Origin of the sequence: Massilia sp. TWP1-3-3, assembly GCF_049897805.1 — a bacterium.
Lineage (GTDB): Bacteria > Pseudomonadota > Gammaproteobacteria > Burkholderiales > Burkholderiaceae_D > Telluria_A.
The window spans coordinates 1-228,294 of the sequence record NZ_JAFCWX010000003.1; the positions used below are offsets into that span (position 1 = coordinate 1).

Annotated in this window: 193 protein-coding genes, 1 tRNA gene, 3 pseudogenes and 2 riboswitches (1 of these 199 only partly in view); of the genes and pseudogenes, 74 read left to right on the top strand and 123 right to left on the bottom strand. The window is 63.0% G+C overall.

All coding sequences use genetic code 11. The features are described 5' to 3' along the window. The 3 genes from ACP7D4_RS03315 to ACP7D4_RS03325 form a co-directional block, all read right to left on the bottom strand. Positions 1 to 418 (bottom strand): transposase (locus ACP7D4_RS03315; protein ID WP_426207777.1); only part of this gene is annotated, 418 nt, incomplete at its 3' end. Positions 419 to 518: 100 nt separating this feature from the next. Then, entirely contained in the window at positions 519 to 1,742 is a 1,224-nt protein-coding gene (locus tag ACP7D4_RS03320; RefSeq protein ID WP_426207778.1) for a DUF445 domain-containing protein, read from the bottom strand. 42 nt (positions 1,743 to 1,784) lie between these two features. Continuing rightward, complete coding sequence (locus ACP7D4_RS03325) at positions 1,785 to 2,282, bottom strand: pyridoxamine 5'-phosphate oxidase family protein (protein ID WP_426106130.1); 498 nt, start codon at positions 2,280 to 2,282, stop codon at positions 1,785 to 1,787. A 163-nt stretch (positions 2,283 to 2,445) separates the two neighbouring features. Here ACP7D4_RS03325 and ACP7D4_RS03330 point away from each other — a divergent pair, with 163 nt between their 5' ends. The 4 genes from ACP7D4_RS03330 to ACP7D4_RS03345 all read left to right on the top strand — a co-directional run bounded on the left by ACP7D4_RS03330 (position 2,446) and on the right by ACP7D4_RS03345 (position 9,333). Continuing rightward, a complete protein-coding gene (locus ACP7D4_RS03330) occupies positions 2,446 to 4,575 on the top strand; it encodes a TonB-dependent receptor (RefSeq protein WP_426207779.1) in 2,130 nt (709 codons plus the stop codon). Positions 4,576 to 4,784: 209 nt separating this feature from the next. Next, complete coding sequence (locus ACP7D4_RS03335) at positions 4,785 to 6,749, top strand: serine protein kinase (RefSeq protein ID WP_426207780.1); 1,965 nt, start codon at positions 4,785 to 4,787, stop codon at positions 6,747 to 6,749. A 41-nt stretch (positions 6,750 to 6,790) separates the two neighbouring features. After that, positions 6,791 to 7,951: a DUF444 family protein gene (locus tag ACP7D4_RS03340; protein ID WP_426207930.1), complete on the top strand. Its 1,161-nt coding sequence runs from the start codon at positions 6,791 to 6,793 to the stop codon at positions 7,949 to 7,951. Next, on the top strand, positions 7,948 to 9,333 hold the full coding sequence (locus ACP7D4_RS03345) for a SpoVR family protein (RefSeq protein WP_426207781.1): 1,386 nt from the start codon (positions 7,948 to 7,950) through the stop codon (positions 9,331 to 9,333). The genes ACP7D4_RS03340 and ACP7D4_RS03345 overlap by 4 nt, the downstream gene beginning before the upstream one ends. 1 nt (position 9,334) lies before the next feature. Here ACP7D4_RS03345 and ACP7D4_RS03350 read toward each other — a convergent pair whose 3' ends face one another. Further along, positions 9,335 to 10,396: an SDR family oxidoreductase gene (locus ACP7D4_RS03350; protein ID WP_426106137.1), complete on the bottom strand. Its 1,062-nt coding sequence runs from the start codon at positions 10,394 to 10,396 to the stop codon at positions 9,335 to 9,337. A gap of 250 nt (positions 10,397 to 10,646) precedes the next feature. Here ACP7D4_RS03350 and prsT point away from each other — a divergent pair, with 250 nt between their 5' ends. Then, positions 10,647 to 13,424: an XrtA/PEP-CTERM system TPR-repeat protein PrsT gene (gene prsT, locus ACP7D4_RS03355; RefSeq protein ID WP_426207782.1), complete on the top strand. Its 2,778-nt coding sequence runs from the start codon at positions 10,647 to 10,649 to the stop codon at positions 13,422 to 13,424. An 80-nt stretch (positions 13,425 to 13,504) separates the two neighbouring features. On the opposite strand, the gene ACP7D4_RS03360 is transcribed toward prsT, so the two are convergent. Together ACP7D4_RS03360 and ACP7D4_RS03365 are read right to left on the bottom strand one after the other, a co-directional pair. Next, on the bottom strand, positions 13,505 to 15,217 hold the full coding sequence (locus ACP7D4_RS03360) for an FAD-binding oxidoreductase (protein ID WP_426207783.1): 1,713 nt from the start codon (positions 15,215 to 15,217) through the stop codon (positions 13,505 to 13,507). Positions 15,218 to 15,231: 14 nt separating this feature from the next. After that, positions 15,232 to 15,975, bottom strand: coding sequence for an N-acyl amino acid synthase FeeM domain-containing protein (locus ACP7D4_RS03365; RefSeq protein ID WP_426106140.1), 744 nt, complete (start codon positions 15,973 to 15,975; stop codon positions 15,232 to 15,234). A gap of 310 nt (positions 15,976 to 16,285) precedes the next feature. On the opposite strand from ACP7D4_RS03365, the gene ACP7D4_RS03370 reads away from it, so the two are divergent. The 4 genes from ACP7D4_RS03370 to ACP7D4_RS03385 all read left to right on the top strand — a co-directional run bounded on the left by ACP7D4_RS03370 (position 16,286) and on the right by ACP7D4_RS03385 (position 21,184). Then, the gene (locus ACP7D4_RS03370) at positions 16,286 to 17,221 is read left to right on the top strand and encodes an EDSAP-1 family PEP-CTERM protein (RefSeq protein ID WP_426106141.1); all 936 of its coding nucleotides are present in this window, start codon (positions 16,286 to 16,288) and stop codon (positions 17,219 to 17,221) included. A 356-nt stretch (positions 17,222 to 17,577) separates the two neighbouring features. Then, positions 17,578 to 19,122, top strand: a complete 1,545-nt coding sequence (locus tag ACP7D4_RS03375) for an XrtA system polysaccharide chain length determinant (protein ID WP_426207784.1) — start codon at positions 17,578 to 17,580, stop codon at positions 19,120 to 19,122. A gap of 15 nt (positions 19,123 to 19,137) precedes the next feature. Further along, on the top strand, positions 19,138 to 19,920 hold the full coding sequence (locus tag ACP7D4_RS03380) for an XrtA-associated tyrosine autokinase (protein ID WP_426106143.1): 783 nt from the start codon (positions 19,138 to 19,140) through the stop codon (positions 19,918 to 19,920). A 76-nt stretch (positions 19,921 to 19,996) separates the two neighbouring features. Continuing rightward, positions 19,997 to 21,184 carry a TIGR03088 family PEP-CTERM/XrtA system glycosyltransferase gene (locus tag ACP7D4_RS03385; protein ID WP_426106145.1) on the top strand — a complete coding sequence of 396 codons (1,188 nt, stop codon included), beginning with the start codon at positions 19,997 to 19,999 and terminating at the stop codon, positions 21,182 to 21,184. A gap of 36 nt (positions 21,185 to 21,220) precedes the next feature. Here ACP7D4_RS03385 and ACP7D4_RS03390 read toward each other — a convergent pair whose 3' ends face one another. Beyond that, complete coding sequence (locus ACP7D4_RS03390; protein WP_426106146.1) at positions 21,221 to 22,285, bottom strand: glycosyltransferase family 4 protein; 1,065 nt, start codon at positions 22,283 to 22,285, stop codon at positions 21,221 to 21,223. Between the two features lie 218 nt (positions 22,286 to 22,503). On the opposite strand from ACP7D4_RS03390, the gene ACP7D4_RS03395 reads away from it, so the two are divergent. Next, positions 22,504 to 23,397 carry a polysaccharide deacetylase family protein gene (locus ACP7D4_RS03395; RefSeq protein ID WP_426207785.1) on the top strand — a complete coding sequence of 298 codons (894 nt, stop codon included), beginning with the start codon at positions 22,504 to 22,506 and terminating at the stop codon, positions 23,395 to 23,397. Positions 23,398 to 23,434: 37 nt separating this feature from the next. Here ACP7D4_RS03395 and ACP7D4_RS03400 read toward each other — a convergent pair whose 3' ends face one another. Further along, entirely contained in the window at positions 23,435 to 24,439 is a 1,005-nt protein-coding gene (locus ACP7D4_RS03400; RefSeq protein WP_426106148.1) for an AMP-binding protein, read from the bottom strand. A 254-nt stretch (positions 24,440 to 24,693) separates the two neighbouring features. Here ACP7D4_RS03400 and ACP7D4_RS03405 point away from each other — a divergent pair, with 254 nt between their 5' ends. Together ACP7D4_RS03405 and ACP7D4_RS03410 are read left to right on the top strand one after the other, a co-directional pair. Continuing rightward, positions 24,694 to 25,527, top strand: a complete 834-nt coding sequence (locus ACP7D4_RS03405) for a hydrolase 2, exosortase A system-associated (RefSeq protein WP_426106149.1) — start codon at positions 24,694 to 24,696, stop codon at positions 25,525 to 25,527. Further along, positions 25,524 to 26,279, top strand: coding sequence for a hydrolase 1, exosortase A system-associated (locus tag ACP7D4_RS03410; protein WP_426106150.1), 756 nt, complete (start codon positions 25,524 to 25,526; stop codon positions 26,277 to 26,279). The genes ACP7D4_RS03405 and ACP7D4_RS03410 overlap by 4 nt, the downstream gene beginning before the upstream one ends. A 16-nt stretch (positions 26,280 to 26,295) precedes the next feature. Here the strand turns inward: ACP7D4_RS03410 and prsR are convergent, their stop codons facing one another. After that, on the bottom strand, positions 26,296 to 27,651 hold the full coding sequence (gene prsR, locus ACP7D4_RS03415) for a PEP-CTERM-box response regulator transcription factor (protein ID WP_426106152.1): 1,356 nt from the start codon (positions 27,649 to 27,651) through the stop codon (positions 26,296 to 26,298). A 22-nt stretch (positions 27,652 to 27,673) separates the two neighbouring features. Beyond that, a complete protein-coding gene (locus ACP7D4_RS03420) occupies positions 27,674 to 29,029 on the bottom strand; it encodes a TIGR03013 family XrtA/PEP-CTERM system glycosyltransferase (protein ID WP_426106153.1) in 1,356 nt (451 codons plus the stop codon). Positions 29,030 to 29,227: 198 nt separating this feature from the next. Here ACP7D4_RS03420 and nadB point away from each other — a divergent pair, with 198 nt between their 5' ends. From nadB to ACP7D4_RS03445, 5 genes are read left to right on the top strand one after another with little or no spacing between them, the layout of a single operon-like run. Beyond that, the gene (nadB, locus tag ACP7D4_RS03425) at positions 29,228 to 30,853 is read left to right on the top strand and encodes an L-aspartate oxidase (RefSeq protein ID WP_426106154.1); all 1,626 of its coding nucleotides are present in this window, start codon (positions 29,228 to 29,230) and stop codon (positions 30,851 to 30,853) included. 53 nt (positions 30,854 to 30,906) lie between these two features. Next, positions 30,907 to 31,824 (top strand): DMT family transporter, encoded by a 918-nt coding sequence (locus ACP7D4_RS03430; RefSeq protein ID WP_426106155.1) that lies wholly within the window; start codon positions 30,907 to 30,909, stop codon positions 31,822 to 31,824. Then, positions 31,821 to 32,645, top strand: a complete 825-nt coding sequence (locus ACP7D4_RS03435; RefSeq protein ID WP_426207786.1) for an NAD-dependent protein deacetylase — start codon at positions 31,821 to 31,823, stop codon at positions 32,643 to 32,645. The genes ACP7D4_RS03430 and ACP7D4_RS03435 overlap by 4 nt, the downstream gene beginning before the upstream one ends. Positions 32,646 to 32,695: 50 nt before the next feature. After that, the gene (locus tag ACP7D4_RS03440) at positions 32,696 to 33,712 is read left to right on the top strand and encodes an alpha/beta fold hydrolase (protein WP_426207787.1); all 1,017 of its coding nucleotides are present in this window, start codon (positions 32,696 to 32,698) and stop codon (positions 33,710 to 33,712) included. Between the two features lie 58 nt (positions 33,713 to 33,770). Further along, positions 33,771 to 34,328: a lipocalin family protein gene (locus tag ACP7D4_RS03445; RefSeq protein WP_426207788.1), complete on the top strand. Its 558-nt coding sequence runs from the start codon at positions 33,771 to 33,773 to the stop codon at positions 34,326 to 34,328. Between the two features lie 185 nt (positions 34,329 to 34,513). Here ACP7D4_RS03445 and nadC read toward each other — a convergent pair whose 3' ends face one another. The 13 genes and pseudogenes from nadC to queE form a co-directional block, all read right to left on the bottom strand. Next, complete coding sequence (gene nadC, locus ACP7D4_RS03450; RefSeq protein ID WP_426106160.1) at positions 34,514 to 35,380, bottom strand: carboxylating nicotinate-nucleotide diphosphorylase; 867 nt, start codon at positions 35,378 to 35,380, stop codon at positions 34,514 to 34,516. Continuing rightward, positions 35,377 to 36,510, bottom strand: a complete 1,134-nt coding sequence (gene nadA / locus ACP7D4_RS03455; RefSeq protein WP_426207789.1) for a quinolinate synthase NadA — start codon at positions 36,508 to 36,510, stop codon at positions 35,377 to 35,379. Before nadA ends, nadC begins: the two co-directional genes overlap by 4 nt. Positions 36,511 to 36,566: 56 nt before the next feature. Further along, complete coding sequence (locus tag ACP7D4_RS03460) at positions 36,567 to 38,165, bottom strand: ABC-F family ATPase (RefSeq protein ID WP_426106162.1); 1,599 nt, start codon at positions 38,163 to 38,165, stop codon at positions 36,567 to 36,569. An 82-nt stretch (positions 38,166 to 38,247) separates the two neighbouring features. After that, positions 38,248 to 38,769 (bottom strand): DUF1697 domain-containing protein, encoded by a 522-nt coding sequence (locus ACP7D4_RS03465; RefSeq protein ID WP_426207790.1) that lies wholly within the window; start codon positions 38,767 to 38,769, stop codon positions 38,248 to 38,250. A 43-nt stretch (positions 38,770 to 38,812) separates the two neighbouring features. Next, positions 38,813 to 40,819 (bottom strand): annotated as a pseudogene (locus tag ACP7D4_RS03470) (methyl-accepting chemotaxis protein). A gap of 161 nt (positions 40,820 to 40,980) precedes the next feature. Further along, positions 40,981 to 42,276 carry an NAD(P)/FAD-dependent oxidoreductase gene (locus tag ACP7D4_RS03475; RefSeq protein ID WP_426207791.1) on the bottom strand — a complete coding sequence of 432 codons (1,296 nt, stop codon included), beginning with the start codon at positions 42,274 to 42,276 and terminating at the stop codon, positions 40,981 to 40,983. Continuing rightward, positions 42,269 to 43,186, bottom strand: a complete 918-nt coding sequence (gene ldcA, locus ACP7D4_RS03480; protein ID WP_426207792.1) for a muramoyltetrapeptide carboxypeptidase — start codon at positions 43,184 to 43,186, stop codon at positions 42,269 to 42,271. Before ldcA ends, ACP7D4_RS03475 begins: the two co-directional genes overlap by 8 nt. Beyond that, positions 43,183 to 44,109: an alpha/beta fold hydrolase gene (locus ACP7D4_RS03485; protein WP_426207793.1), complete on the bottom strand. Its 927-nt coding sequence runs from the start codon at positions 44,107 to 44,109 to the stop codon at positions 43,183 to 43,185. Before ACP7D4_RS03485 ends, ldcA begins: the two co-directional genes overlap by 4 nt. Next, positions 44,109 to 45,581, bottom strand: a complete 1,473-nt coding sequence (locus tag ACP7D4_RS03490; protein WP_426207794.1) for a WS/DGAT/MGAT family O-acyltransferase — start codon at positions 45,579 to 45,581, stop codon at positions 44,109 to 44,111. The genes ACP7D4_RS03485 and ACP7D4_RS03490 overlap by 1 nt, the downstream gene beginning before the upstream one ends. Positions 45,582 to 45,614: 33 nt before the next feature. Then, a complete protein-coding gene (locus tag ACP7D4_RS03495) occupies positions 45,615 to 46,436 on the bottom strand; it encodes an esterase/lipase family protein (RefSeq protein ID WP_426106168.1) in 822 nt (273 codons plus the stop codon). 45 nt (positions 46,437 to 46,481) lie between these two features. Beyond that, positions 46,482 to 47,009 (bottom strand): tRNA adenosine(34) deaminase TadA, encoded by a 528-nt coding sequence (gene tadA / locus ACP7D4_RS03500; protein WP_426207795.1) that lies wholly within the window; start codon positions 47,007 to 47,009, stop codon positions 46,482 to 46,484. Next, positions 47,002 to 47,448 carry a 6-carboxytetrahydropterin synthase QueD gene (gene queD / locus ACP7D4_RS03505; RefSeq protein WP_426106171.1) on the bottom strand — a complete coding sequence of 149 codons (447 nt, stop codon included), beginning with the start codon at positions 47,446 to 47,448 and terminating at the stop codon, positions 47,002 to 47,004. The genes tadA and queD overlap by 8 nt, the downstream gene beginning before the upstream one ends. A 14-nt stretch (positions 47,449 to 47,462) precedes the next feature. After that, on the bottom strand, positions 47,463 to 48,098 hold the full coding sequence (gene queE / locus ACP7D4_RS03510) for a 7-carboxy-7-deazaguanine synthase (protein WP_426106173.1): 636 nt from the start codon (positions 48,096 to 48,098) through the stop codon (positions 47,463 to 47,465). A 181-nt stretch (positions 48,099 to 48,279) separates the two neighbouring features. Between queE and ACP7D4_RS03515 the strand changes: the two genes are divergently transcribed. Both ACP7D4_RS03515 and ACP7D4_RS03520 read left to right on the top strand, forming a co-directional pair. Beyond that, positions 48,280 to 49,122: a sensor histidine kinase gene (locus ACP7D4_RS03515; protein ID WP_426207796.1), complete on the top strand. Its 843-nt coding sequence runs from the start codon at positions 48,280 to 48,282 to the stop codon at positions 49,120 to 49,122. A gap of 113 nt (positions 49,123 to 49,235) precedes the next feature. Then, the gene (locus tag ACP7D4_RS03520) at positions 49,236 to 50,231 is read left to right on the top strand and encodes a sensor domain-containing diguanylate cyclase (RefSeq protein ID WP_426207797.1); all 996 of its coding nucleotides are present in this window, start codon (positions 49,236 to 49,238) and stop codon (positions 50,229 to 50,231) included. 398 nt (positions 50,232 to 50,629) lie between these two features. Here ACP7D4_RS03520 and ACP7D4_RS03525 read toward each other — a convergent pair whose 3' ends face one another. The 3 genes from ACP7D4_RS03525 to ACP7D4_RS03535 all read right to left on the bottom strand — a co-directional run bounded on the left by ACP7D4_RS03525 (position 50,630) and on the right by ACP7D4_RS03535 (position 53,275). Then, complete coding sequence (locus ACP7D4_RS03525) at positions 50,630 to 51,439, bottom strand: hypothetical protein (RefSeq protein ID WP_426207798.1); 810 nt, start codon at positions 51,437 to 51,439, stop codon at positions 50,630 to 50,632. 176 nt (positions 51,440 to 51,615) lie between these two features. Continuing rightward, on the bottom strand, positions 51,616 to 52,818 hold the full coding sequence (locus tag ACP7D4_RS03530) for a YsnF/AvaK domain-containing protein (protein WP_426207799.1): 1,203 nt from the start codon (positions 52,816 to 52,818) through the stop codon (positions 51,616 to 51,618). Continuing rightward, a complete protein-coding gene (locus tag ACP7D4_RS03535) occupies positions 52,790 to 53,275 on the bottom strand; it encodes a YsnF/AvaK domain-containing protein (protein ID WP_426207800.1) in 486 nt (161 codons plus the stop codon). The genes ACP7D4_RS03530 and ACP7D4_RS03535 overlap by 29 nt, the downstream gene beginning before the upstream one ends. A gap of 144 nt (positions 53,276 to 53,419) precedes the next feature. Here ACP7D4_RS03535 and ACP7D4_RS03540 point away from each other — a divergent pair, with 144 nt between their 5' ends. From ACP7D4_RS03540 to ACP7D4_RS03560, 5 genes are all read left to right on the top strand, one after another. Next, the gene (locus tag ACP7D4_RS03540; protein WP_426207801.1) at positions 53,420 to 55,198 is read left to right on the top strand and encodes a PHA/PHB synthase family protein; all 1,779 of its coding nucleotides are present in this window, start codon (positions 53,420 to 53,422) and stop codon (positions 55,196 to 55,198) included. Positions 55,199 to 55,239: 41 nt separating this feature from the next. Then, the gene (locus ACP7D4_RS03545; RefSeq protein ID WP_426207802.1) at positions 55,240 to 55,419 is read left to right on the top strand and encodes a hypothetical protein; all 180 of its coding nucleotides are present in this window, start codon (positions 55,240 to 55,242) and stop codon (positions 55,417 to 55,419) included. Between the two features lie 602 nt (positions 55,420 to 56,021). Next, a complete protein-coding gene (locus tag ACP7D4_RS03550) occupies positions 56,022 to 56,312 on the top strand; it encodes a DUF5985 family protein (RefSeq protein WP_426106186.1) in 291 nt (96 codons plus the stop codon). 173 nt (positions 56,313 to 56,485) lie between these two features. Then, positions 56,486 to 58,630: an EAL domain-containing protein gene (locus ACP7D4_RS03555; RefSeq protein ID WP_426207803.1), complete on the top strand. Its 2,145-nt coding sequence runs from the start codon at positions 56,486 to 56,488 to the stop codon at positions 58,628 to 58,630. An 84-nt stretch (positions 58,631 to 58,714) separates the two neighbouring features. Next, positions 58,715 to 59,071 carry a hypothetical protein gene (locus tag ACP7D4_RS03560; RefSeq protein WP_426106189.1) on the top strand — a complete coding sequence of 119 codons (357 nt, stop codon included), beginning with the start codon at positions 58,715 to 58,717 and terminating at the stop codon, positions 59,069 to 59,071. 252 nt (positions 59,072 to 59,323) lie between these two features. Here ACP7D4_RS03560 and ACP7D4_RS03565 read toward each other — a convergent pair whose 3' ends face one another. Together ACP7D4_RS03565 and ACP7D4_RS03570 are read right to left on the bottom strand one after the other, a co-directional pair. Continuing rightward, positions 59,324 to 60,556 carry a hypothetical protein gene (locus tag ACP7D4_RS03565; RefSeq protein WP_426207804.1) on the bottom strand — a complete coding sequence of 411 codons (1,233 nt, stop codon included), beginning with the start codon at positions 60,554 to 60,556 and terminating at the stop codon, positions 59,324 to 59,326. Positions 60,557 to 60,610: 54 nt separating this feature from the next. Further along, complete coding sequence (locus ACP7D4_RS03570) at positions 60,611 to 62,686, bottom strand: ATP-binding protein (protein ID WP_426207805.1); 2,076 nt, start codon at positions 62,684 to 62,686, stop codon at positions 60,611 to 60,613. A 277-nt stretch (positions 62,687 to 62,963) separates the two neighbouring features. Here ACP7D4_RS03570 and ACP7D4_RS03575 point away from each other — a divergent pair, with 277 nt between their 5' ends. The 4 genes from ACP7D4_RS03575 to ACP7D4_RS03590 all read left to right on the top strand — a co-directional run bounded on the left by ACP7D4_RS03575 (position 62,964) and on the right by ACP7D4_RS03590 (position 64,596). Further along, entirely contained in the window at positions 62,964 to 63,368 is a 405-nt protein-coding gene (locus ACP7D4_RS03575) for a DUF4124 domain-containing protein (protein ID WP_426106193.1), read from the top strand. Positions 63,369 to 63,524: 156 nt separating this feature from the next. Next, positions 63,525 to 63,767, top strand: coding sequence for a hypothetical protein (locus ACP7D4_RS03580; protein WP_426106195.1), 243 nt, complete (start codon positions 63,525 to 63,527; stop codon positions 63,765 to 63,767). Further along, entirely contained in the window at positions 63,760 to 63,984 is a 225-nt protein-coding gene (locus ACP7D4_RS03585) for a hypothetical protein (RefSeq protein ID WP_426207806.1), read from the top strand. The genes ACP7D4_RS03580 and ACP7D4_RS03585 overlap by 8 nt, the downstream gene beginning before the upstream one ends. A gap of 153 nt (positions 63,985 to 64,137) precedes the next feature. Further along, on the top strand, positions 64,138 to 64,596 hold the full coding sequence (locus ACP7D4_RS03590; RefSeq protein WP_426207807.1) for a tetratricopeptide repeat protein: 459 nt from the start codon (positions 64,138 to 64,140) through the stop codon (positions 64,594 to 64,596). 77 nt (positions 64,597 to 64,673) lie between these two features. Here the strand turns inward: ACP7D4_RS03590 and ACP7D4_RS03595 are convergent, their stop codons facing one another. Then, entirely contained in the window at positions 64,674 to 66,026 is a 1,353-nt protein-coding gene (locus ACP7D4_RS03595) for a right-handed parallel beta-helix repeat-containing protein (protein ID WP_426207808.1), read from the bottom strand. 314 nt (positions 66,027 to 66,340) lie between these two features. On the opposite strand from ACP7D4_RS03595, the gene ACP7D4_RS03600 reads away from it, so the two are divergent. Further along, entirely contained in the window at positions 66,341 to 67,060 is a 720-nt protein-coding gene (locus ACP7D4_RS03600; RefSeq protein ID WP_426207809.1) for a GNAT family N-acetyltransferase, read from the top strand. Positions 67,061 to 67,295: 235 nt separating this feature from the next. Here the strand turns inward: ACP7D4_RS03600 and ACP7D4_RS03605 are convergent, their stop codons facing one another. The 7 genes from ACP7D4_RS03605 to ACP7D4_RS03635 form a co-directional block, all read right to left on the bottom strand. Beyond that, the gene (locus tag ACP7D4_RS03605) at positions 67,296 to 68,096 is read right to left on the bottom strand and encodes a ferritin-like domain-containing protein (protein WP_426106213.1); all 801 of its coding nucleotides are present in this window, start codon (positions 68,094 to 68,096) and stop codon (positions 67,296 to 67,298) included. 52 nt (positions 68,097 to 68,148) lie between these two features. Beyond that, positions 68,149 to 69,273 carry an ABC transporter permease gene (locus ACP7D4_RS03610; protein WP_426106202.1) on the bottom strand — a complete coding sequence of 375 codons (1,125 nt, stop codon included), beginning with the start codon at positions 69,271 to 69,273 and terminating at the stop codon, positions 68,149 to 68,151. Then, on the bottom strand, positions 69,270 to 70,205 hold the full coding sequence (locus ACP7D4_RS03615; RefSeq protein WP_426207810.1) for an ABC transporter ATP-binding protein: 936 nt from the start codon (positions 70,203 to 70,205) through the stop codon (positions 69,270 to 69,272). The genes ACP7D4_RS03610 and ACP7D4_RS03615 overlap by 4 nt, the downstream gene beginning before the upstream one ends. Continuing rightward, complete coding sequence (locus tag ACP7D4_RS03620; protein WP_426207811.1) at positions 70,202 to 71,203, bottom strand: HlyD family secretion protein; 1,002 nt, start codon at positions 71,201 to 71,203, stop codon at positions 70,202 to 70,204. Before ACP7D4_RS03620 ends, ACP7D4_RS03615 begins: the two co-directional genes overlap by 4 nt. Further along, positions 71,200 to 71,838 carry a TetR/AcrR family transcriptional regulator gene (locus ACP7D4_RS03625; RefSeq protein WP_426106206.1) on the bottom strand — a complete coding sequence of 213 codons (639 nt, stop codon included), beginning with the start codon at positions 71,836 to 71,838 and terminating at the stop codon, positions 71,200 to 71,202. The genes ACP7D4_RS03620 and ACP7D4_RS03625 overlap by 4 nt, the downstream gene beginning before the upstream one ends. A 47-nt stretch (positions 71,839 to 71,885) precedes the next feature. Beyond that, positions 71,886 to 72,920: an endonuclease/exonuclease/phosphatase family protein gene (locus ACP7D4_RS03630; RefSeq protein WP_426106207.1), complete on the bottom strand. Its 1,035-nt coding sequence runs from the start codon at positions 72,918 to 72,920 to the stop codon at positions 71,886 to 71,888. Positions 72,921 to 73,213: 293 nt separating this feature from the next. Continuing rightward, a complete protein-coding gene (locus ACP7D4_RS03635; RefSeq protein ID WP_426207812.1) occupies positions 73,214 to 74,881 on the bottom strand; it encodes a methyl-accepting chemotaxis protein in 1,668 nt (555 codons plus the stop codon). A gap of 479 nt (positions 74,882 to 75,360) precedes the next feature. On the opposite strand from ACP7D4_RS03635, the gene ACP7D4_RS03640 reads away from it, so the two are divergent. Beyond that, the gene (locus ACP7D4_RS03640) at positions 75,361 to 76,038 is read left to right on the top strand and encodes a helix-turn-helix domain-containing protein (RefSeq protein WP_426207813.1); all 678 of its coding nucleotides are present in this window, start codon (positions 75,361 to 75,363) and stop codon (positions 76,036 to 76,038) included. Positions 76,039 to 76,297: 259 nt separating this feature from the next. Here the strand turns inward: ACP7D4_RS03640 and ACP7D4_RS03645 are convergent, their stop codons facing one another. The 5 genes from ACP7D4_RS03645 to guaB form a co-directional block, all read right to left on the bottom strand. Further along, a complete protein-coding gene (locus ACP7D4_RS03645) occupies positions 76,298 to 77,284 on the bottom strand; it encodes a potassium channel family protein (protein WP_426207814.1) in 987 nt (328 codons plus the stop codon). Positions 77,285 to 77,741: 457 nt separating this feature from the next. Beyond that, positions 77,742 to 78,533, bottom strand: a complete 792-nt coding sequence (locus ACP7D4_RS03650; RefSeq protein ID WP_426207815.1) for a hypothetical protein — start codon at positions 78,531 to 78,533, stop codon at positions 77,742 to 77,744. A 282-nt stretch (positions 78,534 to 78,815) separates the two neighbouring features. Further along, a complete protein-coding gene (locus ACP7D4_RS03655; RefSeq protein ID WP_426207816.1) occupies positions 78,816 to 79,403 on the bottom strand; it encodes a hypothetical protein in 588 nt (195 codons plus the stop codon). Positions 79,404 to 80,043: 640 nt separating this feature from the next. Next, positions 80,044 to 81,654, bottom strand: coding sequence for a glutamine-hydrolyzing GMP synthase (gene guaA / locus ACP7D4_RS03660; RefSeq protein ID WP_426207817.1), 1,611 nt, complete (start codon positions 81,652 to 81,654; stop codon positions 80,044 to 80,046). Positions 81,655 to 81,737: 83 nt separating this feature from the next. Next, positions 81,738 to 83,201 (bottom strand): IMP dehydrogenase, encoded by a 1,464-nt coding sequence (guaB, locus tag ACP7D4_RS03665; RefSeq protein WP_426100981.1) that lies wholly within the window; start codon positions 83,199 to 83,201, stop codon positions 81,738 to 81,740. A gap of 154 nt (positions 83,202 to 83,355) precedes the next feature. On the opposite strand from guaB, the gene ACP7D4_RS03670 reads away from it, so the two are divergent. Continuing rightward, positions 83,356 to 83,904 carry a DUF4124 domain-containing protein gene (locus ACP7D4_RS03670; RefSeq protein WP_426207818.1) on the top strand — a complete coding sequence of 183 codons (549 nt, stop codon included), beginning with the start codon at positions 83,356 to 83,358 and terminating at the stop codon, positions 83,902 to 83,904. A 28-nt stretch (positions 83,905 to 83,932) separates the two neighbouring features. On the opposite strand, the gene ACP7D4_RS03675 is transcribed toward ACP7D4_RS03670, so the two are convergent. Both ACP7D4_RS03675 and ACP7D4_RS03680 read right to left on the bottom strand, forming a co-directional pair. Beyond that, on the bottom strand, positions 83,933 to 84,220 hold the full coding sequence (locus ACP7D4_RS03675) for an RnfH family protein (protein ID WP_426207819.1): 288 nt from the start codon (positions 84,218 to 84,220) through the stop codon (positions 83,933 to 83,935). After that, entirely contained in the window at positions 84,213 to 84,644 is a 432-nt protein-coding gene (locus tag ACP7D4_RS03680) for a type II toxin-antitoxin system RatA family toxin (RefSeq protein WP_426100987.1), read from the bottom strand. Before ACP7D4_RS03680 ends, ACP7D4_RS03675 begins: the two co-directional genes overlap by 8 nt. A 63-nt stretch (positions 84,645 to 84,707) precedes the next feature. Between ACP7D4_RS03680 and smpB the strand changes: the two genes are divergently transcribed. Further along, positions 84,708 to 85,157, top strand: coding sequence for an SsrA-binding protein SmpB (gene smpB, locus ACP7D4_RS03685; RefSeq protein ID WP_426100989.1), 450 nt, complete (start codon positions 84,708 to 84,710; stop codon positions 85,155 to 85,157). Positions 85,158 to 85,168: 11 nt separating this feature from the next. Here the strand turns inward: smpB and ACP7D4_RS03690 are convergent, their stop codons facing one another. The 3 genes from ACP7D4_RS03690 to ACP7D4_RS03700 all read right to left on the bottom strand — a co-directional run bounded on the left by ACP7D4_RS03690 (position 85,169) and on the right by ACP7D4_RS03700 (position 88,405). Beyond that, positions 85,169 to 86,368, bottom strand: coding sequence for a multidrug effflux MFS transporter (locus ACP7D4_RS03690; RefSeq protein WP_426207820.1), 1,200 nt, complete (start codon positions 86,366 to 86,368; stop codon positions 85,169 to 85,171). Between the two features lie 116 nt (positions 86,369 to 86,484). After that, positions 86,485 to 87,165, bottom strand: coding sequence for a signal peptidase I (lepB, locus tag ACP7D4_RS03695; protein ID WP_426207821.1), 681 nt, complete (start codon positions 87,163 to 87,165; stop codon positions 86,485 to 86,487). A 433-nt stretch (positions 87,166 to 87,598) separates the two neighbouring features. Next, complete coding sequence (locus ACP7D4_RS03700; RefSeq protein ID WP_426100995.1) at positions 87,599 to 88,405, bottom strand: SDR family oxidoreductase; 807 nt, start codon at positions 88,403 to 88,405, stop codon at positions 87,599 to 87,601. A gap of 177 nt (positions 88,406 to 88,582) precedes the next feature. Here ACP7D4_RS03700 and ACP7D4_RS03705 point away from each other — a divergent pair, with 177 nt between their 5' ends. Together ACP7D4_RS03705 and ACP7D4_RS03710 are read left to right on the top strand one after the other, a co-directional pair. Next, entirely contained in the window at positions 88,583 to 89,023 is a 441-nt protein-coding gene (locus ACP7D4_RS03705) for a hypothetical protein (protein ID WP_426207822.1), read from the top strand. Between the two features lie 27 nt (positions 89,024 to 89,050). Beyond that, positions 89,051 to 89,596: a hypothetical protein gene (locus tag ACP7D4_RS03710; RefSeq protein ID WP_426100999.1), complete on the top strand. Its 546-nt coding sequence runs from the start codon at positions 89,051 to 89,053 to the stop codon at positions 89,594 to 89,596. Positions 89,597 to 89,939: 343 nt separating this feature from the next. Here the strand turns inward: ACP7D4_RS03710 and ACP7D4_RS03715 are convergent, their stop codons facing one another. The 5 genes from ACP7D4_RS03715 to ppsA form a co-directional block, all read right to left on the bottom strand. Further along, entirely contained in the window at positions 89,940 to 90,752 is an 813-nt protein-coding gene (locus ACP7D4_RS03715; RefSeq protein WP_426207823.1) for a hypothetical protein, read from the bottom strand. Between the two features lie 131 nt (positions 90,753 to 90,883). Further along, the gene (locus tag ACP7D4_RS03720) at positions 90,884 to 91,105 is read right to left on the bottom strand and encodes a hypothetical protein (RefSeq protein WP_426101003.1); all 222 of its coding nucleotides are present in this window, start codon (positions 91,103 to 91,105) and stop codon (positions 90,884 to 90,886) included. Positions 91,106 to 91,112: 7 nt separating this feature from the next. Next, entirely contained in the window at positions 91,113 to 92,030 is a 918-nt protein-coding gene (locus ACP7D4_RS03725) for an SPFH domain-containing protein (protein WP_426101005.1), read from the bottom strand. 27 nt (positions 92,031 to 92,057) lie between these two features. Continuing rightward, a complete protein-coding gene (locus ACP7D4_RS03730; protein WP_426101007.1) occupies positions 92,058 to 92,480 on the bottom strand; it encodes an NfeD family protein in 423 nt (140 codons plus the stop codon). A 206-nt stretch (positions 92,481 to 92,686) separates the two neighbouring features. Continuing rightward, entirely contained in the window at positions 92,687 to 95,119 is a 2,433-nt protein-coding gene (gene ppsA / locus ACP7D4_RS03735) for a phosphoenolpyruvate synthase (RefSeq protein WP_426101009.1), read from the bottom strand. Positions 95,120 to 95,294: 175 nt separating this feature from the next. Here ppsA and ppsR point away from each other — a divergent pair, with 175 nt between their 5' ends. Beyond that, the gene (gene ppsR / locus ACP7D4_RS03740) at positions 95,295 to 96,143 is read left to right on the top strand and encodes a posphoenolpyruvate synthetase regulatory kinase/phosphorylase PpsR (protein WP_426101011.1); all 849 of its coding nucleotides are present in this window, start codon (positions 95,295 to 95,297) and stop codon (positions 96,141 to 96,143) included. Between the two features lie 142 nt (positions 96,144 to 96,285). Here ppsR and ACP7D4_RS03745 read toward each other — a convergent pair whose 3' ends face one another. The 17 genes from ACP7D4_RS03745 to rpsB form a co-directional block, all read right to left on the bottom strand. Further along, positions 96,286 to 97,485, bottom strand: a complete 1,200-nt coding sequence (locus ACP7D4_RS03745; RefSeq protein WP_426207824.1) for an EAL domain-containing response regulator — start codon at positions 97,483 to 97,485, stop codon at positions 96,286 to 96,288. A gap of 52 nt (positions 97,486 to 97,537) precedes the next feature. Next, positions 97,538 to 98,323, bottom strand: coding sequence for a TrmH family RNA methyltransferase (locus ACP7D4_RS03750; protein WP_426101015.1), 786 nt, complete (start codon positions 98,321 to 98,323; stop codon positions 97,538 to 97,540). After that, positions 98,320 to 99,015, bottom strand: a complete 696-nt coding sequence (gene rnhB, locus ACP7D4_RS03755) for a ribonuclease HII (protein WP_426101017.1) — start codon at positions 99,013 to 99,015, stop codon at positions 98,320 to 98,322. Before rnhB ends, ACP7D4_RS03750 begins: the two co-directional genes overlap by 4 nt. Beyond that, positions 99,012 to 100,175 carry a lipid-A-disaccharide synthase gene (lpxB, locus tag ACP7D4_RS03760; RefSeq protein WP_426101018.1) on the bottom strand — a complete coding sequence of 388 codons (1,164 nt, stop codon included), beginning with the start codon at positions 100,173 to 100,175 and terminating at the stop codon, positions 99,012 to 99,014. Before lpxB ends, rnhB begins: the two co-directional genes overlap by 4 nt. Continuing rightward, entirely contained in the window at positions 100,159 to 100,947 is a 789-nt protein-coding gene (gene lpxA, locus ACP7D4_RS03765; RefSeq protein WP_426101020.1) for an acyl-ACP--UDP-N-acetylglucosamine O-acyltransferase, read from the bottom strand. Before lpxA ends, lpxB begins: the two co-directional genes overlap by 17 nt. Next, positions 100,947 to 101,462: a 3-hydroxyacyl-ACP dehydratase FabZ gene (gene fabZ, locus ACP7D4_RS03770; RefSeq protein ID WP_426101022.1), complete on the bottom strand. Its 516-nt coding sequence runs from the start codon at positions 101,460 to 101,462 to the stop codon at positions 100,947 to 100,949. Before fabZ ends, lpxA begins: the two co-directional genes overlap by 1 nt. Next, the gene (gene lpxD, locus ACP7D4_RS03775) at positions 101,452 to 102,510 is read right to left on the bottom strand and encodes a UDP-3-O-(3-hydroxymyristoyl)glucosamine N-acyltransferase (protein ID WP_426101024.1); all 1,059 of its coding nucleotides are present in this window, start codon (positions 102,508 to 102,510) and stop codon (positions 101,452 to 101,454) included. Before lpxD ends, fabZ begins: the two co-directional genes overlap by 11 nt. A gap of 52 nt (positions 102,511 to 102,562) precedes the next feature. Continuing rightward, on the bottom strand, positions 102,563 to 103,078 hold the full coding sequence (locus ACP7D4_RS03780) for an OmpH family outer membrane protein (RefSeq protein WP_426101026.1): 516 nt from the start codon (positions 103,076 to 103,078) through the stop codon (positions 102,563 to 102,565). 50 nt (positions 103,079 to 103,128) lie between these two features. Continuing rightward, the gene (gene bamA / locus ACP7D4_RS03785) at positions 103,129 to 105,462 is read right to left on the bottom strand and encodes an outer membrane protein assembly factor BamA (RefSeq protein ID WP_426207825.1); all 2,334 of its coding nucleotides are present in this window, start codon (positions 105,460 to 105,462) and stop codon (positions 103,129 to 103,131) included. 65 nt (positions 105,463 to 105,527) lie between these two features. After that, positions 105,528 to 106,865: an RIP metalloprotease RseP gene (gene rseP / locus ACP7D4_RS03790; protein ID WP_426207826.1), complete on the bottom strand. Its 1,338-nt coding sequence runs from the start codon at positions 106,863 to 106,865 to the stop codon at positions 105,528 to 105,530. Beyond that, positions 106,862 to 108,043 carry a 1-deoxy-D-xylulose-5-phosphate reductoisomerase gene (gene ispC, locus ACP7D4_RS03795; RefSeq protein ID WP_426207827.1) on the bottom strand — a complete coding sequence of 394 codons (1,182 nt, stop codon included), beginning with the start codon at positions 108,041 to 108,043 and terminating at the stop codon, positions 106,862 to 106,864. Before ispC ends, rseP begins: the two co-directional genes overlap by 4 nt. Positions 108,044 to 108,051: 8 nt before the next feature. Further along, positions 108,052 to 108,882, bottom strand: a complete 831-nt coding sequence (locus ACP7D4_RS03800) for a phosphatidate cytidylyltransferase (RefSeq protein WP_426207828.1) — start codon at positions 108,880 to 108,882, stop codon at positions 108,052 to 108,054. Beyond that, a complete protein-coding gene (gene uppS / locus ACP7D4_RS03805; RefSeq protein WP_426101036.1) occupies positions 108,882 to 109,634 on the bottom strand; it encodes a polyprenyl diphosphate synthase in 753 nt (250 codons plus the stop codon). Before uppS ends, ACP7D4_RS03800 begins: the two co-directional genes overlap by 1 nt. 138 nt (positions 109,635 to 109,772) lie before the next feature. Continuing rightward, entirely contained in the window at positions 109,773 to 110,333 is a 561-nt protein-coding gene (gene frr / locus ACP7D4_RS03810; RefSeq protein ID WP_426207829.1) for a ribosome recycling factor, read from the bottom strand. A gap of 69 nt (positions 110,334 to 110,402) precedes the next feature. Then, on the bottom strand, positions 110,403 to 111,119 hold the full coding sequence (gene pyrH, locus ACP7D4_RS03815) for a UMP kinase (RefSeq protein WP_426101040.1): 717 nt from the start codon (positions 111,117 to 111,119) through the stop codon (positions 110,403 to 110,405). A 155-nt stretch (positions 111,120 to 111,274) separates the two neighbouring features. Continuing rightward, a complete protein-coding gene (tsf, locus tag ACP7D4_RS03820) occupies positions 111,275 to 112,183 on the bottom strand; it encodes a translation elongation factor Ts (RefSeq protein WP_426207830.1) in 909 nt (302 codons plus the stop codon). A 97-nt stretch (positions 112,184 to 112,280) separates the two neighbouring features. Beyond that, positions 112,281 to 113,027 (bottom strand): 30S ribosomal protein S2, encoded by a 747-nt coding sequence (gene rpsB / locus ACP7D4_RS03825; protein ID WP_426101044.1) that lies wholly within the window; start codon positions 113,025 to 113,027, stop codon positions 112,281 to 112,283. Between the two features lie 376 nt (positions 113,028 to 113,403). On the opposite strand from rpsB, the gene ACP7D4_RS03830 reads away from it, so the two are divergent. The 5 genes from ACP7D4_RS03830 (at position 113,404) to ACP7D4_RS03850 (ending at position 120,300) form a co-directional block, all read left to right on the top strand. Continuing rightward, on the top strand, positions 113,404 to 115,068 hold the full coding sequence (locus ACP7D4_RS03830; protein WP_426207831.1) for a methyl-accepting chemotaxis protein: 1,665 nt from the start codon (positions 113,404 to 113,406) through the stop codon (positions 115,066 to 115,068). 235 nt (positions 115,069 to 115,303) lie between these two features. Beyond that, the gene (gene map / locus ACP7D4_RS03835) at positions 115,304 to 116,131 is read left to right on the top strand and encodes a type I methionyl aminopeptidase (protein ID WP_426207832.1); all 828 of its coding nucleotides are present in this window, start codon (positions 115,304 to 115,306) and stop codon (positions 116,129 to 116,131) included. 39 nt (positions 116,132 to 116,170) lie between these two features. After that, complete coding sequence (locus tag ACP7D4_RS03840; RefSeq protein WP_426101388.1) at positions 116,171 to 118,753, top strand: [protein-PII] uridylyltransferase; 2,583 nt, start codon at positions 116,171 to 116,173, stop codon at positions 118,751 to 118,753. A gap of 73 nt (positions 118,754 to 118,826) precedes the next feature. Continuing rightward, positions 118,827 to 119,573: a pseudouridine synthase gene (locus tag ACP7D4_RS03845; protein ID WP_426101050.1), complete on the top strand. Its 747-nt coding sequence runs from the start codon at positions 118,827 to 118,829 to the stop codon at positions 119,571 to 119,573. A 22-nt stretch (positions 119,574 to 119,595) separates the two neighbouring features. After that, the gene (locus ACP7D4_RS03850) at positions 119,596 to 120,300 is read left to right on the top strand and encodes a dienelactone hydrolase family protein (RefSeq protein ID WP_426207833.1); all 705 of its coding nucleotides are present in this window, start codon (positions 119,596 to 119,598) and stop codon (positions 120,298 to 120,300) included. Positions 120,301 to 120,498: 198 nt separating this feature from the next. Here the strand turns inward: ACP7D4_RS03850 and ACP7D4_RS03855 are convergent. After that, positions 120,499 to 120,690 (bottom strand): annotated as a pseudogene (locus tag ACP7D4_RS03855) (methyltransferase); the annotation flags it as partial. A 33-nt stretch (positions 120,691 to 120,723) separates the two neighbouring features. On the opposite strand from ACP7D4_RS03855, the gene ACP7D4_RS03860 reads away from it, so the two are divergent. After that, entirely contained in the window at positions 120,724 to 120,888 is a 165-nt protein-coding gene (locus ACP7D4_RS03860) for a hypothetical protein (protein WP_426207834.1), read from the top strand. On the opposite strand, the gene ACP7D4_RS03865 is transcribed toward ACP7D4_RS03860, so the two are convergent. The 3 genes from ACP7D4_RS03865 to ACP7D4_RS03875 are packed head-to-tail and all read right to left on the bottom strand — an operon-like array spanning position 120,885 to position 121,636. Then, positions 120,885 to 121,136 (bottom strand): hypothetical protein, encoded by a 252-nt coding sequence (locus ACP7D4_RS03865; protein ID WP_426207835.1) that lies wholly within the window; start codon positions 121,134 to 121,136, stop codon positions 120,885 to 120,887. The genes ACP7D4_RS03860 and ACP7D4_RS03865 overlap by 4 nt on opposite strands. A 4-nt stretch (positions 121,137 to 121,140) precedes the next feature. Further along, positions 121,141 to 121,353 (bottom strand): hypothetical protein, encoded by a 213-nt coding sequence (locus tag ACP7D4_RS03870; RefSeq protein WP_426101058.1) that lies wholly within the window; start codon positions 121,351 to 121,353, stop codon positions 121,141 to 121,143. After that, positions 121,343 to 121,636: a hypothetical protein gene (locus ACP7D4_RS03875; protein ID WP_426207836.1), complete on the bottom strand. Its 294-nt coding sequence runs from the start codon at positions 121,634 to 121,636 to the stop codon at positions 121,343 to 121,345. The genes ACP7D4_RS03870 and ACP7D4_RS03875 overlap by 11 nt, the downstream gene beginning before the upstream one ends. A gap of 284 nt (positions 121,637 to 121,920) precedes the next feature. Between ACP7D4_RS03875 and ACP7D4_RS03880 the strand changes: the two genes are divergently transcribed. Further along, positions 121,921 to 123,939: a heparinase II/III domain-containing protein gene (locus ACP7D4_RS03880; protein WP_426207837.1), complete on the top strand. Its 2,019-nt coding sequence runs from the start codon at positions 121,921 to 121,923 to the stop codon at positions 123,937 to 123,939. Positions 123,940 to 124,100: 161 nt separating this feature from the next. Here ACP7D4_RS03880 and ACP7D4_RS03885 read toward each other — a convergent pair whose 3' ends face one another. The 7 genes from ACP7D4_RS03885 to ACP7D4_RS03915 form a co-directional block, all read right to left on the bottom strand. Beyond that, complete coding sequence (locus tag ACP7D4_RS03885; RefSeq protein WP_426101064.1) at positions 124,101 to 124,598, bottom strand: hypothetical protein; 498 nt, start codon at positions 124,596 to 124,598, stop codon at positions 124,101 to 124,103. Between the two features lie 17 nt (positions 124,599 to 124,615). After that, a complete protein-coding gene (gene def / locus ACP7D4_RS03890; protein ID WP_426207838.1) occupies positions 124,616 to 125,152 on the bottom strand; it encodes a peptide deformylase in 537 nt (178 codons plus the stop codon). Then, positions 125,152 to 126,042 (bottom strand): UTP--glucose-1-phosphate uridylyltransferase GalU, encoded by an 891-nt coding sequence (gene galU, locus ACP7D4_RS03895; protein WP_426101068.1) that lies wholly within the window; start codon positions 126,040 to 126,042, stop codon positions 125,152 to 125,154. The genes def and galU overlap by 1 nt, the downstream gene beginning before the upstream one ends. Then, complete coding sequence (ligA, locus tag ACP7D4_RS03900; RefSeq protein ID WP_426101070.1) at positions 126,029 to 128,062, bottom strand: NAD-dependent DNA ligase LigA; 2,034 nt, start codon at positions 128,060 to 128,062, stop codon at positions 126,029 to 126,031. Before ligA ends, galU begins: the two co-directional genes overlap by 14 nt. Before the next feature lie 75 nt (positions 128,063 to 128,137). Beyond that, positions 128,138 to 129,205 carry a cell division protein ZipA C-terminal FtsZ-binding domain-containing protein gene (locus ACP7D4_RS03905; RefSeq protein ID WP_426207839.1) on the bottom strand — a complete coding sequence of 356 codons (1,068 nt, stop codon included), beginning with the start codon at positions 129,203 to 129,205 and terminating at the stop codon, positions 128,138 to 128,140. Beyond that, positions 129,202 to 132,729 carry a chromosome segregation protein SMC gene (gene smc, locus ACP7D4_RS03910; protein WP_426207840.1) on the bottom strand — a complete coding sequence of 1,176 codons (3,528 nt, stop codon included), beginning with the start codon at positions 132,727 to 132,729 and terminating at the stop codon, positions 129,202 to 129,204. Before smc ends, ACP7D4_RS03905 begins: the two co-directional genes overlap by 4 nt. Positions 132,730 to 133,084: 355 nt before the next feature. Next, on the bottom strand, positions 133,085 to 135,634 hold the full coding sequence (locus tag ACP7D4_RS03915; protein WP_426207841.1) for a DUF1631 family protein: 2,550 nt from the start codon (positions 135,632 to 135,634) through the stop codon (positions 133,085 to 133,087). Positions 135,635 to 135,897: 263 nt separating this feature from the next. Between ACP7D4_RS03915 and ACP7D4_RS03920 the strand changes: the two genes are divergently transcribed. Next, complete coding sequence (locus ACP7D4_RS03920; protein WP_426207842.1) at positions 135,898 to 137,271, top strand: methyl-accepting chemotaxis protein; 1,374 nt, start codon at positions 135,898 to 135,900, stop codon at positions 137,269 to 137,271. 187 nt (positions 137,272 to 137,458) lie between these two features. Continuing rightward, positions 137,459 to 137,701, top strand: a complete 243-nt coding sequence (locus ACP7D4_RS03925) for a hypothetical protein (RefSeq protein WP_426101080.1) — start codon at positions 137,459 to 137,461, stop codon at positions 137,699 to 137,701. A gap of 288 nt (positions 137,702 to 137,989) precedes the next feature. Here ACP7D4_RS03925 and ACP7D4_RS03930 read toward each other — a convergent pair whose 3' ends face one another. Continuing rightward, entirely contained in the window at positions 137,990 to 138,550 is a 561-nt protein-coding gene (locus tag ACP7D4_RS03930; protein WP_426101082.1) for an ATP-dependent Clp protease proteolytic subunit, read from the bottom strand. A gap of 131 nt (positions 138,551 to 138,681) precedes the next feature. Beyond that, positions 138,682 to 138,768, top strand: a riboswitch (glycine riboswitch). A gap of 20 nt (positions 138,769 to 138,788) precedes the next feature. Then, positions 138,789 to 138,894, top strand: a riboswitch (glycine riboswitch). 77 nt (positions 138,895 to 138,971) lie between these two features. On the opposite strand from ACP7D4_RS03930, the gene gcvT reads away from it, so the two are divergent. The 3 genes from gcvT to gcvP all read left to right on the top strand — a co-directional run bounded on the left by gcvT (position 138,972) and on the right by gcvP (position 143,544). Continuing rightward, positions 138,972 to 140,090, top strand: coding sequence for a glycine cleavage system aminomethyltransferase GcvT (gcvT, locus tag ACP7D4_RS03935; RefSeq protein WP_426101084.1), 1,119 nt, complete (start codon positions 138,972 to 138,974; stop codon positions 140,088 to 140,090). 75 nt (positions 140,091 to 140,165) lie between these two features. Next, a complete protein-coding gene (gene gcvH, locus ACP7D4_RS03940; protein WP_426101086.1) occupies positions 140,166 to 140,546 on the top strand; it encodes a glycine cleavage system protein GcvH in 381 nt (126 codons plus the stop codon). 91 nt (positions 140,547 to 140,637) lie between these two features. Beyond that, a complete protein-coding gene (gene gcvP, locus ACP7D4_RS03945; protein ID WP_426101088.1) occupies positions 140,638 to 143,544 on the top strand; it encodes an aminomethyl-transferring glycine dehydrogenase in 2,907 nt (968 codons plus the stop codon). Positions 143,545 to 143,868: 324 nt separating this feature from the next. On the opposite strand, the gene ACP7D4_RS03950 is transcribed toward gcvP, so the two are convergent. Then, the gene (locus ACP7D4_RS03950) at positions 143,869 to 144,393 is read right to left on the bottom strand and encodes an REP-associated tyrosine transposase (RefSeq protein ID WP_426207843.1); all 525 of its coding nucleotides are present in this window, start codon (positions 144,391 to 144,393) and stop codon (positions 143,869 to 143,871) included. A 20-nt stretch (positions 144,394 to 144,413) separates the two neighbouring features. Beyond that, positions 144,414 to 146,027, bottom strand: a complete 1,614-nt coding sequence (locus ACP7D4_RS03955) for a methyl-accepting chemotaxis protein (protein WP_426207844.1) — start codon at positions 146,025 to 146,027, stop codon at positions 144,414 to 144,416. 208 nt (positions 146,028 to 146,235) lie between these two features. Here ACP7D4_RS03955 and ACP7D4_RS03960 point away from each other — a divergent pair, with 208 nt between their 5' ends. Then, positions 146,236 to 146,574: a hypothetical protein gene (locus ACP7D4_RS03960; protein ID WP_426101094.1), complete on the top strand. Its 339-nt coding sequence runs from the start codon at positions 146,236 to 146,238 to the stop codon at positions 146,572 to 146,574. A 157-nt stretch (positions 146,575 to 146,731) separates the two neighbouring features. On the opposite strand, the gene ACP7D4_RS03965 is transcribed toward ACP7D4_RS03960, so the two are convergent. The 3 genes from ACP7D4_RS03965 to ACP7D4_RS03975 form a co-directional block, all read right to left on the bottom strand. Beyond that, the gene (locus ACP7D4_RS03965; RefSeq protein WP_426207931.1) at positions 146,732 to 148,396 is read right to left on the bottom strand and encodes a peptide chain release factor 3; all 1,665 of its coding nucleotides are present in this window, start codon (positions 148,394 to 148,396) and stop codon (positions 146,732 to 146,734) included. Between the two features lie 112 nt (positions 148,397 to 148,508). Further along, positions 148,509 to 149,852 (bottom strand): sensor histidine kinase, encoded by a 1,344-nt coding sequence (locus ACP7D4_RS03970; RefSeq protein ID WP_426101096.1) that lies wholly within the window; start codon positions 149,850 to 149,852, stop codon positions 148,509 to 148,511. Then, positions 149,849 to 150,514, bottom strand: coding sequence for a response regulator transcription factor (locus tag ACP7D4_RS03975; RefSeq protein WP_426101098.1), 666 nt, complete (start codon positions 150,512 to 150,514; stop codon positions 149,849 to 149,851). The genes ACP7D4_RS03970 and ACP7D4_RS03975 overlap by 4 nt, the downstream gene beginning before the upstream one ends. 338 nt (positions 150,515 to 150,852) lie before the next feature. Between ACP7D4_RS03975 and ACP7D4_RS03980 the strand changes: the two genes are divergently transcribed. Further along, complete coding sequence (locus tag ACP7D4_RS03980; RefSeq protein WP_426101100.1) at positions 150,853 to 151,662, top strand: Crp/Fnr family transcriptional regulator; 810 nt, start codon at positions 150,853 to 150,855, stop codon at positions 151,660 to 151,662. Here the strand turns inward: ACP7D4_RS03980 and ACP7D4_RS03985 are convergent. The 11 genes from ACP7D4_RS03985 to ACP7D4_RS04035 all read right to left on the bottom strand — a co-directional run bounded on the left by ACP7D4_RS03985 (position 151,562) and on the right by ACP7D4_RS04035 (position 162,338). After that, positions 151,562 to 153,088, bottom strand: a complete 1,527-nt coding sequence (locus ACP7D4_RS03985; protein ID WP_426101102.1) for a CHASE3 domain-containing protein — start codon at positions 153,086 to 153,088, stop codon at positions 151,562 to 151,564. The genes ACP7D4_RS03980 and ACP7D4_RS03985 overlap by 101 nt on opposite strands. A gap of 274 nt (positions 153,089 to 153,362) precedes the next feature. Then, positions 153,363 to 153,995 (bottom strand): response regulator, encoded by a 633-nt coding sequence (locus ACP7D4_RS03990; RefSeq protein ID WP_426101104.1) that lies wholly within the window; start codon positions 153,993 to 153,995, stop codon positions 153,363 to 153,365. Positions 153,996 to 154,184: 189 nt separating this feature from the next. Beyond that, positions 154,185 to 154,589, bottom strand: coding sequence for a MerR family transcriptional regulator (locus ACP7D4_RS03995; protein ID WP_426101106.1), 405 nt, complete (start codon positions 154,587 to 154,589; stop codon positions 154,185 to 154,187). Between the two features lie 19 nt (positions 154,590 to 154,608). Further along, positions 154,609 to 154,956 (bottom strand): integration host factor subunit alpha, encoded by a 348-nt coding sequence (locus tag ACP7D4_RS04000; protein WP_426101392.1) that lies wholly within the window; start codon positions 154,954 to 154,956, stop codon positions 154,609 to 154,611. Positions 154,957 to 155,057: 101 nt separating this feature from the next. Then, entirely contained in the window at positions 155,058 to 157,487 is a 2,430-nt protein-coding gene (pheT, locus tag ACP7D4_RS04005) for a phenylalanine--tRNA ligase subunit beta (protein ID WP_426207845.1), read from the bottom strand. Between the two features lie 51 nt (positions 157,488 to 157,538). After that, positions 157,539 to 158,555 (bottom strand): phenylalanine--tRNA ligase subunit alpha, encoded by a 1,017-nt coding sequence (pheS, locus tag ACP7D4_RS04010; protein ID WP_426207846.1) that lies wholly within the window; start codon positions 158,553 to 158,555, stop codon positions 157,539 to 157,541. 135 nt (positions 158,556 to 158,690) lie between these two features. Next, positions 158,691 to 159,050: a 50S ribosomal protein L20 gene (gene rplT / locus ACP7D4_RS04015; RefSeq protein ID WP_426101112.1), complete on the bottom strand. Its 360-nt coding sequence runs from the start codon at positions 159,048 to 159,050 to the stop codon at positions 158,691 to 158,693. A 26-nt stretch (positions 159,051 to 159,076) separates the two neighbouring features. Beyond that, on the bottom strand, positions 159,077 to 159,274 hold the full coding sequence (rpmI, locus tag ACP7D4_RS04020) for a 50S ribosomal protein L35 (protein ID WP_426101114.1): 198 nt from the start codon (positions 159,272 to 159,274) through the stop codon (positions 159,077 to 159,079). A 313-nt stretch (positions 159,275 to 159,587) separates the two neighbouring features. Continuing rightward, the gene (gene infC, locus ACP7D4_RS04025; RefSeq protein ID WP_426101394.1) at positions 159,588 to 160,136 is read right to left on the bottom strand and encodes a translation initiation factor IF-3; all 549 of its coding nucleotides are present in this window, start codon (positions 160,134 to 160,136) and stop codon (positions 159,588 to 159,590) included. A 10-nt stretch (positions 160,137 to 160,146) separates the two neighbouring features. Further along, positions 160,147 to 162,054: a threonine--tRNA ligase gene (gene thrS / locus ACP7D4_RS04030; protein ID WP_426101116.1), complete on the bottom strand. Its 1,908-nt coding sequence runs from the start codon at positions 162,052 to 162,054 to the stop codon at positions 160,147 to 160,149. Between the two features lie 207 nt (positions 162,055 to 162,261). Next, a tRNA-Val gene (locus ACP7D4_RS04035) sits at positions 162,262 to 162,338 on the bottom strand. A 150-nt stretch (positions 162,339 to 162,488) separates the two neighbouring features. On the opposite strand from ACP7D4_RS04035, the gene ACP7D4_RS04040 reads away from it, so the two are divergent. The 3 genes from ACP7D4_RS04040 (at position 162,489) to ACP7D4_RS04050 (ending at position 165,268) form a co-directional block, all read left to right on the top strand. After that, on the top strand, positions 162,489 to 163,406 hold the full coding sequence (locus tag ACP7D4_RS04040; RefSeq protein ID WP_426101118.1) for a cation diffusion facilitator family transporter: 918 nt from the start codon (positions 162,489 to 162,491) through the stop codon (positions 163,404 to 163,406). A gap of 77 nt (positions 163,407 to 163,483) precedes the next feature. Further along, the gene (locus tag ACP7D4_RS04045) at positions 163,484 to 164,389 is read left to right on the top strand and encodes an NAD(P)/FAD-dependent oxidoreductase (protein ID WP_426207847.1); all 906 of its coding nucleotides are present in this window, start codon (positions 163,484 to 163,486) and stop codon (positions 164,387 to 164,389) included. Positions 164,390 to 164,449: 60 nt separating this feature from the next. Further along, the gene (locus ACP7D4_RS04050) at positions 164,450 to 165,268 is read left to right on the top strand and encodes a class I SAM-dependent methyltransferase (RefSeq protein WP_426101122.1); all 819 of its coding nucleotides are present in this window, start codon (positions 164,450 to 164,452) and stop codon (positions 165,266 to 165,268) included. Here the strand turns inward: ACP7D4_RS04050 and ACP7D4_RS04055 are convergent. From ACP7D4_RS04055 to ACP7D4_RS04085, 7 genes are all read right to left on the bottom strand, one after another. Continuing rightward, on the bottom strand, positions 165,258 to 166,097 hold the full coding sequence (locus ACP7D4_RS04055; RefSeq protein ID WP_426101124.1) for a penicillin-insensitive murein endopeptidase: 840 nt from the start codon (positions 166,095 to 166,097) through the stop codon (positions 165,258 to 165,260). The genes ACP7D4_RS04050 and ACP7D4_RS04055 overlap by 11 nt on opposite strands. A 10-nt stretch (positions 166,098 to 166,107) precedes the next feature. After that, positions 166,108 to 166,740, bottom strand: coding sequence for a hypothetical protein (locus ACP7D4_RS04060; RefSeq protein ID WP_426207848.1), 633 nt, complete (start codon positions 166,738 to 166,740; stop codon positions 166,108 to 166,110). A 17-nt stretch (positions 166,741 to 166,757) separates the two neighbouring features. Next, positions 166,758 to 167,699: an MlaD family protein gene (locus tag ACP7D4_RS04065; protein WP_426207849.1), complete on the bottom strand. Its 942-nt coding sequence runs from the start codon at positions 167,697 to 167,699 to the stop codon at positions 166,758 to 166,760. A 10-nt stretch (positions 167,700 to 167,709) separates the two neighbouring features. Next, on the bottom strand, positions 167,710 to 168,519 hold the full coding sequence (locus ACP7D4_RS04070; protein WP_426101396.1) for an MlaE family ABC transporter permease: 810 nt from the start codon (positions 168,517 to 168,519) through the stop codon (positions 167,710 to 167,712). Positions 168,520 to 168,599: 80 nt separating this feature from the next. Further along, positions 168,600 to 170,840 (bottom strand): RelA/SpoT family protein, encoded by a 2,241-nt coding sequence (locus ACP7D4_RS04075; protein ID WP_426207850.1) that lies wholly within the window; start codon positions 170,838 to 170,840, stop codon positions 168,600 to 168,602. 6 nt (positions 170,841 to 170,846) lie between these two features. Next, the gene (locus ACP7D4_RS04080; RefSeq protein WP_426207851.1) at positions 170,847 to 171,197 is read right to left on the bottom strand and encodes a RidA family protein; all 351 of its coding nucleotides are present in this window, start codon (positions 171,195 to 171,197) and stop codon (positions 170,847 to 170,849) included. 18 nt (positions 171,198 to 171,215) lie between these two features. After that, positions 171,216 to 172,094 carry an alpha/beta fold hydrolase gene (locus ACP7D4_RS04085; RefSeq protein ID WP_426207852.1) on the bottom strand — a complete coding sequence of 293 codons (879 nt, stop codon included), beginning with the start codon at positions 172,092 to 172,094 and terminating at the stop codon, positions 171,216 to 171,218. Between the two features lie 136 nt (positions 172,095 to 172,230). Here ACP7D4_RS04085 and ACP7D4_RS04090 point away from each other — a divergent pair, with 136 nt between their 5' ends. The 8 genes and pseudogenes from ACP7D4_RS04090 to ACP7D4_RS04125 all read left to right on the top strand — a co-directional run. Further along, positions 172,231 to 173,025 (top strand): 3-hydroxybutyrate dehydrogenase, encoded by a 795-nt coding sequence (locus tag ACP7D4_RS04090; RefSeq protein ID WP_426207853.1) that lies wholly within the window; start codon positions 172,231 to 172,233, stop codon positions 173,023 to 173,025. A 157-nt stretch (positions 173,026 to 173,182) separates the two neighbouring features. Next, positions 173,183 to 174,076: a DUF6662 family protein gene (locus ACP7D4_RS04095; protein WP_426207854.1), complete on the top strand. Its 894-nt coding sequence runs from the start codon at positions 173,183 to 173,185 to the stop codon at positions 174,074 to 174,076. 9 nt (positions 174,077 to 174,085) lie between these two features. Further along, on the top strand, positions 174,086 to 174,631 hold the full coding sequence (locus tag ACP7D4_RS04100; protein WP_426101140.1) for an FMN-binding protein: 546 nt from the start codon (positions 174,086 to 174,088) through the stop codon (positions 174,629 to 174,631). Next, complete coding sequence (locus ACP7D4_RS04105; protein ID WP_426101142.1) at positions 174,624 to 175,430, top strand: FAD:protein FMN transferase; 807 nt, start codon at positions 174,624 to 174,626, stop codon at positions 175,428 to 175,430. Before ACP7D4_RS04100 ends, ACP7D4_RS04105 begins: the two co-directional genes overlap by 8 nt. Beyond that, the gene (locus ACP7D4_RS04110; protein WP_426101144.1) at positions 175,427 to 175,912 is read left to right on the top strand and encodes a hypothetical protein; all 486 of its coding nucleotides are present in this window, start codon (positions 175,427 to 175,429) and stop codon (positions 175,910 to 175,912) included. Before ACP7D4_RS04105 ends, ACP7D4_RS04110 begins: the two co-directional genes overlap by 4 nt. A gap of 179 nt (positions 175,913 to 176,091) precedes the next feature. After that, positions 176,092 to 176,700 carry a transporter gene (locus tag ACP7D4_RS04115; protein ID WP_426207855.1) on the top strand — a complete coding sequence of 203 codons (609 nt, stop codon included), beginning with the start codon at positions 176,092 to 176,094 and terminating at the stop codon, positions 176,698 to 176,700. A 21-nt stretch (positions 176,701 to 176,721) separates the two neighbouring features. Beyond that, complete coding sequence (locus tag ACP7D4_RS04120) at positions 176,722 to 176,901, top strand: hypothetical protein (protein ID WP_426207856.1); 180 nt, start codon at positions 176,722 to 176,724, stop codon at positions 176,899 to 176,901. Positions 176,902 to 176,925: 24 nt separating this feature from the next. Further along, positions 176,926 to 177,402 (top strand): annotated as a pseudogene (locus tag ACP7D4_RS04125) (MCP four helix bundle domain-containing protein); the annotation flags it as partial. Here ACP7D4_RS04125 and ACP7D4_RS04130 read toward each other — a convergent pair. Continuing rightward, entirely contained in the window at positions 177,360 to 177,545 is a 186-nt protein-coding gene (locus ACP7D4_RS04130; RefSeq protein ID WP_426101418.1) for a hypothetical protein, read from the bottom strand. The pseudogene ACP7D4_RS04125 and the gene ACP7D4_RS04130 overlap by 43 nt on opposite strands. Positions 177,546 to 177,670: 125 nt before the next feature. On the opposite strand from ACP7D4_RS04130, the gene ACP7D4_RS04135 reads away from it, so the two are divergent. From ACP7D4_RS04135 to ACP7D4_RS04145, 3 genes are all read left to right on the top strand, one after another. Continuing rightward, a complete protein-coding gene (locus ACP7D4_RS04135) occupies positions 177,671 to 178,498 on the top strand; it encodes a methyl-accepting chemotaxis protein (protein ID WP_426101146.1) in 828 nt (275 codons plus the stop codon). A gap of 81 nt (positions 178,499 to 178,579) precedes the next feature. Beyond that, positions 178,580 to 179,860, top strand: coding sequence for an amidohydrolase family protein (locus ACP7D4_RS04140; protein ID WP_426101148.1), 1,281 nt, complete (start codon positions 178,580 to 178,582; stop codon positions 179,858 to 179,860). A gap of 101 nt (positions 179,861 to 179,961) precedes the next feature. Next, positions 179,962 to 181,263: a dicarboxylate/amino acid:cation symporter gene (locus ACP7D4_RS04145; RefSeq protein ID WP_426101150.1), complete on the top strand. Its 1,302-nt coding sequence runs from the start codon at positions 179,962 to 179,964 to the stop codon at positions 181,261 to 181,263. Between the two features lie 87 nt (positions 181,264 to 181,350). On the opposite strand, the gene ACP7D4_RS04150 is transcribed toward ACP7D4_RS04145, so the two are convergent. Genes ACP7D4_RS04150 through ACP7D4_RS04160 form a run of 3 tightly spaced genes read right to left on the bottom strand, consistent with a single transcriptional unit; the run spans position 181,351 to position 184,508 of the window. Then, on the bottom strand, positions 181,351 to 182,076 hold the full coding sequence (locus tag ACP7D4_RS04150; protein ID WP_426207857.1) for an SIMPL domain-containing protein: 726 nt from the start codon (positions 182,074 to 182,076) through the stop codon (positions 181,351 to 181,353). Between the two features lie 27 nt (positions 182,077 to 182,103). Continuing rightward, complete coding sequence (locus tag ACP7D4_RS04155; protein ID WP_426207858.1) at positions 182,104 to 183,711, bottom strand: FtsX-like permease family protein; 1,608 nt, start codon at positions 183,709 to 183,711, stop codon at positions 182,104 to 182,106. Beyond that, positions 183,708 to 184,508 carry an ABC transporter permease gene (locus ACP7D4_RS04160; protein ID WP_426207859.1) on the bottom strand — a complete coding sequence of 267 codons (801 nt, stop codon included), beginning with the start codon at positions 184,506 to 184,508 and terminating at the stop codon, positions 183,708 to 183,710. Before ACP7D4_RS04160 ends, ACP7D4_RS04155 begins: the two co-directional genes overlap by 4 nt. 153 nt (positions 184,509 to 184,661) lie before the next feature. Here ACP7D4_RS04160 and ACP7D4_RS04165 point away from each other — a divergent pair, with 153 nt between their 5' ends. From ACP7D4_RS04165 to ACP7D4_RS04175, 3 genes are all read left to right on the top strand, one after another. Then, positions 184,662 to 185,048, top strand: a complete 387-nt coding sequence (locus ACP7D4_RS04165) for a BlaI/MecI/CopY family transcriptional regulator (protein WP_426207860.1) — start codon at positions 184,662 to 184,664, stop codon at positions 185,046 to 185,048. Then, the gene (locus tag ACP7D4_RS04170) at positions 185,045 to 186,337 is read left to right on the top strand and encodes a M56 family metallopeptidase (protein ID WP_426207861.1); all 1,293 of its coding nucleotides are present in this window, start codon (positions 185,045 to 185,047) and stop codon (positions 186,335 to 186,337) included. Before ACP7D4_RS04165 ends, ACP7D4_RS04170 begins: the two co-directional genes overlap by 4 nt. A 78-nt stretch (positions 186,338 to 186,415) precedes the next feature. Beyond that, the gene (locus ACP7D4_RS04175) at positions 186,416 to 186,784 is read left to right on the top strand and encodes an energy transducer TonB (protein WP_426101160.1); all 369 of its coding nucleotides are present in this window, start codon (positions 186,416 to 186,418) and stop codon (positions 186,782 to 186,784) included. 50 nt (positions 186,785 to 186,834) lie between these two features. Here ACP7D4_RS04175 and ACP7D4_RS04180 read toward each other — a convergent pair whose 3' ends face one another. Further along, positions 186,835 to 187,485 carry a 3-oxoacid CoA-transferase subunit B gene (locus ACP7D4_RS04180; protein WP_426101162.1) on the bottom strand — a complete coding sequence of 217 codons (651 nt, stop codon included), beginning with the start codon at positions 187,483 to 187,485 and terminating at the stop codon, positions 186,835 to 186,837. 18 nt (positions 187,486 to 187,503) lie between these two features. Beyond that, the gene (locus ACP7D4_RS04185) at positions 187,504 to 188,202 is read right to left on the bottom strand and encodes a CoA transferase subunit A (RefSeq protein WP_426101164.1); all 699 of its coding nucleotides are present in this window, start codon (positions 188,200 to 188,202) and stop codon (positions 187,504 to 187,506) included. Between the two features lie 117 nt (positions 188,203 to 188,319). Between ACP7D4_RS04185 and ACP7D4_RS04190 the strand changes: the two genes are divergently transcribed. Continuing rightward, positions 188,320 to 188,880, top strand: a complete 561-nt coding sequence (locus ACP7D4_RS04190; RefSeq protein WP_426101166.1) for a LuxR C-terminal-related transcriptional regulator — start codon at positions 188,320 to 188,322, stop codon at positions 188,878 to 188,880. Positions 188,881 to 188,916: 36 nt separating this feature from the next. Here ACP7D4_RS04190 and ACP7D4_RS04195 read toward each other — a convergent pair whose 3' ends face one another. Next, positions 188,917 to 189,693 carry an SDR family oxidoreductase gene (locus tag ACP7D4_RS04195; protein WP_426101168.1) on the bottom strand — a complete coding sequence of 259 codons (777 nt, stop codon included), beginning with the start codon at positions 189,691 to 189,693 and terminating at the stop codon, positions 188,917 to 188,919. Positions 189,694 to 189,902: 209 nt separating this feature from the next. Here ACP7D4_RS04195 and ACP7D4_RS04200 point away from each other — a divergent pair, with 209 nt between their 5' ends. Together ACP7D4_RS04200 and ACP7D4_RS04205 are read left to right on the top strand one after the other, a co-directional pair. Then, positions 189,903 to 191,531 (top strand): electron transfer flavoprotein-ubiquinone oxidoreductase, encoded by a 1,629-nt coding sequence (locus tag ACP7D4_RS04200; protein ID WP_426207932.1) that lies wholly within the window; start codon positions 189,903 to 189,905, stop codon positions 191,529 to 191,531. A gap of 179 nt (positions 191,532 to 191,710) precedes the next feature. Further along, a complete protein-coding gene (locus ACP7D4_RS04205; protein ID WP_426207862.1) occupies positions 191,711 to 192,283 on the top strand; it encodes a hypothetical protein in 573 nt (190 codons plus the stop codon). Between the two features lie 233 nt (positions 192,284 to 192,516). Here ACP7D4_RS04205 and ACP7D4_RS04210 read toward each other — a convergent pair whose 3' ends face one another. The 4 genes from ACP7D4_RS04210 to ACP7D4_RS04225 form a co-directional block, all read right to left on the bottom strand. Next, positions 192,517 to 194,583 carry a putative bifunctional diguanylate cyclase/phosphodiesterase gene (locus ACP7D4_RS04210; protein WP_426207863.1) on the bottom strand — a complete coding sequence of 689 codons (2,067 nt, stop codon included), beginning with the start codon at positions 194,581 to 194,583 and terminating at the stop codon, positions 192,517 to 192,519. Positions 194,584 to 194,806: 223 nt separating this feature from the next. Continuing rightward, on the bottom strand, positions 194,807 to 195,424 hold the full coding sequence (locus ACP7D4_RS04215) for an amino acid ABC transporter permease (protein ID WP_426207933.1): 618 nt from the start codon (positions 195,422 to 195,424) through the stop codon (positions 194,807 to 194,809). Positions 195,425 to 195,500: 76 nt separating this feature from the next. After that, complete coding sequence (locus ACP7D4_RS04220; RefSeq protein ID WP_426207864.1) at positions 195,501 to 196,310, bottom strand: transporter substrate-binding domain-containing protein; 810 nt, start codon at positions 196,308 to 196,310, stop codon at positions 195,501 to 195,503. A 53-nt stretch (positions 196,311 to 196,363) separates the two neighbouring features. Further along, on the bottom strand, positions 196,364 to 196,789 hold the full coding sequence (locus ACP7D4_RS04225) for a hypothetical protein (protein ID WP_426207865.1): 426 nt from the start codon (positions 196,787 to 196,789) through the stop codon (positions 196,364 to 196,366). 112 nt (positions 196,790 to 196,901) lie between these two features. Between ACP7D4_RS04225 and ACP7D4_RS04230 the strand changes: the two genes are divergently transcribed. Further along, positions 196,902 to 197,114, top strand: coding sequence for a DUF3460 family protein (locus ACP7D4_RS04230; RefSeq protein WP_426207866.1), 213 nt, complete (start codon positions 196,902 to 196,904; stop codon positions 197,112 to 197,114). A gap of 45 nt (positions 197,115 to 197,159) precedes the next feature. On the opposite strand, the gene ACP7D4_RS04235 is transcribed toward ACP7D4_RS04230, so the two are convergent. The 3 genes from ACP7D4_RS04235 to ACP7D4_RS04245 all read right to left on the bottom strand — a co-directional run bounded on the left by ACP7D4_RS04235 (position 197,160) and on the right by ACP7D4_RS04245 (position 208,475). Then, positions 197,160 to 204,347 carry an MBG domain-containing protein gene (locus tag ACP7D4_RS04235; protein ID WP_426207867.1) on the bottom strand — a complete coding sequence of 2,396 codons (7,188 nt, stop codon included), beginning with the start codon at positions 204,345 to 204,347 and terminating at the stop codon, positions 197,160 to 197,162. Between the two features lie 27 nt (positions 204,348 to 204,374). After that, positions 204,375 to 206,126, bottom strand: a complete 1,752-nt coding sequence (locus ACP7D4_RS04240; protein WP_426207868.1) for a ShlB/FhaC/HecB family hemolysin secretion/activation protein — start codon at positions 206,124 to 206,126, stop codon at positions 204,375 to 204,377. A gap of 219 nt (positions 206,127 to 206,345) precedes the next feature. Beyond that, positions 206,346 to 208,475, bottom strand: a complete 2,130-nt coding sequence (locus ACP7D4_RS04245; protein ID WP_426101184.1) for a CHAT domain-containing protein — start codon at positions 208,473 to 208,475, stop codon at positions 206,346 to 206,348. A 234-nt stretch (positions 208,476 to 208,709) separates the two neighbouring features. On the opposite strand from ACP7D4_RS04245, the gene ACP7D4_RS04250 reads away from it, so the two are divergent. Beyond that, the gene (locus tag ACP7D4_RS04250) at positions 208,710 to 210,503 is read left to right on the top strand and encodes an MltA domain-containing protein (RefSeq protein ID WP_426207869.1); all 1,794 of its coding nucleotides are present in this window, start codon (positions 208,710 to 208,712) and stop codon (positions 210,501 to 210,503) included. Between the two features lie 166 nt (positions 210,504 to 210,669). Here ACP7D4_RS04250 and ACP7D4_RS04255 read toward each other — a convergent pair whose 3' ends face one another. Both ACP7D4_RS04255 and ACP7D4_RS04260 read right to left on the bottom strand, forming a co-directional pair. Beyond that, a complete protein-coding gene (locus ACP7D4_RS04255; protein ID WP_426207870.1) occupies positions 210,670 to 211,389 on the bottom strand; it encodes a YcbK family protein in 720 nt (239 codons plus the stop codon). Between the two features lie 48 nt (positions 211,390 to 211,437). Then, complete coding sequence (locus ACP7D4_RS04260) at positions 211,438 to 211,965, bottom strand: GNAT family N-acetyltransferase (protein WP_426207871.1); 528 nt, start codon at positions 211,963 to 211,965, stop codon at positions 211,438 to 211,440. 206 nt (positions 211,966 to 212,171) lie between these two features. On the opposite strand from ACP7D4_RS04260, the gene ACP7D4_RS04265 reads away from it, so the two are divergent. Both ACP7D4_RS04265 and ACP7D4_RS04270 read left to right on the top strand, forming a co-directional pair. Then, positions 212,172 to 213,188, top strand: coding sequence for a sulfate ABC transporter substrate-binding protein (locus tag ACP7D4_RS04265; RefSeq protein ID WP_426207872.1), 1,017 nt, complete (start codon positions 212,172 to 212,174; stop codon positions 213,186 to 213,188). Positions 213,189 to 213,501: 313 nt separating this feature from the next. Then, positions 213,502 to 214,440, top strand: a complete 939-nt coding sequence (locus ACP7D4_RS04270) for a serine hydrolase (protein WP_426101192.1) — start codon at positions 213,502 to 213,504, stop codon at positions 214,438 to 214,440. Positions 214,441 to 214,711: 271 nt separating this feature from the next. On the opposite strand, the gene recD is transcribed toward ACP7D4_RS04270, so the two are convergent. From recD to ACP7D4_RS04290, 4 genes are all read right to left on the bottom strand, one after another. Next, positions 214,712 to 216,721, bottom strand: coding sequence for an exodeoxyribonuclease V subunit alpha (recD, locus tag ACP7D4_RS04275; RefSeq protein WP_426207873.1), 2,010 nt, complete (start codon positions 216,719 to 216,721; stop codon positions 214,712 to 214,714). After that, positions 216,718 to 220,347, bottom strand: coding sequence for an exodeoxyribonuclease V subunit beta (gene recB, locus ACP7D4_RS04280; protein WP_426207874.1), 3,630 nt, complete (start codon positions 220,345 to 220,347; stop codon positions 216,718 to 216,720). The genes recD and recB overlap by 4 nt, the downstream gene beginning before the upstream one ends. Beyond that, positions 220,344 to 223,739: an exodeoxyribonuclease V subunit gamma gene (gene recC, locus ACP7D4_RS04285; protein ID WP_426207875.1), complete on the bottom strand. Its 3,396-nt coding sequence runs from the start codon at positions 223,737 to 223,739 to the stop codon at positions 220,344 to 220,346. Before recC ends, recB begins: the two co-directional genes overlap by 4 nt. A 77-nt stretch (positions 223,740 to 223,816) precedes the next feature. After that, entirely contained in the window at positions 223,817 to 226,942 is a 3,126-nt protein-coding gene (locus ACP7D4_RS04290; protein WP_426207876.1) for a CHASE domain-containing protein, read from the bottom strand. 182 nt (positions 226,943 to 227,124) lie between these two features. On the opposite strand from ACP7D4_RS04290, the gene ACP7D4_RS04295 reads away from it, so the two are divergent. Continuing rightward, positions 227,125 to 228,294, top strand: the 5' portion of a protein-coding gene (locus ACP7D4_RS04295; protein ID WP_426207877.1) for a prolyl oligopeptidase family serine peptidase. Its footprint extends 891 nt past the window's final position; the window shows 1,170 of its 2,061 coding nt (coding positions 1-1,170); it begins with the start codon at positions 227,125 to 227,127; its stop codon lies beyond the right edge, outside the window.

Below are 228,294 nucleotides of genomic sequence, written 5' to 3' on the forward strand. Positions count from 1 at the left end.
ACTGTTCCATGAGTGCTTGACTGACGCGGTAAATATCTCGGCGTCTGGCGGCATGTTCGAAACGCGAGATCGTCGCTCCCGACGCCAGCGTTGCCTCGTCGTCGAACGGAAGGCGCGCCGCGCCAAGCTTGAACATCGGGTCGTGGCGCAGGCTGTTCGAGTCGTTGCCGTCCTCGTAGCCACATGCAATTTGATAGATGCGTTGCGTCAGAATATCGTGATACGAATGGTCGACATAACTCTGATGGCGACGGTCAGGCAAGGCGGCAGCGAGACGCTCGGTCAAGCCAATCTGAAGGTCGATGCCGCGCAACAGAACCGGGCCGAGGTCGGATGACAAACCGCCGCCAGCAAAATCGGCTCGGACGCTGTGAGCAGGAATGGACGCAAAACGGAGCTGCTCTGGGGTAGAATTCATGTCGGGCAAGGTGGCGTTCGTTTTGGTTAGTGTGTTTCGAGATACTCACATCATATCAAGCACTTACGGCATTCTTGCCCTTTTTTATGCAAAATCCAGGCTAGAAGAGCAGGCCCACCGTGTGCAGCAGCAGCCCGACCAGGCCGCCAACGATGGTGCCGTTGATGCGGATATATTGCAGGTCGCGCCCCACGTGCAGCTCGAATTTGCGCGACAGCGTTTCGGTGTCCCAGCTGCGGATCACGCGCCGCACCAGGTCGACGATCAGTTCGCGCTTGGCGACGATGGTTTCGGCGGCAAAGGTGCGGATCCATTCGTTGAGCTTGGCCTGCACCGCCGGGTTGCGCCCGAGCGCGCCGCTGACCGCCTGCAGCGCCTGTTCGATATGGGCGCCCACGCGCGACTGCGGCGAGGTGGTGTCGGCCAGCAAGCGAGCGCTGACGTCATCCCATACCTGGCCCACGTAGGCGCGGAACAAGGGATGGCCCAGGCTGCTGTCGAGCAGTGCGCGCAACTTGGTTTCGTACTCGGGCGAGGTGGCGAGCTTGTCTATCAGTTCTTCGGTGGCGGCCTGGAAACGGTCGCGCCATTCGCTATCCTCGCCTTGCATGTCTGCGAGGATAGCTTGCACGCCCGCCATCAGGCGCTCGTAAAATTTTTCATCGATGACCTTGGGCAGCCAGCGCGGGCTGTGCTCGTGCACTTTCTGGCGGATGTACGGGCGGTGCGCTTCGAGCGCGGCGGCCACGATGCCGAGCAGCTTTTCCAGCAGCACATGGTGCTGGCGGCCAGCCACCAGCACCGACAGCAGGCGCGACAGCAGCGGCGCCAGTTGCACGTCCTTGAGCGCGCCGGCCAGCGCGTCGCGCAGGAACATGGCGGCATCCTTGTCTTCCACCATGCGCAGCAGTGCCGGCACGGCGCTGGTGATTTGCGCGGCAACGGCGCGCGCGTTGGCGCTCTGGTCGAGCCAGTGCGCGGCGGTGCCGGCAAAGTCGATGCGTGCGAGTTCGCCGTGCACGACGGCGTAGCTCATGAAATTGTGTTCGAGGAAATTGCCGAGATTCTCACCAATCCGTTCCTTATTGCTCGGAATGATGGCGGTGTGCGGAATCTTCAGCCCCAGCGGGTGTCGAAACAGGGCGGTCACGGCGAACCAGTCGGCAATCGCGCCGACCATGGCCGCCTCGGCAAAGGCGCCCACGAAGGCCAGCGCGGGGTGCCGGTCCCGGAACAGGCGCGCCAGCACAAAGACGAGCGCCATTACGGCCAGCAAGCCGGTGGCGAACAGGCGCATGCGCGCCAGGCGCGCGCCCTGTTCCACCTCTTGCGGCGAAGGCGTGATGGTAGCCAGCTGCGCGCCTGCTTACAGCTTCAGCTTGGCGTGTTCCGTCTCGTCCGGCGTGGTGCCGGTCAACACGGCCTTGGCCATTTTATATAGCTGCACCATCGTGCTGGCCGTGGAATCCCAGTATTCGGCGCTGTCGGACACCACGCGCACCAGCATCGCGTGCGGATCGTCCGGACCGTGGGGAAACCATGCCTGCACGGCCGGGTTCCACATCTCCTTGATCTTGGCGCGCTCGACCACGCGTTCTGCGCGGCCACTGATCGACACGTAGACATTGTCGGCCGGCTCGGCAAAGCTCAGGTTCACTTGCGAATGAACGGCAATGTTTTCCCACAGGTCCGTTTCGCTGGACGTGAAGAACCACAGGTTGCCATCGGCATCCATTTCCTGGTTGGTCATCGGACGGCTGAGCAGGCGGCCATTGTCGTCGGCGGTGGTGAACATGGCGAAGCGGATCGACTGAATCTTCGACTTCAGTTCGGCAATCTGGCTGGAATGGTCGTAGGCGGACATGGACTTCCTTTGTTCTGGTTTCTGGAAATTTTATAATAGAACGGCTTGTCATTGTCATCTGTGCGCACGCGAACTTACGTGAAGGCAAGCGATTGTGCATTGCAAAACGTGGGAATATGAATGATAATACGAGTCATTCTCATTAACATTAAAAGACAAGACCATGTCCAGCCACTCGCCCTTCCCTTCCCGCGCCCGTCTTACGCCGATCGCCGCCGCCGCTCACCTGGTCGCAGCGGGCGCCCTGGCCATGGCGAGCGCCGCCGCTTGCGCCCAGGCCGCGCCCGCGACAACGTTGCAGGAGGTGAAGGTGATCGGGACGGCGGAAGCGACTTACAACGTCAAGTCCAGCTCCACGGCAACCAAGACCGATACCTTGCTGCGCGATACCCCGCAAGCGATCACGGTCATCACCAAGGAATTGATGCGCGACCAGAACATGCAAAGCTTGCATGACGTGGTGCGCTACGTGCCGGGGATCGTCACCACGCAGGGCGAAGGCAACCGCGACACGGCGGTGTTTCGGGGCAACAGCTCGACCGGCGACTTTTACGTCGACGGCATCCGCGACGATGTCCAGTATTTCCGCGATTTCTACAATATCGACAGCGTCGAGGCACTCAAGGGTTCGAACGCGATGATTTTCGGGCGCGGCGGGTCGGGCGGCGTGATCAACCGCGTCAGCAAGCAACCGGGCTGGACGCCCGTGCGCGAGGCCTCCCTCACGCTCGGTTCATGGGACAGCCGGCGCGCAAGCGTCGATGTGGGCCAGGCAATTAACGATCAGGTCGCCTTCCGCATCAATGGGTTGGCGGAAAAGTCTGACACCTACCGCAACGGCGTGACCGTCGAGCGCGCCGGCGTCAACCCGACCCTGGCGATCCGCGCTGGCCGAAACACCAGCGTGGTGCTGGGCTACGAACATTTCCGCGACGACCGCGTGGCCGACCGCGGCGTGCCTTCGTTTGCCGGGCGTCCTTACCGCACCGACCCGTCGATGTACTTTGGCAACCAGGAACTGAGCCCCGTGTGGGTGCGCGTGGATGCGTTCACGGCCGTCATCGACCATGACTTCGGCAACGGCTTAAGCCTGCGCAACCGCAGCCGCTACGCCGACTACGACAAGTTCTATCAGAATATTTACGCCAGCAGCGCAGCCGGCGCCGATGGCAAGGTGACGCTGGGCGCCTACAACAACGCCACGCAGCGCACCAATCTGTTCAACCAGACCGACCTGTTTTATACGCTTGCGACCGGCAGCGTGAAGCACAAGCTGGCCGCTGGCCTGGAGTTCGGTCGCCAGGAAACGGACAACGTGCGCCAGACCGGCACCATTGCGGGCGACCGCGTCCTGTTGAGCAATCCGCGCGCCGTCGGCCCGGTGCTGTTCGCCACCTCGAAAACCGATGCCTTGAACCACGGCGTGGCGACCGTGGCCTCGGTCTACCTGCAAGACCAGATCGCATTGTCGCCGCAATGGCAAGTCATCGCGGGCGTGCGTTACGACCGTTTCAAGGTTGACTTCGAGAACAAGAACCCGGCCACGCTGGCCCGGCTGGGCGTGCGCGACACGCCAGTGTCGCCGCGCCTGGGCCTGGTCTACAAGCCATTCGAAGCGCTGTCGCTGTATGGCAGCTACAGCCTGGCCTACGTGCCCCGTGCCGGCGACCAGCTCGGTTCGCTGACCGCGCGCGTGGCCGCATTCGATCCGGAAAAATTCAAGAACCTGGAACTGGGCGCCAAGTGGGATATCCGCCCCGACCTGGCCGCCAGCGTCGCCGTCTACAAGCTCGACCGTACCAACGTCATCATCGCCAACCCGAACGATGCTACCCAAAACATCCTTGCCGACGGCCAGCGCACCAAGGGCGTGGAACTGGGCTTGACGGGCAAGGTCAATGCCGCCTGGAGCGTGATGGGCGGCTACGCTTGCCAGGACGCCGAGCTGGCGTTCATCAAGGGCAGCACGACGCTAACCGGCGCCACGCTGGCCAACGTGCCGCGCCAAACGTTTTCGCTATGGAACCGCTACGACCTGGACAGCCAATGGGGCGCGGGCCTGGGCGTGTCTTACCGCGACAGCATTTATGCGGCCGTCGACAATGCCGTCACCCTGCCCGCCTACACCCGGGTCGACGTGGCGCTGTTCTACAAGGTCAACAACAACCTGCAATTGCAGGCCAATGTGGAGAACCTGCTCAACAAGGCGTACTGGGCTTCGGCCAATGGCAACAACAACATCACGCCAGGCTCGCCGCGCGCACTGCGGGTGACCCTGAATGCCACGTTTTAACGCCGGCTTGCCGGAGCATCAAGGGCGCCTTCGGGCGCTTTTTTTTGCTTTTTTTCGCGTGCTCGTACTACATTTGAGACCGCCCTCGCAAATAAAGGTTCAGTCCCGCACGTTGATGCTGGTCAGCCGCGCGATGCCACGCACGCTGATACTTAAATGACGCACGGCGAGCGGCCATGTCCGTCGTGCCCACCATTAGCGGAGGAAACGTGATTACACCCGGCGAGGAAAACGGCAACCGGCTGGCGGACCAGCAAGTGAACTTCTTGAACAGCCTGACCCAGTTCACCAGGGAGCACCGGGCCGGCCATTGGTCCGGCACTTTTTCCGGCTTTATGGAAGCGGTGCTGCCCGCCGCGCCGCACCAGGTCGCCCGCACGTCGCACCAGTACATCTGGGACATGATCCGCGCCACCTGCACCAGCGACGAGGACGGCCATTTCCGTTGCAGCCTGTTCAACGAAGATTTGTTCGGCATTGACGACGCGATCGAACGCGTGATCGATTACTTCAAGGCGGCGGCGGCCGGTTCCGAGGTGGGGCGGCGCCTGCTGCTGCTCCTCGGTCCGCCGTCGGGCGGCAAGTCCACGCTGGTCATCTTGCTCAAGCGCGGCCTGGAGGAATACAGTTATACCGACGAAGGCGCGCTGTACGCCATCGCCGGCTGCCCGGTGCACGAGTCGCCGCTGCACCTGGTGCCGCACACCATGCGTGCCACTTGCCGCAACACCTACGGCATCGACATCACCGGCGAAGTGTGCCCGCATTGCCGGGCGCGCCTTGAAGACCAGTTCGCCGGCGACTTCATGCAGATGCCGGTGGAACGTTTTTTCGTGTCCGAATCGGGGCGCAGCGCCATCGGCACCTACGCCCCGCATGACCCCACCACCGCCGACCTGGCCGACCTGGTCGGCTCGGTCGACCTGTCCAAGGTGGCGCAGTACGGCGACGAGGGCGACCCGCGCGCGTGGTCATGGTCGGGCGCCGTGTATGCCGCCAGCCGCGGCGTGCTCGAGATGATCGAAATTCTCAAGGTCAAGCGCGAATTTCTGTATTTGCTGCTCACGCTCACGCAAGAAAAAAACGTCAAGGTGTCGCGCTTTCCGCTCATCTACCTCGATGAAACCATCCTGGCGCACACCAATCTGGCCGAGTTTCGCAAGTTCCTGCAAGAGAGCGAGAATGAGGCATTACTCGACCGCATGGTCATCATCCAGGTGCCTTACACGCTTAATTATCGCGAAGAGGCGCGCATCTACCGCAAGCTTATTTCGTCGGCAGCGCCGGCCTTTCGCGATGTTCACCTCGACCCGCATGTACTGCACGCGGCGGCCGTATTCGCCATTCTCAGCCGCATCCAGGACGGCGACGAAAAAGACGTTGAACTGATCAAGAAAATCCGCATCCACGCTGACGAAGAAGTCGATGGCGTGAACCGGAACGAGGTCCGGCGTGTCAAAGAGAAGGACAAGGCGCCCGATGAAGGATTGGCGGGCGTGTCGCCGCGTTTCGTGATCAACGCGCTGTCGAGCGCGATCATTCAGTCCAACCGCAAGAGTCTGTCGACCATGGACGTGCTGCTCGCGCTCAAGGATGGCATCGAAAGCGACGCGCGCATCGATCCCAAGAAAAAGCGCAAATGGGTCGACTACCTGGTACTGACGCGCAAGGACTTCTACAACCGCTGGGTCAAGGAAGACGTGCACAAGGCCTTGTTCGTGTCGTTTGAACAGGAAGCGCAGGATTTGCTGAACAAATACCTCGACGAGGTTGAATCCATGCTCGACAACCGGCAGATCAAGGATCCCATCACCAACGAGGAAAGGCGACCGGACGAACGCTTTTTGCGGGCGGTGGAAGAAAAAATCCATATTTCCGAGTCGGGCAAGCAGTCGTTCCGCCAGGAGGTCGTGCGCAAGGCCATGGGCGCCTACAAGCGCGGCATCAAGTTCAGCCTCGAAAGCCATTTGCAGTTAAACGACGCGGTGCAACAGTATCTGTTCGAGCAGCGGCGCGACGTGCTGCGGCTGGTCAGCTCGGCCAAGCGGCCGGACGATGAAATCCGCACCAAGATTTCCGCCGTTGAAAAACGGCTGGTAGACGAATACGGCTACGACAGCCACAGCGCGCGCGAAGCGCTCAATTACGTGACCACCCTGCTGGCGCAAGAGTAAGGGATTGTCACCAGCGGGTCAGGAGGCATGGCGTGACAGCGATGATCAACACGGGGTGGTATGACTTATTTTCGCGCGGAGCGCGTGATTGGCTGCGGCACAACGACAAGGTGCGCGAAGCCGTGCAAAGCCATTTGCCCGACCTGATCGCCGGCCCAGACCTCATCACCGGGCCGCAGGAGCGCACGGTGCAGGTGCCGGTGCGCATGCTTGAACACGCCCGCTTCAAGCTGGCCGAAGGCCGCAGCCAGACGGGCGCCGGCCAGGGCGAAGGCCAGCCGGGCGACGTGCTCCAGTCCGGCCAGAGCGAGCCCTCTTCGGGCAGTGGCGAGTCGGGTGAAGGCGGCAGCGAAAACGGCGAAGTGCGCCTGCTGCTCGAGTTCTCCATCGACGACGTCATGGACTGGATCTGGGAAGAACTCAAGCTGCCCGACCTGCAGCCCAAGCCGGGTGCGCGCATCGATGAAGTTGAACTGGTGCGCGAAGGCTGGGACAAGCGCGGCGCGCGCTCGCGGCTGGACCGGCGGCGCACCGTCAAGGAAGCGATCAAGCGGCGCGCCGTGCAAACGAATCCAGTGCCCTTTACGAATGACGACCTGCGCTTTCGCCAGCTTGTCACGCGCGTGCGGCCGAGTACCAGCGCGACCATCCTGTTTGTCATCGACGTGTCGGCCAGCATGACGCAGCTCGAGCGCAAGCTGGCCAAGTCCTTTTTCTTTTTTGCGCTGCAAGGCATCCGCCGCAAGTATGCCAAGGTGGAAACGCGCTTTATCGCCCACACCACGCATGCGTGGGAGTTCAGCGAGCGCGAGTTTTTCCAGGTCACGGGCATCGGCGGGACCATCGCTTCGAGCGCCTTCCGTCTCGTGAACGAGCTGGTGCGCAAGGAACTCGATGCGGCGCACAACAACATTTATATGTTCTACGCCTCGGACGGCGAGAACTTCACCGAGGACCGCGCGGCAGCCAACCAGTCCTTGAGCGAACTGGGGGGCATGTTGAATTACATCGGCTATGTCGAAACGCTGCCTGGCGTGCCGCGCGCGCTGGAAACGGAAATGCGGCGCTTGTGCAATGAACTGGAGCGGCGCGGCTTGCCGATCAGTAGCAGCGTCCTGTCGGCGCCCGATGACGTCTGGCGCGCCCTGCGAAAGTTCTTCTCCAAGGAAGTGGAAGCAGACACTGCCGAGGCACGCCCATGAGTTCCGTGCAAGAGACGCTGGCGCAGTACGCCGAACAGATCGAGGCACTCGCCGTCGAACTGGGGATGGACTTTTATCCCGTCACCTTTGACCTGGTGCCGGCCAATTTCATGGTCGAGATCGCCGTCTACGGCTTGCCGGTGCGTATGCGGCATTGGTCGTTCGGGGTGCGCTACATCCATCAATTGGTGCGCCAGCACATGGGCCATTCGCGCATTTTCGAAGTGATGTTTCCCGGTGACCCTTGCCACGCTTTCATGCAGGAGCAAAACTCGCTGGCCGAAAACACGCTGGTCACCGCGCACGTGCTTGGCCATGCGGACTTCGCGAAAAACAACCAGCTGTTCACCCGCTTCATTTCCATGGCCGGGGGGAAAATACTCGAACAAAGCGCTGCACGGGCCTTGCGGCTGGAACGCGCGCTGGCGGCGCACGGCCAGTCGCGCGTGGAGGCGGTGCTCGACGCGGCGCTGGCGCTGGAAACCCACATCGACGTCAACCAGGCCCTGCACCGTCCACGCTACCCCGAATTCATCGCGCCGCCCGCCGAGCGGGGTCCGGATCCGTTCTATCACCGCTTTTCTCGCTTGCCGGGCGAAACCGTGCCGGAGGTAAAAAACGAGGCGCCCCAGCGTTCGCCGCTACCTCCCCAGCCGGAGTACGACTTGCTGTGGTTTGTCGCGCACTATGCACCCGACATGGAAGACTGGGAGCGCGATATCTTCCTGGCCGTGCGCGAGGAAGCTTTTTACTTCCATCCCATTTTTGCGTGCCAGATCATGAATGAGGGGTGGGCGTCCTACTGGCATGCGCGCTTGCTGCGCGAAGCACATTTCCTGCCGCACGACCTTTACGTGGCGGCCGTCAAGTCGCATTCCGACGTGGTGCGTCCCTTTGGCAGCGGCCAGCAACTGTCGCTGTCGGTCAACCCCTATCACCTGGGCTTTTCGATGTGGGAGTACATCATCGACAAACATGGCATGGAAAAGGCTCGCCAAATTGTCCGTGAGGAAGACGACTTTGGCTTCATCCGCAATTACCTGGATCAGGAACTGGCCGACCAACTCGATTTGTTCGTCTACGAAATGCGCAAGGATGGCGAAACGCGCATCGCCAACCGCGATATACGTGCAATCCGCGAAGCAATCCTTGCGCCCAAGTACAACTACGGCGCTCCCTGCGTGAGCGTGACCAAGGTGGGGGCCGACGGCAGCCTCGACTTGCACCACGATTATCTGCGCGACGGACGGGGTCTAGAATTGCAACAGGCCGAAAAAGTGATGGATTACGTGGCAAAAGTGTGGCGCCGGCCGGTGACCTTGCATACGGTCGACTTCCGCGGCGTGGTGCGGGTGTTACCTACCCGCAGGCCACCGGTGTGAGTCAGCGAAGCGGCGCCTGCAAGTGCGCGATATACCAGTCAAGCGAAGCGCGCAGTCCATCGTCGAGCCGATGGCTAGGCTGATAGCCCAGCAGCCGGGCGGCTTTTGAAATATCTGCCTGCGAGTGACGCACATCGCCCACCCTGAAGTCCGTGTAGTGCGGTTGGTAGTCGCCCAGGTGGGGGAAACGCTCGTCGAGCATGTTGCGCATCAGGCAATATAACTCGTTCAAGCTGGTCCTGGCATTGACTGCCACGTTGTAGACCTGGTTGACGGCCTCTGGCTTGGTGGTGAGTGCGGCGAGCAAATTGGCCTGCACCGCATTATCGATAAAGCAAAAATCGCGGCTGCTGTCTCCGTCGCCATTGATATTGAGCCTGGCATTGTTGATCATTGCGCTGAACCATTGCGGTATGACCGCAGCGTAAGGACCGTCGGGGTCTTGGCGCGGCCCAAATACATTAAAGTAACGCAGCCCGATCGATTCTGTCTGGTAGCAGCGCGCGAACATGTCGGCGTAAACTTCATTGACATGCTTGGTCAGCGCATAGGGCGACAAGGGCCTTCCGATGCGCTCTTCGACCTTGGGCAACTCGGGATGGTCGCCATAGGTCGCGCTCGACGCCGCGTAGACAAGACGGGCAACTCCGGCATCGCGCGCGGCGACGAGCACATTCAGAAAACCGATCATGTTGATGTCGCTGGTGAGGATCGGATCCTCGATCGAGCGCCCTACTGAGCCGAGCGCCGCCTGGTGGAGCACGAATTCGGCGCCCTGGCAGACTTGCTTGCACGTTGCCAGACAACGGATATCGCCTTCGACAAAGCGAAAACGCGCCCACGCGGCGCGCGGCACCAGCGAGCGCACCTGCTCCAGGTTTTCCCGGTAGCCCGTCATGAAATTATCCAGGCCCGTCACGTGCTGGCCATGGCGCAGCAAGGTTTCCAGCAAGTTCGAGCCGATGAAGCCGGCCACGCCGGTGATGACCCAGCGTCGCGGCTGCGCGTCCAGGCCGGCTAGCGCATGGCGGTAGGCGACGGGATCCATGTCTGCGCTCGCCATCAGGCACGCTCGATCTGGCACGGCTTCATTGACATTCCTCCAAGTTGCCGCATGGCTGCGGCCGGCACCGTCCACACGGCATTGTTGAAAATTTTACGGGCCGGTCGATTTACGCATTTGATTTGCAGCAATACGGAACCGATTGCGCGCAAGTTTGTGTGGAAGGGGAATCGTTGTTTGAAATCAAAGAGTGCCGTGGCTGTGTCCCTAATCTAGCAATGATATCCGTCAAATCGCCCAGGAGAATTCCATGTCCGGACACAAACAGCCTCTTTGGTCGCGCTCAGTCGCGGCTGCGCTGGCCGTCTCGCTCGGCATTACCATCGCCGGCTGCCGCGGCAGCGACCCCGACACCATGATCGCCGAAGCGCGCCAATTCCGCGACAAGGGCGACCTGCGCGCAGCCGTGATCCAGCTCAAGAATGTGATCCAGCACGACGCCGACAACCGCTCTGCGCGGCTCTTGCTTGGTGAACTCTATCTTGACCAGGGAGACGCCGAATCGGCGGAAAAAGAGTTGCGCCTCGCGCTGGCCTTAGGGGCCGACAGCGGCACCGTCGCCTTGTTGCTGGGCAAGTCGTTGCTGATGCAGGGCCAGTACGACCGCATCCTGTCCGATATTGCGCCGGATGCGGCGCCAACTCAGCGCCCGGCCACGCTGGCCTTGCGCGCCAGCGCCTTGCTGGGCCTGGGCAAGGTCGAACCGGCACGCGCGCTGTTCGACGAGGCGCTCAAGCTGCACGCTGACGCGCCCGAAGCCCTGCTCGGTCTGGCCCGCATTGCAATGTGGCAAAAGCAACCCGATACCGCCTTGGCCCTGCTCAAGCGCGCGCTCGCCGCCAGCCCGGGCGACATCGAATGCCTGCGCTTCCAGGCCGACCTGCTGCGCGCCGACGGCAAGGCCGACGAGGCGCTGGCGATTCAGCACAAGATCCTCGAACGGCGCCCCAACAATGCCCAGGCGCTGATCGACGTCGCCAATCTGCAAACCGACGCTGGCCGCTTTGCCGAGGCGCGCACGGCGCTGGCGGCAGCGCGCAAGGTGGCCGGCAGCAGCCTGCCACTGATGTATTCGGAAGCGGTGCTCAATTACCGCGAAAACAAACTGCCGGCCGCGCTCGAATCGGTGCAGCGCCTGCTGCGCGCTGCGCCCGAGCACTACCCCACCATCTTGCTGGCCGGCGCCGTGCAGTCGGCGCTGGGCGCCCATCAGCAAGCCGAGCAGCACTTGCAAAAATTTCTGCACGCCTATCCCGGCCACCCTTACGCGACCAAGCTGCTGGTGTCGCTGCACATCAGCGCCGACCATCCGGAAGCGGCGCTGGCCCTGCTCGGCCCGCTCCTGGAGGCCGACGACGCCGATGTCGAGCTGCTGGCCCTGGCCGGCGAAGCGAACCTGCGGGCGCGCCACTTCAGCGCGGCGGCATCCCTGTTCGACAAGGCCAGCGCGCTGCGTCCCGAGGCGCCGGCGCTGCACGCCGCGCTCGCGCTCAGCCGCATGGGCGACGGCGACAATGCCCGTGCCTTGGCCGAACTCGAGCGGGCCGCCAGCCTCGAGCGCAGTCCGGCGCGCACCGGCGTGCTGCTGGTCATAACCTATTTGCGCGCCAATATGCCCGACAAGGCGCTGGCGACGGTGCTCGACATGGAAAAACATGGCAACAATCCCCTGATTCAGAACTTGAAAGGGGGAATCTACCTGGCGCGCAACGATTTGCGCAGCGCCCGCGCCAGTTTTATGGCGGCGCTGGGGCTCGACGCCGCTTACCTGCCGGCCTTGACAAACCTGGAACAGCTCGATGTGCTTGAGCACAAGACGGTTGAAACGCGCAAGCGTTATCTGGCGGCGCTGACGGCCTCGCCCGGCAACAGCGCCGTGATGGAAGCGCTGTCGGCGTTGGCCGCAGCCCACAATAACGTGCCCGAAGCGATCGGCTGGATGGAGCGCGCCACGGCCGAGCATCCTGACGCCCTGCCGCTGGCGCTGCGGGCCGGCACTCTGTATGTGCGCGCCGGCGACAAGCAAAAAGCGCTCGTATTTGCCCAGAAGCTGCAGTCCGGCCACCCGGCCAGCGCCGAAGCGCTTGCGCTGCTGGGCCAGGCGTACGCCGCCAACGGCCAGTACGGGCCGGCGGCCGACACGTATGTGCGCCTGGCCGCGCTCACGCCTGCGGCCGGCACGCCGCACTTGCACATGGCGTCGGTACTGATCGCCCAAAAGCAGGACGCAGCCGCCGTGGCCGCGCTGAACAAGGCGCTGGCGCTGGAGCCCGATTTGCTCGAAGCGCGCATCACGCTGATCAATCTGCTAAGCCGCAACAGCCGCTTCGGCGAAGCGCTGGCGCTGGCGGTGGCGTTCCAGAAACGCCATCCCGACGGCGCAGCCGGATTCAAGCTCGAGGGCGACGTGTATGCGGCCCAGGGCAAGCACGCGAGCGCCTACAAGGCTTACGAAAAGGCGTTCGGCCTGGCGCCCGGCGGCGCGCTGCTGATCCAGATGTATGGCACGCTCGTCAAGCAGGGCCGCGTGGCCGAGGCCGACGCCAGCGTTATCGGCTGGTTGCGCCGCCATCCGGGCGACGTGCCCACGCGCCTGTACTACGCCAGCAGCAAGCTGGTGGGCGATGACCCGAAAACCGCCATCGCCCAGCTGGAACTGGTGCTCAAGCACGCGCCCGACAATCTGGCAGCGCTCAACGACCTGGCCTGGAGTTACCAGCGCACCGGCGAGCGCAAGGGCCTGGCGCTGGCGCAGCGCGCCCATGCGCTGGCGCCCGACAATCCGGCCGTGATGGATACGCTGGGCTGGATTTATCTTGAACAGGGTGAATTGGCCCGGGCCCTGCCGCTGCTGCAAAAGGCGGCTGCGCTGGCGCCCAACGCGGCCGAAATCCGCTATCACTACGGCCTGCTGCTGGCCAAAACGGGCGACAAGCGGGGCGCGCGGCGCGAGCTGGAAAAAGCGCTCGCATCGACCGCCCATTTCGCCAAGCGGGCCGAAGCGAAATCCTTGCTGTCGACGCTGTGACGCTGCCGATGCACGCTGCAAGCGAAACTATGACGCTGCGCCCCGCTCTCAGTCGCGCTCGCTGTCGGCGTTTTTGACAGTCAGCCGTGTTCGCTTCCGCCAGCCGCGGCGGGCTGATAGCGGCCGGGCGCGAGCAAGCCCTGCGGATCAAGCGCTTCCTTGATCCGCGCGACGGTCTTCCAGTAGACGTCGGCATGCGGATCGAGCTCGGCCATCGACTGATTGCCGACCCGGTACGGGATATACCCTTCGGCCATGCACAGCGCAAACACCTCGTCGTAGCATTGCTTCGCGCGGGCCACGTCCTGCGCATCTTCCTTGTCGTAGCAAACCGTGATCACCGCGCCCAGCGCGCGCTCGTTGATCATGGAGAACGTCACAAACAGGTCGACCCCGTGCCGCTTGAAGATCGGCTCGACCAGCGCATGCAGGGCCAGCACATCGGCCCCGCGCGTGGGCAGGATGGGCGAGACCCACAGCATGCCGCAGTTATCCAGCGCCGGGTTGGCCTGGCGCGGGAAATCGGCCGGCAGCCCGCCGCGCCGCTTCCAGTAGGCGCCCGCCAAAAAGCGCCCGTTCGGTATGCCACGGTTCATGGCGAACAGCGCTTCGCCGAACGCGACCTGGCCGCGCATCCGCTTGCCTGCCGCCGTCTGGCCCAGCACGCGTGCCAGCAGCGCGCCCATGCGCAGCTTGCGCTCGTCGATGAAGCGCGTCTTGGCGGCCGTGCGTTTGAGCGCACTTTTCAGTGCCGCGCGCGCCGCCGCGACCTGTGCGGCACTCCCCGTCAGCGCGCCCGACACCGCCCACGCGCCCACCCCGGCCAGCTCGCGCATCTGCGCGCGCAGCGCCTCGGGTACGCTGGAGGCGCCACCGGCGAGCTCGCGCGGAAAGAGCTGGCCGCCCGACAAGACCCGCAGGTCGTTGCCAATGTGAACGATCGAGCGCAGCGTGCCATCCATGCGCAAGGGCCGCAGCGCATCGATCACGGGGCCGATGTCTTCGTGCCGCGCAACGGTGCACAGGAAGTGGTTCAGGCAGGCGGCCTGGGGCATCAGCCACAACCCGATCTGGGTCACGATGCCCAGGTTTGACTGGGTGAATATGCCGTCGAGAAACGGGCCCACGCCGTACGGGAAGATATGGGTGGCGCGCGCTTTCGGGTAGTGGCCAAAACCGGTCTGCAGCACGTCGCCATTGGCCAGTACCACCTGCATGCCCGAGACGTGCTGCAAGCGGTTGCCGTAGGGCGAGTGGCCGAAGCCGCGCTCGAGAATATTGCCCATCAGGCTAGTGTCCGGGCCGGCGCCGGTGCAGTCCATCCACAGGTTCAGGCCTTGGTCGCGCAGGTAGTCCGACAGTTGCTGCTGCGTGACGCCCGGTTCGATCACGGCATACGCCAGTTCGGCGTCGACCTTGATGATGCGGTTCATCCGCGAAAGCTCGACAATAAGCTGGCCGTTGCCCACCGCGCAGGCATCGCCATAGCCCCAGTTACGCCCGGTACTGACGGGGTAAAGCGCAATGCCGTGCGCGGCGGCCAGGCGCACCAGCGCCACCACTTCGGCGTGCCCGCCGGGGTAGACCACGGCCAGCGCTCGCGTGCTGCGCGACGCGGTGCTGCGCGCGTAGCGTTCGAGCGTGAGCTCGTCGGACAGGACATACCCGGGGCCGACGATGTCGCGCATGGCGCGGAGCAGCGGTGCATGCCTTTCAGTGCCGGGCAGGTCGCTAGCGGGCTCGATGGGGCTGGCGTCCTGGTGCTGGTCTGCAGGGGCGGCGGTGGTGGTCATGGCGGTCATGGCGGTCAATTCCGGCCGGTCATGAGGCGCGAGGTGATGCCCGGTTCATCCCAGATGGGGAAAAAATACGGATAGAACGAGCGCTCTTCGCCGTGCTGCTCCATCAGGCCGCCCCACTTGCGGATCATGGCGCCCATCTCCGACAGCGGCAGGCGCAGCAGCACGGCCGGCGCGCCCACGCGCGTGCACTGGCGCTCCTCGCCGAAATCGGAAAAGCCCAGCATCCGTTTGTAGAACATCACGTGGCGCGGGTTGACCTCGATCACATAGTCGGTGTAGCCGTGGATGTTATGCGCGTAAATATATGAAATATGGATCAGCGAGGCGAACACGCGCTTGGTGACGCCCTTGTCGATGGCCAGGCGCGACGGCTCGCACAGGCGCCGCCCCTGCAGGCGCAAGCCTTCGAGCTTGTCGCCAAAGTTTTCGTCGGCCGGCAGCGTTGTTTCGCTGTCCAGGCACAGGCTCATCGTCCCCACCACCACGCCGCCCGTTTCTGCATACAGGGTGATCTTGTTCGCTTCGTGCGGCTCATTGGCGTCGACCGAATAGCCGCGCCAGCCGTACATCTTGCGAATCAAGAGACTGGCCGCTTCCCGGCGACCGGCCGAGTTTGCCATCCTGATATGAAACACCTGGAGGTCCAATGGATGGTCCAGGTCTGGCGGCGTACCGCTTTCGCCGATGCACAAATCGCGCATTCCGGTGGGCGATGCGAACGTGGCGATGGCGAGATCCTCTTTGATCATGTTGTCTTCCTTCCAGGTGAGCGTTTTAGCACCGCTTGCCGGCGCGAACGATATGTTGTCAAGGTCAGACCGGCCCATCCGTACGGAAGTTCCCCTGTGGCGAGCTTCTACTATTGCGCGCGAACAAATTGGCAGCGTCGGAAAAATTGGCAGCGGCCCCGCCGGGGCGGCGTTGGCGTCTGGAATTCTTTGTAAGGTTATGATTTTTAAGGAAAAAATGGACTGGCATGGATGCTGCATAGAGACAGTTGCGGCGGCCTGATGTGCGCCCCAAGCTTTCTCGTTATTTATCCCCACCGGAGATCGATCCATGAAACTTTCACGCAAAACCTTGGTCATGTCGGCTGCGCTGGCCACCTTGTCCGTCGGCCTGATGGGCAACGCCCGCGCCGATGCCTTCGCCCAGTCCATCCTTACCATCAACAACTTCCGCCTGCTGCACGCCGACGGCTCCGCTTATGTGCCGGCTGACTTCGACGTGCTCGACGGCGTCAATTCAGCCCATGCGCGCGCCAGCCTGAACGGCGTCACCTCGGTCGCTACGCCGCAGGATTTTTCCATCCTGTCGGGCCTCAATCCCGACGTCGCCCACCAGTTCGTCGGCTTGCCCAATCCACCGCGCGGCGAAAACGACTACACCCCGTTTCCCTCGCCGCCACCGGTGCCGGGCACTTTCGGCTACGCCGACCAGTTCCTGACCGGCAGCGCCATCGCCGTTGGCGGTCGGCCTGCCGGCGCTACCGCGCAAACGCGCGCCGACGCTTCGCTGCAATCGGCAGGCTCCGCTTCGGGCGACTCCGACGTTGGCACCTCGACCACGTTCAGTTTCACCATGGGCGACGCCGACACCATGACGTTCGCCTTTGACGCCACCCCGTTCACCCAGGCCTACACCACCGCCGGCCCCGTCACCAACGCCATCGCACGTCTGTCGTGGAGCTTGAACATTGTCAATCTGACCACAGGCGCGCTGGTACTGTCCTACCAGCCGGGCGCGCTCAATGGCGACGCCAACGTCAGCCGCACCGGCACCTTTGCCGGCCTGTCCACCTACAACCCCGGCAGCGGCTTTTTCACCACCACCACCCCGCTGCTCAACGGCGAGGACACCTATCAGCTGACGGTGCAGCACAACACGCTGGCCAATGCGCTGCAGGGCGCAAGCGTGCCTGAACCTGGCACCTTGGCCATCTTCGGCCTAGGCTTGCTGGGCATGACGGCCTTCAAGCGCCGCCGCAGCGCCTGAGCGCGCAGTGAGCAGTACCCGTCCGCGCTGTGCGTGGACGGGGTATCTGACGACATCGTGGCCCAAGCGGACGTGGCCACGCCAGGGCGTTCGATTCCGTGTTGCGGTTTGGGCCTGCTGGGGATGCGAGCGCCAGATTGCCGCTGGAAGCCCTGATGCCACTGCCAGCCAGTAGGCATTTTCACCCGGCCAGGGCGCGCACTGTCCGGGATTTTTTTCTTGGCGAACGCTGCGCCGTGGTCGAGGAAAAAGCCTTTTGACGGTAATCAACGGCCCCGTGACTAGCAATATTTCCTGGTTTCTACGGCCATATAATCGGATGGGTAGCGAAGTCCCTTCGCGCTTCGAACCGCTGCATGACAAACGGAGAACCGCACGATATGGAGGACCTCATCAGCCAGTTGCTTTCACACGTGCGCGGCATCTGGAAATACCGCTGGTACGCGATCGCCATCATGTGGATGGTTGCCGTGGCCGGCTGGGCAACCGTCTTCACGCTGCCCAACGACTACCAGACCAGCGCGCGCGTGTATGTGGACACGCAAAGCATCCTGAAACCCCTGTTGGCCGGCATGACCAGCATGCCCAATGTCGAAGAACAAGTGTCGATCATGAGCCGTACGCTGCTCAGCCGACCCAATCTTGAGCGCATCATGCGCATGACCGACATGGACGTGCAGGCGACGACGCCGCGCCAAAAGGAGGAGTTGGTCGCCCAGCTCATGGCCAATATCAAGATTACCGGCACCAACACCCACGACATCTACACCATCAGCTACGCCAACAAGAACCCCAAGCTGGTGCGCGACGTGGTGCAGTCGCTGCTGACCATCTTTGTCGAAGGCAGTTTCAAGGGCAAGAAGAACGATTCGCAGCAGGCTGTCCAGTTCATCGACGAACAAATCAACAGCTACGAGCAGCGCCTGGTGGCGGCCGAGAACTCGGTCAAGCAATTCAAGCTGCGCAACGCCGGGCTGTTGCCGCGCCTGGGCGCCGATTACAGCGCCCAGCTCGCTGCAGCTGCCGACGCGCTCGGCACGGCGCGCCTCGAACTGGCCGAGGCCGAACAGACGCGCCAGGCCATCGCTGCCCAGATCCGCGGCGACGCCCCCAAGCGTGGCGGCAAGGTGCGCATCAATAATCCAGAGCTCGACGCCCGCATCGACACGGTCAACAAGAATCTCGACATGCTGCGCCTGCAATACACGGAGCAGCATCCCGACATCGTCGCCGCCCGCCGCCTGCTCGGCCAGCTCGAAGCGCGCAAGGTCGAGGAAAGCCGGCATCCGCTGTCCGACAGCGACCCGGGCCGCAACTATAGTCCCATGCTACAGCAGCTCAAGGTGGCGCTGACCGAGGCCGACGCCAGGATCGCGGCTATCCGCGTGCGGGTGCTCGAATACAGCGCGCGCCATGCCCGCCTTGAAGAGCAAAGCCGCGCGGTGCCCGAAGTGGAGTCGCAATTGTCCCAGCTCAACCGCGACTACGAGATCAACAAAGACAACTATCAAAAGCTGATCAGCAAGCGCGAGGCGGCCAAGCTGTCGGGCGAACTGAGTTCCACCACCGAAATGATGACGTTCAAGATCATTGATCCGCCTACGTTGCCGGTCACCCCGTCCGGCCCCAACCGCCCCTTCCTGTACTCGATGGTCATGCTGGCCGCACTGGGCGCGGGCGCCTTTGCCGCCCTCCTGATCAGCCAAGCCCGGCCCACCTTCGCCGGCCCGGGCATGATGCGCGAGCTGACCGGGCTCAACGTGCTCGGTACCGTGTCGATGAACTGGACCGCAGCCGAGCAGCGCCGCCGCCGCCGCGGCCAGTACCTGCTCGGCCTGTCATTTTCCACGCTGCTGCTGGTGTACGGCAGCGTGCTGGCATCTTCCCTCATCATTACTTAAGCGCCGAGGTACATTATGGACATTCCCGGGCCCCAAGCGAGCGCCTCGTTGCAACTGGTGGCGCCGGGCGAACCCGACCACTTGCGTTACGTCGACATCAACCTGGCGCGCTTGCACCAGATGGGCATGGTCACCCACGACGCCGGGCGCACCAACGCCGCCGAAGATTTTCGTATCATCAAGCGCCCATTATTGCGCAACGCGCAAGGGGCGATCAGCAGCGGCCTGAAAAACGGCAACCTGATCGTTGTCACCAGCGCCTTGCCGGGCGAAGGCAAGACCCATTGCGCCGTCAACCTGGCCATGAGCATTGCCATGGAAAAAGACCACACGGTGCTGCTGGTCGACGCCGACGTGGCCCGGCCCTCGGTGCTGCGGGTGCTGGGCGTGCCGGCCGCGCCCGGGCTGATGGATGTGCTGCTCGACGACACCACCGGCCTGGCCGACGTCATTTTGCGCACCAATATTCCCACGCTCAGCCTGCTGCCAGCGGGGCGCAACAACAAGCATGCCACCGAACTGCTGGCCAGCCAGACAATGAGCGCCCTGCTCGACGAGATCGCCACGCGCTACCCCGAGCGCATCGTCATCTTCGATTCGCCGCCCCTGCTGCTGACCTCGGAAGCGAGCGTGCTGGCAGCGCAAATGGGCCAGGTCGTCATGGTCATCGAGGCGGAAACGACGACCCAGCGCGAAGTGCGCGAAGCATTGCGGCGTCTGGACAACTGCCCGCGCGTGGACTTGATCTGCAACAAGGCGCGCGCCTTTGCCGGCGACTACCACGGCTACTACGACTGAACGGCAGGCACGCATCGGCACAGGATTCATCGGGCGCGGCCCTCCCGCAGCGCCGTCTTTCACTCGGAGTGACACCATGACAGTCTCAGAACAGCCGCGCCTGATCGTGCATCTGGTCCAGCAGCTTGACGTCGGCGGCCTCGAAAACGGGCTCATCAACCTGATCCGCCACATGCCCGCCGAGCGCTACCGGCACGCGATTGTCTGCCTGAAAGATTATTCCGCGTACCACGCCCACATCAAGTCGCGCGGGGTGGAAATCATCAGCTTGAACAAGCGCGAAGGCAAAGATTTTGGCCACTACCTGCGCATGTTCCGCACCCTGCGCGCCTTGCAGCCTGACCTGATCCACACGCGGAACCTGTGCGGTATCGAAGGCCAGCTGGTGGCCGCGCTGGCCGGCGTCAAGCTGCGCGTGCACGGCGAACACGGGCGCGACATGAGCGACCTGTACGGCAAGCGCCTCAAGTACCGCTTGCTGCGTTTGCTGTTGCGCCCGCTCATCGGCCACTTCATTGCCGTCAGCAGCGACCTGGAGGAATGGCTGATCGACAGTGTGGGCGCCGAGCCCGAGCGGGTCTCGCAAATTTCAAATGGCGTTGACAGCGTCCAATTCCACCCGCGCCTGGGTCCCCCGGCGTCGGTCGGCCCGGCCGGCTTCATGCAGGACAATGCCTTTGTGATTGGCAGTGTCGGTCGCATGGATGAGGTGAAAGATTATCCGACGCTGGTTGAAGCCTTCCTGCGCCTGATCGCGTCGCCCCATCCGGCGCACCAGCGCATGCGTCTGTTAATCATCGGCGACGGCCCGCAACGCGCCGCCTGCCTCGACATGCTGGTGCGCGCCGGCGCCGCCCACCGCGCCTGGTTGCCGGGCGAGCGCACCGACATCGCGCAGATGCTGCGCGCCATGGACCTGTTCGTCCTGCCGTCGCTGGCCGAAGGCAGCTCCAACACCATCCTCGAAGCGATGGCGACAGGGTTGCCGGTGGTAGCCACTGCCGTGGGCGGCAATCCGGTGCTGGTGCATTCGGGATTTACCGGTATCTTGGTGCCGCCGCGCACGCCCGACCTGATGGCCGCCGCGATCGCCGATTATTGCCGCATTCCGGAAATGGGCGCGCGCCACGGCATGCGGGCGCGCAGCCAGGTCATCGCGCGCTACAGCCTGCCTGAAATGGCGCGCGGTTACACGGCCGTGTACGACGCTTTGACGGGCCAAGCCTCACCGTGCCAGGGGGGGCAAAACACACCACCGGCGTGACGGCGCCGCCGGGCCGGCCGCTTGCACGGACCTGACTCACAGCGCCACCGCCTTGCTGTCGACAAGACCGGCATAACAGGCGGCCAGTTGCCCGGCGGCGCGCTCCCAGGTGTAAGGGCGCACCAAGTCGCGCACGCTGGAGCGTGCCGGCGGCGCGGCGATCAATTCCAGCAGGGCCTGCTTTTGCGCGGCAGCATCGCTCCATGCCACTTGACGCAGCGCAAAGCCGCCTTCGGGCAAGTCTAGCACGCTCGACGAGCTCATCACCACGGGAGTACCGGCGGCCAGCGTATCGAACACCGTGCGCGCGCAGCCGTCGCCCTGGCATGGCAACACCAGCACCGACGCGGCCGCGTAGGCGCTGGCCAGCATGTTGGGGTCGTGTTTCAAGCCGCCCAGGCAGGTCACGCCGCGCACCGCGCGCAGCTGGCGCAAATAGTCCTGGTCGCGCTCGCGCGCTTCGCCCAGCAATACGAACGGCAAGGCCAGCTCGGCGAGCACCTGAGCCATGCCAAGCTGGTTCTGGTAGGGCGAGATGGCGCCGGCCATCAGCACGAACGGGCCGGCAATGCCGGTGCGCAGACGAAACAGATCGCCGTCGGCGTCGAACAAATGCGCGCTCACACCGTTCGGAAACACGCGAATCTTGGCGCTGTCGATCAAAAAGCCTTCTTCGATCGCTTTCTTTTCATTTTCGCCCAGCGCCACGACGGCGCTGGCCAATTGCAGCGAACGCCGGGTCTGCGCGTAAGTACTTTGCACCGACCAGGCGGTCTGCTTGCCCATCTTGTGATCGGCCAGGCGCGCATGCTCGCCGCAGCTGCGGTCCCAGCCGGCCGAAATGAGGGGCGAGAGCACCACCGGCACGCCCAGTTCGGCCGCCGCTTCGACGATGCGATGGTTGCCGCCGCTGGCGGAAAAGACGTGGATCAGATCGTAGCTGTCAAGGTGGGTGGGGTCGGCGCCCACCAGCTCCACCGTCAGCGCGTTGCCGTCGACTTGCTGGAGTGCATTGAGCGCGCGCGTCGTTTCGCGTACCTGGACCTGCAGCGCGGCGTCGCGCTGGAACAGCATGGGATAGGAAAGAATACCGATACGCATGAAAGCCTCCGCAGCTGCACTGTCGTTCGCGCCACGGTCGGGGGCGCCCCGGATGCATGTCGGGCCAACATGAGAACGCTCAACAGCCGTGCCGCCGCGCCGGTCTAATATTGCCTCAACATAAGAATTGAGTGTACCGACGCCCCGTTCTTCATTCTTGACAGGAATCAAGACTTTCCCGCCAGAACCGCCGGCACCACGTCACGACAGGCCACGCCATGCAAGTACCGCTCTCGATCCTGATGTACCGGCGCGTAATCGCGCGCCCGGACCCACTATTTCCCGACATTATCGAGGCGGACCGCTTCGCCCAGCATTTGCGCTTGCTGCGGCGCTGGTTCCAGGTGTTGCCGCTCGAGCAAGCCGTGCGCCGCCTGAAGGAACGTTCCCTGCCTTCGCGCGCGGCCTGCATCACCTTCGATGGTGGCTACGCCGACCACGCCGACGTCGCACTGCCACTGCTGCAGCGCTTCGGCCTGCCGGCCACGTTTTTCGTCGCCACCGGCTACCTCGACGGCGGCTACAGCTGGACCGACGCCGTCATCGAACTGGTGCGCAATGCGCCCGGCCCGCGCCTGAACCTGGCGCGCTGCGGCTTTGGCGCCTACGATGTGGCGTGCCCCGTGCGCCGGCGCGCCGTGATCGACATGCTGCTCGCCGCGCTCGGCACGCTGCCGCCCGTCGAACGGCTCGAGCGGGTGCATGCGATGGCGCGCCGCACCACGCCCACCATGCTCAGTTCCGACCAGTTGATCGCCCTGCACCGGGCCGGCATGGATATCGGCGGTCAGACCGTCAACCAGCATTCGCTGGCCACGCTGTCGAACGCGGAAGCGCGCGCCGAAATTGGCAATGGCCGCGCCCGGCTGGAAGAAATCGTGCAGGCACCGGTGCGCCTGTTTGCCTATCCGAACGGCAAACCGGGCGAAGACTTTGAAAAACGCCACGCCAACATGCTGCGCTCGGCCGGCTTCGACGCCGCCGTGACCACCGCCAGCGGCGCCGCGCGCGCCGATTGCGACCCGTATGAATTGCCGCGCTTTACGCCTTGGGACCGCAGCAGCGGCGGCTTTTTACTGCGCATGGGCAGCAACCTGCTCAGCGCCGCTTGAAGCGGGCAAGCCGCTCCCCATGCCGGGCTCAATTCACTCATTTGTATTGCTCGCTGCGCGCGCCGGGATGCTGCGTCAGCGCTGCATGCTCGCCTTCCCCCGCCGTGCCCGCCAACCGCCCCGGCAACAGCCATGTCTCGGTCTGCGGCAAGTGGCGGCGCAGCGCGTCCAGGGTCGGGCGCGGCAGCACGCCGCCCACGCTGATGATGTTGCGCAGCGCCTGCGCGCCGTGCCAGTCGAGCGCGGCCGCCTGCATCCACAGCCACGGCGCGGCCGCCACCATCGTCACGCCTTCGCGTCCGGCCAACTGTGGCACCTCGCGCGCGGGAATGTCGTTGACGAGCAGCGCGGTCCCGGCGCAACCGAAGCTGCAAGCCAGAAAGCCAAGGGCGCTCGCGCAAGACAGCGGCAGCAGGCACAGGTCGGCTTGCTGCGCCTGCCGGCCCAGCATCTCGCCCAGCCTGGCAGCGCCCTCGAGCACGCTGCGGTGGGACAGCATTGTCGCGCGCGGCTTGCCACTGGAGCCGCAACTGTATACCAGCGCCGCCATGCCGGTGTCCGCACCGCGCGCAGCTGCCAGCGGTGCGGCGTGGCGCAGGCAATCGTCCCACCCGAACACGGCCAGGCCCGGCACGGCCGCCCCCGCAGCCCCGGTTTGCAGCACGCAGCGCAAATCCGGGCAGCGCGCCAGTGCGTGGCTCAATGCCAGGCGCCGGGTCGGCGTTGTCACCAGCATGCGCGCTCCGCTGTCGCGCAGCACCAGGCCCGCCTGTTCGCTTTTGAGCATGGGATCGACCGGCACGAAGGCGGCGCCGGCGCCGAGCGCGCCGAACATGGCCAGCAGCGCTTCGGCCCGCTTGTCGAGCAGGACCGCGACCCGCTCGTCCCGCTTCAAACCGAGCGACAGGAAAGCTCGCGCCGCGCGCTCGACGCCCTGTGCCAGCTGGCCATAGGTAAGACGGCTTTGCTCGCAGCGCACGGCAAGCTGCTGCGGCTGCTTCCATGCGACATCCATGATCAGGTCGTGCAGTAGCGTCGCCATATTCCTCCTCCTATGACTGCGGGAAAAAGATCATGATTGGGACAAAGCGCACATTAACCCTTGATATAGCTCAATGAAGAGCGCCGCAGAAGCCCTTGCGCGCTGTCAATGTCACGCTGTTATCACAGGTATCTAATTGTTATGTATTAAGGATATCGTTCCTTGAACGCGGGTGGCGGCGTGTTGCCGCGCCAGCCGCACCGCCATTTTTCGGGTACCGGTCTTGGCCGGGCCCGTGCAGGAGAAGGTACAGCATGAACGCCCCGATGCCCTCCGCGCCCCGCGTGGAACCGTTTTTCTTCGACGCCGATCCAGGCACCCGCTTCAGCCTGTATCACGCGCCCGCCCCGCAAGTGCCGGCGCGCGGCGCCATCCTCTACGTGCACCCGTTCGCCGAAGAGCTCAACCGCTCGCGGCGCATGGCCGCCCTGATGTCGCGCCGCTTTGCCGCCATGGGCTTTGCCGTGCTGCAGATCGACCTGTTCGGCTGCGGCGACAGCTGCGGCGACTTCAACGCCGCGCGCTGGGAGCTGTGGAAGCGCGACCTTGACACCGCGCGCGCCTGGCTGGCCGAACGCAGCAGCGGGCCGATGCACGTCTGGGGCTTGCGCCTGGGCGGCCTGCTGGCGCTCGACTACGCCGTCACCTCGCCCGTGGACGGCGTGATCCTGTGGCAGCCCTTCCTCAACGGGCGCACCTGCGTCAACCAGTTCCTGCGCCAGCGCGCCGTGCCGGCCGACGCGCCGCGCGCACCCACCAGCGCGGCGCTGCGCAGCGAACTGGTGGCGCGCGGCCTGTTCGAAGTGGACGGCTACGAGCTGGCCGCGCCGCTGGCCCAGGCGATCGACGCCTGCGACGCCGCCGCGCTCGCGCTGCCCGCGTGCACCGTGCACTGGTTCGCAAGCGGCATTCCGGCGCCGGTCAGGCTGGCCGCGCGCGCGGCGCGCCTGCAGGAGCGCTGGGCCGAGCGCGGCATCACGCTGCACTTCCAGGCTCTTGAAGGCTTGCCTTTCTGGAGCGGCCAGTTCGCCGAGTGCGACGCGCTGCTCGACGCCACCAGCGCTGCCTTTGCCCTGCCCACGCCATGAATACTGAACAGCGCGCGCTCCAGTTCACCTGCCAGGCCAGCTCCCTGGTCGGCATCATCGACGTGCCCGAACGCCCAATCGGGCGCGGCGTGCTGGTCGTCTCGGGCGGCCCGCAATACCGGGTTGGCAGCCACCGCCACTACGCGCTCATGGCGCGCCTGCTTGCCCCGCGCGGCATTCCCGTGATGCGCTTCGACTACCGCGGCATGGGCGACAGCGAAGGCGAAGCGCGCGCCTTTGGCGCCATCGACGACGATATCCGCGCCGCGATCAAGGAATTTTTCATGCAGATGCCCGAACTGCACGAAGTAGTTTTGTGGGGTCTGGGCGACGGCGCCACCGCCGCCGCGCTGTACGCGCACACCGATGCGCGGGTGCGCGGCCTGGTGCTGCTCAACCCGTGGGCGGGCGGCGCGGGCGGGGCGCCCCAGGGGCCGCTGCTGCCGCAGTTGCTCTCGCGCTTTGGCGAAATCGGCTTCTGGAAAAAAGTCGGCAGCCGCCATGCGGTCGCGGTCGACACCGACATGCCGCTCCCGCAGCGCATCATCGCCAGCCTGGCCTGCTTCGACGGCGCCGCGCTGGTGGTCGTCGGCGGCGCCGACACCATTGGGCGCGAATTTGTCGACCTGATGGAGCGCAACGACACCGCCTGCCGCCGCGTCACGATCGCCGGCGCCAACCACACCTTCGCCAGCCGCGAATGGCGCGACGAAGTGGCCGAACTGTCGGCCAACTGGATCGTGTCCTGGTAAGCTGTCCGCTGCACGCTCAAGGTGCGATCCTGATCCCGTGATGGTGCATCAGGTCGTACAGCGTCGGGCGGCTCACGCCGAGCAGCTCGGCGGCCTTCACGATCGAACCGTCGGCGCGCGCCAGCGCCAGGACCATCACCTTGTACTCGGCCGCATCGCGCGCCTGGCGCAGGTTGACCGGGGCGTCGAACTGCTGCGCGCTGGCCAGGCCCAGGTCGGCCGCGCTGATCTGCGGCCCGTCGCACATGATCACCGCGCGCTTGATGCAGTTTTCCAGTTCCCGCACATTGCCCGGCCAGCCATGCTGCTCGATGGCGATCAGCGCGTCGTCGGCAAAGCTGAGCGTAGCGCGCCCTTCGGCCACGCAGGACCGGTTTTTAAAGTGATGCGCGAGCAAAATGGCGTCGCCCACGCGCTCGCGCAGCGGCGGAATCGGCAGCACGATTTCACTGAGCCGGTAGTACAGGTCTTCGCGAAAGCGCCCCTCGCGCACCAGCGCTTTCAAGTCCTGGTGGGTGGCGCACACGATGCGCGCGTCGATGGCAATTTCCACCCGCCCGCCGATGCGCTCGATCACGCGCTCCTGCACAAAGCGCAGCAGCTTGGCCTGCAGCGCCATCGCCATGTCGCCGATCTCGTCGAGGAAAAACGTGCCGCCCTGCGCCATTTCGATCTTGCCCAGCGTTTGCTGGCCGGCGCCGGTAAAGGCGCCCTTCTCATGTCCGAACAGTTCACTTTCCAGCAGATCGGCGGGAATGGCCGCGCAGTTGATCGCCACGAAACGGTGTTCGCTGCGCGCGCTCAATTGGTGCAGCGCGCGCGCGAACAGTTCCTTGCCGCTGCCCGAGTCGCCCAGCAGCATGACGGTCGCCGACGACGGCGCCAGCTTTTCCACGTTGCGGCACAGCTTGAGGATGGCCGGGTCGCGGCTGACAATGCCGGCCAGCGGCGAATCAGCCTGGATCTGCAGCATGCGCGCATTTTCCTCCTGCATGGCATGCAGCACAAAGGCGCGCTCCACCACCAGTTTGAGCAGTTCCGGCTCGCACGGCTTCTGGTGGAAGTCGTAGGCGCCCATCGCCACCGCCTTGAGCGCGTTGGCGCGCTCCTGGTTGCCCGACAAGACGATCACCTTGGTGCCCGGCGCCGCCGCCAGCACCTGGGCCAGCGTGGCCAGGCCTTCGGAGGCGCCGTCCGGATCGGGCGGCAAGCCCAGGTCCATCGTCACCACCGCCGGCGCATGGCGCCGCAGCTGCGCCAGGGCGCTCTCGCGGTCGTCGGCGATGATCACTTCGTAGGCGTCGAAGCTCCAGCGCAGCTGCTTTTGCAGGCCCTTGTCGTCTTCCACGATCAACAGTTTTTTCTTGCCCATGCCAGACTCCTTAAATAATCAGTTAGCGGCTGCCCTTGCCCGTCAAGACCACCTGCACCGTATCGATCAGGATCAAAAGATCGAGGAACAGGCTGTTGTTCTTGACGTAGTACAGGTCGTACTGCAGCTTCTGGACCGCGTCTTCGAGCGAAGCGCCGTACTGGTAGCGCACCTGCGCCAGACCCGTCACGCCGGGCTTGATGCCATGCCTGACGTTGTAATACGGGACTTCCGCGATCAGCTGATCGACAAAATAGGCGCGCTCGGGGCGCGGCCCGACAAAGCTCATTTCGCCCTTGAACACATTGATCATCTGCGGCAGTTCATCGATGCGCAGCAGGCGCAGGATGCGCCCGACGCGCGTGACGCGCGGATCGTTCTCGGCGGCCCAGGTGGGCACGCCCTCTTCGGCGTTCTTGCGCATGCTGCGAAACTTGAGCACCTTGAAGATGCGCCCGTGCCGCCCCACCCGCTCCTGCTGGTAAAAGATCGGGCCGCCGTCGTCGAGCGCGATGGCGGCGGCGGCCAGCAGCAGCACCGGCAGGCTGGCCACGCTGACGGCCACGCTGGCCACCAGGTCGAAGATGCGCTTGACGCTGGCCCGATAAAAACTCTGGTCGAAGCCGCCGCCAAAAATCAGATAGCTCGGCTGCAGCGAATCGAGCCGGATCTGGCATGCCTCGCGCTCGAAAAACGTGGCCGCGTCGATCACGCGCACGCCGCGCAGCGCGCACGCGAGCAGCTCTTCGTTCGGAAAGGCACGGCTGCGCCGCTCGCCCAGCGTGACGACGATTTCGCTGGCCTCGTATTTTTGCGCCATCATCAACAGCGACTCGCCCATCGGCAGCAGATAAGAGTCGGGCACGCAGCTTGGCTCGCCATCGACGACCACGCAGCCGACCACCTTGAACTGATGAAAACCGAATTTGCTGCAGGCCAGGTCCAGGCATTCGCGCGCCATCTCGCCGCTGCCGATGAAGATCAGGCGCGCCTCGAGCAGCGCCGACTCGGCCGACTTGAACACCACCAGGCGCGTGAGAACGACGCCGGTGGCGCCCAATGCAAAAATCGCGCTGCTCATGCCGCGCCCGATGTACATGTCGGGGCGTACCGCGATCAGGGCGCTGAGCAGCGCAAAGCCGAGTGCAAATGAAGGCATGATCCGAAACAGCGTGGTGCGCATGCCTTCGCGCGCGCTGTGCTGGTACATGCCGAGCGCGCTCATGCTAAAAATGATGACGAGCGCGAAAGTGAGCGAGGAGAGGTACAAATTATCGGTGCGAAAGTGACCCTGGCCGTCGGAAACCCAGATCGCCGACGCGACGCTGACGGTCCCCAGCAGCATCACCAGCTCGAGCAGCAGCAGGATGAATGCCATTTTGGACACGTAATGATTAAAGATCCGTATCACGGCGCTCCAATGGCAAGGGGTTCGAACATGGCTCTTGCAGTGTGGCGCAGAAGGACACAACGGGCATTGACTGCGGACAAGATTAATTTGGTGTTTCCTCAAGGCCAGACGTGCGATTGGCAAATGGTCTATAGTGGAGCTTCCGCTATAAATTACTTGCCCATCATGAAATTTGACGTCGCTATCGTCGGCAGTGGCCTTGCCGGCCTCTCGGTCGCCCTCCATCTGGCGCAGACGCGCACCGTTGCCATCATCTCCAAGCGCGCCCTGCTCGACGGCGCCAGCAACTGGGCCCAGGGCGGCATCGCCGCGGTGCTCGATTCGGGCGACACGCACCAAAAGCACATCGACGACACGCTGGTTGCGGGCGGCGGCCTGTGCGACGAAGCGGCCACCCGCTTCATCATCGAACACGGGCGCGAAGCGATCGAATGGCTGATCGAACAAGGCGTGCCGTTCACCCGCGACGCCACCGCGGAACTCGGGTTTCACCTGACGCGCGAAGGGGGCCATAGCGAGCGGCGCATCATCCACGCGGCCGACGCCACCGGCCACGCAGTCCAGGTCACGCTCGAGCAAAAGGTGCGCGCCCACCCGAACATCACCATCTTTGAACAGCACTGCGCGATCGACGTCATCACCAGCGACAAACTGTCGGGCAAAGTGACCCATCCCGCGTCCAGCAATCCGAGCCAGCCGCATTGCTACGGCCTGTACGTGCAGGATGAAAAAACCGGCCAGGTACTCACCTTTGAAGCCGAGCACACCGTGCTGGCCACGGGCGGCGCCGGCAAGGTCTATTTGTATACCACCAACCCCGACACCGCCACCGGCGACGGCATCGCCATGGCATGGCGCGCCGGTTGCCGGGTGTCGAACATGGAATTCATCCAGTTCCACCCCACCTGCCTGTACCACCCGTACGCCAAGTCGTTCCTGATCACCGAAGCGATCCGCGGGGAAGGTGGCCTGCTCAAGCTGCCGCCCGAGGCGGGAGCGGCGGCCGGCACCCGCTTCATGCCGATGTACGACGAGCGCGGCGAACTGGCCCCGCGCGACGTGGTGGCGCGCGCGATCGACTTCGAGATGAAAAAACGCGGGCTCGATTACGTCAACCTCGACATCAGCCACCAGAGCCCTGAATTTTTAATGGAGCACTTCCCGACCATTTATGCGCGCTGCCTGGAACTGGGCATCGACATCACCACCGAGCCGATTCCCGTGGTGCCGGCGGTGCACTTTACCTGCGGCGGCGTGGTCACCGACCTGGCCGGCAGCACCGACGTGCCGGGCCTGTATGCGGTGGGCGAAGTGGCCTGCACCGGCCTGCACGGCGCCAACCGCCTGGCCAGCAATTCGCTGCTCGAATGTCTGGTCGTGGGGCGCGCCTGCGCGCTCGAAATCGCGGCCATGCCGCGCAAGGACATCCCTGCGCTGCCGGCCTGGGATGAAAGCCGGGTCACCAACGCCGACGAGGAAGTGGTCATCGCGCACAACTGGGACGAACTGCGCCGCTTCATGTGGAATTACGTGGGTATCGTGCGCACCAACAAGCGCCTCGAGCGCGCCCAGCACCGCATCGCGCTGCTCAAGGAAGAGATCGACGAGTACTACCGTAATTTCCGCATCACGCATGACCTGCTGGAGTTGCGCAACCTGGTTGACGTGGCCTCGCTGATCGTCAACAGCGCCTTGAGCCGGCGCGAAAGCCGCGGCCTGCATTTCAGCCGCGACTATCCAAACACGCTGCCCAAGGCGCTGCCCAGCGTATTGACGCCGCCGCGCAGGTAGAACCCACAGTCCGCGCGCCCGCGCGCGGACGCTGCATCCAACCACTGCCCCGCATGACAGAGCGCCTCTCCCCTTCCACCATCACCTTGCTCACCATCCCGCCGCTGCTGTGGGCCGGCAACGCCATTGTCGGGCGCCTGGTGCGCACGGCCGTGCCGCCGATGACGCTCAACCTGCTGCGCTGGAGTATTGCGCTGCTAATCCTGCTGCCGCTGGGCCGGCGCCTGCTGCGCCAGGATTCGGGCCTGTTGTCCAACTGGCGCCGCTACGCGCTACTGGGCCTGCTCGGGGTCGGCCTGTACAACTCCCTGCAGTACCTGGCGCTGCAAAGCTCCACTCCCATCAACGTCACTTTGGTCGCCGCCGGCATGCCAGTCTGGATGATGCTGGTCGGCGCCCTGTGCTTTGGCGTGCCCGCCACGCGCAAGCAGCTGGCCAGCGCCGCACTGTCGCTGGCCGGCGTGCTGCTGGTGCTGTGCCGCGGCCAACTGGACGTGCTGCTGGCCATGCGCCTGGTGCCGGGCGACGCCTACATGATCCTGGCCACCATCGCCTGGTCGTTCTACAGCTGGCTGCTGACCCAGCCGAAAGACCCGCCCGCCGAACGCGCCGACTGGGCCGCTTTCCTGCTGGCCCAAGTCGTCTACGGCGTGCTCTGGTCGGGCGCCTTTGCCGCCGGCGAGCATGCGCTGGGCGCGGCTCCCATTGCCTGGAGCTGGCCGGTCGTGGCCGCGCTGCTGTTTGTGGCCAGCGGCCCGGCCGTGATCGCGTTTCGCTGCTGGGGCGCGGGAGTGCAGCGCGCCGGCCCGGCCACCGGCGCCTTGTTCGTCAACCTCACGCCGTTGTTTACGGCGCTCCTGTCGGCGCTGTTTTTAGGCGAGCTGCCGCGTCTTTACCATGTCGTCGCCTTTGTCCTCATTGTCGGGGGCATCGTGCTTTCCACCCGCAGATCGCATAAAATCAGCGCATGATCGCGTCGCTTTCGCAACTTGCCGACTTCCTCGAACGCCACCGGCGCGTGCTGGTGCTGACCGGCGCGGGCATGAGCACCGCATCCGGCATTCCCGACTACCGCGACAAAGATGGCGTGCGGCGCGGCCAGGCACCAATGCAAGGCCATCAATTTCGCAAGCTCGACGCGGTGCGCCGCCGTTACTGGGCGCGCAGCATGGCCGGTTACCCCACGCTGGCGCGCGCCGAGCCGAATGCCGGCCACCGCGCGCTGGCGCAACTTGGCGCGGCGGGCCATATTGGCGAGCTGATGACGCAAAATGTCGATGGGCTGCACCAGCAAGCCGGCAGTTTCCATGTGCTTGAACTGCACGGCAGCATTCACCAGGTGGTCTGTCTGGACTGCCGCGCCGTGTTCGCGCGCGCCTTCGTGCAAGGCCAGCTGGTGGACGCCAATCCAGGTTTGGCCGGCATTGCCGCCCCGGCCGCGCCCGACGGCGACGCCCAGCATGAACCGGCCTCGCTGGAGGGCTTCAACATCCCGTGGTGCGTGGACTGCGGCGGCATGCTCAAGCCCGATGTCGTCTTTTTTGGCGACGGGGTGCCGGCCGATCGCAGCGCGCGCGCGCTGGCCCAGATGGACGACGCCGACGCGCTGCTGGTGGTGGGCTCCTCGCTGACGGTGTTTTCCGGCTTTCGCTTTTGCCGCATGGCCGCGCAGACAGGCAAGCCGATAGCCGCGGTCAACCTGGGCAAGACGCGCGCCGACGAGTTGCTGGCGCTCAAAATCGCGGATTCTGCCGAGCAGGTTCTGCCAGCGCTGGTGCAACTGCTGAACTAAGGTCCCTGGCGCCGGTCACACCTTATTATCGAGTGCGAGGGAGAACCGCAATGGCCTATCAAATCACGCAGTACCCCACCAAGACCATCCGGCTCGGGCAATGGGGGCCGCCGGCCCTGCTGGCCGCCGCCGGGCTGGCCGCGTCGTTCCTGTATGTGCGCAGCAAGGCGCAGGAGGCGGAAGCAGACAATCCCCCCAAGGGCCAATTCATCGACGTTGACGGCGTGCGCCTGCATTACCTTGAAAAAGGCAGCGGGCAGGTCGTGCTCATGCTGCACGGCAACGGGATCCTCGCCAACGATTTCGACACCAGCGGCCTGCTCGATGAAGCGGCCGGCAAGTACCGTGTGATTGCATTCGATCGCCCCGGCTACGGCTACAGCGCGCGCCCGCGCACCACGCTCTGGACGCCGGCAGCGCAGGCCAGGCTGATTCACAAAGCCTTGCAGCAGATGGGCGTGGAGCATCCCATCGTGCTGGGCCATTCGTGGGGCACGCTGGTGGCGCTGTCGATGGCGCTCGACTTTCCCGACGACGTGCGCAGCCTGGTGCTGCTCTCGGGCTACTACTACCCCAGCCTGCGCCTTGATGCGCCCATCAGTGCGCCTCCGGCCATCCCCATCGTCGGCGACTTGCTGCGCTTTACAGTGGCGCCCCTGATCGGCCGCATGATCTGGCCGGCGCTGGTCAAACGTATCTTCAGTCCCGTTGCCGTGCCTGACAGCTTTCGCGAATTGCCCGTCTGGATGATGCTGCGCCCGTCGCAACTGCGCGCCAGCGCCGCGGAAAGCGCGCTGATGGTGCCTTCGGCGCTGGTGCTCAGCCGGCGCTATGCAGAGCTCAAGATGCCGGTGATGATCGTGGCCGGCAATGAAGACAAAATCGCCAGCGCCGGCCATAACGCCGGACGCCTGCACGACGCACTGCCGCAAAGCAGCCTGCGCCTGGCGCCAGGCCAGGGTCACATGGTGCATTACGCCGATGCACACGATATCGTTTGCGGCATTGATGCCATGCAGGCCTTGCCGAGCTCACCATTAAAGGAGCACGAATTGAGGCGTGTGTAGCAGTTCGGCATCCTTGCGCTACAATCATGCTACATAAAAACAGGGCGTGAGGATAACGATGAAGGCGAAATGGATCGTGCCGGCGGTGCTGGCTTTGCTGTTGGCCGGCTGTACGGGCAAGCCTAAGAACGTGACGCCGGTGGACCATTTTGACGGGGCCAGGTACCTTGGCAAGTGGTATGAGATCGCGCGCCTGGACCATTCCTTCGAGCGCGGCTTGAGCCAGGTGACGGCGCAGTACAACATGCGCGAGGACGGCGGCCTGAAAGTTATCAACCGGGGTTACAACGCCGGCAAGTCGGAATGGAAGCAAGCCGAGGGAAAGGCGTATTTTGTCGGGAAGCCGGACGTTGGCTACCTGAAGGTGTCGTTTTTTGGGCCGTTTTATGGCTCGTACATCGTGTTCGACCTGGACCAGCAGAATTACGGCTATTCGATGATCAGCGGCCCGGATACGTCATACCTGTGGATTTTATCGCGCACGCCGACCATGGACGACGCGACGAAAAAGCGCCTGGTCGACAAAGCGAAGGGGCTTGGGTTTGATACGTCGAAGCTGATTTATGTGGATCAGAGCCCTGGGGAGTCGAATAGCAAAAATAGCTCCAAGCCGTGAACCACAGCGTGCTCGCGCAGGAGGTTGGAGTTATGCTCACAAATACGACCGCGCTGCAGCGGTTGTGAACGTGCCGCAGCGAGAAGCGTAGGTCGGATAAGCGCTAGGCCTGGGCGGCCCCCTTATCCGACCTACCTCCCGCTGTAATTTCTACAATCTTTACCTGGCCGCGCCTCGCCAACCAATCAGTCAATAATCCGCAGCGAAAAATCCGTCGCCTTCACATCCTTGGTCAGGCTGCCGATCGAAATGCGATCCACGCCCGTCTCGGCAATCGCGCGCACGCTATCCAGGTTGACACCACCTGATGCTTCCAGCAGTGCCCGTCCCGCATTGATCGCAACGGCCTCGCGCATGGCCACCAGCTCAAAATTATCCAGCAGCACCGACTTGGCGCCAGCTCCAAGCGCTTCGGTCAACTGCGCCAGCGTCTCAACCTCGATCTGCACCGGCACGCCGGCATTGAGCGCAAACGCCGCCGTGAGCGCATTGCTCACGCCATCGGCAGCCGCAATATGGTTTTCCTTGATCAGGATGCCGTCGAACAGCGCCATGCGCTGGTTCTGTCCGCCGCCCACGCGCACCGCGTATTTTTGCGCCTGGCGTAAACCCGGCAGCGTCTTGCGCGTGTCCAGGATGGCGGCCTTGGTGCCGGCCACCACATCGACAAACTTGCGCGTAGCCGTGGCCACGCCAGACATCAGCTGCATGAAATTGAGCGCACTGCGCTCGCCCGTCAACAAGGCGCGCGGCAAGCCTTCGATGGTGCAGACCACGCTGCCCGTTTTCATCATGTCGCCTTCGGCATACTGCCAGTCGACGACCGTATCGCGGTCCAGTGCGAGCATCACGCCTTCAAACCATGGCGCGCCGCACAGTACCGCGTCTTCGCGCACGATCACGCGGGCGCGTACCCGCTCGTCATTTGGTACCAATTTACCGGTCAGGTCGCCGTTGCCGACGTCTTCGAGCAAGGCGGCCAGCAGGTTGGCGTCAAACGCGGTTTGCAGGGCCGCGTCAAAGTCGGCATAGGGATTGCGCAAATTACTCATGCAGGACCAACTCCAGAAAACAGTGAACCTTCTTTGGCCAGCTCGCCGGTCGGCAAGGCCTTGGCCTTTTTCGCGGCCGCAAAGTCCAGCATGCGGTCGATGGCGCGCTTGGCCTCGCGTCCCACCTGCGGCTCGACATGGATTTCGTTGTCGAGGTTTTCAAGCACGTCGACCAGGTTCTGCAAGCCGTTCATCGCCATCCACGGGCAGTGCGCGCAGCTCTTGCAGGTCGCACTGTTGCCGGCGGTGGGCGCGTCGATAAACACCTTGCCCGGCGCCGCAGCGCGCATCTTGTGCAAAATGCCGTTGTCGGTGGCGACGATAAAGGTGGTGGCATCCATCGTTTGCGCGGCGTTGATCAGCTGCGTGGTCGAGCCGACAGCGTCGGCCAGGGCCACCACGTTGGCCGGCGACTCCGGGTGCACCAGTACTTTGGCGCCTGGATTTTCGGCCATCATCAGTTCAAGTTCGACCGCCTTGAATTCGTCATGCACCAGGCACGAACCCTGCCACAGCAGCATGTCGGCGCCGGTCATTTTCTGGATATAGGAACCCAGGTGGCGGTCCGGCGCCCACAGGATTTTTTTGCCTTCGGCGTGCAGGTGCGCGACGATATCCAGGCCAATCGACGACGTCACCATCCAGTCGGCGCGCGCCTTGACGGCGGCGCTGGTGTTGGCGTAGACGACTACGGTGCGGTCGGGATGGGCGTCGCAAAAGGCGGCGAATTCGTCGGCCGGGCAGCCCAGGTCGAGCGAACAGGTCGCGTCCAGGTCGGGCATGAGGATGGTCTTTTCAGGGCTGAGGATCTTGGCCGTTTCGCCCATGAAGCGCACGCCCGCCACCACCAGCGTTTTGGCCGGATGGTCGCGCCCGAAGCGCGCCATTTCCAGCGAATCGGACACGCAGCCGCCGGTTTCCTCGGCCAGATCCTGCAGGTCGCCGTCCACGTAATAGTGGGCAACGAGCACCGCCTCGCGCTCCTTGAGCAAACGCTTGATGCGCTCCTTGAGCGCGATCTTCTCTTGCGCCGAGGGCGTGGCCGGAGCGCGCGCCCAGGCCTGCGCGGTGCAGCTTGTGCCGTCCACCGGATGGTCGTATTCGACGCTTTTGATCGGTAAAATATTCATGACGATACTATCTCACAAGGCCGAAAAGTTTGCAGAGACCACGCTGAACCCGACAATTATTCGATGCCCTGGCTGGTCAGGTAATCTTCGTAATTGCCACGGAAGTCGGTGATGCCGTCTTCCTTGATTTCCAGGATGCGGTTGGCCAGCGAGGAGACAAATTCGCGGTCATGCGAGACAAAGATCAGCGTGCCGGTGTACTTTTCGAGCGCGATGTTAAGCGACTCGATCGACTCCATGTCCATGTGGTTGGTCGGCTCGTCAAGCAGCATGACGTTGTGCCGGCCCAGCATCAGCTTACCGTACATCATGCGGCCTTTTTCACCACCCGACAGCACGCTGACCGACTTCTTGACGTCGTCGCCGCCAAACAGCAAGCGTCCCAGGATAGAGCGCACGGCCTGGTCGTCGTCACCTTCCTTGGTCCACTGGCCGATCCAGTCGGTCAGCACGGCGCCGCTGGCGAATTCTTCGGTCGGGTCTTGCGGCATGTAGCCGACGTTCGCATTCTCGGCCCACTTGACGCGGCCGGTGTCGAGCGCCATGCCGGTCAGCTCGGCGCCGATGGCGCGCAGCAGCGTGGTCTTGCCCGCGCCGTTGGCGCCGATGATCGCAATGCGCTCGCCCGCTTCCACCATGATGGAAAAATTCTTGAACAGCTGCTTGTCATACTTTTTGGAGATGCCTTCAACTTCCACCGCCAGGCGGTGCAGCTTTTTTTCCGCTTCAAAGCGCACGAACGGATAGGCGCGCGAGGACGGCTTGATGTCGTCGACCTTGATCTTTTCAATCTGCTTGGCGCGCGACGTGGCCTGGCGCGCCTTGGACTTGTTGGCGGCAAAGCGGCGCACGAAGTCCTGCAGTTCGGCGACCTTTTCCTTGGCCTTGGCGTTGTTGGACAATTGCTGGTTGCGCGCCTGGGTGGAGGCGAACATGTACTCGTCGTAGTTGCCCGGGTAGACCTTGAGCGTGCCGTAATCCATGTCGGCCACGTGGGTGCAGACCTGGTTGAGGAAGTGGCGATCGTGGGAAATGATGATCATCGTCGAGTTGCGGTCGTTGAGCACATCCTCGAGCCAGCGAATCGTGTTGATGTCCAGGTTGTTGGTCGGCTCGTCGAGCAGCAGGATGTCCGGGTTCGAAAACAGCGCCTGCGCCAGCAGCACGCGCAGCTTCCAGCCAGGAGCAACTGCGCTCATCGGGCCCGCGTGCTGGTCGATCGAGACGCCCGCGCCCAGCAGCAGTTCGCCGGCGCGCGCTTCGGCCGAGTAACCGTCGTATTCGGCCACTTTGCTTTCCAGTTCGGCCGCGTGCATGTAGTCGTCGTCGGTCGCCTCGGGGTTAGCGTAGATCGCGTCGCGCTCCGAAATGGCGTTCCACAGTTCGGTGTGGCCCATCATGACCACGTCGAGCACGCGCATGTCTTCAAACGCGAACTGGTCCTGGCGCAGTTTGCCCAGGCGCTCGTTCGTGTCAAGCATGACGGTGCCGCCCGACGGATCAAGGTCGCCGCCGAGAATTTTCATGAAGGTCGATTTGCCGCAGCCGTTGGCGCCGATCAGACCATAGCGGTTGCCATCGCCGAACTTGACGGAGATGTTTTCAAACAGCGGCTTGGCGCCGAATTGCATTGTAATGTTAGCGGTCGAGAGCACGAGTAAAGCCTTTAATAGCGGATTTGATTAACCGGCTATTTTACCACTGTGCAGACAGAGCGGCGGAAGGGGCGCAAAAAGTCTACGGCGTGGCGGCAGCGGCGGCCATGGCCACCAATTTTGCCACGGTGTTCATGTTGCGCGCCGTACCCACCTCGGCGCCGGGCACCTTCAGTTTGGAGTCGGCCATGCCATCGCCGTAATGGACGTAGACTTCGCGCTTGCCCAAGGCAAGCTCTTCCGACTTTTGGCCCGACACTTTGTCGGCCGTATCGGGTGCCGGCGCCCGGTCCATGAAAATGGCCACGGTACGGTGTGGTGGTGCCTTGGGGAAAGGGTTGGCGGCCAGCACGGCAGCCATTTCTTCTGCGCTACGCACCAGCACCAAAACCGGCCTGCCGGCATAGGCGAGCAAGGCCTTTTCCAGCGCCGCCTTGACCTGCGCCTCGGACGCGCCGCTGTCAAACGCCACATTGCCGCTGGCAATATAGGTCTTGATCTTGGCAAAGCCCGCCTTCGCGCACATGCTGGTCAACTCGGTCATCGGCAGCTTGCCGGTGCCGCCAACGTTCACGGCGCGTAACAGGGCGATATATATGGGCATGGCAGGGCTTGTCGAAAGTGAAAGTATGATTGTACTGCTTGCGTCAGAACTCCTCCCACTCATCGGCGGCAGCTGCCTTGGCGGACGGCTTCACCTCGATCTTGCGCGGCGCCAGTCTCGCTCTTGGCGCGGCAACACTGGCATGCACGACCTGCCTAGGCGCAGGTGGTGCCGTCTGCGACTCGTCCAGCTTGAACACGCTGACAATCTGCGCCAGCCTGGCCGCCTGGTCCTGCAGCGACTTGGCGGCCGCTGCCGCCTCCTCCACCAGCGCCGCATTTTGCTGCGTGGCGTCATCCATCGACGTGATCGACTGGTTGATCTGACCGATGCCCTGGCTTTGTTCGTGGCTGGCGGCGGCGATCTCGCTCATCAGGTCGGCCACCTGCCTGACCGAGGTCACAATCTGGTTCATCGTCGAGCCCGCTTCATCGACCAGTTTGCTGCCGGCATCGACCTTGCTGACCGAATCGTCGATCAAGCCCTTGATTTCCTTTGCCGCGCTGGCCGAGCGCTGCGCCAGGTTACGTACTTCGGCCGCCACGACGGCAAAGCCGCGTCCCTGCTCGCCCGCCCGGGCCGCTTCGACGGCGGCGTTCAAGGCCAGGATGTTGGTCTGGAAAGCAATCGCGTCAATGACGCCGATGATGTCGACGATCTTGCGCGAACTGTCGGTGATGGAACCCATCGTGCTGACCACTTGTCCCACTACTTGCCCGCCCTTGGTTGCATAGGTGGATGCGGACACCACCAGCTGGTTGGCCTGGCTGGCGTTTTCCGCATTTTGCTTGACGGTTGAGGTCAGCTCTTCCATGGCGGCGGCGGTTTGTTCCAGGCTGGAAGCTTGGGCTTCGGTGCGACCTGACAAGTCCATATTGCCCGCCGCGATCTGGCTCGACGCAGCCGCAATGGTCTGCGTGCTGCCGCGCACTTCGCTTATCGTCGTGTTAAGGGAAGAAACAAAGCGGTTGAAAGCGTCGGCCAGTGCACCCACCTCGTCGCCAGTCTCAACCGGCATGCGGCGCGACAAATCGCCATTGCCGCTGGCAATGTCGCTCAGCATGTTGGCGGCGCGGGCAACTGGCGCAGCAATGGCGCGGCTGATCAGGTAAATGATCAACAAGCCGATGCTGCCGCCAATCAAGCCGGCCACTAGTGCCTAAATCGTGGCCGAGCGGATCACATTGCCCATCACTTCTGCGTCGGGCACTTCAGCGATCACATACATTTTCAGTTCCGGCACGTAGGACGAGGCGACGATGTTGGTGCCGCCCGGCGCTTCATATTGCGTATGCGTGAAGCTGGCGCCGGAGAGCAACTGCGCGCTCAGCGCGGCATTAAAGCCCGGCAAATCCTTCAGGAAATGCTTACCGTCGGCCAGCGCAGCATCGCGGTGCACCAGCACGCCGCCATTGGCGCGCACCAGCGACACAAAGCCGGACTGGCCAATCTTGTAGGCGCGAATGGTTTCCGCCATGGACGTGACCGACAGGCCAAGGCCCGCCACGCCGAACTTGCCCGGTCCCGCTTCGGCGCGCACGTTAATAAACAGCATGAATTCATTCGAGCCGACATCCTTGTCGAGTTCCAGCGTGTACGGCTTGCCGCCGGCCAAAAAGCCGTAGAACCATTGGTCGCTGGCGGCATCCCGGGCCAGCGTGCGGTTCAGGCCGGCCTCGTTCATGTACTTGCCGCTCGACTCCGAGACCCAAAACACCGTGGCCGCCTTGTTCCTGGTTTTGATGGTGGCGGCGTATTTCTTCCAGGCTTCAAGGCCAGTATCGGCCAGGTCTTCCGCTTCCCACGCGTGCAGATAGCTGTTGTTGGCGACCGCCTGGGACGTTGCCAGCGGCAGGGCGATCTGGCGCAGGATATCGTTGCGAATTTCCCCCACTACCGCAGGCAATTCCTGGGTCACAACCCGCTCGCGGATGCCTTTGCCCGTCATCACGATGCTGAGCGTGGACGAAATGGCCACGAACAACAGCAAACACGCGGCCATACTGAGCATTAATTTTTTTTGAATCGAGAGATCGCGGAGCAGGGTCACTGGAAGTCCTTCAGGTAGGCGCACGAACGGGGGAACTGCGATATTCCTGTGCGCGACAGGCGGCGTCAAGCTGCGTCGGTACCGGACGCTGTTTGCTCGTGAAAAGTGTTGTGCGCGCGTCTGCGCCGTGGCGCTATCGACAAGATTGCTGCCTTGCCGGCCTACTGCCGCATCCAGTCGCGCAATTCATAATACCAGTACGCCAGTTGCGCCGCCAACAGGCCGGCCGGCCCGCCAGTCGATGGCAAGCCCCAGTGGGTAAAGCGCGCCAGCTCCTCGTCTGCGCCCGCGCCCGCTCCTCCCCCCATGATGGCCGCCGCCAGCACTTCCCCGGCCAGCGTGGTAGGCGCCACGCCGTGGCCGCCAAAACCCATGCCGTACCAGATGCCGTCGGGCAGGCGCCCCAGTTGCGGCATCTTGTGGCGTGCGTAGCTCATCATGCCGCTCCACGCGTAGTCGACCCTGGCGCCGGCCAGTTGCGGATAGACCTTGAGCATGTCGCCGTACAGCAGGCGCGCGACGGCGGCGCTGCTGCGCTCCAGGATTGAAATGCGTCCGCCCCACAGCAAGCGGGTGTCGGCCAGCGGCCGGTAATAGTCGAAGGCGAAGCGCGTGTCGTAGACGGCGGCGCCCGTACGCATGGCTCCCTGCAAGCGATCGCCGAGCGGCTCGGTGACCATCACGTAGGTGGCGATCGGCAGCACGGCGCCGCCCAGGCGCGGATACAGTTTGTCGATGTAGCCGCCGCAGCAAACGACAACGTCGCGCGCGCACACCTGGCCGCCGGCGGTAGCGATGCGCCAGAGGGCGCCGTCGGCGGCGATCTGCGCGACCTTGCTCCCTTCAAAAACGCGCACGCCTTTTGCGACCAGCACGCGCGCCAAGCCCTGCGCATATTTCAGCGGATGAAAATGAAAGGCGTCGGGCTCGAACAGCGCGCCGAAATAGCGCTCCGATGCGATTTTTTCCGCCAGCTGCGCGCGACTGACGCGCTGCCACTGCACGCCCAGCTTGTCGGCCATGAAGCGCGCTTGATGCTCGAGGATGCGCTCGTCGTCGAACCAGTTGGCGAGGTACACGCCCTCCTCCCGCAGTTCGCACTCGATGCCGTACTGGTGAATGCGGCTGCGGATGCGCTCCACCGCGGCGAGCGTCATGTGATACAGTTTTTTGGCATTTTCCTCGCCAACTGTATCAATTATCGACCGCTCGCCCAGCGAAAAACCGCCGAACACAAAGTCGCCATTGCGCCCCGAGGCGCCATGGCCCACGCTGTGCGCTTCGAGCACGACGATATCGCTGGCGCCCCGCTCGGCCAGCGCGAGCGCCGTCGACAGACCGGCGAAACCACCGCCGATGACACACACGGCGGCGTCAATCGTGCCCTCAAGCGCCGGGTAGCCGATACCGGGCGAGGTCGCGCGGTAGTATTCTGTCGCCAGCGGCGCCTCAGGCATCGGCCAGGTTGGGGTAAGCGCTGATGGCAAGCTCGACGTGCACCGCGTCGGACCACAGGTCGGCCCGGGCGCCGAACGGGATGGTAACGCGTTTTGCGCAGTGGCCGAACTGCAGGCCGGTCAGCACCGGGCAAGGCAGCGTCTTGCGCAGGTAGGCCAGCATGGCGGAAAAATCGTAGCCGTTGTCGGCCGCCGTGATCTTGTAGGCCGAAAAATCGCCCAGCAGAAGCGCCTTCTGGCGCGCCAGCACGCCGCTTTGCATCAACTGCAACAGCATGCGCTCGACCCGGTACGGATGCTCGTTGACGTCTTCGACGAACAGGATGCCATCGTCGACCTGCGGAAAATACGGCGTGCCAAGCAGCGAATTGATCATCGCCAGGTTGCCGCCCCAGAGGGTGCCGCGCACATTGAGCGTGGGATTGCCGCCGACGGCCTGGCTGACGCGGTGCGTGCTGCTGGTGAGGCACTGGAAAAAGTCGTTGATGGTGAACTCCTCCGGCTCGCGCGCGGCAAAGTCGGTCAGGAACATCGGACCCGCATAGCTTAGCGCGCCGGTTTGCGCCAGTAGCGCCATGTGAAAGGCGGTAAAGTCGCTGTGGCCGACAAAGATCTTGCCGCTGGCCGCCATGCGCGCAAAATCGATCTGGGGCAGCAGGCGCGTCATGCCGTACTGGCCGCGCAGCGCCATGACCACGTCGACCAGCGGATCGTCCACCGCCGCGTTCAGCTGCGCCAGGCGCGCCTCGTCGGTGCCGCCGAAGCGCTGGAACACCTGGGCGCTGTCAAAATAATTGTGGACCGTGTGGCCGTGCGCTTCCAGCGCCGCGATGCCGCGCGCGAGCGCCGCGTCGTCGAAGGTGTAGCCGCCCGGGGCGACGATGGCAATGCCGATTTTTTGCGTGTTCATTGTTTTTCCAAACGCTGCGCTGGGGTGTCGGGATCCATCTTACCGTGGGCGTGGGCGTCGATCAAGCACACCAGGCGCTCGGTCAGTTGCGACGGCAGGTCATGGCCCATGCCTTCGATGACTTCCAGGCGCGCGTGCGCAATCTGGCGCGCGGTGTCGGCGCCGCAGGCCAGCGGCACCAACGGATCGGCCGCGCCGTGGATCACGAGCGTGGGCGCGCAAATGCTGTGAAGCAGCGCGCTGCGGTCACCTGAAGCGGCGATGGCCAGCATCTGGCGCAGCACGCCGCCGGGACAGACATTGCGCCTGATCTGCGCGCCCACGCGTGCGCGCAGCACCTTCTCCGGGGTCGGGTAGGCCGGGCTGCCGATGACGCGAAAAACGTTCGCCCCATGCGCGACCAGGCTGTCAAAGTCGCCCGCGGCCTTGGGGCGCTGGAACAGGATGGCGCGCGCGGCGCGGGTGGGTCCCGGCAAGCCGCGCCGCCCGCTGCTCGACATGATGGACGTGAGCGTGAGCACGCGCGCCGGGTGCGCGGCGGCCAGCACCTGCGCGATCATGCCGCCCATCGAGGCGCCCACCACGTGCGCCTTGGCCACGCCCAGCGCGTCGAGCACGCCCACCGCGTCGCGCGCCATGTCGGCCAGCGTATAGGCGCCCTTGAGCGGCCAGCGCACCAGCATCTTGAGCATGGCGAGCGGCACATTGGGCGTGCCCGCATGCTCGAATTTGTCGGACAGGCCGATGTCCCGGTTATCAAAACGGATCACGTAAAAGCCCTGCTCCGTCAAGCCTTCGACAAAGTCTTCCGGCCAGCCGGTCAACTGCATCCCAAGGCCCATGATCAGCAGCAGGGGTGGCCCGGCCGGGTCGCCCGAGGTTTGGTAAGCGATGCGAACCCCGTTGACGCGCGTATAAGGCATCAGGCCGCCTTGGCGACACGCGCCTTGCGCGGCGCCGTCTTGCTGGCCGTGGCGCGTTTTTTTGGCGCGCCAGGTTCGCCTGCGGCCAGCAGTTCCTGGTGCGAATGCGCCATGCAGGCGGCGAACAGGCCGATATCGGGCAGCGCGCGGCGGCATGCGAGCATGCCGACATTGAGGGCGCCGTCGTAGCTTTGCACCGTGACGTTCAACGCCAGGCCGTGGGTGACGATGGAGAGCGGAAAATTGCTGGTCACCCGGGCGCCGGCCAGGTACATGGCAACGCGCGGCCCCGGCACATTGGAAACGATGACGTTGGCCACCGGCGGCAGCGCGTCGGCCAGGCGCGCGCGCGCGTACAGGGACACCAGGACGCTCAACAGCCACGGCAGGCCCAGGCTGGGACAATCAATCGGCAGCACCGACTTGACGCCGGCCACTGTCTTTTTCATCTGAGCCGACGCCTTGACGATGGCGTGCATGCGCAGCACCGGGTCGGCCTGGTCGGTGGCCAGTTTCATGAGCATCATGCTGACCTGGTTGTTCATCTGCGTGTCGCCCTCCGCGCGCAGGCTGACCGGCACTGCCGCCACCAACGGCTCATCGGGCAAGGCGCCGTGCTGGTCCAGGTAGCGCCGCAGCGCGCCGCTGACGATGCACAGCACTACGTCGTTGAGCGTTCCACCATAGGTTTTGCCCAGCGCCAGCGCCTGTTTCAGGTCGAGCGCCACGGTCGCATACGCGCGCCGGCTGGTAATGCTGACATTAAAAGGCGTGCGCGGCGCGAGCGCCAGCCTGGCGGGCCAGCCCAGGCGGCGCTTGCCGTCGGCCCCGGGCGCGAGCATGCCGGCGGCGGCGCGTACGCCCGTCGGAACGCCGCGCACCAGCTTCGCGCATTGGTCATACGTGTCGCGCAGGGCGGCCTTGAGCATGCCCGGCGCCGACACTTGGTGCGGGGCGCCCTCGCGCGGGGGCGGCGCACGGACGCGGCGCGGCGCGGCCGTCACGTCCAGCAGCGCCTGGGCCAGCACGCCTGCGCCCTGCCCGTCCAGCGCCGCATGGTGGATCTTGACATACAAGGCTACCTGGCCTGACTTGAGGCCCCCAATCAGATAGAACTCCCACAGCGGCCGGCTGCGATCGAGCAGGCCGGCATGCAAGCGCGCCACGCACGTTTCGAGCTGGAGCTGGGTGCCCGGCGCCGGCAGGCTGACCTGGCCGATGTGATAATCGAGGTCGACGTCGCCAGCGTCAACCCACACCGGGTTGGCGATATCGAGCGGCATGAAGGCGAGTTTTTTGCCAAACACCGCAGCCAGGTGCATGCGCTTGTGAATATGGCGCTTGAGCGCGTCGATGTACTCGCCTTTCAGGCCAGCGGGCAGATCGAGCAGGTGGAGCGCGCCCACGTGCATGGGCATGTCAAGCGTCTCAAGGTGAAGGAAGGTGGCATCCAGGGCGCTCAGGTGTTTCATGCTTGACTTCCTTTGATAAGCGCGTGCCGGAGCCTAATAGAAACCGAAAAAAGGATTCGGCCACGAGGAGCGGTTCGGGTCCTGGAACAACAGCTTTTTCAGGCCCGTGTGAACGGTATGGTCAAAGCGCTTCCAGTCGCCTTCGACCTGCGAGAGCCGGTCCGCGATCGCATACAACGCGGTCGGGTTCATGCCCATGCCTACGTGGCTGGCGTGGACCTCGATGTTTTCGGAGGTGGCCGTTTCCTGCTCCACGCTGCACTGCCAGGCCACCACGCCGTCGGTGCGGCTGTAGATCGAGGTGGTGGGCACGCGCGGCGTTTCCTTGAGCGCGGCAAAGCGCGCCTCGTCGACTTCCTTTTCGCCCGACACCAGTTGGTACACGCGCCACGCGTTGGTCGCCTTGTGGCTGCCCGTGAAGGGCGAGCCGAGCGTGATGACCTGGCGTACGTGGTCGGGCATCATCTTGGCCAGTTCGCGCGCGTACACGCCGCCCAGGCTCCAGCCGACCAGGCTGACCGGGCGGCCATGCGCCTCGTGCAGCTGGCCGATCTGTTCGATGCACGCCTCAAGCACGCCCGGACGCGGACCGAAATTGAGGCCCTGTTCCCACGCGTAGGCCGGGTAGCCCAGGTCGTTCAGAAAGCGGCGGATGACGACGGTGGTGAGGTCGCCCGCCGCCAGGCCCGGAAACACCAGCACCGGATGGCCGTCGCCCTTGGGCGCGCCGCGCAGAAACGGCAGCGATGCCAGCGCAAAGCCTAGTTCCCAGGGCGCGCGCATTTCGAGCGCGAGGCGAACGATGCCTGGCGCGGTGTCGCTCTTTTCTTTGTTTACCAGTTTAGTACGAGGCAAGCTGATCTCCTGTCGTCGCGCTTTGGGCTTGAACCGCCCGCGCCCTTATAGCTCCGATTGGTCCGATGGTTCCGATGGGTCCGATGGGTCCACTACGAGCATACCATTTTTGGGACGGCGCGCGGCACTGCGCCGTTCGGCGAAAAACGCCTTGAGCATAGCGCCCGCCTCCACTGCCATGACGCCGCCGGTCACCTGCGTGTGGTGATTGAGCTGCTGCTGCTCGAACAGGTTAAGCACCGAGCCGCACACGCCCGTCTTGGGGTCGCTCGCTGCGTAAACGACACGCGCCAGGCGCGCATGCATCATCGCGCCGGCGCACATCAAACACGGTTCGAGCGTGACGTACAGCGCGCACCCGGGCAGCCGGTAGTTGCCCAGTTTTTCTGCGGCCGCGCGCAAGGCATTGACCTCGGCATGCGCGGTCGGGTCGTGGCTGCCGATCGGCCGGTTAAAGCCGGTGGCGATGACCGCGCCATCTTTCACCACGACCGCCCCCACCGGCACTTCGCCCAGGCTCCACGCATGTTGCGCCTGCTCGAGCGCCAGCAGCATGAAGGGCGCATCAGGCATCGGTGATCTCGGCCCAGCAGTTGGGGGTTTCGTGCAGCACCAGCTTGTGCAGGTGCAGGCCGGTGCCGAAACGGTCGGTGTAGGCCGCTCTCAAGATGTCAAAGGCGATCTGCGCCAGGTTTTCCACCGTCGGGATGCGGTCGATGACGACCGTCTTGTGGCCGGGCAGCGACGCGAGAAAGTCGCGCACCTTGTCGTCTTTGTCGTAGACCAGAAAGGCGTGGTCCCAAAGGTCGACCAGGTGTTCCTTGGCCAGCGCCTTGATGTCCGAAAAATCCATGATCATGCCATTGTCGGAATTGCCTTCGGCCTGGATGACGGCGCCCGTCAGCGTGATTTCGAGCGTGTAGCGGTGCCCGTGCAGGTTGCGGCACTGGCTTTTATGGTCGGGAATGCGGTGACCTGCATCGAATTCGAGCTTGCGTGTGATCGTGAGCATAAGGACTTGGGCGTTTAAGGTATGTGTAAAAGTTTATGGGTTTGCAGGCTCAATTTCCATCGCGGATTGCGCTTGCAGGTCTCGATCGCCAGGCCGGTGTTGTACTCGGCCAGCGGGCCGTCCATCGGCTGCACGAAAAAATGCTCGAAGTCGAGCTGTTCGTAGGCACGCAAATCCTGCTGCGCCTGCGGGATGACAACCTTGATTTCGCTTCCCCTGGCCACCACCAGCGTCGCACCCATCTTGGGGCTGACGCAGATCCAGTCCACGCCCGGCGGCACCGGCAGCGTGCCGTTGGTTTCGATGGCGATCATGAAGCCGGCAGCGTGCATGGCGTCGATCAGCGCAGCGTCGAGCTGCAGCAGCGGTTCGCCGCCGGTGAACACGACATACTTGGTCTGCGGATAAGCGGCCGGCCACAGGCTGTCGATGCGCGCGGCCAACTCGGCGGCTGCGCCAAATTTGCCGCCCAGCTCGCCATCAGTGCCGACGAAATCGGTATCGCAAAAGCTGCAGACAGCCGTGGCGCGGTCGCTTTCGCGTCCACTCCAGAGGTTGCAGCCGGAAAATCGGCAGAACACGGCCGGCCGGCCGGCGTGCGCGCCCTCGCCCTGCAAGGTGTAGAAAATCTCTTTGATGCTGTAAGTCACGTGGATAACCTTAATCGTCAACCCTCTATTATAGCAAGGCGCGGCGTGGTACTGGAAAAACCCGGCTTGATCTGAGTTGATGCCACCATGAAACTCAGTTGATTTCGGACAATTACGTAAAGATTCCCTAATGTAACTTTATCGGAGATTGCTGGACATCGTCGGAAAACCGGAGATTGACATGACTACCCTGCCCGCCTTGCTCGCCGCGATTGTCTGGATGTTGCTGTTGGGATGGGGCTTTTATGCGCTGCTCAAGCGCCACTTGCGCCTGGACGACTTGCTGGCGGACCACGAAGCGCAACTTGCCGTCGAGCGCCACGCGCGCCTGACGGCCGAGCGTTCGCTGGCCGCGAGCCACGACACCCTGTGCCAACTTGCCCGCCAGCAGGAAACAGTGCGCGAAACCGAGCGCCAGCGCATCGGGCGCGATATCCACGACGACCTGGGTCAGAACCTGCTGACGCTGAAGATCGATTTATCTTTGCTGCATGTAAGCACCACGGGCGCCCATCCGATGATTACCCAAAAAGTCGATTGCATGATGGGCAACCTGGACCTGACGATACAGTCGCTGCGCGCGGTGATCAACGACTTGCGGCCAGTCGCCCTTGAAAATGGGCTGGGCAGCGCTATTGAGTGTCAGCTTAAGGAGTTTTCGCGCATGCACGGCATCCGCCACGCATTGCGGGCCGAACCGGGCGTTTATCACTATCCTGCCGACCAGAAACGCGACGCCATGGTGTTTCGCATCTTGCAGGAATCATTGTCAAACGTGGCAAGGCATGCGCACGCGACCGACGTCAGTGTCGAACTGCAACGTTGCGGCGGCGTGTTGACGTTGACGGTGCAAGATAATGGCGTCGGCATGACACCCGGCGTGAAGGGCCAAGGCAGTGGTTTGCCTGGCATACGCGACCGTGCCGCCGCGATCGGCGGGCGCTTTGCCATTGAAAGCGAACCGGGGGTCGGCACCTTGTTGCGCTTGTCGTTTCCTGTACCACAGGCTTTTGCCGTGCTGTGAAGGTGAATGAACGCTCGCTTGTTCTAGATCAAAAGAACCGGTCTCCACTGTAGGAGAATGACTTGTCGGGAGTCAATTATTTTCCCGCAGGAAGTATTTACCAGGGATGGCACATGACCAGTTCACCGCGGGCCCAGCGCCTACACAGCAGCTACCACGCGCCGGACCAGGAGCGTGCATTTGCCAATAAACTAATGGAAATGCTCGCTGTGCCCACGTTTGTCCTGGACGCTGATTGCCGCGTCATCATCTGGAACCGCGCCTGTGAAAAGTTGACCGGCGTGCCCGCTCGTGAAATGCTCGGCACGCACGACCACTGGCGCAGCTTTTACGATTCGCCGCAGCCCACGCTGGCCGACCTGCTGATCCAGAACCGCACCGATGAAATTGTCCATTTGTATCCCCACTCCAGCCGCGATCCGCTCACCGGCAGCGCCCTGTGCGCTGAAAGCTGGTGCGACATGCCGCGCTGCGGAAAACGGCGCTACTTAGCGGCCGACGCCAGTCCTATTTTCAACGACGACGGCGAACTGGCGGCCGTGGTGCAAACGCTGCGCGACATGACGGAAGAAAAAGCGGCCCAAAATGCGCTCGAGCAACTCGCCACGCGCGACGGCCTGACCGGACTTGCCAATCGCCGCTGCTTCGACGATACGCTGCGCGCCGAATGGGCACGCGCCATGCGCCAACACCAGCCGCTGTCGCTGTTGATGGTTGATGTGGACAACTTCAAGGCGTTCAACGATGCCAATGGCCATCTGGGTGGTGATGAATGCCTGAAGCGCATCGCCGGCGCCGTCGCCCACGAGATGCGCGCCAATGACCTGGTGGCCCGGTATGGCGGCGAAGAATTTGCGGTGATCTTGCCCAACCAGGCGCTCAAGGGCGCGGCAATTGTCGCTGAAAGGATCCGCTGCCGCATCGAGCAACTGCAAGTGCCGCACGGCAGCGGCAGCAAGCATGTCACGGTGAGCATAGGCGCGGCCACGGCCTTTGCCGCCACCGACACCGATCCGAGCCAATTGGTGGCCACCGCCGACGCCGCCCTGTACCGCGCCAAACACATGGGCCGCAACCGGATCAGCCTGCCCGCGACCGAAGCCGTGTAGCCTGCTTTTCAGCTCACCCGCGTGACCAGCAATCACACGGCGGCGGGACATCGTCCTGGCGACCGAAAGTGCGGCAAAACGTTTTGCGATTCACTGGTGAGCAAAATCGCGAAGGTCCGCCACCCGCAAACCTGCACTACAGCGTTCTCGCAGCGCCCCGGGCGCAAAGGCGATGCAGGTATGCTTTTCGCGTTCCCAAGCGGCACATTTTTTGGATGGCCAATGGCCCTGGGACGGCTTGCAAAATCCTCGTGTGCGGGAACGATGTAACGCTGCTGCACGGCTCCCCTTCTGCAACACCCTTGCGCGTGGACATCCACGAACCGACGCAGACAGTTTTACGTCGGCTCCTGCGGCGATGGAGGTTTCTCTGCATCAGGTCGGCGCCGTATGCCGGCTTACAAGGCGTCGCCCGTGTCCACCGTGTAGTTGGCCGCATTGTCGAGCGTAACAAAATCGAGGCCGCCGACAAAGGCGATGGCCGGATCGCCGTTCAAGCGTTGCGGGTCGAACGTCAGCAGCGAGCAATGGGGACTCAGTTTCTTCCCGGCAGGCTCCCCGGCGATCAGAATATTTCCCTTGTCAGTGGTAAAACACGCGCGAAGGGCATCAAACCTGGCATTTTTTTCAGGAATTGCCATGATGTCCCACCATGGCATGTCATCCTGTGCCCGTTTCAGTTCAGCCAGCGCTTGACCAAATTGGGTATAGGCAAGCGTGCCACCCGACGGCACCCGCACATCCCAGCCCACGTCGAACCAGCTTTTGCGCTCACGGGCATTGAACATGACGATTGCATCTTCACTGCGGACCTGCGCCTGCGGCAGCGCCGGCACCGCGAAGTAGCCCCCACGGCGCATGGGCACGCGTTCATCAACTGTCTTGCCAACAATTGCCACGGCCCAGGATTCGGGCTGAAATTCAGTCCGGTCAAATTGCCCCATGCCTTTGAGCGACAGGCGAAGAACAGGTGCAATCAAGGTCGCATTCTTGGGTAGCAGGGCAGCGACGCGCTGTTGCATTCGCCACATCGTGGGATACGATACGTCGCCAATATGGCGCTTGCGAGGCAGCGACTCGCCGTGAGACTGGTCCGCGGACAGGGTAAGCTCTGGCGAGGCAGCTCTGGCACTGCTCACGCTCAAAACGGCCGTGCCGATAGCAGCGACGACGATGGAAAGTGTGTGCACGAAAGCCAGTTTGAGCATTGGTCTTTGGAAATGTGTTGAAAAGAAAAGATCTCATCCTACCATGAGACATTGCCATTTGTGTAATATTTACAATTATTCATCCTCTAGCGTCGCGCCGCTACCAAATGCCGCCGGCAAGCGTACTGGCGCCTTCTGACGCCAGTACGCTTGCCCTCTCCCTTGGCACTGCGCCCTTATGACGTAATGCGTTCCCACCCGTGCCGTACCGCCGCCTTCATGTTTTCCCACGTGGAGCCAGGATTGCGGGTTTCCCAGTCGCTGCGCAAGGAACCTTCGACATCGTTCCATGGGCGGCCGCGGTACTTCTCGTTATTGGCCATCGAGCTGCCATAGCTGTAAGCGGGGGCATAATTTTCATAGGCGCCGCCAGACCGGGCATACATGCTGTTCCAGTGGCCCCGGAAATAGGCGTCGTCGTGCGGCGTGAGCTGCTCGATTTCGACCTCGGTACGGCGTACGGTATCGCTGATATTTTGCTGGCGTTGCGACACTTCCTTGCCGACTACGACCTCCTCGACGACGCGCGCGGTTTTTTCAACAACCGCTTCCTCGGCCGACTCGCGCAGTTCGATTGTCGTTTCCTGGAATGCATTGACATCGGCCGCACTGACCGGACGGTCCACTGCGTGCCGCTCGACATTGACATGCTCTTCACGCAGGCCGACCGTTTCGTTCACTGGCGTTTCCACCACGCGTTGATAGACGCGCACACCGCCACGCTGCACCTCGCGCTTGCCCACCTTGAGTTCTTCCTGGATCACGGGAATGGCAGTGGTGTCGGCGGCGCGCTGCTGGGAATCCTGGTATTGCGTACCTTGTATGCCGGAACCCTGCAGCGGCCGCTGGCCTGCCTGCATGTCTGACTGCATTCCCGACTGCATGCCTGACTGCGCGCTGGCCTGCTGCGCCATGCCCGACGCTTGCTGCATGGCGCCGGCGCCCATGCGCATGCTGTCCTGGCCGCCGGTGGCGCCCGCCCCCCATTGCTGCGCATGCTCGTCGATGTCAACCGGGCCGTAGCGCTCCACAATGTCGGCCGCGCGCTCCACTTCAGGTTCGCTGTCGGCCGTCAGCGTGAGCACGTAGTGGCCACGGTTGACGGCATCGGAGTACATTTGGGCGTCGGTGCTGCGGTCTGCGCCAAAAATGTCGCCAAAAAAATTCTTGATGCTCGCGCCGATGGAGTTGTCCTTGGTCGCCGCGCCGGCGCTGGCGGAGCTGCCATGTGCGGACCCGCTTTCCAGGCTGGTCTGGCCGGTGGGGTCGCCTTCGGACAGGCGCGCGACGCTGCGGGAAAAGCCGGACGCGACCAGATCTTCCAGCGCCGTTTGTGCATCGCTGCGGTTATCAAAGACGGCGATCAGTGTGTGTTGCATGATGTGTACCTCCGTTTGTAGAATTGACTTCGGGTTCAGGGCCTTCGTCGAATCGTTCGATGGAGACATGCTCCGAGCGCAAGACGACGGTGTCGGAAAAAGGTTCTGCATGCGCGGTGCGCGTGATGTGAACCTCTTCCTTGATGCGCAAACGTTTTTCCACTACCAGGACTTCCTCGAGAATGGGCACAATCCATGTGTCGCCGTCCTGACGCGCCGCTGGCGCTTCAGAGAGGGACACTATTTTGTCGACCGGAACTCGCCTGACGCTGACAACGTCGCGCAGCAGGGACTGGTCGATGCGGTGATCCTGTTCGCTTACTGTCTTGTGAATGCGCACGCCACGGCCGGTGTCGATTTGGCGCACGGAGACCTGTACTTCTTCGCGCGCAATTGGCAGCACGAACGGCTGCGCAACGGTGCCGTCGTTTGCCTGCGTTGGAGGGTTCGTTGCCATTCAAAAAGCTCCTTTGAAATCGCCGCTACACCAGCAATCTACAGTAAGCCAAACCCCACACCAGCGGCACACGTTTGACGCCGATCAAGCCCCAATTTGACACGCGTAAGAAGCTGGCGTTTCACTGACAGCAGGAGCCGCGCCATGTCCCAACACGTCGGGCAGGACCGCAGGAAAGACTTGCAAAAGCGAACTGACTTTGCCGTGCTCTACCATGAGCCGCCCGAGCCGCCCACCAATATTGACCGCATGCTGCACGCCATGATGGGCCAGTTCACGCAGGGCATTTCGCCCACCAGCCTCGCGCTCGCCTGGCTTGACTGGGGCATGCACTTGGCACAGTCACCCGGCAAGTGGGGCTTGCTGGTCGAAAAGGCGATCAACAAGGATTTACGCTGGCTCGGCTACGCCGCCTGCGCCGCGTTGGGCGACACTGAGCCGGTCATCGAGCCGCTGCCGCAGGACCGGCGCTTTCGCGGTCCCGCATGGCAGCAGTGGCCGTACAACCTGATGCAGCAAGCCTTCCTGCTTAATCAGCAGTGGTGGTACAACGCTACCACCGGCATCGACGGTGTCACGCGGCATCACGAACAAGTGGTCTCATTCTCGGCCCGCCAGCTGCTTGACCTGTTCTCGCCGGTCAATTTCATCGCCACCAATCCGGACGTCTCGGCCGCGGCGCTGGCCGAAGGGGGCGCCAATTTCGTGCGCGGCGCAATCAACTTGGCCGAAGACAACCAGCGCCGGCTCAGCAACGCTGCACCAGCCGGGTCCGAGGCCTACCGCCCCGGGATCGAAGTTGCGGCCACGCCCGGTCGAGTCGTGTTCCGCAATCGCCTGATCGAGCTGATCCAATATGCGCCCGCCACCGACACCGTGCGCGCAGAGCCTTTGCTGATCGTGCCAGCCTGGATCATGAAGTACTACATCCTCGACTTGTCTGCGCACAATTCCCTGGTGCGCTATCTGGTTGGGCGCGGACACACCGTATTCATGATTTCCTGGCACAACCCGACCGCAGCAGACCGCGACGTGGGCATGGAAGACTACCTGCGCGACGGCGTCATGGCGGCCGTGGATCAGGTGCACGCCATCGTGCCCGATCAGGCCATCAACGCGGTTGGCTACTGCCTGGGCGGAACGCTGCTCGCGATCGCCACCGCCGCCATGGGCTGTGACAAGAGCGGCCTGTTCAAGTCCATGACGCTGCTGGCGGCCCAGGTCGACTTCAGCGAAGCGGGCGAGTTGATGCTGTTCATCGACGAAAGCCAGATCGCCTGGCTTGAAGACTTGATGTGGCAGCAGGGTTACCTCGACAACCGGCAGATGGCCGGCGCTTTCCGCCTGCTGCGCAGCAACGACCTGGTATGGTCGCTGGCGGTCAACCAGTATTTGCTGGGGCGGCGCGCGCCCATGACCGATCTGATGGCATGGAACGCCGACGCCACGCGCATGCCCTACCGCATGCACAGCGACTACCTGCGCAAGCTGTTCCTCAACAATGACCTGTTCTCGGGCCGCTACCATGTCAACGGACGTCCGGCGGCGCTGTCCGATATCCGCCTGCCGATTTTCGCGGTGGCCACCATGACCGACCATGTTTCGCCATGGCGGTCGGTGCACAAAATTCACCTGATGCCGTCGTCCGAAGTGCAGTTCGTACTCACCAGCGGCGGGCACAACGCCGGCATCGTCAGCGAACCGGGGCACAAGGGGCGCCATTACTATACCGCGCTGCAACAGCGCGGCGGCTGCTACACCGACCCCGACCGCTGGATCGAGACGGCGCAGGAGCATGACGGGTCGTGGTGGGAAGAATGGCTGCGCTGGTTCGAACGCGTGGCGCCCAGGCCTGACGTACCGGCGCGGCCGGTCGCTCGCGGCCTGTGCCCGGCCCCTGGCACCTACGTCCTTGAACGCTGAAGGCGCGCACGATAGGAGATGGCATTGCATTTTGGAATCGCATGAAATGGCTCCCCCTTGCCTTGCAACCGGAAGTTCCTGTCATGGCGCCGCCACCGATTCCCGCAGACATACGCCGCTTCGTACTGACCAGCATCCGGTCCGTGCCGCACCTGGAAGCCTTGCTGCTGCTACGCGCGACCGAGGCCGAGTTGTGGAGCGATGCGGGGCTGGCCGGTTGACTCGTACATCAGCACGAAAACCGCGCACGCGCTGATGGCCGTTCTGTGCGGCAGCGGCATGATCGCCGCGCACCGGTCCTCCAACGGCGCGTTCAGCGACACGTCTTGGGGTCAAGTTACTTCCGGCCAAGCTGGTTTTAGCCAAGAAGGTACCAGCGAGGATTCTACCGGCCATGCTGCATCCGGCCATGCCTATTCGGTACAAGGTTTTAACAACCAAGCTTTTTCCGGCCACACGACCTCCAGCGATACTACATCCGGTCAAGCGTCTTCGGGCCACACGATTTCCGGCCAGGCATCTCCCGGCCAAGCATCCCTCGGCCATACCACTTCCGGCGAAGCTTCTTCCGGCTACCCTATTCCGGGAGAAAATTCCTCCAACCAAGCTAGCTCCGGCCAAACTTTTCCCGACCACCCTGGTTCCAGCCACCCTGGTTCCAGCCACGCCGCTTGCAGCCAGGCTGGCAGCTACTGCTACTGATATCAGCCCACGTTCGAGGGCCTGCGCCATACCGTCGATGCCCTGGCCGAACTGTACGCCCGCCAGCTGGTCGAGATCACCCACCTTATCCGCGCCAGCCTCGATCGCAAGGCGCAACAATTTGCCGACGCCTTCAAATGGCGAAAGGACACCTGATGCCCGTCACATTGTCCTTCTATGCACGCTGACCTCGCTTGCCTGCGCTTGGCTGCTGCTGGCCAGCTACCGGCGCACCGGCCACCGCCTGTTGTTCTGGAGCGGCCTGTGTTTTGCCGCCATGACGGTCAACAATATCCCGCTCACCCTCGACAAGGCGATCATTCCCGATGTGTACCTGCCGCCTTGGCGCCTCGCGGCCGCGCTGATCGCGGTCATCCTGCTGCTGTTTGGCCTGATCTACCAAAAGGAATAGCCCAGCAATGGAAATGCGGCAAGCCCTCAGGCCAAACACTCTCAATGTCAATGTCAATGTCAATTTCAATGTGAATGTCACTGCCGCTTGGAAGGAGTTTGATTCCCCATCCGGGCAGTCACGCGAGACGCCGGCCTGCAGGCCAGGCAATTGTCAGTATTCCGGCCTGCGCAATGGGTGCCTGCGTGGCCATCGACAGCCTCAAGGCGGCCGAGCTGGAAAAAGAAAAACTGCTGGCCCAGCTGACCAAGGAGCGCGCCCGCTTTGCCAACATCCTTGAGCAGCTGCCCTCCGGGGTGGTGCTGGCCGAAGCGCCCTCCGGCAAGCTGACCTACCAAAATCACGCCGCCGCAATCTTGCTTGGACGCAGCGTCGACGACGTCGGCAGTTACCGCGATTACGACCACTACAATTTCATCGACGCCCATGGCGAGCGCATCGCGCCCGAAAACCTGCCGTTGGCGCGCACCTTGTTGAACCATGAGGCCACCTCGACCGAAGAACTGCTCTACGAACGCGGCGACGGAACGCGCCTGCATTTTGCCGTCACCACGGCTTCCATCACCGACAGCGACGGCGTGGCGCGCATTGCCGTGGCCGTCATTCATGATGTCAGCAACCTCAAGCTTGCCGAGCTGAGCGCTGCCAGCGAAAAGGAACGCGCACTCGTCACCCTGGCCGCCATTACCGACGGCGTCATCACCACAAACCGCAGCGGCCATATCACCTCGGTCAACCCGGCCGCCGCGCGCATGACGGGCGTGGCCGACGACGAGGCGCGCGCCAGCACCTTTTGCCAGGTGCTGCAATTCGAGGAAGCGGGCGGCGCCGACCTGATCGTCGAGGCCCTGAAGCGCTGCCTTGGCGAGCGGTACGTGATCGCCGGCCTGCCGCACCTGACCATGGTCAGCCGCGAGGGACAGCGCTATTCGGTCGAGAGCGCGGTTGCGCCGGTGACCTTGTCTGACGGCACGCTGCTTGGCGCCGTGTTCATTTTCCACGACGTCACCGAATCAAAACGCTTGATGCGCCGGCTCGGCTTTGAAGCCAGTCACGACGCCCTCACCGGTTTGGTCAACCGGCGCGAATTCGAAACGCGCCTGGCGCGCTCGCTGGAACGCGCGCGCCATCCCGGTGGCGGCAATGCGGCGCTGTTGTACAAGGACCTCGACCAGTTCAAGATTGTCAACGATACCTGCGGCCATTTGGCCGGAGACGAGCTGTTCAAGCAGCTGGCCGGCATGTACTGCGAGCACGTGCGCGAACGCGACACGCTGGCGCGCATCGGCGGCGACGAATTCGCCCTCATTGTCGAGCACTGCGACATTGACGAAGCGCTGCGCGTGGCGCACAAAATCCTCGAGGTGACGCGCAACTTCCGCTACGTCTGCAGGGGCCAGCTGTTCCAGCTTGGCGTGTCGATCGGGCTCACGCCCATCGACAGCGGCACCGCCTGCGTCGAGGATGCGCTGCGCCGGGCCGACCACGCCTGCTACAGTGCCAAGGAGCGCGGCCGCAACCGCGTCTACACCCACTATCACGGCGATCTGGACTTCGCGCAGCGGCGCAGCGACATGCACTGGGTCACGCGCCTGACGCACGCGTTCCAGAACGAGCAGCTGCAACTCTACCACCAGCCCATCATGGCGCTGGACGATGACGGCAAAGGCATGAAGCACTATGAAATCCTGCTGCGCTTGCGCAATGGCCGCGCCGGGCCCGTCGGTCCGGGCAGCTTTTTGCCGGCCGCCGAGCGCTACGACGTGATCCTCAAGATCGACCGCTGGGTACTCGAACGCACCTTGCAGTGGCTGGCGGCGCGCCCGGAACACACCGACCAGCTCGACATGTGCAGCATCAACCTGTCGCGCCGTTCCCTGGGCCACCCCAGCTTCCACAAGTTTGCCGCCGACCTGATCGACGCCTCGCCGGTACCGGCGGACAAACTCTGCTTTGAAATCACCGAGAACGGCGCCATTGCCAACATGCAAAAAACCATCGCCTTCATTGAAGCGCTGTCGGCGCGCGGCTGCCGTTTTTCGCTAGATGATTTCGGCACCGGCATGACCTCGTTTTCCTACCTCAAACAGTTGCCGGTGGAGTTCATCAAGATCGATCGTTCCTTCATTCAGAGTATGGCGTCGAGCAAGGTCGACTTTGAAATGGTGCGTTTTACCAACGACATCAGCCACATGATGGGCCGCAAGACAATCGCCGAGTACGTCAGCAACCCGGCAATTCTCGTCAGCCTGCGCACCATCGGCGTCGATTTTGCGCAAGGATACTGCATCGGAAAACCCCGACCGCTGGCGATGTGACGTCAAGCGCGGCGTAATGTTGCCGGGTTCGGTATAGTTGGACCGAACCTTTTGCCATGTTTGCCACCCACGCGGAGCTGACCGATGCCACGTTGCGACCAACCCGACGACGCCCCCGGCGCGCAGTTGCCGTTCCTGACGCTGTGGTACCGCTTCCTGTTCTTTGACTGGATGTTTCGCGACCTGAACGCCGCGCGCAATTTGTACGAACGCAATGCGGCCGGGCAGCACAACCGCACCATGAGCCGTTACCTGCCGACTTACTTGCGGCGCTGGTCGTTCTTGACGCTGGCCGGTTTTGCGCTGGGGTGCCTGTTTGAACATGCGACCCGGGGCAGTATGCTGTCGGCGTGGTTTTTTACCAGCGCGTGCGTGACGCTGACGGGCATGGTGGTGATCTCGGTGGCGTGGGCGTTGTTGGCGAAGTCGGGGACGCCGTGAGATGGGTTGCGTGAGCGCCCGTCGCAGGCAAGGGAGACGGCGTTTGAGGGTGCTGGCTGGGAAAGCGCGTCTTTTGTAGCTTGCCAATCAAGGGGCGCTGTCGGCGGCGCTTGTCGGAATGCGGGCGTTGCCCTTTTCCGACCTACCCTCGGCTCGGGCCCCCGGTCATAACAGCGCTACGCCGCAAGCGCCTGTCTACCCTCTGCTCGGGCCGCCGGGCATCGCAGCGCTACCCGGCAAGCGCCTGTCTACTTAGTTGCTGTCCACGGTACCTTCGGCGCTGCCGCCGACGTACGCCCGCTCATCGCGCGCCTTGCCATCCTTGTCGAATTTCATCGCCACCGACACTTCCTGCACCCCCAGCGTGCCCAGCGCGTCGCACACATCATCGACCTCGTCCTGCAAGTCGGCCGCCAGGTCGAGCGCCTTGTCCGACGTCGCCAGCAGCACGCCGCCCTCGCCGATCAGGCATACCCGCAACACCATCGCGTCGTCCACGTCGGCCGGCCCCACGATAGCGCGCGCGGGACCGGCCTGCTGCGCCAGCGCCGCGCCCAGCTCGGCCATCATGCGCAGCATCGCCAGTTCATCCATCCCTTGTTCGCGGGCGCCAAAAAACAAGTCCTGGTACAGGAAATGCACGGCAAGGCTGTCCGGGTCGGCAGCGAGCACGCGCCGCACCAGCGGCGCGGCCTGTTCGGTCCAGGCCCGGTAACGCGCCATGCGGGCGTCGAAAAACGCGTCGGCCGCCGCTTCCTCATCGGGCGCCTGGTAAAAAGGATCGTCGGCCCGCTTCAGCGCAAAACCGAGCAAAAAGCGCAGCTCGACCGCCTTGTCGCCATCGCCAAAGCTGGTCGGCGACCAGCCCGACATGCTGCGTTCAAGGGCCGGGCGCGCCACCAGTTTCTTCTCGGTCATACTTGCGGCCGCGTCGCGCGCCATCTCGTTCAGGTGGCTGTAGGTGATGCGGTCGGCCTCGTCGGCATCGTAGGCGTGGCTGATCATGACCACGCGCGCGTCCGGGCTTTCCAGCCCCGCCTGCTTGAAGCTGGCTACCAGCGCGTCGAACGCGTCGCCGTCCTGGAAACCTTCCCCCTCCTTCAGGCCGCCCGTGCTGTGCACGAACAGCGGCACCGCAAAGGCATTGATTTCCATGGCCGGCGCGCCTTCCTTGTGCAGCAAGAGCGTGGCGCTCGCTTCTTCAATGCGGCTGCGCAGGTACTGGTAGGCGCCGACGTCGGCGTCGCGCGCGCGCTCCACGGCGCCGTACAACACCTCGTCATTTTTTTTGCGCAAGGCGTTGCGCAGCAGCTTGGCGAATTCGTCTTCCTTCAGGTGCAGTGCGGCGGCGTCTTCTTCCTCGTCGGCGTGCTCGCGCTCGGCCAGCAGCAGCGCCATGTCAGCCAGTGCCTGTGCTTGCACATCATCATCCTCGCCGGGGGACGTGGCGGATTTGCGGGGAACGGGGCGCTTGTTTTTGGGCATGGTGGGCAAGGGTGGCGGATTCGAATGCCGACATGGTAACAAATCGCGGGCCGTTCAGGCGTGCCGCCGCACTTCCCCCAGCAAGCTCAAAATGGCTTGCGGGTCGGCCGGCTTCGAAACATGGTGGTCGAACCCGGCCTCGAACGCCAGCTTCTTGTCTTTTGCCTGCCCGTAGCCGGTCAGCGCGATGTACAGCGCATCCTTGCATTGCGGCATGGAGCGCAGCCGCCGCGCCAGCTCGTATCCGGTAATGTCGGGCAGGCCAATGTCCAGGATGAACACATCGGGCGACTCTGCCGCCGCACTGCCGAGCGCCGTGCCGGCGTCGTAATAGGTCGACACGCGGTGTCCGCCCGCGTCTTCCAGGAACAGCGACAGGCTGATGGCGCCGTCGATGTTGTCGTCGACGATCATGATCGCCAGATGCCCCGGTGCGGTACGCGCAACCGGCCCGGTGCTCGCAGCGGCGGTCCTGGCGGGCGCCGCCTGCACGCTGTAGGGCAACACCACCGCAAACGTGCTGCCCTGCCCCGCACCGGCGCTGCAGGCGGTGACGCTGCCGCCACGCATCCTGACCAGGCTTTGCACCAGCGCCAGGCCCAGCCCAAGCCCGCCCGGCGAACGGTCGGGCGCGCGTTCCCCCTGTGAAAACAGGTCAAAAATGCGGGGCAACAAGTCCTGCGCAATACCCTCGCCATTGTCCGTCACCACCACGCTCAGCTCGCCGTCGCCGGCGCGCACCTTGACGCCGATCTGTCCGCCAGGGGGCGAGTACTTGGCGGCATTGTTGATCAGGTTGGTAAAGATCTGGATCAGCCGCGTCTTGTCACCGCGCACCAACATGGGCGTACGGGGCATGTCGAGCACCAGCGACTGTTTTTTCTCAAGCACCAGTTCGCCCGTTTGTTCCAGGGCGCGTTCGATCACGGGGCCCAGCTCGACAGGTTCCATGTTTAGGACCACCAGCCCGCGCGTGACGCGCGATACGTCAAGCAAGTCCCCCGGCAGACTGTTCATGTGATCAACCTGGCGCGCAATCACGTCGCTGGCGTAGCGCACGCGCGCCGCGTCCGGCGTTTGCAACTTGAGCAGTTGCGCGGCGGTGCTAATCGGCGCCAAGGGATTGCGCAATTCATGTCCCAGCATGGCGAGAAACTGGTCCTTTGCGCTGTTTTGCTGCTCGGCCACCAAGCGCGCTTGTTGCTCGCCTTCGAGCAGCGACTGGCGCTCGGAATCGGCATGCTGGCGAAACGCATGCGCTTGCAGCAATTGTTCGCCCGCTGCCTGCAGGGCGGCATGCAATTCGTTCAATTCAATCACGCGCGAACGCACCACGGCAGGCTGGACGCCCTTGCCCAGCCCGATGGCGGCCTGCACCGCGCGCCTGATGGAACGCACGTGCCTGCGCCCGAACCAGCCGGCCAGCGCGACGGCCACCAGCGTGGCGGCCAACAGGCCCATGGCAGCCACCACAGAAGCATCGCGCGAACAGCGCCCAAGCAGCGCGACGGGCGCTGCCACCGCCACCGCCCAGCCCGACATCGACGGGTGGGTGAACACGTCGAACACGCGCGTCCCTTCGAGCGAGGCATGCTCGAGGCCGCCGCGCCGGTCGGTCGAAAACGCTTTGACGAGCACGTAACTATTGCCATTGGCCAGCGTCACCGGTAAAGACATGGTCGTGCTGCGCTTGCCGTCCACCCCGGCCGGCAACAGGTCCGACACAACGGTTCTGCCTGCCTTGATCATCGCGCGCGTGCTGGCTTGGTCCAGCATGGCGCCGAGCGGCGTGCCGAACGGCACGGCCGTATTGACCAGCGCCTGACCGTCGGCGTCGAGCAAGAGACTCCATCCATCGTCGCCCGCATGCACGCGTTTTGCTTGCTCATAATAGGCGCGGTCGTCGCGCGCGGCCAGCGAAGGCGAGGCCGCCAACACCCGCAGTGCAGCCTCGGCGCTGTACAGTTCGCGGTCGACCAGCAGCGCAACACCGTTGGCGCTCTCGCCCAGCGCGCCCAGCGCGGCACGCTGTTCGGCCTGCTGCAGCATCCGAAAAGCCAGACCGGACAGCAACAGCGCCGGGATCAGTATCCCGGCAGCCAATATCAACAAATAAGCGCGTATATGCATGGCAATTGGGTTCGCCGCAGCGTAAGTATTGGTCACAACGATGTAACCAAGTGTACAAGCATCAGAAAAAAAGTGCGCGCACGGGTGCGACGTTTTTTCCATGCCAGCTGTGCGCTTCAACCGCAGCGAAATTGCATGTACGCCCTTGATATTGGCGTGCTCACGTGCGTTCGTCGATCACATCCCGACGATATAAAAACAACACGGTGTGGTAACGAACAGATAAGGCTTCCGCTATCGACCAAACTGGATTCAATTACTGACAGGGAGCACGACCATGAAACGCCAAGCAAGCACTCGCGCCATCTTCCTCGCCGGCATGGTGTTCGCATCAAGCGCGTTTGCAGTTGGCACCGACATCAAGAAATGCGTCACCGAAGCCGGTCACGTTACCCTGACCGACGCCCTGTGCCCTGGCGACTCGCAAGCCGTGAAGATCATCAGCGCCCCGGACGAGGCCGAACCGCAGCGCCAGGCCGCCACGCAGTCGCGCGCGATCGCCACCGAACGCTTTGCCGCCACGCGCTTGCCGGCCCGTTACGCCACGCTCATCAAAAGCACCACGCCGGCACGCAGCCTGTCGCTCGACATGAGCACCCTGCGCGCGGCGCGGGCCAACATGCAATTATTCGACAATGCAAGCCAAACCTTGCGCTCGCAGCGCCTTGCCGGCCTGCAGTAAGACCGGCGCAGCCAACACCGCACGGATTGCCCCGAACACTGTCCCCAACACTGTTGCCAACCTACGCGCAAATCGGGCATCGGGACCGCTTCAACGAGCGTACTATTTCGGTATTGCAGCAATGCGCGTGGGGTACCGAATGAAGCACGCTCAACCATGACGCGCGATTTGCCCGCTCCCACTGCGCCGCTGGCGCTAGCCGATGCACCTGCCGCCGCCAAGTCGGCTCGCTTGCGCTACGTGAACGACAGCAGCGCCGGCATCACGCTGCGCACGGCCAAGGATGTCCTCACCTGTTCGGGCACCGTTCTGGCCGCGCTCGCGCTGCGCGAGTTCGAGATATGGGATTCCGACACCCGGGCGAAGAAAAATATCGTGCGCCATCGAATCGGTGGCTGAGCGGCTCGGCAGCACGCCGTCGATCTGCCGCAAATGCTACGTGCATCCCGCCGTCATTGACGCTTATCTCGACGGCACCATCCTTGAAGCCTCGCGCGCGCGTACCGAGCAGGAACTGGTCGATGACTTGCCGGCGCTGCAACCCGAGGAAGCGGCGGTCGTGGCCTTGCTCCAGCAACGCCTGCACAGCGCAATCCCGGCCGCGCCCAAGGCGTAGCGGCGCGCCACCAATATGGTGCAGCCGGTCCAGATAGCGATGCACGATTGAAACAGACGCGCTGGCTGGTGTGGTAGGCTGCTCGAATGTTAAATATTGACCAAGCTTGCGCCCGGCGCAAGCTGACGAGACTGTCTGGATAAACGCTTACACATGCCACCGATTAGCACTGAACTACAGGCGGAGATCGACCGCCTATGCGCCCTTGGCGACACCCACGCCGACCAGGACCGCTTTCCCGACGCCCTCGGCCTGTACTGGCAAGCCTGGGACTTGCTCCCGGAACCGAAAATCGATTGCGAGGCGGCTACCTGGATTCTGGCGGCGGTCGGCGACGCCAATTTCCTGGGCCGCGACTACGAAGCGGGCGTCGACAATCTGTCCACCGTCATGCATTGCCCTGGCGGTATCGGCATTCCTTTCCTGCACATGCGGCTCGGCCAGTGCCAGTTCGAACTAGGCGATTACGCGCGCGCCATCGATGAGCTCAACCGTGCCTTTGTGGGCGGCGGCGAAGACTTGTTCGACGACGAAGACCCGAAATACCTCGACTATCTCGATGCCAACGGGCCGCCGGAAACGGCGCGCAAGATCTGGCATTTCTGGCGCTGAGGGCGTCGCTCTTGCGCTCTGTCGGGACTTCAGCCGCAAACCGGCAATGCAACTGGTCGCACACGCCCGCCGCGCCGCTAGTGTTGCAAGGCGCCGATGTCATAGCCTGCGCGGGCATCGCGCGGGCGGCCGGCGAAGTCGATGCTTTCCGCATACTCGGGCGTGGCATGACCGACGGCGGGCGAGTCGGCACTCAGCTTCAGGCTGGGGTCGCTGCTGCGTGAATTGTCCAGAAACAAGGGCGCGGCGCTGACGGTGCCCGTGTGCGACAGCCCGTTTTGCAGGCGCCAGTCGTAGCGCGCGTTCTGGTACACCAGGTTGTTGCGGTAAGTATTGTTGCGTCCCGTTTGGCCCTGCTCCGAAATCCCCATTTTGTTATCGTAGACAATGTTGCTGTACACCGCCGTATGGTCGTTCGGCCCGGACGAATGGTAGTAATTGCCCCCGCCAATGATGATGCCCGTGTTCGACTGCGTCACCGTATTGTTGGTAATGATGACGTTATTCGCGTCATGCCACAGGTGGATGCCGCCTTCGGCCACGCGGTAGATTACATTGTTCTGGACCCGGCCCGACGTGCTGACATAAATTCCCTGTACGAAGCGGCAACCGGCGGGGCCAATATCGTGCACCAGGTTGGAAATGACGTCGCCCTTCACCCCGCCGTAATAGCTGTCGACCCCGATCGCTGCGCCGCCGGCATGCGTGCACGCGGCCGTCTGGGCGATATGGTGGACGTGGTTGTTGCGGATGGCCACGTAGGAGCCGCCGTTGTAAATGCCGTGCACCCATTTCTTGCCGCGCTGGTAGGCACTGCCATCGATCTCGAAACCGACGATATCGACATGGCTGCCCCGATTGTCCCACGCGGTCTTGTTGGGGGAGTTTTCTGACGGAATGATTTTTGCACCCCACTTTCTGGTCGACAGGAACAGAATGCGCGCGCCGGGTGCGCCGCTGGCATTGGTGCGAAAGCCGCCTTCATAGACGCCGGGGGCCACCAGGACCTTGCCGCCGGCGCGGCTGGCCTTGGCCGCGCGGATGAGCGACCTGAACGGGCGCTCGATGGTGCCGGGATTGCTGTCCGAGCCGGCCGGCGACACGTACAGCAACTGCAGCGAGCCTGCCGCTTGCGGATCCAGGCTTGCGCTTGCGCCCGCATCGTCGGTTAGCGGCGCTACACCGGATCCTTCTGGAAAATAGTTGCGCACCGTGAAGTCGACGGGAGCATCCTGAACGGCGTCGCTGTCCACCGCTTCGGTCACCGGTTCGCCTTCCGGCTGGTCGAGGGGCTCCGCTTCGGAATCGGATGATTCCAGCGTTGCCGCCACCACCGGCGCCGCATCGTTCACCGCTGGCGCACCGCCCTTGCCGCCGCCGCATGCGGTGAGCAGGGCGGGCAGACAAAACAGCATCAATATGTTTTTCATGACAAACTCCTGAAAGTGTGAGGCGTGGCCGGGCTTGCCGGGCGCGCGCCGTGCTGGTTAAGCGACAGGCGCGAGAATGCGCGGGCCCATGAGCCACAGGCTCGGGCAAGCTGTCGGAACGAGAAAAACCCCGGCCGCTGCGCACAGCAGCGTTGCCGGTCAGCGAAGAGTGCAACGTGGCGCCATGCCTGGGATGAGGACGCGTGAAACAAGGCGGCATGGCTGCCCAACCTTACTCTAGACAAGCGAGCAGGTCATTTAGTTCACCGAACACGGCTGTCGGGCATATTGCATCATCAAGGCGAGCCATCGCCATGGCCGCTCGCTTACCATCGTCCAATTTTCACACCAAGGCACCCATGCACGGGACGCTCGCCAATCCGATGTGGAGTTCACTGACGACAAGTCACGCCGGCTTCGCGCACGCGTGCGGCCCGCTGTTGCGATTCGCGCCCGATGTTGCGCCGTTTTGCGCCGTCGAGCATGCGGGCGCGGACCTTGGCGCGCTCGATTGCATGCACAGGGGCGAAATCGTGTATTTTTTGGGCGTCGCGCCGGCCCTTGCCGCGGGCTGGAAGCTCGAGAGCGCGTTCCAGGTACTGCAAATGGTCTACGACGCCAGGCGCGCCCCGGGCGCGCCGTGCCAAACGCCGGCCGTGGCGCTGGGCGAGGCCGATATTGGCGCCATGCTGGACTTGACCGCCCTTGCCTATCCTGAATTTTTTCGCCCACGCACGGCTGCGCTGGGGCACTACATCGGTGTGCACACGCCCCACGGGCTGGCGGCGATGGCCGGTCAGCGCCTGGCCAGCACCGGCTACCGCGAAATCAGCGCCGTCGTCACGCACCCGGCGCACGGCGGCATGGGCCACGCGGCCCACCTGATCCGGCAACTGAGCGGCATGATCCTGGCCGAAGGGCGAACCCCCTATCTGCACGTCAGCGCGAGCAACAAGCGCGCCTGGGCGCTGTACGAAAATCTCGGCTTCGTGCCCACGCGCGAACTGCACTCAGTCAAAATTCGGATCGCTTAGCCACTTCGCAGTGCCGGTGCGCAAACGGCCCACGATCACGGCACGGGGCAATAAGGAAGAATGTGCAGCAGCACTACATCGCCCCGGCGTTCAAGGCAGTTGAAAAGGAGCGATAGTACAGCAGCACTACATCGTCCTCTCGAACGAGGCTGTAGCAGAAGGGACGACGGCGCAGCAGCACAACATCGTCCTCGCGTACGCGAGGACGATGTTGTGCAGACTTTGAAACTCTCCATCACCCCAGGTCTGCCAGCTCCGTTTCGGTAAACCCGGCCTGGCGGCGCGCCTCGAAGTTAAAAGGGCCCTTCAATACCGGCGCTTCGTAGCGCGCGGCCAGGGTCGCATAGGCGGCGCGCGGCTCGAGGCCGCGTTGCTCGCACAGGTATCGATACCAGCGATTGCCGATTTCAACGTGCCCGATCTCGTCGGCAAATATGCGGTCCAGGATGACGGCAGCGGCCATATCGCCGGCCTGGGCCAGCTTGGCGCGCAGCGGCGGAATGGCATCGAGTCCGCGCGCCTCGAGCGTGCGCGGCACCAGCGCCATGCGGGCCAGGACGTCGCCCCGGGTTTTTTCGACCATCTCCCACAAGCTGTCATGCGCGGGAAAGTCGCCGTAGGCAAAGCCGAGCACCTGCAGGTGGGCTGTGAGCAGCGAAAAATGGATCGCCTCCTCTTTTGCCACGCGCAACCAGTCGGTGTAGTAGTCGGCGGGCATGTCCGGGAAGCGCCAGAGCGCATCGAGAGCCAGGTTGGTCGCGTTAAACTCGATGTGCGCGAGCGCGTGGACCAGCATTGCCCGCCCTTCTGCGGTGACCATCGAGCGCCGGCCGACCAGGCGCGGGGGCACCAGCAGCGGGCGCTCGGGACGGCCGGGAATGGTCCCGGCGGCGTCGATGGCGGCGCTGGCGTACAGATCCCAGCCTTCGCTGTTGTAGGCGGCGGCCATGGAGGCAATGGCCGCGGTCTTGGCGCCCGGGTCGCTCAACAGCAAGCATTGCAGCGCGCTTGCGCGCAGCTCGGGTAGTCCAGCCATCATGAAAGCCTGCGTAAAAAGGAAGGAGTGTACCAAATCCGCCCAGGGACACTCAGTCCAGCGTTTGGCGGAAACGGCGCAGCGCCACCATTGTTGCCAACAGCGCGAACAGGGCAATCGGCCAGACCTGGGGCAGGATCTCGGCCAGCGTATTACCCTTCAACATAATGCCTCGCACCACGCGCAGGAAGTGCGTGAGCGGCAGCGCTTCGCCGATGACCTGAGCCCAGGCAGGCATGCCGCGAAACGGAAACATGAAGCCCGTCAGCAGCATCGACGGCAGGAAGAAGAAAAACGTCAGCTGCATTGCCTGCAGCTGGTTGCGCGCGATGGTCGAGAACGTGAAGCCGATGGCCAGGTTGGCCGCAATGAACAGCACCAGCACCGCCGAGAGCAGCCACAGGCTGCCCACCACCGGCACGTCGAACAGCAGCACCGCCGCCGCCAGGATCACCGCCACCTGCACGTAGCCGATGCCGATGTACGGCACGATTTTGCCGACCATGACTTCCAGCGGCGAGACGGGCGTGGCCAGCAAGTTTTCCATGGTGCCGCGCTCGCGCTCGCGCGTCATGGCCAGCGCCGTCATCATCACCATCGTCATGGTCAGGATCACGCCCATCAGGCCAGGGACGATGTTGTAGCGCGTAAGGCCCTCCGGGTTGTAGCGGCGCTGGCTGCGAATCTCGTACGGCGCCTCCTGGGGCCGCAGGTGCGCCAGTGGCCCGGTCAGGTCGCGCCCGATCGCGCGCGCGGCAATGGCGTTCAGATTGGCCAGCGCATTGCCGGTGGCGGCCGGATCGGTGGCGTCGGCGGCCAGCAGCATCGCGGGCCGCTCGCCCCGCACCAGCTTGCGCGAAAAATCGGCCGGCACGATAAGGACGAACTGCACCTCGCCGCGCGCCAGCAGCGCGTCCCCTTCGGCCGAGCCGCCGATCTGGTGCGCGACGCGAAAGTACTGCGACGTTTCGAGCGCCGCAATGAAGCCGCGCGAAAACGTGCTGTGATCGGCGTCGTGCACCGCTAGCGGCAGCTTGCGCACGTCACCATTGATGGCGAAGCCGAACAGGATCAGTTGCAGGATCGGGATCCCGACCATCATGCCGAACGTCAGGCGGTCGCGCCGCACCTGGCGCAGTTCTTTCAGCAGCACGGCGAGCAAACGCTGCCAGCTCATGGCCTGATCTCTTCCACATTGTCGCGCGCGTTCTGCATCAGCGCGATGAACACGTCTTCCAGGCTGGTGGGAATGGGCGAGGCCTGCAGCGCGGAAAGCGCCGGTTGCGCCATCGCGTGCGCCATTGCCTGCGCGCTGTCGGCGCTGACATGCAGCGTGGCCCCGAAAGGCGCGACGGTACGGATTGACGGTGCGCTGCGCAGCAGCGTGGCGGCGTGGTTCAGGTCAGGACCGCTGACAGACCAGGTCAGCAAGGCCGCCCCGGCCACCACCTCGGCCACGCTGCCGCGCGCGAGCAGCTTGCCGTAGGCGATGTAGGCCAGCTGGTGGCAGCGCTCCGCTTCATCCATGTAGTGGGTCGAGACCAAGACCGTCATGCCGCCGGCGGCCAGGGTATGGATCTCGTCCCAGAAGTCGCGCCGCGCGGCCGGGTCGACGCCGGCGGTGGGTTCATCGAGCAGCAGCAATTGCGGATCATGGATCAGGCATGCGGCCAGCGCCAGGCGCTGTTTCCAGCCGCCCGACAGCGCGCCGGCCAGCTGCTTGCGCCGCGATTGCAGGCCAAGCCGTTCGAGCGTGGCGGTGATCCGTTCGCCGCGCCGGGGAACGGCGTACACGCGCGCAAAAAAATCCAGGTTCTCTTCAATGCTCAAGTCTTCGTACAGGCCGAACTTTTGCGTCATGTAGCCGACCTGGCGCTTGATCTGGCGCGCCTGGGTGCGGATGTCGTAGCCCAGGCAGGTGCCCTCGCCCGCGTCGGGCGTGAGCAGGCCGCACAGCATGCGGATAGTGGTGGTCTTGCCGCTGCCGTTCGGGCCCAGGAAGCCGTAGATGCGGCCGCGCTCAACGCGCATGTCGACATGGTCGACGACGATGCGCCCGTCATAGGACTTGGTCAGGCCGCGCACGTCGATGATGACGTCGCCGCTCACGGCAGCGACCCCTGCATCGGCCCCGGGGTGACTGTCAGCGGCTGGCCGGGATGGAGCATGCCCGCCTCTCTGACATCGGGCGTGGCCTCCGCCATGAAAACGAGCGTGGAGCGGTTTTCCTTGCTGTAGATGAGCGGCGACGTGAACTCCGCCTGCGGTGCGATAAAGCTGATGCGCGCCTTGATGGGCGCGGCGCAGCCGTCGCAGGCAATGGTGGCGCCCTGCCCCACCTTGAGCTGCCCGAGGCGCGCTTCAGGAATGAAAAAACGGGCCTTGATGTTGGCAGGCGGCAGAATGGCCAGCACGGGAGCGCCGGCGCTCACCCATTCGCCGACCCGGTAATAGACGTCACTGACCAGGCCTGCAGTGGGGAACGACTGCGCCTTTTGGTCCAGCCGCCATTGGGCCTGGGCCAGTTGCGCGCGCGCCGCTTCCACTTCCTTTTGGGCGGCGGTTACCTGGTCGCTGCGCGCGCTCGTTTGCGCGGTGCGCAGGCGCGCCGCAGCCTGCTCCACGCGAGCGCGGTCGGCGGCCACGGCGGCCGAACTTTGGTCGATCCGCGCGCGCGAAATGAAGCTTTCGTTGACCAGTTTGCGGTCGCGCTCCAAGTTGGCGCGCGAGAGCGCAAGCGCAGCTTCGGCGCCGTGCAGGTCCGCTGCAATGGCCGCCACTTCGTCGCTGCGCGCGCCCTTGCGCAAGTCCGCCAGCAAAGCCTCGGCGCGTTGCACGCGGCTTGCCGCTTCGAGCCGGGCGGCCGTTTCGCTGCCCTGCTCCAGTACGTACGCAGGTTCCCCGGCAATTGCGCTCTCGCCCGTCTTGACATGGACGCGCACCAGCGTGCCGGCCAGCGGCGCGCCGAGGCGTACGTATTCGCCTTCGGCATAGCCCGGGAAACTCGTCTCGACAGCCGGGCTGCAGGCGGAAGAGAGCGCGCACAGGGCAAGCGGGAACAGGGCAAACGGGAACAGCATTGACGGCAGTAATCGACGTCGCTTCATGGCGCCTCCTTAATGAGAGTGATGGCGCGCAGCGAAAGTTCAATCCGCTGCAGCAGCGCCTGCTCCGACAGCAAGGCAACATCGACCAGCGCGGCCATGCCGGCATCGATGGCGCCACTGCGTTCGGCGGCGTTGCCGGCAAGCATAGGCGCGATGACGCCACCCGCAATAAAAGGGAGCAACTGCTGCACGGGAAGGCCAATGATGTTGCCGTCGGCCTGGCCCTGGCGCACCAGCTTGAGCAGCACGTGCACGTGGCGCGGCGCATTGTTGCGCAGGAACGCGAGCGGAACCGGTTCACCGCGCGCCGCTTCGGCCAGCAGCATGCCCAGCATGGCCCGGTGCTTGAGCACAAAGCGGCCCAGCACGGTGATGGCGGCGCGCAGGCTGGCCACGGCGTCACCCCGGGCTGCGGTTTGCAACTGCAATTCAAGAAACATCCCCTCGTACATCTGATCGAGCAAGATGCGGATGAAGTTGTCCTTGTTTTTAAAGTGGTAATGGAACATGCCGAGGTTCACGCCGGCGTGTTCCACCAGTTTGCGAACGGACAGGCCGCCGCACCCGGTCTGGGGCAACAATGCCAGGCCGGAAGCGATCAGCTGCGCATCTACCTGTTTGGATGGGCGATTCATGCGGTTATTATACGCCCGTATAATAACCACCCATGCTGATTATTGCATCACTGCCGGTACTGGCTCGGTCCGATATCGATGTTGACAAGCACCTGCCCGTGGTCGGTCACATGCATGGGCTTGCGATCCATCGAATTGGCCGAGTCGATCACATGGTCGTTAAACAGGCGCACGTCCACCACCTTGCCGATGCGCTGCACATTGGCGTCGGCAAAGTGGTTGCTGACAAAAATATTGTCCAGGCTTTCGTAGTGACCGTTATGAATGTACGTGTAGTGGAAATTTTCCAGGCTTTTCCGCGCTTGCACGTCGCGGCAGTTTTGCAGGACTTGCTTCCAGCGGCGCAGCTTTTCATCCTGGGGCAAACCGCGGCGCGGCTCTTCGCCCAAAATCACGCTGCTGGTGACGGCGCTGTCGCTGTCGTTCAGGTCGCCAAGCACGCAGATCGGCACGGTCTCGTCGCGCGCCAGCATGTCGCTCAACAGCTGGCGCACGCCGCATGCTTCAATGCCGCGCCGAATCAGCGAGCGCACGCTGCCGCGCGCCAGTTCCGGCAAGTCGGCCTCGTCACGCCCGACGCCGCGCGCGAGGATGGGTCGCTTGGATTTCAAATGCAGTACCATTACGCAGAGCGTGAGCTGGTCGCCGAACGCAATCGTCGCCGTCAACACCCCGCGCGAGAAGCGCTCCATCGGGATGGCCACAGGTTCACTGTCCAGCGCGGCGCTGGTCGGGCGGTCGTCGAAAAACTGGAAGGGAGACGGCATGGCGTCGACCACGGCCGCTTCCTTGATCGGATACCGGCTCAGGATCGCATTGACCGGCAAGGCGCCGGTCGGATTGGCGACGAACAGATGCCAGTCCGACATCGGCGTGCCCGTCAGGCAGTCGCGCAGGGCGCGTTCCTCGAACACTTCTTGAAAGCCGATGATATCGGCGTTCATTTTCAGCAACTGGTTGCGGATCCATTCGGTCTTGAGGCGGTACTGCTCGGGCGTGAAGTGCGGATGCTTTTCGCCGTAGATTGGAATGCCGGCGGTGATGAGGTTTTCGGTGTTGAAGCTGGCTATTGATAATTTCATGAAGTCTTCCCTGGAGCGTGAGACAAGCCCGTGACAAGCACGGACTCCTCGATCATGGTTAAAGGGAGATTGCGCCACTTCGCACAGGTGTTGTACCGAACAATATGGCCTTTTTGTTCGGCGCAACGCGGGCTCCCTCGGTATCAACAGCATACCCTTTGCTATCTTAGGAAAGTAGCCCTTCAGATATTCCGGAACACACCCAGGCCAGCTTTGCCCGCAAGCCTGCTGGTCCCCCGTGCGCCAAGGGGCAACGCGCCCAGTGGTGCGCGCTCTGCGCACAAAGCGCGCTGTCAAGCTCGTTTTCTCACCGAGATTAGCGGCGTGACCGCATCCTGTGGCAGCGATCCCAACCGCGGCGGATGGTGGCGCGCGTGCATTGCCGACGGCGCAGGCGCAGATGAAGCACTCAGTTTGAACGAATTGACGAGCATGGACAGGTGAGAGGCCTGTTGCTGGAGTTTTTCTGCGGCCGCTGTCGCTTCCTCTACCAGCGCCGCATTCTGTTGCGTCACCTCGTCCATTTGCGCGACGGCCTGGTTGACCTGGTCAATTCCTTCGCCTTGCTCCCGGCTGGCATGGGAAATGTCGTTCATGTAGGTCGCCACTTGGCTAATTCTGCCCACCAGCGCATCCATCGCCGCACCGGCGCCTTCGACCAGTTGACCGCCGGCCTCGACCTTGTCGGCCGTGTCGTCAATCAATCCCTTGATTTCCTTTGCTGCGGCCGCTGATCGTTGCGCCAAGTTTCGGACCTCGCTGGCGACTACCGTAAATCCGCGCCCCTGTTCGCCGGCGCGCGCCGCCTCGACCGCAGCATTGAGGGCAAGAATATTGGTCTGGAAGGCGATGCCATCGATCACACTGATGATGTCGACGATGCGGCGCGAACTAGTCTGGATCGAAGACATTGTCGATATCACGTCTGCCATGGCATGCCTGCCCTTGCTGGCCCCGTCCGAGGCCTCAGCCATCATCCGGTTGGCGTCGCCTGCGTTAGCCGCATTCTGTTTAACCGTGCCGGTCAGTTCTTCCATCGACGCCGCCGTTTCCTCAAGGGAACTGGCCTGCGATTCTGTTCGCGCTGACAAGTCCGCAGTCCCCTGCGTAATTTCGGTCGCGCCCGCGCGTACTATTGCGGTTACCTCCTGAATCTGTCCGACAAGCAGGCGGACATTGGTTTGGAGTACCCGCAAACCATGGGCCACGGCACTAATTTCGTTATCAGCATCGACCCGGATCTTGTTGCTCAAATCTCCCGAACTCATTCGCTCCAGTTCACGCCGCAAGGCCAACAGCGGCTTGAGCATACGCACGCGTAACAGCACGCTCAAGAGCGCCGTCACCAGAATCCCGCTGGCAGCGCAGGCAACTTCAAGGCCGGCGTTGGCCCCTCCTCCCTTGATGTTGATGATAAGCATTACCATGAACAAGGATGCAATCACAGACCCGGCCATAAGTAAGCTCATGTTCAAAGAAACGCTCGCCAACTTGCCCGAGCGCCGCGCCGAGATCGGCACTACCTGCCCATCCTTTACCGCCAGAGCGCTTTTACCGGCCTTGATCTGGCGGTATGCATGCTCTGCCGCTTCGACGTCACGGCGTTCTGGTTTGACCCGAATTGACGTGTAACCTTTGATGACCCCGTTTTCGATCAGCGGAGCGGCGGTCGCATCGACCCAATAGTGGCCACCGTTCTTGCAGCGGTTCTTGACCAAGCCGTTCCACGCTTTTCCGCTCTTGATCGTAGTCCAGAAATCGGCAAACGCTTCAGCCGGCATATCCGGATGACGCACGATATTTTGAGGGGCGCCTAGCAGCTCCGTTTCGGTAAAGCCACTGATGCGTACAAAATCTCCGTTGACGTAGGTGATATTGCCTTGCAAATCGGTTTTGGAGACGATGGTCTCAGCCTCTCGAAGTACGTATTCAATGCTTGTGACCGGAAGATTGTTTCGCACTCGCATCCCCTAATAGGTTTTCATATGTTGACTGGTCCGCCCGACGGCGGGAACTTGCCCAATTAATACTATAAATTCCTGAAGGAAAAAAGCAAAAAAAATACCTTTGGGGATTAATTGGACCTAGATTGATGTGCATCAACAAATCTTACCGTTTGGATATGGACAATATAGCCATCAGTTATCAGACGTGAAATGCGAGTGATGGTGATAGTTGTAGGGGCAATTTTGGACGCTTGGCCGCCCGGTCCGTTGTCAGTCGGTTATTCTCTGGAATATGTGCACCGCGTTTTCGATTGCGGCGCGCCACCGCTACAACGCCGGGCATTGCACGGGGATTAACAAGGATGACGCACATTACTGAACTTTCGCCCCTACCCTCCCGTACTGAACGTGAACAGATCAGGTGCGGCAGCTGCGCCCTCAGCCAGTTGTGCCTGCCAAGCGGGCTGGACGTCGCTGGCACCGCGCGGCTGGACATGATCATCACCCGCCGCCGAGTGCTGCGCGACGAGCAACTATTTTGCGTCGATGAGCCTTTTCAGACTATGTACGCGGTCCGTTTCGGCCATTTCAAGACCTTTCGCGTCAATCTGAACGGGGAGCGCCAAATCCTGGGCTTCCCGATGACCAGTGATGTGCTTGGCCTGGATGCCATCGGCCCGGCGCGCCATGCCAGCAGTGTGGTGGCGTTAGAAAACAGCGAAGTGTGCGCGATTCCCTTTACTCACTTTGAGCAGCTTTCTGCCGATCTTCCCAGCCTGCAGCACCATTTCTACCGGGTTTTGGGACATGCAATAACGCGCGACCAAAGTGCGATGCTGGTCATGGGCAAAATGCGGGCGGAACAAAAGTTCGCCGCTTTTCTGGTCAATTTGTCTACCCGTTATGCCGACCGCGGCTACTCCCCGTTGCGTTTTCGGTTGAGGATGTCCCGTGAAGAGATTGGCAATTATCTGGGTTTGACCGTTGAAAGTGTTTCCCGTCTTTTGCTGCGGTTTAAGCAGAAAGGTCTGTTGCGGATCGACCATCGAGGAGTCAACATTACGGATCGAGCAGGGATGGAAGCCCTGGCAACGGGTCAAACCACGGCTGAACCGATCGCGAGCCGCGTTCACAAACCGCCGCTGGTAGCGGCCGACCATCAGTTCAAATAGCAGCGCTATTCTAATCGTTCATTCGGAACAGGACGGCTTTGGGGAGCAACGGTTTCGCCGTTTTCGATTGCACAAGCGAGGTTCCAGAACCGGGCACGGCGTTACTTGTCGGGCCGGGCATCGCGACGATTGCACGCAGCAGAGTGAAGCAGGCATTTCGCTATGTTTGTAGAGCGCAGACGGTAGAGTAAGAATACTCGGGGCCCAAGTAAAAGGCCGCTTTCGACTCTGACGCTTTCCGTCGCTGCCCTCGCTCTGCTCAGCCGTGCCTGCGAATCTGATCTTCGACCAATGCGCGCCCGGCGGGGTCGGCCATCAGCACCAGCGTCACGCCGCCCCCAAGCGGGAAATCGTCGGCCGGGTTGAAGGTCCATTTGTCGTTTTCGTAGGCAGCCATCAGCATGTAGTCGCGCGACCTGGGCAACAGTCGCGACAACGCCACCGGTGCCATATCGACCGGCAGCACAACTTCCTCGACCCGCATCGCACCTTCGCTGCGCAGCATCTGGTCCATGAAATTGACCACATGCGGGCGCACCATGGCCGACGCGATGCGCATGCCGCCCGTAAAATCGGGCGAGACGATTTCATCGGCCCCGGCACGGCGCGCTTTTTTGGTGTTTCGCACGTCGTGCAGGCGCACAACTACGCGCACTTTCGGATTAAGCATTTTGACCGACAAGGCGATCATGAGGTTGTGGCTGTCGTCACCAGTGACGGCGAATACGCCGCTTGCGCCCATCAGGCCGGCGCGCTGCAAGGCCGCGTCGTCGGCCGCGTCGTCATGCACGTACAGCGTTTTGGGATGGTGCTCGAGCCAGGCGTCGAGTGAATTCCGGTCACTTTCCACCACCACAAAGCGCCGCTGCGTGTTGAATAGTTCCTTGGCCACGTTGGAGCCGACGCGGCCAATTCCGCACACAATGTAATGGCCGGAAAGCTTGGCGATTTCTATTTCCATTCGTCTTCTCCGTCTGTCCAAATTCAGGTCGGCATCCACCAGCAGCGCAACGACAGTGGAAAATACATAGCTCATCGCGCCGATGCCCAACACAGCTATCAACACGGTGAACAGGCGCCCGATGGGATGGTGACCCAAGTCGACCGTCTCGCCAAAACCGATGGTGGCGACAGTTATGAATGTCATGTAAAAGCTGTCGACCCAGGACGCGTTCGGGCGCCCCAGATAGTGGTAGCCCAAAGTGCCGACGATATGCACCAGCACAAGTAGCGCAGCACCGATCATAAGGCCTTTGACATGCCTGTGATGGATCAGCCTGGCCAAGGACTCACGCCCGGAGCGCATTGAACTCTCCAAACGGCCCAGATGCGACTGCGGTGCGTCCGTCCAAAAATATTGAGGGACTAAGGCGGCAGCCTGCCTTATCTATTCCCACGCGGTGATGAACGGATGACCTAAGCACGTGATCTCAAGAAGTATTTAGCAGCGCCCAAGCCCTCCTCCTATCAAAAATACGATGGTTCGAACTAATGAAGATAGTTGCCCTTTGTCTCGATTTTTGGAGCAACTCTCGCAGTGTATTACCACCACGCTTCGCGTGCAAGCTACTGGGCGCAGTACGCCGCCGCGCCGGTCCCTGTTATGAATGACGATCGGCTCTCCAGGCGCTGCAGATCGGGACGCACACATGACTCTGATCCGGCGCCAGGCGCTATACCGCTTGAGCCCGGCATAAGGCCTTCTACTTCGGGTAGCGCAGCCAAGCCGGGGGCGAGGCGTTCAGCTGGCCGACGTACCAGATGCCGTCAAACGCTTCGTCGGTATGCTGGATTTCTACCGACGGTACGGCAGGCAATGTGACGCCTACCAGGTGTTCGCCCATACTGTCCGGTCCGCATTTCGGCGTGCACGACCAAGCCGTGCCGGCGCCGTAGCGCAGATCGAGGCTGACCATCTGACCGACTCTCTCGCGCACATACATGCCAAATGGCTTCAAATTGGGATCCCATGAAACGCCCTTGGTCAGTCTTGCGTGAAGATTGCCAACCAGGACCATGCTGTAGCCTCGGCCGCGATAGGCCGTCGTGAAGTTGTCCGCCATATCGCGATCACGCACCGTGTAGTCGCCGCCTTTGGCCTGATCAATGCCCGCCACGCTCGTCACGCGCCCGCCGGCCAGATCGGCCCGCAGCCCGCGCAGCAGCGCTAGCATTGCCACGCTGGTACGACCGTCCTCGATCTTCCATTGGGAACTTTGAACCAGGGCGCGTTCGTCGATCTTGCCCGCTCCATAATTGGAGAGCAACGAATTTTCAGTTACCGGCAGCTCCACGAACACGCTGATTTTTTCCTTCTTTGCAACAAATTCCCGGATGCAGTCGAGGAAAAATCGAGGCGCCTCGACCGTTCCGTGGTATTCGCCGAACACAATGACACCACCGTCGGGCAGCGTCTGCTTTAGCTGCACGTAACAGCTGGCGAAGGCGTTTAACGACGCTGACAATAGAAGCAAGCACAGAAGAAATTTGCGCACCTTGAGCCTTCGTTATCGAACGGATTATTGTAGGTGCCCTGCTCGGGCCCGGCAAGGACCCTTTGGGTTAAGGCCGGACTAACAGGCGCGCTATGCTCAAATACCAAAAAAGCCGCCCCGCTTTCAACGGAACGGCATTTCCTTCACAAGAGAACGCAGGACTCAGCCACAGCCTAGGCCTGCGTTGCTGCTACGCTGCACCATGCTTTTCGCTCTACCGATGGCCGGCCCCCAGGCCCGCCTCAAGCTCGGCGCTCGCCTGCGGCTACGCTCCGCCTTTCATTATGGTTTCCCAACGGTTTGCTGGCTTTCCTCCTCGGACCTGCCCCACGCACCGTAGTGCCAATACAGAAACAGCGGCGCTATCACCAGCCACAGCAGGGTAAATGCAAACTCATCCCGCACATCCGAGCCGGTCGACAATTGGATGTACGCAACACCGGGGCTATCGTGCTGGACGAACACCGGCACCCGAGTCCCTACCGCCAGCTGGCTGGGCCGCGCGCCGACGGCATCGAACACTTCGTTGGGTGTGCACCACGTACAGCTGGGAGAAAGCGTATTGCTGACGAATCGGCTACCGTTGAGGGAGTAAGAAAATTTTACCTCCGCCACAAAGGGCACTCCCCGTGATGCCCCTTCGCTGTCGGAATTGCCGTGCTTGACGACTTCTTCCACCGAACCGGTTGTTTTCAAAAAATGCAAATTAGGCGTCGCAACGCGCCAGAGTTTGTGTGCATTCTGCAAGCCGGAAAAAACAAACAGCAATCCGAGTAGCAGATAGAGGCCACCGGCCAGGGCATGGAGTATTTTTCTGATATTCATACGATAAGCAGAAGCATAACCCGGAACTCCCGGAACAGCATCCATTACTTGGTAGCTTGCTAAACAGCAGGGCCCATCGCGCTTGTGCATTCAGTGCGCGGGGCGAGTTAATCCACTGCGCAGAATTGGTCGCGCAAACGAGCGCGCTTCAACCGGGGCCACGCTTCCCGTTTGTCCGTAAGGGGAAAGCGATTAAGGGCAGAAGGCTATATATCGCAACGTCGAAAGATATCGCTGTTGCCACGGACGTTCTGTAATGTAGGTTACCTTAGAACGTTTGCGCCGTCCGTACCGGACTGCAGCACGAAGACATAAAGCCTATCGCGGTCGGCTACCTTGAACGCCTTATCGCTTGGCTTGAGATTTTCAATTTGACGTCGGTAAGCATAAGGTTCACCTCTTGATACCATCAATGAAATTTGGCATTTTTACGCCATTATTCCTCAAACAAACAGAGACTTAGTGCATTTCGATTCCATCATTGCGCCCGAATCACTGTGACGCATCAATTAATTTCGATCGTACGTCGGGTAGGTCGTACACGCTTAGGTACTATCGGGCGCGCCTGCTCGCCAATGCCTGCAATTGCCAGACCTCGATTCCCAAAAAGCAAAAAGCCCCTGGAAAGTCAGGGGCCTTGGAGTCGGATCTTGCGCGGAGCCGCGCTAGGTTGCCGGACTAAGGATCATTCCCACTCGATGGTCGCCGGTGGCTTGCCCGAAATATCATAAACCACCCGGTTAATGCCCCGCACTTCGTTAATGATCCGATTCGACACCCTGCCCAGCAAACTATGCGGCAAGTGCGCCCACTGCGCCGTCATGAAGTCGAGCGTCTGCACCGCGCGCAGCGCCACCACATACTCGTACGTGCGCCCGTCGCCCATCACGCCCACCGATTTTACTGGCAAAAACACGGCAAACGCCTGGCTGGTCGCTTCATACCAGTTCTTCGGCGCCTCGCCGACGTCAATGCTTTCCAGCGCAGGCAATTCGCACGGCGTATTGCGCAGCTCTTCAATAAAGATGGCATCCGCGCGGCGCAGCAGGTCGGCAAAATCCTTCTTCACCTCCCCCAGAATGCGCACTCCCAGACCCGGGCCCGGGAACGGATGGCGATACACCATGTCATGCGGCAGCCCGAGCGCCACGCCCAGCTTGCGCACTTCATCCTTGAACAGTTCGCGCAGCGGTTCGAGCAATTGCAAGTTCAATGTTTCCGGCAGCCCGCCCACATTGTGGTGGCTCTTGATGGTCTGCCCCTTCTTGCCCTTGCCCGCGCTTTCGATCACGTCCGGATAAATCGTGCCCTGTGCCAACCATTTCGCATTGCTCAGCTTGGCCGCTTCCACCTGGAACACTTCGACGAACTCGCGACCGATAATCTTGCGCTTGGCTTCCGGATCGGCAACGCCCGTCAAGTGACCAAGGAACTGTTCTTCAGCATCGACGCGGATGACTTTCACGCCCAGGTTCTTGGCGAACATGTCCATGACCATCTTGCCTTCGTCGAGGCGCAGCAGGCCGTGGTCGACAAACACGCACGTCAGCTGGTCGCCAATCGCCCGGTGGATCAGCGCCGCAGCCACGCTGGAATCAACGCCGCCCGACAAGCCCAGGATCACGTCATCGGTGCCAACTTGCTGGCGGATCTTCTCGACCGCTTCCGAGATGTAGTCGGGCATGTTCCACTCCGACTTGCAGCCGCAAATCTCATGCACGAAGCGGCCCAAAATTGCCTTGCCCTGGCTGGTGTGCGTCACTTCCGGATGGAACTGCACTGCATAAAAGCGGCGCTCTTCGTCGGCCATTGCAGCCACCGGGCAGCTGGGTGTGTCGCCCATCAATTTGAAGCCTGGCGGCATGTCAATCACCTTGTCGCCATGGCTCATCCACACCTTCAGCATGCCGTGGCCTTCCTCGGTGACGAAGTCGTTGATGCCCTTGAGCAGCGCCGTATGGCCGCGCGCGCGCACTTCGGCGTAACCGAATTCGCGCACGGCGCCCATCTCGACCTTGCCGCCCAACTGGGCCGCCATGGTTTGCATGCCGTAGCAAATGCCCAGCACCGGTACGCCCAGTTCGAACACGGCTTGCGGCGCGCGCGGCGATTCGCCGTCCAGCGTGGAATTATGGCTGCCCGACAGGATCACGCCGGCCGCGCCATAGTTGCGTACGAACTCGTCGCTGACATCATGCGGAAAGACTTCGGAAAACACGCCGGCGTCGCGCACACGGCGCGCGATCAGCTGGGTAACCTGGGAACCAAAATCGAGAATGAGGATTTTTGAGTGCATGAGGGCGCTATGGAAGTGGTAACTGAAAACTGAAGGCATATAAGCAACGCGGCGATCTGGTCGCCGCGCTGCAACTGCACTATTTATTCGCCCGAACGGTAGTTCGGCGCTTCTTTGGTGATCTGCACGTCGTGCACGTGCGATTCGCGCATGCCGGCTGAGGTGATCTCGACAAACTCCGCTTTTTCACGCAGTTCGTCAATCGATGCGCAACCGCAGTAGCCCATCGACTGGCGCACGCCGCCAACCATCTGGTAAATGATCGCCAGCACGCTGCCCTTGTAGGCAACGCGCCCTTCAATACCTTCAGGCACAAACTTGTCGGCCTTGGCCGAGGCGTCCTGGAAATAGCGGTCGGCCGAGCCGTCGGCCATCGCGCCCAGCGAACCCATGCCCCGGTACGATTTGTACGAGCGGCCCTGGTACAGGATCACTTCGCCCGGCGCTTCTTCGGTGCCGGCAAACATACTGCCCATCATGACCGACGATGCGCCCGCCGCCAGCGCCTTGGAAATGTCGCCCGAGAAGCGAATGCCGCCGTCGGCAATGCACGGCACGCCGGTGCCGGCCAGCGCTTCGGCCACGTTTGAGATCGCGGTAATCTGCGGCACGCCCACGCCGGCAACAATGCGGGTGGTGCAGATCGAGCCAGGGCCGATGCCAACCTTGACCGCATCGGCGCCGTATTCGACCAGCGCCAGTGCTGCCGCCGCAGTGGCAATATTGCCGCCGATGACGTCAATCTGCGGATACTTGGTCTTGATCCAGCGTACGCGATCCAGGATGCCTTGCGAGTGGCCATGCGCGGTGTCGACCACCAGCACGTCCACGCCGGCGGCCACCAGCAGGTCAATGCGTTCTTCGTCGCGCGCGCTCACGCCCACGGCCGCGCCCACCAGCAGCTTGCCGTGCGCATCTTTCGAGGCAAACGGGTGCTCGTGCGACTTCTGGATATCCTTGACGGTGATGAGGCCGCGCAGTTCGAATTCGTCATTGACGACCAGCACGCGCTCAAGGCGGTGCTTGTTCATCAAGCGCTTCGCTTCAGCCGTGTCGGCGTCTTCCTTGACATACACCAGCTTGTCGCGCGGCGTCATCTTGGCGCGCGCTTCCGCGTCGAGCTCTTCTTCAAAACGCAAATCGCGGTTGGTGATGATGCCGACTACCGTCTTGCCTTCCACCACAGGAAAGCCGCTAATGCCGTACTGCTCCGTTAAGGCAATGACGTCGCGAATCTTCATCGTCGGCGGGATCGTGATCGGATCGCGCAAAATGCCAGCCTCAAAACGCTTGACTCGCGCCACTTCCCGCGCCTGGTCCTTGGGGGACAGGTTCTTGTGGATGATGCCAATGCCACCTTCCTGCGCCATGGCAATAGCAAGGCGCGCCTCGGTCACCGTGTCCATCGCGGCGGAAGCCAACGGAATGTTCAAGGCGATATTGCGGGTCAGGCGAGTTTTGAGGGAGGTGTCGGCTGGCAAGACGTTGGAGTAAGCCGGGACGAGCAGCACATCATCGAACGTGAGTGCTTTCTGAAGTAGACGCATAGCATTTTCCTATTGGCGCAAAAGCGAATTATACAGAAGTTCCACCCTGCCGTCTCCCCAGGGCCTCAAAACCGCCTTTATTCGATCTGCACCGTTGACCGCGCGCCGTATTCACGGTTAAATCGGGCATTAGATAACGCACGGAAAGATTCACATGAACAACTCGAACATCTTGCGCGGCTTGCAACTTATTGCTGGCGGCGCCCTGCTCATCGTTGCCAATCTGAGCCATGCGCAATATGCCTGGATCGATGCCAAGGGCATGAAGCAGTTTTCAGACCGTCCACCGCCGCCGGGCACGCCGCAGAAAAACATCCTGCGGGGGCGCAATATGGCCACCGCATCCGATGCAGCACCCGCACCAGCACCAGCAACAGCAACAGCAACAGCAACAGCAACAGCACCAGCGGCGGCGGCGCCTGCCGCTGCCACTAAAGTCGCGCCGCCGTCGCTCGCCGAGCGCGAAGCCGAATATCGCAAGCGCAAGACCGAACAGGTGGAATCGGAAAAGAAAGCGGGCCTCGAGGCGGAAAACGCCAAGGCCAAGGCTGCGGCCTGCACTTCCGCCCGCCAGGCCAAGACGCAGATCGACACGGGCGCACCGATCCGCGAGGCCAACGCAGAGCGCAGCTGGCTCGACGACAAGCAGCGCGCGGAGCGCAAGGCGGCCGCCGAAAAGAGCATCGGCGAATTTTGCGGCTAGGCAGTCACAGGCGCCGTCAAGCGCACAGTCAGGCCGGCTTGTTGCCGGCCCGCCTGCGCCGCGAATCCTTCGGGTCCGCCACCAGCGGGCGGTAAATTTCAATCCGGTCGCGCTCGCGCAGCACCGTCTCCAGCGGCCGTTTCTTGCCATACAAGCCGACTGCCTGCGTCGCTAGGTCGATGCCAGGAATGTCCTGCAGCACGCCGCTCTGTGCAATTGCCTGCTCGATCGTCGTCCCCTGCGCCACTGTCAGGTCACAGAAAAATTCGCGCAACGCGGTCGCGTAGCAGACCTGCACCTTGATCAACTCAGCCATACACCGTCTCGGCCCGTTTGCAAAAGGAATCGACCATGCTGTTGGCGATCACGCCAAAGACTGGCCCGATCAATTGTTCGAGAAGCATGTTCGAAAACTCGTAATACAAATCGAATTCCACCTTGCAGGCGTCGGCGCGCAGCGCCTTGAAGGTCCAAGTCCCGTCCATGGTTTTGAAAGGGCCATCCACAAGCTTCATCTTCATTTGGGTGGGCCGGCTGTTATGGTTGCGCGTGGTAAAGCTCTGGTTCACGCCATGAAAGTGGATGGCCAGGCACGCGACCAGCGTATCGGCATCCCTTTCGAGTACCTTGACCCCACCGCACCACGGCAGAAACTTGGGATAATCTTCCACTTTGGCGACCAGGTCGAACATCTGTTCAGCGCTATAGCCGAGAAATACTGTTTTGTGCACTACTGCCATTGTTCAACCGTTTGCTATGATGTTGGTTATTAGTTTACCTGAACCCCACATTCTAGCCATTTCATGAGCATTGCTGACAATAAAAAAGCTTTTCACGACTACTTCATCGAGGACCGCTGGGAAGCGGGCATCGTCCTCGAAGGTTGGGAAGTCAAGGCCATCCGCGACTCGCGGGTGCAAATCAAGGAAGCTTACGTCGTCGTGCGCGGGGACGAGTTGTTCCTGTTCGGTGCGCACGTGAGCGCACTGGCGACCGCCTCCTCATTTACCCATCCGGACGCGGTACGCACGCGCAAGCTGCTGCTGCACCGTGCCGAACTGGAAAAGCTGATCGGCAAGGTCGAGCGTTCCGGCTACACGCTGGTGCCGCTCAACCTGCACTTCAAGGGCGGGCGCATCAAGTGCGAGATCGGCCTGGCCAAGGGCAAGAAGCAGCACGACAAGCGCGCCACCGAGAAAGAGCGCGACGGCAAACGCGAAGTTGCCGCCGCCATGAAGACGCACGCGCGCTAAGCGGTCGCGGCTTATGCCGCCACGCGTGCGAGCGGGCGCGCCAGCAGCAGGCTCAGGCGCCAGCAAATGAAGCTGGCCACCAGGCCGGCCAGCACGCCGCACGCCAGCTTGAGCGCGCTGTCGAACAGCATCGGCGCGACCAGGCCTGACACCAGCGCGAACAGCGTCATCTGGATAAACGAGAGCATCGACGCCGCCAGGCCGCGATTTTCCGGAAACAGCCCCAGCGCGCCAACCTGGATCGCAGGCATCGCCACCGCCAGTCCAAAGGTGTACAAGCCCAAGGGCAGCACCGCCCACGGCACGGCAGCCACGAAGGCCGCGTTGTAGGCCACGCTGAGCGCACCGGCGGCGCCCATGATGCCAAAGCCGAGCCACATCATGGTCGACGGTGCAATCCTGGAAGCCGCCTTGGCGCTCCAGGCCGAACCGATCGTCATGCCGCCGATCATTGGAATGAACAGCCAGGCGAACGCCGTTTCCGGCAGCTTCAGGATCACCATCACAAAATTGGCGGCCGAGCCGATATACAGCGATAACCCCCCGAAAGCCAGCCCGACCGCAGTTGCCAACAGCAAAAATTCCGGGTTGCGCAGCACCTTCAGGTAGTTGCGGGCAATGGCCACGCCGTGAAAGGCGTGGCGCTGTTCGCGCGGCAAGCTCTCCGGCAGCCAACGGTAGACGAGCACGATCATCAAGGCGCCAAAGCTGGCCAGGAACAGAAAGGTCGAGCGCCAGCCGAACGTGACGTGCAGCCAGCCGCCCAGCACCGGCGCAATGGCGGGCGCCAGGCCGAACACCATCATGATGTGCGACATGATCTTTTGCGCATGCGCCTGGTCGTGCGCGTAACGGTCTTGCACGATGGCCTGGCCGATGACGGAACCGGCGCCGGCAGCCAGGCCCTGCAAGGCGCGGCATGCCAGCAGTGCGCCAAAGGTGGGTGCGAACACGGCGCCCAGCGACGCTGCGGTGTACAGCGACAAGGCGACCAGGATCACGGGGCGCCGGCCGAACGAGTCGGACAAGGTGCCGTAAAACAGCATCATGAATGCAAACGAGAACAGAAAAACGCTCAGCGTTTGCTGCACCGCCAGCGGGCCGACCTGAAAGTCACGCCCGATGGCGAGGAAAGAAGGGAGATAGGTGTCGATTGCCAGCGCGCCCACCATGCCCAGACAGGCGAGAATTACCGTTAACAATCTTTGCATCCGCGCAGCCCCAAAATAAACGGTTGCGCACAGCGCGGCAAACCGAAGAGCAGGATTTTAACGCTAATTCTCTTTTGCTACTTGGGTTTGCTACCTAGGTTTGCTACTGAGGTTTGCTACTGCGGCTGCGCACCCAGCTTCTTGCCGAAACGATCGCCGCGCGGCATCCAGTTGCCTTCAATATCAGCCGACACCAGCACCCGCACCGCGCGCCCGATCAACAGTTTGCGCGGCACCAGGCCAATGTAGCGCGAGTCGGCACTGTTGTCGCGATTGTCGCCCAGCATCATGAACTTATCTGGAGGAATAGTGATGGGGGAAAAATCGCGACGCGCCATGATCGATGGCAGCAACTGAATTTGCTGATGGCGCTCGCCGATGGTTTCGGTCACGCGCTGGGCGGGCACGGACTTGCCATCGCCCATGGATTCCATGACTTCGCCGGTCTGGACATAGTTGGCGCGCTGGCCGTTGATGATGAGATGTTCATTGCGCATCTCGACTACGTCGCCGGGCAAGGCAAGCACGCGCTTGATCAGGCGCGTGCCGTCGGTGGGCGACGAAAACGTGACCACGTCGCCGCGCTGCGGCTCGCCAGTGCGCGCCAGCACCACGTCGGTGAGGGGCACCTTGACGTTGAAGGCGAGGCGATTGACGAAGACGACATCGCCTTCAAGCAAGTTGGGCCGCATGGAGGCCGTCGGGATGGGGTTCCAGTCCGCAACCGCCGTGCGAAACAGGCCGAACAGCAGAAGGAAAGCGACAAAGCCTTTGTTGGCCCGCACCCAGTTTTTCATGACGTCTCCAAGTCGTTAGTGGTGACCCTTTTATACGCAGGCAGACTTTGGAGATGCTTAAGCTGGCGCTACATCCTTACCCGCCGAGCAGCCCCTACATCGCCCTCGCGCACGCGGGGACCCATAGAACCGACGAGTCACGGATAAATTTATAGGAGCCAGTCACTGTAACGCATTGATTCGAATGCAACTATTGGCATCCGCTCTATCGGTCCCCGCCTGCGCGAGGACGATGTCGTTTTCGTTTTCGAGTTCGCAAACTTCGCGACTTCTTTTGGGCCGGCTGATCTCAGCCCGTTTTACTACACCCTTGCACGCGTCGGTGCGATGTTGTTCTCTTTTCGGTTCGCAAGCTTTTCGATTTTTGTCGGGCCGGCTGATCTCAACGCGCTTTACTACGCCCACGACCGCAAAGCCGGTGCAGGGTTGCATTTTAATGCGGCTTGGCTTCGTCCTTGACGGCAGCAAGCGCCATGTCCTCAATCATCCCCGGCGCCAACAGTTTCAGGAAGCGACCGAGCTTGCCTTTGGCAGTCATCACGACCTCGCGTTTGCGCCCATGCATGCCTTCCAGGATCAAGCGCGCGCACTCCTCCACCGGCATTGCGTCATCTTCCTTCAGGCTGCTCGAACCAAGCTCCCCGCCGGCGGCGTTGTAGCCGCGATGCCGAATGCGGGTCGCCACCACACCGGGAAAGGCCGTCGTCACGCTCACGCCCGCCCCTTTCAGTTCAACCCGCAGGCATTCGAAAAAGCCGGTCATCGCAAATTTGCTTGCCCCATAGGCCGAGCGGCCTGGTACGCCTACCAACCCCGCCAGCGACGACACGGCCACGATGCTGCCCTTGGCCGCTTTCAGGTGCGCCAGCGCGGCGTGGGTGCACCAGACGCTGCCCCACAGGTTCACGCGCATCAAGTCCTCGTACCAACCCAGGTCGGTAACCTCCTCGAACAGCGCGTGCGCCGAGCGCCCGGCGTTGTTGATCAGAACGTCAATGCGCCCGAAACGTTCCACTGCGGCCGCCACCAGGCGCTTGCAGTCGTGCTGCACCGACACGTCCGTTTGCACCGCGAGCGCCTGTGCACCCAGCGCGGTGCAGTCGGCGGCAACTGCGTCGAGCAAATCCCGGTTGCGCGCCGCCAGCACCAGCGCGACACGCGCGCCGTCTGCGGCGGCCAGCTGGCGCGCCATTTCGGCGCCGATGCCGTCGGAAGCACCGGTAATGATCACGACTTTCATGGCTGCCCTCCTGGTTTTCCAGAGGCAATATTAGCACTGAAGCCTGCCTGATTTTCCAGCAAATGCCAACGGGTCAATTTTGCCGAAAATCAATAAATTACTTTCTATTACGAAACATTTGCTCTACAATCATTTGCGATGGTTTGATACCATTTTTGATCAATAAAGGACCAATCAATGTTCCAACGCCGCCTGCTCACGCTGTGCCTGTTCCTGGGAGTGCTCTCGCTCACAGGCTGCGCCAGCCGGTCGAAATCCATGCTGTCGCCGGGCACCGACCTTAGCACGATCAAAACCGTGTATGTCGTCAAGCAGCCCAAGGATAACAAGGACATCGATGACTTGATCAAGACCAATCTTGAAAAGCGCGGCTTCAAGGTGATCAAAGGGCCGCAATTGTCCAGCCCCTACCCCGCCGATGCTGCCGTGACCTATGTCGACCGTTGGTACTGGGACCTGACGATGTACCTGATCGAATTGACCATCAACCTGCGGGACCCGCAAAGCGGTTTTCCACTGGCGATGGGCAACGCGATGCACACCTCGCTGAACCGCAAGTCGCCCGAGCTCATGGTCGACGAAGTAGTGACCAATATGTTGACCGCTCCAAAACAATAATTACACCACCACTAAAAGAGACAAAAAATGCACATCAAGAAAATCGTCGGCGCCCTGTTCCCTGCCGCAGCCCTGGCTGCCACCCTGGTCCTGGGTGGCTGCGCCAGCCCCGTCACCAGCACCGCGATGGTGCCAACGGCCGTCACGACGACCAACCACCATGCAGCATCGGTCTCGGTGAGCACCGGCGGCGGCGCTGAAACCAACCCGATGTGGAAGTCGCAAATCAGCGACGCCGACCTGAAGCAGGCACTGGTATCCAGCATCAACCAGAACAAGACGTTTTCCAGCGTGGTCGAAGGCAAAGGCGGCAAATACAACCTGAACGTCGCCATCTTCAACCTCACCCAGCCAAGCTTTGGCCTGTCGTTCACCGTGGGCGTTGAAATGGGCTGGACCCTGACCAACGCCGCCACCGGCGCGGTCGTATGGCGCGAGTCGATCAAGTCCGAGCACACCGCCGGCGCCACCGATGCTTTCGCCGGCACCACGCGCTTGCGCATGGCTACCGAAGGCGCAGCGCGCAACAATGTGGCACTGGGCCTGGCCAAGCTGTCCGCTTTGTCGCTGTAAAGCGCGCGGCCGTGGCCGCAAATAAAAAACGCCAGCGCGGCATTGTCGCGCTGGCGTTTTTATTTGGTCGATACTTATTGGGTCGAGCAGAGAAAACGGAAAAAAATCGGGCGCTAAGCGCTGTAGCGACATTCCGGGCCGAAGCGCCACATCGGTGGCTAGGCGCTTGCGTTAAGCCAGGCGGGCAGCTCGGGCCGCCGCTGCAAGCCGGTTCCGGGAGGCCGGCTCCCATCGCGGATACAGCATGCCGGCTCACGCCTGCTTCGTGACACGCCCGGCACTGCCCCCATGGTGGCAGTCGTACCGATTGAAGACTGACGGGTTCGCAAAACAGAACGCGGTGTTAAGGCTGCTTTGGCGCTGCTGCAATTGGTACTGCCGTGCGTGCCGCAACGGCGAGCTTGCCGTTGAACTGGGCGTCGATCGTTGCCGGAAGACGGGTGATTTTTCCCACATCATAGTTCATCATCGTTGCGATGATGGCACCAGTCACGGCGCCGGCCGCGGCCCCACCGGCAATAGCCTGGCGGTTATAGGCTGCAGGCCCACTGGCCACGCCATCGAGTGTCCCCTTGGCCATCGTGGCGGCAAACCCGGAGACGCTGACGAGGCGGGTTACAGGGTCAAGCACAACGTTCGTGTTTTCGCAGTTTGCGCTCGCCGGATATGGGACGGCGGGCGTTGCCACGTTGGCGACGTACGCATAAACCTGCGGCGCAGTTGCCGAATCGCGCGGCACGAAAATGCCACCGTCAAAGGTCATGTGGGTCCCTGGACCGGATGGCTTGCTCATCAGCGCCGGCTGGCCGAGGAACACTCCGCCGGGAGAAGCACGGTAAAAGGTGCCTTCGGCGCTTTCACGCTCCGAAATGTAAGGACCGCGTGCCAGGCGCGTAACCCAGACTATCTTGAACAATCCTTTCGCCTCCGTCGCCACCAGCTCGTCCGACAAGTTGATGCAGCTCAGCTTGACCGGCGCGCCCATTTCAGCCGGCTTGATCCGTTCACCGGCGCATCCACCGAGCATGAGCATCGCGGCGACGACGGTCGACATGCCGGACAGCGTCGAGTAGTTCTTCAAGCATGTCATCATGGTGGTTGCGCCTTTTGTATGAATGTTATAAAGCAACTTACCACCTGGAGAAATTGCACGCAAGAATTTTTGTATATTGACTCACCTTATCAAGCTGCGAAGATGCGGCCGCTACGTGATCCTAAAAATAACTGAAATGGCTTAGCGCCCGATTCTTTCACAATGCTGTGTGTTCCCCGTATTGGGCGATCCACTCAGTCGTGCCGAAACCAGTACAGCGCCCCGCACAGCGCAGCGCCCGCCGCATACAGCACCCAGGTCTCGGACACCGCATACGGATACACCATCAGCACCACGCCGATCAGCATCACGGCCATGTTCCCGGTTCTTTTCCCGTAGCGGAAGGCCGCAAAACCAATCAGCCCAAACAGCAAGGCGCCGAACAGGTAAGCGCCCGATGGCAGCGACAAGTCCAAGCGGTTCCTACTTCTGCACTTTAACGATCTGCATCGCGCTGGCGATCAAGCCGCTGATGTCCGACAAATTGGCCGGCACGATGATCGAGTTGTTGGTCTTGGCCAGCTCGCCGAAGGCGTGCACGTACTGCTCGGCCACCTTCAGGTTGACCGCGTCATGCCCGCCCGGTTCGGCAATCGCGCCGGCGATCTGGCGCAATGCGTTGGCGTTTGCCTGGGCCAGCGCGATGATCGCTGCGGCCTGGCCTTCGGCGCGGTTGATCGAAGCTTGCTTCTCGCCTTCGGAGCGGGCAATGGCCGCCTCGCGTTCGCCCGTGGCGATGTTGATCTGCTCCTGCTTGCGCCCTTCGGACGCCGCGATCAAGGCGCGCTTTTCGCGTTCCGCCGTGATCTGCGCCTGCATCGAATGCAGGATCGACTCCGGTGGCGTCAAGTCCTTGATCTCGTAGCGCAGCACCTTCACGCCCCAGTTCGCCGCCGACTCGTCGATCGCGTTGACGATGGTGGTGTTGATGTGGTCGCGCTCTTCGAACGTTTTGTCGAGCTCCATCTTGCCGATTACCGAGCGCAGCGTGGTTTGGGCCAGCTGCGTGATGGCGGCCAGATAATTCGACGAGCCGTACGAAGCGCGCATGGCGTCGGTGATCTGGAAGTACAGGATGCCGTCGACCTGCAGCTGCGTGTTGTCGCGCGTGATGCACACCTGCGGCGGTACGTCGAGCGGAATCTCTTTGAGGATGTGCTTGTAGGCGATGCGGTCGATGAACGGGATCACGATGTTCAGGCCAGGGGCCAGCGTGGCGTGGTATTTCCCCAGCCGTTCAACGACCCAGGCATGCTGCTGCGGCACCACGTTGATGGTCTTGAATACGAATACCAGCGCAACGATGAACAGGACGATCGTCGATATGCCCAATGCTTCCATTTTTTGCCTCTTTCAGTGTGTTGTATGTCAGGTGTTGGCGACGATCAAGCGGCTGCCCTGCACTTCGACGATGCGAAAAGTGCCGGCGCCAGCGATGGCGCCCGGTGCCAGGTCCAGGTCCCATTGCGCGCCGCGGTACATGGCGCGCGCCGTGCCTTCGTGCCAAGTGTCCACGTGCAGGGTCTGGCCGATGTCGAGCATCACGTTGGGGTCGCGCGCGGCGTTCTGTTTGAGCGGCCGGCCAAAGCGGCTACGGTGCAGCAGGCCCGTGGCGGCCACGCCCACCACGGCGGCGATGGCGATCTGCGCGGGCGGATTCATGCCGAACATGGCGGCTAGCGCGCCTGCGCCCATGCCGGCGGCGATCATCAAGAGGTAAAAGGTGCCAGTGAACATTTCAAAGATCACCAGCACGCCGGAAAAAGCCAGCCAGATCATCCATTGTTGCATGCCAGTCTCCTCAAATTGAATCTTGACGTGATCCTAGCGGGTTGGCGGCTGGTGTCAATGTTTTTGTTGTCATTCCCGCCAGACAAACGCAAGTAGGGCGGAAAAGCGCAGCGCATTCCGCCATGAGCCGCCGGGGACTCATGGCGGAATGCGCGCTTTGCGCTTTTCTGCGGGGGCGCCGAGCCCCTACGGGAGCAGTCTCTCTTTTAGATCGCGGCCAGTTTTTGCCAGGTATCGATCACCGAATCGGGATTCAACGACATCGATTCGATCCCTTCGGCCATCAGCCACGCTGCAAAGTCAGGATGGTCCGACGGCCCCTGACCGCAAATGCCGATGTACTTGCCCTGCTCGCGGCAAGCCTTGATCGCCATCGACAGCAGCGCCTTGACGGCCGGATCGCGCTCGTCAAAGTCAGCGGCCAGCAGCGCCATGCCCGAATCGCGGTCCAGGCCCAGCGTCAGCTGCGTGAGGTCGTTCGAGCCGATCGAAAAACCATCAAAGAACTGCAAGAACTCATTGGCCAGAATCGCGTTCGACGGCACTTCGCACATCATGATCAGACGCAGGCCGTTTTCGCCGCGCTTCAAGCCATTTTTGGCCAGCAGGTTGACCACCTTCTCGGCCTGGCCCAGCGTGCGCACGAACGGCACCATGATCTCGACGTTGGTCAGACCCATGTCGTTGCGCACGCGCTTCATGGCCGTGCACTCCATTTCGAACGACTCGGCAAAGTCGGCCGACAGGTAGCGCGCCGCACCACGGAAACCGAGCATCGGATTTTCTTCGTCCGGCTCGTAGCGCGAACCGCCAATCAGCTTTTTGTATTCGTTGGACTTGAAGTCCGACAGGCGCACGATGACAGGCTTGGGCCAGAAGGCCGCTGCGATGGTGGCAATGCCTTCGGCCAGCTTGTCGATATAAAACGCCTTCGGCGACGCATGCCCGCGCGCGACCGATTCGACCGCTTTCTTCAAGTCCGCGTCGATGTTCGGATACTCGAGAATCGCCTTTGGATGCACCCCGATGTTGTTGTTGATGATGAACTCAAGGCGGGCCAGGCCCACGCCGCCGTTCGGGATCGACTGGAAGTCGAACGCCAATTGCGGGTTCCCGACATTCATCATGATCTTGGTGGCGATCGGCGGCAGTTCGCCGCGCGCCGTTTCCGAAATTTCCGTTTCCAGCAGACCGTCGTAGATCATGCCCTCGTCGCCTTCGGCGCAGGACACCGTCACCAGCATGCCGTCTTTCAGGGTTTCGGTGGCGTCGCCGCAACCGACCACCGCCGGCACGCCCAGTTCGCGCGCGATGATCGCCGCGTGGCAGGTACGCCCGCCACGGTTGGTGACGATCGCCGAAGCGCGCTTCATGACCGGTTCCCAGTTAGGGTCGGTCATGTCGGCTACCAGCACGTCGCCCGGCTGCACGCGTTCCATTTCGGACGGGTCGTGAATCACGCGCACGCGCCCGGCGCCGATCTTCTGGCCGATCGCGCGGCCGTGGGCCAGCACCGTGCCGGTGCCCTTGAGCTTGAAGCGGATCTGCGCGTCGCTCGCCTTTTGCTGCGACTTGACCGTCTCCGGACGCGCCTGCAGGATGTACAGCTTGCCGTCGCGGCCATCCTTGCCCCACTCAATGTCCATCGGACGGCCATAGTGGTTTTCAATGATGACGGCGTACTTGGCCAGTTCGACCACTTCGGCGTCGGTGAGCGAATAGCGGTTGCGCATCTCGATCGGCACGTCGACGGTTTTCACCGAACGGCCGGCTTTCGCCTCATTCGTAAATTCCATCTTCAGCAGCTTGGAGCCGATATTGCGGCGAATGACAGGCGACTTGCCCTGTTCGAGCATCGGCTTGTGCACGTAAAATTCGTCGGGGTTGACTGCGCCCTGCACTACCGTCTCGCCCAGGCCGTAGCTGGAGGTGACAAAGACCACGTCCTTGAAGCCGGACTCGGTGTCGATGGTGAACATCACGCCGGCCGCGCCAAGGTCGGAACGGACCATGCGCTGCACGCCGGCCGACAAGGCCACTTCGGCGTGGGTAAAGCCCTTGTGCACGCGGTACGAAATGGCGCGGTCGTTGTACAGCGAGGCAAATACGTGCTTCATGGCTTCGAGCACGTTGTCGATGCCGACCACGTTCAGGAACGACTCCTGCTGGCCCGCAAACGAGGCGTCCGGCAAGTCTTCGGCGGTGGCCGACGAGCGCACCGCGAACGACATTTCGGTCTCGGAATCGGCGACCAGGCGCGCGTAAAAGGTGCGAATTTCCTGTTCCAGCTTGTCCTGGAACGGCGTCTCGACGATCCAGCGGCGGATGTCGGCGCCGGCGGCGGCCAGCGAACGCACGTCGTCAATGTCCAGGCCTTCAAGGCGCTTGGCGATGCGATCGGCCAGCGACGCGCCGCCGTCCACCGCGTGGGTCAGAAAATCGCGGAAGGCTTCGGCCGTGGTGGCAAAGCCGCCCGGCACGCGCACGCCGGCGGCGGCCAGCTGGCTGATCATTTCGCCGAGCGACGCATTCTTGCCGCCCACGGACTCCACATCGGTCATCCGGAGCGACTCGAAAGGCGCGACGTAGACGCCCGTGCGATCCGGCTCCTTGTATGCTGCAGTAGACAAACTTGTCATGATAAACACCCTTACTATTGATAGAAATCTTTGCGCGAGGCTGGCTGACTCTTCTTGTTATTCTTTGTATGGTGCAGCACAATTGCGTACGTTAAAGAGCATTTTACAGCCTGTGCCGGGAATTTACACGGCACAACCTTGAATCATTGGCAGCATTGAAACACACCGGACACATATGACTTCAGAAGTACGCGCTCCCCTTCCCACGTCGGCCCGCACGGTGTTTTTTGTCTCGGACGGCACCGGCATCACCGCCGAGACCTTCGGGCACGCCGTGCTGACCCAGTTCGACCTGCGCTTTCGCCAGGTGCGCCTGCCGTTCATCGACACGCTCGACAAGGCGTATGACGCGGCGCGCCGGATCAACGACACCTTCGCCATCGACAACCAGGCGCCGATCGTCTTTTCGACGCTGGTGAAACCCGAGCTGTCGGACGTAATCCGCAAATGCAAGGGCATGCACATGGACTTGATCCAGACGTTTGTTGCCCCTCTGGAGCAGGAACTGGGCGTCAAGTCGACGCACACGATTGGCCGTTCGCACAACATTGTCGACAGCGAGGAGTACAAGAACCGGATCGAGGCGATCAACTTCTCGCTCGCACACGATGATGGGCAGTCGCACAAGAATTTGTCGGCGGCTGATGTGATTTTGGTGGGCGTGTCGCGCTCGGGCAAGACGCCGACCAGCCTGTACCTGGCGATGCAGTACGGGATCAAGGCGGCCAACTATCCGCTCATTCCCGACGATTTCGAGCGCGGCAAGCTGCCCTCGTCGCTGCCGCCGTTCAGGGCCAAGATTTTCGGGCTGAGCATCACGCCGGAGCGGCTGTCGGAAATTCGCCATGAGCGGCGCGCGGGCAGCAAGTATGCGTCGCTGGAGAACTGCCGCTACGAGGTCAACGAAGCGGAGCTGATGATGAAGCGCGAAGGCATCCGGTGGCTGTCGTCGACCACCAAATCGATCGAGGAAATCGCCACCACGATCCTGCAAGAGATCAAGCCGGACCGGCGCGAATACTAGCGGCCAACACCCGTTGTGGGGAGAGTACATCGCACTGCCACGGGCCGTAGGGCGGAAAAGGGCGTGCCCGCATTCCGCCATGCGTTTCGACGGCGCTTGTCGGAATGCGCCTGCGCTTTTCCGACCTACTCCGTAGGCAAGGCTAATCAAAAAACTGTGTCCACTCCTCCAGCCACGCGGGAAACGCCTCGGCCTTCATCGGCCGCGCGATATGGTAGCCCTGCGCATACGTGCACCCCAGCCCCTGCAAAAAGTCCCAGTCCTGGCGCGTCTCCACCCCCACCGCGCACGATTCACGGTCCAGGCTTTTGGCCAGCGCCAGGCAGGAACTGAGCACCGTGCCCAGCCCCCGCTTGCGCGAGGCGCCATCGACAAAACTGCGGTCGATCTTGAGCTCGGTGAACGGCACGCGCGCCAGCAACTGCAAATTGGAGCGCCCGGTGCCGTAATCGTCAATCGCCAGCCCGTAGCCGATCATGCGCAGCCTGACCAGTCGCTCCAAAAAGCTGGGGTCATTGGTCAGCACCGACGATTCAGGCATCTCGAACGTCAGGTACCTGGGCGCGACCTGGTGCCGCTCCACGCAGGCGCTGATCTGCTGCATGAAGGCGGGATGGGCCAGCGTTTCGGGCGCAACGTTGATCGACACTTCCACGGTCAAGCCCTGGTCATGCAGCTCGCGACAGCGTTCGACCGATTTTTCGATCATCCACCAGTCGAGAAAGTCGATCCGGTTATTTTCTTCCAGCGCGTCGATGAAGGAACTCGGCCCCAGCACTCCATGGTCGGGATGCACCCAGCGCGCAAACACTTCCAGCCCCTTGACGTGCCCCGTTTCAAGCGCGATCTTGGGTTGGAAATACGGCTCGAACTGGCGCTCCTGCAAGCCCAGGCCGACCTGCGCGAACGTGAAAATGGGCACCGGCGCGCGCTGCGACGGCGCCGGCGGCGGCACGTAATGCCCGATCAACTCTTGCAGCGCGGCGCCGTTGACCGGCTTGGCAAGCGTGCCGAGCAGCTCAAGCCCGTAAGCCTGGGCCATGGTTTCAATGGAAAACAGCAGCATGCTCTCGAGCTGGCCGATGATGATCACGCGCGCGCGGCAATTCATGGCCGCCAGATGGCGAATCAGCTCCAGGCCGTCCATGCCGGCCAGTCCCAAGTCGACAATGGCGATGCTGACCGGCGGCGCATAAGTGTCATGGAAACACTTGAGGGCGGAGTTGCCGTCTGACACTTCCGTGATCTGCGTCGCCCCCAGCGTGGCCAGCATGTCGCATAGCGACTTGCGCGCCCGGGTTTCGCCTTCCGCCACCAAAAAATGCAAATGCGCGATATCCATCTTCACTCCAGGAAAGACACACCTTCGAGCGTACCAGATATGATCAGAACGTCTACATCTGTTTTTGGCGCAACTGTTCAAAAAAGCAGACCGCCGCGCACGCGGCCACATTGAGCGATTCGATCTGGCCAAGATGAGGAATGACAAGCTGGTTGCTCGCCAATGCTAGCAGATCGTCGGCAACTCCTTGCCCCTCGTGACCAAATAACCACGCAACAGGTTGACGAAGATCAACTTCGTACAAACGTGTCTTGGCGTAACCGCTGGTGGCCAGCACCGGTACCCCCGCCGCGCCGATCAGCGCCGCCAGGTCGACATTTTCATGGATCTCGACCACGAAATGGGCGCCCATGGCAGCACGCAGCACCTTGGGCGACCAGCAAAAGGCCGTGCCCGTGCTGCAAAACACCTGGGTAATGCCGGCCGCCGCCGCGCTGCGCAAGATGGACCCGACGTTGCCGGGGTCTTGCAGGTTGTCGAGCAAGACGGCCGAGCCTTCCAGCGCGGCCGGCAGCGCCAGGACGGGCGTGTCGATCAGGAACATCAGCCCGACGCCGTGCTCGACTTGGCTAAGGGTGTTGTACAGCGCGTCGGGCATGACGGTGCAATGCGCGTGCGCCGCTTCGCACTGGCGCACGATGGCCTCGACTTCCGGATTGGCCAGTGCGCTGTCGGCAATCAGGCAGTGGCGCGGCGCGCCGCGCATGGCCAGGTAGGACTGGCACAGGTGCACGCCGTCAAGCAGCGTCTGGCCGGCCTTGCGGCGCGCCTGCGAGCTGCCCGCCAGGTGCTTGAGCTCTTTATAAAACGGATTGTCGCGCGAGGAGACCGGTTTCATGCCGCTTCCTCCAGGTCGCCGAAGTCGAACGCCATCGACGCGCCCAGGTAGGCGTCGCCCGGCGCCACCGGCAGCACCGCGCGCACCGGCGCGAACGAGCGCCGGTGCACGGGGCAGGCGCCGTGTTCGCGCAGGCGTTGCAGGTGCAGCGCCGTGCCGTAGCCCTTGTGCTGGTCGAAGCCGTATTCGGGGTATAGCGCGTGCAGGGCCACCAGGGCAGCGTCGCGCGCCGTCTTGGCCAGGATCGAGGCGGCCGAAATGGCGTGCACCTTGTCGTCCCCTTCGACGATGGGAAAACAGCGGATCAGCATCGCCGGGCTGCGGTTGCCGTCGATCAGGGCGATGGTGGGCACCGTCGCCAGCGCCTCGACCGCGCGCCGCATCGCCAGCATGGTCGCCTGCAAGATGTTGATGCTGTCGATTTCCTCATGCGAGCATTCGGCAATCGCCCACGCCAGCGCATGCTGCTTGATCAGCGGCGCCAGTTCGCCGCGCCGCTCGGCGCTCAGTTTTTTGGAGTCGCGCAGCCCGTCGATGGGGCGCCCGGGATGCAGGATCACGGCGGCCGCAAAAACCGGCCCGGCCAGGGGGCCGCGCCCCGCTTCGTCAACACCGCAGACCACATCGTCCGGCGTGAACGGATACGCGTTTTTCTTTAGCCCGGGATAAAAATTGATCTTCTTCTTGGTCATGGTCTCGACTCGGTGATGACGCGCAGGACCGCCGCCGCGCTCTCGTGGGCGCTGTTGCGCAGCAGGCTATGGTGCATGGCCGTGAAGCGCTGCACCAGGCTGGCGCGATTCGGCGCGTCGTTCAGCTGGTGCCACAGCGCGTCGGCCAGCGCCTGCGGGGTGGCGGCGCCTTGCAGGAATTCAGGCACCACGAATTCGCGCGCCAGGATGTTGGGCAGGCCAATCCACGGCTGGTAGCCCATGTGCTTGATGATCTGCCATTCCAGCGCCATGACCTTGTAGGCGATCACCATCGGCTTTTTGAACAGCGCCACTTCCAGCGTGGCCGTGCCGGACGCCACCAGCACCGCGTCCGCCGCTGCAATGGCATCGTGCGACTGGCCGTCGATCAGGTCAATCTTGACGTCTTGCAGGCCGGCCTGCTTGACCAGGTCCGTGAAATAGGCGCGCTGGCGATCGCCCGCCATCGGCACCACGAAGCGCAAATCAGGGTCGCGCTGCACGAGCAGCTTGACCGTTTGCACGTAGGGCGCGGCCAGGTATTTGAGTTCGCCCATGCGGCTGCCCGGCATTACGGTGACAACCCGTACGTCGGCCGGCAGGCCAAGCCTGGCGCGCGCGCCGGCCTGGTCTGGCTGCAGGGGAATGACTTCAGCGAGCGGATGGCCGATGTACGTGACCGGCACCCCGGCCTTGCGGTAGATCTCTTCCTCGAACGGAAAAATCACCAGCATGTGCGAGACCGACTTGATGATTTTCTTGATGCGCCCGCCGCGCCAGGCCCAGATTTGCGGGCTCACAAAATGCACGGTCGGGATGCCGGCGGCGCGCAGTTGCTCCTCTAACCCGAGGTTGAACCCGGGATAGTCGGCGCCAATGAACACGGCAGGCCGATCGGCCAGCAGGCGGTCACGCAGCGTGTTCTGAATGCGTTTGAGCTCGCGGTACTTGGGAATGACGGCCAGCAGGCCGCGGATCGACAGCTTGTCCATCGGGACGTCCGACACAAAGCCTTGTTCGGCCATGCGCGGCCCGCCGATGCCATGAAAGCGCGCTTCCGGCAAGTGCGCTCGCAGGCCGACCAGCAGGCGCGCGGCGAGCAAGTCGCCCGACACTTCACCGGCGACCACGGCCACCGAAATGTCAGCGGACGATGCCACGGGTGGCGACACCTAAAAAGTCCAGCATGGCGCCCACATCGGCGGCGCCTTCGCCGCCCTCTTGCTGCTGCACCGCCAGCGCGGCGCGGGCTTCTTCGAGCGTGAGGCCGTTGCGGTAGATGCTCTTGTAGGCGGCGCGGATGGCGTCGATTTGCGCGCGGGTGAAGCCGCGCCGCTTGATGCCTTCAATATTCACGCCGCGCGCGCCGGCCGGGTTGCCCGAGACGAGCACGAACGGCGGCACATCCTGTGTCAGGCTGGTGTACATGCCGATAAAGGCATGCGCGCCGATCTTGCAGAACTGGTGCACGCCGGCGTAGCCCGACAAAATGGCCCAGTCGCCCACTTCCACGTGCCCGGCCAGCTGCGCATTGTTCGAGAAAATCGTGTTGCTGCCAACCTGGCAGTCATGCGCCAGGTGGACGTAGGCCGAAATCCAGTTGTCGTTACCCAGGCGCGTGACACCCTGGTCTTGCGCGGTGCCGGTATTGAAGGTGCAAAATTCGCGCACCGTATTGCGGTCGCCCACTTCCAGCCGGGTCGGCTCGCCGTTCCATTTTTTATCCTGGGGCGCCGCGCCAATCGACGAGAACTGGAAGAACTTGTTGTCCCTGCCGATCGTCGTATGGCCTTCGATGACCACGTGCGGCCCGACCACGGTCCCGGCGCCGATCGAGACATGCGCGCCGACGATGGTGAAAGCGCCGATTTCAACGCTCGAGTCGAGCTGCGCCTGCGGATCGACGATCGCGGTGGGGTGGATCTTTGCCATCACGCCCCCGCTGGCTGGCTCGCGTCGACCGTGCTGCGGATGGTGCACATCAAGTCAGCTTCGAGCGCGATGGCGCCGTCGACCGAACCGACGGCCGAATACTTCCAGATGCCGCGCGAGGTGCGCACGATCTTGACATCCATCTTGAGCTGGTCGCCGGGGCCCACCGGGCGCTTGAAGCGCGCATTGTCGATGCCGACAAAATACACGACCGAATTCTCGTCGGGCGAGACGCCCATGGTCAAAAACGACAGCAGCGCGGCCGTTTGGGCCAGCGCTTCAATCATCAACACGCCCGGCATGACCGGCTTGTGCGGGAAGTGGCCGTTGAAAAACTCTTCGTTGGCCGTCACGTTCTTGATCGCCGTGATCGACTGGTTCGCTTCCCAGGTCAGCACGCGGTCCACCAGCAGCATCGGGTAGCGATGCGGCAGCAGCGCCTTGATCTGGCAGATGTCGAGGGTTTTGCTGTTGTTGCCGTTGTTGGTGGCGTTGCTGGTGTCGTTAGTTGTCATTTTTTTGTTCTGTCAGTGTCTTGAGAGTTTTTTCCAGCGTGCGGATCTTGTCCCGCATGGCCGCCAGATTGCGAACGATAGCCGCACTTTTTTCCCACTCGGCGTTTTTCGCCAGTGGATAAAATCCTGTGTACTGCCCCGCTTCGAGGATCGAGCGCGAGACCATGCTGCCCGACGAAATATGCACATGGTCGGCGATCGTCAGGTGCCCGAGCACCATCGCCGCGCCGCCAAAGGTGCAGTACTTGCCGATCTTGGCGCTGCCGGCCACGCCCACGCAGCCGGCCATTGCCGTATGCGCGCCGATCACGCAGTTGTGGCCGATCTGGATCTGGTTGTCGAGCTTGACGCCGTCTTCGAGGATGGTGTCGGCCAGCGCGCCCCGGTCGACCGTGGTGTTGGCGCCGATATCGACGTCGTCGCCGATCATCACGCGCCCGGTCTGCGGGATCTTGATGTAGACGCCGCCCTCGTTGGCAAAGCCGAAGCCGTCGGTACCGATCACCGCGCCCGAGTGGATGATGCCGCGCGCGCCGATCTGGCAGCGCGCGTGGAACGTTACGTTGGCAAACAGGTGCGTGCCTTCGCCAATGACGGCGCCGCGCCCGATAAAGCAGCCGGCGTCGATCACGGCGCCCTCGCCTATCTGCGCGCCGTCTTCGATCGTCACGTGCGGCCCGACGTGGGCGCTGGCAGCAACCACGGCAAGCGGCGCCACGCTGGCCGAAGGGGCGACGCCGGCCAGCGGAACAAACGCGTCCAGCGCGGCAAAATACTGCGCCGCGCGGGCAAAATACGCATAGGGATTGTTGGTGACGATGCGCGCGCCTTGAAACGTCGCGCCCACGACTTCGTCGTCCGCGCTCGACAAAATGAGCGCTGCGGCGCCGCTTAGCGCGGCCTGGGCGCGCATTTTGCTATTGCTCAGAAAGCTGAGGTGCGAGGCGCCGGCTTCCGACAGCGGCGCAATTGCGCTCACTTGCGTATTCGGATCGCCCGCCAGCTGACCGCCCAAGCGGTCGACCAATTCACCTAGTCGAGTGCCCATGCTGGTCTTTCGTGTGGTGGTAAAAATGATGACGGCACCTGCCGGTGCAGCTTTACTTGTCCAGCAGCTTGATCACCTTGTCGGTCAGGTCGATGCGGGAACTGACCCAGATCGATTCCTGCAAAATGATGTCGAGCTTTTCCTGTTCGGCGATCTGTTCGAGCAGCTTGTACGCCTTGGCCGCAATGCTGGCCCGCTCTTCGCTCTTGCGCTGGATGAGGTCTTCGCGGAACTCGCGCTGGGTGCGCTGCACGTCCTTGTCCATGTCGATCAGCTCGCGCGCGCGGCGCGTGCGCTCGGGCTCGGCCAGGCTGGCCGCCTCGCCGTCGAACTTGTCGGACATGGTCTTGAAGCGGGCGATCGTATCCTGGATCGCTTTCTGGCGCTTGGAGAACTCCGCTTCGATCTTGGCGTCTGCCGCCTTGGCCAGCTTCGATTCGGTCATCAGGCGCTCGGTATAAACGAAACCGATCCTGCTCGGCGCGTTTTGCGCATGCGCCAGCGAGCATGCGCACAGGGCCAGCAGCGCAAGCTGCTTGGGCCACGAGGCAGTCAAGGTTTTTAACATAGTTCTCCGCTTTTCTCTCGTCAAACGATCGTACCGATCAAAGGTCCAAATTAGAAGCCGGTGCCCATCTGGAACTGGAAGCGCTCGACGCGGTCGCCCGGTTTTGCATTCAAGGGCTTAGCATAACTCAACTTGAGTGGTCCCACCGGGGAAATCCAGGACACGCCCAGGCCGGTCGAAAAACGCAGCTCGTTGGCGCGGATGCGCTGGCCTTCCTGGTAGACCTGGCCGCCGTCGAGGAAACCGAACCAGCGCAAGCTCTTGTCGGGTCCGCCGCCCGGGAATGGCAGTTGCAATTCGGCATTGCCGATCACGCGGGTAGCGCCGCCCAGGGCGTCGTTGCGGGCGTCAACCACGCCGAGCGAGGAACTGAGGTAGCCGCGCACCGAACCGATACCACCGCCGTAAAAGTTCTTGAAAATCGGATACGGATTGCCGCGCAAGCCATGGCCGTAATCGATTTCGCCCTTGAGCGCCAGTGTCACCAGGCGCGACAGCGGACGATACCACTGCTGCTCGTAGACGGCGCGATAGTATTTGATGTCGCCCAGTATGTCCACTTCAAGATTGGCGCGCTGGTAGCGGCCGAACGATGGCGTCACGGCACTGTCGCGGCTGTCGCGCGACCAGGCCGCCGTCAGCGGAATGGCATTGGTGTTGGCCCGGCCGACACCGCTCGGGTCGCCCGTCACCTGCGTCACATATTGCAGGAAGCGCACCGGGCTGTCGCTGTCGGTGATGATGGTGGTGCGTTCCAGACCCGCGCCGAAAAAGACGATATCGTTCTCGGAGAACGGTACGCCATAGTTCAGGCGGCCGCCATTTTGCTTGACCCTGTAGCTGCCGATATTGAGCGCAGGCGGCTTGCTGCTGCGGCTGAACAGCTCGAACGATTGCTGAATGCCGTCGTCGGTAAAATACGGATTGGTCTGCGACAGCGCGATGGTGCGGCTGTACTTGCTGGTATTGATTTCAAAGCCGACCGTGTTGCCGCTGCCGGCGAAGTTGGCCTGCTGGATGCCCGCGTTGAAGGCAAACTTTTCCGCCTGCGAAAAGGTGCCGCCCAGCGTGACGTTACCGGTTGGCTTTTCAACGACCGTCAGGTTGACGTCGACCTGGTCGGACGTGCCGGCCGCTTCAGGCGTGTCGATCGTGACGTCCTTGAAGTAGCCAAGGCGGTCGACGCGGTCGCGTGAGAGCTTGATCTTGTTGCCGTCGTACCAGGAACCCTCGAACTGGCGGAATTCGCGGCGGATGACTTCATCGCGCGTGACGTTGTTGCCGGCGATGTTCATGTGGCGCACGTAGGCGCGCTTGCCCGGGTCGATCATGAAGGTGAACGTTACTTCGCGCTTGTCGCGGTCGATCTCGGGGTTGGCGTTGACGTTCGCAAAGGCGTAGCCGAAGGTGCCCATCCGGTCCGAAATGCGCTTGTTGCTCTCGGTAAGCAGTTCGCCTGAATAAATGCTGCCCTTGCGCAGCAGGATCAGCGACTTGAGCTCGTCCTCGCGCCCGAACATTTCGCCTTCGAGCTTGATGCCGGCAACCTTGTACTGCTCGCCTTCGCTGATGTTGATCGTCAGGTAAATGTCTTTTTTGTCCGGCGTGATGGCGACCTGGGTCGACTCCACGTTCGCTTCAAGGTAGCCGCGGTTCAGGTAAAACGACTTGATCGCTTCAATGTCGCCGGTCAGCTTGGTCTTGGAGTACTGGTCGGCCTTGGTGTACCAGCTGAACCAGCCCTTGGTATTTAATTGAAGCAACTGACGCAATTCTTTGTCAGAAAACTTCTTGTTGCCCACGATGCTGATCTGGCGGATGCGGGCCATCTCGCCCTCGTCCACATTGAACATGACGGTGACGCGGTTGCGCTCGATCGGCGTGACGGTAGTCGTGATCTTCACGCCGTACAGGCCGTGCGACAGGTACTGGCGCTTGAGCTCTTGCTCGGCGCGGTCGACCGAGGACTTGTCAAACGTCTTGGTGTCGCCAACGCCAATTTCCTTGAGCGCCTTGATCAACACGTCTTTTTCAAATTCCTTGGTGCCGGTGAAGTCGACCGTCGAAATGGCGGGACGCTCTTCAACGAAGACAATCAGCACGCCGTTTTCTTCTTCCAGGCGCACATCCTTGAAAAAACCCAGTGCGTACAGCGCCTTGATGGCGGCAATGCCCTTGGCGTCGTCGAAGGTCTCGCCCACGCGCACCGGCAGGTAGCTAAAGACGGTGCCCGCTTCGATGCGCTGGATGCCTTCGACGCGGATGTCCTTGACAACGAAGGGATTGACTGCAAGCGCTTGGCCTGCGCACAGGGCCAGGACGGCGGCGCAGACTAGGCTGCGGCGAAAGAAAGGGGCGGCATGACGTTCAGTTTGTAATTTCATTGGCTAAATCAATGGTCAATCATGTGGACTACATACATATGGGTTCGACAGAGGCGAAGTGCGTGCTACAGGTGCCGCATCGCGTCGTTGAAGAGGGCCAGCGACATTAACATCACCAGCATGACCACGCCCGCACGCTGCGCAAAATCGATAAAGCGCTCCGGCAAGGGGCGGCCGGTCAAAACTTCCAGCGAATAATACAGCAAATGGCCACCATCCAGAACTGGAATTGGTAACAGATTCATCACCCCAAGGCTGATGCTGATGAAGGCAATGAAGCCGATAAATTCGATTGGTCCGAGGCTCAGCGTCTTGCCGGCATACTCGGCGATCGTCACGGGACCGGTGATATTTTTCAGCGATGCCTTGCCGGTGATGATCTTGCCGAGCATTTTGAGCGTCAGCGCGCTCGTCTCCCAGGTCTTGCGCGCAGCCTTGCCAACGGCTGTTATCGGGCCGACCGCGACCGTCACCGTTTCCGGCTGCGACGACAGGGCCGCCTTGATCTGGAACTGCTTGCTGGCCGGATCTTGTACCGGCGTGACCGTGACCGATACCGGCGCGCCGCCGCGCACCACATCCATGATGATCGGCGCACCTTGCGAGGCGCGCACCATCTCGACCACGTCCTGCGAGTCGCGCGCGCTCTTGCCGCCGATGGCGGCGATGACGTCGCCTTCGCGCAGGCCGGCGCTGCTGGCCGGGCCGTCGGCCAGCTTGCCCAGCACCGCTTGCGAGTGGTGCGGGACCAGGCCCAGCGCGCCCAAAAAGTCGCCTTCCACATTCAGGCCGGCGACGGTGGCGACCGGCACGCTGGCCGTGTAGCGCGCCCCACCCGGCTGGGCCAGATCCAGGCGCAAGGCGCTCTTGTCCATCACCACGCGCATGATTTCCCAGCGCAGATCGGTCCAGCCGGCGACCGGCGCGCCGTTGACCGCCAATACCTGGTCGCCGCCGCGCACGCCGGCCTGGAACACGGCCGCCGTTTCGGGCATGAAGCGCAGGCGGGTCGACATGTCAGGCATGCCGTGCATGAACAGACCGGCAAAGATGGCGATGGCCAAAATAAAGTTGAACACCGGCCCCGCAGCGACAATGGCGATGCGGCGCCAGACGCTCTTGCCGGTAAATTCGCGCTGCGCGTCTTCAGGCGTTTTGGCGGCCGTTTCCGGGTCGCGGTTGTCGAGCATCTTGACGTAGCCGCCGATGGGCAAGAGGGAAATGGCCCACTCGGTTCCGTCGCGGCCAAAACGGCGCGACCAGACGATTTTGCCCATGCCGACTGAAAAGCGCAGCACCTTCACCCCGCACAGGCGCGCCACCAGATAGTGGCCAAGTTCGTGGAAAATGATCAAAGGCCCGATGGAGAGCAAAAACGCGAACAGGTAGAAAAGCTGGGTCATCTTGCAATCGCCTTTACGATGGCATGCGCGGCCGCGCGCGCGCGCGCGTCTTGCGCCATGACGGCATCGATGCTGCCGGCCGGGCCATGGTCGTTTTCGTGCATCACGCGTGCAATCACCCGGTCGATGTCGCGAAAACCGATGCGCGTATCCAGGAAGGCTTGCACCGCCACCTCGTTGGCGGCGTTCAGCAGCGCCGGGGCGGTGCCGCCGGCGGCCAAAGCCTCGAAGGCGAGCGCCAGGCAGGGAAAGCGGGCAAAATCAGGTTTTTCAAACTGCAGCGTGCCAACTGCGGTCAGGTCGAGCTGCGCCACTCCCGATGCAATCCGGTCCGGGAACGCGAGCGCGTGGGCGATCGGGGTGCGCATGTCCGGGTTGCCCAGTTCGGCAATCACGGAGCCGTCGACATACGACACCATCGAATGGATCACGCTTTGCGGATGGATCACGACTTCGATCAGCGCGGCGGGCGCGCCGAACAGCCAATGCGCCTCGATCACTTCCAGGCCCTTGTTCATCATCGTAGCCGAGTCGACCGAGATCTTGCGGCCCATTTCCCAGTTCGGGTGTTTGCAGGCTTCGTCGGGCGTGACGTGTTCCAGCGTTTCCACGGCGCGCTTGAGGAACGGGCCGCCGGAAGCGGTCAGCACGATTTTGGCAACGCCGGCCGCCGCCGGCGAGCGCTGGTAGGACTGGGGCAGCGACTGAAAAATCGCATTGTGCTCGCTGTCGATCGGCAGCAGCGTGGCGCCGTTGTCGTGCACCGCGTCCATGAACAGCTGGCCGGACATGACCAGCGCTTCCTTGTTCGCCAGCAGAATTTTTTTGCCGGCCAGCGCGGCGGCCAGCGCGGGCGCAAGACCTGCGGCGCCAACGATGGCGGCCATCACGGTGTCAACCTGGGTGCTGGACGCAATCGCGCACAGCGCTCGTTCGCCATAGTCCACTTCCGTGCGCACGCCGGCAGCGGCCAGCAACTGCGTGAGGCGCTGCGCCGCTTGGGCGCTGCCAACGACCGCGCGCGCGGGACGAAACTGCACGCACTGGGCGGCCAGTTGCTCGACCCGGCTATGGGCCGAGAGCGCATACACCTGGTATTTATCGGGATGGCGCGCCAGCACGTCCAGCGTGGACACGCCGATCGAGCCGGTCGCGCCAAGTATCGTAATGCGTTGCATATCGCTCCTTACAGCACCGTGTGAATCAGTGCGGCCAGCGGCAGGACGGGAATCAGGGCGTCGATCCGGTCAAGCACGCCGCCATGGCCCGGCAGCAGCTTGCTGCTGTCCTTGACGCCGGCGCGGCGCTTGAGCTGGGACTCGACCAGGTCGCCGACAATGCTGGCCGCGGTGATCACGGTCAGGATCGCGAGCGTGGCCAGCCAGCCCATCGACGCGTGCAGCTTGACGACGAAGGTGTCGGCCAGGTACGGGCCGCCGAACAGGATCACCAGGGTCGAGATCAGCAGCACCGCAATGCCGCCGCCGATCGCGCCTTCCCACGACTTGCCGGGGGAAATGGACGGCGCCAGCTTGCGCTTGCCGAAGGCTTTGCCGGAAAAGTAGGCAAAGATGTCGGCGATCCAGACCAGCGCCAGGACCGACAGCAGGTACACGGCCGAGACCTTGAAGAACATGACGATGGCGGCGAAACTGGCCAGGATGGTGATCGCGTAAAGCAGGCCAAGCATGGTATTGCGCCCGCCTTCAAGCGGCGGCAAGCCGGTCGCCAAACCGGGGACGAAGCGCAGCAGCCAGATGGCCGAACAGAGCGCGAACCAGAACTTGAGCGGCGCGTTGTCCTTGTACAGGAAGGCAAACGCAAAGGCTGCGACCCAGAATACGGCCACCAGGGCGGCCTGCTTGCGGGGCCGCCCGAACAGCTGGAACGCCTCGGTCACGGCGGTTATCAGGAAAGCGAGGATGACGACCACGAACGCCGGATAATAGCCCCCGAACAGTACCGCCAGCAGGATGACGAGCAAAACGACAGCGGTGATAATCCGGGTGATGAGCATCAGGTCTTCTTTTCGGCTAGTTGGTCGCCCGTGCGGCCGAAGCGGCGCTCGCGGCTGCGGTACGACGCGATGGCTTCATCGAGCGCGGCCGGGGAAAAATCGGGCCAGTAGGTATCGGTGAAGTAAAACTCGGAATAGGCCAATTGCCACAGCAGGAAGTTGGAGATGCGCTCTTCCCCACCGGTGCGGATGAACAGGTCCGGCTCGGGCGCGTACGCCATGGCCAGGTGTTCGGCCAGCTGGTCTTCGGTAAATTGCGTCACGCCCGGGTTGGCCGCGATCATCTTGCTGGTGGCCTGCATGATGTCCCAGCGCCCGCCATAGTTGGCGCACACCGTCAGCACCAGCGCCGTGTTGTTGGCGGTGCGGCGCTCGGCATTGGCGATCATTTCCTGCAGCTTGGCGTCAAAGCGCGACAAATCGCCAACGACCTTCAGGCGGATGTTATTGGCGTGCATCTTGGACACTTCGCGCTCCAGCGCCGTCACGAACAGGCGCATCAGCAGCGAGACTTCTTCTTCGGGGCGGCGCCAGTTTTCGGACGAAAAAGCGAACAGGGTCAGGTATTCGACGCCGCGCAGCGCGCACGCTTCAACCATGTCGCGCACCGTGTCGACACCCTTGACGTGGCCGGCCACGCGCGGCAGGAAGCGCTTGGTCGCCCAGCGGCCGTTCCCATCCATGACGATGGCAACGTGGCGCGGAACGGCGCCCACTTCCGGTACTGCTTTGGTCGAACTTTTAAATATCATAAATCCAGACTCGATAAACCAGGGATGAAACCGCCAGTTTAAAAAAAACGTATGCGCTGGGTATGCGTTTTGTGTGAATTGTTACAACTTACCCAGTGCACACCCGGCATGCGCCACGGGGACGCATGCCTTGCCGCGCTACACGGTCAATACTTCTTTTTCTTTTTCTGCCACCATCTTGTCGACATCGATAATGAACTTGTCCGTCAACTTCTGGATGTCGTCGACCGCGCGCCGCTCGTCGTCCTCGGAGCACGCCTTGTCCTTGGCCAGCTTTTTGAACGATTCGTTGGCATCGCGCCGGATATTGCGAATGGCAATTTTAGCGTCTTCCGCTTCACTCTTGACCAGCTTGACCATTTCCTTGCGGCGCTCTTCGGTCAGGGCCGGGGTCGGCACGCGGATCATGTCGCCTTGCGACGACGGATTCAAGCCCAGGTCGGAGTCGCGGATGGTGCGTTCGATGACGGCGGCCATCTTCTTTTCAAACGGTTGCACGCCGATGGTGCGCGCATCGATCAGCGTGACGTTGGCCACTTGCGACAGCGCCGTCGGCGAACCGTAGTACTCGACCATGATGTGGTCCAGGATGCCGGGGTGGGCGCGGCCCGTGCGGACCTTGGCCAGGTCGGCCCTGAGGGTCTCGATCGACTTGGTCATGCGTTCTTGCGTGTTCTTCTTGACGTCAGCGATAGTCATGCTGCTCTCCTCTAGCTCGTGCTTTGAAATGATGCTGAAATAATAAAACTGAAATGCAGCGTGAAATGATTAAACGTGAACCAGCGTGCCTTCGTCTTCGCCCATGACGACCCGCATCAGCGCGCCCGGCTTGACGATGGAAAACACCTTGATCGGCAGCTTCTGGTCGCGGCACAGGGCAAACGCGGTCGCGTCCATCACCTGCAGGTGCTTGGAAATGGCTTCGTCGAACGTGATGGTCTCGTAGCGGGTCGCGTTCGGATCTTTTTTAGGATCGGCGGTGTAGACGCCATCAACCTTGGTTGCCTTTAACACGATCTCGGCGCTGATCTCGGCGCCGCGCAAGGCGGCGGCCGTATCGGTGGTGAAGAACGGGTTGCCGGTGCCGGCGGCAAACACGACGACCTTGCCCTCTTCCAGGTACTGCAGCGCCTTGGGACGCACGTAGGGCTCGACCACCTGCTCGATGGCAATGGCGGACATCACGCGCGCGGTAATGCCCACGTGGCGCATGGCGTCGGCCAGTGCCAGCGCGTTCATGACGGTGGCCAGCATGCCCATGTAGTCGGCGGTGGCGCGGTCCATGCCCTGGGCGCCCGGCGCCACGCCGCGGAAGATGTTGCCACCGCCAATGACGACTGCGATTTCGACGCCCGCCTTGGCCACTTCCGCGACATCGGCGACCATGCGCTCGATGGTGGCGCGGTTGATGCCGTACGCATCGTCGCCCATCAGCGCTTCGCCGGACAGTTTCAGAAGTACGCGTTTGTAGGCTGGTTTCGACATGTGCAGGGCTCCAATAAATGACAGTGTGTATTCGGGTGATTCTGCAGGGTCAGGATTAAGCGTGCATTAAGCGTGCATAACGCGCGCATCTTGCATGCATCTTGCCTGCATTAAAAAAACGGGCCTTCCGGCCCGCTTTGCTTCTTACCGCTTGCTTACTGCTTGGAAGCAGCAATTTGCTCTGCAACTTCTGCTGCAAAGTTATCTTGCTTCTTCTCGATGCCTTCGCCAACCACATACATCGTGAATGCTTTCACGGTGGTGTTGTTTGCTTTGAGCATCTGCTCGATCGACTGCTTGTCGTTCTTGACGAACATCTGATTCAGCAGCGACACTTCTTTCAGGTACTTCTGGATCGAGCCTTCCAGGCGCTTGGCCAGGATTTCAGCGGACTGCACCGGCTTGCCTTCAGCAATGGCTTTGTCTGCATCTTCTTGTGCCTTGAGGGAGGCGACCGAGCGCTCTTTTTCGATCAGCTCGGCAGGCACCTGGTCCGACGACAGCGACACCGGCTTCATGGCAGCGATGTGCATGGCCAGGTCCTTGCCGACTTGCTCGTCAGCACCGTCGAATTCGACCAGCACGCCGATACGGGCATTGTGCATGTAGGACGCGAGCTTGGCGGTGGTTTCAAAGCGCTTGAAACGACGGATTGTCATATTCTCGCCGATTTTGCCGATCAAGGCAGTACGCACCTCTTCCAGCGTCTTGCCGTCGAGTGGCAAAGCCATCAGGGCGGCAACGTCGGCCGGGTTATTCTCCGCAACCAGGCGGGCGGCATTGTTGCCCAGCGCTAGGAAGTCATCGTTCTTGGCAACGAAGTCGGTTTCGCTGTTGATTTCCACCAACGCGCCAACACCGTCTTTCAGGTAGATCGCGACCACGCCTTCGGCGGTGATGCGGGTGGCGGCCGAGCCAGCCTTGGTGCCCAGTTTCACGCGCAGGATTTCTTCGGCGCGCTCCATGTTGCCTTCTGCTTCGGTCAGCGCTTTTTTGCACTGCATCATCGGTGCGTCGGTCTTTGCACGCAGTTCGCCTACCATCGCTGCTGTAATCGCTGCCATGTGTTTCTCCTAAATTAGTACGTATTCTGTTTAAAAAAAAGGGGAGCAGACGCTACCCCTTTTGATTGCCGCGGCAGCTGCGAGGCTGCCGGAGAATTTAAGCTTGCTCGGAAACTTCGACGAACTCATCCGACGACTTGACCATGTCGGCTACTTCGTTGGAGGCGCTGGCGCGGCCTTCCAGGATCGCATCCGCGACGCCGCGGGCGTACAGCATGATGGCTTTCGACGAGTCATCGTTGCCTGGAATGACGTGGGTCACCCCTTCTGGCGAGTGGTTGGTGTCGACGATGCCGATGACCGGAATGCCCAGCTTGCCAGCTTCGGTGATCGCACCTTTGTGGTAGCCGACGTCAACGACGAAGATTGCGTCAGGAACGCCGCCCATGTCCTTGATGCCGCCGATGGCTTTTTGCAGCTTGATCATTTCGCGTTCGAACATCAGGCCTTCTTTTTTCGACAGCTTCTCGACCGAACCGTCTTCGATCTGGGCTTCCATGTCCTTCAGGCGCTTGATCGAGGTCTTGATGGTCTTGAAGTTGGTCAGCATGCCGCCCAACCAGCGCTGGTCGACGAAAGGCACGCCGGCGCGGGCCGCTTCAGCAGCGATGATCTCGCGCGCCTGGCGCTTGGTGCCGACCATCAGGATGGTGCCGCGGCTCGCTGCGACCTGCTTGATCGTCTTCATCGCTTCTTGATACATACCCATCGTCTTTTCCAAGTTGATGATGTGGATCTTGTTGCGGTGACCGAAGATGAACGGGGCCATTTTTGGATTCCAAAAACGGGTTTGGTGACCGAAGTGGACACCGGCTTCCAGCATTTCACGCATTGTTACGGACATGTATTTCTCCAGGGTTGGGTCTGGAATCCGGTCAGTCACCTCTAGGGCACCCTTTGCGACCGGACTCGCGATTTGACAAAAATAGTGAAACGACGTTGCTTCATTGCTCGAAAGCGAATTCAAGCAACCCAATATTCTAACCGTAATCAGAGAAAGTTTCAAGCGGTGCCTGCCGACGCGCCTGACAGAATATTGCCTTTGGTGCATTAGTTGAGCACGCCTCGCACGGCCACCACGCCAGCCGGGCATACCCGCTCAGCAAGTTTGTTCTCGTATTCCAACAATCTGCGCAATTTTCCGCGTGACAAGGATTATTCAACATGGAGGTCGGCTAACATGATTGACTGATCCTGGTATTTACCGTGAAAGTGCGCCGATGTTCAACAATCTCCCCATCAAATTCAAGCTGCTGACCCTTTTCGGCATTATGCTGCTCGCCATGACCATCGTAGGCTTGATGGGCAACGCGGGCATCGGCAAAGTGAGCGACGCGCTGGAGAAAGTGGGCACGGTTCGCCTGCCATCGATTGACGGCCTGTTGACGCTGAGCGAAGCGCAGACCGCGGTCAAGGCGGCCACGCTGGCCACGCTGGCCCTGCAAGGCCAACTTGATGCGGCCAAGGAATTTGGCGCGGTGGCCGAGCAGCGCAAAGCGGCCTGGACCAATGCTGCAGAAGGATGGAGCACCTACGAGCCGCTGCCGCAAACGGCCGAGGAGGCCATCTTGTGGAAGCAGTTCGTCGCTGAATGGAACAGCTGGAAAAGCGCCGACGCCCGGCTGGGCGCGGCAATCGGCGCCCTTGGCGCTGCCACGACAGCCGAGCAGCAGGGGACGCTGTTTGCCGATTTCCTGTCGCAATATCACGCCAGCACGCCCTTGTTCAGCAAGGCGGAGGCTACGCTGAACCGGATCGTCGCGCTCAACCAGCAAATCGCCGCCCAGAGTGTCAAGGATGGCCGCAGCGCCACCACCCTCGCTCGCCAGCGCATGTTCTGGGTCGCCACGCTCGCCGCACTGGCCGCGCTCGGCGTTGCCCTGTATGTCAACGGCAGCATCACGCGCCCGATCAACCAGGCAGTGGCGCTGGCCGAAACCGTAGCCGCCGGCGACCTGACCGGCAGTGTCGAGGTGCACACGCGCGAGGAAACGGGCAAGCTGCTCAACGCGCTGGGCACCATGAATGCGAGCCTGACCAAGATCGTCGGCAAAGTACGCGAGGGAACCGACATGATTGCCACCGCCTCCGCGCAAATTGCCGCCGGCAACCTGGACTTGTCGGCCCGCACCGAAGAACAAGCCAGCTCGCTTGAGGAAACGGCCGCTTCGATGGAGGAGCTCGCCTCGACCGTCAAGCAAAATGCCGACAACGCGCGTCAAGCCAATGCGCTGGCACTGGCGGCGTCGGAAACGGCCGGCCGCGGCGGCGCCGTGGTCTCGCAAGTGATCGCGACCATGAGCGCGATTGACGCGTCGTCAAGGAAGATATCGGACATTATCGGCGTGATCGACAGCATCGCGTTCCAGACCAACATCCTGGCCTTGAATGCGGCCGTGGAAGCGGCGCGCGCTGGCGAACAGGGGCGCGGCTTTGCCGTCGTTGCCGCCGAGGTGCGCAACCTGGCCCAGCGCTCGGCTGCGGCGGCCAAGGAAATCAAGGTCTTGATCGTCGACTCGGTCGGGCACGTGGCCACCGGCAGCCGGCTGGTCACCCAGGCCGGCACCACCATGAGCGATGTTGTCGACAGCGTGGCGCGGGTGACGGACGTCATGACCGAAATCGTTGCGGCCAGCCAGGAGCAGAGCCAGGGGATCGACCAGATCAACGAAGCGGTGGCGCAGATGGACCAGGTCACCCAGCAGAACGCGGCGCTGGTCGAAGAGGCGGCAGCGGCGGCCGGCGCGCTGCAGGAACAGGCGCAGAGCCTGACCGAGCTGGTGTCGGTGTTTACAATCTCGTCGCATGGGGCGTCGGCCTTTGCGAGTCCGTCGCGCTCGCCGCGGCTGTCGCTGGCGCCGCCCGCGTCCCGCCGCCGCGCCTAAGCGGCCAGCCGCCCTAGCGTGCGCGTGGACGATGTGGTGAGGATTTTCCAGTTGCCGACCCGCGATAACTGCGCAGTCACAAGGTCGCTAAAACGATGCGGCGGAAGCGACGATCACGCGCCCGATTTCCACTTCCCTTATAATGGCAGCATACCGTGACACGCCAGGTCGTGCCCGACCCGTCCGCGCTCACCCCTACCGCTCACCGCTACCGTTTTCCTGCCGATTGCTCACTATGCCAGACACCATCTCGATCAAAACCCCCGCCGACATCCAAGGCATGCGCGTTGCCGGCCGGCTTGGTTCCGAAGTGCTCGACTACATCACCCCGTTCGTCAAAGTGGGCGTTACCACTGGCGAACTGGACCGCTTGTGCCATGAATACATGGTCAACGTGCAAGGATCGATCCCCGCGCCGCTCAACTATTGCCCGCAGGGCTACACGCCCTACCCCAAGGCCATCTGTACCTCCGTCAACGACGTCATCTGCCACGGCATTCCCGGCGACAAGGTGCTCAAGGATGGCGATTCGGTCAACCTGGACATCACCGTCATCAAGAACGGCTACCACGGCGACAATAGCCGCATGTTCCTGGTTGGCGAGCCCAAACCGTTCATCAAGCGCCTGTCCGAGGTCACCTATGAGTGCATGTGGCTGGGCATTTCCAAGGTCAAGCCGGGCGCGCACCTGGGCGACATCGGCCACGTGATCCAGCAGCATGCCGAAAAGAACGGCTACAGCGTGGTGCGCGAATTTTGCGGCCATGGCATCGGCAAGGTCTTTCACGAAGAGCCGCAGGTGCTGCACTACGGCCGCCCCGGCACGCTCGAGCGCCTGGAAGCGGGCATGATCTTCACCATCGAACCGATGATCAACGCCGGCCGGCGCGACATTAAAATGATGAACGACGGCTGGACCGTGAAAACCAAGGACCGCAGCATCTCGGCCCAGTGGGAGCACACCATCCTCGTCACCGAAACCGGCTACGAAGTGCTCACGCTGTCGGCCGGCTCGCCGCCGCCGCCCGCCTTTATCAAGGAAGCTGCCGCAGTTGCCGCCTGACGCATGTCCACGCTCATGCCCGCCGCGATGCCCGCCGTGATGCCCGACCCTGCGCTCAAGAAGGAAACGCGCGACCTGCTCAAGCAGCGCCTCAAGGCCGAGCGCGCGGCGCTGATTGCCGCCTTCAAGGAAGAAGGCAAGCCCGAAAAGCTGCTGCGCAGCCTGCGCCAGAGCGTGGACGCGGTGCTGACCGAGGCCTGGGAGTTGGCCGGCCTGCCGGCCAACACGGCGCTGGTGGGCGTGGGCGGCTACGGGCGCGGCGAACTGTTTCCGTATTCTGACGTCGACCTCCTGATCCTGCTCGGCCAACCGGCCGACAGCGTGACCCGGGCCAGGCTGGAAGACCTGGTCCAGATGCTGTGGGACCTGGGCCTGGAAATTGGCCACAGCATCCGCACCATCGACGAATGCATGAGCGAATCGCAGACCGACATCACGGTCCAGACCTGCCTGCTCGAAGCGCGCCTGGTCATCGGCGACGCTACCCTGTTCGCCAATCTGCAAGACCGCTACGACCGCGCGCTCGACCCGCAGGCGTTTTTTCACGCCAAGGCGGCCGAAATGCGCCTGCGCCACGCCAAGTATGAAGACACGGCCTTCTCGCTCGAACCAAACGTCAAGGAAAGCCCGGGCGGGCTGCGCGACTTGCAGGTGATCCTGTGGGTGGCCAAGGCGGCCGGCCTGGCCAGCTCGTGGAGCCAGCTGGCCACGCGCGGCCTGATCACCCAGACCGAAGCGCGCCAGCTGATGGAAAAGGAGCGCGCCTTCAAGGACATCCGCATCCGCCTGCACCTGCACGCCAACCGGCGCGAAGACCGCCTGGTGTTCGACGTCCAGACCCCGATCGCCGAAACGTTCGGCCTGAAGGCGACCGGCGAAGGCATCAACATGCGCCGCGCCAGCGAGTACCTGATGCAGCGCTACTACTGGGCCGCCAAGACGGTCACCCAGCTCAATACCATCATGCTGCAAAATATCGAGGCGCAGCTGTTCCCGCAGTCCGACGAGGCCGAGCCGATCAACGAGCGTTTCAATGACGTCAACGGCTTTATCGACATCGCCAGCGACGACACGTTCATCACGCGGCCGTCGTCGGTGCTCGAAGTGTTTTTGCTGATGACCGAGCGCGCGCATATCAAGGGCATGACAGCGCGCACCATCCGCGCGCTGTGGCACGCGCGCTTCGAGATCGATGCCAAGTTCCGCGAAGACCCGGTCAACCGCGCCCTCTTTTTGCGCATCCTGCAGGCGCCCGTGGGCCTGGTGCACGCGCTGCGCCGCATGAACGACACCAGCGTGCTGGGGCGCTACCTGCCGAACTTTCGGCGCATCGTGGGCATGATGCAGCACGACCTGTTCCACGTGTACACCGTCGACCAGCACATCATGATGGTGGTGCGTAACATGCGCCGTTTTACCATGAGCGAGCACGCGCACGAGTACCCGTTTTGCAGCCAGCTGATCGCTAACTTCCGCAAGTCCTGGCTGCTGTACGTGGGCGCGCTGTTCCACGACATCGCCAAGGGCCGCGGCGGCGACCATTCCAAGCTTGGCACGGTGGATGCCGCGCAGTTTTGCGAAGACCATGCGATCGGCTCCGAAGACACCGAGCTGGTGGTGTTCCTGGTCGAGAACCACCTGACCATGTCGCACGTGGCGCAAAAGACCGACCTGTCGGACCCGGACGTAATCGAGGCGTTCGCCAAGGTGGTCAAGGATGAACGCCACCTGACGGCGCTGTACCTGCTGACAGTGGCCGACATCCGCGGCACCAGCCCCAAAGTGTGGAATGCGTGGAAAGCCAAGCTGCTCGAAGACCTGTACCGCATCACCTTGCGGGTGTTGGGCGGCGAACCCCATTCGACCGACCGCGAACTGAAAAACCGGCAGCAAGAAGCGATGGCCACGCTGCGCCTGTACGGACTGCCGGCCGACGCCCACAAGGCGCTGTGGAGCCAGCTCGACATGGCTTACTTCCTGCGCCACGACGCTTCCGACATCGCCTGGCAAACGCGTTCGCTGTGGGACCGCTTGGACGGCGAGCGCCCGGTCGTCAAATGCCGCCTGGCGCCGATTGGCGAAGGCTTGCAGGTGGCCGTCTACACGCGCGACCAGCCCGATTTGTTTGCGCGCATCTGCAGCTATTTCGACCGCAAGAATTTCAGCATCCTGGACGCGAAAATCCACACCACCAAACACGGTTACGCGCTCGATACTTTTTTGGTGACCGAGCAAAATTTTGCCAAGAGCTACCGCGATATCATCAGCCTGATCGAACACGAAATCTGCCAGCTGCTCACATCGCAGGCGCCTTTGCCGGCGCCCACGCGCGGGCGCTTGTCGCGCCTGTCGCGCACCTTTCCGATCACGCCCACGGTGGACCTGCGGCCCGATGAGCGCGGCCAGTACTACCTGCTCTCGATCGCCGCCAACGACCGCACGGGTTTACTGTATGCGATCGCCAGCGTCCTCACGCGCTACCGCATCAATCTGCACACGGCCAAGATCATGACGCTCGGCGAGCGGGTCGAAGACGTGTTCCTGGTGGACGGCGCGGTGCTCAATAATGCGCGCAACCAGATCCAGTTTGAAACCGATTTGCTCGAAGCGCTCAAAGTCTGATGGTTGGCGGCGTTTTTGGCAGTTGATTCAGCAGACGCAATTTTAGAAGACGCAATTTTTAGAAGAAACAAATATGACTGAATTAGTACGCCTGTCCAAGCGCATGTCCGAGCTTGGCCTGTCTTCGCGCCGCGAAGCGGACGAATGGATCGCGCGCGGCTGGGTGCGGGTCGATGGCCAGATCATTTCCGAACTGGGCAGCAAAGTGCTGCCGCATCAGAAAATCACGGTCGAACGCCAGGCCGCCGCCGAACAATCCAAGCGCGTGACCGTCATGATCAACAAGCCGATGGGTTTCGTCAGCGGCCAGGCCGAAGACGGCTACACGCCGGCAGTCGCTCTGATCAAACCGGAAAACCGCTGGGCCGAAGATCCGTCGCCCGAGCAGTTTCACCCCACCCAGCTGCGCAGCCTGGTGCCGGCCGGCCGGCTCGACATCGATTCGGTGGGTTTGCTGATCCTCACGCAGGACGGGCGCGTGGCCAAGACGCTGATCGGTGAAGAGACCTCGATTGAAAAAGAATACCTGGTGCGCGTGGAGTATACCAAGGAAGGCAAACTGCCCGAGTCGGAACTGAAAAAGCTGTGTTTTGGCCTCTGGATGGATGGCAAACCGCTGCTGCCGGCCAAAGTGCGCTGGCAGAACGACGACCAGCTCAGCTTCACGCTCAAGCAAGGCAGGAAACGCCAGATCCGCCGCATGTGCGATATGGTGGGCCTGAAAGTCGTTGGCCTGAAACGCGTTAGAATCGGCAAGGTCAAGCTGGGCGACCTGCCGGTCGGCCAGTGGCGCTACCTGCGTCCCGACGAGCAGTTTTAAACCTCAACCTGCAAGGAATGGCATGAACGAACGCATCACGATCGAAACACCGGACGGCAATTTTGGCGCCTACGTGGCGCACCCCGCTCAAGTTGCCGGTAAAGCGGCGCCGGCCATTGTCGTCATCCAGGAAATCTTCGGCATCAACGCCGATATCCGCGCCCATTGCGATGCGCTTGCCGCCCACGGCTATGTGGCGGTCGCGCCCGACCTGTTCTGGCGCCAGGAAAGCGGCATTGAACTGACCGACGCCAGCCAGGAAGAATGGGCCAAGGCCTTTGCGCTGTACCAGGGGTTCGATGTCGACAAGGGCGTGGCCGATGTCGCCGCCACCATGGCCGTGGCGCGCACGCTGCCTGGCGTGAGCGGCAAGGTTGGCGTGGTCGGCTTTTGCCTGGGCGGCCTGCTGACGTTTTTGACGGCCACCCGCTGCGCGCCGGACGCTGCCGTGTCGTACTACGGCGGGCGCAGCAATGAATTCGTCGGCGAACTTGCGGGCATGTCCACGCCGCTGATGATGCACCTGGCCGGCGCCGACCAGTATATTCCCAAGCCGGCGCAGGACGTCATCGCCGCCGCCGCGGCAGCGCTCGACAATGTGCAGGTGTTCGTCTATCCGGGCCAGGACCACGCTTTTGCGCGCGTCAATGGCCAGCACTTCAATGCCGACGCTGCCGCCCTCGCCGAGCAGCGCACGCTGGCCCATTTTGCGGCATTGCTCGTTTAGAGCCAGGACGCTAAGCTTGCAGGTAACCGCTTTTTTTGGCAAAGCGCACGGCCGCATACAGCATGAGCCACAGCCCGAGCCCGAGCCAGACGGGCGCCGGGTCGGGCAGCGCTGACTGCCCATAGGCCATGTAGTCGCCACAGGTCCAGCACAGCCCGGCACGCGCCGGCAGTAGGCCAGGTACTGCTCCCCAAACTGCTGGCGCAGATAGTCTTCTTCCGCTGCGACGATGCTGGTGTAGGCCACGCCGATAAACGGCAGGAACAGCGCGTAGAAAGCCGGTGCGTTGATCACCACCGCCAGCCCCAGCGCAATGAGCAGGTTACCCACATACAGCGGATTGCGGCAGGCGCCGAACATGCCGGTATCGACCACGCCTTCGGCGTACACCCGCCGGCTTTTGCCGCCGCGGATAATGTAGGCGTGCCCGATGGTGACGATGCGCAGCGCCTGGCCAGACAGCGCAAGCAGCCAGCCGGCCAGCGCCAGGTGCGGCTGGCGCACCGGCACGCTCAAGCCGAGTGCGAGCGCGAACGCCAGCGGAAAGAGCCAGTTGCGGTGCCTGAAGACGAGGTTCCCGAGCCTTAAAAGCACGCCGCCGCCCCTTTCACGGCGACGATGCCGGCAAAGTTATACCACCGGAAAAAGGTATCGGCGGCGTGAAAGCCGTTACGGGTCAGCAGCTCGACGTTTTCTTCCAGCCGGTAAGAAATCAGCACGTTTTCAAGTGCCTCGCGTTTGCGCGCGATTTCGGTTTCGGAGTAGCCATTAGCGCGCTTCATGTTGTAGTAAAACTTGATGAAATCACGGTTGATCCGGGTGTCGGCGCTGAGCACTTTTTCACAGGATCAGGCCGCCGTCATGATGCAAGGCGTCGGCAATATGGCGTATCAACTGCTCGCGGTGCAAGGGCCGGATGAATTGCAGCGTCAGGTCCAGTACAACGACGGACGCGTTGCGAATGCCCCGGTAAGCATTCAGGTCGGCCTCGACCAGCGTGGGGCGCTGGCCTTCCTCAAGGGCGGCGAAGCGATCGCGGCATTTATCGAGCATGGGGCGCGAATTGTCCACGCCGACCAGCCACGGCGCCTTGCCGGCCGCGCGCGCCTTCGCGCAGCGAGGCCAATGGGAGGCCGCGGGAACAGCCAAGGTCATACACGCCGCTGCCGGTGTGCGCAAATTCGCCGGCGATTTCCCCGATCATGCGCTGCAGCTCGCCATACATGGGAATGCTGCGCCCGAGCATGTCGTCAAAGACCGCAGTGGTGCGTTCGCCGAAATCGAAATCGGCAATCGCCGCATCGGCATCTTGAAAAATCGTGTCATGCTGGTTCATTGCGCGCTCCTCGCGGTGGGATGTGGCAATAGCGTGGCGCCGAACACGTTAAGAAAACGTTAACGCATTGGCGTGTGCCCGCGCGCTGTCTCACTTGTTTGATCTACACCAAAATCCGCTGGGTTCGCGGCCTGTGACCTTAGCGTCGGCATGGCGCTGGTATTGCTATGGCAGAAAGATATTTAACTGTTGCCTGTTATGGGGAATTGACGACGCGCCTACCGAAACACAGGCCACTTGTGAGCATAATGTTTCTTGGGAAATTTTGACCGAGGAAGAACTTCATGATCAAACGACGCGCGGCGCTTGCCATTTTGTGTATCGCACAGGCAATCGGACCGGCGCAGGCGCAGTTCAGGCTGCCCCGGCCAACGGTCATCAGCGGCGTGCCCGCGATTGCGGCAACCACCACCGCCGATCCGGCACTTGCCTTGAGTGCATCGGGCCTGAACGCGGCGCTCGACAATTTTGATGCCAGCAAGATTGTCATGGGCCACCCGCGCTTGTTTAAAGGACAAGCCGATTACCGCGAGATCGTTGCGGCCACAAAACTTGAACGGCTGAAGTCGATTACCGCGTTGACGGGCTACCTCAAGCGCAATAGCGTCACCCTGGCGAGCGACGCGCTCAAGGGGCAGATCGAGGCCGCCAGCGACAGCACGCGCATGGCCAGCTGGTGGCAGCAGGACCGGCTGCTGGAAGGCATGGCCGAAGCGGCGGTGGCCTGGTACGTCACCCGCGACCCGTGGTTCCTGGCGGAGATGCGCGGGCGGATGCACTTGTTTGCGCCGGCCGTGCTGGCGCGCTCCTGCAGCGGCGACGTGGCCGAAACGCGCGACTACGTTTGGTACTACGCCCTCGCCTATGATTTTGCCTACGCCGAGCTGACCGCCGCCGAGCGCAAGAGCGTCCTTGATATCGTCCGGGTGTGCGGCAACGCCGGCTTGCTCAAGACTGCCGAGACGGTGCGCCAGTTTCCCGAAAACGCGATCGCCTTTAACGCGCTGGGCAAATTGATCGGTGCCTTGCTGATCGTGCGCGGCGAAACGCCGGAACTCGATCCGTGGCTGCGCGCCATCTTGTCGACTTATGTGTCGAGCGTGAGCCCGTGGGGCGGCGTCGACGGCGGCTTTGCGAACGGTTCGACCTACGCCGAATGGGATGCCGGCGAATCGCAGTTGATGTGGGACCTGGTGGAACGGGTGCTTGGCGTGCCCTTCTATGGCAAGAGCTGGCTGGCCCAGTTCCCCCGTTTTATCGCCTACACCCTGCCCCCTGGCACGCCGGCCGGCGTGTTCGGCGACGGCGCCGAAGTCAACCGCGCCGAAGAATGGGCGCGCCTGGGCAAGGCCACCATGAACCGCTCCGACACTGCGCTGTCGCACTGGTACGCCACGCAGCAAAGCGGCGAAGACTACGCGCGCCTGCACATCTTGCTCAGTCCCCGCGAATATGGCGGCGAGGCCGCACTGCCTGCGGGCCAGCCGAACGGCGCGTGGTTCCCGTCTGTGGGCTGGGCCGCGATGCACAGCGCGCTGGGCGACCGCCAGCGCACCTCAGTGCATTTCAAGAGCAGTCCATTCGGCTCGATCAACCATTCGCACGCAGACCAGAACAGCTTTGTCATGGTCGCGCAAGGCCAGGTGCTGGCCATGGACAGTGGCGTGTACGACGCGTACAACTCGCCGCACTGGCGCAACTACTACAAGCAGACGCGCGCGCACAATGCCATCACCTTTGACGGCGGCATCGGCCAGGCGCTCGGCGCCGCGGGGCTGGGCGAGCGCGCGGCGGCAGGCCGGCTGACGCGCTTCGTGCAGGGCGCAAGCTGCGACCTGGCCACCGGCGAAGCGGCAGCGGCCTATGGCGGGGCGCTCACGCGCGCCACCAGAACGGTGGTGTTCATCCGCCCGTCGACGCTGGTCACGGTGGACCAGCTCGATAGCGTGGCGGCGCGCAAGTACGAGTACAACCTGCACACCGGCGCCGCGCTGTCCGGAACGGCAGCGGGGTTTCGGGCCGATATAGCGCCGGCGCAGCTGTGCGGGATGGTGGCCTCGCCCGAGGCACTGGCGATGACCGCGAGCGAGGGTTACCCGGTGGCGCCGGCCACGCCGGCCGGGCCCCATCACTGGAACAAATTTGTGTTCGAGAATGCGCGCGCGAGGGGTTTGATCGTCTCGGTGCTGCGCAGCGATTGCGCCGCGCCTGCCCCGAAGGTGACGTTTGCCGGCGCCGGCGCCACCATCGAGGCGGCTGGGCGGGTGATCAGCGTGACGGAGGCGGATGTGACGGTGGAGTAGCCAACGACTGGAGGCTGAATAAGGGCAGGCTGTCGCAAAAACCGCAACGATGCAGCATAGTTACATCGTCCTCGCCTGCGCGAGGACGATGTGGGTGAGGTCTTCGAGTTGCCAAGTGTCGTGATGGTTTGCGCAGTCGCCGTTGACGCTATCTGCAAGTATTACGGCGTGCCAGCGCTCTCCCACAGCTTGAACTTGAGCTGTACCGAGATGCCTCCATGCAGCCGGTTTTTATAGTTCGGCACCACGGCAACATTCACGCCCACCCGCTTGTACTCGAACGTTGCCGCGGGAATGGCGGCCAGGAACCAGCCGCCATCGTGCATCTTGGGGTAGCCGTCAAAGGCGCCGACCACCGCCCCCAGCTTGATCCCCTTCACCGTCCACGGCTGGTAGTACAGCCCGGCGTAGCGCGAGTGGGCGCGGTCGCTGTTATAAAACCGCCCCGCCGTCAGCGCCATCGTGTCCGACAAGCCGTATTCAATCCCGATGCCCGGATTGCGCCCGTTCAGGTTCTTGTCGCTCTGGAAGTGGTACGTCGCAAAGCCCGTATCGAGCCACACTGCGTGGCCTGCGTTGCCGGCGCCTTCCTGCGCGAACGCAGGCGCATATGCAAACAGGGTAAGCGCAAGCGCGCCACATCGTTTCAAAGTTGTCATCAATGTGCTCATCAATCTCAATCGTCGTCGTTGGGGTCCATGTCCGGAAACATGACTTCGGTGTAGCCGAACTTTGAAAAGTCCTCGATGCGCATCGGGTACAGGATGCCCAGCAAATGGTCGACCTCGTGCTGCACCACGCGCGCATGAAAGCCCGTCACGTCGCGGCTGATCGGCTTGTTGTGCTGGTCGACGCCCTCGTAGCGCAAGTGCGTAAACCGCGGCACGCTGGCGCGCAGGCCGGGCACCGACAGGCAGCCTTCGAAGTCGTCTTCCTTGCGCTCGGACAGCGCGGTGAGCACCGGATTGATCAGCACCGTCTCCGGCACCGACGGCGCATCTGGGTAGCGCTCGTTCTGCTTGAAGCCGTAGATGACGAGCTGCAGATTGACGCCGATCTGGGGCGCTGCCAGCCCGGCCCCGTTCGCGTGGTGCATGGTGTCGAACATGTCGGCGATCAAGGCATCGAGTTCGGGCGTATTAAAGTCGCGCACCGGTTCGGCCACGCGCAGCAGGCGCGGATCGCCCATCTTGAGAATTTCACGAACAGCCATTATGTTCCTTGTTCCGATTGCATCTGTGCCAGAAATTCGCGGTACCCGGCGCCGGTTTCGGGGTGCTTGAGTCCCATCGCCGTGGTGGCCTTCAGATAGCCAAGCTTGGAGCCGCAATCGTAGCGCGTGCCTGCATAGCGATAGGCCAGCACGCGTTCCGAAGCCATCAACGCGGCAATGCCGTCGGTGAGCTGGATTTCGCCGCCGGCGCCGGCGCCAATGTGCTCCAGGCAGTCGAAAATGCGCGGACTGAGGATATAGCGCCCGACCACGGCCAGCGTGGACGGCGCCACGTCGGGCATCGGCTTTTCAACGATGCCCGTGACTACGGCCAGGTTGTCGCGATAGGCGTCGGCCTTGACGATGCCGTACTGGCGCGTTTGTTCGCGCGGTACGTCCTGGACCGCCAGGACGCTGCAGTTTTCATACCCGAACACCGCCGTCATCTGGGCCAGCACCGGCGCCACGCCGGGGCTGGTGTCCATGAAGTCGTCGGCCAGCATGACGGCGAACGGCTCGTCGCCCACCACCGGGCGCGCGCACAGCACCGCGTGGCCCAGGCCGAGCGGCGCCGACTGGCGGATGTAGATGCAGGTGACGTTGGGGGGAATTACGCTGCGCACCATCTGCAGCAGCTCGGTCTTGCCGGACGCCTCGAGCATCGATTCAATTTCGTAGGCGGTGTCGAAATGGTCTTCGATGGCGCGCTTGTTGCGCCCCGTGATGAAAATGAGCTCGGTCACGCCGGCGGCGACGGCTTCTTCGACGGCGTACTGGATCAGCGGCTTGTCGACGATGGGCAGCATCTCTTTAGGCTGCGCCTTGGTCGCGGGCAGGAAACGGCTGCCCAGGCCGGCAACGGGGAACACTGCTTTTCTAACTGGCTTCATCGGGGGAATCCTTTACAGACCTGGCTGATTCAAGCAAAGCGACCAGCGCCGCTTCGTCAAGTAGGGTGATGCCGAGTTCCTGCGCCTTGGCCAGCTTGCTGCCAGCCTCCGCGCCGGCCACGACGTATGATGTTTTCTTCGATACCGAGCTTGATACTTTACCGCCTGCCGCCTCGATCAGGGCGCCGGCCTGGTCGCGGCCCATGGTGGGCAAGGTGCCGGTGATGACGAACGTCTTTCCGGCCAGCGCGCCGGTAGCCGTCATCACATGCGCGCCATCCTTCCAGTGCAGCTGCGCGGCGAGCGCATTGACCAGCGCCAGGTTGTCGGCGTCGGTCAGGAACTCGGTGATGGAACGGGCGACGATCGGGCCCACATCGGCCACTTCCAGCAGTTGCAGGCCGCCTTCGTAGGCGGCCGCGTGCAGCAGCGCCGGCAGGCTGCCGAAATGCTGGGCCAACGCCTTGGCGGTCGATTCGCCCACGTTGCGAATGCCCAGCGCGTAGATGAAGCGCGCAAAGGTGGTGGCGCGCGATTTTTCCAGCGCGTCGAGCACGTTTTGCGCGGACTTGGCCGCCATGCGCTCCAGTCCCAGCAGCTTGGGTTTGTCCAGCGCGTACAGGTCGGCGGCGGTGTTGATCAAGCCCTTGTCGACCAGTTGTTCGATGAGCTGGTCGCCCAGGCCCTCGACGTCGATCGCGCGGCGCGATACGAAGTGCATCAGGCCGCCCTTCTTTTGCGCGCTGCAATGGGTCCAGCCGCCCGAGCAGCGCGCCACCGCTTCGTCTTCCATGCGCATGATGGGCGAGCCGCACACCGGGCACTCGGTCGGCATGACGAATTGGCGCGCGTCGTCCGGGCGCCGCTGCGCGACATACGACACCACTTCCGGGATCACGTCGCCGGCGCGGCGCACGATGACGGTGTCGCCGATACGGATATCCTTGCGCCGCACTTCGCCTTCGTTGTGGAGCGTGGCGTTGAGCACGTTGACGCCGCCGACAAACACGCTGGCAAGGCGCGCCACCGGCGTGATGGCGCCCGTGCGCCCGACCTGCACATTGATGTCGAGCACTTCGGTGAGCGCTTCTTCGGCGGGAAATTTATGCGCGATCGCAAAGCGCGGCGCGCGCGACACAAAGCCCAGCTGCTGCTGGTCTTCTAGCCGGTTGACCTTGTAGACGACACCGTCGATTTCGTAGGCCAGGCTGGCGCGCCGCTCGCCGATATCCTTGTAATACGCCAGCAAACCTTCGGCACCGGTGACGGCTTTGCGCTCTCTAGAAACCGGCAGGCCGAGCTGCTCGTACCAGTCCAGCAGGGCCGAGTGCGAAGCGGGCATCGGCGCGCCTTCCAGGGCGCCGATGCCGTACGTGAAAAACGACAGGTTGCGGCTGGAGGTAATGCGCGAATCGAGCTGGCGCAAGCTGCCGGCGGCGGCGTTGCGGGGATTTTGGTATTCCTTGTCGCCGGCGTCGCGCTGGCGCGCGTTCAGATTTTTAAAGTCGGCCTTGAACATCAATACTTCGCCGCGCACTTCAAGTACGCTCGGCACCACGCTGCCGTGCAGGCGCAGCGGAATGGTGCGGATGGTGCGGATATTGACCGTGACGTCTTCGCCGGTGGCGCCGTCGCCGCGCGTGGCGGCCTGCACAAAGACGCCGTTCTCGTAACGCAGGCTGATCGCCAGGCCGTCGAATTTCAGTTCGGCCGCATAGTCGGCCTGCGGCGCGCTCAAGCCTTCGCGCACGCGGCGGTCGAAGTTGTCGATGTCGTCATCGGCAAAGGCGTTATTCAACGACAGCATCGGCACCGTGTGCGTAACCTGCTTGAATTCCGGCAGCGGCGCCGCGCCTACGCGAAAGGTCGGCGAATCCTGCGACACCGCTTCCGGGTGCGCCGCCTCGAGCTGCTGCAGTTCGCCGAACATGCGGTCGTACTCGGCGTCCGGGATGGTGGGCGCATCCTTGACGTGGTAGGCGTAGATGTGGCGGTTCAGCTCTTCGGTGAGCCAAGCCATCCGCTCCAAATAATCCGGCGCTGTTGTTACGGTAGTTGTCACGCTAGTTGTCACTGTCGCTCTCCCGGGCCTTTGCTAGCTGAACAGACGCAGCGCGCGGGTCGAGCCGGCGGCAATGTCGGCCGCTTCCATCTCCTGGTAAAAATCAAGCACCTGGTTGTTGATTTCGCCAAGCGCCTCGTCCAGCAGCGGCTGGTCGCTGTCGTCGACGATCAGCGCGTCCAGCCGGCCCACGAGCGCCTTGGCGCACAAGACCATCGCGCCAAAACCGTCGCTCACCGGCGCCACGCACGGCACGTCGAGCAGCAGCGTCAGACGCGAGGTGGTATCGGCGCCCAGCGTGACGTTGGTCGAGAGCGTAAACAGTTGGCCGCCGTCGCCGTCTGGCATGATGAAGCGACCGTCGGGACGCACGTCGAAGCCCTGCTTTTCCAGCGCCCCGATCAAGGTCGCGATCGACCATGGCGCGCCGTTCGAGAGCAAATTTACGCCCAGCTGGGCGTCGTGGCCCGACACGAAACGGTGCAGCGTGCGCGCTTCGCCCATGACTTCGATCATGTCCGGGATTTCGGGCTCGGCGCCGATGTCGTCGCACAGCGCGCGCAAGCGCGTGACCAGTTCCGAGTATTCCAGTTCGTTCAGCGCGGTGGTGCGGCTGGCCATCTGCACGCCCGCCTGCAGCTGCGTGTAGACGCCGCCATGGGTAATGGGCTCGTACTCGCCGCTGACGGCCAGGCCGATGAAGTGCACCGGCTTGTTGCCGACGTGGCGCAGCCTGTGCAGCACAGGCAGGATCTTGTCGCCGCGAACAGGCGTTTCAAGCGAGAGCGGAATGAGGCAATCGATCAGCGGGTCGACCAGGCTGGTGGCCTTTTCGGCCGGCGTGGTGTCGGGCGTGTCGGTGCCCGGCAGCGGCGGCGTGATCAGGCGCGCGTTCTCGTCCTCGTCGCCATTGCCGCCATTGCCGCCGCCGAAGCCAGGCTCGGAGCGCGCTTCGTCAGAGCGCATCAGCACGTCGTCATGGTCGGACGAGAAAGCCCGCGCCACGCTCTTGCGGGCCTTGTACTCCTGCCACTTGTTAAAGGCGAACACGCCGACCACGATGGCGACGGCGATGCTGATGCTCATTTCGATGTCTGTCATGCTGCTTGTGCCTCAGTAGCGAAATTTGCGGCGGACTCCATGTCCACCGCCACAATGCGCGATACGCCCTGCTCCTGCATCGTCACACCGATTAGTTGATTGGCCATCTCCATCGCGATCTTGTTGTGCGAGATGAAAAGGAATTGGGTATGTTCGGACATGCGCTTGACCATGCGGCAAAAGCGCTCCGTGTTGGCGTCGTCGAGCGGCGCGTCGACCTCGTCGAGCAGGCAGAACGGCGCGGGGTTCAGGCGGAACATCGAGAACACCAGCGCCGTTGCAGTCAGCGCTTTTTCGCCGCCCGATAGCAGGTGGATGGTGGCGTTCTTCTTGCCCGGCGGCTGGGCCATGACCTGCACGCCGGAGTCGAGGATCTCGTCGCCCGTCATGACCAGCTTGGCGTTGCCGCCGCCGAACAGGATCGGGAACAGTTCGGAAAAATGGTGGTTCACCTTGTCGAAGGTGTCTTGCAGCAGCTCGCGCGTTTCCTTGTCGATGCGGTGGATCGCGTCCTCCAAGGTGTTGATCGCCTCGGTCAGGTCGGCGTTTTGCGCATCAAGAAAATTCTTGCGCTCGGAGGCCTGCGCCAGCTCGTCGAGGGCGGCCAGGTTGACCGCGCCCAGGCCCGTGATGGCATTGGTCAGGCGCGTAACCTCGCCCTGCAGGTAGGACGGCTTGAGGTCGGGATGGAGCTTTTCGGACAGGGCCGCTTCATCGGCATTGACCGCTTTCAAAGCCTCGGTGAACTGTTCCTGGTTCAGGCGCGCGGCCTGCTCCTTGAGCTGCATCTCGGTGATCTTGTCGCGCTGCGGCTGCAGGCTGCGTTCGGACAGCATGCGCGTTTCTTCGGCCGTGCGCAGCTGCTGCGTGATCTGGTCGAGTTCATGGCGCGCGTCGGACAGGGCGCGCTCCTGGCTGGAGCGCCGGTCCAGCAAATCCTGCAGGCCGTCGCTGGCGGCGGAAGTCTCGAGCGACTCAAGTTCCTGCTGGCCCACCTCCAGAGATTCGCCCACTTGCGCGGCCTGCTGGGTGGCGGTGGCGATATTGCGGCGCAGCTCCTCGATCTTGCTGCGCTGGGTCTTTTCGGCGAACTGCGCTTCCTGCGCCGCGCGTTCGAGTTCGCGCAGCTTGTCGCGCGCGTCGGCCAGCGCCTGTTCCTTGATTAAAAAGTCGGTCTGGCCGTCTTCGTGGGCGCCTTGCAGTTCGCCCAGCGCAATGTCGAGCTGCTCGAATTTTTCTTCGGATTCCATGCGGATCTGGTTCTGCTCTTCTTCCTGGGCCGCGATCTCGGCCAGGTCGGCCTGGATCTGGTTGCTGCGCTGATTGAAGCGGGCCTCGACTTCGGACTGCTTGACGACCTCGATCTGCAGCGCGTGCACCGCTTGGGTGAGCAGGGCCACGCGCTGGCGCGCGTCCTGCAGGCGGCGCGTGAGCTCGGCCACTGCCGCATCGGCGCGCACCGCGCGCGCGCGTGCTTCATCGGCCAGCATGGTCTGCGCGCGCAGCTGCTTGGTGATGTTCTCGATTTCCTGCTGGCGAGCGAGCAGGCCGTCCTGTTCGGCGTCGGCGGCGAAAAAACGCACGCTCGACTGCGTGATCACGTGACCTTGGCGCGTGATGAAGGAGCCTCCCGGCGGCAGCCTGGCGCGTTCGGCCAGCGCGGTGGCGGCGTCTTCGGCGGCGAACACATTGTGCAGCCAGTCGGTAAGCACGCCGCGCAGGCCGGCGTCATTAAGTTTGAGCAGGCTGGCAAAGCTCTTGAGCCCAGGGGTATCGGCGACCGGTCCGGCGTTGGCCAGCGACGGCGAATACAGCGCCAACTTGGCCGGTGGCGCATCGCTGAAAAACGCCTTGGCCCAGTCGATATTCGACATTTCAAGCGCCGTGGTGCGCTCGCGCAGGACCGACTCCATCGCCGTTTCCCAGCCCTCCTCGGTGTGCAGTTTTTGCCACAGGCGCGGCAGCGTATCGAGTTCGTGCTTTTGCAGCCACGGCTGGACCTTGCCTTGCGTTTGCACCCGCTCTTGCAGCTGCTTGAGCGCCGACAGGCGCGCTTCGAGTTGCGCGTTGGCGCTGGTCTCGCGGTTGACCTGTGCTTGCGCCGCGCCGCGCTCTTCTTCGGTGCGCTGCTGCTGGTCGGTCGCTCCCTCGAGCTGCATGGTCTGCTCTTCGAGCGCCTGCTGCTTTTCTTCGAGCTGCATGCGCAGGTTGGACAGGTGCGCGCTGTCGGGCAGATTCAGGCCGTTTTTTTCCTGCTGCAGCCGCTCGCGCCGGGTCAGCAAGCCATTCAAAATATTCGAGGCGTTGCGCTGGTGGGCCGATTCCAGCTCGATTTGCTGCTGCGCTTGCATGATCCTGGCGCGCGACTCGGTGGTTGTGTGCTGCGCGGCGCGCCACGCGGCGTCCAGCGCGGGCAGGCGTTCGTCCTGCGCCTCGGCCGCCATCTGCGACTGTTCGACGCGTCCGCCGAGTTCTTCGAGCAGGTAGTCAGCTTCTTCGATCTGCTGCTGATAATCCTGGCCCTGGGCCTGCCACTGGTTGCGCTGCGCCGTCAAGGCGGCCAGCTGGTTTTGCAGGCGGCTGCGCGACTCGATGACGAACTTGATCTGCGCTTCCAGGCTGCCGATTTCGGCATTGGTCTGGTACAGGTGGCCCTGGGCCTGGTGCAGGCGGTCGCCCACGGCGAAATGGGCTTGGCGCATGTGTTCGAGGTCGAGCTCCACGTGGCGCAACTTGGCGGTCTGCTCTTCGAGGTCGGTCTGGGCTTGCGCCATCTCGCGCAAAAACTTGCCCTGCTCGGCCTGCGCTTCGTTCTTGCGCAGCAGCCAGAGCAGTTTTTGCTTTTCTTCCTGGTCGGCCTGCAGCGAGTGAAACTTGTTGGCCACGACCGCCTGCGCCTCAAGTTTTTCAAGGTTGGCGTTCAGTTCGCGCAGGATATCCTCAACCCGCAGCAAGTTCTCGCGCGTATCGTTAAGGCGGTTTTCCGTTTCGCGGCGGCGCTCCTTGTATTTGGAGACGCCGGCGGCTTCCTCGAGGAACACGCGCAGCTCTTCCGGGCGCGATTCGATGATGCGCGAGATCATGCCCTGGCCGATGATGGCGTAGGCGCGGGGACCCAAGCCCGTGCCCAGGAAAATATCCTGGATATCGCGCCGGCGCACCGGCTGGCTGTTGATGTAATAAGTGGAGGTGCCGTCGCGCGTGAGGGTGCGCTTGACGGCGATCTCGGCGTACTGGCCCCACTGGCCGGCAGCCTTGCCGTCGTTATTGTCGAACACCAGTTCGACCGACGCGCGCCCGGCCGGTTTGCGGTGAGTGGAGCCGTTGAAGATCACGTCCTGCATCGACTCGCCGCGCAATTCCGACGCTTTCGATTCGCCCAGCACCCAGCGCACGGCATCGATGATATTCGACTTGCCGCAACCGTTGGGACCGACAACGCCCACGAGCTGACCCGGCACCTGGAAATTGGTGGGATCAACAAAAGACTTAAATCCCGACAATTTTATTGAGGATAGTCGCACGTTGGTGGGCAGGCTCGGGAATCAGAAAGAGGCCCATCATACCATTTGTTGCTTTCATTCCGGTAGGGGCAGTGCGGGGCTGGCGATGGTGAATAGCTTCTAATTCGGCAACACCAAAAGCGGGCTCAGACCTCCATCCGGGAAAATGGGGTCAGACCTCAAACTTGTGGTGAAGGAAAGCGTTGCAGTCGCAGATGTCGATACCCGCTATGACGATTATGGCGCTCGACATGCAGTCAAGTATCCGCAAGCACGCCATTATTGCGCGATCCGGTTTGAAATCAAGACGATGCGGGGTCAGACCTCACCGTTGCAACACGTTGCAAGCGCGAGGTCTGACCCCGGTGGGGGGGGGTCAGGCGGCGGCGGTGATGTCGGTGTCGTTGACGGCGCCGGCGCCCATCGCTTGCGAGAGCGCGCGTTCAACGACGCCGTCAAGCTGGACGATGCTGACCTTGTTCTGGCGCAGGCCGGCGGTGAGCTTTTCCACCGTGAGCGAAAACGAATCTTGGCGCGCGCCGAGCGAAAAGATGTACAAGGTCTTGAGCGGACTGACCCACGCCAGCTTGGCCTTGCGTACGCTGCCATCCGACTGGGTAAACGCTAGCCAGCCCCCCCGCTCTAGCCCTTCCACCGTCACTTCCGCCTCGTCCGGCACCACCGGCAGCGCCGTTTGCGCCGCCTGGTCTTTTTCCAGGCGCCGCATGGCATCCTGCTGCGCCACTTCGACGGCAATCTCGAGCTGGCGCTCTGGGCTGATGTCGAGCGGGGCGCGCACGATCGAGGCATGGCATTCGGCCAGCTCGGCAAAAAACTGCAGCCGCTCGGCTTCCTGCCACTTGATGATGTCCAGCCATTGATTGAGCGTGGAAAGCAGGCCCGGCAGCTTGGCAATCAGCGACTTGCGCTCGTCGCGCGTGATTTTTGGCTTGACGCTCCAGATCAGGTCATCCATGGTGCGCGTGGCGCTGCCGACCGCACCGGGCTTTTCTTCTTCGACGCTGTAGGCCACCGTTAGCACCGACGTCCAGCGCTGCTCAAGGAACGTTTCCAGCACCGCCACGACTTCGCCGCTGCTCACGCGCGCGGCCACGGCCGACTTGGCCGAACGCGTCGCCGCCACGACTTTTTCTTGCTTGAGCGCGGCCTCGATTGGTGCGGCAATGGCCTGCACTTCAAACTTTTCTTCAGCCTTGATCGAATCTTCCAGCTCGGCCACGGCCGTCGTGAACAGCCCGGCGGTGTCGTCCGCTTCATCGCCCACCCGCTCCACGCTGCGCTGCATGGCCTTGAACAGCGGGTCGTCGGCGCTGCGCTGATCGAGCCCCATGCTCGAGAGCAGATTGATCATGCGGCGCGCCGGATGCGCTTCTTCGAAGAAGAAATTCTTGTCGGCCAGCGCCGCCTTGAGCACCGGAATTTGCAGGAACTGGATCAAGTTCCGCATTTCCTTCGGAATATTCGGGTCGATGAAGACGGTGTCGAAAATTTTCGACAGCAGGTCGATCGTGCTTTCATCGCCGCGCGTAAGGCTGCCTTTCGGAATACTGGCTTTTAAGCGCGGCAAATAGAACACATCGGCGCCCTGGGCCGGGCCGGGGCGCGATGGCGACGCGGCGAATTGTTCTGGCATGCGTGCCTGCAGCGTCTTGAGCATGTCGAGCAGCGGCGCGGGCGCCGCGCCAAAGCCGGCCTGGTCCAGGATCTGGCCCGCCGCGGCATACGCCGCCGGCTGGGCGCCGCCAATAAAATGGGCGCCGCCATGCTCGCCCTGGAAGGCCTGGGCGCCCGCCTGACCGGCGCCTGCAACATGACCGCCCTGGTGCGTTGACGAGACGCCGTGCCCGCCATGGCCGCCATACTGGGACGCCGCCGCGCCACCTTGCATGAAATGCGGATGCGCAGTGGCGCCCTGTCCTGTTGGCGCGCCCCCCATGAAGTGGGCAGCTGCGCCATGCGCGTGAGCGGCGCCTGCGAACGCGGCGGCGAAGCCAGGCCCCGCCTGCAGCGAGGCGCCTGGCGCATCCGTCGCCACGCCCAGGACGCCGCTCGGGCGCCAGCCGCCGCCCGCGCCGCCGGCCCCTTGCGGCAGGTCGGGAATCATGGGAATGTCGTCAAACCCGCCATCGGCGCCGCCGTCGAGGAACTGGCGCAATTGCGACGCCAGCGCGGCCTGCTGCTTGGCGCGCTTGGCCTTGGCCGAGCTGGCCCCTTCGGTCTTGCGGATGTTGTAGGCGTCGACCGAGCCGGGCTGGGTACCCTTGCTCATCAGCGCGTCGCACAGCGCGTCGTACATGGGGCCAAAATCCCACAGCAGCGCCGGGCGCAGTTGCGAGGTGATCAGCGCGTGGCTCTCTTCATTGGGCTCGAATTCCTTCCAGGCGCTGTTCAGCGCGGATAGGAACATTTCGGGCCGGAATGGATTTTGTGCGATGTTGAGGATGTCGCGGTTCAGCAGAAAGCCGAGCCGAACGTTCAGCGTGGCGATTTGGGTCGCGTATTTCATTTCGAACGGGCGGCTCAGGCTGTCGAAGGCGACACGGGTGTCCATTTCTTCGAACGGCACCAGCGACAGCGCCGCTTCGGCGATCAGGGCGCTGCGCGGACGCGGCAGCAACGCCGCCACTTCCTTGCGCAGGGCTTTTTCCAGCCCGTCCGAGGCCAGATGCACAAACGCGTAGTGATGATCCTTGAGCAGGTTGCCCGATTTTACGCGCAGGAACACATCGCGCGCGTCCAGCGTCGGGCTGTCCACGTCCAGCAGGGAAGCAACCAGGCGCGTGCTCACGCCGCCCCACTGCTCGCTGGCATGCTTGGCGACAATTGCCACGAGGGCGTCCAACAGCTCATGCTGCGACACTGCCGCCTGTTTTGCACTTGCTGTTCTGGACGCTGGCGTTGCCATGATCGGTTCGTCTCCGGGAATGTTAAGTTGACTATTGAACTTCTATTCTGCCACGTTCTTTCCACAAGGCAATACCCAAAATGAAAGTAACGCGCTTTTTATCCGGCTTTTTTTCGTAAATACCTATTCTGGGCAAAGAAGAGCTCGCTTCTGTTGTTTTTGTTGCCACTGGGACTTTTGATCTGACGCAAAGGTGGCCTTGCTCGTTTCCCTAAGATAAGGAAACACACCGCCGCAGCACTCCCCTCGCAAAGGACGTCACCATGTCACTCCTCCGCCGGCTCGATCCACACCATAAACTGTATGCCAGCTTCGCACTGCTGCTGTGCTTGAGCATGGGCCTGTCGCTCTGGATGCTGAACCAGCTCGAACAGATGAGCCTTTTGACGGGCCTGGCGACGAGTCTGGCGCCGGGATCGGGCCAGAAAGCGGGCGCCGTGCTCCAGGCCCACGCCGGCTACGAAGGCGCGCGCCTGCTGGCCTGGGTGGCAATCGCGGTCACGCTGGGCGCGGCGGCAATGCTGGTGCTGTGGCTGCGCGCCGAGCTGGCCCACCCCGTGCAGGCGGCAACCGCAATGGCCCGGCGCGTGTCCACGGGTGACCTGAGCGGCAAGATCGGCGCAGCAGAATCGGGCGAACTGCTCAGCACGCTGCAAGCAATGAATGACAGTCTGGCCGGCATGGTGCTCAGGGTGCGCGCCGGCACGGAAAGCATCAGCGGCAGCGCCGGCGCCGTTGCGGCAGACGGCAAGGCGCTCGCAGCCCATGCCCGGGAGCAAGCGTGCGCGCTGGCCCAGGCCGGCGCATCGATGGCGCAACTGGCCGACGGCGCCACGCAGTACGCCGGCCAGGCCCAGCTTGGCAGCGCCGCAGCGCGTTTGGCCGCTGACATGGCGGCCGAGGGCGGCGCGGCGGTCGCTGGCGTGGCCGCCACCTTGGCCTCGATGAGCGCCGCGTCAGTCCGCGTTGCCGACCTGGCCGGCGTGATCGATGCCATCGCCTTACAGACCACTATGCTGGCCCTAAATGCGGGCGTTGAAGCGGCGCGCGCCGGTGAACACGGGCGCAGTTTCGCGGTCGTCGCCGCCGAAGTGCGCACCCTGGCCCAGCGCAGCGCTGCAGCGGCCAAGGACGCCAGGCTGCTGGTCGACGACGCGCTGACGGCTGCTGCTGCGGGCACGGCATTGGCCACCAAGGCCGGCGGCGCGCTTGATCAAGCCATCGACCAGGCCGCTCGCGCGAGCGCCATCAGCGCCGACCTGGCCTGCGCCGGCGCGGCCCAGGCGGCGGGAACGGAGCAAGCCCGCCAGTCGCTCGCGGCACTGGACAAGGCGGCGCGGCGCGGCGGCGCCCTGGCCGCACAGGCCGCAGCGGCGAGCGCTGCCATCCGCGACCAGGCCGCCGGCCTGTCGCGCGCCACCGCCGCTTTTGTACTCGGGTCGGAACACGGGGCCGCCGCGCCGGGGCTGCGCCTGGTGTCGAGCAATTCCGGTCCGCTGGCCAAGCCAGCCCAGGCGCTCGACATGCGCTTGCGCCACGCGCCGGCGCGGGTCATTGTGTCGCTGGCGAGCGTGCCTGCGGCCAAACGAAGCCGCGGCGCCTTTGGCCGGCGCGCCATGGACTGGGAAGAGTTTTAGAAAGACATCATTAATTTCAATTTCGTAGGAATATCTCCTACACTGGTTCGAGCGATCTTCTGATACCGAGCAAAGGATGCAACTCGCATCATTGTGCCACCGGAAACACATTTGAGAACGCAGTTGAAACACTCATCATCTGTGTTATGGCGAGCACGGCATTTTCAAACTCTTTAAAGGAATGAACATGAACGCAAATAAAAAAGGCGACAAGAACAGCAAGCAAAGCGACAACTCCAGCGACAGCAAGCAGTCGGGCAACCAGGGTTCGGGCTCCCGTTCGGGCTCCCGTTCGGGCACGGGAACCCAGGGTGGCACGCATGAGCAGCATGTCGAGGCTGGCCGTCAAAGCCACAAGAATGATGAAAAGCAAGGCAACAATCAGTCGGGCAATCAAGGTTCGGGCGGCAAAAGCGGTTCAAATCGCTGACAGGCGCTAAGCCCGCAGACTTGTAGATATGCTGGGCGGGCCGCGTTTCCGGGCTGCGCTGAGACAGTTGCCACACAGGAAGCATTGAAAGAGTCTGTTGCGCCGACGGCGTTGCAGGCTCTTTTGCTATGGCAATACGGCCATAGCAACGCGGCCATAGCAACGCGGCCATGGCAATACAGCCTTGCCTTGCCTCTGGAGCGCCATTTGCCGCCCCCTGTCGCACCGATCGATCGCCAGGCGATTGGCAAGTCGCGCGCCTGCGACCGGCGCGAAAGTGCTGACCGACTAAATATTGCGAATCTGCGTGCCGCGCGGCGGCGCAAAGTCGGCCACGTCATCGATCATGCCCGCCGTCTTGGCGTCGCGCGAGGTCAGGTGCAAGTCCGAATACTGGTGTATGCCCCACTGGTCCGGCGTGAACTCGATATGCTTGCGCAGAATCGATTCGGTGCGCGCATCGTCGGCGCGCAAGCCTTCGACGATGATATTGAGCGCGTCCGGCCGCGCCCCGGGCGAGGCCGTCGCGTGCGACTTGTGCACCATGAAGCGCGCCGTCTCGCTGGCATAGCGCCGGCTGCCTGCCAAATACAGAATCACCGCGATCGAGGCCACCGCGCCGCCGTTATACATGACAAACTTGATCGGCGCGTTCGACAGGTAGTTATACAGGCACAGGCCATCGCTGACGTACCCACCGTTCGACTGCAGCAGCACATGGGCCGTCTCGATGCCCGCTTCGCTCATGCACGATACCGCCTCGAACACGCGGTGCACCATGTCGCTGTTGACGTCGCCCGACAGCGTGAAATACGCGTCGGCGCCTGGTTTGGTCTGTTCTTCGTTCATGATTGTTTTACCCCCAAACTCGATGGTTTATTTTAACAAATAGCGCCTGTGAAAGGCTCCGTCGCGAGGCCATTCGTGCGCAGCCCCGCCCGGCCCAAGGTTGACAGGCCGTGGCCGGTGGCATATGCTCTGCACTCTGATCGGGAGAGGGCAGCCACGCGCTGCCGCCGAAGGGGCATCACCCAAAAACTCTCAGGCAAAAGGACCGGTCAGGGGTCGGCAGCGGGCAAAACGCGGCCGGTCAAACTCTGGAGAGCGGCCGCGGCGTACTGCCGGCGGCCCACCGAAGGGGCAGGCGGAAGCAGTTCCGCTATCTCTCAGGTATCAAGGACAGAGGGGCGAACAACCGAGCACCCGCAAGCGGCTAATGTCCTCTTGCGCGCTGTTCGGCGACCCCTATTCACCTGCTCCGAGGATTTCCATGACGCTTAAAACGACCCCGCTCAATTCCGCACACCGCGCATCCGGCGCCAAGATGGTCGATTTCGGCGGCTGGGACATGCCCGTCAATTACGGCTCGCAGATCGAAGAGCACCACGCGGTGCGCCATGACGTGGGCATGTTCGACGTCTCGCACATGTGCGTGGTCGACCTCGAAGGCGACAACGTGCGCCCTTTCCTGCGCGCCCTGCTGGCCAATAATGTCGACAAGCTGCAGGCCGCCGGCAAGGCGCTGTATTCGTGCATGCTGAACGAGCAAGGCTTCGTCATCGACGACCTGATCGTCTACTATTTCAGCGAAACCTGGTTCCGCCTGGTCGTCAACGCCGGCACCGCCGAAAAAGACGTGGCCTGGATCATGGCGCAAAATGCGGCCACCGGCAGCGGCGTGAAAACCACCCAGCGCCGCGACGGCAATGAACCGATGGCCCTGATCGCCGTGCAGGGGCCGAATGCGCGCGCCAAGGTGTGGCAGGTGCTGCCGACCACCCAGGCCGCGTCCGAGCCGCTCAAACCCTTCAATGCCGTGATCGTCAAGGACACCGCGTTTGGCGAAGTGATGGTTGCGCGCACCGGCTACACCGGCGAAGACGGCTTCGAGATCGCCTTTCCCGCCGCCCAGGCCGACGCCATGTGGCATGCCCTGGTCGCAGCCGGCGTCAAACCGGCGGGCCTGGGCGCGCGCGACACGCTGCGCCTGGAAGCGGGCATGAACCTGTACGGCCAGGACATGGACGACAGCGTCAATCCTCTGGATGCCGGCCTGGCGTGGACGATCGACCTCAAGTCCGAGCGCGACTTCATCGGCAAGGCGGCCCTGCTGGCGATGGGCCAGAAAGCGCAGTTCGTGGGCCTGATCCTGCGCGAAAAAGGCGGCATCTTGCGCGCCCACCAGAAAGTGGTTACCGCCACCGGCGCGGTTGGCGAAATCACGAGCGGCACCTTCAGCCCGACCATGCAGGAAGCGATCGCCCTGGCGCGCCTGCCGCTGGAGGTGACCATCGGCGACAGCGTGCACGTGGAAATTCGCGACAAGAAGCTGTTGGCGACCGTCGTCAAGCTGCCTTTTGTACGCAACGGTAAAATCCTCGCTGCCTGACCCGCTGTTCCACCCGCAGTTCGACCCGATGTTCGACCTTATACAATACGCATTCACCACTTACCGGAGCCCATTATGAATATTCCTGCAGATCTGAAGTACACCGAGTCCCACGAATGGGTGCGCGCCGAGGCCGACGGCACCTTCACCGTCGGCATCACCGAGTATGCGCAGGATGCACTGGGCGACATCGTTTTCGTGGAACTGCCAAAGGTGGGCAAATCGATGACCGCCGGCGACGACGCCGCCGTGGTCGAATCGGTCAAGGCCGCCAGCGACATCTACGCGCCCGTATCGGGCCAGGTTGTCGCCGTCAATACCGCCGTGGCAGATGCGCCCGACTCGATCAACAGCGACGCCTATTCGGCCTGGTTGTTCAAGCTGATGCCGAGCGACCCGAATTCGTTCAACGGCCTGCTCGACGCCGCAGCCTACGGCAAGAACACCGAAGCGTAAGCTACACGCGCCGCAGCGCCGCGCCGCCGCCTGACGGGCGGCGCGGCGACATTCCCGTCCCTCCCCCTTTTTTGTGCCCCTTCCCGACATCATGACCCGCTCCAGCCTGACCCAACTCGAAGCACGCGACTCCTTCATCCCGCGCCACATCGGCCCTTCCGACAGCGAACAGGCTGCCATGCTGCAAACGCTAGGCTACGCTTCGCGCGCGGCGCTGATCGACGCCATCGTCCCCGCCCATATCCGCAAAAAGAGCAAACTCGAACTGGGCCAGTTTTTTGACCCGATGCCGGAACAGGCGGCGCTGGCCAAGCTGAAAGGAATCGCCTCCCAGAACAAGGTCATGAAGTCGATGATCGGTCAGGGCTATTACAACACCCACACGCCCGGCGTCGTGCTGCGCAATATCTTCGAGAACCCGGGCTGGTACACCGCCTACACGCCCTACCAGCCCGAGATCTCGCAGGGCCGCCTGGAAGCGATCCTGAACTTCCAGCAGATGATCACCGACCTGACCGGCATGGGCATCGCCAACTCGTCGATGCTCGACGAAGGCACCGCCGCCGCCGAAGCCATGACGCTGATCCAGCGCGTGGGCAAATCGGCCTCGAACGTGTTCTACGTGGCCGACGACGTGCTGCCGCAGACGCTGGAAGTACTCCAGACGCGGGCGCGCCCGATCGGCGTGGACGTGCGCGTGATCGCCGCCGCCGACATCGAGTCGCTGGCCGAGCCATGCTTTGGCGTGCTGTTGCAGTATCCGGGCGTGAACGGCGACGTGCGCGACTACCGCGCCGCCGTTGAAAAGCTGCATGCCGCCGGCGCCATGGTGATTGCCGCGGCCGACCTGCTGGCACTGACGCTGCTGGCAGCGCCCGGCGAATGGGGCGCCGACGTAGTGGTCGGTAACAGCCAGCGCTTTGGCGTGCCGCTCGGTTTCGGCGGCCCGCACGCCGGCTACCTGGCCACGCGCGACGAATTTAAGCGCAGCATGGCGGGCCGTCTGGTGGGCGTGACCATCGACGCGCAAGGCAACCAGGCTTACCGCCTGGCGCTGCAAACGCGCGAGCAGCACATCCGCCGCGAAAAAGCGACGTCCAACATTTGCACCGCGCAGGTGCTGCTGGCCGTGATGGCGTCGATGTACGCCGTCTACCACGGGCCCCGGGGCCTGGCGCAGATCGCCAATCGGGTGCACCGCTTCACCAACATCCTGGCCGCGCAACTGGGCCAGCTTGGCTATGAGATCGTCAACGCAACGTACTTCGACACGCTCACCATCAAGACCGAGCGCGCCGAGCAGCTGCATGCGCTGGCCAATGAAAAAGGCCTCAATTTGCGGCGCGCCGGCGACGGCCTGATCGGCGTTTCGCTCGACGAAACCACCACCCGCGAAGACATCGCGTTGCTGTGGTCCGTGTTCTCGCAAGGCGTCTCGAAGGCGACGGCGGCGCCGCAGTTCGACGCCATCGAGGCCCTCGACGCGAGCGCGCAGACTGCGTTCCCCGAAAAACTGCGCCGCACCAGCACCTACCTGGCCCACCCGACCTTCAACCGCTACCATGCCGAGCACGAGATGCTGCGCTACCTGCGTTCGCTGGCCGACAAGGATCTGGCGCTGGACCGCACCATGATCCCGCTCGGTTCTTGCACCATGAAGCTGAACGCCACCAGCGAAATGATCCCGGTGACCTGGCCCGAGTTCTCCAACATCCACCCGTTTGCGCCGGACGCGCAGACGGTCGGCTACCGCGAAATGATCGGCCAGCTCGAAGAAATGCTGTGCGCGCTGACCGGCTACGCCGCCATTTCGCTGCAGCCCAATGCCGGCTCGCAGGGCGAATACGCCGGCCTGCTAGTGATCCAGGCGTACCACGCCTCGCGCGGTGAAGCGCACCGCAACATCTGCCTGATTCCATCGTCCGCGCACGGCACCAACCCGGCCTCGGCCAACATGGTGGGCATGAAAGTGGTCGTTACCGCTTGCGACGAGAACGGCAACGTCGACCTGGCCGACCTGAAGGCCAAGGCTGAAAAGCACAGCGACAACCTGGCCTGCGTGATGGTTACCTATCCGTCGACCCATGGCGTATTCGAAGAAGGCATCAGCGAACTGTGCGAGATCATCCATTCGCACGGCGGCCAGGTCTACATTGACGGCGCCAACATGAACGCGCTGGTCGGCGTGGCGGCGCCGGGCAGCTTCGGGGGCGACGTCAGCCACCTGAACCTGCACAAGACGTTCTGCATTCCGCACGGCGGCGGCGGGCCTGGCGTGGGTCCTATCGGCGTGGGCGCGCACCTGGCCAAGTTTTTGCCCAACCAGCGCTCGACCGGCTATTCGCGCGACGAAGCGGGCATTGGCGCCGTCAGCGCCGCGCCGTATGGCTCGGCCAGCATTTTGCCCATTTCGTGGATGTACATCGCTATGATGGGCGGCGAAGGTTTGACCGCCGCCACCGAGACCGCGATTTTGGCGGCCAACTACATCGCGCGCCGCCTGGCGCCGCATTATCCGGTGCTCTATACGGGCCACGACGGGCTGGTGGCGCACGAGTGCATCCTCGATTTGCGTCCGATCACCGACGCCACCGGGATCAGCAACGAGGATGTGGCCAAGCGGCTAATGGACTTCGGTTTCCACGCGCCGACGATGAGTTTTCCGGTGCCGGGCACGCTGATGATCGAGCCGACCGAGAGCGAATCGAAAGCGGAGATGGATCGTTTTATCGATGCGATGATTGCGATCCACGCCGAGATCGTCAAGGTCGAGCGCGGCGAGTATGACCGCATGGACAATCCGTTGAAGGGTGCGCCGCATACGGCCGAAGTCGTGACGGCCGACGTGTGGGAGCACAAGTACAGCCGCGAAGTGGCGGCGTTTCCGGTGGCGTCGCTGCGCAAGCAGAAGTACTGGCCGCCGGTTGGGCGGGCTGATAATGTGTATGGCGACCGGAATCTGTTTTGTGGTTGTGCGCCGGTCAGCGATTACGAGTAGTCAGGCGGTTTAGGCGGGATGGTGGGAGAAGGCGGATTTTGTCTTCTTCCACCGGTTGGTTCAGGCGTTTGGGCGACGCTTGGCGCAATGCGCTGCGCTTTTCCGCCCTACGGTTTAGGCGTTTGGGCGACTCTTGGCGCAATGCGCTGCGCTTTTCCGCCCTACGGTTTAGGCGTTTGGGCGACTCTTGGCGGAATGCGCTGCGCTTTTCCGCCCTACGGTTTAGACTTCCGGCGACTCTTGGCGCAATGCGCTGCGCTTTTCCGCCCTACGGTTTGTGTTGACTGTAGGGCGGAAAAGCGCAACGCATTCCGCCATTTTTGATTATTCGCCACATGTCATCTCGGACACGTCCGTCATCCAATCCAAGGGGTACACTCCAGCTTTGACGTAGCGGTGAAACGTCGAATATGGCCAGTCGCGCACGTGCGCCACCAAGCCGTGCTTGTACGGATTCAAATGCACATAGTCGATGTGCGCCGCGTAATCGGCATCATTGCGAATCGTAAGCTCCCAAAATCGCCGCGCCCAGATGCCCCGCGCACCGGTCCTCTTGCGCACTTCGTCACGATACTCCGTCTTGGGCAGCGCCCTTGAAAACGTCGCCTTGATGTTCTTCCAACGCGTCGAGAAATCATTGTCGCACTCCGGCAGCGTCCAGACACAGTGCATGTGATCGGGCAGCACAACCCACGCATCTATATGGAAGGGCCGTAACGCGCGTTCCTTGCGAACCGCTTCGCGCAGCAGCGCAACATGGTCGAGCAACAGTCTGCTGCGCCGATCAAGCAGCGTGACGGTGAAAAAATAGGTGCCGCCGGCCACCCGATTGCGCAGATACGCACTCACTCACTCACTCGCTCGCTCGCTCACTCACGCTTGGACGCCAGCCACAACTTGGGCCTGCCCACCTCGCCCCCCTCGTCCAGCTTAAACCCGGCCACCGCCTGCGACAGGTTGTACGCCTGCGCCTGCAGGCTGGCCGCCGCGCCCGCCGCCTCCTGCACCAGCGCCGAATTTTGCTGCGTCATTTGATCCATCTGCACGATCGCGCAGGTGACGTCCGACATGCCGCTGGCCTGTTCGGCGCTGGCCTCGCTGATCTGGCTGATCATGTCGCCCACCTGGCGCACCGAGTCGGCGATGTCGGCCATGCTGTAGCCCGCTTCGGCCGCCGCCGCGCTGCCGCCGTCGATCTGCGCCACCGATTGCTCGACCAGCTCGCGAACTTGGCGCGCCGCTGCAGCGCTCCTCTGGGCCAGCAGCCGCACCTGGCTGGCCACCGCCGCAAACGCAACCCCATGCTCGCCGGCGCGCGCCGCCTCGAGCGCCGCGTTCAAGGCCAGCGTGGCAGTCTGGCCAGCCAGGTGGTCGATCAGGTCGGCGATGTCCACCACGCGGCGCGACTTGCCCTTGATCGTGCCGAGCGTGTGCACCAGGCGCCGCACCACGTCGCCACCGCGCTGGGCAAGGTCGGACGCGCTCGCAGCCAGCCGGTTGGCAGCCAGCGCATGGCCGGCGTTCTGGTTCACCGTGGCCGACAGCTGCTCCATGGTGGCGCTGGTCTGTTCAAAGGAACTGGCCGCCTCGCCCGCGCGGTCCGACCAGCGCGCGTTGCCCATCGCGATGCTGCGCGAGGCGCTGTCGATCGAACGCGCCGAATCGAGGATGTCCTTGAGCGTGTGGTTCAGCGTGCGGATGCTGGCGTCGAGCGTGCGCGAGGTGTCGGAAATTTCGTCGCCGCCGTAGTTACGCGCGCGCACCGTCAGGTTGCCGCTGGCCAGGTCGAGCGCGGACTGCCCGATGTCGTGCACTTCGCGCAGCAGCGCGCGGCGCACCAAAAAGGTAATGAGCAGCGACAGCAAGATCGAGGCCGCCACCAGCGCCGGCATCAACAGCCGGAGCAGCTGGAAGTCCGATGCCGCGCCGCGCGAGGCCGCTTCGCTCAGCGCCTGCTCGTGTCCTGCCAGCGCGGCCAGGCGCCACGCTTCGCGCTCAAAAGCCTGCTCGGCCTTGACCATGGCGTTGGCGGCCACGGACTGGTCGCCGCCGGCCAGGTCGATCACTTCCAGCACCGCGCCCACGTAGCGCGCGTGCGCCGCTTCGGCCTGTTTGAGCAGGTCGCGCTCGGCGCTGCCAGGCGCGCGCGCCGCAGCCAAACGGGCGAAGCGCTGCGCAAGCGCCGCGTGGCGCCGGTGGATGTCGGTTTCGAGCGCGTTGATGCGCGCGGCCGAGACGCTGGCGCTGATCCAGGTCAGCAGCTGGTAGCTGCGCGCATGTGCGCCCTGGGCTTCGGCCACCAGGTCGCTCGCTTCTTTGATGCGCGCCGCGCGCACTGCGACGATGGTCTCGAGCGACTGGTTCTGGCGCAGCATGGCCCAATACGCGGCGCTGGAAGAAACGATCAGCAGCGCCAGGACCAGCCCAGGAGCAAGCAACAACTTGGGCCCGATACGCAGGCGCGCGAGCAGGGAGGCGAACATGTCAGCGCTCCAGCGACGCGCAGGCGGTCGTCATGCAGTACTTGTCCATCCCGTTCTCCCCGTTGCGTTGTACGCGCCAGCCGGTGCAGGGTATGATTGTTTCCGATTACCTACCCGGTAAAAAGTTTCCTGTGCGCATGAAGTAATCTACGCCGTCAAGCGTCCTCCGGTTTGCGCTGGATCAAAGTTTAAAAATACAAGGATTAGCATGGACCGTTCACTCAAGGCTGCCCTGCTCTCGGGGCTGGTGTTCCCGGGCGTGGGCCAGCTGTTTCTCAAACGTCCCTTGCGCGCGCTGGCATTTTTGGCGCCGGCGTTGCTGGCGGCCATTTATTTCAGCAGTGCCGTGCTGGAGCCGGTGTTTGCCATCGCCAATGAGATCACCAACGGCAGCATGGTGCTGGACCCGATCCTGATTGAGCAGCGGATCGCGCAGAGCCACATTGACACCGGCATGCTGAACCTTGCCGCGCTGGTGATGGTTGCGGTCTGGATCGCCAGTACGGTCGACGCCTGGCGGCTGGGCCGCACCACTGCTGCAACGTAGGGCGGATGGCAATCCGCCATGCATGGGCCGTGTTGGCGCATGCATGGCGGATTGCATCCGCCCTACGATAGGCCAACGCGCCGCTGTAGGGGGGGATGCCAATCAGCCATGCGTGGGCCGTGTTGGCGCATGCATGGCGGATTTCATCCGCCCTACGTTAGGCCAGCTTGGCGGCGTGTTCGCGCGTGGCGTGAAACTTCAGCTTCGGCCAGCGCTCTTCGGTCAGGCGCAGGTTGACGTTCGACGTCGCCAGGTAAGCCATATTGCCGGCCGCGTCATAGGCCACGTTGTGCCCCAGCGCCGCTTCGAAGTCCGCCAGCACCCGCTTGTCCTCGCCGCTGACCCAGCGCGCGCTGCTGATGCTGGTGCCCTCGAACACGGCATCAACGCCGTATTCGTTGAGCAAGCGGCTGGCCACGACTTCGAACTGCAGCACCCCGACCGCGCCGAGCACCAATTCGGCGCCCTGCACCGGCTTGAACACCTGCACCGCGCCCTCTTCACCGAGCTGCTGCAAACCCTTGTGCAACTGCTTGATCTTGAGCGGATTGCGAATCCGCACCGAGCGGAAAAAGTCCGGCGCAAAATACGGGATGCCCGTAAATACCAGCATCTCGCCTTCTGAAAAACTGTCGCCGATCTGCATGTTGCCGTGATTGGGCAAACCGATGATGTCGCCAGCGTAGGCTTCTTCGACCTGCTCGCGCGAGGAAGCCATGAACGTCACCACCGACGAGACCTTGATTTCACGCCCAAGGCGCAGGTGCTTGACCTTCATGCCGCGCTCGAAGCGCCCCGAACAGACGCGCAAAAACGCGATGCGGTCGCGGTGCGCCGGGTCCATGTTGGCCTGGATCTTGAAAACGAAACCGGTGAACGCCTGCTCACTCGGCGCCACCACGCGCAGCGTGGCGTCGCGCTTGCGCGGGGCCGGCGCCCAGTCGACCAGCGCCGACAGGATCTCGCGCACGCCGAAGTTGTTGATGGCCGAGCCGAAGAATACGGGCGTTTGCACGCCCGCCAGAAACTGCTCCAGGTCGAAAGGATGCGAGGCGCCGTGCACCAGCTCCACTTCCATCTTGAGCTGCTCGATCTCGAGCGGGAACATCTCGGACAGGCGCGGATTGTCGATGCCCTTGACGACTTCGAAGGCGCCGTCCGCTTTTTCTTCGCCGGCCTTGAACAACATGATCTCGTCGCGCAGCAGGTGGTACACGCCGCGAAAATTCTTGCCCATGCCGATCGGCCAGGTCACCGGCGCGCATTGAATCTTGAGCACCGATTCCAGTTCGTCGAGCAGTTCGAGCGGATCGCGGCATTCGCGGTCCATCTTGTTCATGAAGGTGACGATCGGCGTATTGCGCATGCGGCAAACGGCCAGCAGCTTGATGGTCTGCGCTTCGACACCCTTGGCCGCATCGATCACCATCAGGGCCGAGTCGACCGCCGTCAGCACCCGATAGGTGTCTTCCGAAAAATCCTGGTGACCGGGGGTGTCGAGCAGGTTGATGACGTGCTCGCGATGCTCGAACTGCATCACCGACGAGGCCACCGAAATGCCGCGCTGCTTTTCGATCTCCATCCAGTCGGACGTGGCGTGGCGCCCGCTTTTACGCGCCTTGACCGTGCCGGCCATCTGGATCGCGCCCGAAAACAACAGCAGCTTTTCGGTCAGCGTGGTCTTGCCGGCGTCCGGGTGGGAAATGATGCCGAAGGTGCGCCGGCGCGCGACTTCGCGCGCGATCAGGGCCGGGGCCGTCTGGCGGCTGCTTGCCGCACCGCTGTCGGCGTCGGTCATTATTGGTTCGATATCGTTGGCCATTTTCTCAGCCATAGCTTGGCCTTTTGTACAAAACCCTCGATTTTACCGATTCTTGCCCTGTCCGTGTGAACTGATTGGCGGGCAAGCGGGACGACCGGGGGTGCGCCGGGGTTCAGTTGCGCGGAAAACGCACCGACAGCAGCATGCCAGCATTGCCCTCGCCGCCGCCGATGGCAACGGTGGCGCCGTGGGCCAGCGCAATGTCGCGCACGATGGCCAGGCCCAGGCCGCTGCCGGCGCTCTTGTCGTCGAGCCGCACGAAGCGTTCGAACACCATGCTGCGCTGCTGCGGCGCGATGCCGGGGCCCGAGTCCTCGATCTCGAGCACGCCGTGGCCGTCGTCAAGATAGCAGCGCACCGTCACCGTGCCGCGCGGCGGCGTGTAGCGCACCGCATTGTCGACCAGGTTGTCGATCAGGTCGCGCAGCAAAAAGCTGTCGCCCGCCACTGGCGTGGGCAGCAAGTCGAAGCCGATGTCGATCTGCTTCTTGCCCGCTTCGTCGACAAAATACTGCACCACCTGTTCCACCAGGCGCGCCAAATCGATCGTCTCTAGCCGCGTTCTTTCAAAGCGGCTCGGTTCGGCGCGCGCCAGTGCCAGCAGCTGGTTCGACTGGCGGATCATGCGTTCGTTCGAGACCAGCATCAGCTGCACCGAATGGACCGTGTCCGGGTCGCTCGCGTGGCGCGCCGCCAGGTGCTCGAGCTGCAGCTTGAAGCCGGCCAGGGGCGTACGCAGCTGGTGCGCCACATCGGCCAGAAAATCGTGCTGGGCGCTGGCGCCTGCCTGCACTTTGTCGAGCAATTCGTTAAAGGCGCCCACCACCGGCGCCAGTTCGTACGGGACGTCGCCGCCGTCGATCGGCGCCAGGTCGCCCGCCTCGCGCCGGTTCAGGTTGGCCCGCATGCGCGCCAGCGGCAGCAGGCCGCTGGAGACCGAAAACCAGGTCAGCCAGACCAGGGCCAGCGTGATCACGGTTTCGAGCAGGACCAGCGCGCGCACCACCGCCGAACGGATCTGCAAACGCTTGCGCATGGTTTTGGCCACGCCGATCTGGATCGCCTCGCCGCCGGCGCGCGCGCTGCGAAACGCCACCCGCACCGGCTCGTTGTTGATGCTGGCGTCATAGGCGCCGCTTTCGCCGGCGCGCGCACGCGGGAAGCCGGCGTCGCCGGCCAGCAGGCGCCCGGCGCTTGACCTGACCGAAAAGTAAAAGGCATCGACGTCGTTGGCGCGCAGGACTTGCTCGGCTTCGGCCGGCAAGTCAATCGTCGCACCGCCGGCGCCGGCGCGCAGGCGCAGCGACAAGGCACCGGCGGCGTCTTGCAACCCCTGGTCGAACGCGATCTGGGCCGGCATCCACGCCAGCATGTAGGTCAGGCCGGCGCCGGCCAGATTGACCAGCAGGATCGGTCCGATCAGGCGTTTCAGAAGGCGCAGCCGGATGCTGTTCACGCGCTATGTTCGAGCATGTAGCCAAAACCGCGGATGGTGCGGATCGACACGCCCGCGTCGGCGATTTTCAGGCGCACGCGCGAAATGTACACTTCGACGGCGTTGGTGGTCAGGTCGTCGCCCCACGGCAGGATGGCGTCGATGATCTGCTGCTTGGACACCACGCGCCCGCTTTGCTGGAGCAGGTATTCAAGCACCGCCCATTCGCGCACCGACAGTTCGACCGTGCGTCCGTCGACCAGGGCGCGCCGGGTAAACGTGTCGAGCGTCAGGCGTCCCAGCGTCAGCACGGCCGGCTTGGGCGCATTGCGCCGCGCCAGCGCCTTGATGCGCGCCACCAGTTCGGCCGTGGCGAACGGTTTGACCAGGTAGTCGTCGGCGCCCAGTTCAAGGCCGCGCACCCGGTCTTCGATGGCGTCGCGGGCAGTGAGCAGCAGCACCGGCACGTTGGACCCGCGCGCGCGCAGGCGGCGCACGACCTCGAAGCCGTCGATGCCGGGCAGGCCGATGTCAAGCACCACGACCGCCACTTCAGCGCGTTGCAGCAGCACGTCGGCCGCGCTGCCATTGCCCACCACGTCAATGACCATGCCATGGCTTTGCAATATGCGGGTGAGCCCGTCGGCAAGGACAGCGTCATCTTCCACCAGTAGGACGTGCATGGGTGCGATTCGGTAGTTGCAGGAACGCACATTATGCGACATTTAAGCAGGCTCGCCCAAGCCGCCGGGCAAAATGCGGTCGCCACGTCGGGTCGCATGGGTGCACTTCAACCCCTCTGATCATATTTTCCTGAAAACATAGCGGAAATACGGACCGTTTTCAGGCTTTTCTCCCAGTAGGACCAGGACTACATAATATTATGCATACAGCCTACATAGGGGCGACTGCTAATCTTATGTTCGCCAACACACAATAGCTTTAATGTTCACACATCGCGTTTCTGCCGGGTTGTCCGCAGAGCGTCCATGGTGTGATGCATAGATAGTGAGGAAAACAAATGAACAACACTCAACTTGGTGGTACCGCGCAAAAGGCGCAGACCGTAAACCAGATTCCTGTCGGTTCGCAGGAGTTGAAAGTTGTGTCCCGGCCCGTTGTCAGCTACAGCGGCACCCAGCAGAACGAATTGCTGGCCGCCCTGCCCCGCCATGATCTGGAGTCGCTCTTCGAGCACCTGGAACTGGTGGCTCTCCCTTTTGGCAAAGAATTGTTTGAATACGGCAGCAAGCTTCAAAATGTGTATTTCCCCACCACCGCGATCGTCTCGCTGCTGTACGTCATGGAAGACGGCGCCACCACCGAAATCGCTGTCGTCGGCCATGAAGGCGTGGTCGGCATGTCGCTGTTCATGGGCGAGCGCGCCATGTGCAGCGCCGTGGTCCAGAGCGCGGGTTATGGCTACCGCCTCAAGACCCAATACCTGCGCGACGCGTTCAACCAGGGCGGCGCGCTGCCCCAGTTGCTGATGCGCTACACCAATGCCCTGTTCGCGCAGATGGCGCAAAACGCCGTGGGCGGTCGCCACAGCTCAATCGAGCAAAAGCTGTGCCGCTGGCTGCTGGACCGGCTCGACCGCTCCGCCTCCAACGAACTGAAGGTTACGCAGGAGCTCATTTCGATCATGCTGGGCGTGCGCCGCGAAAGCATCACGGCGGCGGCCGGCAAGCTGCAGGACGACGGCTTGATTCAATACCGCCGCGGCAACATCACCGTACTTGACCGTCAAGGTCTGGAGGCGTATGCGGGTGAATGCTACAAAGTGGCAAAGACGGAATATGACCGGCTGCTGATGGATGTGGCGCGCTAAACGGTAACGGGGACAGCTTTTCACGCTGTCCTTTTTTTTCGTTATCGGCCGGCTCGCCCAGCGGTATGCTGGCCTTGACGCACGTGCCGCGGCCCTGCATGCCGCGTGCGATGCTCAAGCTGCCGCCCAACAGAAAGGCACGCTCGCGCATGCCCAGTAAGCCGTGCGACTTGGGCTTGGCCAGTTCTTGCGCATCGATGCCAACCCCGTTGTCCATGATTTCCAGTGCCAGCATGTCGCCTTCGCGCGCGATGTGCACGGTGACCTGGCTGGCCTGGGCGTACTTGGCGACGTTGTTGAGTGACTCTTGGACGATCCGAAATACGGCGATCGACTGCATCGCGCCGGCGCAATCGATATCGCCTACGACCAGCGCTTCGCAGTCGAGCCCGGTGACGCGGCCAAAGTCGCCGCAATAGCTTTGCAGCGCCATTGACAGGCCCAGGTTGTCGAGCATGCTGGGGCGCAGATCTTCGACGATGCGCCGCTTCAATTCCACGGTATCGAGCAAGGTGCCCCGTGCACGGTCGAGCATGCCGGCCAGTGCGGGGGCGGTGGTGCGGAGGCGGTCGGCCACGGCATTGATATCAATGTTGATCGCCGTCAGATTCGCGCCCATTTCGTCGTGCAGCTCGCGCGCCAGCCGGGCTTTTTCCTTTTCGCTCACGCTGATGAGGTGGCGCGACAGCACCGACAGTTGCTCGGTGCGCAGCGCCACCGTCGACTCCAGGTTGTCGTTTGCGTTTTGCAATGCGCACGCGCTGGCCAGGCGGGCGTGAAAGGCGCGCCGGATCAGGCGATAGAACAGCGCCAGGACCAGGATTGCCACCGCATTGATGCCGATCCCGGCGATCACCGCGTACTGATATTCATTGTAGAAAGCGCCGCGGCGCGCGGCCAGCAACTCGTTCTGTTCCTGCACCATGATGACGACCTGCAGCCGGATCTCGTCTTGCAGCGTCTTGTCGTCATGGGTGCCGGCGATGGCCACGATATCGTTCAGCCCGCCCTTGCGATAGACCTCGAGCGCCTGGTACATGGTTTCGAGCTTGCGCGTGACGAGCGCACGCAACTGGGCCAGGTTCTTGCGCTGCGACGGGCTGTCGGCCAGCAGCACATTCAGTTCGGCAAACTGGGCGTCGATCTCCCCGCTGGCGGTGCGCAGCGGGCCCAGGTAGACCTCGGAACCGGACAGGAAGTAGCCGCGCAGGCTGCTCTCGGCATCCATCACCAGCACGTTCAGATACTGGACCTGGTCGGCCACCTTAGCCGTTTGGCTCTGGACCGAATTGGCCCCCTTGAGGGAGGAAAGGTTATGAAACAGACTGACGCCGTTTGCGACCAGGATCAGCATGCAGATCAGGGCGACGACGGTTTGATACCAGGGTAAACCTGCTTTGACCGGTGGGTCAGTGGTGAAATACATCCGGCGTCCTTTGCAACCTAGTCGTGGAGGCAATTATAGCCCTGCTCAAGCGAAACGCTGCCGAGCATATTTGGCAGGTGGTCGCAATGACAAGAACGCGTACAGGGTGGGATGAGGAAATACCAGCTGACCTGGGCGCAGGTTGCGCAGGTCAGCATAATCGGCGTCTGGTAGGGTGGAAGAGCGCAGCGCATTCCACCATGGATGCGCCACGTTGCCGCACGCATGGCGCAATGCGCTCGCGCTTTTCCGCCCTACTTTCGTGCTCGAATGGTTAATCGAGCAGGTTGTTTTTCATGGCGTAATACGTCAGGTCGCTGTTCGACTGCAGCCCCATTTTTTCCATGATGCGCGTGCGGTAGGTGGACACGGTCTTGATGCTGAGCGAGAGTGCAACGCCGATATCGGACACGGTTGCACCCTTGGCAAGGCGCAAAAATACCTGGAACTCGCGGTCGGACAATTCCGTGTGCAAAGCCGTGCTCGGATCGCGGTCAAAACTTTGCGCGAGCAGCTCGCCCACCGTGGAACTGACGTAGCGCCGGCCCTGAAACACCGTGCGCACGGCCGTTTTGAGTTCGTCCGCCTCGCACTCCTTGTTCAGATAACCGTTGGCGCCCATCTTGAACAGGTTGAGCGCGTACTGCTGCGCCGGATAGCCCGACAAAATGAGCACAGGCAAATTGGGCTGCCCCTGGCGAATGGTGCGCAGGATATCAATGCCGCTCTGGTCGGGCATGGCAATGTCGAGCAACAGCACGTCGCAAATTTCGCGCCGTGCAATGTCGAGCGCTTCGCGCCCGGTTGCGCCTTCGGCGACGACGTCAAAGTCGCTGGAAGACGAAAAAATCTGTTTGAATCCTGCTCGTACTATCTGGTGATCGTCACAAATGGCAACGCGTATCATTGTCTTCCCTTAAATTTTCCCTGATATAGGAAAGAGCCCGGCCTACCTTAGCCCGGTACTGCGCATCCATTGGTATTCTAGCACCGTGATTGTTTTGTACAAACACGGGAGAATCCGAACAACGCGCAACACGGCAAGGAGGTGCACAAGGGTGGAGTAATCATTATATAGGAGACAAGCCCCTACGGTTCACACGCCCGGCGTGAGCAGCGCGAGTATGGCCGTCAGTTCGGCGCGCAGGAAGGCGTTGTCGAGCCGCGCCGTCACAACCTCCATGGCGCCGTTGTCAGGCGCGTCATCAACCGGTACTTCGCCACCACGGCCGTCGAGCTTGTTGCGCGCACCGCTGATCGTAAAGCCCTGTTCGTACAACAATTCGCGAATACGGCGTATCAATAACACCTCGTGGTGCTGATAATAACGGCGATTCCCACGTCGTTTGACTGGCTTTAGCTGGGTAAATTCCTGCTCCCAGTAGCGAAGGACGTGCGGTTTGACGCCGCACAACTCACTGACTTCACCAATGGTGAAGTAGCGCTTGGCTGGAATGGCCGGCAGCACAATCAGATCAGTCTTGCTCGGACGATCATTCATAAATTGCTTCTATCGCCGGTTAAGCGGCACGGGACAGGGGGCTGGTTTCTTCAACCATCCCCTTGAGCTTCTGGCTCGCGTGGAACGTGACGACGCGGCGGGCAGTGATCGGGATTTCTTCCCCGGTCTTGGGATTGCGCCCCGGCCGTTGCGGCTTGTCGCGCAGCTGGAAGTTGCCAAAGCCGGAGAGCTTGACCGCTTCGCCACGCTCGAGCGCATTGCGGATTTCGTCAAAAAACGTCTCGACCATGTCTTTCGCTTCACGCTTGTTTAGACCGACCTGCTCGAACAACAGTTCAGCAAGCTCGGCCTTGGTCAAGGTCGGTAAATCTTTCTCGGCCTCCTGGCGCACCTTGGCGTCAAGCATCGCGCGATGCAGGTCGGCAGCCAGTGCCGATTGGAGTACGGCCGAATCCACGTCGTTGTTATTAATTTTCCAGCCCCGCCTTAAATTTCTGTGCTCTTCGATTATGAACGCAGCTTCGCGTCATGTTTTTTCTTCGCAGCGTCGCTCATGGCCGTCATCACACCGTCGACCAACTCGTCCTGCAAGGTGTTTTGAGTATCTTGCAAGCTAAAGCGGAAAGCAAGGCTTTTTTCGTCCGATTCGACCCGTTCGCCGCGATATTCATCAAACAAAACAATGGCTTGCACAATCTTTCCAGCGGGATTGGCCGCCAGTTCCGCTGAAAAAGTATCGATCAAATCTTGCATCGCGACGGTTTGCTTGACGACCAGCGACAGGTCGCGCGTGGCGCCTGGAAACTTCGAAATCTCATTATATTCCGGCACAACACGTTGTTGCAAGGCAATAGCATCCACCTCGGACAGCACCGGCGCGAGCGGCAAGTCGTACTTTTGCAGCCAGCGCGGATGCAGTTCGCCGATGAAGCCAATTTCCTGGCCGTCCAGTTCAATGGCTGCCGAGCGGCCCGGATGCAGCGCCGGGTGCGCGGTTTTTACAAACCGTAGCACGCGCGGTGCGAACATCGCCTCAACGTCGGCCTTGACGTCGAAATAGTCCACCACCCGATTCGGCTTGGCGGCCCACTGTTCGTCCAGCGCAGGGCCGTAGGCAATAGCGGCGACGCGCTTGGGCTGGTCAAAACCGGCCACGGACAGCGGGCCATCCACGGCCTGCGCATTGCGCTTGAAGACGGCGCCCACTTCGAACGCGCGCACCCTGCCCGCCTTGCGGTTCAGGTTGTAACGCACGTTGGCCACCAGGCTGCCGATCAGCGACGAGCGCATCACGCCCATCTGGCTGGCGATCGGATTTTGCAGCTTGATCTGGTCGTTATTGGCCGAAAAATCGGCTTCCCACTGCGACTCGACAAAGCTCATGTTGACCACTTCCTGGTATCCAAGGTCGGCCATCTGGTGGCGCACGGCGAACAGCGAGCGCGTGTTCTCGGGCGCCAGGATGATCTGGCTGGCAGCCACTGGCGGCAGCGCAGGAATGTTCTCGAAGCCGTACACGCGCGCGACTTCTTCGATCAGGTCTTCCTCGATCTCGATGTCGAAACGGTAGGACGGCGAGGTCACCGAAAACAAGCCAGGCTGCTGCGTGAACGGCAGGCCAAGGCGGGTGAAAATGTCGGCCACCATGGCGTCGGTGACGGGCACGCCGATGACTTTTTGCGCGCGCGCGGTGCGCAGCAGGACCGGAGCGCGCTGCGGCAGGTTGGCGACAATGTCATCCACCGGGCCAACCACGGTCTGGGTGGTGCCGCAAATTTCCACGATCAGCGCGGTGATGCGCTCGATGTGTTCCACCGTCGTCGCAAAATCAACGCCGCGCTCGAAGCGGTGCGCCGCATCGGTCGAAAAATTCAGGCGCCGCGCGCGGCCCTGGATCGCGTTCGGCCACCAGAAGGCCGCTTCAAGGTAGATGTTCTCGGTGTCGAGCGAGACGGCCGTGGCGTCGCCACCCATGATGCCGGCCAGCGATTCAAGTTCCTTGTCGTCGGCAATCACACCAAAAAATGCGTCGATCGCGATGGTGGTGCCGTTCAAGAGCTTGAGCGTTTCGCCCGGCTTACCCCAGCGCACATCCAGGCCACCATGGATTTTATCGAGGTCGAACACGTGCGACGGCCGGCCCAGTTCGAGCATCACGTAGTTGGAGATGTCGACCAGGGCCGACACCGGGCGCTGGCCGCTGCGCTCAAGGCGCTGGCACATCCACTGCGGCGTGACCGCCTTGGCGTTCAGGCCGCGGATCACGCGGCCCGAAAAGCGCCCGCACAAATCCGGCGCGCTGATTTTGACGGGCAGTATCTCGCTGCCGTTCACCGGTACGGTGCGCATTAACGGCATCACCAGCGGCGTGCCGGTCAGCGCCGACACTTCGCGCGCCACGCCCAGCACCGACAGGCAGTCCGCCTTGTTTGGCGTGAGCTTGATGGTAAATTTGAGGTCGTTCAGGGCCAGGTAGTCGCGGATGTTCTGGCCGACCTGTGCGCTCGGATCAAGTTCCATCAGGCCGCTGCTCTCTTCCGAGATCTTCAGTTCCTTGGCAGAGCACATCATGCCTTGCGACTCGACGCCGCGCAGTTCGCCCACCTTGATGAGGAACGGCTTGCCGTCCGCGCCCGGCGGCAGCACGGCGCCGGCCATGGCGCAAATGGCCTTCATCCCGGTGCGCACGTTGGGCGCGCCGCAGACGATGTTGAGCAGCGTGCCGGTGCCCACGTTGACCTTGCAAACGTTCAGCCGGTCCGCGTTGGGGTGGCGCGTCACTTCCAGTACTTCAGCGACGACGACGTTCGAGAACGGCGGCGCGACGGCTTCGACTTCTTCGACCTCGAGGCCGGACATGGTCAGCAAATGGGCCAGTTCATCCGACGTCAGGGCCGGATCGACCATCGTACGCAGCCAAGTTTCAGAAAATTGCATATCTATTCGCCTTTAAAGCAAAGATCTTGTTGTCTCGATGAGTTATCTTGATTAATTAAATTGCTTCAGGAAGCGCAGATCGCCTTCGTAGAACAGGCGCAGGTCGTTGATCCCGTAGCGCAGCATCGTCAAGCGCTCAAGGCCGGAGCCGAACGCGAAGCCGATAAACTTTTCAGGATCCAGGCCAAAGTTCCTGACCACCGTCGGATGCACCTGGCCGGCGCCCGACACTTCCAGCCAGCGTCCTTTGAGCGGGCCGCTGCCAAACGCAATGTCGATTTCCGCCGACGGTTCGGTGAACGGAAAATACGAGGGGCGAAAGCGCACCTGCAGATCGTCGGTCTCGAAGAACGCCTTGACGAAGGCGAGGTAGACGCCCTTCAGGTCGGCGAACGAGATGTCTTCGGCGATCCACAGGCCTTCAACCTGGTGGAACATCGGCGAGTGCGTTGCATCGCTGTCGACGCGGTAAGTGCGGCCGGGCGCGATGACCTTGATCGGCGGCGTATGGGTGCGCGCATAGCGCACCTGCATCGGGCTGGTGTGGGTGCGCAGCAGCAAAGGCTTACCGGTGCTGTCGTTGCCTTCCACGTAAAAGGTGTCCTGCATCGACCGGGCCGGATGGTTTTCCGGGCTGTTGAGGGCCGTGAAGTTGGTCCAGTCGGTTTCGATTTCGGGGCCGTCGGCCACATCGAAGCCGATCGAGCGGAAGATCTCCTCGACCCGCTCCCAGCTGCGCATCACGGGGTGAATGCCACCCATCGAGCGCCCGCGCCCGGGCAGCGTGACGTCGATGGCTTCCGCGTTCAGGCGCGCGTCGAGAATGGCGTTGGCCAGCGCATCGCGGCGCTCGGTCAGGGCGGTCTCGATCTGCACTTTGGCGGCGTTGATCAGCGCGCCCTGGGTTTTTTTCTGGTCGGGATCGAGTTTACCGAGTCCCTTCATCTGTTCGGTGATCTGGCCGGTCTTGCCAAGGTACTTGGCTTTGGCGTTTTCGAGTGCGGCAGCGTCTAAGGCGGCGCTAAAGTCAGCCTGGGCCGAGACGACGAGGTCTTCGAGGGAATTCATGCGATGTCTTTTTTTGGTTGAAGATTGAGCCAAGACGCGTCGCGCACGCGCCACAATCAAAAACGGGGCACAGGTTTGAACCTCTGCCCCGCTTCGTGGCGCCACCCGGGGGCTGCGCCTGACATGATCACAAGCTTACGCTGCGATTTTTGTCTTTACTGCGGCGACAATCGCGGCGAACGCCGGCTTGTCCATCACAGCCATATCGGCCAGGACTTTACGGTCCAGTTCGATAGATGCTTTCTTCAAGCCGTTCATGAATACGCTGTACGTTACGCCATGCTCACGGGAAGCGGCGTTGATACGGGCGATCCACAGGCGGCGGAATACGCGCTTCTTGTTGCGGCGATCGCGGTAAGCGTATTGGCCGGCGCGCATGACTGCTTGCTTGGCAACACGGTATACCTTGCTGCGGCGACCACGGTAGCCTTTAGCTTGGACAAGAATTTTCTTATGACGGGCACGAGCGGTAACCCCACGTTTTACTCTAGGCATAGTATCTCCTTAAATTGAGTGTGAGATTAAGCAGACGGCATCATACGCATGACGGAACGTACATCCGCAGCGTCGACGTTCGTGATTCCGCGCAATTGGCGCTTGCTCTTGGTGGTTTTCTTGGTCAGGATGTGGCGCTTGAAAGCGTGACCCGCTTTGACGGTTCCACCTGGACGCACGCGAAAACGTTTCTTCGCGGAGCTTTTGGTCTTCATTTTAGGCATAGTAGTTCTGTCCTTCCGGACAGCTCCAGTAGCAGGATTGCAGGTGGCAACAACGCGCTGCGCTTAGATGCCTGCTTTCACATGATTCCTCATTCTTTGCAGAACGAAGCCCGAGATCATAACACAGATGTGTCGAAAAAAATACATTTTCAACGAAATGTAGGGCGGAAAAGCGAAGCGCATTCCGCCATAAGCCGCCGGGGACTCATGGCGGAATGCGCTACGCTTTTCCGCCCTACGGGTGTAACCTGTGCCAACTTTTTGCGCCGGCGTCGAACCGGGGTCCGACCCCGCGCCAACACGACTCGACGGCTTACTTCTTCTTTTTTGGCGACAGGATCATGATCATCTGGCGGCCTTCCATCTTCGGGAATTGCTCGACCTGGCCGTACGGCTCCAGATCAGCCTTCAGACGTTCCAGCATGCGAAAGCCAATGTCCTGGTGCGCCATCTCACGGCCGCGGAAACGCAGTGTGATCTTGGTTTTGTCGCCTTCGTCCAGGAACTTGATCAGGTTACGCAGCTTGATATTGTAGTCACCATCATCGGTACCCGGACGGAATTTGACTTCCTTCACGAGGATGATCTTTTGCTTCAATTTCGCTTCGTGGGCCTTTTTCTGCTCCGAATACTTGAACTTGCCGTAGTCCATGAGGCGGCATACCGGCGGCTGCGCCGTCGGAGCGATTTCGACCAGGTCGACGTTAGCCTCTTCGGCCAGACGAAAAGCTTCGGCCAGGCTCACAATGCCAAGCGGCTCGTTTTCCACCCCCGATAAACGCATTTCAGGGGCGGTGATTTCGCCATTGATGCGATGTGACTTGTCAGTAGCTATGTTGTTTCCTTTTAATGTCTGATGAATTAGCCGCGCGTCAAGCTTTGGAATCGATCTCGGTTTTGAGTCGCTCCACGAGGGCTTCGATGGACATGACGCCCAAATCGACATTGCCCCGTGCTCGCACGGCCACAGTGTTGGCATCCCGCTCTTTGTCGCCGATCACAAGGATATATGGCAGTTTTTGGACGGAATGTTCACGTATTTTATAGGTTATCTTCTCGTTTCGCAAATCAGCGTGAACGCGGTACCCGGCTTTGCGCAGTTGCGAAGCAATTTCCTTCGTATAATCGGCCTGCGCATCCGAAATGTTCAGGACAGCGATCTGCACCGGCGCCAGCCACAATGGCATCGCGCCGGCATGGTTTTCGATCAGGATACCGATAAAACGTTCGAGCGAACCGACGATCGCGCGGTGCAGCATGACCGGCACCTGGCGCGAGTTATCCATCGCCACGTACTCGGCGCCGAGTCGCTCCGGCATGAAGAAGTCCACTTGCATGGTGCCCACCTGCCATGGACGGCCGAGACTATCTTTCAGGTGGTATTCGATCTTCGGCCCGTAAAAAGCGCCCTCGCCCGGCAACTCGGTCCAGGTGACGCCGCAGGCGCGCAAACCCGAACGCAGCGCTTCTTCCGCTTTATCCCACACTTCGTCCGTACCGATGCGGTTATCCGGACGCAGCGCTAGTTTGACGTCAATATTTTCAAAATGGAAGTCGGCATACACTTCCATCGCCTGTGTGTGAAACGCAACAACTTCAGGCTGGATCTGCTCGTCGGTGCAAAAAATGTGGCCATCATCCTGCGTAAAACCCCGCACGCGCATGATGCCGTGCAGCGCGCCGGACGGCTCGTTGCGGTGGCACTGGCCGAATTCGCCGTAGCGCAGCGGCAAGTCGCGATAACTGCGCATGTTGCTGTTGAAAATTTGCACGTGACCGGGACAATTCATCGGCTTAAGCGCGTAGGAGCGGTTTTCCGATTCCGTCACGAACATGTTTTCGCGATAGTTATCCCAGTGGCCAGTTTTGCCCCACAGGCTGCTGTCGAGAATCTGCGGCGCCTTGACTTCGTCGTAGCCGTTGACCTGGTACTTGTGGCGCATGTATTGCTCCACCTGCTGCCAAATGATCCAGCCCTTGGGATGCCAGAACACCAGGCCCGGCGCCTCTTCCTGGAAGTGGAAAAAGTCGAGCTGCTTGCCCAGCTTGCGGTGGTCGCGCTTTTCCGCTTCTTCAAGATTGTGCAGGTACAGTTCCTGATCTTCCTTCTTGGCCCAGGCCGTGCCGTAGATGCGGGTGAGCATTTCATTTTTCGAGTCGCCGCGCCAATAGGCGCCGGCCACCTTCATCAGCTTGAATACCTTGAGCTTGCCGATCGACGGTACGTGCGGGCCGCGGCACAGGTCGGTGAAGCCGCCCTCGGCATACAGCGACACGTCTTCCCCGGCAGGAATCGAGCCGATGATTTCGGCCTTGTAATCTTCGCCGATGGACTTGAAGTAGGCAACCGCTTCGTCGCGCGGCAAGACGGTGCGGGTGACTTTTTCATCCTTCTTGACCAGCTCGCCCATCTTTTTTTCGATGGCAGCCAGGTCTTCCGGCGTGAACGGACGCTTGTAGGCGAAGTCATAGTAAAAGCCGTTCTCGATGACCGGGCCAATGGTGACCTGCGCTTCCGGAAACAGCTCCTTGACCGCGTAGGCCAGCAAATGCGCCGTCGAGTGGCGAATCACGTCCAGGCCTTCGGGGTCCTTGTCGGTAATGATCGCCAGCTCGGCGTTCTGCTCGATCAGGAAGGACGTATCGACGACCTTGCCGTCGACCTTGCCGGCCAGCGCCGCCTTGGCAAGTCCGGTGCCGATGCTGGCGGCGACCTGGGCTACGGTGACTGGGCCGTCGAACTGGCGCTCGGAACCATCGGGAAGTCGGACTGAAAGCATGCTGTTCTCCTGAACATGAAACGAAATGGTGTGTCGATCAAAAACGCGGACGAAAAAAAACGCGGGCTAGCCGCGTTTACTTTTCGTAGAGCAAAAGGAATCACCTCGACTAGTGTCGCTGGAACAACTCCGTCGTAGTTCGCGGTGTCATAACCATGATGCCTTTCTCACTTTTACTGACTACTACCGTTTTTAAAACTCTTAATCTGGTGGGCGGTGAGGAATTCGAATCCCCGACCCCTTGGATGTCGACCAAGTATTCTAACCAGCTGAACTAACCGCCCGAAGACCCGAATTATAGAGAGGCATTTCGAGAAGCACAAGGGCTTTTTAAGAACTAAATATATCACACATAAAAACCCTGTCGGGCGCCGCGAAACACGGGCTAGGGACGGGCCTGCGCCGGGCCGGGAATTTTATATTACACTTTAAGCATGCCATCCAACACACCCCCTTCACCGTCCGCGCACCTGCACGCCCACCACCAGGGTGACGCCAAGCACGTGCACGTGACTGAAGAACGCAGCAATAGCGCACTGGCCGTAGCGCTCATGCTCACGCTGCTGTTCGCCGTCGTGGAAGTCGTGTTCGGATTGATTTCCAATTCGCTCGCGCTCGTGTCGGACGCCGGCCACATGGTGACCGACGCCGCCTCGCTCGGCCTGGCGCTGCTGGCCCAGATGATTGCCAAGCGCCCTCCTTCGGCGCGCAATTCCTTTGGCTATGGCCGGGCCGAAGCGCTGGTCGCATTCGTCAATGGCCTGGCGATGCTGCTTGTGGTCGGCTGGATCGTGTTCGAGGCTGTGCAGCGCTTTTCCGCGCCGCGCCCGGTTGCGGGCCTTACCGTCCTCATCGTCGCCAGCATCGGCCTGGCGGTCAATCTGGGCGTGGCTTGGCTGCTCGCGCGTGACCAGGCCAGCATCAACACGCGCGCGGCGCTGGTGCACGTGATGGGCGACGTGCTCGGCTCGATTGCCGCCATCGTGGCCGGCGCCGTCATCTGGCTCTCGGGATGGATGCAGATCGACCCGCTGCTGTCGATCGTGGTGTCGCTGCTGATCCTCAAGTCTACCGCCGCCATCTTGCGCGAGTCCTATCATTCGCTGATGGAGGGCGTGCCGCACGCGATCGACTACCTGCAGGTGGGCGCCGACCTGGCGCAAGTGCCCGGCGTGCTGTCGGTGCATGACTTGCATGTATGGGACATGTCGCCCGGACAGCCGGCGCTGATCGGGCACCTGCACATCCGCAGCATGCGCGAATGGCCGCAAGTGCTGGCCTTGGTCCACCAGATGCTGCTTGCCAAACACGGCATCGATCATGTAACCCTGCAGCCAGAGGCCCACGATTAAACCTTGTCGTCCCCGTCTTACCTGACGGCGGCGCGCGCACCGATGCACGCCCTGTTACGCCGCATCCAGAATGCAGCATGGACAATGTATATGACACCCTGATTATCGGCGGCGGCCCGGGCGGACTGACAGCGGCGGTCTACTTGCGCCGTTTTAGGCGCGAAGTGATGCTCGTCGACAAAGGCAACAGCCGCCTGGACTTAATTCCTGTGACCCATAATTTCCCTGGTTTTCCAGACGGCATACGGGGACTGCAATTGCTGGACAACTTGCGCTGCCAGCTCGGCAGATATGGCGGCGCGGTCACGCCGGGCGAGGTCAGCGGGCTGCGGCGCGAGGGCGACTGCTTCGTGGCCGAATACGAAGGCGGCGAAGTGCGCTCGCGTACCGTACTCATTGCCACCGGCATCGCCGACGCCGGCTTGCCGGTGGAAAACTGGCGCGAGGCAGTCGCTGCGGGCGCGGTGCGCCTGTGCCCCGTGTGCGACGGATTCGACGTGCTCGACAAGCGCATTGCGATCGTCTCGTCACCCGAAAACCCGGTCAGCCACGCGCTGTTCATGCGCACCTTCAGCGCCAGCGTCACGCTGTTCGAGCGCGACCGGGAGTCCGCCATGCCCGCAGAACACCAGCAGCAGTTGCGCGACGCTGGCGTGCGCTACATCGCCTCGCCGGTGCTGGGCGTGACCATGTCGCACGCCATGAAGCCAGTGATCCACACGGAAGATGGCGAAGACCATCATGCCGACGTGGTGTACCCGATGCTCGGCGAGAGCGCCCGCTCCGACCTGGCGGCGGGGCTTGGCGCGGCGACCGCCGACTGCCTGGCGCTGGAGGTGGATGAATACCAGTGCACCACGGTTGCAGGCTTGTACGCCATCGGCGACGTGGTCAAGGGCTTGAATCAGATCAGCGTGGCCGCGGGACACGCGGCCATTGCCGCCACGCATATTCACAACACGCTGCCGCGCCGCTTTCGCTGAACAAAATCACAGGACGCTGGTCCAAACGAGTACGCAATAGCGCGTGCAAGGAGATGCGGCATGAATCCGATCAGCCCTGAAATGGAGGCGCTCAAGGCGCGCCTCAAGACAACCTGGATGTCCGGCGACTATGCGCATTTCGCACAATACATGGAACCGGGCGCGCTTGAATTTCTCTCTCGCTTGCACATTCCGCCGGGCGCGCACATGCTCGACGTCGCTTGCGGCGCCGGCCAGATCGCCATTCCTGCGGCCCGTGCGGGGGTGCGCGTGATCGGCGTGGACATCGCCTCCAACCTGGTCGCCAAGGCACGCGCGCGTGCAGCCGCGTCCGGCGTCAATGTTACCTTTGATGAAGGCGACGCCGAGATGCTGCCCTACGGCGACGCTTCATTTGACATCGTGGTCAGCCTGATCGGCGCCATGTTCGCGCCGCGCCCCGACCTGGTGGCCGCCGAACTGTTGCGGGTATGCCGCCCGGGCGGGCGCATTGCCATGGCCAACTGGACGCCGGAAGGCCACGTTGGCCAAATGTTCAAGGTTGTTGGCAGTCATGTGCCGCCGCCACCGCTGATGGTGTCGCCACTGAACTGGGGCGACACTGCCACCGTGCGTGACCGGCTGGGACCGGGATGCACCAGCGTTGCGGCGGAAAAGCGCATGTATCCCATGCGCTATCCATTTCCGCCTGCGGAAGTGGCACAATTTTTCTTTGAATATTACGGCCCCACGGTGCGCGCCCTGGCCGCGCTCGACGATGTCAGCAAGGCAGGCTTGCGCAAGGATTTGGTCGAACTTTGGACGCGCAACAATCAGGCGACCGATGGTACGACGCGGGTGGAGGCGGAATATTTGGAGGTCGTCGCGCTCAGAGCTTAGTTTCTGGTGAAGGGCCGGCGACGTTTATAACGCCGCTTGCTCTCCGGCGAAAAATGAGGTGCTGCGCGGGGACGTGGAGGCCTTGGTTTGCAAGTGCTTGCAAGTCGCGTTTGGCAGGCCAATGATCCATTGCCGCGCCCTTCGGCACGCCTGGTTGGCAAGGAAGAGAAAAATCAACGTGATAATGCTCGTCATGGCGCACCCACGGCTTGGCGACCATGAACGGAATATTTTTCTTGACCCAGGGACCGCGCGGGCTTGCCCACAGCATGGCCAAAAACTCCCGCGCGAGAATAACGTTGGCAATCCGCGCGCCATGGGCGCGGGCAGCGGCGTCTAGCTGGTACAGGTGTTCTGCCAGCGCCGGGAAATCGATGCGCAACTGCTGGTATCTGGCATTGCGATCGAATTCGATGTCATAGCCGAAACGCGCTTTTCCCTGGGTGGGCAACGCCACAGACACGTCCCGCGCATCGCGCACCGGCACGAAAAAATCGATCGACAAACCGTTCTGATGCGTCCTGTGCGGCTTGAACAGCCCGCCCGAGGCCAGCCCCGTCTCGCCGTACACATAGCGATTGGCCGGCGAACCGGCGTTCAGGCGCGCATACGCGTCAACCACGATGGCGGCGCTGGTGGCGTGCAGATAGGTGCGTCCGGCGCCTGCCGCCACCGTGCTGTAGGCGGAAAAATTGTCGCCTTCAAGGGGCAGCTGGACGCCGCCCTCCAGGCGCCCCTTGCCTGGCCTGCCGTAGCATTGACTGGCAGCGGCCGGCGGCAATGGCGCCACGACTGCAATTGCCAGTGCAAGGCGAAGTGCGCGCCTCATCTTGCGCGCCTCATTTGGTCAGCAGCGCCAGGTCGATGCGGCGCTGTAGACGCGCCGCTTGCGCGCTGTCGCCCGCCTCGCTGGCGCGCTTTAGCGCCACGCCAAGCCACATGAGCAGCGGCCGGCGCCAGCCTTGCAATGAGGCTGTCTCGGTCGCGACGTGGATATCGGCGGGGGACATGCGCCCTGCCTTCATCAGCACGCCCGCCGCCACCAGTTGCGAGAGCGGGTCGGCGATGGCGCCGATGCCGCCCTTGCCCTGCACGATGGCGCGGTGCTGCTCGGGCAGCAAGGCGGCGTCGAGCCCCTGCCAGTGGCCCGCCAGGTAGTTGGCATAGGCGCGCTCGTTGACGGTGGCGTCCTGCGCCAGCGCCAGAAAACCCGGGCAGTCATCGTATTCCAGGCTGGCCACGCGCGTGGCGCAGCGATACAGTTCGGCGTGCGCCACCAGGTCGGGCCGGCCGGTGCTGGCCATCTCGACGCGGGCGCGCGTAAATTCCGATTCTGCCGCGCCGCTGTCGCCTTTCAGGTAAGCCTGGCTGAAGCTCTTGAGCGAGCCGCTGGCATTCGACTTCCAGTCCGGCTGCACCGGTTTGCTGCCGCAGGCCGCCAGTCCCAGGCAAAGGCCAAGGGATAGTGGCATGACTAAGAAAAACTTGTTCATGGAAGCTTCAACTCCGTCTCGCGTGTAAAGGGCCACTTGCGGTTGATTTCGTCGATCAAGCGCGTCACCTTGCGCAGGCTGGCGTCGACCTCGCTGCGCAGCGCGCCGATGTCCTTGGTCGCTTCGTTGGCGTTGCCCGCCACTTTCTGCGCTTCGGCCAGCACTGCATCGACTTTTTTCAAGCTCGCACTGGCGTCTTTCAACACCACGTTCAGCTGGCGCACGGCGGTTTGCGCGTCGTCCATCACGCCCTGCTTGCCAAATACGCGCTGGTCGGCCTTGATCAGCAGCGAGTCGACCCGGTCCAGCGTCTGCATCACCTTGCGCGCTTCGGTCTCGCTGCCAAGGGCGCCACCCAACACGCCGTACTTGCCGCCAAAGCGCCCGGAAAGCGTCTCGATATTGGCCAGGCTATTGTTGATCGCCGAGCCGCTGCTGGTCATGCTCTCGAGGTTTTCGAGCAGCGTGCGCGCGCTGGCGACGAGCTTGGGAATTTCAGCGGCGGTGTCGCCGCGCAGCACGGTGCGCATCGCGTCTTCTTCGATCGGCGGGTCGGACAAAATGCCCGAATAGGCGCGGATGCGCGTCTCGCCCACCATGCTCTTTTCCATGGTGAACACGCTCGAGGCGCGCAGCCACTTGGCGTCCTTGCGATTGATGTCGACCAGGATGCGCGCCTTGCCGTCCGGCGCCAGTTCGACGCGCTGCACGCGCCCGATGGGAAAGCCGGAGAACGTCACGTCCATGCCGGGGATGACGCCCTCGGAGTCTTCCGACACCAGCACCAGGCGCTGCGTGCTCTCGAACACGCCGCGCGCGTACATCACGTACAGCAAAAACGTGGCCACCAGCGCGGCCATCAGCACCAGCAGGATTACTGCCTTGATTTCGACATGGGCGATGGGTTCGGCGGGGGCGTCGGCTTCGTTTTCAGTCATGCTCGCTCTCTTAAATGTATTTGACGGCCAGCGAACCGGCCTCGATGACCAGCAATACGAACAGCAGCCGTATCGCGCCCGGCTGCACGGTCGACGAAGACCGGCGGCCGAAGCGGTGCAGCTCCAGGATGGCGGCGGTCGGGATCACGGCCACCGCCAGCCCGAAAAAAATCGTCTTGGCGACAAAGCCGACCGTCACCGCCGGGTTGAACACGCGCCCGACGGTGCGCGTGTAGTCGAGCACGCCCCAGGGCGAGGCGCCATACACGCTGATGTAGGCCAGCACCAGCACGATCACGCTGCTGACCATGGCCAGGCTCAAGACGGCAAAGGCATTGGCGATCACTTGCGGCACCAGTTCGCGGCGCAGACGGTTTTGCGCGGCGGCCGATTTGTCGGGCTGCGCATTGGCGGCGACGGCCAGCGCGCGCGCGTCGCCGGCGTTGAACGCCAGGCCCGCACGCAGGGCCACGAACATGGCCGCGGTCAGGGGAATGAGTTCGAGCACCAGCACCCGCACCACCATCTCGAGCGCATAGCGCGACAGGCCGTAGCTCAGCGCGGTCACGACCACGATGCGGATCAGGACCAGGCTCACCAAGGCTGCCAGCAGCGTGAACCAGGGCAGCACCTCCCAGGTGCTGGTGTAGATGTAGCGCGAAGTGGTGAGGCGGTTCTCGCGGTTGTAGGTAGACGGCGAAAACGCCATCACGAGCGCGATGGCGCCCAGGTGGACCATGTACCACCAGCTGGCCACGAAGCGAAACACGAAGCCGCCCCATTCGGAGGGTTTGGCGTAAAGGAAGGAGTGGGGGCGCATCGGGTCCATTGTCTTATCAAAAACCATAGCTATAGCGTGATGCTGCCGCCACTGAACGTGTGAACAACGCAGCTGAACTTTTACTGCCGCCTGGCCTCCTGCACGCCATTGACTTCCATAATCGCCAGCAGCGCCTTTTGCAACTGCCCGGTCGAGCCGATTTCGGCCGTGAAGGTCATGCGCGCCTGTCCTTTGGCGCTTTGCGTATTGACCCCGATGACATTGATCTTCTCGCGCGAGAACACCTCTGAAATATCGCGCAGCAGCCCCTGGCGGTCGCCCGCCAGAATAAACAGGTCAACCGGATACACGGTATCCTGCCCCGCCCTGCCCCAGTCGGTATGAATCACCCGTTCCGGCGCCTTGGTGCGCATCTCGTGAAAATTCTTGCACGTGGCGCGGTGGATCGACACGCCCTTGCCGCGCGTGACGAAGCCGACAATGCCGTCCGGCGGCGCCGGTTTGCAGCACTTGGCCAGCGCCGTCAGCAGGCCGTCCGTCCCCACCACCAGCACGCCCGACTTGGCGCCTTTTTCCACGCTCGAGGCGCGGCTTTTGTTGAGCACCACCGCGTCTTCGGGGACGATGACTTCGCCCGTGTCATGCAGGGCCTGCTCCACATGGCGCAGGCTGAATTCTTCCTTGCCCACCGAGATGAACAGATCGTCCACCTTGGCAAAGCCCAGCTTGTGCGCCAGCGACTCCAGGTTGACGGCGGTTTTCCCTTCGCGCTGCAGCGATTTTTCCACCAGCGCGCGGCCGTGCGCCAGCGTTTCTTCCAGGTCGATCGCGTGGAACCACGCGCGCACCTTGGAGCGCGTCCGCGTGCTGACCGTGTATTCGGGATTGAGCCAGTCGCGCGACGGCCCGGCCGTTCCCGGCGCGCCCTTGGCGGTGATGATCTCGCAGGTCTGGCCGCTTTTCAGCGCCGTATGCAGCGGCACCATGATGCCGTCCACGCGCGCGCCGCGGCAGCGGTGGCCCACTTCGCTGTGCAAGTGATACGCAAAGTCGATCGGCGTGGCCCCCACCGGCAGCTCCAGCACCCGGGCCTGCGGCGTCAAAACAAATATACGATCGTCCAGAGTTGTGGATTTTAACTTCTCGACCCATTCGCGCTGGATGTCTTCCTGGCCGACCACGACGTCGGCCACGTCGGTCTTCCAGGCCAGCAGCTGGCGCAGCCACGCGATTTTTTCGTCGTACTTCTGGCCCTTGAAGTTCGAGCCGCCTTCTTCCTTGTAGCGCCAGTGGGCAGCAACGCCGTATTCGGCAAAGTTATGCATTTCTTGGGTGCGGATCTGCACTTCGAGCGGTCGTCCGTCTTCGGCATTGACCACCGTGTGCAGCGACTGGTAGCCATTCGACTTGGGACGCGAAATATAATCGTCGAACTCCTTGGGAATCGGGGTCCAGATATTGTGGACCACGCCCAGCACGCTGTAGCAGGTCTTGTCGTCAGCGACGATCACGCGAAAGGCGCGCACGTCGTACAAGTCCGAGAACTCAAGCTCCTTGCCGCGCATCTTGCTCCAGATGCTGTAGATATGCTTGGGCCGCCCGAACACTTCAGCCTTGATGCCGGCCGCCGCCAGTTCGTCCTGCAAACGCAGGATCGACGACTGCACGAAGCCTTCGCGCATCATGCGTTTTTCTTCGAGCATCTTGGCGATGCGCTTGTAGGTCTCCGGCTCGATAAAGCGGAACGACAAGTCTTCGAGCTCCCATTTGAGCTGCCAGATGCCGAGCCGGTTGGCCAGCGGCGCATACAGGTCGAGCACCTCGCGCCCGTACGCCTGCGTCATGTCATTGAACAGCTTGATGTCGGCAAAGTAGCGCAAGGTCGTCACGCACGAGGCCAGGCGCACCAGCACCACGCGCATGTCGCTGGCCATCGCCAGCAGCATCTTGCGCAGCGTTTCCACCTGGGCCACGGCCTGCTGCGCCGCGTTCTTGCCGCGCCCGACGCTCTCTTTGCCAATCGTCATGTCGCGCAGGCGGATCAGTTGGCGCACGCCCGTCACCAGATCGGTTGCCTCCTTGCCGACCAGCCCTTCCAGGCCGGCCACCGCTTTCGGGTCCAGCACCGTCAGTTCGAACATCAATCCGGCGATGCGGGTCTCGGCGTCGGTGCGCAAAAAAGCCAGCGTGTTGGCCACGCCGAGCGCAAATTCAAGCGCATTTTGGCCCGACGCGCACACCTTGCCCTGGTAAGCGCCGGTGGCGTACGCAAGCGCCGCCTCGACCTGGGCGCTGTCGTGCGCGCCCAGGCCTGAGAGCACTTGTATTGTTGCGCCGCCTGGCGCTGCAATCGCTACCATACGGGCTTAACGCAGCGCCGCGGTGACGCAGATCTCGACCAGGCAGGCCGGGTTGGCCAGCTTCGCTTCAACGGTGGCGCGCGGCGGCGTGTGGCCTGGGGCCACCCAGTCGTCCCAGACCTCGTTCATGCCGGGAAAATGCGCCATGTCGGCAATGAAAATCTGGCACGTCAAGATGCAGCTCTTGTCGCTGCCCGCTTCGGCCAGCAGGCGGTCCACGTGAGCGAGTACTTCGCGCGTCTGGCCGACAATGTCGGCCGCCGTGTCGTCGGCGATCTGGCCGGCCAGGTAGACCGTGCCGTTATGGATGGCCACTTCGGATAATCGTTTTCCTACGTACAGTCGGGTAATGTCCATGATGCGTTCTTTCAGAGCTCAAGCAATCAAAAATTGGCGTGCGATGGCGATCTGGTCGTCATGCATGAAGGTGGGTGCGTGGCCGACGTTGGCAATTTCAACCAGCTGCGCATGCGGCCCGCGCCCGGTCATTTCGACGGCGGTCGCGTGCGAGAGCAGGTCCGAATTGGCGCCGCGCACCAGCAGCGTCGGACACCGGATCGCGTCGTACGCGGCCCACAGCGCGGCCTGGTCGGCCATGGCGGTGTCCGGCGTGGCGTTGGCAAACGGCTGGGCCAGGCCCATGTCGTAATGGCGCACCCATGCGCCGTCTTCCTGCTGGCGCAGCACGTCGCTGGCCAGCTTGGTCCATTGTGCTTCGGTGTGTTCGCCGAACGAGAGCGACACCTCGCGCACGAAACGCGCGGCCCGCTCGAAGTCGGGAAAGCGCAGATCCTGCCCGATGTAGTCGCCAATGCGGCGCAGCGCGGCCGGGTCGAGCGTGGGCCCGATATCGTTGAGCACCAGCTTGCGGATCGGGTTTCCCGGCAGCGACGCGAGCGCCATGCCGATCAGCCCGCCCATGGAGGTGCCGAACCAGTCGATGCGGGCCGCGTCGCTGTGCGCGGTGATGCGCGCGATGAGCGTGACCATGTCGCTGACATACTGGGGAATGCCGTACAGGCGCGCATCGAGCAGGCGGCCGGAGCGGCCACGGCCCACCACGTCGGGGCAGATCACGCGGTAGTGGCTTGACAGGGCGCGCGCGAGCACGTCGAAATCGTCGCCCACGCGGGTGACGCCGTGCACGCAAATAAGGATCTCGGGATTATGCTCGTCGCCCCATTCCTTGTACGACATGTGGTGCAAACCTGTTGGCGAACAGCACTGGACGGAAGTGATTCTTGCTACGGTCATGCCGACTCCTTGTTGGGCGCTTATCCGTCGCCATATTCAAATATGTGTTTCAATTCCTGCTACTACGAATCACAACGCTGACTAACGTTTAGAATTCTACATCATCAACCACGCAATCATTCTCCCAGAGGACACAATGAAAACAAGCATGTTGAGCGGCAAAACGGCGCTCGTGACAGGTTCCACCTCCGGCATCGGCCTCGGGCTGGCGCGCGCGCTGGCCGAGCAAGGCGCCAACATCGTCTTCAACGGCTTTGGCGATGCGCAGCAAATTGAAAAACTCCATACCGACGTCGCCCAGGAGTTCGACGTGCAGACTGCCTATCACAATGCCGACATGTCCAAGCCGGCCGAGATCGCCGCCATGATGCAGTTCGCGCAAGACAAGTTCGGCGGCGTCGATATCCTGGTCAACAATGCCGGCATTCAGTTCGTCGCCAACGTCGAAGACTTCCCGCCAGAAAAATGGGATGCGATCCTCGCCATCAATCTGAGCTCGGCCTTCCACACCTCGCGCCTCGCGCTGCTGGGCATGAAGCAAAAGAACTGGGGCCGCATCATTAACCTAGCGTCGGTGCATGGCCTGGTCGGTTCGGAGCAAAAGTCAGCCTACGTGGCGGCCAAGCACGGCCTGGTGGGACTGACCAAAGTTACCGCGCTCGAAACGGCGCATACGGGCATTACCTGCAATGCGATTTGTCCGGGCTGGGTGCTCACGCCGCTGGTGCAAAAGCAGGTGGACGACCGCGCTGCGCGCGACAAGGTGAGCAACGAGGAAGCCAAGAAAGCATTGCTGGTTGAGAAACAGCCTTCCGGCGAATTCGTCACGCCAGAAGAGCTCGGCGCGCTTGCGGTATTTTTTTGCAGCCCGGCCGGCAATCAAGTGCGCGGGGTGGCATGGAATGTCGACGGCGGCTGGGCCGCGCAATAGCAGTACAGGGATGGCATGCTGTAGGCGGCGCAGTGACAGCGCCGCCCGCCAACCGGCCCCCGTGCGCAATCCGTGGCGAACGTCAAAAACCGCTTGCAAGTGATAATGATTCTCGTTTAGAATCACAAATCATTCTTGTTTACGGAGTTTCGCCTTCATGTTCATCCCTCGCAAAGCCATTGCACTGGCCATCGCGCTCATCGTGACCCTTCCCGCCAGCGCCGACGAAAACCTGTTGGGCTACGTGCGTGGTGCCGAGACATTGCCCAAGGGAGCGAGCGAATTCTACCAGTGGTTCACGCAGCGCTCCGACAAGGGCGCCGGCCACTACAGCGCGCTCGATACCAAGACGGAATTCGAGTATGGCGTGACCGACCGCTTCCAGGTCTCGGCCGAAGTCAACGGACTGGCCATCAATACCCACGGCTTGCTGATCGACGGTTACCTGCCGGCAGACAGAAAAACGGGCTTGCGCGCGCGCAGTATTGAATTTGGCGTCAAATACAATTTCCTCAGCCCGGCCAAGGATGACATCGGCCTGTCGGCCATCAGCTCCATCGAGTTCGGTCGCCTCGACCCCCATTCCGGCCAGGCAAAAAGCGAAGTGGAAGTCGAACTTGAGATGCAGGTCCAGAAATACTTCCTGGAAGGCCAACTGGTCTGGGTCGGCAACCTGGGCGGACGGGCGGCGCGCGAAAAGCGCAAATTCATCGCCAACTTGCCGGACGGTTTCGACTGGCCGGTCGAGCCTGAAATGGAATTGCAAACACGCATAGGCACAGGCGTTTCGTACCGCTTTGCACCGGGATGGTATGCGGGCGCCGAAGTGCTGCGCGAGAGCGAGTACGAGACCGAAGTCGGCCTGGAGCGCTGGTCGACTTTTGCCGGCCCGAGCATTCACTATGCGGGCCAGAAATGGTGGGCCACGCTGACGGCGTTCCGGCAAATGCGCGGCGGCGGCGAACAATACGCCGGCCAGGCCGACACCAGGCTACACTTGATCGAGAAGACGAAAAACGAATTTCGCGTCAAGCTCGGCTACAATTTTTAAGGAAGCGCCATGCGCCGTCCCCTCGACCTGACAATGTTGCTGCTGCCGCTGGCGGCAGTGAGCGCGCCTGCCTACGCCACCGATTACCTCACCGTGGCGGCGGCGCAAACACTGCTCTTTCCCAAAGCCAGCTCCTTCGTCGAGCATCCGCTCAAGTTCAGCGCCGAACAGCGCGACCGGATCAAGGCCATGGCGGGCGTGCGCCAGCGAACCGACGAGCAAAAACTCTGGCGCGTCGAACGCGACGGCCAGTTGCAGGGGTGGTTCATCGTCGACGAGGTAGTCGGCAAGCATGAATTTATCACCTACGCCACCGCGATTTCGCCCGACGGCCACGTGCTCGGCCTGGAAGTGATGAGCTACCGCGAAACGCACGGCGGCCAGATCCGCGACATGGCCTGGCGCAAGCATTTCTTTGGCAAGACGCTGGCCAGTCCCTTCAAGCTCGACGAGGACGTGCCGAATATCAGCGGCGCAACGCTGTCGAGCCGCAACGTGCTGGACGGCGTCAAGCGCTTGCTGGTCATGCATAAGCTGTTTCTGAGCAATGCCTGACATCAGGCGGATGCAAGTGCTGCTGGGTACCTATGTCGAGGCAGGGACCCGCGGGCCGGCCGCCGCACTCGACGCGGCATTTGCCAGCATGGCCCAGGCACAGCACTTGTGGAGTTTCCATGATCCGGACAGCGAGTTGTCGCGCCTGAACGGCGCGCACGGCAAGGCCGTGCCCTTATCCAATACTACGCTGCGCCTGCTGCGCGCCGCGCGCGCGATGATGGCGGCCAGCGGCGGCGCCTTTGACTGCACGGTTGGCGCCATGCTGGTGCAGGCCGGCGCCCTGCCCGACCACGGCGCCGGGCCTTGCCTGGCGCGCGGCAGCGCCGCCGATATTGTCATTGGCCCAGGCTGGGCGCGCTTGGCGCGGCCGGTGCGCATCACGCTCGACGGTATCGCCAAGGGGTTTGCGGTTGACCTTGCCTTGCGCGCCATGCGCCGCGCGGGCGCTACGGCCGGATATGTCAACGCCGGCGGCGACGTGGCCGTGTTTGGCGAGCTGGCGCTGCCGATGCAGCGGCGCGAACTGGACGGCAGCCTGACCGAACTTGGCTGCCTGCGCCGCGCGGCCATGGCCAGCTCGCGTACCGGAGCGCCGGACGCGCGTTTCCCGGCGCACATCGTGGCGCCTGCCGGACTGCAGGCGGCGCCTGGCGTATGGACCGTGGTCGCGCGCAGCGCCTGGCGCGCCGATGCCCTGACCAAAGTTGCCGCTACGCTTGCCATGCCGCGCCGCGAAGCACTGGTGCGGGCACTGGGCGGCGCACTCATCCATCGTTCACCGGAGTTTGCTTCATGAAAGGCTATCCAGGCTGGTTCGTCACTGCCTTGCTCGGCGCTCTGCTGCTGGTGTTTGCCAGCGGCTGCCTGCTCGCGCCCACCACCCTGGTGATGCGCTTTGACACCGACATCGCCTGGCGCCTGCCGGGCACCGGTCGGGTCCTCGTCGCCGCCGCCCATGCCGGCGCCGGCTTCCTGGTGATGATGCTGCTCGGTTCCTTGTGGACCGTGCACATGCGCGGCAATTGGCGGCGCGCGCGCCAGCGCATCAGCGGCTCGGTGCTGGGCGCGGCCATGCTCATATTGGCGGTGACGGCGGTGGGCGTGTATTACCTTGGGGACGATACGCTGGGCAACGCCGCCGCGCTGCTGCATCTGGGAACCGGCCTGGCGCTGTGCGTGCCGTTCGGCTGGCATTGGGTGCTGGCCCGCCGCGCCGCGCGCGCCGACGCGACAAGCCGCAGCGGTGGCGCAACGCGCCCCGTCACCGACACTGCTTAACAGACAAGCAATGCCAAAGCGCGCGAGTTGTTGCCACACGGACACTCACGCAATTACTTCCATGTCACTACGCCATGTTTCGGCATGAAGGGGAACGAACAAGGTGAGAATGGCGCCACGTAATCGACAACCGGTAAGCAAGCCAGTGATGTCGCCGTCGCCATTTCCCTGGAGTTTCCTTGTTCGCTGCTATCGCCCGTCCCCATCATCCTGCCCTTCCCCCTCTACTGTTGTTCCTGGCCGCCCTCGGTCCCCACACGGCGTTCGCCGCCGATGGCGACAGCATCACCACCGACCGTCCGAATTTCGTCGAGTCGAGCAATGTCGTCGGCGCCGGGCGAGTGCAACTTGAAACCAGTATCGGCATCGACCGCAGCAAGGTCGACGGCGTGCGCGAGCACACGATCGCCACCCCAACCCTGCTGCGCTTTGGCGTGAGCGATACGGTCGAACTGCGCGTGGAAACCGACGGTGCCATGCGTTCGCGCACCACCGACGGCAGCAGCCCCCGTCAAAGCAAGCGCGGCTATGGCGACGTCTCGCTGGGCCTGAAATGGCATGCTGTCGACGCCGCCGGCGCGCTGCCTTCGCTTGGCCTGCTGTTCCACGCCGACCTCGACACCGGTTCGGCGCCGTTTCGCGGCCAGGGCACGCGTCCCTCGGCGCGCATCGTGGCCGAATGGGAACTGGGAGCCGGCATGTCGCTCGGTGTAATGCCCGGCTTTGTCTACGAGCGGCATGCCGGCGGCACCCACGGCATTCTGGGCGTAGTCGTGGGCAAGGCCTAGAACGATCGTTTTCGCAGTTTCGTGGAAGCGTCCGCGCCCCGCATCGCGCGCCCGAAAGACGGCGGCACCGAAGCGAGTGCAACGGTCGGCATGGCTTACCTTGTCACCAACAACTGCCAAGTTGACAGCGCACTCTCGCGCGGCCTCAACCGGCGCACGCCTGACCTGAGCGTCACGCTTGGTCTCTCCTTCAAGCTGTAAGTATTGCAACCGGGACCTTGACCTATGAATATCACCATCCGCAAACGCTTGCTGCTTGCCAACCTCACCACGCTCGCCTTTGTCGCTGTGGCCGGCCTGATCGGCCTGCGCGCCGTGCAAAAACTCGACACCGCGATGGGCGCCGTCATCGCCAACAGCGAGGCCATGAAAGACCAGATGCAAGCCGACCAGGCCCATGACGCGCTCAGGGGCGACGTCCTGAAAGCCTTGCTCGGGGCCGTGAACGGCGACCCGTCGCAGCAGGCCGAGGCCGCCAAGGAAGTGGCCGAGCATGTTTCCCTGTTTCGCACGCGCCTGGCCAGCATGGATGCCAAGACCAGCGACCCGGCGCTCAAGCAAGCCATGGCGCTCGTGCGGCCCGACGCCAATGTTTACTTAACCAGCGCCACCAGGATGGTCGCCACTGCCGCCAGCGACAAGGACGCGGCACTGGCCGCCTACCCCGACTTCCTGCGCCACTTCTCGACACTCGAAATGAGCATGGGCAGCTTGAGTGAGCGCATCGAACGCAATTCCACCGCGGCGGCCGAAGCGTCCGACACCGTTGCCGCCGGCGCGCGCGCGCAAATCATTGGCGCTTCCCTGTTGTCGATGGTGGTGGCGCTGATGCTCGGTCTACTCAACAGCCGGGCCATCATTCGTCCGCTCGACGCCGCCATCGCAGCGGCCGCCTGCATTGCCGACGGCGACTTGAGCGCAGCCGCGCAGTGGCGCCGGGGACGAGGCCAACGATACCGAAACGGGGCGCTTGCAACAGGCACTGTCCGACATGCGCGCCAGCCTGCACCAGATTGTCAGCCAGGTGCGCGAAGGCACCGATGCCATGTCCACCGCGTCCGGCCAGATTGCCGCAGGCAATATGGACTTGTCGGCGCGCACCGAAATGCAAGCGGGCGCGCTGCAAGAGAGCGCGTCGTCGCTGGAAGAATTGACCTCGACGGTGCGCCAGAATGCCGGCAATGCGCGCCAGGCCGCGCTGCTGGCAACGTCGGCCTCGGACGTGGCCGTCAAGGGTGGCGCGGTGGTCGCCCAGGTGGTCGACACGATGGGCGCCATCGACCAGGCGTCGCACAAGATTGGCGACATCATCGGCGTGTTTGAAGCGATCGCGTTCCAGACCAATATCCTGGCGCTCAATGCCGCCGTCGAAGCGGCCCGGGCCGGGGAACAGGGGCGCGGCTTTGCCGTCGTGGCGGCCGAAGTGCGCGCGCTGGCGCAGCGCTCCAATGTAGCGGCCAAGGAAATCAAGGACTTGATTGGCGCCTCGGCCGACCATGTCCAGCGCGACAGCAAGCTGGTGCGCGATGCCGGCAGCACCATGGACGATATCGTTGCCAGTATCGGCCGCGTGACCGCGATCATGGACGAGATCAGCGTCGCGTCCAGCGAACAGGAAATCGGTATCGGGCAAGTCAATACGGCGGTGTCTGCAATCGATGGCATCACCCAGCAAAATGCGGCGCTGGTCGAACAGGCCGCAGCAGCCGCCGCGTCGATGCAGGACCAGGCCGGCATGCGCGCGTCGATTGTCAACGTGTTCCGCCTGCAGGGCGGGACAATGCCAGCGGCGGGGTGATCGGGGGGGGTGAACGGGGGGTAATCGACCCAGCGGACGATTGCGCTATCATGGCCGCTGTCCGTCATCGCTGGAGTCCGCATGAAAAGCTGGTTCATTGCACTGTTTGCCCTCTCGTTTGGTTGCGCCCACGCGCAAGCGCTGCTGCTCACGCCCGACCGGGTGTGGACCGGAGAAGGTGAAGCCAGGGTCGGCTGGTCGGTGCTGGTCTCACAAGGCCGGATTGAGGCTACCGGTCCCGCCAGCAGCATGACTATTCCCGCCGGCACCGAGCGCATCGCCCTGCCGGGCACCACGCTCGTGCCCGGGCTGATCGACCTGCATTCCCACCTGCTGCTGCACCCGTACAACGAAACGTCGTGGGACGACCAGGTCATGCGGGAACAGGTCGAATACCGCACGCTGCTGGCGGGCAAGCACGCGGCCGCGACGCTGCAGGCGGGCTTTACCACGCTGCGCGACCTGGGCAGCGAAGGCGCCAACTACGCCGACGTTGCCGTCAAGCGCGCCATTGATGAAGGCGCCATTCCCGGGCCGCGCCTGTTCGTTGCCACCAAGGCCATCGTGGCGTCCTACAGTTACGGTCCGGCCGGTAAAAACTTCCGCCCAGATATGGATTTGCCGCACGGCGCACAGGAAGCGACCGGGGTCGATGAAGTCACGCGCGCGGTGCGCGAACAGGCTTCGCGCGGGGCCGACTGGATCAAGATTTACGGCGACTACCGCACCGGCGTCGATGGCAGCGCCCGCCCCACCTTTACGATGGACGAGCTCAAGGCCATGGTGCAGGCGGCGCACGTTACCGGGCGCAAGGTCGCCGTGCACGCCAGTACCGACGACGCCATCCGGATGGCGGTGCTGGCCGGGGCCGACACCATCGAACACGGCTATGGCGCCTCGGAAGCGACCTTCAAGCTGATGGTCGAGCGCAAGGTGGCTTACGTCCCCACGCTGAGCGCGCCCGAGGCGATCGGCGAGTATTTCCAGAAGCACGTGCGCGGCGGCCCGCCGACGCCCGCCATGCAGCAGGCCGAGCGCGCCTTTCGCCTGGCGCGCCGGCTTGGCGTGGTGATCGGCAACGGCAGCGATGTGGGCGTGTTCGCGCATGGCACCAACTACCGGGAACTCGAAGCCATGGTGCGGCTTGGCATGCCGCCGGCCGAAGCCTTGCGCGCGGCCACCGTCGTCAGTGCAGCCATTCTCGGCAAGAGCGCCGACCTGGGCCAGCTCAAGCCGGGCATGCTGGCCGACATGGTGGCCGTTGGCGGCGACCCCAGTAGCGATATCAAGATGCTACGCGATGTCAGGATGGTCATGAAGGGCGGCTTGATTTATCGCAAGGACAGCACAACAGTGCGATAATAAAATCGAAAGTTCCGCTTAAAACTGCGGATATCCACAATAGCTTCAGGTGTCCAACCGGTTGATGATGCAGCCATCCCAAACCGGTCGGAGACACCGCCATGAAAAAACCTTTTTACAAAATCCTGTACGTGCAGGTGCTGTTTGCCATTGTTTGCGGCGTCCTGCTCGGGGTGCTCAACCCCAAGCTGGGCGTCGACATGAAGCCGCTCGGCGACGGTTTCATCAAGCTGATCAAGATGATCATCGCGCCGGTGATTTTCTGTACCGTCGTGGCCGGCATTGCCGGCATGCAGGACATGAAAAAAATCGGCCGGGTGGGCGGCAAGGCCTTGCTGTATTTCGAGGTTGTCTCCACGGTCGCGCTGGCCATCGGCCTGATGGTGGCCAATATCATCCGCCCGGGTGACGGTTTTAACGCCAACCCCGCCACGCTCGACACCAAGTCGATCGCCGAGTTCACCGCCAAGGCCAAGGGACAGTCCACGACGGACTTCGTCATGAACATCATTCCCAACACCTTCGTCGACGCCTTCGCCAAGGGCGAGATCTTGCAAGTGCTGCTGGTGGCGATCCTGTTCGGCTTTGCGCTGTCCATGCTCGGCGAGCGCGGCAAACCAATTACCAAGCTGATCGACGACGTCTCGCACGCCATTTTCGGCGTGGTCGGCATCATCATGAAAGCGGCGCCCGTCGGTGCGTTTGGGGCCATGGCTTTTACGATCGGTAAATTCGGCCTCGCTTCGCTGGTGCCGCTGGCACGCTTGATGGGTTCGTTCTACCTGACGTGCGCCCTGTTCATCTTCATCGTGCTCGGCTTGATCGCCCGCTTCACGGGTTTTTCCATCTTCCGGTTCATTTCGTACATCAAGGAAGAATTGCTGATCGTCCTGGGCACCAGCTCGTCGGAAAGCGCCCTGCCCGCGCTGATGCGCAAGCTTGAAAAGCTGGGCTGCTCGAAGTCCGTCGTCGGCCTGGTTGTGCCTACCGGCTACTCCTTCAACCTGGACGGCACCAATATCTACATGACGATGGCAGCATTGTTCGTGGCGCAGGCTACCAATGTGGACCTCACGCTGGGCCAGCAACTGACCATTCTGGGCGTGGCCATGCTGACGTCAAAAGGCGCCTCGGGCATCACCGGCGCCGGCTTCATCACGCTGGCCGCCACGCTGGCCGTGGTGCCAACCGTCCCGGTGGCGGGCATGGCGCTCATTCTCGGCATCGACCGCTTCATGAGCGAGTGCCGGGCGCTGACCAACTTTATCGGCAACGGCGTGGCCACCGTCGTGGTGTCGCATTGGGAAAACGAGCTCGATCACGAGCGCTTGCAACAGCAGCTCAAGCATCCTACCCACCTCGAGGATGACCGCGAACTGTTCCCTGAGCGCAAAGCAGCATAAGCAACATAAGCAACATTGCAATCGACACGTCAAGGCGGGCTGCATACAAGTGCAGCCCGTTTTTTTAGAGAAGGTCGACAGCAAGGATTATTGAATGCGGAAAATCACGTCGACCGGCTGCTGCAGCTTGAGCGACGTCACCGTGACCAGCTCGGCGCGGTCGGCCGGCGCCCGCCGTTCCTGATTGTCCCGGAAATTGTTAAATTCGCTGGGCGACAAATTCATCGCCCGCGTCAGGTTCTTCAATTCGCCCGTGCTCACGGCGCTCACGGCACCGAGTTTGCGGCCCAGTCCGGCGGCCACGCCCTCGGCCTTGCGGCGCGCCATCCTGATCGCGTCGCCCATCAGGCCAATTTCGATCTTTTCGCGCTCCGAGCTGTCAAATCCGGTCATAAAGCCGTCGAGATTGGGCTTGTCCAGCAAGGGCTGCACCAGCATTTTCCAGTTCGACAAATTGCTTACGGTCAGCTTGACGCTGCAGCGCAACTCGTACAGGGGCGCACCAGGCTGGTCCGTCTTTTGGATGTCGCGCCGAATGTCACGTCGAATATCGCGCATTTCCAGGTCAGCCTCGGCCACGCCAAGCTGCTGCATCACTGCGCGGATGTCATCGATGCGCGCCTGCACCGTTGCCAGGGCCACGGCCGGATCGCCATCTTGCGCCGCAATCTCGAATTCGACGGTGCCAATATCGGGGATGACGACGGCTGCGCCATAGCCGTTGACATGGATGAAGGGATACGCGGGCAGGTCCACCGCTCCGCTGGTCAAGGGCAACAAGGCAAACAGGGTGGCAAGCAAGATTTTCTTCATGGAGACTCCGTCAGGTAAATAGTTTTTTTAAGTGCGCAAGGCCGTGGCCGGCAACATGCGCATGGCCCGTACCGTGTGGCGCGCGATGGCAGCGGCGGCAACGATTGCCACGCAGGCGAGCGCAACAAATGCGGGCCATGCGCCCATCGGCGCGCGTTCTACAAAGGCGGACAGGTAGCGTTCGATAGCAAGCAAGGCCAGCGGAATGCCGATCAGCGCGCCCACGGCGAGCAGGCCAATGAATTCGCGCACCACCAGGCGGCCGATGTCGCTGCGCTTGGCGCCATGAATCTTGCGCAGTACAATTTCGCGCGCGCGGCGCTTGACGCTGTACGCGGAGAGCACGTAAATGCCGAACCCGGCCAGTACGGTGGCCACCGCGCTGGCCGCCGTCAATATTTTGCCCAGCCGGCGGTCGTCGCTGTAATTGCCCGCAAATACGCTGCTTGCCGCAACCGCCTCGAATAGCGCATCAGGAAAGTGCCGCTGCCACAACAGCGCCAGCGCCGTCATCGCCGCCGCCCTGTCGCCGGTCGCCTTGACCAGCAAGACTGGCTGCACCGCATCCATCACATACATCATCGGCTGCGGCTTTTCGCGCAGCGTCCGGTAGCGCAGGTCGGGCGCAATGCCGACCACCAGGCTGGTGTTGTTGACGAGGCGCCCCACGGCGTCTTGCGGCTGGGCAAAACCAAGCGAGCGCGCACCCACTGCGTTCAAGATGACATTGGTGCTTCCCGGCAGGTCCCGCGCGGCATCGAAGAGGCGTCCCGTGTCCGCGTGCACGCCGAGCAGCTGGAAAAAATTCGCACTGACCGGCTTGGTTTCGATAGTCAATGCGGCCCCGTTCTGGGTGAGCGTGCGCATCAGCTTGTTGCCGTCGCGTCCGACCGCCTCCGAGATCGCCGCCACGCCGCTGACCTGCGGCAGGCGCACAAGTTCGGTCTGGAAAGCGCGCGCGGCGGTGGAATCCGGTTCACCCGGCAAGGTCAGCACCACCAAGGGCGCCGTGTCAAAGCCCGGATCGGCCAGACTGGCGTAATCGGCTTGCCATTGCACCGCCAGCGTCACGCCGATCAGGCAAATCGCCGTGCCGCACTGGAACACGGTAACGATGCGGCGCAGGCGCAACGCCCCGGGCGACTCGGCGCCGCTGCGTTCATTCAAGATGAGCACCACGGGCAAGCGCAGCGCGATCCATGCCGGATACAGCGCCGACAGCACCCCGGTCAACCCGCCCAGCGCCAGGGCGGCGGCGCACAAGGGCAGATCGAGCATGCCCGCCACTTGCCGGTTGACCAGTTCGCCAAACAGGGGTGCGGCCAGCCACGCCACTACCAGACCTGCCAGCGTGGCCAGCATGCACACCAGTAGCGACTCGGCAATGAACTGGCTTGCCAGGCGCGCAGGCCCGGCGCCAAGCACCTTGCGCACGCCTATTTCACGCTGGCGCGCCGCCGTGCGCACGGCGGCCAGGTTCACATAATTGGTGCTCGCCAGCAGCAGGATCAGCAAGGCCAGGGCACCCAGCGCGATCACCAGCGGCCGATTGCCGAACCGGGCGCCGGCGCGGCTGCGCAGCAAGCTTTCGTCGAAATACAATGCGTTCAGAGGCGCGACGGCAATGTCCGTCAAGCGGGCGCCACCGGCGCGCTCGCGCCACCGGCGCGCTCGCGCCACGTTGCGGGCATGCGCGCGTCCACTTCCCTGGCAACGGCCTCTTGCAACACGTTCTGCAGCGCGGCCGGATCGGCCGCGGCAGGCAGCTTGATATACAGTTGCCGCAGCGCGCTCCACGCCGGATCGACCGCGCCCTGCCCGGGCGGCACATCCCAGCCATGCTTGCCGACCCCGACCAGGGCGTCAAAACCGACCGTGCTGTTGCCGGGCTCGTCTTCCAGGATTGCCTTGACGGCGAACGGCGCGCCGTTCAGATGCAATATCATGCCGAGCGCGTCGGCGCGGCCAAACAGTTGCTGCGCTTTGCTGCGGGTGAGCACCAACGCGTCGGGACGCGCCAGCGCCGCTGCGGCGTCCCCTGCAATGGCTTGCTTGCCAAAAAATGCCAGGTAATTGGCGTCCACCACGCGCAACTCCAGTGCGCTCAGCGCAGCGCCGTAGCGCGCGCCCACATCGACCGTCTGCGCGCCGGTAGCCGTCACGCCGGGGCCGCTCGCCATCGCCACGCCGTGCAACGCCGCCGGACCGCGCACGCGCCATTCAGGCCGTGGCAGCATGTTGCGCCGTTCCTTGACCACGAAGATGTGCTCGCTGTCTTGCAGGTGCGCGTTATAGGTGAAGCAATACCGTACAAATCCCAACAGCAAAATGCAGACGGCAAACCCGACCGCCAGCCCGGCAATCGCCGCGCCCGAATACGCCGGCTCCTGGAGCAGCAAGCGCCACCCGACCCGAAAATCACGAACATTCACTTTGCGCACCCTTTAGTAGACAAGATTGTCTATGCTAGGGCCAATCGTAAAACCCGACAAGTTTTATTGTTGTTTTTCGGTTAATTTGGCGATAGACAAAACGGTCTAGTTGCGCTACCCTCAGTGGACCAGTTACTCCGTCCCGCCGCCGCCATGCCCAAGTCCCCAGCGCCACCCAAGCCCACCGCCGCCGAGCTCGATTTGCTGCAAACGCTGTGGCCGCTCGGCGCGGCGACCGCCAAGCAAGTGCACCAGGCGCTCCTCATGCAGCGCCCGGACGTCACTTACGCCACCGTACTGCGCCTGATGCAGATCATGCATACCAAGGGTTTGCTGATCCGCGACGAAAGCGAACGGTCGCACATCTACGCGCCCGCGCAGGCGCAGGCCAGCCTGCAGACCAACTTGCTCAAAGACTTGATCCAGAAAGCGTTTTCCGGTTCGGCCAAGGCCTTGGTGATGGCCGCGCTCAAGAGCGGCATTTCCAAAAAAGACCGTGAAGAAATTGAAAGCTTGCTCAAGGAGGATGACCGCGCATGAATGTTGCCACCCTGATCGACAGCGTTGGCTGGACGCTGCTGCACTTTCTCTGGCAAGGCTGCGTGATCGCCGCAGCCACCGCACTGGCGCTGCGCGTACTGCGCAAGGCCGATCCCGTGTATCGCTACAACATTGCCTGGGTTGGCATGCTGGCCTGTTTGCTGTGGCCTGCCGCTGAACTTTCCCTGCGGCTGCATGACGGCGGCGCGGCCGGCGCCCCATTGCGCCTGGCCGACGCCTTCCTGATCGGGCGCGCGGGCGCCACCGGTGGCCTGCTTGCATTCCTGCAGCAACACTTGCTGTGGATCGTTGGTTTCTGGGCGGCCTGCGCCGTGCTGCTGGCGCTGCGCATGGCGCTTGGCCTTATCTGGATCGGCCGCTCGGCGCGCGTGAAGGTCAGCGATGCGCGCTTGCAGGCAAGTGTGTCGCGCCTGGCGCTGCAGTTCGGCGTGACGCGCGCGGTACGGCTGCGCGTCGTCGCCAACCTGGCCAGCCCGTTGACCGTCGGCTGGCTGCGTCCGCTGGTGCTGGTGCCGGCGTCGCTAGTGCTGGGCATGCCGCACGAATTGCTCGAAGCGCTGCTTGCCCATGAAATGGCGCACGTCAAACGTTTCGATTACCTGGTCAACCTGGGCCAGAACGTGGTGGAAATCCTGCTCTTTTATCACCCTGCCGTGTGGTGGATTTCAGGGCGCGTGCGCGACGAGCGCGAACAGATCGCCGACGATATTGCGGCGTGTTACACGGGCGAACCTCGCACACTGGCGCGCGCCTTGTCGGAACTGGAAAAAATGCAGTTTTCCCGGCACCACCTGGCCGTCGCGGCCAATGGCGGCGACCTGCTCGCCCGTGTGCGGCGCCTGGTGCGGCCCCTGGTGCGGCCCCTGGTGCGGCCCGAAGCGCAGGCGCTGAACTGGAAAGCGGCCATTCCCGTCCTGGGGCTGGCCGCCGCCTGTTTCAGCCTGTATGTGCACGCCGCCGCGCGCACCGGCATCGCGAGCGCCGCATTGACCAGCCATGCACCCGTGGTCGATTTCAAGAGCTGCGCCAAGCCGTCCTACCCTCAACACGACATCGATGCCTCGCATGAGGGAACAAGCACGCTCGGCTTTGAGATCGACCCGCGCGGGCGCGTGCTGCACTCGGCCGTTGTGCGTTCCAGCGGTTATGCAAGCATGGATGCAGCCGCGCTGAACGCCATTAAACTGTGCACCTTCCAGCCGGCCCGGCAAAACGGCTCGGCGGTCGCCGCGCCGATGCGGATGCAATACGTGTGGACGCTGGAATAATTAAGTAGACAAGTCAATCTAGACAGAATATTCTACTTGCTCGAACATAAACAACTATAACCCAGTGAGGCGAATCGTATGTCTATCATTACATCATCCATGGCTGTTGCCGCCGTCGCGGCGCTGGCCTTTGCCAGCCCGGTCCAGGCCGGCGACAATACAAGCGACGGCAACCAGCCTGGGCAGGCAATCTTTAGCAGTTGTGAAAAGCCGCAGTATCCAAAAGAATCGATAGCGGCCAAGCAAGAAGGAACAGTGAACTTAGCTTACCTGATTGCCGAAGATGGTGCGGTGCTCGACGCAAAAGTGAACAAGTCGAGTGGCTACAGCGCGCTTGACACGGCTGCGGTGGACACGCTCAAGCTGTGCAAGTTCCACCCTGCAATGAAAAATGGCAAGGCCGTGCAAGACTGGGTCAGAATCCAGTATGTCTGGACCTTGAAGTAAGCGCAAAAAAATGGCATCTCATGGATGCCTTTTTTTACGCCGGGCCGCGCTTAGACGGCCGAAACATCCAGCTCAGCGCCGGTTGCTTCAACCACCTGCGCCTTGTCGACACCGGGCGCCAGTTCCACCAGCTTGAGTCCGTTGGGCGTGACTTCAATCACGCCCAGGTCGGTGATGATCAGGTCGACCACGCCCACGCCGGTCAGCGGCAAGTCGCATTTTTGCAAGATCTTGTAGGATGTTGAGCCATCCTTGGCGGTAGCCACGTGTTCCATCACCACCACCACCCGCTTGACGCCTGCCACCAGGTCCATCGCGCCGCCCATGCCCTTGACCATTTTGCCCGGAATCATCCAGTTCGCCAGGTCGCCCTGTTGCGACACTTGCATGGCGCCCAAAATGGCCAGGTTGATCTTGCCGCCTCGGATCATGCCGAACGAGTCAGCCGAGCTGAAGTAAGCCGCACCCGGCAGCGCCGTCACCGTCTGCTTGCCGGCGTTGATCAGGTCAGCATCGACTTCTGCGTCGGTGGGAAACGGGCCGATGCCCAGCAAGCCGTTTTCGGATTGCAGGAATACTTCCATATCTTGCGGCACATAGTTCGCCACCAGCGTCGGCAAACCAATGCCCAGATTCACATAAAAGCCATCCTGCAGCTCTTTTGCCGCGCGCGCGGCCATTTCATCACGAGTCCATGCCATGTTCTTCTCCGAATAGTCTTAAGTGGGCCGCACGGTGCGCTGTTCGATGCGCTTTTCCGGCGTTGGATTGACGACGATACGGTGCACGAAAATACTTGGCGTATGCACCTGGTCGGGATCGATCTCGCCCACTTCGACCAGTTTTTCCACTTCGACGATGGTAATCTTGCCGGCCATGGCGACGTTCGGATTGAAATTGCGCGCCGTTTTACGGTACACCAGGTTGCCCGCGCGGTCGGCCATGTAGGCCTTGACGAGCGACACGTCGGCCACCAGGCTGCGTTCCATCACATACTGTTCGCCATCGAACTCGCGCACTTCCTTGCCGTCGGCAACGATGGTGCCCACGCCAGTCTTGGTGAAAAAGGCTGGAATGCCGGCGCCGCCCGCGCGCAGCTTTTCAGCCAGCGTGCCTTGCGGCGTGAATTCGAGTTCCAGTTCGCCTGCCAGATACTGGCGGGCAAATTCCTTGTTCTCGCCCACATACGACGATATCATTTTCTTGATCTGGCGCGTGGTCAGCAACTGGCCCAGGCCAAAGTCGTCCACACCGGCATTGTTGGAGATTGCCGTCAGGTTCTTGACGCCGGAATCGCGCAAGGCAAGAATCAATGCCTCCGGGATGCCGCACAGGCCAAAACCGCCCACTGCGATGGTCTGGCCATCGCTCACGATGCCGGCCAGCGCCGATGCCGCGTCTGGATAAACTTTATTCATACCCGTCCCTTTTATTGATGAGCATGGTGCTCGTTCTGTACTTCTGAGTAGATTCTCAGCATAAAATACGCGGGCCAAAAGCACAATACCGTAGAAATACTCGCAACCTTGGATCACATGAACGAACAGCACGCCATCGACTTCGAAATGATTTTCCAGCACGCACCGGTCGGCATGTGCATTTCAATCAACCGGGTCATTCGCCATTGCAATAATGCCGTCAGTTCCATGTTTGGCTACGCCCATGGCGAACTGGACGGCAAGTCGTTCCAGGTACTGTATCCCACCGCCGACGAATTCCAGCGCACGGGCGACCGCATCATTCCCGTCATGAACGCCAAGGGCGTGTATTCGGACGAGCGCATCATGCGCCGCGCCAATGGCGAGCTGTTCTGGTGCCATGTCAGCGGACGCGCGATCAACGCCAGCGAGCCCTTGGGCGCGGGGGTGTGGACGTTCGAAGATGTCAGCGAAAAGCGTCCGGTGACGGCTGAACTGACGCCGCGCGAGCGCGAAATCGCCGCCTTGTTGGTAGAGGGAAAAACCAGCAAGATCATCGCGCGTGAAACTTCGCTCAGCCCGCGCACGGTGGAAATGCACCGTGCCAAACTGATGCGCAAGTTTTCCGCGGCGACGTCGTCCGAGCTGGTGCACAAGCTGGTGGGCGTGAGCCGCTAGCCGCTGGGCACCCGCATTACGGAGCGATGCTCGCGATTACTGTGCCATCATCCCGTCATCGGCGGTGATGATGGCGCCGTTGATGAAATGGCTTTCTTCGGCCGCCAGCAACAGCAGCAAGCCGTCGAGGTCTTCCGGTTTGCCTGGACGCTTGCGCGGCAGCATGTTGATCAGTTTCTGGCCCTGCTCGCTGGCAAAATAATCTTCATTAATTTCCGTCGAGATGTAGCCCGGGCAAATGGCATTAACGTTGATGTTGTACTTGCCCCACTCCACCGCCATCGCCTTGGTCATGTGCACAACGCCTGCCTTGCTCATGCAATAGACGCCGATCTGCGGCAGCACGCGCAATCCCGCCACCGACGCGATATTGATGATGCGATGCTGCTTTTTAGGGTCGCCCTTGGCGCGCGCGATCATGCGCTTGGCCGTTTGCTGGGCCACAAAAAAGGCGCCGCGCAGGTTGGTGTCCATCACGTAGGCGTAGTCTTCTTCGGACACGTCAACCAGCCGCTGCGTCATCGACACGCCTGAATTATTGACCAGGATGTCGATCGGCCCGGCTTCGGTTTCCGCATGCGCGATGGCCGACTTAATGCTGGCCATGTCGGTGACGTCCAGCGATACCACGTGGGCGGCGCCGCCTTCGGCTTCGATCTCGGCGCGCAGTTCCTTGAGGTGGTTGACGCGGCGCGAGGCCAGCACCACTTGCGCGCCGGCGCCGGCAAGCGCCTTGGCGAAACGGGCGCCCAGGCCACTCGATGCGCCGGTGATGAGCGCGATTTTTCCTTCGAAATTGACTTCTATGCCCACGTTAGGCTCCTGTACGGTGTGCTGGCGAAGGCATAATCATTACACATTTTGTCGCGATTAGACGGCGCAGTCTAATAATCGCCGTAAAATGGCGCCAAAGTTGCAATCTGCATTAATTTCCCGCACACTCGTGCTTAAATTTTCCTTCCCATGATGAGACCATGACAGAGCCCACAACAATGTTCGAACAATACGGCCCGCGCGAAGCGATGGAATACGACGTCGTCATCGTCGGCGGGGGCCCGGCGGGCTTGTCCGCAGCAATCCGTTTAAAGCAGCTCGCTGCCGAAAAAGGCCAGGAAGTATCGGTCGTCGTGCTGGAAAAAGGCGGCGAAATCGGCGCCCACATCCTTTCGGGCGCGGTAATGGATCCGATCGCGCTCAATGAACTCATTCCCAACTGGAAGGAGCTCGGTGCGCCTTTGAACACTGCGGTGACGGAAGACCGCATCTTGTTCCTGACCGAAACCAAGGCTTACCAGACGCCGGGTTTTGCCGTGCCAAAGTGTTTTGAAAATCACGGCAACTACGTGGTCTCGCTGGGCAACGTCACGCGCTGGCTGGGCCAGCAGGCCGAAGCGTTGGGCGTCGAAATCTTTCCGGGCTTTCCGGCTGCGGAAATTTTGTACAACGACAATGGCTCGGTCAAGGGTGTGGCGACCGGCAATATGGGTGTGGACCGCCATGGCGTGCCGTCGGCTGCCTTTCAGCTCGGCATGGAACTGCACGGCAAGTACACGCTGTTTGCAGAAGGCTCGCGCGGCCACCTGGGCAAGCAACTGATCGCCAAGTACGACCTGGACCAAGGCAAGGATCCGCAGTCGTACAGCATCGGCATCAAGGAACTGTGGGAAATCGACCCGTCCAAGCACAAGCCTGGCCTGGTCATTCACACCACCGGCTGGCCGCTCAAGCACGACACCTACGGCGGCTCGTTCCTGTACCACCTGGAAAACAACCAGGTCGTGGTTGGCTACGTGATCGGACTCTCGTATGAGAACCCTTACCTGTCTCCGTACGAAGAATTCCAGCGTTACAAGACGCATCCGGCCATTCGCCCCTTCTTCGAAGGCGCCAAGCGCATTTCGTACGGCGCGCGCGCGATCACCGCCGGCGGCCTGCAAGCCTTGCCCAAGCTGGTGTTTCCTGGCGGCGCGCTGATCGGTTGCGACGCGGGCTTTTTGAACATGAGCCGCATCAAGGGTAGCCACGCGGCCATCAAGACCGGCATGCTGGCCGCGCAAGCAGCCTTTGGCGCGCTGAAAGAACAGCGCCAGCACGACGAACTGTTGGCCTTCCCGGCCGCATTTGAAGCGTCCTGGTTGCATGAAGAGCTGCACGTGGCGCGCAATGTCAAGCCGTGGCTGTCCAAAGGCTTGGTGCTCGGTTCGATCATGACGGCCGTTGACCAATTGATTTTGCGCGGCAAGGCGCCGTGGACGCTGCACCGCAATTACGGCGACCATGAATGCCTGAAGCCGGCCGCCAACTACGCGCCGATCGCCTATCCCAAGCCGGACGGCAAGCTGACCTTCGACCGTTTATCGTCGGTATTCATCTCGAATACCAACCACGCCGAAGACCAGCCGATCCACCTCACGCTCAAGAACAACAGCGTGCCGGTGGCGGTGAACCTGGCCAGGTATGCCGGCCCTGAAGCGCGCTACTGCCCGGCAGGCGTGTACGAATACGTGAAAACCGACGCCGGCGAGGACCGCCTGCAAATCAATGCCCAGAACTGCGTGCATTGCAAGACGTGCGACATCAAGGATCCGACGCAAAACATCGTGTGGGTGACGCCGGAGGGCGGCGGCGGGCCGAATTACCCGAATATGTAAGCACAAAGGCCGCAGAGATTGCGGCCTTTTTTGATGGTATTCGCGTGCGTCATGTAAACACAACATCATGATAGCTAGTCTTGCAACGACCTGCTATTTTTCATAAAATATTTACAATAAAATAATTTCCGATCTTAAAGACACGACAGGATTCATAAACCTAGAACTGGGACATGCTCATGCCATCGCCTTTCACCCACAACGGCAACAGACTTGTTTTTTATTATCCTACTCTCATGAAATATGGCCTCGGCGGCGGAACGCTGGGACGCGAATATACTAAAGGAAAAATTTATTTCGCGGGGGTCCAAAACAGCCATGTCACAAAAACGCCGGATAAGCTACGCACTCATATTGCTAACGGTGCGACGGATATCGTCATTATGGGACATTCATCCGATCAGCCGGGTTCAGTAGTTGCAGGCGGCAGTGCATGCTTGCTTCCCGAGCCTAAGAAGACAGCAACAGAGATTGGGGAAGTGCTGTCAAGGATGCTCCAAGCGCCCACCACCGTCGAGCGAATCTGGGTGTGGACGTGCCATTCATCGATTAATGGCGTAGCACTCGCTATTCATAATGCTCGAACCAATCTGGCTATTCAGGTCTTTGGAACGCCGGTTGCCATCGGCAGCCCCTTTTACTTTCTGACTCAAACTGACAGACATGAAATGTTGGCGCCAATTCAACGGCCTGCTGTGGCCCAGCAGCTTGAACTCGAGGTGCAATCGAATAGTTTTGTACTAATCGCGTAGTTAAATCTCTTTTTTGAATCTTTTACATGTCATAGTTGCTAAATGCGAGGCAGGAGGCGTTGATATAAATGCCTCCATTTTCCTCGCTTCCAAGAAAAGACGCCGCCCTCATATTGCTTGCGCAAGCGTCTATTTGTCCGATGAGCCCGTATCGCAGGGTGAGCCGTATCGGAGATTCAGTGTGTCAAGCGCCGGAATGGCCGCCAGATCCCCAGAGGGAAATGAGAGAAACGTTAATGCGGCAAGCGCGGGACGGCCGCCATGGCCATCGCTTCAAACTCGCCGGCCGGCATGGGCCTGGCAAAAATATAGCCTTGGGCGTAGTCGCAGCCGGCGTCCACCAGCAAGGCACGCTGCACCTTGGTCTCCACGCCTTCGGCCACGACCTTCAACCCCAGCTTGTGCGCCATGGCGATGATCGCTTCGCACAGCGACAGGTCACCATCGTCGTCTTCCAGCGTGGCAATGAAAGATTGGTCGATCTTGACGAAGTCGATATCGAAACGCTTCAGGTGCGACAGCGACGCAAAGCCCGTCCCGTAATCGTCCAGCGACACCTGCAGCCCCATCGCCCGGTACTGGCGCAACCGTTCGATGACCTGCTCCACGCCGTCCATCAGCACGCTCTCGGTAATCTCGACAACGATGCTGTTGGCCGGCAGCGCCAGCTCCTTGAGGTAGGCGATCCAGCCCTCGTACAGGCTGGCGTCGCGCCGGAACTGCACGGGCGACTTGTTCACGCTGATCTGAAACGCTGGATCGACCAGCTCCTGCCAGCGCCGCGCCTGGCGCGCCGCTTCGCGTAATACCCAGTCCCCGATCTCGACAATCAAGCCATTCGATTCGGCAAACGGAATGAATTCGGCCGGCGCCAGCAAGCCGCGCGTGGGGTGGCGCCAGCGCAGCAGCGCTTCGGCCTTGTGCACGGCGCCCGTTTGCAGCGACACGATCGGCTGATACCAGATCTCGAACTGCTGGGCGGCGATCGCTGCGCGCAAGTCGGCAGCAATGCCCTGGCGCGCCTGCGCCGCTTCCTGCAGTTCCGGGGTGTAGTAGCTGAACCGGTTGCGCCCGCCATTTTTGGACGCGTACATGGCCTGGTCAGCCCGCTCGACCAGCACGTTCATGTCTTGCGCGTCCGGCGGATACAGGGCGATCCCGATGCTGCCCGACAAAAACACTTTTTCGCCCTTTAGGTCGAACGGCAGCGACAGCATTGAAATCATGGTGCGCGCAATGCGCTCGACGCTGCCTACATGGTCGAGCCCGGCCAGAATGATGGTGAATTCGTCGCCGCCCAGCCGCGCCAGCGTGTCGGTGCCGCGCACGCAGCTGGCGATGCGGCGCGTGGCCTCGATCAGCACCAGGTCGCCCATCGCGTGCCCGTGCCGGTCGTTCACTTCCTTGAAGTGGTCTAGGTCCAAAAACAGCAGCGCGAGAAAGGCGCCGTTGCGGTCGGCCTTGCGCGTTTCGTGCTGCAAGCGGTCAAGGAACATGTGGCGGTTGGGCAATGCGGTGAGCGCGTCAAAATTGGCTTGCTGCCACACCAGCTCAGTTGACAGTTTGTCGCCGGTGATGTCCGTCACCAAGGCCAGCGCGCCCGTGTAGCGGCTGGTGCCGTCAAAAATTGGATTGGTCGCCATCGTCGTCCATACCGCCTGCCCGTCGCAGTGCTGGAACTTGAATTCGTGACGCTCGAAAATCCCGTCCTGACGCCGCGCGATGTTTTGCTCCAGCATCAGCTTGCCTTCATCGTCCATGAAGGCCACCAGCGGTTTGCCCAGCATGTCTTCGATTTCATAACCGAGCATGGCGGCCATGCGCGGATTGACAAAGCTGGTACGCGATTGCGCATCCAGTTCCCACACGCCTTCTTCGGCACTGTGGACGATGCGCCGGCAGCGCTCTTCGCTGCGCGCCAGCGCACCGTAGCTGCCTTCGGCCGGTTCAATCAGCACCCGGCAAGCCTGCCCGCTGCAGTCGGCGCTGGCCACCAGCGTGACCTGGAAGCGCTCGCCGTCCAGGCGCTGCATCTGCAGCATGCATTGGCTCGGTTCGGCGCAGTTGAAAGCGTTACTGATGAAGCGGTCGTAGTCGGCATGGTAGCCGGGGCGCACAAACGCGCGCAGCCGGTGCCGCCCCGATGCGGCGCGCTCGATGCCAAGCATGCCGGCGCCCGCCAGGTTCACTTGCAAAAGGGCGCCATCAAAGGCGACCAGCAAGTAAGCAACAGGGGCGAGCAGATACAACTCGTTGTAATAAGCGTGCTCTTCCTCGAAGCGCAAACGCTCGGCCGTCATGCCGCTGCTGTCGAGTAAAGGTTCGCAGGCGCGCCCTGTCCGCGGGGGCAACAGCGGACCGTTTTGGGGTGCCGGAGCGAATTTTTTGTCCATTTCACCTCGCACGTGGATCGGTGGTAACAGCAGTCAAGACTAGACTAGCACGCGCGTGGGCGCCCTGTCGAGAATGCTAGCCGCGATGCATGCAATTAGGCGTCAGATGAGGCTTCAGATACGACGACATTTAACGGTGAGCGCGGTTCAAACGGCGCTCCAGCACCTTCTGCAGCGCTTCAAAGCCCAGGCTCATGCACCAATAGATGAGCGCGGCGGCGATATACAGCGGCAGTGGGCGAAACGTGGTGGCGATCACTTCTTTGGTCGATAGCATCAGCTCGGTCATGGTGATGACCGATACCAGCGACGTATCCTTGATCAGGCTGATCAAGGTATTGCTCATCGACGGCACCGCCACGCGCATGGCCTGCGGCAGCACCACGTGCTGCAGTGTCTGCCAATAGCCAAGGCCAAGACTGAAGCTGGCGCGCCACTGGCCCGGGTTAATGCTCCCGATGGCGCCGCGCAGGCTCTCCGACAAGAACGCGCCCGCATTGAGCGACAGCGCCAGCACGCCCGCGGTGACGGGCGAAAATTGAATGCCGATGCTGGGCAGCCCGTAGTAAATGACGAAGATTTGCACCAGCAGCGGCGTGCCGCGCATGATGCTCACGTACAGGCTGGCCGGCCAGCGCAGCAGCGCCCATGGCGACAGGCGCATGACCGCTGCGGGAAAGCCCAGCGCCAGGCCGCCGACCATCGACGCCAGCGCAAATATGACGGTGTAGAGCGCACCCGTGAGCATGACCGGCGCCGCCTCGCGCAGCAGCGCTGCCACATCTTGCACCTGGTGCAGCAAGTCTAAGTCGGGCGCCACGCTGCTACGGCTTGGCCACGGCGGGACGGCTGACGTCGCTACCGAACCACTTGACCGAAATCGCCTTCAGGCTGCCGTCGGCGCCGGCGTCCGTCAGCGCCTTGTCCAGCGCCGCCTTGAACTGCGGGCTGCCCTTCTGGAACGCGACCCCCACGCGCTCGATTGCGCCCACGCGCGCGCCGGCCTGGATCGGCAGGCGCGAGTTTTTCAGCAGGTACGACACCATCAGGCTGTCGTTGAGCGCTGCGTCCACGCGGCCGGTGGCCAGGTCTTGCAGGTTTTCCGGTGCCGCCGGGTAGCTCTTGACGTCGATCCCGGGCACGGCCTTGGCCTGCTGCTCGAACACGCTGCCCTGCCCCACGCCGACCTTCTTGCCCTTCAAGTCTGCCAGGCTGGCGTAGCGTGCGCTGTCGTTTTTGCGCACGATGACCTGGGGGCTGGAATAGGTATAGGGGATCGAAAAATCGAACACCAGTTCGCGCTTGGGATTGATGCCGACCTGGCTGATGATCACGTCGTAGCGCCCGGCGGCCAGGCCGGCGAGAATGGCGCTCCATTCGGTGGTCACGAATTCGGGCTTTACGCCCAGCCTGGCAGCGACCAGGCGCGCAACGTCAACGTCGTAACCGGTCAGTTGGCCCGTCTTCTGGTCCTTGAAATTGAAGGGCGGGTAGGTTCCCTCCATCGCGATTTTCAGCGTGCCGCGTGCCTTGGCCGTGGCCAGCAGGTCGCTGGCGGCAGCGGGGCCGGCCACCAGGGCCGCCCCCAGAATGGCAAGCGCGAGGGCGCGGCGGCGCGGGAACAAAGAGATCATGGCAGCGTTATCCGTAGCAGAAAGGAACTGAGAGAAACTGAGAGAAACCGAGTTTAACGCGAATACTGCACCTTCCGGCTGCGCGAACCAAAATTGTGTCCGCTAACCAAGGTCGTGCTGGCAACCAGACTGGACAGGCCGACAATCAGCTGAATCAGCTTGTCGTCCTGCAGTATCCACAGTTGCGCGGGCGGGACCGGGGTCTGGGTGGCGGCGCTGATCAGCGGGGCGATCCACTCCGCTTCCGCGTCCACGTCGAGGATGACGGCGTCGCCGCTGGTTTGCAGGTAGAGATTGCCCCCTTCGGTCAGCGTGAAGCACACGCCGACCCCGGTTTCCTGCGGGCCGATATTCTCCATCAGGCAGCGGTTGTGCTCGTCGATCCAGGCTTCGACATCCTGCGGCGTTTGCAGTGCAATCCACGGCACCGGGCGAAAGCGCGGCGCGGCCTCGTGGGGCTGCGTAGGGTCTTGATTCATTGCTTCCTGGAGTTTTGCGGTAACGGCACATATCGTACGGCATTTTCCCGCGCCCGTACATGGTGAACCTTTACCGGGCGGCAGGAGTCGAATCGGGTTTGAGGAGTCCCCCATGCCGGCCAAACCAGAACAGTATCGTCCCATGGCGGGCGGCTATGTATCCGAATTCGAGCAATTCCTGAACGGTTTCCTGGCAGAGCACCCCGAAGTGCAGGAAGAGCGCCAGCGCGGCTGGTACATCTGGTGGGACCACCGGGTCGATCTCGATGAGCTCGACAAGCAGCGCCAAGACGCAGTGGCCAGAAAACCGTACTCGTACGAATGATCCCGTGCCCGATTGAACCCCCGGGTAGCGGACCCGGACCGCATGTTAAAAGTCGCCGCAACTGTAGCGCTGCGCCAGCCCGATGCAATTGCTCAGGTTAGGCGTTTGCCGCACGCGCGACCATTCCATGGCCAGCGAATCGTTGGCGTCGCCCGCCCCCGACGCGCCGGCCAGCGAGCCACTGCCCACGCAGGCGCGCTGCATGCCGAAGTTTGCGCCGTACAAGTCGCTGGAAGGCATGCTGACGTCATGCGTGATCGACGGCATCAAGGCAAGCGCTGCGGTCACGCTCAAGGCTGTCAGGTTCGACGGCGCTTGCTGGAACACGTAATTGCGCGCGCTCAAGCCGCCGCCGTTGATCGGATACTGGCCGGTTGCCGTAAAGACGGGCGCGGTGCTGGCGAAACCGAGGGCGCCAGTAGTCGCGCTCGCCAGCGTGTCACCCCCCACCAGGCCGGTAACGGCGCCGCTGAACGCCGGGTTTGCGCGGCCTGCCGGGCGGCTGGCCGGGTTGGCCACATAAGTCAGCGTTACCGGCGTGACATTGAGCGTGCCGGGAACGGCATTGACCAGGTAGCCAAGGGGCGAACTGAACGCGCCCGGCACGGCATAACTGCCGACGTCGCTCGCCGCAGGAACGGTGTAGGCGCCGGCCAGCGACGTCGCCAGCGCGTCGCCATTGACCAAGCCGCTGGCGGTGAACGGGAAGGCGGGATTGGCCGTCCCGTACAGCCGCGTTTGCGTCGGCGTGTCGAGCGCCACGTTGAGCACGGGTTGCTGGCGATAGACAAAGTAATTGTTTTTCGCTGGCAGCAGGCTCATGCATCCGGCGCCGAACAGACAGTTGTAGAAATTGGCGGCAGGCGCTGTGCCGGTCAAGCCGCCGTCAACTTCCCCGATCCAGGTATTGGCAAACACGCGCCAGCGTCCGCCACCGCCCGGATTCAAGGTAGCGTTGGCCGGGTTGAGCAGCACGCCACCGGCCACCAGCGTGATGTCGCTGCCCAGGGTGCTGACATTTTGCAGCAAGCTCAGGCTGGCCCCCGCCTGCGCCACGATGTCGCCGGCGATGACGGCGTTGGCCGCCACGAACGACTGGGTCTGGCCGCTGGCCCCGTCAAAGCCCAGCGCGGTGAGCGGGCCGATGTCGAGGTTGCCGCTGCTGGCCAGATTGACGTCGCCGTCGGTCGGCGCCGCGCCCTTGACCACCTCGAAGCGCGCGCTGAAGCGGCCGATCGCATTGCCCGCGTCCATCAACTGAAAGCTGGACTGGGCCTGGGTGCCGTGCAACAGCAGGCGTCCGGCCACAATGGCCGCGCCCTGGTTCACGCTGCCCCCGCTCGACAGGGTCAGCATGCGCCCGGGAATGGACAGCCCGTTGTACAGGCTGATGCCGCCGCTGCCGGCGCCGTCGGTTTGCAGCGTCAAGTCATAGGTACCGCCCAGCGCGGCATTGGTTTGGACATGAATCGCCCCGCTCTGCGCGGCGCTGCCGACGATGACGGTCGGGGTGCCGGCCGCAATGCCGCTCACAAACACGTCTTGCGGCATCGAAAACTCGCCCGCCGTCGCGCTGGCGCCGATGTTGATGACCGACCCGGTCGCCTCGGTCAGCGCGCCGCTTGCCGACACGCCCCCCGGTCGGATATTGAGCACGCCGGCCGTCTGGATCGGACCGTTCGCGTCCAGCGTGCGCGCACTGCTGGTGTTGCTCGCCCGCAGCACGATATTGCCGGTCGTGGCGGCGCCGCCGATCGCCGTGCCGCCCAACAAGGCCAGGCCCGCGCCGCCGAACGCTTCGCCGGCCAGCGCGATGGCGCCGGTGGCGCTGCGCACGGTCGACCCGGAGGCGACGATGCCCGCACCCAGGCTCGCCCCACTGTCGGCGCCGCTGCGCCCGCGCAAGTCGATCGCGCCACCGCTGGTAGTGATTTGCGAGGCGCCTATCTGCACGCCCGCACCGCCCGCCCCGCCCTGGCCGCTGACATTGACCGCGCCCGCGCCGCTGCTGATTGCCGCCCCGTTAATTGCAACGCCACTACCTGCCAGGCCGCGCCCGCGCAGCGTAGCGCCGCCGTTGCCACCCGTGCCTCTGGTATCAATCGTGCCGCTGACGGAGATGCCGGCTGCCGAGCCGCTGGCGTAACCGGCAGCCGCGTTGCTCTGCCCATACATGATGACGCTGCCGCCATTGGTGGCGATAGCCGCCAGCGGCGCCATGACGATCGCGCCGCCATTCACGCCGTCCGCATCGGCGTTCAAGTTCACCTGCAGCGCCCCGGCCGGCGCCGCCTTGGCAATGCTGGCGCCAAGCGTGATGTCCCGGCCGGCGCCCAGCATGGCCGTCGCGTCATTGGCCAGCATGCTGATGCCGCCCGCAACGTTCAGATCGCCCCCCGCGTTCAGCGTCAAATCGCCCGCCACCACCGTCGCGGCGCTGGTGCTGAAGTTTTGCGCCAAATTGGTCGCGCCATCAAAACCCACGCCCGACAGCGGCCCGAGAAGCAAATTGCCGCTGCTGTACACATGCACGTCGCCGTCGCCCGCTGCCGCGCCCCTGGGCTGCAGGAACGTGGCGCTCAGCACATTGATCGCATTGCCGGTATGGGTCAGCGTAAAGCGCGCTTGCGGCTGCGTTCCGCGCAGCAGCACACTGCCGGCCACGACCGGGCCGCTCTGGCTCACCGCGCCGCCGCTGGAAAACGTCAGCATGGCACCGGGATTGGACACGCCTTGCAGGCTGATGCCGCCGCTGCCGGGCGCATCGTTTTGCAAGGTCAGGTTGTACCGGCCGCTCAAAGGCGCGCTTAGCGCTGTCGTGATGGCGCCGCTCTGCGCAGCGCTGCCGATCACGACGCCGGCCGAGCCGGGCCGCATGGCGGCGTCGAGCGCCGGCGCCGACAGGCTGAACTGGCCCGCAGCGATCGGGCCGCCCAGCTGGATCATCGTGGCCAGCTGCTCGGTCAGCAAGCCTGCCGCCGTCACCCCGCCCGGGCGCAGGTTGACTACCCCGCCGGTCTGGATGGTGCCGCCCAGCGACAGCATTTCCGCGCTGCTGGCCGTATTAAAGGCGCGCAAGACAATGTTGCCAGTAGCAGCGCTGCCACCGATGGCCGTGCTGCCCGACAGCACAATGCCGCTGGCCCCGGCCGATTCGCCGCTCAGTTGCACTCTGCCCGCGCCGCCCGCCACGATGGTGGAGTTCGTGACCGACAGGCCGGTCCCCGCCGTAAAGGGCGTGGCGTTCGAGACGGGTCCGCTGCGACCGCGCATGTCGATCGCCCCGCCTGCGCTGCTCGCCACGGTGGACGAGCGCAGGGCGACCCCATCTCCGCCTGCCGCGCCCATGCCGGTGATCGACAGCGCGCCGCTGGTGCTGGCGATAGCGGCCCCGTTCAAGGACACGCCCGTGCCGGACACAATCGATGGCGGGTCTGTCGGGAAAAATTGATTGCCGCGCCCGCGCATGGTCAGCGCGCCGCTGCCGGTATTGATGCTCGCGTTGCCGATCCGGATGCCGTCGGCATACGACTGGGTCGAACCGGACGCGTAGCCGGTGGCCGCGTCGCCCTGGCCATAGAGCCGCAAAGCGCCACCCTGGGTGAAGATCGACGCCCCGCCGTTGATGGCGATGGCGCCGCCGTTCAGGTCGTCGGCGTCGGCATTCAAGTCGAGGTTCAGGGGACCGCCCGCGCTGGAGAAAAATTGCGTGCCCCCTCCCAGCAGGATATTGCGCCCGGCGTTGACGCGCTGCACATTCGTCCCGCCTGCGATGTCCACAGCGGCGCCCACGACCACGTCGCCCGCGCCGCTCAAGCGCAGCAGCGCATTGCTGCCGGTCATGTTGACGGGGCCGAACACGGTGACGTCGCCCACGACCGTTTCTAGCGCCAAGGCGCTATTGACGCCCGTGAGTGTGAGCGCGCCGTTGGTGGTAATGTCGCCGTCGGCATTCAAACGCAGCAGGGCATCGGACCCGACCATGTCGATATTGCCCGAGGTGGTCAAAAAATCGACGGCGTTGACGGTCAGGCTGGAACGCTGGCCCTGCATGCTGATGCTGGCGTCAAGCGTGACGCCGGCGAGCGCGCCCAGCGTGACGGCGCTGTCGCTGCCAAGGGTGCTGATCAAGGAACTCGACGCCGCATTCAGGGCGCGCCCGGCGTCCACCGTCAGCGCGCCATTCGCGCCGTTCAGGTTGATCGCGCCGGCGATGGCGATGTCGCGCGTGGCCGCCAGCCGCATGCTGCTGTTGCTGCCATACGCATTGAGCGCGCCATTGACGAACAAATCGTTGTCGGTGCGCAGCGCCATCAGCACATTGCTGCCCATCATGTTCAGCGGCTGGGCGAGCGTCAGGTCGCCCGTGCTCTGGATGTCCAGGTCGCCTGCGATCACGCTCTCTGCGTTGCCTAGCACCTGGGCCAGGTTGGTGTTGGCGTCGAAGCCGGCGCCGGACAGTGGACCCAGCTGCAACGCGCCGTTGTTCACCAGGCGCACGTCGCCGTCCAGCACGCCTACCCCCTTGGGCTGGTCGAAGGTGGCGTTCAGCGTCGCGACGCTGTTGCCGGTATTGGTCAGGATAAAGTTCGATTGCGCCTGGGAGCCGTGCAGCAGCAAGCCGTCGGCCGTGATGGCGCCGGCCTGGGTCACGCCGCCGCCGGTCGAGAGCACCAGCGTGCGCCCGGGCAGCGACAAGTCGTTCGACAGCGCGATGCCGGCGCTGCCGGCGCCGCCGTTTTGCAGTGTCAGGTCAAAGCTGCCGCCAAGATTGAGGCGCGTGGTAATGTCGATCAGCCCGGTATGGGTGTCGCCGCCAAGCACCACGGCCTGGACCCGCGGGTGCACGACCTCGCCGAGAATGAGTTCGTTGACGGTAAAGCTGTCCGGCGGCGGCCCGGCGCTGAAGTAGTCCCCCAGGTTGATGGGAACGGCATCCTTGCGGGTCAGCCCGCCCGTGGCGCTTACGCCGCCGGGACGCAAGGCCAGCACGCCCGAGGTCTCGATCGGCCCTTGCAACGCCAGCATGGGGGCGGCGAGGTCGCTGGTGGCGGTGTTAAAGGCACGCAGCGTGATATTGCCGCTCATGCCAGGCGAGCCAAGCACCATTCCGCCAAGGGCAATGCCCGAGGCGCCCACCGCTTCGCCGCTCAGCACAATGTTGCCAGGCCCGCCAGTAGTAAAAATTTGCCCGTCGTCGGCGTAAATGCCGTTGCCGTAGAGATCGTAGTCCAGGTTCGGCACGGCCAGGCCACGCAGGTCGATCGCGCCGCCGCCGTTGGTGGAAATAGTGGGTGAGAGCATGGACAAGCCGGCGCCGCCCGGGCCGCCGATACCGGTCACGCTGATGGAACCGGCCCCGGCAAGGAGGATTGCACTATCGAGCGTGACGCCAGGGCCGGAAAAGGTGTCTTGCAAGCCCTTGCCGCGGATCATGATATTGCCCGAGCCGCCGCCAAGCAGCGCCGTCGTATCGATGCTGGCGCCCGAGCCGAGGTATACGCCGATCACGTTATTGCTCGACATGCCGGTGGCAAAACCGTTGACCGGATCGCCCTGGCCGAACAGGCGCACGTTGCCGCCGTTGGAGGCAATCACAGCATTGGCGGCGATATTGATATTGCCGCCGTCGGCGTGGTCAGCATCAGCGTTCAAGTCCAGCTGCAGCGCGCCCGAACTCGACCCAATGCGCACGCCCGACGCGATATTGATACTGCCGGCCGCGTTCAAGGTCAGCGCAGCGTCGCCGCCGCTTGACTTGGTGATGTTGGCGTACACATTGATACTGCCTTCTTGCGCGCTGTCCGGGTCGGTGTGCGGGCCGGTGGTCACGGTGACGCTGGTGCCCTTGTCGAGCGCACTGTCGATTGCCGTGCTGGACAATTGCGAGGACGGGGTGTCGCTGACAAAATCGGGATTGCTCCCGAGCGGCGTGCCTGAGGGCGAATCCACGATATCGATATTGTACGGATCGAGCAGCCAGGTGCCGGCCCGGCCGCGCGCGGCGGCTGCGTCGGCCCGCATGCCCGCAACGCTCAGCGTCTTGCCCGAGGTTTCAATCAAACCGCCGTTGCCCCCCAGCGCGCCGCCCATGGCGCTGGCCGCGCCGAACATGCGCGTGGCGCCGTCGCTCCACAGCACCACGGTGCCGCCGTCTCCCCTGCCAAGCGCGTCTGCACGCAGCGTGGTTTGCGCGCTCGCGAAGGTAGCTGCCGCGTGGCGCAGCAGCGGATCGCCGCCCTGCACGCCCCCGCCCACGAACACCTGGCCGCCGCCGGCGTCGCCGCTGGCGTCGATCAGCGCATTGCCGACCAGGCCTACATGGTGGCCCAGCACATTGACCACGCCGCCGGTCAGGCCCGCCCCGCCAGTCGCGTCCAGCGTGCCGCTGTTGAGCGTGACGCCATGACTGCCGCCGTCAAGCACGATCTTGCCGTCGCGTTCAACCAGCGAGCGGGCGCGCACCACGCCCTGCTGGTTGAGCACCGTGTCGGCCAGCGCCTGCGCCGCGCGCGCGCTCATCACGGCCTGCCCGCCATCCGCGATGATCATGCCGCGGTTTTCCACCATGGCCGCCACGGCGCCCTGCTCGACCCGGATCTTGGTCAAGCCATCGCCTTCGAAGTCGAGCGCGATTTTCCCGCCCGCCGACAGCGCGACCGTGCCCAGCCGCGCTGAAATGGTGCCGTCATTATTCACGCGTCCACCCAGCAAGGCGACCGTCCCGCGCTCGGCCGCCTGCAACTGGCCGAAGTTCTCGACAGCGGCGCCGCTGTTGCCGGCAAAATGAAAACGCCCGGACAGAAAATCGTCGTTTGCAATGTCCAGCGTGGAGGCCACCAGGCCGCCCACGCTGACCTGGGCATCGCGTCCGAACAGCACGCCGTTCGGGTTGACCAGGAAGACCTGGCCGTTGGCGCTCAGCCGCCCATAGATTTCGCTGGGATTGTTGCCGATCACGCGGTTGAGCAGCACGCTCGACGCATTCGGCTGGCGAATGTCGACCCGCTCGCTTGCCCCCACCGAGAATGATTGCCAGTTGACGATGGCGCCCTGCGAGGCCTGGCTGATCACTGTTTGCAGCAGGTCGGGCCGGGTGACAGTCACCTGCCCGGCCACCACCTGGTGACCGGTGGGGGCCGCCAGCGCCGCCCCATACTGGCCCAGCGCGATGGCAACGGCAATACTGAGCAGCGTACGCTGGTACGGAAAAGGAGACGGTGTGCTTTTCATGTGCGACCTCGCAGGGTTGGCGGCATTTCAGAAGGTTTGCATGGCCTGGACATACAGGCGCGGCTGGCGTTCGCGTTCGCCCGCGCGCTTCTCGCCCACGCGCCAGGCCAGGCTGGAGCGCAGCGAGAGGCCTTTGGCCGTGTTCCAGGTCAGGCCCAGGCCCGCGCCGCGCAGCAAATAGCTGTTTTCCACGCCCGGTGCCGGGTCGCGGTTGACGGCGCTGACCCAGCCGGCGTCGTAAAACAGGCTGGCCGACGCTTCCGGTCGAAACGCCCAGCGGTATTCCGCATTGACCACATGCACCTCGTCGCCCAGGCCTGACGACGAGGCAAAGGCGCGCACTGCGCGCGAGCCGCCGGCTGAAATCTTTTCTGCGCTGTCCAGGTTGCTGTTGGCCCACTGTCCGGCTGCCGCCAGCAAGATGCTGGTCTTGGCCGTCACCGCTTGCAGGCGCGACATCTGGTACACCAAGCGCGTGCTGCGGCCGGACGTGTGCAGGCCGCCCGCGGCCTGGTCGGCCGAGCGTTCGTCGGGCGAACCGAGCGTCAGGTTGCCGAAGTACATGGTGATGCCAAAATTGTTGTAGCCGCCCGGACCGGTGGCATCGCGCGCTTCGTACACGAAACCGGCGCCCAGGCTGTTGATGCTTTTTCGCGACGACTGGCCAACCGCGCTCAAGTCGTCGGTCAAGGCCTTGTGCTCAAACGAGAGCCGGCCGAAAAAATTGTCCAGGCGCGAGCGCATCAAAGGCATGCTCAGCGACGCCTCGCTGACATTGGCGCGGCCGGTGGCGCCAAGCGCCGCCAGTTCCTTGATCAGCTCGTACTGCAAATGCGAGTAGGCAACGCCGGCGCGCAAGCCGTTGGAACCGAGCGGCCGTTCGTAGCCGATGCGCCCGAAAGCGAGGCCCTTGCCGGTTGACGACAGCAGGCGGAAATCGAGGTTGTCGCCCACGCCGCTTGGGCTGTTCACACGCATAAAGGCGCCCACGCGTGTCTCGCGCGTGGCGCGCGAACCGTAGTTGTCGGCGTCGATGCTGAAATTGATGCGCTTGGCAGCCTTAAGGTCGACGACCAGATCGAATGTGCCGGCCTCCGTGCCCGACTCGAGCGAGGACTGCGGCGCAATGCCCGGCAGGTCGGTCAGCAGCAGCATCGAGCGCTCGAGCTGGCGCCGCTGCAGCGGCATGCCTGGCTGCAGCGGCCCGAGGATCTTGCGCACGACCGCCTCGGACACCGGCAAGGCGCCCTCGCTTTCGATACGGATCGCGCCCAGCTTGCCTTCGATGACCGACATGGCTACGGCCCCGCCAGCCACATCCTGGGCCGGCAACACCACTTGCGCCAGCACGTAGCCCGCTTCCCGGTAGCGCGCCGTCACGCGCGCGGCCAGCGCTTCAAGGTCGGCGAAACTGACGCGCTGGCCGAGCTGGTCGGCCACCAGCGCCGTGAGCGTGGCGCTGTCAAAGACGGTGTTGCCCGCAAACTCGACGCGGCGCAGCACAAAAGTCACGCCGCCGGCCTTGTCCATGGCTAGCACCGGCGCCTCGGCCGGCGTGTTGAGCAATGGCGGCATGACCGGACGCGGGGCGGCGGGCACGGGCATGGCCGATTCGCGCAGCGCGCTGCCGGCGTTCGGTACGGTTGGTGCCGTTGGCACGCTCTGGGCATGCAGCGCCGGCCAGGCCATCATCAGCACCGAAAACCAGAGCGCATCGCAGCGCAAAATGGGCGCGCTCGCTCGGATTTGCCGGCGGCCGCTGCGCGGCCCGTTCGTCATGCTTGCTTGTCCTTGCACGTCATTCCCCCATCCGTTTTTTGGTTTTGCCCGGCACCTAGTGTCCTGAGTTGTAAGTTCGTTGAATAAATATCCCGAGAATCGCCGCGATACTGCGTCAAAAATGCTCGCAAGGCCTCGGCCTTGCTCCGCTTTTGTTTCTTGTCTCTCGGCGATTTCGGAACATTTATAAGCAACGAACTTTCAACTCAGGACACTAGCTTATTGCGCGGCGATTGTTTTATTCGCGATTTGCAAGCGCCCATTGCCCACCAGGTCGAACGGCGCCCAAAAAAATGGATGCGCAAAGCGCGGCTGCTTGAGCACGCTGACCTGGGCCGCCTGCAGCGCCTTTGCCGCTTCCTTGCCGGCGGCCAGGTCGCCATACAGATGCGTCATCAGCTGCTCGGTCGACTCGTCGGCCACCGGCCACAGCGACACGAACAGCGCCGAGGCGCCGGCCGACAGGAAAGCGCGCGTAAAGCCCTGGATTTCGTCGCCGTTGGCAATGCGGCCCAAGCCGCTTTCGCAGGCCGACAGCGTCACCAGCGACACGTTCTTGAGGTCCACGTCGTAGACCTGGCGGGCATTGAGAAAACCGGTGTCGTTCTTGTCGGGCGCGAGCAGGATGCGCGACTGCAGGGGATCGATCAGATCGACTTCGGCGTGCGCGGCCACGTGCAAAATGGCGCCATTGCCGGCCTGGCTGCGAAACTGTGCGGTGGACGCCTCGTTCTTGATGAAGATTTTGCGCTCGTTAAACAGCGCGCCGATCTGCTGCACTTCGCGCTCGGCGGCCGGCAGCGCCATGCGCGCGTCCACGCCCGGATTGCCAAAGGCGACAAAGGTGCTGCTGCTGGCCGGCGCCCGGCGCGCCAGCTGCAACGCCACGCCAGCTGACGGCGCGTACGAGACCGCATGGCGCTCGATCAGGTAGCCGCGCGCGTCGCCCAGCGCCTGGAACGGCAGGTAATGCAGCGCGCCATGCGGCACCACGACCAGCCGTTCATCGGTCGCCAGGCCAAGCGGGTCGACCAGCAGCGCGTGCAATTCGCGCCCCAGCACGCCGCTGTTCTTGTCGCGCCGGATGATGGCGTCGCGGAAAGCCTGGATCCGCTCACCGAGCTGGGTGCGCGACTGGGCCACGGTAAAGGCGGTGATGCCCGATTGGCGAATCACCCACGCCAGCAGCCGGTCTTCCAGGCTGTGAAACTCGATGACGACATCGCCAGCGCGCAGCGCGCCGCGCAGCTGGGCCAGGTCGGGAGCAGCGCTGCGCATGGCGCTCGCCGCTTCATTGGTGGCAGGCGTGACGCGCTCGCGCAGCACGTCGAGCAGGGCGCGCGAACGGCTGCTTTCGCTCAGTTGCCAGGCGGTGGCGGCGTCGCCCGTTTCGGCCGACAGCGCAATGGCGCGGTCGAAAATTTGTTGCACGTCGCCAAACAGGCCGGCCTTGAATTCTTCGCTGCGAAAGCGCGCCCGTATCAGTTCGGAAGCGCGCGCGGCGTCAACATAGGCGGCCGTGGCCCCCTTTTTGTCGCCCAGTGCCAGCAGGCTGCGTGCGCGTCCTTCCTGCGCCCACAGGCGATGGTAGGCAATGTCGCTGCCCCCCGCCTGCGCGGCGGCGGCTGAAAAGTGCTGCATCGCCTCAAGCGGTTTGCCTTCGGCCAGCGCCAGGTTGCCCATGCCGCGCAGGTAGGCTTGGCGCAGCGCCAGATTCTCCGACGGCGCTATTGCCGCAAAAACAGCGCGCGCCTCCTGCGGGCGCGACGCGGCCACGTAAGCGTTGGCCAGCGATATGTCGACCAGTGGTTTGAAGCGGGCGCTGGCGATGGCTTGTGCCTTCTGGTAGGCACTGATGGCCTCATTGGGCTGGCCGCGGCGCAGCGCCACGTCGCCGATAATCTTGTAGGCGGGGGCAGCGACTGCCGGGTTGGCCGCACCCTCGCCTTCGAGCGACTCTTGCGCATACTGCGCCGCGTGCTCCAGGTCGCCCGCGTAGTTGTAGGCAATGGCCAGGTCGCGCTTGGCCGACGCCACCAGGCCGGCGCGCGACGCTTGCTTGCCCAGCACCAGGGCCTTGCTGGCGGCCTGGATGCTGAGGCGAAACTCCCCTTTTTCGGCCAGCGCCACCGCTTGCGCGCAGTACATCGCGCCGTCGAGCTTGATTCTTTCCTTCTGGTACAGCAGTTGCCCTTCGGCGGACAGCGACTTGACCGTTTCCGCGTCGCGGGAGCGGGCCTGGGCTTTTTCGGCCGAGCTTGCACCCGTCTGGGCTAGGGCCCCGCCCGTGCACAACAGCGCGGCAATGGTCAACAGGCGCTTTCGCAGCGCAGCGTTCAGGAAGGGCATTGCGTGTTCTCCTTGACCATCACTCGAGGCCGGCTGAAGTCCGACAATGCCCGAGTTTAAAAAAAGTCTATGCGGAAGCGCACCTCCACAATGTTAGTATATTACAAATTATTGCCTTACTGTCGTAAATACAATTGTAATTACACGAACACCCACCACAGCGGCGCCGGCAAACTGCGCGTAGAGCAATTGAGTCCTGTTCAGCCGGAACGGGAACGCCATCGGGAGCCTCGAATGAAGCGTCTTACACCTGACTATCGCCTGACGTGCATCACCGCCACCGGCCTTGCCCTGCTGCTCAACGCCGCGTCTGTGGCCGCCCAGGACGGCGCCGCGCCTGGGTCAATCCGCACCAGGCACGCCATGTTCGAGCCGGCTGCCTTTAGCGACCTGCCCGGCTGGCGCGACGATTTGCTGGGCGACGCCATGGCCGCGTTAAAGCAAAGCTGCGGCGCCCTGCGCAAACGCAGCGCCTGGGAACAAGCGTGCAAGCGCAGCGCGGCAATCGGCGCCGGCAACGACGCCTTGCTGCGCGAATTCTTCGAGCAAGAGTTCCGCCTGTATCAGATTCGCAATAGCGATGGCACCCCGGCCGGCGTCATCACCGGCTACTATGAAGCACAGCTGAACGGCAGCCGCCGCTACGGCGCCCCTTACTTGTATCCCATCTACGGCGTGCCCGACGACCTGCTCTACCTGGACGCGCGCACGCTGCTCGCGGCCGGCGCCGCGCCAGTGCGGGTCAAGCTCGCGGGGCGCAACGTCGTGCCAGTGACCGAGGCCGAAAAAGCGGCTGGCGCCGGTTACCTGCTCGAACTGGGCGCCACCTTGGCCGACACCCGCACCAAGCGCTACCGCGTGCGGCTCGACGGGCAGCGCGTGACCAGCTATTTTTCGCGCGACGACATCGCCAACGGGCGCATGACGGCAGCCAAGGTGATTGCCTGGGTCGACAATCCGTCGGCGCTGTATTCGATGCAAATTCAGGGCTCGGGCAAGGTCAGGCTGCCCGACGGCGGCATCATCCGCGTTGCCTATGGCGAACAGAACGGCCACCCTTTCGTGCCTTCGCTGCAGGCGCTGCCGCAACTGGTGGACCCGCTCGGCAAGCGCCAGGCCATCACCACCCGCGGGCTGGGGCCGGCGCTGCAGTTTGCCGACGCCGCGCCGACCGAAGGCGCGAGCGCTGACACGAAGCCGGATGACGTGGAGAGCATGATCGCATCCTTGATGCCGGGCGCGCCGCCCGAAGCGGCCCTGACGCAACAGACAACGCAGCACACGGCGCAGCCCACGGCGCAGCCCCAGCGCGCCCCAAGGCGCAAGAGCGACGATATCGTGGCGGGCTTGTTGATGGAAGCGCGTGGCAAGCCGGCCAAGGCGACCGTGGCGCCGGTGCTCACCGAGCCGGTGCCGGCGGCAGTGGCAGCCTTGCAGGCGGGCGAACCCGGGTTGGAGTCCAAAGCGGCGCCGTCCAAGGCGCGCCCGGGCGCCAGCGCCGCGCGCAAGGCCGAGCTAGTCGCGGCGCGGCAGGAAGCGCAGGACCCGGCCAGCGCACCGGTGGCCAAGGCAGCGCTGGCGACGCGTCCAAACACCGATCCGAGCTACGTTTTTTTCCGCACCATCAACGACAACGACGGCGGCCCGATCGGCGCGCTGGGCGTGCCGCTGACGCCGGGCCGCTCGCTGGCGGTCGACCCGCGCACCACGCCGCTGGGGGCGCCGGTCTTCATTTCAACTACCGAACCGGGGCGCAAGGATGCGCTCAACCGGCTGATGATGGCGCAGGACACGGGCGGCGCGATCCAGGGCGCGGTGCGGGCTGATTTTTTCTGGGGCTTCGGCCGGGCCGCGTTCGCGCGCGCCAGCCAGATGAAACAGAACGGGCGCATGTGGCTGCTGCTGCCAAAGAATTTGCAGCTGGGCGTCGGCGCAGGCGGCGTGCTCACGGGTGGGGTGCTCACGCGTGGCATCGGCGGCCAGGCTGCGGACTGCCTGGTGCCTGACCCCGAGCTGTGCGTCGACTGACACTAGCAGCTTGTCGGACTTAACGAGGCGAGCCGGAAATTCAGCTGGCCGAGGACAGATTTCGACGATTTTGAAGGTCAATAGTGGTTCTATTGACCAAAAAAGCGGTGAAATATGGACCGGTCAGGTGGATTTTTCGGCCGCCTCCATTAAGTCCGACAGGCTGCTAGCCCTTCCAGGTGCGCTGCAAGCCCGTATCGGCATGGATCCAGCCACCGCCCGCATTCTCGCGGTAGTAAAAGCCCACGCCGCCCTGGCGGAAACTGCGCACCAGGCCGCCGAGAACTTCGGCGTTCAGGTTGGGAATCCGGATATCAGCCGCCTTGCCTTCGATATGCAGCGACTGGCGGGCGGCGGGAATGCCCTGCTCGATCAGCTTGCGGTTCGATTTTGAAGTGCGGTAGCCCGACAGGATTTCCAGCGGCGCCTCCATGCCGTAGCGCGCGATGAACGCCTGCGTGCCCCACAAGGTTTCGAACAGCTTGGGGTCGATCGGAGCGGTTTCCTTGCCATTCACGTCGCGCATCAGGTGGCACAGTTGCTGATAGGCTGAATCGATGACCTCGCCATCTTTCCAGTACAGCACGCTTGCCCGCTCGCCGCTCTGCGGGCGAATCATGGTCAAGGTGCGCGGCTTGAGCCAGAATTCCAGGTCGAGCGCCTGGGCGTCGAAGATGTCGGGCGGCGGCGCCATGCCCACCGATGGCACCACGTCCGCCTGGGCCAGCACCAGCGGCCGCCTGGCCGCCACGCGGCGGGCCGGCGCGGCCTTGAACGGAGCGGCCGGCGCCGCTTTGGCGGTAGTGCAGCCGATCAGGGGCGCGCCGATCACGCCCAGCGCGGACACACCGATACTTTTACTGAGAAAATCTCTACGGGAAACCATGGGAGAACAATCAAAAAATCGAGGACGCAACTATAGCGCAGCGGCGTGCTACTGCGCGCTACAGTTACAGAATCTTGCTGATTGTGTTGCAGCTTCGCTCGCCGGGGCGTTCAGCTTTTTCCAGAAAAAATCGCATTCGACGCCGTAGCACGACTTTTCCTTGCCCGCCAAAACGTAGCCGTTGCGGGCGAAGAAATCGCGCGCCGTCGCTGTGCTGTGCAGCCGCAGCACGCTCACGCCCCAGGCGCGCGCCTGCGCTTCGAGCCCCACCAGCATCGCCTTGCCCAGGCCTGCATGCAAGGCTTCGGGCACCAGGTAGCACAGCGAGAGCTTGCCGGCCTGGGTCAGCAGCGAAACGCCGACCAGTTCGTCGTCGCGGATGGCCACCAGCATGCAATTGCTGGGCGAGGCGATCCAGCTGGCGACGTTGTCGGGCGTCTTGTTGCCAAGCCAGCCTTGCAGCACGCCGGGCTCGTCGTGATGATCCTGGGCGCAGCATTGCGTGATGGAGTGGCGCAGCACGCGGCAGGCATCCATCGCATCGTCAGGCCGCGCCGATCGAATTTCGAAAACCATGTGAATCTCACCAAATCGAATAACGGAAAAAATAATCTAAAGCAATGGATTACAGCGTTCAGCGGGACTATACAACAAACTGCCGCAAGCAGTTGGCGAGCACCCCGGCGCGCGGATGTCTAAGCATATGACAAAATAGTTCTTCCGTTTTGGCGCCGGATTTCAGACTATGCATGCTCACATCGACCATTCCCACGAAAGAAGCCATGCACACAAACAATAACCCGGGCGGACGGCGCTGGATCCTCGCCATCGCGCTCAGCGCCCTTGCCCTGCCCTTGTCGGTGCGCGCCGCCGATGTCGAGTTGCTCAACGTGTCGTATGACGTCGCGCGCGAGCTGTACAAGGAAATCAATCCCGCCTTCATCGCCGACTGGAAAAAGAAAACCGGTGAATCGGTCACCATCAACCAGTCGCACGGCGGCTCGAGCAAACAGGCGCGCGCCGTGGCGGACGGGCTCGAAGCGTCGGTTGTGACGATGAACCAGGCCAACGACATCGACATGCTGGCCGAACGCGGCCTGGTCGCGCGCGACTGGTCAAAAAAATTCCCGAATGGCGCAGCGCCGTACTATTCGACGATGGTATTCCTGGTCCGCAAGGGCAACCCGAAGCAGATCAAGGACTGGAGCGACCTGGGCAAGCCGGGCGTCAAGGTCGTCATTCCCAACCCCAAGACGGCCGGCAACGGGCGCTACAGCTACTTGGCCGCGTGGGGTTCGGTGCTTAAAAAAGGCGGCAACGAGGCGCAGGCGCGCGACCTGGTCACGCGCATCTTCAAGAACGTGCCGGTGCTCGACGGCGGCGGGCGCGCGGCGACCACCACCTTCACCCAGCGCGACATCGGCGACGCGCTGGTCACGTTTGAAAATGAAGTGTCGATGGTGCGCACCGAGTTTGGCGACAATTTTGAAGTCGTGTATCCGACCATCTCGATTCTGGCCGAGTCGCCCGTGGCCGTGGTGGACAAAGTGGTCGACCGGCGCGGCGTGCGCAAGCAGGCGAGCGCTTACCTGAACTTCCTGTATTCCGAGGCGGGCCAGACGATAGGCGCCAAGCACTTCCTGCGCACGCGCTCCGAAGCGGTCAACAAAAAGTTTGCCGCCAACTACAAACCGATCGCGTTGTTCACCGTGGATGAAGTATTCGGCGGCTGGAAGCAGGCACAGAAAAAGCATTTTGACGATGGTGGCGAATTCGACAAAATTTACCAGCCGAAATAACCCCGATGCGCTTTGGCGTCGGCGCGCACGCGCTCGCGCGAAGGCGGGCGTTACCTTGACGCCTGCCTTCGGCATCCGGCCACATCGCCTAAAAGCTTTCAAAACAGCAAGATAAGCGCTTAACTACACATATTTTTCGCCGTTGTCTTGCGCCTCTGCCTGCTTTTGTTCCGTGCACCGTAGACACATCCAAGCGATAATGCTATCTTCCCTCTATCGTAAGTTGCTTTAGAGATACATACCATTTGACGAGGCAGGGGCCTGCCGATCAGCGGCGTCCTGCTCGTGCGTTTTGCACCAAGGAACCTCATCCATGCTCAAAAAAATTCTCGCTACCATCGTGCTATCGATCAGCGCTGCCGCAGCCGTCGCGGTGCCGTTCGGATCGCAGTCGGTGCTTGTGGTGGAGGACGGCACCGGCAAAGTGCTGCTTGAAAAAAACGCCAACCAAGTGGTCTCGATCGCCTCGTTGACCAAGCTCATGACGGCCATGGTCGTGCTCGACGCCGGACAGGACATGCACGAATTGATCGCCATTGAACAGCGCGACGTCGACATCATCAAGCACAGCACCTCGCGCGTACCGGTCGGTTCGCGCATCAGCCGCGCGGATGTGCTGCAACTGGCCCTGATGTCGTCCGACAACCGCGCCGCAGCCTCGCTGGCGCGCACGTTTGACGGCGGCGTGGTCGGCTTCAAGGCCGCCGTGCGGGCCAAGATTGCTGCGCTGGGCATGACCAATACCGTCATCGAAGAGCCGACCGGCCTGTCGCCGAACAACAAATCGACAGCGCAAGACCTGGTCAAGATGGCCTCGGCCGCCTCGACCTACCCGCAGATTGCCGCGATCACGACCCAGTCGAGCGAGTTCATCAACATCAACGGGCGCAACGTCGAGTACCGCAACACCAACCGTCTGGTTGGCGCGCAGGGCTGGGATATTGGCTTGTCGAAGACGGGCTACACCGAAGAAGCGGGCAAGTGCCTGATCATGCGGATCCGCTCGGCGGGCAAGTACGCCACGCTGGTGCTGCTCAATGCAAACGCCAGTTCGGCGCGCATCATGGACGCCCTGAACATTCGCCGCTTCATTTCGGGCGAAGAAGCGCCGGTAGCGCGGGTGCGCACGCGCGCTGCGCCGCGCATGATGGCTAGCCACGGCGCGCCGATCATCAAGACCGGGCTGCGTACGCGGGTCAAGGCGAGTCGCAGCGGCAAGCGACCGCCCATCCTCCGCCGCCGCCGCGCCTAAAAAATTTCCCCACATCGGGGTCAGACCACGATTAAAACATTGTTTTTAATCGGAGGTCTGACCCCGTTTTTGGGTTTACCCTGGTCAATTTTTAGCTTGATTATTACGGCTGGCGCCCATTTTTTCGCTATTTATACACGGATTACCTACATCGGCCGCTTTAAAGTACGCAATTTGGGTACGATTTCCGAAAAAGTTGCTCGAATTTGGAGGTCTGACCCCAATTAAAAAACTATTTTCTAATTGAGGTCTGACCCCAGTTTTAAAATATTTATTGGGAAATCATTTCCTGGAGGCCGCTGGCGCGGCGGGTGCGGCGGGCGATGGCGTCGGCCAGGACTGCACTGCCCGGCGTGACGAGCGTGAACCGGGCACTGGCGCGGGTGATGCCGGTATAGATCAGCTCGCGGGCGATCATGGCGCCCCGTTCTTTTGGCAAGACCAGCACGGTATGGGCAAACTCCGAACCTTGCGACTTGTGGACCGTCATCGCGTAGGCAGTGTCAACGTGACGCAAGCGGGTGGCCAGCACGCTGCGAATGTCCTCGCCCTCCAGGAAATAGACGCGCAGCGATCCCGCCCGCGCCGGGTCCGGTAACGTCAGGCCAATGTCGCCGTTGAAGACGCGAGTGCCATAGTCGTTGCGGGTGATCATGACGGGACGGCCGACGTACCATTCGCCCCGCCGCTTGATCAACCCGGCGCCGTCGAGCCGCTGTTCGATCGCCTCGTTCAAGCCCGTCACGCCCCATTCGCCCTCGCGCACGGCGCACAGGATGCGAAATGCTTCAAAACTGTGCAGCACGGCGCGCACCCAGATGTCGTGGGCACGCTGCTCCTGCTCCTGCTCCTGCTCCCGCTCCTGCTCCTGCTCCTGCTCCTGCTCCTGCTCCTGCTCCTGCTCCCGCTCCTGCTCCTGCTCCTGTCCCTTACCGACCAGGCCAAGGTAGGCGGCGTAGCCGTCAACGGCAAGCTGCACCACGTGCTGCGGGTGGGCTTGCTCGATCCAGCGCAGTGTGCCACCTTCGCGCAACACTCCTTGCGCCCGCGCGCCGTCGCCAGCATTGACGGCCAATGCCAGTTGCCCGATCGGGCCGCCAAAACGCCGGCTCTCGCGCAGCATCACCGTCTGCTGCGCCAACGGTCCCGCGCTGCCGTGGAAGGCGGCCGGAATAAGCTCGCCGCTCGCCTCCAGCGCGTAAGCCACGGTCGCGGCACTGTAGCCGCCGCCCTGCGCGTCGCGACACAGGTCGCCCAGCACGGCGCCCGCTTCCACCGACGCCAGTTGGTCCTTGTCGCCCAGCAAAATCAAGGTGGCGCCCTCGGGCAGCGCGTCCAGTAGCGAGGCCATCATTTCCAGGTGCACCATCGACGCTTCATCGACGATCAACACGTCAATGTCGAGCGGATTGCCTTTGTGATGCGCAAAGGCGCGCGTGTCGGGACGGGCTCCAAGCAGGCTGTGCAAGGTGCGCGCGGCGCCCATGCGCGCCGTCAGTTCGCGCAGCGCGAGCTTGGCACCGACCTTGTCGGCCAGTTCCCCCAACGCCTTGTCGATCGATTGCTTCAACCGGGCCGCCGCTTTGCCGGTGGGCGCAGCCAGCGCCACGCGCTGGCGCTCGGGATGCTCGGCCATCGCAAACAACAATGCCAGCAGGCGCGCGACGGTATAGGTCTTGCCCGTTCCCGGTCCGCCAGTGATGATGGCAACCGATCCTCGCAACGCCACCGCGCAGGCGAACTTTTGCCAGTCCGGGCCGTCATTGCCATCCCGGCCACGTTCTGAGGCAAACAACATGTCGAGCCAGTGACGCACGCGCTCGGCCTGCACCGGCCGCACGTGCTGCGCGCGCGCGCGAATCGTTTTGGCGACCAGCGTTTCGTCGCGCCAGTAGCGGCGCAGGTACAGGCGTTCGCCGTCGAGCACCAGCGGCTGGTCGAAATCGAGTTCGCCCACCTGCCACACCTGGTCGCACGCGCCAAGCTGCGCATGCCAGCCTTTCAGGTTCTTGGGCAGCGCGTCGGTGGCGCCGGCCAGTTGCTGCCATTGTTCGGCGCTCCAGCCAAGCAGCGCGCACGGGTCGCCCGCCAGTTCGTCCAGCATCAGGCAGCTGTGGCCGCGCCCTTCCAGTTCGGACAGCAGCACGCAGGCCAGCATCAGCGGACCACTATGCGACCCGAGCTCGCCGATGAAGCGGGCAAAGGTGCCCGACAGGCGGCGCAACTGGCCGGCGTCGGTCAGCGCCGCCACTTCGCCCCACAAGGCCGCGTGCGTGTTCATGTGCTTTCCTTTGCCAGCAGCGCGTCCAGGCCGTCCAGGAGAATCAAGTCCGGCGCCAGCAGGTAGCAGCCGCGCGTGTGGACGTTGGCGATCCCGCGCAGGAACAGGAAGATGGCGCCGCCCAGCTGGGTGGCCGGGTCGTATTGCTCGCCCAGGCGGCTTTGCAACAGCCGATGCAGCGCCAGCAGGTAGATCGCGCCCTGTATGTCGTAGCGGTGCGCGGCCATGCCGGCCGCCATGGCGCCCGTGCTGTAGGCGCTGTCGCCCCCGCCCAGCGAATTCGATTTGTAGTCCAGCACCCAGTAGCGCCCATCGTGCTCGAATACCAGGTCGGCAAAGCCCTTGAGCATGCCGTGCAGCTCGCGCTCGGGCAGCGCGCCGCGGGGGGCGCCTTGCAGCAGGTGCGCGCTGCATAGCCGGTCAAGCTGTCCGGTATGGAGCTGGTCGCTGGGGAACCAGAACTCCATTTCGGGCAGCAGCGTGCCGATCTCCATCAGCGACGCGTCCAGCGGCGGCAGGCGCGTTTGCGCGACAGCGCGCAGCCAGGCCACGGCGTCTTCGCGCCGGTTGCCCCAGCCGGCGCGCTCGCAGCGCTGCGAAAGGCGCGCGTCGAACTGCGGATCGTCGATCGCAAAGCCTTCCTGCGCCATCCACTCAAGCTGCTCGTGCAAAAAGTTACCCGGCACCGAGCCGCGCGGAAAACGGTGCCACGGCGCGTCGTCGGTGCGCAGCGGCGCCAGCTTGGGCTCTTCTTCGAGCAGCGTTTCTTCCTGGGCGCGCATGGGCGCGGCAAGCGTCTGGCGCGCGAGCGAGGTGAACGAGCCGACAGTCCAGTTGCGCTCGAAACTGGCGTTGAAACGGGCGGCGGCAATCAGCGGCGGGGGCTGTTCGCTGCGCGCGAGCATGGTGACGCCTTGCGCCGGTTCGATCGCACGCAGCTCGATGGCGGCCGAGTCGCCGCGCAGATGCTCCCACCGCTGTGCCATCTCGGTGACGCCAATCGGGCTGCCGCCGGTGAGCAGGTAACCGAGCGCCGATTCGTGCAGCTTGTTCTCGCCGCCTTTTCGCGCGCCCAGCGCGGCCACGCCCAGCCACAGGAAGTGGCGCGCGCGCGTGAGCGCCACGTACAGCAGGCGCAGGTCTTCCTCGATGCGCGCGCGCTCGACTGCGTCGAGCGAGGCGTCCGACATGCCCAGATCGATCTGGGGCACGCCGTCTTCGCCCATCAGCGCAAAAAAGCTGCGGTTGCGCCGTTCGGTCTTGCGCGCGGTGACGGCAAACGGCAGGTACACCAGCGGATACTCCAGGCCCTTGGACTTGTGCACCGTGACCACCTTGACCAGTTCGGCGTCGCTTTCCAGGCGCAGCACGCGCTCGTCGCCGCCGTCGCCGAGACCTGCCACCTGCTCGGCCAGCCAGCGGATCAGCGCTTGCTCGCCATCGAGCTGGCCGCTGGCCGACTGCAGCAGTTCGGCCAGGTGCAGCAGGTTGGTCAGGCGCCGCTCGCCGCCGGCCTGGCGCAGCAGCGCGGAAGGCAGCTGCAGTTCGTGGATCAGGCGGCGCAGCATGGCCAGCACGCCCTGGCGCTGCCAGACGATGTGCAGCGCCTTGAGCTGCTCGACGCGCGCTTCCCAGGCCAGTTCGTCGGACGACAAATGCGCCAGCTCGGCCAGCGACAGGCCCGCCGTGCCGGTTGCAAACGCGGCCCGCGCCAGCGCGCCATCCAGCGGATTGGCCACCGCGTGCAGCCAGCGCAGCATGTCGGCCGCTTCATCGCTGTCGATGACGGAATCCTTGTCCGACAGGTAGACGCTGGCGACGCGGCGCTGCTCGAGCGCGCGCCGGATGGCGGCAGCTTCGCGCCGGTCGCGCACCAGGATGGCGATATCGGCCGGCACCAGGCGCGTGAAGCTGGCGCCATCCTGGAACCCGGCATGCGGGTCGTTAAGCAGGCCTACGATGTGTTCGGCGCAGTGGTGGGCAAACAGGCTGCGGTAGTCGTCGGCCTTGAGTTCCTCGCTGTTCGAGCTGTTGATCGTCAGCGCTTGGTACGGTCCGGCCACGCCCATTAGTTGCTGGGCGCGGCCCTTGGCGGCGACGGCTTCGAAGGGCAGCGGATTGACGCCTTTTTTCCGGAACCGGAAGGCGCCGGCCGCAAAGCCGGGATGTTCGCCCTTGCCCTCTGCGTGCAGGAACAACTGGTTGACCGCTTCGACCAGCGCGGCGGTGGAGCGGTAGTTGGTGCCCAGCTGGTAGTGCCGCCCCGCAGTGGCGCTGCGCGCGTCGAGGTAGCTGTGGATGTCGGCGCCGCGAAAGCCGTAGATCGACTGCTTCGGGTCGCCAATCAGGAACAGGCCGTGCGCCGGGTCGTTGTCGGCCACCCGGTACAAGAGATTGAAGATGCGGTACTGGTCACGCGAGGTATCCTGGAATTCGTCGACCATCGCCACCGGGAACTGCGCGGTGATGCGCTGGCGCAGCGCGTCGCCGTTCGGCCCATCGAGCGCGCCTTTGAGGCGTTCGAGCATGTCGGCAAAGCCGAACTGGCGGCTCTTTTTTTTCAGCTCGGCCATGCGGCGCGCAATGCTGCAGGCGGCGTGCCGGTGCAGCGCGTGCGCTACCGGGTCGATCGCCTTGAGCGCTTCCCACAAGTCGGTGGTGAACGTAAAACACGCTGGAATGTCGACGCCAAAACCCTTGCTGCAGGCGTCAAGGATACCGTCGGGCGTCAGACGATGCCAGGCGGTGTCGTTCAGTGCCGGCATGTGCATCGCCTCGTCCAGCGCCCACGCGCGCAGCGCGTCGAACCATTTGGCCAGCGAAGCCGGTTTCAGCTTGGTGCCGTTAAAGCACTTGGGCGACAGTTCCCGCTGGCCGGCGATCCATTCTTCCATCAGCGTGGCGCGCGCGTGCCAGCCTTGTTTCAGGCGCGCCAGTTGTGCGCCCTGCTCTTTGGCCACGCGCGTCAGCAGGCTGGCCAGGGTTTCTTCCGGCACCTCGCCCAGCGTGGCGGCGCGCCGCGCCAGGTCGCGCACCTTGTGCTTGAGCGCGTCGACGTCGGGCCAGCAAGCGAGCAGTGTGCCCAAGGCGCCCGCGCCCAGCGGATACACATTCTGGCGCCAGTAGTCGTGGGCCGCGTCTTCAAACAGCGCATGCTCGTCGCTGACCAGTTCTTCGTCGAACAGGCTGCCGCTGTCAAAGGCGTGCTCGCGCAGCATGCGCTGGCACCATGCGTCGATGGTGAAGATGGCCGCTTCGTCCATCGTTTCGGCGGCCATGAGCAGGCGGTGCGCGGCCAGGCGCCGCTCGCCGTCGCTGGCGTACGAGGCGCTCAAGGACGCCAGCAGATCGTCGTCGATTGCGCGCTCGCCGCGGAAGTACGCGGCCGCTTCGATCAGGCGTTCGCGCACGCGGTTCGACAGTTCGCGCGTGGCGGCGCGTGTAAACGTCATGACCAAAATTTCGGACGGGGCAAGCGCGCGCGCAAAACCTGCGGCGCCGCCGTGCCCGAGCACCAGGCGCAGGTACAGCGCGGCAATGGTCCAGGTTTTTCCGGTGCCGGCGCTGGCCTCGATCAGGCGCGAGCCGTGCAGCGGGAAAGTCATGGCGTCGAGCAGTTCGCTCATGGATTCTCCTCGTGCGGCTCCACCAGCACGTGCTCATCGAGCCAGCGCGCCAGCGGCCCATACAGCGCTTCGTTGTTCCCGGCCCACTCGCCGCTGGCCAGCAGCGCGTTAAAGTCCGGCCACAGGCGCGCCAGGCACAGGTCATCGACTTCGCCGGACAGTTCAAAGCCGCCATCGTAGACCGTGCGCGCGTCGCCGTCTTGCAGCATCGCCAGCGCGCTCTTGCAGGCGACCGGCAGCGGCTGGTCGAGGTTGCGCCGCCACAGCGCCACCAGTTGCGCGAGCGCGCCGCAAGCTGCCGCCTGCTCGAGCGGCGCCATCGTCAAAATCGCGTCGCGCGCGACCAGGTAGCCCGTCACGCGCCGGCCAACCGCGGCGCAGGCGAGCTGGCGCAGCCACGGCGCAATCAGCTTGTCGCCGCGCACGCCGCCTTTTTTGTCCATTACCTTGGACGAGACTTGCATCAGCCAGGCAGTATCGCCCACCGTGCTCGCCGAACCCACCCGCAACTTGTCGATCCAATCGTCCAGATGGATGCCCTCAAAGACCAGGTTGACGGCCAGCTTGGGCGCGGCAAGCGTAAAGCGCGCGCCCAGCGTGAGCCAGGCAGTGCGCACCGGCACCAGCGCTTCGACCAGCTGGCGCTGCCACTGCTGGCCGATCAGCCCGATCGGCAGCACGCCTTCGCGCGCCAGCCGCTCGGCGCGCTGCGTGAGCGTGGCGCGCACCTGGTCCAGCGACTCCGGCTCGCCCGCGTCGTCGAGCAGGCTGTCTTCAAGAAAATAGCGCTCCAGTGCGTCGAGCGAAAACGGTTCTTCGTCCTCGCCCACCAGGTCCGGTTCCGCGAACGACACGCCCAGGCGGCGCTTGAAAAAATAGCGGGCCGGCTGGCGCAGAAAATTGGCCAGCTCGCCCAGGCGCAGCGAATAGTCGGGTTCAATCTCGAACGGGGGCAGCGGCACGGCGGCGGTGGCAGCCTGGTCGCCGTGGGCGGCGCGCCATTCGCCGGCGTAGGTCAGCAAGCCGCCTGCTTCAAAATAGCGCCGGCTGAACGGCTGCAGCGCGTGCTCGGTGGTGAGCTGCGCCACGTCGATTTGCCAGCCGGCACCCAGGTAGTCGCGCAGCTGCGAGACCAGCACCGACGCCGGCTGCAAGCTGTTGTCGCGCACATTGCGCCCGACCCAGCTCACGTACAGCTTGTCGCGCGCGGCCAGCAGCGCCTCCAGCATCAGATAGCGGTCGTCATCGCGCCGCGAGCGGTCGCCCGGGCGCGCCATGCCGGGCAGCGCCAGCAAGTCGAAGTCGGCCTGGCGCGCCCGGCGCGGAAAGTCGCCGTCGTTCATGCCGAGCAGGCACACCACCCGAAACGGCACCGCGCGCATCGGCATCAGGGTGCAAAACGTCACGCCACCCGACACAAACTGGTGGTTCAAGGTGGGCTCGTCGAGCGCGCCCAGCCAGGCTTCGCGCAGCACCGCCAGCGGCACCGCTTCCTCAAAGCCGGCGTCGTCGCACGTCTCTAACCAGCTTTGCAGCGCTTCGTTGAGTTGCCCGAGCGTCAGCCGGTCGCCCTCTTCGGCGGCGTCAAAAAACGCGGCCAGCATGGCGCGCGCCTGCACGCCCCAATCGGCCGGCGTGCGCGCCTCGGACAACAAGGCGCGCCACGCCAGCAGCGTTTCGATCAGCTGCGCGAGCGAACCGGCCAGCGCGGCATCGAGCCCGCCCACTTCCGGATACGGTTCGATCTGCTGGAAGTTGGCGCCCGCGCCGCAGGCGTACCCCAGCAGCATGCGGCGCACGCCGAAAATCCACGCATTTTGCTCGCCCGCGGAACCTAAGCCCAGGCCGGCACGATGTGCCTGGTCCAGGCCCCAGCGCACGCTGGCCCCTTCAATCCAGTGCCCCAGCGTGGCCAGGTCGTCGCCGGCCAGGCCAAAGCGCGCGGCCAGCGCCGGCACGTCGAGCAGGTCGCGCACTTCGCTCTGGCGGCAGCGCTGCTGGGGCAGTCGCAACAACCATTCGAGGGCGACCAGCAGCGGGTTGACGCTGCGGTCCTTGACGTCGCCGATTTCGAACGGGATGAAGCGCGGGTCGCTGCGCTTGTGCTGGTCGAACACGGCGTGAATGGCCGCCGAAAAAGTGTCGATGTCCGGCACCATCACCACCACGTCACGCGGGCGCAGTTTGGCGCCGGCGGCAAACCATGTCAGCAGCTGGTCGTGCAGCACTTCCACTTCGCGCTGCACGCTGTGGGCGACGTGAAAGTCAATCGAACGGTCGCCTGGCGCCACTACGCGAGGGGGATGCTCGTGCAGGGGCAGCAGGTCGCGCACGGCAGCTTGCACCTGCTCGAGCATGGTCGAACCCTCGCCTTCGCCAAACAGGTCCAGGCGCATATGGCTGGCGCCTGCGCCGTCATCAGTTTGGGCGTTGTCGAATTCGTCGAGCATGCGGACGAAATCGCGTCCTTGCCGGCCCCAGCTTGCCAGCAGCGGATGGCTGTGGGCGTGCAGTTCTTCCAGCGGCACCGTCGACAGGTCGATCCCGCCCTTCTGGCGCTGGCGTTTGTGGGCGGCGCGCAGCAGTTCGCGCCCTTCGATAATGTCGCCCCAGTAAAAGCGGCACGGATTGGGCACGGCCAGCAGCACCTGCGTATGGCGCGCCAGCGCAGCCACGGCCTGCAAGGTCTGGTAGGGCAAGGTCGACATGCCGAACAGGACCACCCGGCGCGGCAGTGTCCCCGCCGGTTCGCCGTGCGCGCTGGCGTCCACAAACCGCTGGTGGATGGTGGCGCGGCCCGAGTCGCGCTGGGAAGGCGGCAAGTCGTCGTGCACGGCGCGCCAGAGCTGCGCCTGCCAGCGCTGGTCGTGCGGCAGCGCCAGCGCCTCGCCGCGCGCATTGCGCAGCAGGTCGCGCCCGGCGCTCCAGTCGTCCAGCCAGTCGGCCCGGTAGACCTGGTACTGGTCGAACAGGTCGGCCAGCCGTTCGGCCAACTGCAGGCGCCGTTCCGGGTCGCCGTCACCCAGAAAATGGCGCAGCGGTTGGAACACCGGCTCGGCCAGCAGTGCCGGCAGCAGGCGCATCAAGCGCCACGTGAGCGGTCCTTTGTCATACGGCGAGCGCTTCGGCACCAATTCGCGCCCCAGCATGCCGCGATAGGCTTCCCACAAAAAGCGCGCCGGCAGCGCCACGCGCGTGGCCGCGCACACGCCCAGTTCCTTGGCCAGCGCAATTTTCAGCCATTCGGCCACGCCGTTCGACTGCACCAGGATGGTCTCGGTTTCCAGCGGCGCGAGCGGATGCTTGCGCAGCCAGCCGAACACGGCCGCACGCAATTGCTCCAATTCATTACCGTGAAGAATAAGAAGTCCGGGTGTTACGGGTAAAGACATGGTGCTCCGGGAAGACGCGCGGATGCGCAGCGGCACAGCATACTAGTTTTAGCCGCAAGGCGGTAGAGAAAGCGCGTTCAAACCTGCGGCAAGGCGACTTCCTGTTCAATATGTTCAGCCAGCAATTCTAGCAGCGCCGCCAGGCGCGCCACCACCGGGCCAGCCTGGTCCATCGATGCCTGCCCGCGCTGCGCTTCCAGCGCTTCGCACAGCTCGGCAAAGCTGATCGCGCCAACCGCCCTGGCCGAAGACTTGAGGCGGTGCCCGAGGTCGGCCAGGCGAGCGCTGTCGGCGTGTGCAAGCGCATCCTGGATATCACGCATGGCGTCGTGCGCCGAGTCGATGAAAAGCAAGGCGTATTTGCGCATTTTGACGGGATTGCCGCCGAAGGTGAGTGCCAGCGCGGCGACGTCGATCAGCGCCGCAGGCGCAGCCGCAGCCGCAGCCGCAGCCGCAGCCGCAGCCGCAGCCGCAGGCACGGGCACGGGCACGGGCAAAAGCATGGCTGGTCCCGCGCGCGGCGCCGGAGGAGGCATGCGCCGCCCGCCGCGCACCGGGCGCGCGCGCAGCCATTTGGCGATCACTTCGAACAGCACATTGGGCGCGATCGGCTTGGTGACAAATTCGTCCATGCCGGCGGCCATGCAGTTGGCCTGGTCGTCCTTGCCGGCGTTGGCCGTCATTGCGATGACCACCGCGTCGCGCAGGCGCGGGTCGGCGCGGATCATGCGGCTCGCCTCGAAGCCGTCCATCACCGGCATCTGCACGTCCATCAGCACGCAGTCGAAGCGGTGCTTGAGCATCAGGTCGATCGCTTCCTTGCCGTTGCTGGCCACTACCACGGTCGCATGCACTTGTTCGAGCAGCTCCTGGCCCACCTGCTGGCTGAAGAGATTGTCTTCGACCAGCAATATGTAGGCGCCGTTCAGGCAGGCCAGCACGTCGGCCCGCACCGCACCCGGATTGGCCGGCAGGAAGTGCAGCGCCTTGCCCAGGCGCGCGGTGCACCAGAAGGTGCTGCCGCGGCCGGGCGCACTGTCGACGCCGACCGCGCCGCCCATCAGCTCGGCCAACTGCTTGCTGATCGCCAGGCCCAGGCCCGTGCCGCCGTATTTGCGCGTCGTTGACGGGTCGGCCTGGTGGAAGGAGGTGAACAGCTCGGCCACCTCGGCCGCGCTGATGCCGATGCCGTTGTCCTGCACCTCGAAGCGCACCAGGGCCTGGCCCTGCCCCTCGCCCTGCCCCTCGCCCTGCACCTCGCCCAGCAGGCGCGCGCGCATCGTGATGGCGCCGCTGTCGGAAAATTTGATCGCATTGCCGGCAAAGTTGAGCAGCACCTGCTCCAGGCGCAGCGGATCGCCGCGCAGCGGGTGCGCCAGCGCAGCGTCGATGTCCACCACCAGCGTGAGCTGCTTGTTGGCGGCCGCGTCGCCAAGCTGGTTGACGATATTTTGCATCAAGCCGGCCAGGCTGAAGTCGAGCACTTCAAGCTCCAATTTGCCGGCCTCGATCTTTGAAAAATCCAGAATGTCGTTGATGATGCCCAGCAGATGAGCGCTTGCATGGTAAATTTTTTCCAGGTAGTCGCGCTGTTTGGGGTTGGTGACCGACTTGAGCGCCAAGTGCGACATGCCGATGATGCTGTTCATCGGGGTACGGATTTCATGGCTCATATTGGACAAGAAGTTGCTCTTGGCCCGGTTGGCCGCGTCTGCCTCGGCCTTGAGCTTGTGCAGTTCCGTCACGTCGGTCGACAAGCCGATCACGGCGGCCACCTGGCCGTCCTGCATGATCGGTACCTTGATCGACCAGAGCTGGCGCACGTCGCCGTCGATCTGGGTGAATTGCTCCACCCGCCCGCCCTGGCGCACGCCGTCAATGAAAATTTGCTTGTCCTGTTCCCAATACGCGTCCGCCTTTTCCTGCGGGAATACTTCCCGGTCGAGCTTGCCGATCACCTGGTCGGCCGGCAAACCCATCGCCTCGGCCGTCACGGCATTGATATACAGGTAGCGCCGCTCCCGGTCTTTCATGTAGACGTGCGCGGCCACACTGTCGAGTACGGAGTCGAGCAGCAAGCGCTGTGCGATGGCGCTGCGGCGCGAGCGGAACAAGGTGTAGAAAAAGGCGTAGATCAGCATGGTCCCGGCCGTGCCTGCAAGCAGTGCAATACGCCCCGCGTAGCGCTCGAAGGTGGTCAGCAAGTCGCTTCTGCACACCTGGAACCGGGCCTTCCACAGGCTGCCATTGAAGTCGACCGGCAGCACGGTCTCGTAGCGCGCGCAAGTGGCATCATCGGGGTCGCCGGCTTGCGCGAGCCGGCCGCTCTGGGCAAACAGCAAGCGGTCATCCTTGCCGATCACCAGCGAGCGCTTTTCCGGGTCGAGCGCGGCGTCCGCGTAGACGGCCACGTGCATGCCGCGCAACACGGCTTCGTCAAGCGTCCCCTGCACCAGCGACGGCACCGAAAAGCCGATGCCCACCGCACCGATGTAGGCGGCGCGGCGCGCCTCCACGGTCGCCGGCAGCACGCTATTGCGGTACACCGGCAGGCGCATCGACAGCCCAAGATGCGGCGCGGGCAGCGCAATCGTTACCGGCAGGCCGGAGGTGCTCAGCTGCGCATGGTCGCGCCCGTTGTCGAGCGCGGCCGCCTCGACCGGGTCCGCGCTCACATCCATGCCCATCCGTGCCAGGTGGGGCGCGGTCGGCTCTATGTAGTTGAGCACGGTATATGCTTGGCGCCGGCCGGGCGGGTGGATCGTAAAATCCGGATAGCCGCCGGCGTCGGCACTGCGGTCGGCGCGCACGGCGGCGACAAACCGATCGCGCCCGGCGTCGCTGACGTAACTGGCAAACGAGATGGTGTCGATCGCGGGAGCGTTTTTGTGCAGCGCCAGGCCGGCCACGTAGCGGCGAAACTGCAGCCGGCCCGGCGGCGTGTCGGCACTTTGGAACAGGGCGGCGACGCCGCGCAACAGGTCGGTATGGGAACGGATGCCGGCGTCCAGGCGCGACTGCGCGCTGCGCGCCGCCGCGTCGAACTGCTGACGCGCGTCGGCGCTGACGGCGCGCTCGACGCCGAGGTACATCAGTACGCCCACCAGCAAGGACAGCGCGCAGCCGGCGCCAGCCATCAGCAGGCCCGGCGCGGCTGGCCAGATCTTGCCCATGCTCCCTGTCGTGCGCGTCGATTGGGTCATCCTGAGTCGTTCATCGTTTCGGTACGGCAAACCCTGCCAGTGGTCCCGGTCTCAAGGTTACTTGGGGTGCAGCGAACATGCAATTGATAAATACTTGTGTGTGCGCCTGCATGAAAGGACGTGACAATGATGCTACGATTGCCTTCCGGCCGCGCTGGCCGCGCCTGTTTTGGGAGCACCTGATGTCTTTACCGCATGATCCGCACGCCTGGCTGGAAGAGGTCGATGGGGACGCCGCCCTGGCCTGGGTACGCGAACGCAATGCCGTCACGCTGGCCGAGCTGGAAGGCGCGCCGGCGTACGCACCCCTGCAAGCGCGCCTGGCGGCCATTCTCAATGCGCGCGAACGGATTGCTCATGTGGCCAAGCATGCTGCGTATTTTTACAATTTCTGGCGTGACGAGGACCATGTGCGCGGCATCTGGCGCCGCACGACCCTGGCCCAGTACCGGCTAGCCACGCCCTCGTGGGAAACCGTGCTCGACCTGGATGCGCTGGCGCGCGATGAAGGCGAAAACTGGGTCTGGGCCGGCGCGCGTTTTTTGCCCTTGCCGGCTGAGGCCGAGTCCGATGCCGAGGCCAAGACTGACCACTGCCTGCTCTCGTTCTCGCGCGGCGGCGGCGACGCCACCGTGGTGCGCGAATTTGACGTCACGGCCCGCGCATTCGTCGAAGGTGGCTTCGCGCTGCCGCAGGCCAAGAGCGACGTGGGCTGGATTGACCGCGACACGCTGCTGGTGGGCACCGACACCGGTCCCGGCTCCATGACCAGTTCCGGCTATCCGCGCATGGTGCGCGAATGGCGGCGCGGCACGCCGCTGGAACACGCCAGGATTGTCTATGAAGCCGCCGAGGACGACCTGAGCGCGTCGGCCTACAAGGTTTTCACGCCCGGCCACGAAATGCAGTTCGTGCAACGCCAGCTGAGCTTTTACGCAAGCGAACTGTTCCTGCGCCAGGGCGACACATTGCTCAAGATCGACAAGCCCGACAGCGCCAACGCCTTTACCGTGCGCGACCAGTTGGTGATCGAACTGCGCGCTGATTGGGAGACGGTCGGCCGCACCTATCCGCAAGGCGCGCTGCTTGCCATCGCGCTGGCGCGCTTCCTGCGCGGCGAGCGCGACTTTGCCGTGCTGTTTGCACCCAGCGCGGCGCGCTCGCTGGACGCGGTGGCGATGACGCGCAGCGCCTTGCTGCTGACCGAACTGGACAACGTGGCCAACCGCATCGTCGAACTGACCGAGCTTGACGGCGCCTGGAGCCGGCGCGTGGTCGACGCGCCGGCGCTGGGCAGCCTGGGCGTGGCGCCCGTCGACCGGCATGGCTCGGATGAATATTTTCTCAGCGTC

What these genes read in the sequence shown, in the direction of transcription:
- ACP7D4_RS04065 (WP_426207849.1), bottom strand. Translation starts at nt 167,699, where the DNA reads ATGACTGAAAACGAAGCCGACGCCCCCGCCGAACCCATCGCCCATGTC.
- ACP7D4_RS04165 (WP_426207860.1), top strand. Translation starts at nt 184,662, where the DNA reads ATGCCCAAGTCCCCAGCGCCACCCAAGCCCACCGCCGCCGAGCTCGAT.
- ACP7D4_RS03610 (WP_426106202.1), bottom strand. Translation starts at nt 69,273, where the DNA reads ATGAGCTGGCAGCGTTTGCTCGCCGTGCTGCTGAAAGAACTGCGCCAG.
- ACP7D4_RS03995 (WP_426101106.1), bottom strand. Translation starts at nt 154,589, where the DNA reads ATGAATGATCGTCCGAGCAAGACTGATCTGATTGTGCTGCCGGCCATT.
- ACP7D4_RS03975 (WP_426101098.1), bottom strand. Translation starts at nt 150,514, where the DNA reads ATGCACGTCCTACTGGTGGAAGATGACGCTGTCCTTGCCGACGGGCTC.
- ACP7D4_RS03395 (WP_426207785.1), top strand. Translation starts at nt 22,504, where the DNA reads ATGCAAGTACCGCTCTCGATCCTGATGTACCGGCGCGTAATCGCGCGC.
- ppsA (WP_426101009.1), bottom strand. Translation starts at nt 95,119, where the DNA reads ATGACAAGTTTGTCTACTGCAGCATACAAGGAGCCGGATCGCACGGGC.
- ACP7D4_RS03560 (WP_426106189.1), top strand. Translation starts at nt 58,715, where the DNA reads ATGCCACGTTGCGACCAACCCGACGACGCCCCCGGCGCGCAGTTGCCG.
- ACP7D4_RS03630 (WP_426106207.1), bottom strand. Translation starts at nt 72,920, where the DNA reads ATGAAATTATCAATAGCCAGCTTCAACACCGAAAACCTCATCACCGCC.
- ACP7D4_RS04050 (WP_426101122.1), top strand. Translation starts at nt 164,450, where the DNA reads ATGAATCCGATCAGCCCTGAAATGGAGGCGCTCAAGGCGCGCCTCAAG.
- ACP7D4_RS03800 (WP_426207828.1), bottom strand. Translation starts at nt 108,882, where the DNA reads ATGCTCATCACCCGGATTATCACCGCTGTCGTTTTGCTCGTCATCCTG.
- queD (WP_426106171.1), bottom strand. Translation starts at nt 47,448, where the DNA reads ATGCTCACGATCACACGCAAGCTCGAATTCGATGCAGGTCACCGCATT.
- bamA (WP_426207825.1), bottom strand. Translation starts at nt 105,462, where the DNA reads ATGAAATTACAAACTGAACGTCATGCCGCCCCTTTCTTTCGCCGCAGC.
- ACP7D4_RS03905 (WP_426207839.1), bottom strand. Translation starts at nt 129,205, where the DNA reads ATGACAGACATCGAAATGAGCATCAGCATCGCCGTCGCCATCGTGGTC.
- ACP7D4_RS03420 (WP_426106153.1), bottom strand. Translation starts at nt 29,029, where the DNA reads ATGGCATTCATCCTGCTGCTGCTCGAGCTGGTGATGCTGCTGGGGACC.
- ACP7D4_RS04045 (WP_426207847.1), top strand. Translation starts at nt 163,484, where the DNA reads ATGGACAATGTATATGACACCCTGATTATCGGCGGCGGCCCGGGCGGA.
- prsR (WP_426106152.1), bottom strand. Translation starts at nt 27,651, where the DNA reads ATGGGCAAGAAAAAACTGTTGATCGTGGAAGACGACAAGGGCCTGCAA.
- ACP7D4_RS03580 (WP_426106195.1), top strand. Translation starts at nt 63,525, where the DNA reads ATGACGCGCGATTTGCCCGCTCCCACTGCGCCGCTGGCGCTAGCCGAT.
- pheT (WP_426207845.1), bottom strand. Translation starts at nt 157,487, where the DNA reads ATGCAATTTTCTGAAACTTGGCTGCGTACGATGGTCGATCCGGCCCTG.
- ACP7D4_RS03840 (WP_426101388.1), top strand. Translation starts at nt 116,171, where the DNA reads ATGCCCGACCCTGCGCTCAAGAAGGAAACGCGCGACCTGCTCAAGCAG.
- guaA (WP_426207817.1), bottom strand. Translation starts at nt 81,654, where the DNA reads ATGCACTCAAAAATCCTCATTCTCGATTTTGGTTCCCAGGTTACCCAG.
- ACP7D4_RS04245 (WP_426101184.1), bottom strand. Translation starts at nt 208,475, where the DNA reads ATGCCCTTCCTGAACGCTGCGCTGCGAAAGCGCCTGTTGACCATTGCC.
- ACP7D4_RS04000 (WP_426101392.1), bottom strand. Translation starts at nt 154,956, where the DNA reads ATGCTTGACGCCAAGGTGCGCCAGGAGGCCGAGAAAGATTTACCGACC.
- ACP7D4_RS04055 (WP_426101124.1), bottom strand. Translation starts at nt 166,097, where the DNA reads ATGAGGCGCGCACTTCGCCTTGCACTGGCAATTGCAGTCGTGGCGCCA.
- ACP7D4_RS03745 (WP_426207824.1), bottom strand. Translation starts at nt 97,485, where the DNA reads ATGGATATCGCGCATTTGCATTTTTTGGTGGCGGAAGGCGAAACCCGG.
- ACP7D4_RS03725 (WP_426101005.1), bottom strand. Translation starts at nt 92,030, where the DNA reads ATGGAAGCATTGGGCATATCGACGATCGTCCTGTTCATCGTTGCGCTG.
- ACP7D4_RS03485 (WP_426207793.1), bottom strand. Translation starts at nt 44,109, where the DNA reads ATGCCTTATACGCGCGTCAACGGGGTTCGCATCGCTTACCAAACCTCG.
- ACP7D4_RS03530 (WP_426207799.1), bottom strand. Translation starts at nt 52,818, where the DNA reads ATGCAACACACACTGATCGCCGTCTTTGATAACCGCAGCGATGCACAA.
- ACP7D4_RS03540 (WP_426207801.1), top strand. Translation starts at nt 53,420, where the DNA reads ATGTCCCAACACGTCGGGCAGGACCGCAGGAAAGACTTGCAAAAGCGA.
- ACP7D4_RS03410 (WP_426106150.1), top strand. Translation starts at nt 25,524, where the DNA reads ATGAATACTGAACAGCGCGCGCTCCAGTTCACCTGCCAGGCCAGCTCC.
- ACP7D4_RS04040 (WP_426101118.1), top strand. Translation starts at nt 162,489, where the DNA reads ATGCCATCCAACACACCCCCTTCACCGTCCGCGCACCTGCACGCCCAC.
- ACP7D4_RS03475 (WP_426207791.1), bottom strand. Translation starts at nt 42,276, where the DNA reads ATGCCTGAGGCGCCGCTGGCGACAGAATACTACCGCGCGACCTCGCCC.
- prsT (WP_426207782.1), top strand. Translation starts at nt 10,647, where the DNA reads ATGTCCGGACACAAACAGCCTCTTTGGTCGCGCTCAGTCGCGGCTGCG.
- ldcA (WP_426207792.1), bottom strand. Translation starts at nt 43,186, where the DNA reads ATGAACACGCAAAAAATCGGCATTGCCATCGTCGCCCCGGGCGGCTAC.
- ACP7D4_RS03700 (WP_426100995.1), bottom strand. Translation starts at nt 88,405, where the DNA reads ATGAAAGTCGTGATCATTACCGGTGCTTCCGACGGCATCGGCGCCGAA.
- ACP7D4_RS03405 (WP_426106149.1), top strand. Translation starts at nt 24,694, where the DNA reads ATGAACGCCCCGATGCCCTCCGCGCCCCGCGTGGAACCGTTTTTCTTC.
- ACP7D4_RS04270 (WP_426101192.1), top strand. Translation starts at nt 213,502, where the DNA reads ATGCTCAAAAAAATTCTCGCTACCATCGTGCTATCGATCAGCGCTGCC.
- ACP7D4_RS03830 (WP_426207831.1), top strand. Translation starts at nt 113,404, where the DNA reads ATGTTCAACAATCTCCCCATCAAATTCAAGCTGCTGACCCTTTTCGGC.
- ACP7D4_RS03985 (WP_426101102.1), bottom strand. Translation starts at nt 153,088, where the DNA reads ATGTATTTCACCACTGACCCACCGGTCAAAGCAGGTTTACCCTGGTAT.
- gcvT (WP_426101084.1), top strand. Translation starts at nt 138,972, where the DNA reads ATGACGCTTAAAACGACCCCGCTCAATTCCGCACACCGCGCATCCGGC.
- ACP7D4_RS03515 (WP_426207796.1), top strand. Translation starts at nt 48,280, where the DNA reads ATGACTACCCTGCCCGCCTTGCTCGCCGCGATTGTCTGGATGTTGCTG.
- ACP7D4_RS04255 (WP_426207870.1), bottom strand. Translation starts at nt 211,389, where the DNA reads ATGGTTTCCCGTAGAGATTTTCTCAGTAAAAGTATCGGTGTGTCCGCG.
- ACP7D4_RS04090 (WP_426207853.1), top strand. Translation starts at nt 172,231, where the DNA reads ATGAAAACAAGCATGTTGAGCGGCAAAACGGCGCTCGTGACAGGTTCC.
- map (WP_426207832.1), top strand. Translation starts at nt 115,304, where the DNA reads ATGCCAGACACCATCTCGATCAAAACCCCCGCCGACATCCAAGGCATG.
- ACP7D4_RS03850 (WP_426207833.1), top strand. Translation starts at nt 119,596, where the DNA reads ATGAACGAACGCATCACGATCGAAACACCGGACGGCAATTTTGGCGCC.
- ACP7D4_RS03590 (WP_426207807.1), top strand. Translation starts at nt 64,138, where the DNA reads ATGCCACCGATTAGCACTGAACTACAGGCGGAGATCGACCGCCTATGC.
- ACP7D4_RS04220 (WP_426207864.1), bottom strand. Translation starts at nt 196,310, where the DNA reads ATGATCTCTTTGTTCCCGCGCCGCCGCGCCCTCGCGCTTGCCATTCTG.
- ACP7D4_RS03750 (WP_426101015.1), bottom strand. Translation starts at nt 98,323, where the DNA reads ATGAAACCGGTCTCCTCGCGCGACAATCCGTTTTATAAAGAGCTCAAG.
- ACP7D4_RS03690 (WP_426207820.1), bottom strand. Translation starts at nt 86,368, where the DNA reads ATGCAAAGATTGTTAACGGTAATTCTCGCCTGTCTGGGCATGGTGGGC.
- ACP7D4_RS03565 (WP_426207804.1), bottom strand. Translation starts at nt 60,556, where the DNA reads ATGCCCAAAAACAAGCGCCCCGTTCCCCGCAAATCCGCCACGTCCCCC.
- ACP7D4_RS03570 (WP_426207805.1), bottom strand. Translation starts at nt 62,686, where the DNA reads ATGCATATACGCGCTTATTTGTTGATATTGGCTGCCGGGATACTGATC.
- ACP7D4_RS03390 (WP_426106146.1), bottom strand. Translation starts at nt 22,285, where the DNA reads ATGCGTATCGGTATTCTTTCCTATCCCATGCTGTTCCAGCGCGACGCC.
- gcvH (WP_426101086.1), top strand. Translation starts at nt 140,166, where the DNA reads ATGAATATTCCTGCAGATCTGAAGTACACCGAGTCCCACGAATGGGTG.
- recD (WP_426207873.1), bottom strand. Translation starts at nt 216,721, where the DNA reads ATGAACACGCACGCGGCCTTGTGGGGCGAAGTGGCGGCGCTGACCGAC.
- ACP7D4_RS04225 (WP_426207865.1), bottom strand. Translation starts at nt 196,789, where the DNA reads ATGAATCAAGACCCTACGCAGCCCCACGAGGCCGCGCCGCGCTTTCGC.
- nadA (WP_426207789.1), bottom strand. Translation starts at nt 36,510, where the DNA reads ATGAATATTTTACCGATCAAAAGCGTCGAATACGACCATCCGGTGGAC.
- gcvP (WP_426101088.1), top strand. Translation starts at nt 140,638, where the DNA reads ATGACCCGCTCCAGCCTGACCCAACTCGAAGCACGCGACTCCTTCATC.
- ACP7D4_RS03990 (WP_426101104.1), bottom strand. Translation starts at nt 153,995, where the DNA reads ATGATACGCGTTGCCATTTGTGACGATCACCAGATAGTACGAGCAGGA.
- ACP7D4_RS03955 (WP_426207844.1), bottom strand. Translation starts at nt 146,027, where the DNA reads ATGTTCGCCTCCCTGCTCGCGCGCCTGCGTATCGGGCCCAAGTTGTTG.
- ACP7D4_RS04145 (WP_426101150.1), top strand. Translation starts at nt 179,962, where the DNA reads ATGAAAAAACCTTTTTACAAAATCCTGTACGTGCAGGTGCTGTTTGCC.
- ACP7D4_RS03535 (WP_426207800.1), bottom strand. Translation starts at nt 53,275, where the DNA reads ATGGCAACGAACCCTCCAACGCAGGCAAACGACGGCACCGTTGCGCAG.
- ACP7D4_RS03885 (WP_426101064.1), bottom strand. Translation starts at nt 124,598, where the DNA reads ATGACAACTTTGAAACGATGTGGCGCGCTTGCGCTTACCCTGTTTGCA.
- ACP7D4_RS04100 (WP_426101140.1), top strand. Translation starts at nt 174,086, where the DNA reads ATGCGCCGTCCCCTCGACCTGACAATGTTGCTGCTGCCGCTGGCGGCA.
- ACP7D4_RS03920 (WP_426207842.1), top strand. Translation starts at nt 135,898, where the DNA reads ATGTCACTCCTCCGCCGGCTCGATCCACACCATAAACTGTATGCCAGC.
- ppsR (WP_426101011.1), top strand. Translation starts at nt 95,295, where the DNA reads ATGACTTCAGAAGTACGCGCTCCCCTTCCCACGTCGGCCCGCACGGTG.
- ACP7D4_RS03325 (WP_426106130.1), bottom strand. Translation starts at nt 2,282, where the DNA reads ATGTCCGCCTACGACCATTCCAGCCAGATTGCCGAACTGAAGTCGAAG.
- ACP7D4_RS04235 (WP_426207867.1), bottom strand. Translation starts at nt 204,347, where the DNA reads ATGAAAAGCACACCGTCTCCTTTTCCGTACCAGCGTACGCTGCTCAGT.
- smpB (WP_426100989.1), top strand. Translation starts at nt 84,708, where the DNA reads ATGAGCATTGCTGACAATAAAAAAGCTTTTCACGACTACTTCATCGAG.
- rseP (WP_426207826.1), bottom strand. Translation starts at nt 106,865, where the DNA reads ATGACCCAGCTTTTCTACCTGTTCGCGTTTTTGCTCTCCATCGGGCCT.
- ACP7D4_RS03915 (WP_426207841.1), bottom strand. Translation starts at nt 135,634, where the DNA reads ATGGCAACGCCAGCGTCCAGAACAGCAAGTGCAAAACAGGCGGCAGTG.
- rplT (WP_426101112.1), bottom strand. Translation starts at nt 159,050, where the DNA reads ATGCCTAGAGTAAAACGTGGGGTTACCGCTCGTGCCCGTCATAAGAAA.
- ACP7D4_RS04260 (WP_426207871.1), bottom strand. Translation starts at nt 211,965, where the DNA reads ATGGTTTTCGAAATTCGATCGGCGCGGCCTGACGATGCGATGGATGCC.
- rpmI (WP_426101114.1), bottom strand. Translation starts at nt 159,274, where the DNA reads ATGCCTAAAATGAAGACCAAAAGCTCCGCGAAGAAACGTTTTCGCGTG.
- ispC (WP_426207827.1), bottom strand. Translation starts at nt 108,043, where the DNA reads ATGCAACGCATTACGATACTTGGCGCGACCGGCTCGATCGGCGTGTCC.
- ACP7D4_RS03710 (WP_426100999.1), top strand. Translation starts at nt 89,051, where the DNA reads ATGCACATCAAGAAAATCGTCGGCGCCCTGTTCCCTGCCGCAGCCCTG.
- ACP7D4_RS03870 (WP_426101058.1), bottom strand. Translation starts at nt 121,353, where the DNA reads ATGCTCGATAAATGCCGCGATCGCTTCGCCGCCCTTGAGGAAGGCCAG.
- ACP7D4_RS04200 (WP_426207932.1), top strand. Translation starts at nt 189,903, where the DNA reads ATGGAATACGACGTCGTCATCGTCGGCGGGGGCCCGGCGGGCTTGTCC.
- ACP7D4_RS03605 (WP_426106213.1), bottom strand. Translation starts at nt 68,096, where the DNA reads ATGGCTGGACTACCCGAGCTGCGCGCAAGCGCGCTGCAATGCTTGCTG.
- thrS (WP_426101116.1), bottom strand. Translation starts at nt 162,054, where the DNA reads ATGCTTTCAGTCCGACTTCCCGATGGTTCCGAGCGCCAGTTCGACGGC.
- ACP7D4_RS03600 (WP_426207809.1), top strand. Translation starts at nt 66,341, where the DNA reads ATGGCCGCTCGCTTACCATCGTCCAATTTTCACACCAAGGCACCCATG.
- ACP7D4_RS03520 (WP_426207797.1), top strand. Translation starts at nt 49,236, where the DNA reads ATGACCAGTTCACCGCGGGCCCAGCGCCTACACAGCAGCTACCACGCG.
- ACP7D4_RS03525 (WP_426207798.1), bottom strand. Translation starts at nt 51,439, where the DNA reads ATGCTCAAACTGGCTTTCGTGCACACACTTTCCATCGTCGTCGCTGCT.
- ACP7D4_RS04080 (WP_426207851.1), bottom strand. Translation starts at nt 171,197, where the DNA reads ATGGACATTACCCGACTGTACGTAGGAAAACGATTATCCGAAGTGGCC.
- ACP7D4_RS03490 (WP_426207794.1), bottom strand. Translation starts at nt 45,581, where the DNA reads ATGAAACACCTGAGCGCCCTGGATGCCACCTTCCTTCACCTTGAGACG.
- ACP7D4_RS03845 (WP_426101050.1), top strand. Translation starts at nt 118,827, where the DNA reads ATGACTGAATTAGTACGCCTGTCCAAGCGCATGTCCGAGCTTGGCCTG.
- ACP7D4_RS03385 (WP_426106145.1), top strand. Translation starts at nt 19,997, where the DNA reads ATGACAGTCTCAGAACAGCCGCGCCTGATCGTGCATCTGGTCCAGCAG.
- ACP7D4_RS04205 (WP_426207862.1), top strand. Translation starts at nt 191,711, where the DNA reads ATGCCATCGCCTTTCACCCACAACGGCAACAGACTTGTTTTTTATTAT.
- ACP7D4_RS04265 (WP_426207872.1), top strand. Translation starts at nt 212,172, where the DNA reads ATGCACACAAACAATAACCCGGGCGGACGGCGCTGGATCCTCGCCATC.
- ACP7D4_RS03930 (WP_426101082.1), bottom strand. Translation starts at nt 138,550, where the DNA reads ATGAACGAAGAACAGACCAAACCAGGCGCCGACGCGTATTTCACGCTG.
- ACP7D4_RS03340 (WP_426207930.1), top strand. Translation starts at nt 6,791, where the DNA reads ATGATCAACACGGGGTGGTATGACTTATTTTCGCGCGGAGCGCGTGAT.
- tadA (WP_426207795.1), bottom strand. Translation starts at nt 47,009, where the DNA reads ATGCCTGATGCGCCCTTCATGCTGCTGGCGCTCGAGCAGGCGCAACAT.
- ACP7D4_RS03595 (WP_426207808.1), bottom strand. Translation starts at nt 66,026, where the DNA reads ATGAAAAACATATTGATGCTGTTTTGTCTGCCCGCCCTGCTCACCGCA.
- ACP7D4_RS04180 (WP_426101162.1), bottom strand. Translation starts at nt 187,485, where the DNA reads ATGGCATGGACTCGTGATGAAATGGCCGCGCGCGCGGCAAAAGAGCTG.
- ACP7D4_RS03445 (WP_426207788.1), top strand. Translation starts at nt 33,771, where the DNA reads ATGAAGGCGAAATGGATCGTGCCGGCGGTGCTGGCTTTGCTGTTGGCC.
- recB (WP_426207874.1), bottom strand. Translation starts at nt 220,347, where the DNA reads ATGAGCGAACTGCTCGACGCCATGACTTTCCCGCTGCACGGCTCGCGC.
- ACP7D4_RS03925 (WP_426101080.1), top strand. Translation starts at nt 137,459, where the DNA reads ATGAACGCAAATAAAAAAGGCGACAAGAACAGCAAGCAAAGCGACAAC.
- fabZ (WP_426101022.1), bottom strand. Translation starts at nt 101,462, where the DNA reads ATGACAACTAACGACACCAGCAACGCCACCAACAACGGCAACAACAGC.
- ACP7D4_RS03370 (WP_426106141.1), top strand. Translation starts at nt 16,286, where the DNA reads ATGAAACTTTCACGCAAAACCTTGGTCATGTCGGCTGCGCTGGCCACC.
- ACP7D4_RS03440 (WP_426207787.1), top strand. Translation starts at nt 32,696, where the DNA reads ATGGCCTATCAAATCACGCAGTACCCCACCAAGACCATCCGGCTCGGG.
- ACP7D4_RS03360 (WP_426207783.1), bottom strand. Translation starts at nt 15,217, where the DNA reads ATGACCACCACCGCCGCCCCTGCAGACCAGCACCAGGACGCCAGCCCC.
- ACP7D4_RS03960 (WP_426101094.1), top strand. Translation starts at nt 146,236, where the DNA reads ATGGACCGTTCACTCAAGGCTGCCCTGCTCTCGGGGCTGGTGTTCCCG.
- lpxA (WP_426101020.1), bottom strand. Translation starts at nt 100,947, where the DNA reads ATGGCAAAGATCCACCCCACCGCGATCGTCGATCCGCAGGCGCAGCTC.
- ACP7D4_RS03875 (WP_426207836.1), bottom strand. Translation starts at nt 121,636, where the DNA reads ATGAACCAGCATGACACGATTTTTCAAGATGCCGATGCGGCGATTGCC.
- ACP7D4_RS03980 (WP_426101100.1), top strand. Translation starts at nt 150,853, where the DNA reads ATGAACAACACTCAACTTGGTGGTACCGCGCAAAAGGCGCAGACCGTA.
- ACP7D4_RS03345 (WP_426207781.1), top strand. Translation starts at nt 7,948, where the DNA reads ATGAGTTCCGTGCAAGAGACGCTGGCGCAGTACGCCGAACAGATCGAG.
- def (WP_426207838.1), bottom strand. Translation starts at nt 125,152, where the DNA reads ATGGCTGTTCGTGAAATTCTCAAGATGGGCGATCCGCGCCTGCTGCGC.
- ACP7D4_RS03655 (WP_426207816.1), bottom strand. Translation starts at nt 79,403, where the DNA reads ATGGATGCTGTTCCGGGAGTTCCGGGTTATGCTTCTGCTTATCGTATG.
- ACP7D4_RS03670 (WP_426207818.1), top strand. Translation starts at nt 83,356, where the DNA reads ATGAACAACTCGAACATCTTGCGCGGCTTGCAACTTATTGCTGGCGGC.
- ACP7D4_RS03625 (WP_426106206.1), bottom strand. Translation starts at nt 71,838, where the DNA reads ATGAATCGCCCATCCAAACAGGTAGATGCGCAGCTGATCGCTTCCGGC.
- ACP7D4_RS03545 (WP_426207802.1), top strand. Translation starts at nt 55,240, where the DNA reads ATGAAATGGCTCCCCCTTGCCTTGCAACCGGAAGTTCCTGTCATGGCG.
- ACP7D4_RS03620 (WP_426207811.1), bottom strand. Translation starts at nt 71,203, where the DNA reads ATGAAGCGACGTCGATTACTGCCGTCAATGCTGTTCCCGTTTGCCCTG.
- ACP7D4_RS04250 (WP_426207869.1), top strand. Translation starts at nt 208,710, where the DNA reads ATGAAGCGTCTTACACCTGACTATCGCCTGACGTGCATCACCGCCACC.
- ACP7D4_RS04190 (WP_426101166.1), top strand. Translation starts at nt 188,320, where the DNA reads ATGAACGAACAGCACGCCATCGACTTCGAAATGATTTTCCAGCACGCA.
- ACP7D4_RS03780 (WP_426101026.1), bottom strand. Translation starts at nt 103,078, where the DNA reads ATGTTAAAAACCTTGACTGCCTCGTGGCCCAAGCAGCTTGCGCTGCTG.
- ACP7D4_RS03380 (WP_426106143.1), top strand. Translation starts at nt 19,138, where the DNA reads ATGGACATTCCCGGGCCCCAAGCGAGCGCCTCGTTGCAACTGGTGGCG.
- ACP7D4_RS03430 (WP_426106155.1), top strand. Translation starts at nt 30,907, where the DNA reads ATGACAGAGCGCCTCTCCCCTTCCACCATCACCTTGCTCACCATCCCG.
- ACP7D4_RS03675 (WP_426207819.1), bottom strand. Translation starts at nt 84,220, where the DNA reads ATGGCTGAGTTGATCAAGGTGCAGGTCTGCTACGCGACCGCGTTGCGC.
- ACP7D4_RS04110 (WP_426101144.1), top strand. Translation starts at nt 175,427, where the DNA reads ATGAAAGGCTATCCAGGCTGGTTCGTCACTGCCTTGCTCGGCGCTCTG.
- rnhB (WP_426101017.1), bottom strand. Translation starts at nt 99,015, where the DNA reads ATGACCAAGAAGAAGATCAATTTTTATCCCGGGCTAAAGAAAAACGCG.
- ACP7D4_RS03705 (WP_426207822.1), top strand. Translation starts at nt 88,583, where the DNA reads ATGTTCCAACGCCGCCTGCTCACGCTGTGCCTGTTCCTGGGAGTGCTC.
- ACP7D4_RS03350 (WP_426106137.1), bottom strand. Translation starts at nt 10,396, where the DNA reads ATGGCGAGCGCAGACATGGATCCCGTCGCCTACCGCCATGCGCTAGCC.
- ACP7D4_RS04175 (WP_426101160.1), top strand. Translation starts at nt 186,416, where the DNA reads ATGTCTATCATTACATCATCCATGGCTGTTGCCGCCGTCGCGGCGCTG.
- lepB (WP_426207821.1), bottom strand. Translation starts at nt 87,165, where the DNA reads ATGAAAAACTGGGTGCGGGCCAACAAAGGCTTTGTCGCTTTCCTTCTG.
- pheS (WP_426207846.1), bottom strand. Translation starts at nt 158,555, where the DNA reads ATGAATTCCCTCGAAGACCTCGTCGTCTCGGCCCAGGCTGACTTTAGC.
- ACP7D4_RS03435 (WP_426207786.1), top strand. Translation starts at nt 31,821, where the DNA reads ATGATCGCGTCGCTTTCGCAACTTGCCGACTTCCTCGAACGCCACCGG.
- ACP7D4_RS04095 (WP_426207854.1), top strand. Translation starts at nt 173,183, where the DNA reads ATGTTCATCCCTCGCAAAGCCATTGCACTGGCCATCGCGCTCATCGTG.
- nadC (WP_426106160.1), bottom strand. Translation starts at nt 35,380, where the DNA reads ATGAGTAATTTGCGCAATCCCTATGCCGACTTTGACGCGGCCCTGCAA.
- ACP7D4_RS04215 (WP_426207933.1), bottom strand. Translation starts at nt 195,424, where the DNA reads ATGCTCACGGGTGCGCTCTACACCGTCATATTTGCGCTGGCGTCGATG.
- ACP7D4_RS03680 (WP_426100987.1), bottom strand. Translation starts at nt 84,644, where the DNA reads ATGGCAGTAGTGCACAAAACAGTATTTCTCGGCTATAGCGCTGAACAG.
- recC (WP_426207875.1), bottom strand. Translation starts at nt 223,739, where the DNA reads ATGTCTTTACCCGTAACACCCGGACTTCTTATTCTTCACGGTAATGAA.
- tsf (WP_426207830.1), bottom strand. Translation starts at nt 112,183, where the DNA reads ATGGCAGCGATTACAGCAGCGATGGTAGGCGAACTGCGTGCAAAGACC.
- ACP7D4_RS04060 (WP_426207848.1), bottom strand. Translation starts at nt 166,740, where the DNA reads ATGCCACTATCCCTTGGCCTTTGCCTGGGACTGGCGGCCTGCGGCAGC.
- lpxD (WP_426101024.1), bottom strand. Translation starts at nt 102,510, where the DNA reads ATGGGCACTCGACTAGGTGAATTGGTCGACCGCTTGGGCGGTCAGCTG.
- ACP7D4_RS03330 (WP_426207779.1), top strand. Translation starts at nt 2,446, where the DNA reads ATGTCCAGCCACTCGCCCTTCCCTTCCCGCGCCCGTCTTACGCCGATC.
- ACP7D4_RS04290 (WP_426207876.1), bottom strand. Translation starts at nt 226,942, where the DNA reads ATGACCCAATCGACGCGCACGACAGGGAGCATGGGCAAGATCTGGCCA.
- frr (WP_426207829.1), bottom strand. Translation starts at nt 110,333, where the DNA reads ATGACTATCGCTGACGTCAAGAAGAACACGCAAGAACGCATGACCAAG.
- ACP7D4_RS04085 (WP_426207852.1), bottom strand. Translation starts at nt 172,094, where the DNA reads ATGACCGTAGCAAGAATCACTTCCGTCCAGTGCTGTTCGCCAACAGGT.
- uppS (WP_426101036.1), bottom strand. Translation starts at nt 109,634, where the DNA reads ATGATATTTAAAAGTTCGACCAAAGCAGTACCGGAAGTGGGCGCCGTT.
- guaB (WP_426100981.1), bottom strand. Translation starts at nt 83,201, where the DNA reads ATGCGTCTACTTCAGAAAGCACTCACGTTCGATGATGTGCTGCTCGTC.
- ACP7D4_RS04070 (WP_426101396.1), bottom strand. Translation starts at nt 168,519, where the DNA reads ATGCGCCCCCACTCCTTCCTTTACGCCAAACCCTCCGAATGGGGCGGC.
- ACP7D4_RS03400 (WP_426106148.1), bottom strand. Translation starts at nt 24,439, where the DNA reads ATGGCGACGCTACTGCACGACCTGATCATGGATGTCGCATGGAAGCAG.
- rpsB (WP_426101044.1), bottom strand. Translation starts at nt 113,027, where the DNA reads ATGTCCGTAACAATGCGTGAAATGCTGGAAGCCGGTGTCCACTTCGGT.
- ACP7D4_RS03555 (WP_426207803.1), top strand. Translation starts at nt 56,486, where the DNA reads ATGGGTGCCTGCGTGGCCATCGACAGCCTCAAGGCGGCCGAGCTGGAA.
- ACP7D4_RS03640 (WP_426207813.1), top strand. Translation starts at nt 75,361, where the DNA reads ATGATCATCACCCGCCGCCGAGTGCTGCGCGACGAGCAACTATTTTGC.
- ACP7D4_RS04075 (WP_426207850.1), bottom strand. Translation starts at nt 170,840, where the DNA reads ATGGTAGCGATTGCAGCGCCAGGCGGCGCAACAATACAAGTGCTCTCA.
- ACP7D4_RS04105 (WP_426101142.1), top strand. Translation starts at nt 174,624, where the DNA reads ATGCCTGACATCAGGCGGATGCAAGTGCTGCTGGGTACCTATGTCGAG.
- ACP7D4_RS04185 (WP_426101164.1), bottom strand. Translation starts at nt 188,202, where the DNA reads ATGAATAAAGTTTATCCAGACGCGGCATCGGCGCTGGCCGGCATCGTG.
- ACP7D4_RS03365 (WP_426106140.1), bottom strand. Translation starts at nt 15,975, where the DNA reads ATGATCAAAGAGGATCTCGCCATCGCCACGTTCGCATCGCCCACCGGA.
- pyrH (WP_426101040.1), bottom strand. Translation starts at nt 111,119, where the DNA reads ATGTCGAAACCAGCCTACAAACGCGTACTTCTGAAACTGTCCGGCGAA.
- ACP7D4_RS04210 (WP_426207863.1), bottom strand. Translation starts at nt 194,583, where the DNA reads ATGACGGCCGAGCGTTTGCGCTTCGAGGAAGAGCACGCTTATTACAAC.
- ACP7D4_RS04230 (WP_426207866.1), top strand. Translation starts at nt 196,902, where the DNA reads ATGCCGGCCAAACCAGAACAGTATCGTCCCATGGCGGGCGGCTATGTA.
- ACP7D4_RS03375 (WP_426207784.1), top strand. Translation starts at nt 17,578, where the DNA reads ATGACAAACGGAGAACCGCACGATATGGAGGACCTCATCAGCCAGTTG.
- ACP7D4_RS04140 (WP_426101148.1), top strand. Translation starts at nt 178,580, where the DNA reads ATGAAAAGCTGGTTCATTGCACTGTTTGCCCTCTCGTTTGGTTGCGCC.
- galU (WP_426101068.1), bottom strand. Translation starts at nt 126,042, where the DNA reads ATGAAGCCAGTTAGAAAAGCAGTGTTCCCCGTTGCCGGCCTGGGCAGC.
- ligA (WP_426101070.1), bottom strand. Translation starts at nt 128,062, where the DNA reads ATGGCTTGGCTCACCGAAGAGCTGAACCGCCACATCTACGCCTACCAC.
- nadB (WP_426106154.1), top strand. Translation starts at nt 29,228, where the DNA reads ATGAAATTTGACGTCGCTATCGTCGGCAGTGGCCTTGCCGGCCTCTCG.
- ACP7D4_RS03465 (WP_426207790.1), bottom strand. Translation starts at nt 38,769, where the DNA reads ATGCCCATATATATCGCCCTGTTACGCGCCGTGAACGTTGGCGGCACC.
- ACP7D4_RS03730 (WP_426101007.1), bottom strand. Translation starts at nt 92,480, where the DNA reads ATGCAACAATGGATGATCTGGCTGGCTTTTTCCGGCGTGCTGGTGATC.
- ACP7D4_RS03575 (WP_426106193.1), top strand. Translation starts at nt 62,964, where the DNA reads ATGAAACGCCAAGCAAGCACTCGCGCCATCTTCCTCGCCGGCATGGTG.
- ACP7D4_RS04150 (WP_426207857.1), bottom strand. Translation starts at nt 182,076, where the DNA reads ATGAAGAAAATCTTGCTTGCCACCCTGTTTGCCTTGTTGCCCTTGACC.
- ACP7D4_RS03965 (WP_426207931.1), bottom strand. Translation starts at nt 148,396, where the DNA reads ATGGCCAACGATATCGAACCAATAATGACCGACGCCGACAGCGGTGCG.
- ACP7D4_RS03880 (WP_426207837.1), top strand. Translation starts at nt 121,921, where the DNA reads ATGATCAAACGACGCGCGGCGCTTGCCATTTTGTGTATCGCACAGGCA.
- ACP7D4_RS03645 (WP_426207814.1), bottom strand. Translation starts at nt 77,284, where the DNA reads ATGATCGGTGCTGCGCTACTTGTGCTGGTGCATATCGTCGGCACTTTG.
- ACP7D4_RS04170 (WP_426207861.1), top strand. Translation starts at nt 185,045, where the DNA reads ATGAATGTTGCCACCCTGATCGACAGCGTTGGCTGGACGCTGCTGCAC.
- ACP7D4_RS04240 (WP_426207868.1), bottom strand. Translation starts at nt 206,126, where the DNA reads ATGACGAACGGGCCGCGCAGCGGCCGCCGGCAAATCCGAGCGAGCGCG.